228 protein-coding genes, 11 tRNA genes, 3 rRNA genes and 2 pseudogenes (1 of these 244 only partly in view) are annotated in these 230686 nt (G+C 41.1%); 81 read left to right on the top strand and 163 right to left on the bottom strand.

The features are described 5' to 3' along the window. The 6 genes and pseudogenes from THETH_RS10085 to THETH_RS10060 form a co-directional block, all read left to right on the top strand. Positions 1-1343, top strand: a pseudogene (locus THETH_RS10085) (sodium-translocating pyrophosphatase); it begins 643 nt to the left of the window's first position. Between the two features lie 33 nt (positions 1344-1376). Next, entirely contained in the window at positions 1377-2645 is a 1269-nt protein-coding gene (gene xseA / locus THETH_RS10080; RefSeq protein WP_013933238.1) for an exodeoxyribonuclease VII large subunit, read from the top strand. Then, entirely contained in the window at positions 2602-2811 is a 210-nt protein-coding gene (xseB, locus tag THETH_RS10075; protein WP_013933237.1) for an exodeoxyribonuclease VII small subunit, read from the top strand. Before xseA ends, xseB begins: the two co-directional genes overlap by 44 nt. Beyond that, positions 2795-4660, top strand: a complete 1866-nt coding sequence (gene dxs, locus THETH_RS10070) for a 1-deoxy-D-xylulose-5-phosphate synthase (protein ID WP_013933236.1) — start codon at positions 2795-2797, stop codon at positions 4658-4660. The genes xseB and dxs overlap by 17 nt, the downstream gene beginning before the upstream one ends. Continuing rightward, a complete protein-coding gene (locus THETH_RS10065; RefSeq protein WP_013933235.1) occupies positions 4651-4983 on the top strand; it encodes an Asp23/Gls24 family envelope stress response protein in 333 nt (110 codons plus the stop codon). Before dxs ends, THETH_RS10065 begins: the two co-directional genes overlap by 10 nt. Before the next feature lie 16 nt (positions 4984-4999). After that, entirely contained in the window at positions 5000-6610 is a 1611-nt protein-coding gene (locus THETH_RS10060; RefSeq protein ID WP_013933234.1) for a DAK2 domain-containing protein, read from the top strand. Between the two features lie 44 nt (positions 6611-6654). Here the strand turns inward: THETH_RS10060 and THETH_RS10055 are convergent, their stop codons facing one another. Continuing rightward, positions 6655-7839, bottom strand: coding sequence for a glycine C-acetyltransferase (locus THETH_RS10055; protein WP_013933233.1), 1185 nt, complete (start codon positions 7837-7839; stop codon positions 6655-6657). A 24-nt stretch (positions 7840-7863) separates the two neighbouring features. Further along, the gene (gene tdh, locus THETH_RS10050) at positions 7864-8898 is read right to left on the bottom strand and encodes an L-threonine 3-dehydrogenase (RefSeq protein ID WP_013933232.1); all 1035 of its coding nucleotides are present in this window, start codon (positions 8896-8898) and stop codon (positions 7864-7866) included. 212 nt (positions 8899-9110) lie between these two features. Here tdh and THETH_RS10045 point away from each other — a divergent pair, with 212 nt between their 5' ends. The 7 genes from THETH_RS10045 to THETH_RS10015 all read left to right on the top strand — a co-directional run bounded on the left by THETH_RS10045 (position 9111) and on the right by THETH_RS10015 (position 16089). Beyond that, the gene (locus THETH_RS10045) at positions 9111-10946 is read left to right on the top strand and encodes an ABC transporter substrate-binding protein (RefSeq protein WP_013933231.1); all 1836 of its coding nucleotides are present in this window, start codon (positions 9111-9113) and stop codon (positions 10944-10946) included. Between the two features lie 77 nt (positions 10947-11023). After that, a complete protein-coding gene (locus THETH_RS10040; protein WP_013933230.1) occupies positions 11024-12175 on the top strand; it encodes an ABC transporter permease in 1152 nt (383 codons plus the stop codon). A 16-nt stretch (positions 12176-12191) separates the two neighbouring features. Continuing rightward, entirely contained in the window at positions 12192-13169 is a 978-nt protein-coding gene (locus THETH_RS10035) for an ABC transporter permease (protein WP_013933229.1), read from the top strand. A 5-nt stretch (positions 13170-13174) separates the two neighbouring features. Continuing rightward, positions 13175-14173 (top strand): ABC transporter ATP-binding protein, encoded by a 999-nt coding sequence (locus THETH_RS10030; RefSeq protein ID WP_013933228.1) that lies wholly within the window; start codon positions 13175-13177, stop codon positions 14171-14173. After that, a complete protein-coding gene (locus THETH_RS10025; protein WP_013933227.1) occupies positions 14163-15332 on the top strand; it encodes an ABC transporter ATP-binding protein in 1170 nt (389 codons plus the stop codon). The genes THETH_RS10030 and THETH_RS10025 overlap by 11 nt, the downstream gene beginning before the upstream one ends. Next, entirely contained in the window at positions 15329-15730 is a 402-nt protein-coding gene (locus THETH_RS10020; RefSeq protein ID WP_013933226.1) for a hypothetical protein, read from the top strand. Before THETH_RS10025 ends, THETH_RS10020 begins: the two co-directional genes overlap by 4 nt. Then, complete coding sequence (locus THETH_RS10015) at positions 15727-16089, top strand: hypothetical protein (protein WP_013933225.1); 363 nt, start codon at positions 15727-15729, stop codon at positions 16087-16089. Before THETH_RS10020 ends, THETH_RS10015 begins: the two co-directional genes overlap by 4 nt. On the opposite strand, the gene THETH_RS10010 is transcribed toward THETH_RS10015, so the two are convergent. From THETH_RS10010 to nagA, 10 genes are read right to left on the bottom strand one after another with little or no spacing between them, the layout of a single operon-like run. Further along, positions 16051-16638, bottom strand: coding sequence for a CPBP family intramembrane glutamic endopeptidase (locus THETH_RS10010; protein WP_013933224.1), 588 nt, complete (start codon positions 16636-16638; stop codon positions 16051-16053). The genes THETH_RS10015 and THETH_RS10010 overlap by 39 nt on opposite strands. Next, a complete protein-coding gene (locus THETH_RS10005; protein ID WP_013933223.1) occupies positions 16635-18419 on the bottom strand; it encodes a TIGR03960 family B12-binding radical SAM protein in 1785 nt (594 codons plus the stop codon). The genes THETH_RS10010 and THETH_RS10005 overlap by 4 nt, the downstream gene beginning before the upstream one ends. Continuing rightward, on the bottom strand, positions 18416-20077 hold the full coding sequence (locus tag THETH_RS10000; RefSeq protein WP_013933222.1) for a penicillin-binding transpeptidase domain-containing protein: 1662 nt from the start codon (positions 20075-20077) through the stop codon (positions 18416-18418). The genes THETH_RS10005 and THETH_RS10000 overlap by 4 nt, the downstream gene beginning before the upstream one ends. Further along, entirely contained in the window at positions 20064-20465 is a 402-nt protein-coding gene (locus tag THETH_RS09995) for a hypothetical protein (protein WP_157723354.1), read from the bottom strand. The genes THETH_RS10000 and THETH_RS09995 overlap by 14 nt, the downstream gene beginning before the upstream one ends. A gap of 14 nt (positions 20466-20479) precedes the next feature. Beyond that, the gene (locus THETH_RS09990) at positions 20480-21331 is read right to left on the bottom strand and encodes a GNAT family N-acetyltransferase (RefSeq protein ID WP_013933220.1); all 852 of its coding nucleotides are present in this window, start codon (positions 21329-21331) and stop codon (positions 20480-20482) included. Between the two features lie 24 nt (positions 21332-21355). After that, positions 21356-21769, bottom strand: a complete 414-nt coding sequence (fliS, locus tag THETH_RS09985) for a flagellar export chaperone FliS (protein WP_041446464.1) — start codon at positions 21767-21769, stop codon at positions 21356-21358. Next, positions 21766-22344, bottom strand: a complete 579-nt coding sequence (locus tag THETH_RS09980; RefSeq protein ID WP_013933218.1) for a hypothetical protein — start codon at positions 22342-22344, stop codon at positions 21766-21768. Before THETH_RS09980 ends, fliS begins: the two co-directional genes overlap by 4 nt. Then, positions 22337-22876, bottom strand: coding sequence for an NUDIX hydrolase (locus tag THETH_RS09975; RefSeq protein ID WP_013933217.1), 540 nt, complete (start codon positions 22874-22876; stop codon positions 22337-22339). The genes THETH_RS09980 and THETH_RS09975 overlap by 8 nt, the downstream gene beginning before the upstream one ends. A 13-nt stretch (positions 22877-22889) precedes the next feature. Then, on the bottom strand, positions 22890-26411 hold the full coding sequence (gene smc / locus THETH_RS09970; protein ID WP_013933216.1) for a chromosome segregation protein SMC: 3522 nt from the start codon (positions 26409-26411) through the stop codon (positions 22890-22892). A 22-nt stretch (positions 26412-26433) separates the two neighbouring features. Continuing rightward, positions 26434-27558: an N-acetylglucosamine-6-phosphate deacetylase gene (gene nagA / locus THETH_RS09965; protein WP_013933215.1), complete on the bottom strand. Its 1125-nt coding sequence runs from the start codon at positions 27556-27558 to the stop codon at positions 26434-26436. Positions 27559-27656: 98 nt separating this feature from the next. Between nagA and thrS the strand changes: the two genes are divergently transcribed. Together thrS and THETH_RS09955 are read left to right on the top strand one after the other, a co-directional pair. Continuing rightward, on the top strand, positions 27657-29603 hold the full coding sequence (thrS, locus tag THETH_RS09960) for a threonine--tRNA ligase (protein WP_041446462.1): 1947 nt from the start codon (positions 27657-27659) through the stop codon (positions 29601-29603). 1 nt (position 29604) lies between these two features. Further along, on the top strand, positions 29605-30474 hold the full coding sequence (locus THETH_RS09955; protein ID WP_013933213.1) for an HD-GYP domain-containing protein: 870 nt from the start codon (positions 29605-29607) through the stop codon (positions 30472-30474). On the opposite strand, the gene THETH_RS09950 is transcribed toward THETH_RS09955, so the two are convergent. From THETH_RS09950 to THETH_RS09920, 7 genes are read right to left on the bottom strand one after another with little or no spacing between them, the layout of a single operon-like run. Next, positions 30454-30939 carry a hypothetical protein gene (locus tag THETH_RS09950; protein WP_013933212.1) on the bottom strand — a complete coding sequence of 162 codons (486 nt, stop codon included), beginning with the start codon at positions 30937-30939 and terminating at the stop codon, positions 30454-30456. The two genes, THETH_RS09955 and THETH_RS09950, sit on opposite strands and share 21 nt — an antisense overlap. Then, a complete protein-coding gene (ruvA, locus tag THETH_RS09945) occupies positions 30936-31508 on the bottom strand; it encodes a Holliday junction branch migration protein RuvA (RefSeq protein WP_013933211.1) in 573 nt (190 codons plus the stop codon). Before ruvA ends, THETH_RS09950 begins: the two co-directional genes overlap by 4 nt. A gap of 4 nt (positions 31509-31512) precedes the next feature. Then, positions 31513-32835, bottom strand: a complete 1323-nt coding sequence (locus tag THETH_RS09940; protein WP_013933210.1) for a bifunctional folylpolyglutamate synthase/dihydrofolate synthase — start codon at positions 32833-32835, stop codon at positions 31513-31515. After that, positions 32832-35420, bottom strand: a complete 2589-nt coding sequence (locus THETH_RS09935; RefSeq protein WP_013933209.1) for a valine--tRNA ligase — start codon at positions 35418-35420, stop codon at positions 32832-32834. The genes THETH_RS09940 and THETH_RS09935 overlap by 4 nt, the downstream gene beginning before the upstream one ends. 54 nt (positions 35421-35474) lie before the next feature. Beyond that, entirely contained in the window at positions 35475-35852 is a 378-nt protein-coding gene (locus THETH_RS09930; RefSeq protein ID WP_013933208.1) for an SHOCT-like domain-containing protein, read from the bottom strand. Next, entirely contained in the window at positions 35849-36223 is a 375-nt protein-coding gene (locus tag THETH_RS09925; protein ID WP_041446731.1) for a DUF2089 domain-containing protein, read from the bottom strand. Before THETH_RS09925 ends, THETH_RS09930 begins: the two co-directional genes overlap by 4 nt. 17 nt (positions 36224-36240) lie before the next feature. Continuing rightward, positions 36241-36768, bottom strand: a complete 528-nt coding sequence (locus THETH_RS09920) for a DUF2059 domain-containing protein (RefSeq protein ID WP_013933206.1) — start codon at positions 36766-36768, stop codon at positions 36241-36243. Between the two features lie 235 nt (positions 36769-37003). Between THETH_RS09920 and rplU the strand changes: the two genes are divergently transcribed. From rplU to rpoD, 7 genes are all read left to right on the top strand, one after another. Then, complete coding sequence (gene rplU, locus THETH_RS09915; protein ID WP_013933205.1) at positions 37004-37318, top strand: 50S ribosomal protein L21; 315 nt, start codon at positions 37004-37006, stop codon at positions 37316-37318. After that, positions 37318-37659 carry a ribosomal-processing cysteine protease Prp gene (locus tag THETH_RS09910; protein WP_245530498.1) on the top strand — a complete coding sequence of 114 codons (342 nt, stop codon included), beginning with the start codon at positions 37318-37320 and terminating at the stop codon, positions 37657-37659. Before rplU ends, THETH_RS09910 begins: the two co-directional genes overlap by 1 nt. Beyond that, positions 37628-37903, top strand: a complete 276-nt coding sequence (gene rpmA / locus THETH_RS09905; RefSeq protein WP_013933203.1) for a 50S ribosomal protein L27 — start codon at positions 37628-37630, stop codon at positions 37901-37903. The genes THETH_RS09910 and rpmA overlap by 32 nt, the downstream gene beginning before the upstream one ends. Positions 37904-37906: 3 nt before the next feature. Next, the gene (rplM, locus tag THETH_RS09900; RefSeq protein ID WP_013933202.1) at positions 37907-38350 is read left to right on the top strand and encodes a 50S ribosomal protein L13; all 444 of its coding nucleotides are present in this window, start codon (positions 37907-37909) and stop codon (positions 38348-38350) included. 14 nt (positions 38351-38364) lie between these two features. Then, positions 38365-38766, top strand: a complete 402-nt coding sequence (rpsI, locus tag THETH_RS09895; RefSeq protein ID WP_013933201.1) for a 30S ribosomal protein S9 — start codon at positions 38365-38367, stop codon at positions 38764-38766. A 152-nt stretch (positions 38767-38918) separates the two neighbouring features. Then, positions 38919-40586 (top strand): DNA primase, encoded by a 1668-nt coding sequence (gene dnaG / locus THETH_RS09890; RefSeq protein WP_013933200.1) that lies wholly within the window; start codon positions 38919-38921, stop codon positions 40584-40586. 3 nt (positions 40587-40589) lie between these two features. Continuing rightward, positions 40590-41774: an RNA polymerase sigma factor RpoD gene (gene rpoD / locus THETH_RS09885; protein ID WP_013933199.1), complete on the top strand. Its 1185-nt coding sequence runs from the start codon at positions 40590-40592 to the stop codon at positions 41772-41774. Here rpoD and THETH_RS09880 read toward each other — a convergent pair. The 8 genes from THETH_RS09880 to THETH_RS09845 form a co-directional block, all read right to left on the bottom strand. Next, positions 41718-43220: a B12-binding domain-containing radical SAM protein gene (locus THETH_RS09880; protein WP_013933198.1), complete on the bottom strand. Its 1503-nt coding sequence runs from the start codon at positions 43218-43220 to the stop codon at positions 41718-41720. The two genes, rpoD and THETH_RS09880, sit on opposite strands and share 57 nt — an antisense overlap. Continuing rightward, positions 43204-43605, bottom strand: a complete 402-nt coding sequence (locus tag THETH_RS09875) for a thioesterase family protein (protein WP_013933197.1) — start codon at positions 43603-43605, stop codon at positions 43204-43206. The genes THETH_RS09880 and THETH_RS09875 overlap by 17 nt, the downstream gene beginning before the upstream one ends. After that, positions 43562-45394, bottom strand: coding sequence for an ATP-dependent zinc metalloprotease FtsH (gene ftsH, locus THETH_RS09870; protein ID WP_052296025.1), 1833 nt, complete (start codon positions 45392-45394; stop codon positions 43562-43564). The genes THETH_RS09875 and ftsH overlap by 44 nt, the downstream gene beginning before the upstream one ends. 34 nt (positions 45395-45428) lie before the next feature. Beyond that, on the bottom strand, positions 45429-46763 hold the full coding sequence (gene tilS, locus THETH_RS09865) for a tRNA lysidine(34) synthetase TilS (RefSeq protein ID WP_013933195.1): 1335 nt from the start codon (positions 46761-46763) through the stop codon (positions 45429-45431). A 26-nt stretch (positions 46764-46789) separates the two neighbouring features. Then, positions 46790-46865, bottom strand: a tRNA-Thr gene (locus tag THETH_RS09860). 86 nt (positions 46866-46951) lie between these two features. Then, positions 46952-48283, bottom strand: coding sequence for a TldD/PmbA family protein (locus tag THETH_RS09855; protein WP_013933194.1), 1332 nt, complete (start codon positions 48281-48283; stop codon positions 46952-46954). Then, on the bottom strand, positions 48280-49725 hold the full coding sequence (locus THETH_RS09850) for a TldD/PmbA family protein (RefSeq protein WP_013933193.1): 1446 nt from the start codon (positions 49723-49725) through the stop codon (positions 48280-48282). Before THETH_RS09850 ends, THETH_RS09855 begins: the two co-directional genes overlap by 4 nt. Before the next feature lie 35 nt (positions 49726-49760). Next, positions 49761-49958 (bottom strand): hypothetical protein, encoded by a 198-nt coding sequence (locus THETH_RS09845; RefSeq protein WP_407635677.1) that lies wholly within the window; start codon positions 49956-49958, stop codon positions 49761-49763. Between the two features lie 60 nt (positions 49959-50018). On the opposite strand from THETH_RS09845, the gene THETH_RS09840 reads away from it, so the two are divergent. From THETH_RS09840 to THETH_RS09820, 6 genes are all read left to right on the top strand, one after another. Beyond that, positions 50019-50094 (top strand) — tRNA-Ile (locus THETH_RS09840). 199 nt (positions 50095-50293) lie between these two features. Further along, positions 50294-50662, top strand: coding sequence for a GntR family transcriptional regulator (locus THETH_RS09835; protein ID WP_013933191.1), 369 nt, complete (start codon positions 50294-50296; stop codon positions 50660-50662). Beyond that, on the top strand, positions 50659-51210 hold the full coding sequence (locus THETH_RS09830; RefSeq protein ID WP_245530496.1) for an ATP-binding cassette domain-containing protein: 552 nt from the start codon (positions 50659-50661) through the stop codon (positions 51208-51210). Before THETH_RS09835 ends, THETH_RS09830 begins: the two co-directional genes overlap by 4 nt. Continuing rightward, complete coding sequence (locus THETH_RS10970) at positions 51203-51445, top strand: hypothetical protein (RefSeq protein ID WP_245530495.1); 243 nt, start codon at positions 51203-51205, stop codon at positions 51443-51445. Before THETH_RS09830 ends, THETH_RS10970 begins: the two co-directional genes overlap by 8 nt. After that, on the top strand, positions 51442-52206 hold the full coding sequence (locus THETH_RS09825; protein WP_013933190.1) for an ABC transporter permease subunit: 765 nt from the start codon (positions 51442-51444) through the stop codon (positions 52204-52206). The genes THETH_RS10970 and THETH_RS09825 overlap by 4 nt, the downstream gene beginning before the upstream one ends. Before the next feature lie 23 nt (positions 52207-52229). Further along, positions 52230-52550: a YbjQ family protein gene (locus THETH_RS09820; RefSeq protein WP_013933189.1), complete on the top strand. Its 321-nt coding sequence runs from the start codon at positions 52230-52232 to the stop codon at positions 52548-52550. Here THETH_RS09820 and lysA read toward each other — a convergent pair. The 14 genes from lysA to THETH_RS09750 all read right to left on the bottom strand — a co-directional run bounded on the left by lysA (position 52537) and on the right by THETH_RS09750 (position 64144). After that, entirely contained in the window at positions 52537-53685 is a 1149-nt protein-coding gene (gene lysA / locus THETH_RS09815) for a diaminopimelate decarboxylase (protein WP_041446461.1), read from the bottom strand. The two genes, THETH_RS09820 and lysA, sit on opposite strands and share 14 nt — an antisense overlap. Positions 53686-53701: 16 nt before the next feature. Continuing rightward, positions 53702-54451 carry an ABC transporter ATP-binding protein gene (locus THETH_RS09810; protein ID WP_013933187.1) on the bottom strand — a complete coding sequence of 250 codons (750 nt, stop codon included), beginning with the start codon at positions 54449-54451 and terminating at the stop codon, positions 53702-53704. Further along, positions 54448-55407 (bottom strand): ABC transporter permease, encoded by a 960-nt coding sequence (locus THETH_RS09805; RefSeq protein WP_013933186.1) that lies wholly within the window; start codon positions 55405-55407, stop codon positions 54448-54450. Before THETH_RS09805 ends, THETH_RS09810 begins: the two co-directional genes overlap by 4 nt. Continuing rightward, the gene (locus tag THETH_RS09800; RefSeq protein ID WP_013933185.1) at positions 55404-56378 is read right to left on the bottom strand and encodes an ABC transporter substrate-binding protein; all 975 of its coding nucleotides are present in this window, start codon (positions 56376-56378) and stop codon (positions 55404-55406) included. Before THETH_RS09800 ends, THETH_RS09805 begins: the two co-directional genes overlap by 4 nt. 311 nt (positions 56379-56689) lie before the next feature. Then, a complete protein-coding gene (gene rplT / locus THETH_RS09795) occupies positions 56690-57061 on the bottom strand; it encodes a 50S ribosomal protein L20 (protein WP_013933184.1) in 372 nt (123 codons plus the stop codon). A 15-nt stretch (positions 57062-57076) separates the two neighbouring features. Next, complete coding sequence (gene rpmI / locus THETH_RS09790) at positions 57077-57280, bottom strand: 50S ribosomal protein L35 (protein WP_013933183.1); 204 nt, start codon at positions 57278-57280, stop codon at positions 57077-57079. A gap of 14 nt (positions 57281-57294) precedes the next feature. Next, entirely contained in the window at positions 57295-57807 is a 513-nt protein-coding gene (gene infC / locus THETH_RS09785) for a translation initiation factor IF-3 (RefSeq protein ID WP_013933182.1), read from the bottom strand. A gap of 139 nt (positions 57808-57946) precedes the next feature. Next, positions 57947-58023: transfer RNA gene (locus THETH_RS09780), tRNA-Lys, on the bottom strand. Between the two features lie 65 nt (positions 58024-58088). Continuing rightward, a tRNA-Arg gene (locus tag THETH_RS09775) sits at positions 58089-58163 on the bottom strand. A 17-nt stretch (positions 58164-58180) separates the two neighbouring features. Then, positions 58181-58858 (bottom strand): ABC transporter ATP-binding protein, encoded by a 678-nt coding sequence (locus THETH_RS09770; protein WP_013933181.1) that lies wholly within the window; start codon positions 58856-58858, stop codon positions 58181-58183. 2 nt (positions 58859-58860) lie between these two features. Then, entirely contained in the window at positions 58861-59553 is a 693-nt protein-coding gene (locus THETH_RS09765) for an energy-coupling factor ABC transporter ATP-binding protein (protein WP_013933180.1), read from the bottom strand. Beyond that, on the bottom strand, positions 59550-60143 hold the full coding sequence (locus THETH_RS09760; protein WP_013933179.1) for a class I SAM-dependent methyltransferase: 594 nt from the start codon (positions 60141-60143) through the stop codon (positions 59550-59552). Before THETH_RS09760 ends, THETH_RS09765 begins: the two co-directional genes overlap by 4 nt. Positions 60144-60194: 51 nt before the next feature. Beyond that, complete coding sequence (gene ppdK / locus THETH_RS09755) at positions 60195-62855, bottom strand: pyruvate, phosphate dikinase (protein WP_013933178.1); 2661 nt, start codon at positions 62853-62855, stop codon at positions 60195-60197. An 11-nt stretch (positions 62856-62866) separates the two neighbouring features. Next, positions 62867-64144: a hypothetical protein gene (locus THETH_RS09750; RefSeq protein ID WP_013933177.1), complete on the bottom strand. Its 1278-nt coding sequence runs from the start codon at positions 64142-64144 to the stop codon at positions 62867-62869. Between the two features lie 268 nt (positions 64145-64412). Here THETH_RS09750 and hup point away from each other — a divergent pair, with 268 nt between their 5' ends. Continuing rightward, positions 64413-64685: a DNA-binding protein HU gene (hup, locus tag THETH_RS09745; protein ID WP_013933176.1), complete on the top strand. Its 273-nt coding sequence runs from the start codon at positions 64413-64415 to the stop codon at positions 64683-64685. A 29-nt stretch (positions 64686-64714) separates the two neighbouring features. Here hup and mnmE read toward each other — a convergent pair whose 3' ends face one another. Both mnmE and THETH_RS09735 read right to left on the bottom strand, forming a co-directional pair. Then, entirely contained in the window at positions 64715-66055 is a 1341-nt protein-coding gene (gene mnmE, locus THETH_RS09740) for a tRNA uridine-5-carboxymethylaminomethyl(34) synthesis GTPase MnmE (RefSeq protein ID WP_013933175.1), read from the bottom strand. 21 nt (positions 66056-66076) lie between these two features. Beyond that, complete coding sequence (locus THETH_RS09735) at positions 66077-66529, bottom strand: GatB/YqeY domain-containing protein (protein ID WP_013933174.1); 453 nt, start codon at positions 66527-66529, stop codon at positions 66077-66079. Positions 66530-66611: 82 nt separating this feature from the next. Here THETH_RS09735 and THETH_RS09730 point away from each other — a divergent pair, with 82 nt between their 5' ends. After that, positions 66612-67091, top strand: a complete 480-nt coding sequence (locus THETH_RS09730; RefSeq protein ID WP_013933173.1) for a ferritin family protein — start codon at positions 66612-66614, stop codon at positions 67089-67091. 3 nt (positions 67092-67094) lie between these two features. Here THETH_RS09730 and THETH_RS09725 read toward each other — a convergent pair whose 3' ends face one another. From THETH_RS09725 to udk, 11 genes are all read right to left on the bottom strand, one after another. Further along, complete coding sequence (locus THETH_RS09725) at positions 67095-68150, bottom strand: HD-GYP domain-containing protein (protein ID WP_013933172.1); 1056 nt, start codon at positions 68148-68150, stop codon at positions 67095-67097. Between the two features lie 22 nt (positions 68151-68172). Beyond that, positions 68173-69387, bottom strand: a complete 1215-nt coding sequence (locus THETH_RS09720; protein WP_013933171.1) for a M16 family metallopeptidase — start codon at positions 69385-69387, stop codon at positions 68173-68175. A gap of 96 nt (positions 69388-69483) precedes the next feature. Then, on the bottom strand, positions 69484-71628 hold the full coding sequence (locus tag THETH_RS09715; protein WP_013933170.1) for a polyribonucleotide nucleotidyltransferase: 2145 nt from the start codon (positions 71626-71628) through the stop codon (positions 69484-69486). A 73-nt stretch (positions 71629-71701) separates the two neighbouring features. Then, a complete protein-coding gene (rpsO, locus tag THETH_RS09710) occupies positions 71702-71965 on the bottom strand; it encodes a 30S ribosomal protein S15 (RefSeq protein WP_013933169.1) in 264 nt (87 codons plus the stop codon). A gap of 67 nt (positions 71966-72032) precedes the next feature. After that, a tRNA-Gly gene (locus THETH_RS09705) sits at positions 72033-72107 on the bottom strand. A 74-nt stretch (positions 72108-72181) separates the two neighbouring features. Then, entirely contained in the window at positions 72182-72439 is a 258-nt protein-coding gene (locus THETH_RS09700) for a hypothetical protein (RefSeq protein WP_013933168.1), read from the bottom strand. A gap of 4 nt (positions 72440-72443) precedes the next feature. Then, entirely contained in the window at positions 72444-72719 is a 276-nt protein-coding gene (locus tag THETH_RS09695) for a stage V sporulation protein S (RefSeq protein ID WP_013933167.1), read from the bottom strand. Positions 72720-72792: 73 nt separating this feature from the next. Then, the gene (gene galT / locus THETH_RS09690) at positions 72793-73794 is read right to left on the bottom strand and encodes a galactose-1-phosphate uridylyltransferase (RefSeq protein ID WP_013933166.1); all 1002 of its coding nucleotides are present in this window, start codon (positions 73792-73794) and stop codon (positions 72793-72795) included. A 15-nt stretch (positions 73795-73809) separates the two neighbouring features. After that, a complete protein-coding gene (locus tag THETH_RS09685; RefSeq protein WP_013933165.1) occupies positions 73810-75270 on the bottom strand; it encodes a glycogen synthase in 1461 nt (486 codons plus the stop codon). A 23-nt stretch (positions 75271-75293) separates the two neighbouring features. Continuing rightward, positions 75294-77732: a TolB-like translocation protein gene (locus tag THETH_RS09680; RefSeq protein ID WP_013933164.1), complete on the bottom strand. Its 2439-nt coding sequence runs from the start codon at positions 77730-77732 to the stop codon at positions 75294-75296. Then, the gene (gene udk, locus THETH_RS09675; RefSeq protein ID WP_013933163.1) at positions 77729-78346 is read right to left on the bottom strand and encodes a uridine kinase; all 618 of its coding nucleotides are present in this window, start codon (positions 78344-78346) and stop codon (positions 77729-77731) included. The genes THETH_RS09680 and udk overlap by 4 nt, the downstream gene beginning before the upstream one ends. Before the next feature lie 51 nt (positions 78347-78397). Here udk and THETH_RS09670 point away from each other — a divergent pair, with 51 nt between their 5' ends. Next, positions 78398-79231 (top strand): VIT1/CCC1 transporter family protein, encoded by an 834-nt coding sequence (locus THETH_RS09670; RefSeq protein ID WP_013933162.1) that lies wholly within the window; start codon positions 78398-78400, stop codon positions 79229-79231. Here THETH_RS09670 and pyrE read toward each other — a convergent pair whose 3' ends face one another. From pyrE to THETH_RS09630, 8 genes are all read right to left on the bottom strand, one after another. After that, on the bottom strand, positions 79232-79786 hold the full coding sequence (gene pyrE / locus THETH_RS09665) for an orotate phosphoribosyltransferase (RefSeq protein ID WP_013933161.1): 555 nt from the start codon (positions 79784-79786) through the stop codon (positions 79232-79234). After that, positions 79779-80387, bottom strand: a complete 609-nt coding sequence (pyrF, locus tag THETH_RS09660; protein ID WP_013933160.1) for an orotidine-5'-phosphate decarboxylase — start codon at positions 80385-80387, stop codon at positions 79779-79781. The genes pyrE and pyrF overlap by 8 nt, the downstream gene beginning before the upstream one ends. Continuing rightward, positions 80384-81211 (bottom strand): geranylgeranylglyceryl/heptaprenylglyceryl phosphate synthase, encoded by an 828-nt coding sequence (locus tag THETH_RS09655; protein WP_013933159.1) that lies wholly within the window; start codon positions 81209-81211, stop codon positions 80384-80386. Before THETH_RS09655 ends, pyrF begins: the two co-directional genes overlap by 4 nt. After that, positions 81202-81864, bottom strand: a complete 663-nt coding sequence (locus tag THETH_RS09650; protein ID WP_013933158.1) for an iron-sulfur cluster-binding protein — start codon at positions 81862-81864, stop codon at positions 81202-81204. The genes THETH_RS09655 and THETH_RS09650 overlap by 10 nt, the downstream gene beginning before the upstream one ends. After that, positions 81830-82963 (bottom strand): dihydroorotase, encoded by a 1134-nt coding sequence (locus THETH_RS09645; RefSeq protein WP_013933157.1) that lies wholly within the window; start codon positions 82961-82963, stop codon positions 81830-81832. The genes THETH_RS09650 and THETH_RS09645 overlap by 35 nt, the downstream gene beginning before the upstream one ends. Before the next feature lie 174 nt (positions 82964-83137). Then, positions 83138-84196: an ABC transporter permease subunit gene (locus THETH_RS09640; protein WP_013933156.1), complete on the bottom strand. Its 1059-nt coding sequence runs from the start codon at positions 84194-84196 to the stop codon at positions 83138-83140. 1 nt (position 84197) lies between these two features. Then, a complete protein-coding gene (locus THETH_RS09635; RefSeq protein WP_013933155.1) occupies positions 84198-85238 on the bottom strand; it encodes an ABC transporter permease in 1041 nt (346 codons plus the stop codon). Further along, on the bottom strand, positions 85231-86826 hold the full coding sequence (locus tag THETH_RS09630; RefSeq protein WP_013933154.1) for a sugar ABC transporter ATP-binding protein: 1596 nt from the start codon (positions 86824-86826) through the stop codon (positions 85231-85233). Before THETH_RS09630 ends, THETH_RS09635 begins: the two co-directional genes overlap by 8 nt. Positions 86827-87135: 309 nt before the next feature. On the opposite strand from THETH_RS09630, the gene THETH_RS09625 reads away from it, so the two are divergent. Beyond that, positions 87136-87780 carry a DDE-type integrase/transposase/recombinase gene (locus tag THETH_RS09625; protein ID WP_013932418.1) on the top strand — a complete coding sequence of 215 codons (645 nt, stop codon included), beginning with the start codon at positions 87136-87138 and terminating at the stop codon, positions 87778-87780. On the opposite strand, the gene THETH_RS09620 is transcribed toward THETH_RS09625, so the two are convergent. From THETH_RS09620 to THETH_RS09605, 4 genes are all read right to left on the bottom strand, one after another. Beyond that, positions 87772-88782 (bottom strand): DUF3798 domain-containing protein, encoded by a 1011-nt coding sequence (locus THETH_RS09620; protein WP_013933153.1) that lies wholly within the window; start codon positions 88780-88782, stop codon positions 87772-87774. The two genes, THETH_RS09625 and THETH_RS09620, sit on opposite strands and share 9 nt — an antisense overlap. A 71-nt stretch (positions 88783-88853) precedes the next feature. Further along, on the bottom strand, positions 88854-89057 hold the full coding sequence (locus tag THETH_RS09615) for a heavy-metal-associated domain-containing protein (protein WP_013933152.1): 204 nt from the start codon (positions 89055-89057) through the stop codon (positions 88854-88856). Between the two features lie 16 nt (positions 89058-89073). Further along, on the bottom strand, positions 89074-89421 hold the full coding sequence (locus THETH_RS09610; protein WP_013933151.1) for a hypothetical protein: 348 nt from the start codon (positions 89419-89421) through the stop codon (positions 89074-89076). Next, positions 89414-90673: a DUF1576 domain-containing protein gene (locus tag THETH_RS09605; RefSeq protein WP_013933150.1), complete on the bottom strand. Its 1260-nt coding sequence runs from the start codon at positions 90671-90673 to the stop codon at positions 89414-89416. The genes THETH_RS09610 and THETH_RS09605 overlap by 8 nt, the downstream gene beginning before the upstream one ends. A 175-nt stretch (positions 90674-90848) precedes the next feature. On the opposite strand from THETH_RS09605, the gene THETH_RS09600 reads away from it, so the two are divergent. Continuing rightward, the gene (locus tag THETH_RS09600; RefSeq protein WP_013933149.1) at positions 90849-91685 is read left to right on the top strand and encodes a DMT family transporter; all 837 of its coding nucleotides are present in this window, start codon (positions 90849-90851) and stop codon (positions 91683-91685) included. Here the strand turns inward: THETH_RS09600 and THETH_RS09595 are convergent, their stop codons facing one another. Beyond that, positions 91686-92858: a serpin family protein gene (locus THETH_RS09595; RefSeq protein WP_013933148.1), complete on the bottom strand. Its 1173-nt coding sequence runs from the start codon at positions 92856-92858 to the stop codon at positions 91686-91688. 80 nt (positions 92859-92938) lie between these two features. Between THETH_RS09595 and THETH_RS09590 the strand changes: the two genes are divergently transcribed. Then, positions 92939-93265 (top strand): transthyretin-like family protein, encoded by a 327-nt coding sequence (locus tag THETH_RS09590; RefSeq protein WP_013933147.1) that lies wholly within the window; start codon positions 92939-92941, stop codon positions 93263-93265. Between the two features lie 49 nt (positions 93266-93314). On the opposite strand, the gene rrf is transcribed toward THETH_RS09590, so the two are convergent. The 13 genes from rrf to dapD form a co-directional block, all read right to left on the bottom strand. After that, a 5S ribosomal RNA gene (gene rrf, locus THETH_RS09585) occupies positions 93315-93431 on the bottom strand. A gap of 42 nt (positions 93432-93473) precedes the next feature. Beyond that, a 23S ribosomal RNA gene (locus THETH_RS09580) occupies positions 93474-96481 on the bottom strand. 35 nt (positions 96482-96516) lie between these two features. Continuing rightward, positions 96517-96592 (bottom strand) — tRNA-Ala (locus THETH_RS09575). A gap of 4 nt (positions 96593-96596) precedes the next feature. Next, a tRNA-Ile gene (locus THETH_RS09570) sits at positions 96597-96673 on the bottom strand. 55 nt (positions 96674-96728) lie between these two features. Continuing rightward, positions 96729-98277 (bottom strand): 16S ribosomal RNA (locus THETH_RS09565). Together the 16S, 23S and 5S rRNA genes with 2 tRNA genes alongside form the textbook arrangement of a ribosomal RNA operon. 258 nt (positions 98278-98535) lie before the next feature. Next, positions 98536-99552 carry a DUF2804 domain-containing protein gene (locus tag THETH_RS09560; RefSeq protein ID WP_013933146.1) on the bottom strand — a complete coding sequence of 339 codons (1017 nt, stop codon included), beginning with the start codon at positions 99550-99552 and terminating at the stop codon, positions 98536-98538. Next, a complete protein-coding gene (locus THETH_RS09555; RefSeq protein ID WP_013933145.1) occupies positions 99521-100411 on the bottom strand; it encodes an L-serine ammonia-lyase, iron-sulfur-dependent, subunit beta in 891 nt (296 codons plus the stop codon). Before THETH_RS09555 ends, THETH_RS09560 begins: the two co-directional genes overlap by 32 nt. 15 nt (positions 100412-100426) lie before the next feature. After that, positions 100427-101071 carry an L-serine ammonia-lyase, iron-sulfur-dependent subunit beta gene (gene sdaAB / locus THETH_RS09550; protein ID WP_013933144.1) on the bottom strand — a complete coding sequence of 215 codons (645 nt, stop codon included), beginning with the start codon at positions 101069-101071 and terminating at the stop codon, positions 100427-100429. Positions 101072-101079: 8 nt separating this feature from the next. Further along, positions 101080-102090: a 6-phosphofructokinase gene (locus THETH_RS09545; protein WP_013933143.1), complete on the bottom strand. Its 1011-nt coding sequence runs from the start codon at positions 102088-102090 to the stop codon at positions 101080-101082. A gap of 4 nt (positions 102091-102094) precedes the next feature. After that, positions 102095-104047: a sodium-translocating pyrophosphatase gene (locus tag THETH_RS09540; RefSeq protein WP_245530493.1), complete on the bottom strand. Its 1953-nt coding sequence runs from the start codon at positions 104045-104047 to the stop codon at positions 102095-102097. 46 nt (positions 104048-104093) lie between these two features. Next, positions 104094-105188: a M20 family metallopeptidase gene (locus tag THETH_RS09535; RefSeq protein WP_013933141.1), complete on the bottom strand. Its 1095-nt coding sequence runs from the start codon at positions 105186-105188 to the stop codon at positions 104094-104096. Continuing rightward, the gene (locus tag THETH_RS09530; protein ID WP_013933140.1) at positions 105145-106332 is read right to left on the bottom strand and encodes an aspartate aminotransferase family protein; all 1188 of its coding nucleotides are present in this window, start codon (positions 106330-106332) and stop codon (positions 105145-105147) included. The genes THETH_RS09535 and THETH_RS09530 overlap by 44 nt, the downstream gene beginning before the upstream one ends. Further along, entirely contained in the window at positions 106286-107050 is a 765-nt protein-coding gene (gene dapD / locus THETH_RS09525) for a 2,3,4,5-tetrahydropyridine-2,6-dicarboxylate N-acetyltransferase (protein ID WP_407635692.1), read from the bottom strand. The genes THETH_RS09530 and dapD overlap by 47 nt, the downstream gene beginning before the upstream one ends. A gap of 413 nt (positions 107051-107463) precedes the next feature. Here dapD and pfp point away from each other — a divergent pair, with 413 nt between their 5' ends. Next, on the top strand, positions 107464-108726 hold the full coding sequence (gene pfp, locus THETH_RS09520) for a diphosphate--fructose-6-phosphate 1-phosphotransferase (RefSeq protein WP_013933138.1): 1263 nt from the start codon (positions 107464-107466) through the stop codon (positions 108724-108726). Positions 108727-108904: 178 nt separating this feature from the next. Here pfp and THETH_RS09515 read toward each other — a convergent pair whose 3' ends face one another. The 7 genes from THETH_RS09515 to THETH_RS09485 all read right to left on the bottom strand — a co-directional run bounded on the left by THETH_RS09515 (position 108905) and on the right by THETH_RS09485 (position 114652). Continuing rightward, on the bottom strand, positions 108905-109468 hold the full coding sequence (locus tag THETH_RS09515) for a 5' nucleotidase, NT5C type (protein WP_245530601.1): 564 nt from the start codon (positions 109466-109468) through the stop codon (positions 108905-108907). A gap of 21 nt (positions 109469-109489) precedes the next feature. Then, positions 109490-110125 carry an HAD family hydrolase gene (locus tag THETH_RS09510; protein ID WP_013933136.1) on the bottom strand — a complete coding sequence of 212 codons (636 nt, stop codon included), beginning with the start codon at positions 110123-110125 and terminating at the stop codon, positions 109490-109492. A gap of 75 nt (positions 110126-110200) precedes the next feature. Next, positions 110201-111637, bottom strand: coding sequence for an aminomethyl-transferring glycine dehydrogenase subunit GcvPB (gcvPB, locus tag THETH_RS09505; protein ID WP_013933135.1), 1437 nt, complete (start codon positions 111635-111637; stop codon positions 110201-110203). Further along, positions 111634-112965, bottom strand: coding sequence for an aminomethyl-transferring glycine dehydrogenase subunit GcvPA (gcvPA, locus tag THETH_RS09500; protein ID WP_013933134.1), 1332 nt, complete (start codon positions 112963-112965; stop codon positions 111634-111636). Before gcvPA ends, gcvPB begins: the two co-directional genes overlap by 4 nt. Beyond that, positions 112965-113336 carry a glycine cleavage system protein GcvH gene (gene gcvH / locus THETH_RS09495; protein ID WP_013933133.1) on the bottom strand — a complete coding sequence of 124 codons (372 nt, stop codon included), beginning with the start codon at positions 113334-113336 and terminating at the stop codon, positions 112965-112967. Before gcvH ends, gcvPA begins: the two co-directional genes overlap by 1 nt. A 13-nt stretch (positions 113337-113349) precedes the next feature. Beyond that, entirely contained in the window at positions 113350-114438 is a 1089-nt protein-coding gene (gene gcvT / locus THETH_RS09490) for a glycine cleavage system aminomethyltransferase GcvT (protein WP_013933132.1), read from the bottom strand. Next, positions 114416-114652: a putative signal transducing protein gene (locus THETH_RS09485; RefSeq protein ID WP_245530491.1), complete on the bottom strand. Its 237-nt coding sequence runs from the start codon at positions 114650-114652 to the stop codon at positions 114416-114418. Before THETH_RS09485 ends, gcvT begins: the two co-directional genes overlap by 23 nt. 52 nt (positions 114653-114704) lie before the next feature. Here THETH_RS09485 and pfkA point away from each other — a divergent pair, with 52 nt between their 5' ends. From pfkA to THETH_RS09440, 9 genes are all read left to right on the top strand, one after another. After that, positions 114705-115664, top strand: coding sequence for a 6-phosphofructokinase (gene pfkA / locus THETH_RS09480; protein ID WP_013933130.1), 960 nt, complete (start codon positions 114705-114707; stop codon positions 115662-115664). 11 nt (positions 115665-115675) lie between these two features. Next, complete coding sequence (gene pyk / locus THETH_RS09475; RefSeq protein ID WP_013933129.1) at positions 115676-117103, top strand: pyruvate kinase; 1428 nt, start codon at positions 115676-115678, stop codon at positions 117101-117103. 6 nt (positions 117104-117109) lie between these two features. Continuing rightward, the gene (locus THETH_RS09470) at positions 117110-117709 is read left to right on the top strand and encodes a histidine phosphatase family protein (protein WP_013933128.1); all 600 of its coding nucleotides are present in this window, start codon (positions 117110-117112) and stop codon (positions 117707-117709) included. A 170-nt stretch (positions 117710-117879) separates the two neighbouring features. Next, on the top strand, positions 117880-118293 hold the full coding sequence (locus THETH_RS09465; protein ID WP_013933127.1) for an OsmC family protein: 414 nt from the start codon (positions 117880-117882) through the stop codon (positions 118291-118293). Between the two features lie 9 nt (positions 118294-118302). Continuing rightward, positions 118303-118857 (top strand): macro domain-containing protein, encoded by a 555-nt coding sequence (locus THETH_RS09460; RefSeq protein WP_013933126.1) that lies wholly within the window; start codon positions 118303-118305, stop codon positions 118855-118857. A gap of 5 nt (positions 118858-118862) precedes the next feature. After that, positions 118863-119159 carry a DUF1844 domain-containing protein gene (locus THETH_RS09455; RefSeq protein WP_013933125.1) on the top strand — a complete coding sequence of 99 codons (297 nt, stop codon included), beginning with the start codon at positions 118863-118865 and terminating at the stop codon, positions 119157-119159. Then, positions 119156-120241: a redox-regulated ATPase YchF gene (gene ychF / locus THETH_RS09450; RefSeq protein ID WP_013933124.1), complete on the top strand. Its 1086-nt coding sequence runs from the start codon at positions 119156-119158 to the stop codon at positions 120239-120241. Before THETH_RS09455 ends, ychF begins: the two co-directional genes overlap by 4 nt. Further along, positions 120216-120593 carry a divergent PAP2 family protein gene (locus THETH_RS09445; protein ID WP_013933123.1) on the top strand — a complete coding sequence of 126 codons (378 nt, stop codon included), beginning with the start codon at positions 120216-120218 and terminating at the stop codon, positions 120591-120593. The genes ychF and THETH_RS09445 overlap by 26 nt, the downstream gene beginning before the upstream one ends. A gap of 13 nt (positions 120594-120606) precedes the next feature. After that, positions 120607-122115: a YifB family Mg chelatase-like AAA ATPase gene (locus THETH_RS09440; protein WP_013933122.1), complete on the top strand. Its 1509-nt coding sequence runs from the start codon at positions 120607-120609 to the stop codon at positions 122113-122115. Here the strand turns inward: THETH_RS09440 and THETH_RS09435 are convergent. The 7 genes from THETH_RS09435 to THETH_RS09405 all read right to left on the bottom strand — a co-directional run bounded on the left by THETH_RS09435 (position 122103) and on the right by THETH_RS09405 (position 127603). Continuing rightward, positions 122103-123092: a M48 family metalloprotease gene (locus tag THETH_RS09435; protein WP_013933121.1), complete on the bottom strand. Its 990-nt coding sequence runs from the start codon at positions 123090-123092 to the stop codon at positions 122103-122105. The genes THETH_RS09440 and THETH_RS09435 overlap by 13 nt on opposite strands. 11 nt (positions 123093-123103) lie before the next feature. Continuing rightward, a complete protein-coding gene (locus tag THETH_RS09430; protein WP_013933120.1) occupies positions 123104-123661 on the bottom strand; it encodes a LemA family protein in 558 nt (185 codons plus the stop codon). 78 nt (positions 123662-123739) lie between these two features. Next, on the bottom strand, positions 123740-124636 hold the full coding sequence (locus THETH_RS09425; protein ID WP_013933119.1) for a hypothetical protein: 897 nt from the start codon (positions 124634-124636) through the stop codon (positions 123740-123742). Positions 124637-124688: 52 nt separating this feature from the next. Further along, on the bottom strand, positions 124689-125903 hold the full coding sequence (locus tag THETH_RS09420) for an S-layer homology domain-containing protein (RefSeq protein WP_013933118.1): 1215 nt from the start codon (positions 125901-125903) through the stop codon (positions 124689-124691). Positions 125904-126026: 123 nt separating this feature from the next. Beyond that, positions 126027-127220, bottom strand: a complete 1194-nt coding sequence (tyrS, locus tag THETH_RS09415; protein WP_013933117.1) for a tyrosine--tRNA ligase — start codon at positions 127218-127220, stop codon at positions 126027-126029. A 4-nt stretch (positions 127221-127224) separates the two neighbouring features. Continuing rightward, complete coding sequence (gene secG, locus THETH_RS09410; protein WP_013933116.1) at positions 127225-127461, bottom strand: preprotein translocase subunit SecG; 237 nt, start codon at positions 127459-127461, stop codon at positions 127225-127227. A gap of 65 nt (positions 127462-127526) precedes the next feature. Next, positions 127527-127603: transfer RNA gene (locus tag THETH_RS09405), tRNA-Met, on the bottom strand. 350 nt (positions 127604-127953) lie between these two features. Between THETH_RS09405 and THETH_RS09400 the strand changes: the two genes are divergently transcribed. Next, on the top strand, positions 127954-128157 hold the full coding sequence (locus THETH_RS09400; RefSeq protein ID WP_013933115.1) for a cold-shock protein: 204 nt from the start codon (positions 127954-127956) through the stop codon (positions 128155-128157). A gap of 50 nt (positions 128158-128207) precedes the next feature. Here THETH_RS09400 and argF read toward each other — a convergent pair whose 3' ends face one another. Genes argF through THETH_RS09365 form a run of 7 tightly spaced genes read right to left on the bottom strand, consistent with a single transcriptional unit; the run spans position 128208 to position 135472 of the window. Then, the gene (gene argF, locus THETH_RS09395; RefSeq protein ID WP_013933114.1) at positions 128208-129149 is read right to left on the bottom strand and encodes an ornithine carbamoyltransferase; all 942 of its coding nucleotides are present in this window, start codon (positions 129147-129149) and stop codon (positions 128208-128210) included. A gap of 13 nt (positions 129150-129162) precedes the next feature. Continuing rightward, positions 129163-129681, bottom strand: coding sequence for a nitroreductase family protein (locus THETH_RS09390; RefSeq protein WP_013933113.1), 519 nt, complete (start codon positions 129679-129681; stop codon positions 129163-129165). 16 nt (positions 129682-129697) lie between these two features. Next, positions 129698-130900, bottom strand: a complete 1203-nt coding sequence (locus THETH_RS09385) for an adenylosuccinate synthase (RefSeq protein WP_013933112.1) — start codon at positions 130898-130900, stop codon at positions 129698-129700. Further along, the gene (gene purB / locus THETH_RS09380; RefSeq protein WP_013933111.1) at positions 130897-132192 is read right to left on the bottom strand and encodes an adenylosuccinate lyase; all 1296 of its coding nucleotides are present in this window, start codon (positions 132190-132192) and stop codon (positions 130897-130899) included. The genes THETH_RS09385 and purB overlap by 4 nt, the downstream gene beginning before the upstream one ends. Continuing rightward, positions 132131-132628, bottom strand: a complete 498-nt coding sequence (locus THETH_RS09375) for a hypothetical protein (RefSeq protein WP_041446459.1) — start codon at positions 132626-132628, stop codon at positions 132131-132133. Before THETH_RS09375 ends, purB begins: the two co-directional genes overlap by 62 nt. 5 nt (positions 132629-132633) lie before the next feature. Beyond that, entirely contained in the window at positions 132634-134268 is a 1635-nt protein-coding gene (gene argS / locus THETH_RS09370) for an arginine--tRNA ligase (RefSeq protein WP_013933109.1), read from the bottom strand. A gap of 10 nt (positions 134269-134278) precedes the next feature. After that, complete coding sequence (locus tag THETH_RS09365; protein ID WP_013933108.1) at positions 134279-135472, bottom strand: metallophosphoesterase; 1194 nt, start codon at positions 135470-135472, stop codon at positions 134279-134281. 253 nt (positions 135473-135725) lie between these two features. Here THETH_RS09365 and THETH_RS09360 point away from each other — a divergent pair, with 253 nt between their 5' ends. Genes THETH_RS09360 through THETH_RS09350 form a run of 3 tightly spaced genes read left to right on the top strand, consistent with a single transcriptional unit; the run spans position 135726 to position 137222 of the window. After that, positions 135726-136457, top strand: coding sequence for a hypothetical protein (locus THETH_RS09360; RefSeq protein WP_041446458.1), 732 nt, complete (start codon positions 135726-135728; stop codon positions 136455-136457). After that, entirely contained in the window at positions 136454-137065 is a 612-nt protein-coding gene (locus THETH_RS09355) for a GGDEF domain-containing protein (RefSeq protein ID WP_041446457.1), read from the top strand. Before THETH_RS09360 ends, THETH_RS09355 begins: the two co-directional genes overlap by 4 nt. After that, positions 137034-137222: a diguanylate cyclase domain-containing protein gene (locus THETH_RS09350; RefSeq protein ID WP_041446456.1), complete on the top strand. Its 189-nt coding sequence runs from the start codon at positions 137034-137036 to the stop codon at positions 137220-137222. Before THETH_RS09355 ends, THETH_RS09350 begins: the two co-directional genes overlap by 32 nt. Here THETH_RS09350 and THETH_RS09345 read toward each other — a convergent pair. Next, positions 137219-137569, bottom strand: a complete 351-nt coding sequence (locus THETH_RS09345) for a cupin domain-containing protein (protein ID WP_013933107.1) — start codon at positions 137567-137569, stop codon at positions 137219-137221. The two genes, THETH_RS09350 and THETH_RS09345, sit on opposite strands and share 4 nt — an antisense overlap. A gap of 76 nt (positions 137570-137645) precedes the next feature. Here THETH_RS09345 and THETH_RS09340 point away from each other — a divergent pair. The 6 genes from THETH_RS09340 (at position 137646) to THETH_RS09315 (ending at position 143367) form a co-directional block, all read left to right on the top strand. Next, positions 137646-137720: transfer RNA gene (locus THETH_RS09340), tRNA-Val, on the top strand. Positions 137721-137766: 46 nt separating this feature from the next. Then, positions 137767-138522: an inositol monophosphatase family protein gene (locus THETH_RS09335; protein ID WP_013933106.1), complete on the top strand. Its 756-nt coding sequence runs from the start codon at positions 137767-137769 to the stop codon at positions 138520-138522. A 26-nt stretch (positions 138523-138548) separates the two neighbouring features. Further along, complete coding sequence (gene tsaE / locus THETH_RS09330; RefSeq protein WP_245530489.1) at positions 138549-139004, top strand: tRNA (adenosine(37)-N6)-threonylcarbamoyltransferase complex ATPase subunit type 1 TsaE; 456 nt, start codon at positions 138549-138551, stop codon at positions 139002-139004. Beyond that, positions 138949-141333 carry an endopeptidase La gene (gene lon, locus THETH_RS09325; protein WP_052295994.1) on the top strand — a complete coding sequence of 795 codons (2385 nt, stop codon included), beginning with the start codon at positions 138949-138951 and terminating at the stop codon, positions 141331-141333. Before tsaE ends, lon begins: the two co-directional genes overlap by 56 nt. Continuing rightward, positions 141324-141908, top strand: a complete 585-nt coding sequence (gene yihA, locus THETH_RS09320; protein ID WP_013933103.1) for a ribosome biogenesis GTP-binding protein YihA/YsxC — start codon at positions 141324-141326, stop codon at positions 141906-141908. Before lon ends, yihA begins: the two co-directional genes overlap by 10 nt. A gap of 202 nt (positions 141909-142110) precedes the next feature. Continuing rightward, positions 142111-143367, top strand: coding sequence for an HD-GYP domain-containing protein (locus THETH_RS09315; RefSeq protein ID WP_013933102.1), 1257 nt, complete (start codon positions 142111-142113; stop codon positions 143365-143367). Here THETH_RS09315 and THETH_RS09310 read toward each other — a convergent pair. Continuing rightward, on the bottom strand, positions 143327-143854 hold the full coding sequence (locus tag THETH_RS09310; RefSeq protein WP_245530487.1) for a DUF6115 domain-containing protein: 528 nt from the start codon (positions 143852-143854) through the stop codon (positions 143327-143329). The two genes, THETH_RS09315 and THETH_RS09310, sit on opposite strands and share 41 nt — an antisense overlap. Before the next feature lie 128 nt (positions 143855-143982). Between THETH_RS09310 and THETH_RS09305 the strand changes: the two genes are divergently transcribed. The 6 genes from THETH_RS09305 (at position 143983) to THETH_RS09280 (ending at position 152847) form a co-directional block, all read left to right on the top strand. Then, positions 143983-144942, top strand: a complete 960-nt coding sequence (locus tag THETH_RS09305; protein WP_013933100.1) for a potassium channel beta subunit family protein — start codon at positions 143983-143985, stop codon at positions 144940-144942. Between the two features lie 115 nt (positions 144943-145057). Continuing rightward, complete coding sequence (locus THETH_RS09300) at positions 145058-146050, top strand: protein-L-isoaspartate O-methyltransferase (RefSeq protein WP_013933099.1); 993 nt, start codon at positions 145058-145060, stop codon at positions 146048-146050. Further along, the gene (locus THETH_RS09295; RefSeq protein WP_013933098.1) at positions 146047-150732 is read left to right on the top strand and encodes an MG2 domain-containing protein; all 4686 of its coding nucleotides are present in this window, start codon (positions 146047-146049) and stop codon (positions 150730-150732) included. The genes THETH_RS09300 and THETH_RS09295 overlap by 4 nt, the downstream gene beginning before the upstream one ends. Continuing rightward, a complete protein-coding gene (locus tag THETH_RS09290; protein WP_013933097.1) occupies positions 150716-151174 on the top strand; it encodes a hypothetical protein in 459 nt (152 codons plus the stop codon). Before THETH_RS09295 ends, THETH_RS09290 begins: the two co-directional genes overlap by 17 nt. Then, a complete protein-coding gene (locus THETH_RS09285) occupies positions 151113-152066 on the top strand; it encodes a DUF1175 domain-containing protein (protein WP_013933096.1) in 954 nt (317 codons plus the stop codon). Before THETH_RS09290 ends, THETH_RS09285 begins: the two co-directional genes overlap by 62 nt. A gap of 13 nt (positions 152067-152079) precedes the next feature. Continuing rightward, on the top strand, positions 152080-152847 hold the full coding sequence (locus THETH_RS09280; RefSeq protein ID WP_013933095.1) for a glucose 1-dehydrogenase: 768 nt from the start codon (positions 152080-152082) through the stop codon (positions 152845-152847). A 42-nt stretch (positions 152848-152889) separates the two neighbouring features. Here the strand turns inward: THETH_RS09280 and THETH_RS09275 are convergent, their stop codons facing one another. The 9 genes from THETH_RS09275 to THETH_RS09235 are packed head-to-tail and all read right to left on the bottom strand — an operon-like array spanning position 152890 to position 160418. Next, complete coding sequence (locus THETH_RS09275) at positions 152890-153438, bottom strand: 2-oxoacid:acceptor oxidoreductase family protein (RefSeq protein WP_013933094.1); 549 nt, start codon at positions 153436-153438, stop codon at positions 152890-152892. After that, positions 153435-154190 (bottom strand): thiamine pyrophosphate-dependent enzyme, encoded by a 756-nt coding sequence (locus THETH_RS09270; protein WP_013933093.1) that lies wholly within the window; start codon positions 154188-154190, stop codon positions 153435-153437. The genes THETH_RS09275 and THETH_RS09270 overlap by 4 nt, the downstream gene beginning before the upstream one ends. Positions 154191-154192: 2 nt before the next feature. Then, on the bottom strand, positions 154193-155251 hold the full coding sequence (locus THETH_RS09265) for a 3-methyl-2-oxobutanoate dehydrogenase subunit VorB (protein WP_157723347.1): 1059 nt from the start codon (positions 155249-155251) through the stop codon (positions 154193-154195). Positions 155252-155256: 5 nt separating this feature from the next. Continuing rightward, the gene (locus THETH_RS09260) at positions 155257-155484 is read right to left on the bottom strand and encodes a 4Fe-4S binding protein (protein ID WP_013933091.1); all 228 of its coding nucleotides are present in this window, start codon (positions 155482-155484) and stop codon (positions 155257-155259) included. Then, positions 155481-156128 carry a cobyric acid synthase CobQ gene (locus THETH_RS09255; protein ID WP_013933090.1) on the bottom strand — a complete coding sequence of 216 codons (648 nt, stop codon included), beginning with the start codon at positions 156126-156128 and terminating at the stop codon, positions 155481-155483. Before THETH_RS09255 ends, THETH_RS09260 begins: the two co-directional genes overlap by 4 nt. Further along, positions 156104-157210, bottom strand: coding sequence for a butyrate kinase (gene buk / locus THETH_RS09250; RefSeq protein WP_013933089.1), 1107 nt, complete (start codon positions 157208-157210; stop codon positions 156104-156106). Before buk (THETH_RS09250) ends, THETH_RS09255 begins: the two co-directional genes overlap by 25 nt. Before the next feature lie 12 nt (positions 157211-157222). After that, the gene (locus THETH_RS09245) at positions 157223-158107 is read right to left on the bottom strand and encodes a bifunctional enoyl-CoA hydratase/phosphate acetyltransferase (RefSeq protein WP_013933088.1); all 885 of its coding nucleotides are present in this window, start codon (positions 158105-158107) and stop codon (positions 157223-157225) included. After that, complete coding sequence (gene buk / locus THETH_RS09240) at positions 158107-159171, bottom strand: butyrate kinase (protein ID WP_041446455.1); 1065 nt, start codon at positions 159169-159171, stop codon at positions 158107-158109. The genes THETH_RS09245 and buk (THETH_RS09240) overlap by 1 nt, the downstream gene beginning before the upstream one ends. Beyond that, positions 159171-160418 carry an aminotransferase-like domain-containing protein gene (locus THETH_RS09235; RefSeq protein ID WP_013933086.1) on the bottom strand — a complete coding sequence of 416 codons (1248 nt, stop codon included), beginning with the start codon at positions 160416-160418 and terminating at the stop codon, positions 159171-159173. Before THETH_RS09235 ends, buk (THETH_RS09240) begins: the two co-directional genes overlap by 1 nt. A gap of 336 nt (positions 160419-160754) precedes the next feature. On the opposite strand from THETH_RS09235, the gene THETH_RS09230 reads away from it, so the two are divergent. The 3 genes from THETH_RS09230 (at position 160755) to THETH_RS09220 (ending at position 163374) form a co-directional block, all read left to right on the top strand. After that, positions 160755-161042, top strand: coding sequence for a hypothetical protein (locus THETH_RS09230; protein WP_013933085.1), 288 nt, complete (start codon positions 160755-160757; stop codon positions 161040-161042). Positions 161043-161320: 278 nt separating this feature from the next. After that, on the top strand, positions 161321-162466 hold the full coding sequence (locus THETH_RS09225; RefSeq protein WP_013933084.1) for a pyridoxal-phosphate-dependent aminotransferase family protein: 1146 nt from the start codon (positions 161321-161323) through the stop codon (positions 162464-162466). Next, positions 162463-163374 carry a D-2-hydroxyacid dehydrogenase gene (locus THETH_RS09220; protein ID WP_013933083.1) on the top strand — a complete coding sequence of 304 codons (912 nt, stop codon included), beginning with the start codon at positions 162463-162465 and terminating at the stop codon, positions 163372-163374. The genes THETH_RS09225 and THETH_RS09220 overlap by 4 nt, the downstream gene beginning before the upstream one ends. A gap of 28 nt (positions 163375-163402) precedes the next feature. Here the strand turns inward: THETH_RS09220 and THETH_RS09215 are convergent, their stop codons facing one another. From THETH_RS09215 to THETH_RS09155, 13 genes are all read right to left on the bottom strand, one after another. Then, on the bottom strand, positions 163403-164080 hold the full coding sequence (locus THETH_RS09215) for a nucleotidyl cyclase domain-containing protein (protein ID WP_013933082.1): 678 nt from the start codon (positions 164078-164080) through the stop codon (positions 163403-163405). Then, complete coding sequence (pdxT, locus tag THETH_RS09210) at positions 164055-164651, bottom strand: pyridoxal 5'-phosphate synthase glutaminase subunit PdxT (RefSeq protein ID WP_013933081.1); 597 nt, start codon at positions 164649-164651, stop codon at positions 164055-164057. Before pdxT ends, THETH_RS09215 begins: the two co-directional genes overlap by 26 nt. A 3-nt stretch (positions 164652-164654) precedes the next feature. Further along, positions 164655-165530 (bottom strand): pyridoxal 5'-phosphate synthase lyase subunit PdxS, encoded by an 876-nt coding sequence (gene pdxS, locus THETH_RS09205; protein WP_013933080.1) that lies wholly within the window; start codon positions 165528-165530, stop codon positions 164655-164657. A gap of 3 nt (positions 165531-165533) precedes the next feature. Beyond that, a complete protein-coding gene (locus tag THETH_RS09200) occupies positions 165534-166835 on the bottom strand; it encodes a nicotinate phosphoribosyltransferase (RefSeq protein WP_013933079.1) in 1302 nt (433 codons plus the stop codon). Between the two features lies 1 nt (position 166836). After that, positions 166837-167361, bottom strand: coding sequence for a cysteine hydrolase family protein (locus THETH_RS09195; protein ID WP_013933078.1), 525 nt, complete (start codon positions 167359-167361; stop codon positions 166837-166839). 21 nt (positions 167362-167382) lie between these two features. Then, positions 167383-168357: a thiamine pyrophosphate-dependent enzyme gene (locus tag THETH_RS09190; protein WP_013933077.1), complete on the bottom strand. Its 975-nt coding sequence runs from the start codon at positions 168355-168357 to the stop codon at positions 167383-167385. 12 nt (positions 168358-168369) lie between these two features. Then, positions 168370-169545 (bottom strand): pyruvate synthase subunit PorA, encoded by a 1176-nt coding sequence (porA, locus tag THETH_RS09185; RefSeq protein ID WP_013933076.1) that lies wholly within the window; start codon positions 169543-169545, stop codon positions 168370-168372. A 3-nt stretch (positions 169546-169548) separates the two neighbouring features. After that, complete coding sequence (gene porD / locus THETH_RS09180) at positions 169549-169851, bottom strand: pyruvate synthase subunit PorD (protein WP_013933075.1); 303 nt, start codon at positions 169849-169851, stop codon at positions 169549-169551. Beyond that, positions 169844-170416 carry a 2-oxoacid:acceptor oxidoreductase family protein gene (locus THETH_RS09175; protein WP_013933074.1) on the bottom strand — a complete coding sequence of 191 codons (573 nt, stop codon included), beginning with the start codon at positions 170414-170416 and terminating at the stop codon, positions 169844-169846. The genes porD and THETH_RS09175 overlap by 8 nt, the downstream gene beginning before the upstream one ends. An 18-nt stretch (positions 170417-170434) precedes the next feature. Then, positions 170435-172015, bottom strand: a complete 1581-nt coding sequence (locus THETH_RS09170) for a glycoside hydrolase family 57 protein (protein ID WP_013933073.1) — start codon at positions 172013-172015, stop codon at positions 170435-170437. Positions 172016-172018: 3 nt separating this feature from the next. After that, on the bottom strand, positions 172019-172702 hold the full coding sequence (locus tag THETH_RS09165) for a DUF4912 domain-containing protein (RefSeq protein ID WP_013933072.1): 684 nt from the start codon (positions 172700-172702) through the stop codon (positions 172019-172021). A gap of 378 nt (positions 172703-173080) precedes the next feature. Further along, positions 173081-174745 carry an Rqc2 family fibronectin-binding protein gene (locus THETH_RS09160; RefSeq protein WP_013933071.1) on the bottom strand — a complete coding sequence of 555 codons (1665 nt, stop codon included), beginning with the start codon at positions 174743-174745 and terminating at the stop codon, positions 173081-173083. Next, positions 174742-175596 carry a deoxyribonuclease IV gene (locus THETH_RS09155; protein ID WP_013933070.1) on the bottom strand — a complete coding sequence of 285 codons (855 nt, stop codon included), beginning with the start codon at positions 175594-175596 and terminating at the stop codon, positions 174742-174744. The genes THETH_RS09160 and THETH_RS09155 overlap by 4 nt, the downstream gene beginning before the upstream one ends. 45 nt (positions 175597-175641) lie before the next feature. Between THETH_RS09155 and THETH_RS09150 the strand changes: the two genes are divergently transcribed. Together THETH_RS09150 and acpP are read left to right on the top strand one after the other, a co-directional pair. Continuing rightward, complete coding sequence (locus tag THETH_RS09150; RefSeq protein ID WP_013933069.1) at positions 175642-176430, top strand: DUF72 domain-containing protein; 789 nt, start codon at positions 175642-175644, stop codon at positions 176428-176430. Between the two features lie 181 nt (positions 176431-176611). Beyond that, positions 176612-176851 carry an acyl carrier protein gene (gene acpP / locus THETH_RS09145; protein ID WP_013933068.1) on the top strand — a complete coding sequence of 80 codons (240 nt, stop codon included), beginning with the start codon at positions 176612-176614 and terminating at the stop codon, positions 176849-176851. Between the two features lie 12 nt (positions 176852-176863). Here the strand turns inward: acpP and THETH_RS09140 are convergent, their stop codons facing one another. From THETH_RS09140 to THETH_RS09125, 4 genes are read right to left on the bottom strand one after another with little or no spacing between them, the layout of a single operon-like run. Further along, complete coding sequence (locus tag THETH_RS09140) at positions 176864-177886, bottom strand: hypothetical protein (RefSeq protein ID WP_013933067.1); 1023 nt, start codon at positions 177884-177886, stop codon at positions 176864-176866. Beyond that, positions 177883-178785: a phospho-N-acetylmuramoyl-pentapeptide-transferase gene (gene mraY, locus THETH_RS09135; protein ID WP_013933066.1), complete on the bottom strand. Its 903-nt coding sequence runs from the start codon at positions 178783-178785 to the stop codon at positions 177883-177885. The genes THETH_RS09140 and mraY overlap by 4 nt, the downstream gene beginning before the upstream one ends. Further along, entirely contained in the window at positions 178779-180056 is a 1278-nt protein-coding gene (locus tag THETH_RS09130) for a UDP-N-acetylmuramoyl-tripeptide--D-alanyl-D-alanine ligase (RefSeq protein WP_013933065.1), read from the bottom strand. Before THETH_RS09130 ends, mraY begins: the two co-directional genes overlap by 7 nt. After that, positions 180046-181527 carry a UDP-N-acetylmuramoyl-L-alanyl-D-glutamate--2,6-diaminopimelate ligase gene (locus THETH_RS09125; RefSeq protein ID WP_013933064.1) on the bottom strand — a complete coding sequence of 494 codons (1482 nt, stop codon included), beginning with the start codon at positions 181525-181527 and terminating at the stop codon, positions 180046-180048. The genes THETH_RS09130 and THETH_RS09125 overlap by 11 nt, the downstream gene beginning before the upstream one ends. A 103-nt stretch (positions 181528-181630) precedes the next feature. On the opposite strand from THETH_RS09125, the gene hrcA reads away from it, so the two are divergent. The 8 genes from hrcA (at position 181631) to THETH_RS09085 (ending at position 189776) form a co-directional block, all read left to right on the top strand. Continuing rightward, positions 181631-182659, top strand: coding sequence for a heat-inducible transcriptional repressor HrcA (hrcA, locus tag THETH_RS09120; RefSeq protein WP_013933063.1), 1029 nt, complete (start codon positions 181631-181633; stop codon positions 182657-182659). Positions 182660-182697: 38 nt separating this feature from the next. Continuing rightward, positions 182698-183204 carry a nucleotide exchange factor GrpE gene (locus THETH_RS09115; protein WP_041446710.1) on the top strand — a complete coding sequence of 169 codons (507 nt, stop codon included), beginning with the start codon at positions 182698-182700 and terminating at the stop codon, positions 183202-183204. Beyond that, positions 183188-184294 carry a molecular chaperone DnaJ gene (gene dnaJ, locus THETH_RS09110; protein ID WP_013933061.1) on the top strand — a complete coding sequence of 369 codons (1107 nt, stop codon included), beginning with the start codon at positions 183188-183190 and terminating at the stop codon, positions 184292-184294. The genes THETH_RS09115 and dnaJ overlap by 17 nt, the downstream gene beginning before the upstream one ends. A 227-nt stretch (positions 184295-184521) precedes the next feature. After that, positions 184522-185694, top strand: a complete 1173-nt coding sequence (locus THETH_RS09105; protein WP_013933060.1) for an ABC transporter substrate-binding protein — start codon at positions 184522-184524, stop codon at positions 185692-185694. Positions 185695-185699: 5 nt separating this feature from the next. Then, positions 185700-186575, top strand: coding sequence for a carbohydrate ABC transporter permease (locus tag THETH_RS09100; protein WP_211205266.1), 876 nt, complete (start codon positions 185700-185702; stop codon positions 186573-186575). Further along, complete coding sequence (locus THETH_RS09095) at positions 186572-187393, top strand: carbohydrate ABC transporter permease (protein ID WP_013933058.1); 822 nt, start codon at positions 186572-186574, stop codon at positions 187391-187393. Before THETH_RS09100 ends, THETH_RS09095 begins: the two co-directional genes overlap by 4 nt. Positions 187394-187407: 14 nt before the next feature. Beyond that, positions 187408-188643, top strand: a complete 1236-nt coding sequence (locus tag THETH_RS09090; RefSeq protein WP_013933057.1) for a glycosyltransferase — start codon at positions 187408-187410, stop codon at positions 188641-188643. Positions 188644-188654: 11 nt separating this feature from the next. Next, entirely contained in the window at positions 188655-189776 is a 1122-nt protein-coding gene (locus THETH_RS09085; RefSeq protein ID WP_013933056.1) for an ROK family transcriptional regulator, read from the top strand. A gap of 6 nt (positions 189777-189782) precedes the next feature. On the opposite strand, the gene THETH_RS09080 is transcribed toward THETH_RS09085, so the two are convergent. Then, positions 189783-190775: a polysaccharide pyruvyl transferase family protein gene (locus THETH_RS09080; RefSeq protein WP_013933055.1), complete on the bottom strand. Its 993-nt coding sequence runs from the start codon at positions 190773-190775 to the stop codon at positions 189783-189785. A 60-nt stretch (positions 190776-190835) separates the two neighbouring features. Here THETH_RS09080 and THETH_RS09075 point away from each other — a divergent pair, with 60 nt between their 5' ends. Continuing rightward, positions 190836-191582, top strand: a complete 747-nt coding sequence (locus tag THETH_RS09075) for an MBL fold metallo-hydrolase (protein WP_013933054.1) — start codon at positions 190836-190838, stop codon at positions 191580-191582. 3 nt (positions 191583-191585) lie between these two features. On the opposite strand, the gene THETH_RS09070 is transcribed toward THETH_RS09075, so the two are convergent. From THETH_RS09070 to THETH_RS09020, 11 genes are read right to left on the bottom strand one after another with little or no spacing between them, the layout of a single operon-like run. Beyond that, complete coding sequence (locus tag THETH_RS09070) at positions 191586-192182, bottom strand: hypothetical protein (protein ID WP_013933053.1); 597 nt, start codon at positions 192180-192182, stop codon at positions 191586-191588. Next, positions 192179-193198 carry a flagellar motor switch protein FliN gene (gene fliN, locus THETH_RS09065; protein WP_013933052.1) on the bottom strand — a complete coding sequence of 340 codons (1020 nt, stop codon included), beginning with the start codon at positions 193196-193198 and terminating at the stop codon, positions 192179-192181. The genes THETH_RS09070 and fliN overlap by 4 nt, the downstream gene beginning before the upstream one ends. Continuing rightward, a complete protein-coding gene (gene fliM / locus THETH_RS09060) occupies positions 193185-194183 on the bottom strand; it encodes a flagellar motor switch protein FliM (RefSeq protein ID WP_013933051.1) in 999 nt (332 codons plus the stop codon). Before fliM ends, fliN begins: the two co-directional genes overlap by 14 nt. Positions 194184-194193: 10 nt before the next feature. Next, positions 194194-194703 (bottom strand): flagellar basal body-associated FliL family protein, encoded by a 510-nt coding sequence (locus THETH_RS09055; protein WP_013933050.1) that lies wholly within the window; start codon positions 194701-194703, stop codon positions 194194-194196. Positions 194704-194711: 8 nt separating this feature from the next. After that, positions 194712-195581 carry a flagellar motor protein MotB gene (locus THETH_RS09050; RefSeq protein WP_013933049.1) on the bottom strand — a complete coding sequence of 290 codons (870 nt, stop codon included), beginning with the start codon at positions 195579-195581 and terminating at the stop codon, positions 194712-194714. Continuing rightward, positions 195581-196369: a motility protein A gene (locus THETH_RS09045; RefSeq protein WP_013933048.1), complete on the bottom strand. Its 789-nt coding sequence runs from the start codon at positions 196367-196369 to the stop codon at positions 195581-195583. Before THETH_RS09045 ends, THETH_RS09050 begins: the two co-directional genes overlap by 1 nt. Before the next feature lie 12 nt (positions 196370-196381). After that, a complete protein-coding gene (locus tag THETH_RS09040) occupies positions 196382-196597 on the bottom strand; it encodes a flagellar FlbD family protein (RefSeq protein ID WP_013933047.1) in 216 nt (71 codons plus the stop codon). An 8-nt stretch (positions 196598-196605) separates the two neighbouring features. Then, the gene (locus THETH_RS09035; RefSeq protein WP_013933046.1) at positions 196606-198477 is read right to left on the bottom strand and encodes a flagellar hook protein FlgE; all 1872 of its coding nucleotides are present in this window, start codon (positions 198475-198477) and stop codon (positions 196606-196608) included. A gap of 6 nt (positions 198478-198483) precedes the next feature. Next, a complete protein-coding gene (locus tag THETH_RS09030; protein ID WP_013933045.1) occupies positions 198484-199143 on the bottom strand; it encodes a flagellar hook assembly protein FlgD in 660 nt (219 codons plus the stop codon). Further along, complete coding sequence (locus THETH_RS09025) at positions 199124-201175, bottom strand: flagellar hook-length control protein FliK (RefSeq protein ID WP_013933044.1); 2052 nt, start codon at positions 201173-201175, stop codon at positions 199124-199126. The genes THETH_RS09030 and THETH_RS09025 overlap by 20 nt, the downstream gene beginning before the upstream one ends. A gap of 2 nt (positions 201176-201177) precedes the next feature. After that, positions 201178-202101 (bottom strand): magnesium transporter, encoded by a 924-nt coding sequence (locus THETH_RS09020; RefSeq protein WP_013933043.1) that lies wholly within the window; start codon positions 202099-202101, stop codon positions 201178-201180. A 116-nt stretch (positions 202102-202217) separates the two neighbouring features. Here THETH_RS09020 and THETH_RS11115 point away from each other — a divergent pair. Beyond that, positions 202218-202994: pseudogene (locus tag THETH_RS11115) on the top strand (Ppx/GppA phosphatase family protein); the annotation flags it as partial. 51 nt (positions 202995-203045) lie between these two features. Here the strand turns inward: THETH_RS11115 and THETH_RS09010 are convergent. From THETH_RS09010 to rlmN, 19 genes are all read right to left on the bottom strand, one after another. After that, positions 203046-203122 (bottom strand) — tRNA-Arg (locus THETH_RS09010). A gap of 4 nt (positions 203123-203126) precedes the next feature. Next, positions 203127-203221, bottom strand: a tRNA-Ser gene (locus tag THETH_RS09005). Positions 203222-203302: 81 nt separating this feature from the next. Further along, on the bottom strand, positions 203303-204256 hold the full coding sequence (locus tag THETH_RS09000; protein WP_013933041.1) for an ABC transporter ATP-binding protein: 954 nt from the start codon (positions 204254-204256) through the stop codon (positions 203303-203305). Continuing rightward, entirely contained in the window at positions 204235-205206 is a 972-nt protein-coding gene (locus THETH_RS08995) for an ABC transporter ATP-binding protein (protein WP_013933040.1), read from the bottom strand. Before THETH_RS08995 ends, THETH_RS09000 begins: the two co-directional genes overlap by 22 nt. A 9-nt stretch (positions 205207-205215) precedes the next feature. Beyond that, on the bottom strand, positions 205216-206025 hold the full coding sequence (locus THETH_RS08990; protein ID WP_013933039.1) for an ABC transporter permease: 810 nt from the start codon (positions 206023-206025) through the stop codon (positions 205216-205218). An 18-nt stretch (positions 206026-206043) separates the two neighbouring features. After that, on the bottom strand, positions 206044-207012 hold the full coding sequence (locus THETH_RS08985) for an ABC transporter permease (RefSeq protein ID WP_013933038.1): 969 nt from the start codon (positions 207010-207012) through the stop codon (positions 206044-206046). Between the two features lie 66 nt (positions 207013-207078). After that, positions 207079-208647: an ABC transporter substrate-binding protein gene (locus THETH_RS08980; RefSeq protein ID WP_013933037.1), complete on the bottom strand. Its 1569-nt coding sequence runs from the start codon at positions 208645-208647 to the stop codon at positions 207079-207081. A gap of 135 nt (positions 208648-208782) precedes the next feature. Next, positions 208783-211374: an alanine--tRNA ligase gene (gene alaS / locus THETH_RS08975; protein ID WP_013933036.1), complete on the bottom strand. Its 2592-nt coding sequence runs from the start codon at positions 211372-211374 to the stop codon at positions 208783-208785. A gap of 11 nt (positions 211375-211385) precedes the next feature. Further along, positions 211386-212201 carry a phosphatidate cytidylyltransferase gene (locus tag THETH_RS08970; protein ID WP_013933035.1) on the bottom strand — a complete coding sequence of 272 codons (816 nt, stop codon included), beginning with the start codon at positions 212199-212201 and terminating at the stop codon, positions 211386-211388. After that, on the bottom strand, positions 212177-212878 hold the full coding sequence (gene uppS, locus THETH_RS08965; protein WP_013933034.1) for a polyprenyl diphosphate synthase: 702 nt from the start codon (positions 212876-212878) through the stop codon (positions 212177-212179). Before uppS ends, THETH_RS08970 begins: the two co-directional genes overlap by 25 nt. Beyond that, positions 212875-213396: a ribosome recycling factor gene (gene frr / locus THETH_RS08960; RefSeq protein WP_407635691.1), complete on the bottom strand. Its 522-nt coding sequence runs from the start codon at positions 213394-213396 to the stop codon at positions 212875-212877. Before frr ends, uppS begins: the two co-directional genes overlap by 4 nt. A 179-nt stretch (positions 213397-213575) precedes the next feature. Next, positions 213576-214316 carry an ATP-binding cassette domain-containing protein gene (locus THETH_RS08955; protein WP_211205265.1) on the bottom strand — a complete coding sequence of 247 codons (741 nt, stop codon included), beginning with the start codon at positions 214314-214316 and terminating at the stop codon, positions 213576-213578. Beyond that, positions 214303-214419 carry an ATP-binding cassette domain-containing protein gene (locus tag THETH_RS11110; protein ID WP_407635690.1) on the bottom strand — a complete coding sequence of 39 codons (117 nt, stop codon included), beginning with the start codon at positions 214417-214419 and terminating at the stop codon, positions 214303-214305. The genes THETH_RS08955 and THETH_RS11110 overlap by 14 nt, the downstream gene beginning before the upstream one ends. Before the next feature lie 697 nt (positions 214420-215116). Continuing rightward, entirely contained in the window at positions 215117-217564 is a 2448-nt protein-coding gene (gene leuS, locus THETH_RS08950) for a leucine--tRNA ligase (protein WP_013933032.1), read from the bottom strand. Positions 217565-217579: 15 nt separating this feature from the next. Beyond that, complete coding sequence (rdgB, locus tag THETH_RS08945) at positions 217580-218164, bottom strand: RdgB/HAM1 family non-canonical purine NTP pyrophosphatase (RefSeq protein WP_013933031.1); 585 nt, start codon at positions 218162-218164, stop codon at positions 217580-217582. Further along, positions 218155-218805 (bottom strand): ribulose-phosphate 3-epimerase, encoded by a 651-nt coding sequence (gene rpe, locus THETH_RS08940; RefSeq protein WP_013933030.1) that lies wholly within the window; start codon positions 218803-218805, stop codon positions 218155-218157. Before rpe ends, rdgB begins: the two co-directional genes overlap by 10 nt. Then, positions 218802-219689 (bottom strand): ribosome small subunit-dependent GTPase A, encoded by an 888-nt coding sequence (gene rsgA, locus THETH_RS08935; protein ID WP_013933029.1) that lies wholly within the window; start codon positions 219687-219689, stop codon positions 218802-218804. Before rsgA ends, rpe begins: the two co-directional genes overlap by 4 nt. Positions 219690-219698: 9 nt before the next feature. Then, entirely contained in the window at positions 219699-220106 is a 408-nt protein-coding gene (locus THETH_RS08930; RefSeq protein ID WP_245530485.1) for a PASTA domain-containing protein, read from the bottom strand. 62 nt (positions 220107-220168) lie between these two features. Next, positions 220169-221200 (bottom strand): 23S rRNA (adenine(2503)-C(2))-methyltransferase RlmN, encoded by a 1032-nt coding sequence (gene rlmN / locus THETH_RS08925; RefSeq protein ID WP_013933027.1) that lies wholly within the window; start codon positions 221198-221200, stop codon positions 220169-220171. Positions 221201-221270: 70 nt separating this feature from the next. On the opposite strand from rlmN, the gene THETH_RS08920 reads away from it, so the two are divergent. The 3 genes from THETH_RS08920 to THETH_RS08910 are packed head-to-tail and all read left to right on the top strand — an operon-like array spanning position 221271 to position 224303. Continuing rightward, entirely contained in the window at positions 221271-222335 is a 1065-nt protein-coding gene (locus THETH_RS08920; protein ID WP_013933026.1) for an AAA family ATPase, read from the top strand. A gap of 1 nt (position 222336) precedes the next feature. Further along, positions 222337-223509 (top strand): vWA domain-containing protein, encoded by a 1173-nt coding sequence (locus THETH_RS08915; RefSeq protein WP_013933025.1) that lies wholly within the window; start codon positions 222337-222339, stop codon positions 223507-223509. Then, a complete protein-coding gene (locus THETH_RS08910) occupies positions 223506-224303 on the top strand; it encodes a DUF4895 domain-containing protein (RefSeq protein WP_013933024.1) in 798 nt (265 codons plus the stop codon). The genes THETH_RS08915 and THETH_RS08910 overlap by 4 nt, the downstream gene beginning before the upstream one ends. Here the strand turns inward: THETH_RS08910 and THETH_RS08905 are convergent. Both THETH_RS08905 and THETH_RS08900 read right to left on the bottom strand, forming a co-directional pair. Continuing rightward, positions 224284-225318, bottom strand: a complete 1035-nt coding sequence (locus tag THETH_RS08905; RefSeq protein ID WP_013933023.1) for a hypothetical protein — start codon at positions 225316-225318, stop codon at positions 224284-224286. The two genes, THETH_RS08910 and THETH_RS08905, sit on opposite strands and share 20 nt — an antisense overlap. After that, entirely contained in the window at positions 225315-226208 is an 894-nt protein-coding gene (locus tag THETH_RS08900; protein WP_013933022.1) for a D-alanine--D-alanine ligase, read from the bottom strand. The genes THETH_RS08905 and THETH_RS08900 overlap by 4 nt, the downstream gene beginning before the upstream one ends. Positions 226209-226252: 44 nt before the next feature. On the opposite strand from THETH_RS08900, the gene THETH_RS08895 reads away from it, so the two are divergent. Continuing rightward, a complete protein-coding gene (locus THETH_RS08895) occupies positions 226253-226672 on the top strand; it encodes a GIY-YIG nuclease family protein (protein WP_013933021.1) in 420 nt (139 codons plus the stop codon). Here the strand turns inward: THETH_RS08895 and THETH_RS08890 are convergent. Continuing rightward, positions 226653-228059, bottom strand: a complete 1407-nt coding sequence (locus THETH_RS08890; RefSeq protein ID WP_013933020.1) for an MFS transporter — start codon at positions 228057-228059, stop codon at positions 226653-226655. The two genes, THETH_RS08895 and THETH_RS08890, sit on opposite strands and share 20 nt — an antisense overlap. Positions 228060-228325: 266 nt before the next feature. On the opposite strand from THETH_RS08890, the gene THETH_RS08885 reads away from it, so the two are divergent. Continuing rightward, positions 228326-229585, top strand: coding sequence for an extracellular solute-binding protein (locus tag THETH_RS08885; RefSeq protein ID WP_013933019.1), 1260 nt, complete (start codon positions 228326-228328; stop codon positions 229583-229585). Next, positions 229557-230465: a carbohydrate ABC transporter permease gene (locus THETH_RS08880; RefSeq protein WP_013933018.1), complete on the top strand. Its 909-nt coding sequence runs from the start codon at positions 229557-229559 to the stop codon at positions 230463-230465. The genes THETH_RS08885 and THETH_RS08880 overlap by 29 nt, the downstream gene beginning before the upstream one ends. The last annotated feature ends 221 nt before the right edge of the window (positions 230466-230686 follow it).

The following is a 230686-nucleotide window of genomic DNA, read 5'->3' as shown; positions in this document are numbered from 1 at the left end:
ACCCAGCTGTAATAGCAGACAACGTTGGAGACAACGTGGGTGATGTTGCTGGGATGGGTGCAGATTTAACGGATTCTTACATAGCAAGTATCATAGCTGCGATGGGATTAATTGCATCAATTCTTGGTTTGATTTTCGTGGTGAGAAGCATCAAGACCAGTCCAGGAAAAGCTTTGAACATAGGAACTTTTTCAACTTGTGTCATCTTTGTGGTCTTTCTTTTCCTTATAACAAAAATTTCAAACCTTGGAGAAAGATGGCCTGGGGTTTTCCTTCCAACGCTTGCTGGACTTTTTGCGGGCATCGTAACTGGCTTGACATCGGATTACTTCACTTCGATAGAAAAAAAGCCAACAAAGAAGGTTGCTGAAGCTTCGGTAACTGGAACAGCCATCAACATTTTGACCGGTTTTTCTTACGGACTTACCAGCATCGTTCCACCGATTCTGTGCATTGCGGCTGCCACAGTTGCCGCTTGGTATTTGGCGAAGTGGTTTGGCGTTGATCCATTTTACGGTATAGCCAACGCAGCTCTTGGCATGCTTTCGATAGTCGGAATGATAATTTCTGCCGACGCTTATGGTCCAATATCCGACAACGCAAAAGGTATTGCCGAACAATCTGGCTTGGGTGAGCAAGTAGTTGCCGTAACCGATATGCTCGACGCTGCCGGAAATACCTCGAAAGCAATCACAAAGGGATTTGCCATAGGATCAGCTGCTTTGACAGTTTTAGCACTTTTCTCAGCTTATGCGCATCTTGTCGACATAAAATCTCTCGATATGATTTCACCACAGGTTATAGCAGGTTTGTTCATAGGAGCAATGATGCCACCGCTACTTTCCGCACTTTTAATACTTGCGGTTGGAAAAAACTGTGAAAGAATGGTTGCAGAAATTAGAAGGCAATTCAAAGAAATTCCTGGCTTGATCGAAGGAAAAGCAAAACCGGATTATGCCAAGTGCGTGGATATAGCAACAATTGGGGCTTTGAAAGAGCTCATTCTACCCGGTGTTCTTGCCATAATAGCGCCCGTCTTAACGTTGATAATCCTGGGAAAGGAAGCCTTGGCGGGATTTTTGGCAGGAAGCATAGTCAGCGGAATAATTTTTGCACTTTTCATGGCAAATGCCGGAGGAGCTTGGGACAACGCTAAAAAATACATCGAAGAAGGACACTACGGTGGAAAAGGCTCGGAAGCGCATAAAGCCGCTGTCGTTGGTGATACCGTTGGCGATCCATTCAAAGATACCGCAGGTCCTTCCTTGAACACTATGATAACCGTAATGTCACTGGTCGCGGAAGTCTTTGCTCCTTTGCTGTTGCTTATAACCATTCGTTAACCTTTGAATTCAAACAAAAGGGGGCTTTCAAAGATGCCCACTTTTTTGTTGAACAACGGTAGTATAATCATTTTGCACTTGGAGGGAAAAAAGTTGGACGAGAAGATTTACAGCGTTTCCGAAGTGACTCGTTATATAGAATCACTCATAAACGATGATCCTTATCTAACGGACATAAACGTAGTTGGTGAAGTAGTTGATTTGAAAGAAAGATCAGGACATTTGTTCTTCACGTTAAAAGACGAAGAAGCCAGTATAAGCTGTGTGTTCTTTGGGGGTGTGTACCGAAGCAAAATTTTAGAAGGATCCCTGGTGAAAGTGTATGGTGATGTGAGAGTGTACGCTCAAAAAGGCTTTTATCGATTGATTTGTAAAGAGGTACGAACTTTGACTAAAGCTGGCAACATGTTCTTAAAGCTCAGGCAGACTTATGAAAAACTTTTGAAAGAAGGAATTTTCGAAAAACCAAAAAAACCTTTTCCAAAATTTCCAAGCAAAATAGGCATTATCACATCACGTGATTCGGCAGCTTATCAAGACATTTTAAGAACAGCCAGGGAAAGGTTTCCAGCAGTTAAAATTATCTTATTCCACACGAAAGTTCAAGGAGAAGATGCGAAAGAAAGTTTGCTAAAAGCATTGGAGGATGCGAACAAGGAAAACTTGGACGCTGTGATAATAGCAAGGGGTGGTGGGGCAAGCGACGATCTTTGGGTTTTCAACGATGAGGAAATCGTGAGAGCCGTTTTCAAACTTCGCCACCCGGTTGTGACTGGTATAGGTCATCAGATTGACACTGTCCTTGTGGATTTTGTGGCTGATTACTCTGCCCACACTCCAACGGCAGCCGCCGAGTACCTGCTTCCAAGTAAATCCGAGATAATCTCCGAAGCGTCTAAAAATCTAGAGAGGTTAAAAAAGACCGTGGAAAATCTGATAAACACCAAATTCGCGTTGGCAAAATCAGCCAGTCAAAACTTGAGGAAAATCGCTCGCTTCAAAGTGATTTCTGAGATAGATAAAGCCAAGTTAACTATGACCAAATTGTATTCAAAAGCGAACTTAATTTTAGAAAAATACGAAGCAACGCTGAAAGTCCTAGGTGCAAAACTTTCAATGCTTGATCCATTGCTTCCACTTACAAAGGGATATTCAATAGTGTCAAAAGATGGAAAATGGGTTAAAAGCATACGCGATGTGGGAGTTGGGGAAATATTGATGATAAAATTCTTCGATGGAACAGTGAAGGTGATGGTTTATGAAAATAGACGAGATGTTGAAAGAGCTTCAGATGATCGTTGAAAAACTTGAAAATGAACAAGTCAGCGTTGAGCAGGCTTTGGAAATGTTCAAAAAAGGTGTAGAAATATACAAAAATTTACTTTCAGCGCTCAAAACTGCTCGACTTGAAGTTGAAGATATCTACGCTCAGCTTGAGGAGATGGAAGACGATGTATCCAACTCTTGACGATGTGCAAAAGGCTGACGTTTCCCAACTTGAAGAATATGCAAAAATGATAAGAAAAAGGATTATAGAAGTTGTGTCGAAAAACGGAGGGCATTTGGCTTCGAATTTAGGAGTCGTTGAACTTACCCTTGCGCTTTACAAAGTTTTTGATCCAAGGAAAGATGTTGTAATCTGGGATACTTCGCACCAATGTTATACGCATAAACTTTTGACAGGAAGATGGGATAAATTCGACACCTTAAGACAATTCAATGGAATCAGCGGTTATCTGAATCCATTGGAATATGAGTATGACCATTTCGCACTTGGTCACGCTGGTACTTCGATTGCAATGGCACTTGGAATTGAAAAAGCCCTGAAACTAAAAAAGCTGAACAAAAATGTGGTGGTTGTTATCGGTGACGGCGCACTTTCAAATGGAGAGGTTTTGGAAAGCTTAAACCAATTGAAAGCTCAAAAGTCGAAGATAAAGATCATCTTGAACGACAACGGTATGTCTATCGCACCGAACGTTGGTGCCCTCTCTGAAGCTTTTATGCAGCTTAGGACAAGTCAAGCTTACGTGAAGCTGAAAGAATTGATAAAGGCTTTCCTTGAAAGTTCGGAAGCTGGTAAAAATTTGGAGGATGAGCTGAGAAAATTCAAGAACAGTTTGAAGGCGTTTGTAACTGGACTGGACTTTTTTGAAACTTTGGGAATAAAACACGTTGGACCTGTTGATGGACACGATTTGAAAGTATTGGTTAAGGTATTTCAAAGAATTAAAGATTACGATTACCCGGTGGTTGTGCACGTAATTACCCAAAAAGGAAAAGGATTTAAACCGGCCGAAGAAAACTGTGTTATGTTCCACAGTTCCCCAAAATTCGACCCCGAAAGCGGAGAGCCAATTTTAAAACAAGGTTATTTGTCGTTCAGCGATGTTTTTGGACAGGCTTTGGTGAAGATAGCTTCTCAAAGGCAAGATGTTTTTGCAATAACCGCTGCCATGCCGGATGGAACTGGACTTAGCCATTTTGCAAAAGCTTTCCCAGAAAGGTTTGTAGACCTTGGAATAACGGAACAAAGCTGCGTTAGCTTTGCGGCTGGCTTGGCAAAGATGGGATTTAAACCCGTGGTTGCAATCTATTCAACTTTCCTTCAAAGAGCCTACGATCAAATAGTTCACGATGTTGCCTTGCAGAATTTGGATGTCTTGTTCGCGGTGGACAGAGCAGGACTTGTTGGTGAAGATGGGCCAACTCACCATGGAATTTTCGATATAGCGTTTTTTAAACCAATACCAGGTTCAAAAATCTTTGCACCTATGAACCTGAAGGAAACGGTTTCGATCTTAAGATCGATCTTTGAATTGAACGTAAAAGGTGTTGTGGCAGTAAGGTATCCAAAGGAAAGTGAAGAAGCCAATTTTGAACAGCTTTGGAAAGAATCAAGCATAATCGATCCCTTTCGATGGGAAATCGTGAGGCAAGGTCAAAGCGGTGTAGCAATCTTAGCGGTTGGAACCATGGTAAAAAATTGCTTGAAACTCGAAAGCATAGATCCGACAGTTGTTTACGTTAGATGTGTGAAACCTTTGGATGAAAATCTTTTAAAGCAACTAATTCAAGATCACGATAGTTTCGTAACTGTGGAAGAAGGTGTTGTTACTGGTGGATTTGGAGAAAGTGTGGTGAGTTTTCTGAACAGCCTTGGTATTAGAAAACCTGTTCTATGCCTTGGTTTGAAAGAGGAATTTGTTCCGCATGGTTCAAGGGAGGATCTGCTAAAATTTTGCGGGCTGGATGTGAAAGGCATCTTTGACAATGTGATATCATTTATGAGAAAGGAGGTATCAACATGGTCATAAAGATGGAACATGGGGATCTCGAAATCAATTTGAAGGTTCTTAAGAAATTGGCTTACATAGCCACCAGGGAAAGTTATGGACCTGTGAACATAGCTTCGGAAAGCTTCTTTGGAAAACTTTTTGGAGAAAAGGAAGAGGAAAGGATAAAAGTCGAGGAACTTGACAATGGAAAAATAGTGGTGGACCTTTACCTTGAAGTGGAATACGGTGTGAAAGTCTCTGAAGTTGCGAAAAACATCATTGAAAATGTTTCGCATGTTCTTAAAACGATTGGTGGTTGTGAAGACGTGGAAGTGAACGTTCACGTTATCGGCATCCGCTGAAGGGGGTGCCGAGAACTTGGAAAAAGTAAACGGAAAATTCTTCAAGCTTGCGTTTCAAAAAGCTACAGAAATTTTGGCGGCGCACGTTGATGAATTAAACGCGCTGAACGTTTTCCCGGTGCCAGACGGCGACACGGGCTCCAATATGCTCGCCACGATGAAAGAAGGCTGCAAATATTTGGACGAACTCACTCAAAACGATTTGCCTTCCATAATGGAAGCCATAAGAAACGGCACTCTGATGGGTGCCAGGGGAAATTCTGGAGTTATTCTTTCACAAATATTTCGAGGTTTTGCTGATTACTGTGGAAAGAAAAAGAGTTTAACCGCGGTTGATTTCATTGGTATGTTTAAAACTGCTCGCGCAGTTGCCTACAAAGCAGTTATGAAACCTGTCGAAGGAACCATGTTAACCGTTTTAAGGAGACTAGATGAAAAATCTTCCCAAGCCCAAAACTTTGAAAAAATTTCGGATGTTCTTCAATGGGCTGTTGAAGTTGCGGAAAATACAGTTAAAGAAACCCCAAGACTTTTACCTGTTCTAAGAGAAGCTGGTGTTGTCGACGCTGGAGCAAAAGGATTGTACTATATTCTGCAAGGCTTTCTAAAAGTTGCGCTGGGTGAAACTGAAATCAACTTGCAATTGGTTACGACAAAAAACGGAGAAATTGTTGTGGAAGTACCAGCTGAAGAATTGGTTTACCAATATTGCACCGAAGTGATGATAAAGCTGAAAAACACATCAAGCAATTTTAGTGTTGATCCTTTAAAGGGTTTTCTTGAAGAAATCGGAGATTCGGCGGTTGTCATACAAGACGAGCAAATTTTAAAAACACACGTCCACACGAACGATCCAGGGTTGGTCATTCAAGAAGCTTTGAAGTATGGAGAATTACTTAAGGTAAAAATCGACAACATGAAGCTTCAACACGAACACTTTGTTGAGCAGGTACAACAACAAACGAAAAACAAGTATGGTTTCGTCGCTGTTTCGCCAGGTCCTGGGATTTCGGAGGTTTTAAAAAGCCTTGGTGTTGATCAGATAGTACGCGGTGGTCAAACTATGAATCCAAGTACAGCGGATCTCAAACATGCCATAGATAAAGTCAACGCCGAGATAGTCTTCCTATTTCCAAACAACCCCAACATCATTCTTGCAGCTCGTCAAGCCACCGAACATGTTAACGACAAAAAGGTCATAGTGATACCCACCCAAACAGTCCAAGAATGTATCTCCGCCATGATGAGTTTTGATCCTGGTGAAGAACCGGAAAAATTGGAAAAGAAATTCCAAGAAGCTGCAAGTTACATAATACCTTTGGCTATAACAAAAGCTGTGAGAGATGCAAAACACAACGGGACCAAGATAAAAAAAGGCGAGTACATGATCATGAAAGGAAAAAAGTTGATAGCCCATGGTCAATCTTTAAAACAGGCTTTAAACAGAGCCTTGGCTGCATTAGATCTTAGAAACAGAGAGGTTGTGACGATATTCACCGGCCAAGATGCAACCAACGATGAAGTTGAGATTCTAAAAAATTACTTTTCGAAAGTCATCGAAAACGCACAGATTGACGTTCGCGAGGGTGGACAACCTCATTATCCCTACCTTATAATGATTGAATAAAAATGAAAAAAATAAAGATAAAGGGAGGGGCACGGTTGCCCCTCTTATTTTATGATCCCAAATTCTCGTCCAATCTTTTCAAATTTCTCTATTGCAAAGTCCAGATCCTGCTTTGTGTGAACTGCGCTTATCATGACCCTTATCCTTGCTTTGCCGTGAGGAACGAGTGGGTAACCTATCGATTGTGCAAAAATGCCTTCTTCAAACAATCTTTGACTGAACTTGCTTGCAACCGTTGCATCGTAAAGCATAACCGGTGTGATCGGTGTTTGGCTTTCTCCAACGTCAAAGCCAAGTTCTTTCATCTTGGATTTGAAGTAATTTGCGTTATCCCAAAGTCTTCTGACCCTTTCATCCGATTCCATGAGCATTTTAACCGCTTCAAGACAAGCTGCCGTATCGGCTGGCGACAAAGGCGTGCTGAACATGAACGGGCGTGCTTTCTGCCTCAGATAATCTATCAACTCTTTTCGACCTGCAACGTATCCTCCAACAACTCCGAAAGCTTTGGACAAGGTGCCAATCTCGATGTCAACTTTTCCGTGCAAATTGAAATGATCAACTATTCCTCTTCCAGATTCACCAAGAACACCTTCTCCGTGAGCATCGTCTACCATTACCAACGCGTCGTACCTTTCCGCTAGCTCCACGATTTCTTTCAAAGGAGCAATATCACCATCCATACTGAAAACCCCGTCGGTTATTATCAGTTTTCTCCTTGCACCTTCTTTGGTGGCTTGTTCGAGTGCTCTTGCAAGGTCTTCTATATCTCGGTGCTTCCAAATGTATCTTTTGGCTTTCGAAAGCCTCACACCATCAATGATACTTGCATGGTTAAGCTCATCGGACAATATCGCATCCCTTTCGTCAGTTATTGCTGGAATGACCGCTTGGTTGGCAAGAAAACCAGATTGGAGGAATAAAACATCTTCAACCTTTTTGAAAGCAGCCAGCGTTTTTTCTAGTTCGACGTGTATAGCCATCGTACCCGCAATTGTTCTGACAGCTCCAGGTCCGACGCCCCATTTTTCAATGGCTTTTATAGCCGCTTGTTTCAACCTTTCTTCGTTGGCAAATCCCAAATAGTTGTTTGAGCAAAGGTTTAAAACCTTCCTTCCGTCGATCGTCAACCATGCTCCCTGGGGACTTTCCAAGGTTCGAATGTTTATGAAAAGACCCTTTTGTTTTGCTTCTTCTATCTCTTTGGTGAAAACAGAATAATCAAACATAAAACTATCCCTCCTTTTTACTTTTTAGGAAATTTCCATCACAATTTTTCCACAATCGCCTTTGATCATCAACTCAAAACCCTTTTGCCAATCTTGAAAAGGAATAACGTGAGTTACCACTTTTGATAAATCAACCTTTTTACTTTTCAAAAGTTGATCAGCTGTTCTCCAAGTTTCGAACATTTTCCTTCCGGTTATACCGTACACCTTTAAACCCTTAAAAGTAACAAATTCATCAATCGGTATCTCAACGTTCTTGCTGTAAACGCCCAGGATAGAAACTGCCCCACCTCTTGTCACACACTTTAGACCATCAAGCAATGCTTGCACGTTACCAGACATTTCAATTACAACATCCACACCTTCACCGTTTGTGAGTTTCACCACCTCTTTTTCAAGATCTTGACAAGATGGATCGATGACCACATCAGCACCGTTTATTTTTGCAAGTTGTTTTCTGTATTCTCTTATTTCTGACGCTATAACAAGAGATGCTCCTGCAGCCTTTGCAACTTGAATAGCCATAGCACCGATTGGACCAACTCCGGTTATCAAAACAGTTTTTCCAGTCAAATCTTCCACCAAAGTTGCATGCACAGCGTTGCCAAAAGGTTCCATAACTGAAGCATATTCTTCTGGGATCTCTTTTGAAACTTTCCAAAGAATTACTTGCGGAACCTTTATGTACTGTGCAAAAGCTCCATCGATATCAACACCTAGTATTTTCATATCCTTGCAAATATGCATTCGACCAGTTCTGCATTGATAGCAATTTTGACATGGTATATGTGATTCGGCGGCGACGTAATCTCCTACCTTGACTGTATCAACAGCCTCTCCAACTGCTTCAACAACTCCAGCAAATTCATGACCAATTGTCATAGGTGGTCTTATATGGCTTTGTGCCCACTTGTCCCACTTGTAGATGTGAACGTCTGAACCACATATGGATGCTTTTTTAACCTTTACAAGAACCTCGTTTGGGGCAAGTTCTTTTGGTTGTTCAACATTTTCCATACTTAAACCTGCCGCCATGGATGTTTTTCTTATAGCCAACACTTTAAATCCCTCCCAACTTGAAAGCTTACACCAAAGTAATCTTCCAATCCAAACAGTTTAGTATAGCAGCCAACAAAAATTTTTTCATACTATTTGCTTTAAGAAAGTATTCGAAGCAGAATGGTTCCGTCTGAATGAATTTGCCAAACAAACACCAAATTAGTGTATAATATACTTGCGACAAACCAAACCAATGGAGGGAGGTAGTAGGGATGAGGAAACTTTTGGTGATTCTTTCGGTAGTTGTCGCTGCTGCTGTCTTTGCACAAACCATCAACTGGGCTTTCTTAGCAGAACCAATTACCTTGAACCCATGGCAGCACTACGGCCCAAACGCCACCGTTTGGAACAGCTACATAATTGGTCCAAGGTATGGTTCTTTGTACACCTATTCAGACGTTAGATTCGATTGGATTCCAGGGCTTGCCACAGATTTGCCTGATTTGAAACAAGAAGGAGACCTTTGGGTTTACACGATCAAACTTAGAACAGATGTCACATGGTCAGATGGAACTAAGTTTACTGCAGATGATGTTGTCTGGACGATGAACACAGTAAGGAAATTGATCGTTGAGTATGGTCTTGGTGGAAACTGGGCTAGCATGGTTGACAAAGATTATTTCGTAAAAGCTGAGAAAGTTGACGATTTTACCGTCAAAGTTTACTTTACAAAACCAAGTTTGGCAAAAGCAAACTTTGGAGCTTTGATGATGCCGATTTTGCAGAAAAAGTATTGGGAACCAAAGGTTGAAGCAGCTCTTAAGAGTGCCAACCCGCTTCAGGAACTTTACAACTATGATAATTCAGACGAACCAATACTTGGAGCATTTGCTTTCAAGAGATGGGAAAAAGGAGCTTTCATCGAAGTTGCTGCAAGGAAAGATTACTTTGATTCAGGAAGCATTTTGACACTTTACAAAAATGGTGCTGTTAGCTTTTCAAATCCAAAGACTGGTTTCAGCTGGTCAGGCTATGGTGAACCAACAGGAGAAAAGGAACTGGAACTTGTCACTGGGCCATATATCGATGGTATAATTTACAGATTCTATCTGAACCGCGCAGCTGCTATAACAGCATTGATAAACGGAGATGTCAGCTTCATCTTCAATCCTCTTGGGCTTCAAAAAGGTGAAGAAGATCAACTTGCAAGAGTTCCTGGCATAAAACTAATCAAAAACAGCGTCAATGGCTTTAGATACATCGCTTTCAACATGAGAAGATTCCCAATGAACATCAAAGAATTTAGGCAAGCAATCGCAGCTATCACTGACCGCGAATTCCTCTGCTCAAGAGTTCTTGGTGGACAAGCCTTCCCACAATATGGAGTTGTTCCATCTGCTAACGTTTTCTGGTACAACCCAGCGGTTGAGAAACTTTCACCTGGTTATGGAATGTCCTTTGGTCAGAGAATGCAACTTGCAGTAGATCTATTGAAAAAAGCAGGCTTCAAGTGGGTTGTAGAACCAAAGATCGAAGGTAACAATGTGGTCAGAAAAGGTAGAGGCTTGATAGGTCCTAACGGTGAAAGAATTGAAAGCATTGAACTGTTGGCACCTGGTACTGGTTATGACCCAATGAGGGCAACCATGGCGTTGTACATCGAAAGATGGGCTAACGACCTTGGTATACCGATAAAAGCAAACCTTGTTGATTTCAACTACATCGTTCAAAGAGTTTGGGATGAACCGTTCAACTTTGATATATACATGCTCGGTTGGAGCCTTGGATACTACCCAGATCATATAGCAGACTTCTTCAAGAGTGACAGAGCTGGTGTCGGTGATTTCAATACACCTGGTTACAACAATCCAGAGTTTGACAAGCTCTGTGACGAATTTCTTGCCGCATCTGATATTGAAACCGCAAGAAAATTGGCATTCAAACTGCAAGAAATCCTTGCAGAAGATCTCCCATATCTTGTTCTCTTTGATGCGCCTGTAACAGAAGGCTACAGAACAGATCAAATCATCTTCCCATACGAAAAGACGCTGTCAGGCTTACAATATGTAAACGGTGTTCCAACACTTGTAAAACCAGTTGTTAAATGAAACTAGGAATTTCTATTGAATTTCAACCGCCCCTTTTGGGGCGGTTGGATTTTGTTAAACGAGAAAGGAGGTAAAATGTGCTTAAATACATTGGTAAAAGAGTTGTACAAATAATCATACTTTTGTTCATTTACATCACCATTGTTTATTGGCTGATCGAGGCAATGCCTGGAAGTTTTGTAGATAAATACCTGATGAATCCAAAACTTACACCTGAAATAAGAGAAAATCTCAAACGACAGTTTGGTTTTGACAAACCACCCTTTATTAGATATTTAACTTATATAAAGAATTTCCTAAAGCTTGATCTTGGTATATCTTTTTCATATTTTCCAAGAAAAGTCACATCTATTATTGCCGAGCGACTTCCAAGGACTGTGTTTCTCTTTGTAACGGCGACTTTGGTTTCTTATAGCCTTGGTTATTCGCTTGGTAAAAGAGCCGCATGGAAGCGTGGAAATCTTTTGGACAAAACGGCTACTTTTGTTGGAATTGTTTTTTGGACAATCTTTTTACCTTTGCTTGCCATTTTCAACATATGGCTATTTGGGGTAGTCCTTGGCATATTGCCACTCAATCAGTTTATCAACCCCAATTTGTGGAGAACTGCACCAGTTTCTGCCCAGACAGTTTTCATAAGACTCTTGCTTAATGCCTTTATTTTCCTTGTAATTTTCTTGATTTCAATGATTATTGCTCAAAGACTCAAAACAATTGCCGCTAAGAAATTTTTACTGTGCAGTACTGCTGGTGTTTTCCTGTTTGTCTCAATTTTAATATGGATTTTCTCAGGCCTTGGAAGATATGCCTGGGATATAATAAATCACATGATTTTGCCCGTTTTAACTTTGACAATATATTCATTTGCCGGAAGCATGCTTGTGATGCGTGATACCATGCTCGACGTTATAAGAGAAGATTATATAACAACTGCAAAAGCAAAGGGATTACCTGACAGAGTTGTTCGAGACAAGCATGCCGCAAGAAACGCTTTACTTCCACTTGTAACGAATTTTGTCATTAGCCTGGGCTTTACGGTAAGTGGTGGAATCATAACCGAAACCATGTTCTCTTGGCCTGGACTTGGAAGAACTTACCTTGAAGCTTTGAATCAGCAAGACACACCACTTCTTATAGGTTTGTTGGTCTTCACAGGAATATTTGTTCTAATAGCGCATCTTGTTGCGGATATTCTTTATGCTTTCTTAGACCCACGAATAAGATATTGAAGGAGTGGTTGATGTGATGGAAGCGATTGTTAAAGAACCACTTTGGAAAATTCGTTTTAAACTTTGGATTAGGTCTTTCAAAGCTGGATGGAAGATTTTCAGAGAGAAAAAACTTGCAGTTTTCGGGCTTGGAGTTATAATCTTTTTTGCTATCTTTGGGGCTTTGTATCCGCTTTACCCAATCGTGATGAAAAACCTCTTTTGGAAAGATGATCCCTTTGCTTTTGATACCTTTAGTCCGTACGATCCTGTGATTGGTTTTGATCCAAACATTTACAATCATCCTTCACCTCCTTCTTTACGACATCCTTTGGGCACAGATCCACTTGGAAGGGATATACTTGCGATGATCATGTACAGCACACCAAGAGAATTTGTCCTTGGAATAACAGCCGCGTTGATAACAGTTATGATAGGAACTTTCATAGGTGCAAGCTGTGCTTATTATGGAGGAATTATAGATACGTTTTTTATGAGATTGGCAGACGTGGTTATGCTTTTTCCAAGTCTAGCACTTTTGATGGTTCTAAGTGCTTTCATGGAACTAACACTTTTTAGATTAGCTGTCATACTTGGGATACTTTCAGGATTTGGCTCGATAACTCTTGTTCTCAAAGCCCAAGCTTTGACGGTAAAGGTTAGACCTTTTATAGAAGCAGCTAAATCCGCTGGAGCCAGTGATGCTTATATAATCTTTAGGCATATTATTCCCAACATAATGCCTCTTTCCTTTTTATACATGATGTTCAACGTCACAGGTGCCATTTTCACCGAAGCCGTTCTTTCCTTTTTAGGTCTTGCCAATATACGAATGAGTTGGGGTGTAATAATTCAAATGGCAGAATCTTCAGGTTACCTTATGGGAGCAAGCATAGGAACATATTGGTGGTTATGGGTACCTGCAGGAGCTTGCATAACTTTGCTCTGTTCAGCTTTTTACTTCCTTGGAAGAGGGCTTGAAGAAATTGTCAATCCAAGGCTCAGGAAGAGGTGAGAAAGTTGGTTCTCTCCGTGAGAGACTTGAGGATGTATTACAAAACCAAAATGGGTTATGTGAAAGCTGTTGACGGCATAAATTTCGACCTCGATTCAGGAGAAAGTTTAGGTATCGTTGGCGAATCTGGTTGTGGAAAGACCTCAATATCGATGACAATATTGAGGCTTTTACCTGACAACGCCGAATTCAAAGGCGGACAGGTTCTTTTTGACATGGGGAATGGACCGGTTGATCTGGTAAAACTCAGTGAAGATGAAATGAGAAAATACAGATGGCGGGGAATATCTATGGTCTTTCAAGCAGCGATGAATTCGCTCAACCCAGTTTACAAAGTTGGAGACCAAATAGTTGAAGCCATTCAAACTCACTTTCCAGACATGCCTTTGGACAAAGCTCGTAAAAAAGTAGCAGAGCTTTTTGAACTGGTTGGATTAGACCCATCCAGGATGGATCAATATCCACATCAATACAGCGGTGGTATGAAACAAAGAGCAATAATTGCAATGGCTTTGGCGTGTGATCCAAAGGTTATAATCGCTGATGAACCAACGACAGCTCTTGATGTAATCGTGCAAGATAGAATACTCAAAGAAATGAAAAAGATTCAGCAAAAATTGAATATGGCCATGATTTACATCTCACACGACATTGCTGTGATAGCTGAGGTAAGCGACAAAATAGCAGTTATGTACGCTGGAAAATTCGTTGAATTGGCAGATTCAGTTACGATATTCAAGCGTCCGATGCATCCTTACACCTACGGTTTGATGCACGCTTTCCCAAGTGTTGCAGGAGAAAAAACCGAGCTTGTGACGATCCCTGGAGAACCTCCAAACTTGCTGAATCCTCCGAGTGGATGCAGGTTCTCACCGAGATGTCCAAAAGCCGATGAACTTTGCAGAAAGGTTGAGCCAGAGTACAGGGAAGTTGATAAAAACCACTTTGTGGCATGTCATCATCCTATTCAGCCTGGAGAGGTGGTGCAATTCTATGAAAAATGAATTGATTTTGAAAATAGAAGGACTTAGAAAGCTTTTCCCTGCGGAAAGAAGACTTTTTAGAAAAACAAGGCTTTTCGTTCATGCCGTCGACGAAATTTCGTTTGAAATCAAAAAAGGAGAATCTCTCGCACTGGTTGGAGAATCTGGATGTGGAAAAACCACTACTGGAAAAGTTCTGGTTGGCTTGGAAGAGCCAACAAAAGGAAGAATAATTTTTGAGCAAGAGGACATAACACCGTTGCTTTTCGAACATGAAAGCAAAGCCATAGAATACGTTGAAAAAACCTATGTGGAAAAGTTTATCAACCTTGAGCGAAAAGATTTGGAAAAGCTTTCTGGGATAGAAAGAATCTACGCAGAAAGATTCTTTGCACTTGGAAAAAACAGAGAAAGGTTCATACAGGAATTTTTGAACAACAGAAGAGAAAGGATAAGACAACTCAGAAGAAAGGTTCAGATGATCTTTCAAGATCCGTATGAATCTTTAAACCCAAGAATGACGATCTTTGACATTGTCTCTGAGCCTTTGAACATCCATGGTATTGGTGACCTCAAGGAAAGAGAAGAAAGAGTGACACAAATGCTTGCAGATGTTGGACTAACGCCTCCTGAAACTTTCATGTTCAGATTTCCTCACGAACTTTCTGGCGGACAAAGGCAAAGGGTTGCAATCGCAAGGGCTTTGATTTTAAATCCATCTTTCGTTGTTGCAGACGAGCCAACCTCAATGCTCGATGTTTCAATAAGAACTGGTGTGATGAAGCTCATGATGCGCCTGGCAGAGGAGCACCACATAAGTTATTTGTATATCACGCACGATCTTGCCGTTGCAAGGTACATGAGCAACAACATAGCCGTTATGTATCTTGGAAAAATAGTTGAAACAGGTCCAACCGAAGAGGTTCTCAAAAATCCACTTCATCCGTACACAAAAGCCCTTTTGGCGGCAGTTCCAATACCTGACCCAGAAGTGAAAAGAGGGGAACCGAACATAAAGGGAACGGTACCGAAGCCTATAAATCCACCTAACAGATGCAGGTTTTTCGAAAGATGTCCGTATGCTGTTGAGTACTGCGAGAAAAACGATCATCCACCGCTGTCAGAAGTTGCACCAGGTCACAAGGTAGCCTGCTACGTTGTCAGTGGCGAGGTAAAATGAAAAAAACGATTTTTTGGCTAGTTATCTCCCTGATGGCGGCAAATTACGCCATCGGGGTTTTTGTTTACAGAAGCTATGTAAATAGACTTAAAGCTTCCTCAATAGTTTGTACTTTGCAAAAGAGAGATATGCATTTCGTTGGTTCGATAAAGGTTGAAAGTGATAAAAATCTCAAATTGATACCAATTGACTTTCAAATTTACATCTACAACGAAGAAGGGGATTTACTCCAAGTTATCGCTGATTCCATCGCAGGTAATTTCAAAAGCTTTGAAGTTGAATCAAAAACAGATTTACCCCTCAAGCAACTTAAGGTTACGGGAATTTCAAACGCCAGGATAAAATGGTTGTGGCTGGAAGACATCATTCCAATATCAATTGAGGTGCAAAAGTTTTGAAGAGAAGGTTCCTTTCCTTTTACTTATTGATGACTTTCGCTTTTCATACAACGATTTTTGAGCTTTTGATGAGCCGCTTCTCGCCGTTACCAACCGTTTTGGTATGGATCTTCGCACTGATTTTGAGTTTTTACGTTGGAAACAGTTTTTCAAACTTTTCAAAAGTTCTTTGGTTGTTGACCTTATCTTTTATATCAAGCGGTGTTATAAGCTATTTTGTCATGATGGTTTATTTGCGCGAAGCTTTAAAGTTTGCCGTCCAAATTGTGACGCTAAAAATGACAGTTGTATCGCTCGTGACGATCTTTGCAACAAGTTGTTTAATTTCGCTCGTTGGTTACATTTTTAGAGAAAAATAAAACTAAGACAGCGGCAAGATTGTTCACTGTATGGCACAAAACTGGGCAAAACAGACTTTGAGTTTTCAAAACCGAACTTGAAAAAATGTATCCAACGGCAAATCTGTAAAGCAAATTGTAAACAGAAAAATTTTCCAACCTCGAAAAAACATTTAAAAGGTGCAGCGAAGCGAAAACAAATGCATTTTGAACTGAATTTGGATAAATGTAAAGCAATATACCCCTGAAGAAGATTTCTTCAGAAAGAGGCATCAAAACACCGACGCTGACAACGATTTCAAAACCTAGTTTGTATGGAATTTTCGCTTGTGAAGCTTTGAAAAACCAGCCAAAAAACAAAGTTATCAAAAACAAAATCAGAAACCACCAAAAACCGGCAAAATTCACCTTAAAACCATAATTAACCTTTAACAGGAAAAACAAGATGGTTGAAAAAACGACTTGGTTAACTCCAACGACTAAAAGTCGATATTTTGTTTTCAACCTCGACGAAATACTTTGAACGACAACAAATCCAAGGAGCAGTATCAGATAAAATATCGCCTTCAAACGGTCACCTCCAGAATGTTTCTCAAAGCACCATTGCAAATGCCACATCCACTGCAATAACTCCAACGGCAATCAGGTGTAACTTCTCCGCGCAAAGCCCTGAGATACTCTGAAATGAGAAATTCTTTGCTTACAACTTGAATGTGATCCCACGGAAGCAGTTCGTAAAGTTCTCGTTCAGACATATACATTTTCAAATCTATCTGCGATGATTCTATCGCTTTCACCCAAATCTCAAAGTTGAACATGCCTTCCCAGTTGTCGAAGATCGCTCCGTTTTTGAAAGCGTCAAAGACAACGTTGAAGATTTTTCTATCTCCTCTTGATAAAAGTCCTTCCACCAAGCTCATTCTAGGATCGTGAATGTTCAAAGAAGCTATCCGCTTCAGCTTTGAAAGCACTTTTTTGACATGATCAAAGTATTCCAAATCCATTTGCTTGGCAAACTGAAATGGAGTATGGGGTTTTGGAACAAAAGACGCAACCGAAACATTTATTTTTGAAAAACCAATTTTCTTTGCTATGTTAACCATTTCCACGATTCCCTCAAGATCTTCATCCGTTTCTGTGGGCAAACCAACCATGAAATACAGCTTTATTCGATCCCACCCAGCTTCCTTTGCGGCTTTTAAGGCATTTAGATAATCTTCCTGCGTTACATTTTTGTTTATCACGTTTCTAAGTCGTTGTGTGCCTGCCTCTGGTGCAAAAGTTAAACCAGTTCTTCGTGCTATCGTGATAAGTTTTGCTATCTCGACTCCAAAAGCGTCGAGTCTTGTTGAAGGTATAGAAAGTGAAATGTTAAGCTTCTGCAGTTTCTCGTTCAAATTGGTCAAAATATCCACTATTTTTGAATGGTCTGCCGTTGACAACGAAAGCAAAGCAAGTTCTTCATAACCGGTGCAAAACAAAGCTTTCATCGCTTCATCGACAGTTTCTGCTTTAAACTTTTCCCTAACTGGACGGTAAAAAATTCCAGCTTGACAGAATCTACAACCTCGATTGCAACCACGCATTATTTCAACGACTATTCTATCGTGAACCGTTTGACAATGCGGTACGATTCGAAATTCGTCTAATATATGTTCATTCAAATCCTGAACGGTCCTTTTGAATATTTTTGGATAAACCCAGTCGTACTTTGGCTTGGGAGGTATTGTGGGTTCGTAAAACATCGGAACGTAAAGTCCCTCAAGCTGAGAGAGGGCTTTGAGTTTTTCAAATCTGCTTGCTCCTTTCATCTCAATCAAAACGTTTGCTATTTGTCTGATCACCTCTTCTCCTTCTCCTATGACCATGGCATCGAATACTTCAGCCATCACCTCTGGATTCAAAGTACAAGGACCACCGGCTATCACCAGCGGATCGCTTTCCCTTCTTTCAAAGGACCTTATGGGGATTTGAGCTAAATCAAGAAGGTGCAAAACGTTGGTGTAGGAAAGCTCATATTGAAGAGATATACCAACGACATCGCAATTTTTCACAAAAGTTTTCGATTCCAAGGTGAACAATGGAATTTTCTTTTGTTTCATCAAATCGTACATGTCTTTCCAGGGGAGAAAAGTTCTTTCACACCAAACTTCTTCCATTTTGTTCAGCACTCTGTACAATATCATCAAACCAAGGTTTGACATTCCTATTTCGTAAACGTCTGGAAAAGCCAAGACAAACCTGAGTTTTACCTTTCCTGGATCCTTTAAAACTTGGTTGTATTCCCCTCCTATGTACCTGGAAGGTTTTTCGACATCAAGAAGGTGTTTATTCAAAAATTCAAGTATCATCTCTTTCCACCCCAATATTCAAAAACTTTTCTAGCCAAAGGCGCTGCGGCTTCTCCTCCGCTTCCGGAATTTTCAAGCAAAACGACAACCAATATCTCTGGGTTACTCGCGGGTGCAAAGCCAGCAAACCACGAATGGGGTAATTGTCCACTTTTTCCAGTTTCCGCTGTTCCAGTTTTTGCTGCCACATCCATTTTCAATCCCCTGAAAGCTCTGTAAGCTGTTCCTTCGTCCCTAGGCGTTCCACCGTTTGCAGATTGAACAACTTCACGTAGCGCGGATACGAGAAATTCATGGGTTGATTTTTTCATAGAAACTTTGTACAAAACTGTTACATCAGGTTCGTAAACCTTTTTACCGCGAAAATCGAGGATGGACTTGAGCAACCTAGGCTGATAGCATGTTCCTCCGTTGGCTATTGCGTTGTAAAAACTTGTTATTTCCAAAGGAGTAACCAAAATAAAGCTTTGTCCTATCCCACACAGAATTGTATCACCAGGATACCAAGGTTCTTTGAATCTTTCGTACTTCCAAGTTGGATCTGGAAACAGACCCTTCCTCTCCCCAGGAAGATCTATCTGTGTCAGCTCGTCGATTCTAAAGAAAGATGCAATCTGTTTCATTCTCTCTATACCGAGATGCAACGCTAGGTTATAAAAGTAAACGTTACAGGAAACTTTTATGGCTTTTTTAAGATCCGTCTCACCATGTCCTTCTAGATACCAATCTCTGTAGGTTCCCAAAACTCTGCCAGTAGTTCCAACGTATTCAAAATATCCCAAGCAGTTGATCGAAGGGATATCGAAGTCCGCTTCTTCGAGAAGTGCTATGGCATAAAGAGGCTTTATAACCGAACCAGGAGGATAAAGCCCACCTATGGCTCTGTTCAACAGAGGACTCGATGGATCGTTGACCAGTTCTGCCCATTGTCTTGCACTCACACCTTGTGCAAACACGTTCGGATCAAAAATTGGGTAAGAAGCCATCGCCAAAATTTCGCCAGTTTTCACCGATTGAACTATTATCGCACCAGGTTTGCCATGTCGAGCCAAGAGTTCTTCAACGTAACTTTGAAGCTTCGAATCTATGGTTAAAACCACATCGTTACCTCTTATCGCGGGAGATTCCACGAACCTTCCCAAGATCCTTCCACGAATGTCTATGCTTATCAACTCATAGCCGTCCACACCTTTTAAATAGGAATTGTACATCGCCTCAACACCTGAAATTCCTTGTCGGCTTTGATCAACGTAGCCAACCACATGACTTGCCAAACCAGAATATCTGCGCAACAATTTTCGAGATATCATCAATCCTGATTTTTCAAGTCTTTGCGCTTCTGTTTCCGAGATGATTATCTCATCGCCTTGTATCAATTGAAGCATCTTTTCTTTGCCAAGTACCTGTTCAACCAATTCGGTGTTTATAGCGCCAACAGCTTTTGCCGTTACAACCTCTTCATCCCAAGCCAAAATTGTTCCGTCTCTTGTTAAAATTCTTCCCCTTGGGGCTTCCAGCCTTCTTACGTAAACTTTGAGAGAATCAATGTACTCTCTGTGGGTTTTGTACTGAATAACCTGCAAAACGAAAGCTCTTGAAAGGAGAATTAAAAACGGGGTTAGAACAAACAGATACAGAAGAAATTTACGAGACCTCATACTTTCTCCAAAGCAACAAATTTAAGGCACAAAGTAAAAGTACACTCGGTAAATAAGAACCTTTTAAAAAGACTATCAAACTAACACACAAAACATAACTGAAAAATGGCACAAAAGAGTTAAGAAAATAATCACGAACTATTAAAAACACCACGTAGGTTGAGAGCAAAATCAAATGGGCAATCGTTATGGTTTTAAAACACACCGCCGAGTGGATAAAAAGAACAATTAAAACTCTCAAGGCGTCCACCGAACTTTTAAACCTTAAATACTCAAATACCATATAAAGGATCAAAAGCGGAAAAAGATCAAAATAAACTCCGTCAAAAACTATAACCCCTAAAATGGCGATGTACGGAAAAATTTTTCCAAAATGTTCAAGCCTCACCGCTTTCACCCATTTCAGTATAACTCTAATTTCATCTCAAGCTGTGTTAAAAAAACCTTAAAACCACACTGCAAAGCGGCGTTGTACATCGGATCATTTTCAGGGACGTTGAAAATAGCACAATAACGTTTGTTCTCAACTTTGCACACGTATTTTGAAGCTGCATCCAAAAGATCTGGGTAAACTTCCAAAACCTTGATGGGAGAACAATCAACAATGAAAGCATTTTCCTGATTTGACCCCCAAACCAGATATCCTTGAGTTCGTCTAAAGTTCACACGACCGTATTTGTAGCGACCAGAGGATAACAGAAGCGTTGCGGGTTCTCTTTGCCAATTGGGGGAACGATGAAGATTCAACGAAGCTTCAATCGAAGCTTGATGAATCCATCTTGGGTCAGCCATTACAACAGTCAATTCCTCACTCTCACTAAAAGTCTCGATTTCTCTCATCATCGAATGAAGCTCTCTGATTGTTCTAAAACCGTTTTTTTCGTAAAATCTAACGGCTTTCGATTCTGTTTTTAGAACTTCAAGAACTACTGTTTGAACTTTCTTCCATCTTAGAGCATCCAAAGCGTGTGCAAGAATTCTGTATGCCAAACCAGTTCCGCGCTCACTTTTAACAACTCCCATAGCATCAATTCTGCCTCTTGTTCCTCTGATACAACAAACCACAAATCCAACGGGTTTATCGTCCTTCAAAAACACAAAGGAATCTGAGAGCGATACGGAATTTTCCCTTGCATCGAGGTTGAAAGATAGAATGTCCCATTTTATAGGCACTGAATAATCGCTGAATACCTCGTTTACCAGTTCGACAAAACGAGTAATTGGAAACTCAGAAAGAAGCTTAACGGTTTCCACCACAACACCCCCAAACATTTTATGCTATATGGAGATGTTTAAACCATGGTTTTGACGATCTTGAATTGAAGGTGGCTTGGCAGTTTTCATAGCAACTTTCCACGCGTCAAGAAGCTGTTCGACAAAGTACAAAACTTCGTCCAATTTTTGAATGTCCTTTTTCAAATTGGCTTCAATCAATGTTTTGTACATGTAGTTGTACAAAGCTCTCAAAGATTGGGCTATTTCTCCACCTTTTTCCATATCCAAAGAAACGTTGAGTTCTGTTATGATTTCTTGCACCTTGGATATTTTTTCGTTAGATAGAACGTAATCCTTCTGTTCAATTGCGGCTTTTGCCTCTTTCAAAAGCTCTATCGCCCTTTCGTAAAGCATCTCGACCAACTTAGCAGGACTAGCCGTTTTAATCGCGTTTTCAAGGTAATAATCCTTCATCATTTTTTATCACCTTCAAGTTTTCTCAACACTCTTTCGAAAAGTTCTGCGTAAGTTTTCAAAACGACTGGTAAGTTTTCCGCGATAACGTCCGCAAGTTTACCATGATCACCGCTTTCCATGGCTTCGACAACCTTTTTCAACCTTAAAACCACGTCTGAAAAATCTGGCTGCTGCAAAGGCGCGATTTTGAGCACATTTTGCTTTAGATTTTCAAGTGCAGCTATACTTTCTGAAAGGTTTTTCAAATTTTCAAAAGCTTCTGGTTTTCGCGCACGAATTGCTTGGGTTAGCTCCGGTATCAGATTAGTCATCATGTTCAAATTTTCAATCACACCCGGGAGTATTTCTGCGACAAATTCACTCGGAGTGACAAATTCCATCGATACAGTGGTGTTTTCTTCCAAAAGAGCTTCGCGAAGTTCTGATACTTTCTGTGGTGGAACATCTATACTGTTGACAACTAGTTTCTTCAAAACCATGTTCTTTGGGGCAAAGGCATCGTAAAGATTTCCAAAGGTTTTGTACTCCTGAGCCGGAACTAATGTTTCTTGACCGTTGATGATTATCCTAACCATTCTCATCTCTCCTTTTAACATAATACATCAACAACAAGCAAATCGTTTTGGCATCAACTATCTCTCCATTCAAACATTTTAAAATCGCATCGGAGAGATTCATTTGTACGACGTGTAATATCTCATCTTCATCCAACTTCTGCAAAGTTTTTTCAAGATCTTTAGCCACAAAAAGGTGAATTTTTTCATTCGAAAAACCTGGGGTTGTGTATATGAAACCAAGGTATTCCAATTTTCCACATCTGTATCCCGTTTCCTCCTCAAGCTCTCTTTTTGCGCATTCTTCTGGTTTTTCACCTAGGTCCAACTTGCCTGCTGGAACTTCCAAAAGCTGTTGATCCACGGCATATCTGTATTGTTTTACCAAGATCAACTTTTCTTCATCAAGAATGGGTAAGATTGCAACTGCACCTGGATGGAGAACCACTTCACGGGTTGACTGAACTTTGTTCGCCAATTCCACTTTATCCAATTTCACAGTCAAAATCTTTCCTTTAAAAATTTCCTGACTTTCGATCGTCTTTTCAAACATTCCAACCACCCTTTCAATTTACAACCGTTTCGAGTTCAACCGGCACAACACACGACACACCATCAACCATCGTTACGCCGTGAAGCATCTTTGCCGCTTCCATTATAACTTTGTTGTGGGTTATAACGATAAACTGAGTCTTTGACGAACTTATTTCAAGCAAGTTTTTCAACCTTTCTGCGCTGAAATCATCCAAAGGTGCATCGACTTCATCTAGCAAGTAGAACGGGCTTGGTTTGATCTCAAGCAACGCGAAAATCAAAGCTATGCTAACCAAAGCTTTTTCTCCACCGGATAAAAGCTGAAGCTTTTGAACCTTCCTTCCTGGTTTTCTAACCGAAAGCTCTATGCCTGTCTCAAGTAGATCCTTCCCAGATTGAAGACGAATTTCTCCTTCAGCTCCTGGGAAGAGTATTGAGATGAATTTGTTGAAATTGGCGTTGACCCGTTCGTACACGTCCAAAAACTTGTTTCTGGCTTCTTCATCGGTCTTTTCGATCAATTCCAAAATTTTCGCCTTTGCATCTTCCAAATCTTTCTTTTGAATCACAAGCTCGTTGTACTTTTTCTCAACATCTTCGTACTCTTGTATCGACGTCAAATCCACAGGTCCAAGGTATTTCAACTTTGTTTCCAAGTCTTCCATTTCCTTCTTCACAAGTTCCAAGGTTTCGTTGTCGATTTCCTCAACATTTTCCACCTCTTGTGGATCAACCTGTGTGAAGCACTGTTCTATTTTGCTTTTCACCTCTTGTATAGTCAATTCCAACTGGTGCTGTTGATCTCTTAGCCTTTCTCTTTCCTCTTTCATTTTCTGCATCTTTTCTTCAAGTTGAGCAAGCGTTGCAAGTTTTTGATCTTTGTCAGCCCTTTGAAGTCTCATGGCTTCAAACAAGCTTTCCGATTCTTTTCTAAGAGCCTCCAGTTCTCTTTGATTTTCCAAAAGCAATTCCTTAAGCTTGTTTATCTCTTTTTCAAGTTCTCGAGCTTGATTGTTCAAAACTAAAGATTCTTCACTCAGCTTTTCTTTATCTTTCTTCAGCTTATCAAGTTCGGATTCGTAATGAAGCTTTGTTTCCATCAAGCTTGCCAGCCTCGTTTTCACTTCAGAGTGTTTTGATAGGATTTCTTCCATCGTTTTCCTTTCAGCGGCAAGTTTTTCGTCGTACTCTTTCATGAGAAGTTCAAGATTTTCTTTCTCCTTTGATATCTCATCCAACCTTGAGAGTATGGTGTCTTTTCTGGCCCTCATCCCTTCTATTCTCAAGTGATAGTTCTTTTTAAGTTGCTGCAAAGATGAGATCTCTTGATCCATCTCCTGTGCAGTTTTGCTGAGTTCTTCAACCATCCTTTTTGTGGAACTACCTTCCGCTATGACGTTTGTAAGCTCTCTTTCCGCAATCTTCTCTTGTCCATACAGCGCTTGGACTTCTTCCTGGATCTTGGAAAGTTTTTGCTGAAGCTGCTTTTCATGTGAAAGAAGTTGTACCCTCTGCTCGGAGATTTCCGCAAGTCTTAACTTTCTTCTCACCAAAGTGTCCGATCTTTCGGTTTCAACTTCTCCACCGGTGATGGAACCGTGTTGACCAATAAGCTCACCGTTCAAAGTAACTATTCTGCATCTTACTTTGTATTTCTTCTTTATATCAATTGCATCTTCAAGAGTTCTTACAATTATGTCGTTGCCAAACAAAAAGCCTGGCAAAACGGCGTACTTTTCTGGAACACGAACTATTTGAGCCGCATAACCTACAAAGCCTTTGTGACTTTCCACATCTCTCAAACCGCTGAAATGAGATTCTATCAAATCCAAAGGTAAAAAGGTTACTCTACCGATTTTTTCTCGATTCAACCATTCTATAACCTCTTTTGCGGTGTTGGAAGCTTCAACAACCACGTTTTGAACAGCTCCACCTAGCAAAACCTCCACAGCTTTGGCGTATTCGCTTGGAAAACTTATCAGATTCGCAACTACGTCGTGCACATTTTCAAAATAACCCTCTGCCTTTTTTGCAAAAATCGCTCGAACAGCCTTGGTATATCCTTCGTAACTTTCAATTCTTTGCTTTATCCTTGCCTCTTCCTCGTCGAGCAACCGCAACGTTCTTCTCACGTTTTCAAGCTCATCTTCAGCGGCTCTCTTTTCACTTGTCAGTTCGTCTATTCTCTCGCGTATAGTTTGTAGTTCCTTAACAAGTTGAGCTTCCTTGTCACCAGCATTTTTTAGCTTTTCAAGCAACAAGGATAACTCGGTTTGCAGCCTGCTCAACCTAGAAACTTTAACGTCAAGCTGAGAATCTATTATCGATATTCTCTTTGATAAATCCTCAACGCTTTCTTCAATCCTTGAAAGCTCTCCTTCAAGTGATATTCTCTCTTTATGTAAAGCCTCAAGCTTTTCCCTTATGCCTAAAAATTGTTTCTCTTTTTCTGTGTATTTGGAAAGTATTTCATCCCTTTGCTTTTCTATCTGTGAAAGTTCTGCCTCTTTTTGAGAAATTTCCTCGATCAGTCCTTTGAGAATTAAACTCAACTCGCTTATTCTTTTTTCTATTTGAGCTATCCTTTCCTGGATGGAGTCAAGTTTTGTGGTTGTTTCAACGTACTTTCCTTCTCTTTCCGAAAGGCGTTTGTTGTACATTTCTCGAAGTTCAGATAGAGTAGTTTGGCGCCTTTTGTAGTCTTCAAGCAAGTTTGTGAAGTTCTCTATTTCTTTGTCAACGCTGGCAAACTCTGCCTTCAAGGTTGACCAATTTGTCTCAACTTCCACCAGATCTTTTTGAAGCTGTTTTATCTTCTCAAATGTTTTCGAAAGTTCTTCGTTCAAATAGTTCAACCTTCTGGTTTCTCTCTTCAAAATGTTTCCGTAGTATATCCTCTTGTTTTCGGCAAGTTTTTGGGAGTATTCTTTGTATCTTTCTGCACGTTTGGCTTTCAAATAAAGCGACTTTCGCTGCCTGTCAAGCTCATTTATCACATCTGACACACGTAAGAGATTGTTTTGAACTCTTTCTAAGTTTTCCAAAGCTTCCTTTTTACGTTCTTTGTACACGTGTATATCCGCAGCTTCTTCCAGCAGGACCCTCAATTCCTCAGGTGAGGAACTTATTATCCTTTCAATCTGGCCTTGTCCTACGATCGAGTAAAACTCAACGCCTATTCCTGTGCCTTCGAATTTTTCGCGTATATCTTTGAGCCTAGCTGGTTGACCATTTAAAAAGTAAGTGTTCTTTCCATCGGCTGTAAGTTGCCGTGCGACGGATATGGTTTCGTTTTCATTTTCAAAAACAAGTTCCACGTAAGCCGATTGAGCCGCTGGCTGGCTTGCAGACCCTGCAAAAATAACATCGGATTTCTCATCGGCACGAAGTTGCTTCATAGACTGTTCTCCAAAGACCCATCTAACCGCGTCAACTATATTTGATTTCCCTCCACCGTTTGGTCCAACGATGACGGTTATTCCATCGGCAAAGTTCAACCTTGTTGGGCGAGCGAATGATTTAAAACCGTGAAGAAACATGCTTTTCAGCTTCATGCCAAATCCCCCGCCAGACTTCTCAAGCCGAGTATACCAACTTACCGTCAACAAAGGTCGCAACAACGTTCAACTCTTCATCAAAGCAAACCAAATCCGCCGGCATTCCAACTTGTATCGTTCCACATCTCAAATTGCTCGCCAAACAAGCGTTCAAAGTAGCCATTGTCAACGCGCTTTTCAAATCTAAGTTCAAATTCAAAACCAGGTTTTTGATCGCCTGATCGAGTGTAAGGGTGCTTCCAGCAAGGGTATCGGAGTTTTTTAGCCTTGCCACTTTGTTCTTCACAACAACCTCAAGATCGCCCAGCAGGTATTCTCCGTCTTCTAAACCAGTTGCAGACATGGAATCACTGACGAGCACAACTTTTTGAAAACCTTTTGATTTTAAAGCGATCTCAATGACTATTGGATGTACGTGAACAAGATCGCATATGATCTCGCAAAAGACTCTTTCGTCTGTAAGAACTGCTCCAACAATCCCAGGTTCGCGGTGCGAAAAACTCCGCATGGCGTTGAAAAGATGTGTTGCCCTAGTTGCACCGGCATTCACAGCGTCTACGGTAGTTTGATAATCAGCCTCGGTGTGTCCAATGCTTACAACCACGTTGTTTTTTGCAAGAAATTTTATTGCCTCGATTGAACCTTCGAGTTCTGGAGCTATGGTGAAAACTTTTACAATCTCTTTGTAATTATCGACCAATTTTTGTAGCTCTTTTATGTCTGGTTTTTTCAAATACTGCTCTTTGTGCGCCCCTTTTTTCGAAGGGTTCAAGTACGGTCCCTCTATGTAAAGGCCACGAAGCTTTGCAGCAGGCAGCTTTTCTTTGAACTCATTCACAGTTTCGCAAACATGAACGATTTTTTCAAAAGTATCAGAAACTGTTGCAAGCAAGAAAGACGTAACACCGCGGCTGGCGTAAAACAAAGAAAGTTTTTCCAGGCCTTCTTTATCAATCTGCATTGCATCAATCCCAACTGCTCCGTGGGTGTGCGTGTCAACCAACCCAGGTGCAACTATTGGAAAAGCTTTGTCAACTTTTTGCTGGGTTTTTTCTATCCCAACTATTTTTTCGCCTTCAATGGTTATACAAACGTCTTCGATAACTTGAAGAGGTGTGTAAAGCTTTTTAGCCAATATTCTCATCAAAATTCGTTCTCCCTTCCAACGCAAGGTTTCATATTTATGATAACACCAAAGAAAAGAATTTGAAGCAGAAAATATGGTAAGATTGAAAATAAGCAATGGAGGTGATAATTTTGTCGTTCAAAATCAAGATAAAGGGATATGATGTGGTTTTGAATCTCGGACAACCTGTTGAATTTCAAAAGCTGCTGGAGAAATTTCCCAAAAACGAAGTTATAGCCGTTGTGTTCAACGGTAAATTGAGAGATTTGCGTGAAAAGGTTGATCAAGACGGTGAGGTTGAATTTGTCACCCTTGATCACAAACTGGCCCCAGAAGTTTACAGGCACACCATGTCGCACATCATGGCGCAGGCTGTTATGAGAATCTATGGGAAGGACAACGTGCGGCTTGGAATTGGGCCAACCATTGAAAATGGTTTTTACTATGACTTTGAAATTTTGAATGGGAAAATAACCGATGAAGATCTTCCAAGAATTGAGGAAGAAATGAGAAAAATCATCGAAGAAGATTTGATCATCGAAAGGATGGAAGTAGAAAAAGATCGAGCAATCTCCTTGATGAAACAAGAAGGGCAAGTTTACAAAGTAGAGCTGATAAACGAAATACCCGATGAAAAAGTCACACTTTTTAAGCAAGGAGAATTTGTGGATTTATGCAGAGGCCCGCATATGCCATCAACTGGCTGGGTAAAACATTTCAAGCTTCTATCCGTCTCGGGTGCGTATTGGCGCGGTGACGAAAAGAACGCGATGCTTCAAAGAATTTACGGAACTGCCTTCGCAAAGAAAGAAGATCTCGACGCATACCTTCAAATGCTTGAAGAAGCTAAGAAGAGAGATCACCGAAAACTTGGACCAGCCCTTGGAATCTTTTTCATCGACTACGAAGTTGCCGCCGGAATGCCGATCTTTTTGCCAAACGGTGCCATCATTCTCAGAGAACTCATGAACTTTTCAAGACAACTTCATTTGGAACATGGATATGAAGAAGTCATGACCCCGCTTGTGATGAGCGAAAAATTGTGGAGAATGTCGGGTCATTGGGACCACTACCGGGAGAACATGTACTTTACGAGCAAAGAAGAACAAAACTTCGCCATAAAACCGATGAACTGTCCTGGTCATATTTTGATATACAAAAGCAGGGCAGTTTCTTACCGAGATCTTCCCATAAGGTACTTTGAATTTGGAAGGGTACACAGGTACGAAAGAAGTGGGGTTTTGCACGGTTTGTTTAGGGTCAGAAGCTTCACCCAAGACGATGCGCATATCTTCTGTAGGCTAGATCAAGTTGAGGAAGAAATCGTTGGAGTTATTGAACTTATAAAGAAAATTTATGCGCCGTTTGGATTTGAATACTCCGTTGAACTCAGCACCATGCCGGAAAATCACATGGGTGATGTGGAAATTTGGGAAAAAGCAACCAACGCTTTGAAAGCCGCTTTGGAGCATGTAAATCTTGCTTACGAAGTCAAAGAGGGTGAAGGCGCATTCTATGGTCCAAAGATTGATTTTCATGTCAAAGATTCCATTGGAAGAACATGGCAGTGCGCAACGGTGCAGCTTGACTTTTTGATGCCGCAGAGGTTTGAATTGACCTACGTGAACGCCGAAGGCAAATATGAAACTCCAGTTATGATACACAGAGCCATATATGGAAGTTTGGAAAGATTTCTCGGCATACTCATAGAGCACTACGCTGGAGCTTTCCCAACTTGGCTTGCCCCAGTTCAAGTAGTTGTGATACCCATCGCCGACAGACACGTTGAATATGCCGAAAAGGTGGCAAAGACATTGGTTCAAAATGGCATAAGGGTAAAAGTCGATACCAGAAGAGAAACTCTTGGATACAAAATAAGGGATGCTCAAGTGATGAAAATACCTTACATGTTCGTCGTTGGAGATAAGGAAAAGGAAAATGAAAGCGTTTCGGTTAGAACCAGAAAAGGTGTCGATTGTGGAAGTAAGAAATTGCAGGAAGTGATTGATATAATTGTAAATGAGATAAAAACACGTTCTTCAAAGAGTCTTTTGGAGATCTGATATGAGAGCACAAATTTTTGGAAAAATAAACAGTGAGATATCGAATTTCTTCCAAAAAATGTCTGCAACTGAGGAGAAGGATTCTCCTCAGCTTTTTGTTTGTGATCAAATTTTGGATGTACAAGCACCTCAACTTGTTATTGTTGAAAATCAAGCGAAGTTTTACGATGCTCAAAAAAGACTTGTTGCAAGTTTTGAAAATATCCAAGAAACCTACGAAGCAGCTTGGATCTTTGCAAAAGCGTATCTTGAGAAGGCTTTCTTGAAATCTGGATTGGTCAGTTCGCACTGGGCTAGAAAAATCACAAGTGGAATTCTCCAAGCTTTAGTGGTTCTTTTAGAAGTCGAAGACAAGGAAGGTTTTAGTCATTCACAAAGGGTTGCAAAACTTGCAAAGAAAATGGGAGAAAGATTGAACTTAAGCGAAAAAGATTTGGCATTGCTCGTTGAAGGTGCCATGCTTCACGATGTTGGAAAAATTGGGATAGAACAGCTTATGATGTTCAGCCCCGCAAGAATAAGGGAAATTGAAAGTACTTCAAGAGACCACACGATAGTTGGTTCAATTTATCTTGCCTCAATAGAACTTCTATGGGACCTTGTTCCAATAGTTAGATCCCACCATGAAAGATGGGATGGAACTGGTTATCCAGATGGACTTAAAGGAGAAGAAATACCTTTTTTTGCAAGAATCATAGCGATATGTGATTATTACGATGAGTTAACAAATTTTGTCAGTTCCGAATGGGGACCAGATCCTAAAACGAAAGAAGAAGCTTTGCAGATGATTCAAAAACAAAGTGGAAAGATGTTCGATCCAAAACTGGTGGAAGTTTTCGTAGAGATGATGTCAAGCGAAAACGTCAAGTAATATTCCAGATGGTCCGAGAAGTTGTTTGAGAAGTACAAGAGGCATGTTCATGACAAGCTTTAAAAAAGCTATTTGTCTTTCGATTCTTTCTTGCTCTTCCAAACTGGCAGCGATTTGAATCCTTGTCTCCAGCCTTTCTATTTCTTGTTTTATCCTTGCTTTTATCTCTGTTTCTTCAACCTGCTCAACAGTTTGGGATTTGTTTGGATAATATATGTACGCGGTGGTGCGACCTGAAACAGCTGCCAAGAAAGACCCACGCTTTTGAAGGTTTAGATATATTCCACCAAAAATTATCACTCCACCGTTTCTTTCTGCTTCCCTTTTAAAAGCTAGCCAGTTGCTTATTTCCTGCGTTAAGACGCGCAAAATGCTGTTACTTGCCGCTGAAGAATGGGCAAGCCCAGGTTCTCCAGGATCGAGTTTGTAACCTAAAATGGGGTTTTCCAGCGCTGAAATGTTCATCTGTTATCCTTCCTGGATAATATTTTAAGCGATTCTTTTATCAACTGTTCAACGTCCATGTCTTTATTGAAAACACTCAAAACCGCTTGCCTTGCTTCTTCTCTTGAAAAACCCAGCGCAACAAGCGCCTCAACTGCATCGAAGATCTCTGGTGAAAAATCTGCTTCTATTTCGAAATCTTCGTCTTTAAGCTCTGCCACCAACCTTTCCGCGGTTTTTTTGCCTATACCAGGTAAAGCGGAAAGTTTGTTTATCTCTCCTTTTTTAACAAGCCAAACAAATTCTCGTGGTTGAACGACAGAAAGTATTTTCAAAGCCGTTTTTGGCCCCATCTTTGAAACCTTCATTATTTTTCTGAAAACTTTCAGTTTTTGCAAATCCAAAAAGCCATAGAGGTTAACCTCGTCTTGATTTAGCTGCAGATAAGTATAAAGCTGTACAAGTTGTCCCACGCTCACCTTTTCAAATGTTTCAAAATCACAAAAAACTTGAAGCACAAAATTGCCCACTTTCAGCAGCAAATTTTGATCAAACTTTTCAACGACCGTTCCAGAAACGCTGTAGATCAACTTCTCACCTCACAAGTTCCCATTCCGGCTCAAGTTGACCGTCGATTATGTAATCTCTAAGATAACCTACAAGATAAAGTGAACCCGTGATTATTATAGTCTCCCATCCTTCGGATTTTAAATTTTCAAAAGCTTTCAAAGGATCTGGTTCAAAAACAACATTTTTGTTGAATTCTCTGGCTATTTCATAAGTTTCCCGCACATTAACAGCTCTGTGAGAAACCGGTTTTGTGACGTAAATCCTCTCGAACAAAGGCGCAAGATGGGAAAGAACTGCTCTTTTGTCTTTGTCATCAACCATTCCAATCACAGCAGCCAGTTTTTGACCTTTCAGATAATCCTGGATGGATTTTTTCAAAACCTTGGCGCCACCGATGTTGTGCGCACCGTCAAAAATGATGGTTGGTTTGCCCGCAATAACCTCGAATCTGCCTGGTATGCTAGCCTTTTTCAAAGCTGATCTAACTTTTTCTTCATCCACCTTGATGCCTTCTTTTTGCGCAAAGATCAAAAACGCTTGCAAGGCAACAGAAGCGTTTAAAAACTGATGTTCTCCGTTCAACGATATTTCAAGGTTTTTAAAATCCGTCAATCCATGGAAGTTAAACAGGTTCTGCGAAAGTTTTAGCTCTAAAGCCTCGTAAGAAAAATCTTTTCCATAAACGTGAATCTTGCTGTTTTTTTGTCTGCAAACTTCTCTTATTACTTCAAGGGGTTCTTCTTTGGTTTCACCACAAACGGTTGGTACACTTTCTTTCACTATTCCCGCTTTTTCGTAAGCTATTTTGGCTAGGGTATCTCCAAGTATATGCATGTGGTCAAAGTCTATAGTAACTATAACGCTAACGCTGGGTAAAACAACGTTAGTCGCATCGTACCTGCCGCCTAATCCAACTTCTATGGAAGTTGCTTGAACGTTTTTCAACCTGTAAATGACAAAAGCCATGGCAGTTACAAATTCGAAGAAGCTTGGACTCATGTTTATCCCAAGTTGATCCATCTTCTCCGCTTCACTTTGTACAATCTCAAAGGCATCGACAAAAGTTTGTTCGTCAACGAATTGCTCATTCACCAATATTCTTTCCTTAAAAATCGACAAATGAGGTGAAAAATAGCTTCCTGTTTTCAAGCCATGTTCTATGAACAAATAACTCAAAAACTTTGTGACAGAACCTTTCCCATTCGTTCCAGCTACATGTGCAGAACGAAAACAATCCTGTGGATTGTTCAACCTTCTACAAAGTTCCTGGATCCTTTCAAGTCCAAGCGTGACCTTGCCCGAAGGTCTTTCGGTGTAAAGGTATTTCAACATTTGTAAATACGTCACTTCAACCCCTCCAGTAACTCACCGAGTACTTTCAATCTTTGCTTTATGTTTTCAACCTTTTGTTTGCACTCTTCGACAACGCTTTCTGGTGCATTTTTTAAGAAGTTATCGTCTGAAAGTTTCTTTAAATTCCATTCCAAATCTTCCTGAAGTTTTGCGATGTTTTTCTCCAACCTCTTGATCTCAGATTGTAAATCGAGATTTTTGATGTCTACAAAAATTTGACAACGCTCGTCTACGTAAGCTGTGGCACACTTGCTTGGCTTTGCATCAACCCATTCGATTTTGTTCACCATGGCAAGTTTGCATATGTAAAATTGCTCTTCTTCGCTCAATTTCTCACCAACAACAAAAATGTCCACAGCTTCCTTCGCGGGAATGTTCAGTTCTGCCTTCACATTTCTTATTCCTTTCACGATGTTCATAACTCTTGCAAAAGCTTGCTCAGCTTCTTCGTCCACTGAGTTTGGTTCATATTCTGGCCACGGTGCGATCATTATTGATTCTCCACTTACCGGAAGTGCATGCCAAAGTTCCTCTGACAAGAATGGCATGAATGGATGTAAAAGCCTCAAACTTGTGTCCAAAACTTTGACAAGAACGTTTTGAACTTTTCTTCTCTCAATCCCATTGAGTCTAGGCTTGACAGCCTCGATGTACCAATCGCAAAATTCATCCCAGAAGAAGTCGTATATCTGTTTAGCCGCCACGTTGAACTCGTAATTTTCAAGGGCATTTGTAACGATTTCAACGGTTTTCATCAACCTTGAAAGAATCCATCTATCCACAAGTCCCAAGGAGGTTAGTTCCTCTTCTTCATAACCATCGAGATTCATGATTGCAAACCTTGTTGCGTTCCATATTTTATTTGCGAATTTTCTGTAGGTATCGAAGTACCTTTCGTCAAGTTTTATGTCGCTACCCTGAGCCGCTAAAATGGCAAGCGTGAACCTGACCGGATCTGTACCATACTTGGCAGACATTTCAATCGGATCTATACCGTTTCCCAAGGATTTGCTCATCTTTCTTCCATACTTATCTCGGATCAGTTGATGAATGTACACATCGCTGAAAGGTTTTTCGTTCATGAACTCATAGCCCATCATTATCATTCTGGCAACCCAGAAGAAGATTATGTCAAAACCCGTCACCAAAACACTAGTTGGGTAATATTTTTTAAGATCCTCAGTTTCCTCAGGCCACCCAAGTGTGCTGAACGGCCAAAGCGCCGAAGAAAACCAAGTGTCAAGAACATCTGGGTCCTGCTTGATTGATTTTGAACCGCACTTTGGACATTGATCAACATCTTCCTCGGAAACGATGACTTCACCGCAAGATTCACAATACCAAACAGGTATCTGATGTCCCCACCAAAGTTGTCTGCTTATGCACCAATCCTTGATGTTGTACATCCAGTGCAGGTAAACTTTTTTCCACTTTTCTGGGATGAACCTAATCGACCCGTTTTCAACGGCTTCAATAGCCTTCACAGCCAGTGGTTTCATCCTCACAAACCATTGGTCCATGATCCTAGGTTCAACAACGCTTTCACACCTGTAACAATGCCCTATCGCGTTGTCGATTTCCTCAACCTTGAGTAAATAACCCAACTCTTGAAGATCTTTTACAACCGCTTCCCGCGCCTTGTACCTATCCAAACCTTTGTACTTTCCACCGTTTTCGTTCACAACGGCATCGTCGTCAAATATATCAACAAGCGGTAGGTTGTGCCTTTGGGCGATCTCGAAGTCGTTTGGATCATGAGCTGGTGTTACTTTAACTGCTCCCGTTCCAAATTCAGGATCAACATATTCATCCGCGATTATTGGTATCTCCCTGTTCATCAACGGTAACAAGACTTTTTTGCCGACGAACTTGCTGTATCTTTCGTCCTTTGGATTGACGGCAACTGCTGTATCCCCAAGCATAGTTTCAGGTCTTGTAGTTGCAACAACTATTTCACCAGTTCCATCCACAAATGGGTATTTTATAAAGTAAAGCTTTGATTTTCTTTCCTCGTGCTCGACCTCTTCGTCGGAAAGAACTGTTTTACACCTTGGGCACCAGTTGACCATGTATTTTCCTCTGTATATCAATCCCTTCTTGTAAAGCTCGACAAAAACTTTTCTAACTGCCCTTGAAAGACCCTCATCCAAAGTAAACCTTTCTCTAGACCAGTCGACGGACGCTCCCAAAGTTTTTATTTGTTCTTTTATGTAAGCTCTGTATTTTTTGACCCAATCCCAGACTACTTTCAAGAACTCTTCCTTGCCCAACTGCTGACGGCTTTTACCCTGAGACTCTAAATATCTTTCAACAGCGTTTTGAGTGGCAATACCAGCATGATCCTCACCTGGTACCCATAGTGTATCGTAACCTTGCATTCTCCTGAAGCGAACCAGTATGTCCTGCAAGGTTATGTTCAAAGCATGCCCCATGTGTATTGTTCCAGTGACGTTTGGCGGTGGTATAACTATGACAAAGGGCTTACCAACACCTTTTGGTTGGAAATATCCTTTTTCAAGCCATTTTTCGTACCATTTTTTCTCTATCTGATCTGGCATATAACGTGTACCAAGGTCCATGACCTTAAATCCCTCCTATCGCTCTGTGCATCAATTTTACCAAAAAAGCCTTTTTTACTCAACAAAAACTCTGACCGTAGTACCATCGCTTGCCGTAATGTTGACAATATCACCCTCCAGATTTTCCAAGTTTTCCAAAGCTTCTTGAAGTTGTTGCGAGATGACGTTCAAATCAACATCAGGCATTTTCTCCTTCAAAGCTGGCAAACCTAAAATCAACAGTTTTGACAGTTTCAAAGGCAGCTGAATGTCGACGTTATCACCCTTGCTCGAACGAACTTGTACTTTTATCAGTTTCTTGGACATTTCGTGGGTTTGTTTTTCCGACGACGCAAAGTTTGACATCATAGTCTCTATCAGTTCAGCTGCCTGCTCTGACGTCAATTTACCCTCCTTGACCAAGTTCATAACCCTGACAAATTCTTCTCTCATTTTCCTCTTACCTCCTTTTTCAAAATTGACAAAGCCATTGAGAAATCGTACTCACCAGATTCGAGCTTGTTTAAAACTTCTGAAATGGAACTTACACGTTCCTTTTCCTCTTCGCTGGAAATGTAGCCAAGGTTTCTCAAAAGCCTGTTGAAATACGAATGCGCTGTTGGGTAAGATATTCCAAGCTTTTCGGCAACTTTTGTTAAGTTACCTCTGTTTTTCAAATATTCTCGCAAAAAGTCAAGATCTTGCTTTGAAAGAGATGAAAACTCGTTGAGGGTAAATTGGCCTTCTACTTTGCTCCCACATTCAGTGCATTTAAAGCTTGTTACAACAACATTTCCACCGCACAGAGGACATTTTGAACTCATCTCCAAACCAAATCACCTCACACGATCCCAATTCTCACAAATGTTCCTTGACTTTCAATCCTGATAAAATCACCAGAGTACGTCATCAACTCGTCCAAGGCATCCAAGAAAATTTCCAAAACAGTTTTGAATTGCTGATAGTCTTCGAAGATTTCATGCTTATTTTTCAAAAACTTCCAAATAAAAGTGGAGCTGGTTTTCAAGATTGGTTTTAAAAACAAAGCAAGCGAAATAGGAATTGATATGCTGATTCTCACAGGTTTCTGAACTTGTTCTTCCTCCACTTGCATCAAGATTTTTTTACCAACAGGACTTTTAACAAAAGCCATTAACCACTCCAAATCTTCCTTTGTAAGCTTGTGTTTCAATCGCTTTTGAATCTCTTCAGCTGCTTTTTTACTTCTTTTTTCAGCTCTTAAGTGAAGCTTTAAAATCCAAGCTAGAACGTAAAAGCCAATTCCTATAAACAAAACTCCGAAGAAGACCTTGGCACCAAAAAAGATCAGCAAAACCCCGGCCGTTATAAGAACAAGCGCAAAGTACACCGTCTTCACCCCTTTAAAATTAAAGTTTATATTCCATCAATATCTAATTTATAACTTATCAAATCGTAGATGTATGTCTTTTTGTTTGCGTAAACAAACTGTTTCACGATAGTAATAAATTCAATGGTACAATATTCAAGCGTGAACAAAACACATGGCACTTGAAAAACGTTGAAAACGCTCCGGCATTTGGGAGCTACGTTTTTCAGTGCCTGTATACCAGGGAGGTGAAGATGTGTACGCCATAATCGAAAGTGGTGGAAAACAGTACAAAGTTACAGAAGGTGAAACCATAGCAGTTGAAAAGTTGCCTCAGGCAGAAGGGCAGCAGGTAGTGTTCGACAGAGTGTTGCATGTTTCAACGGACAACGGCTTTTTGGTGGGTCAGCCTTACTTGACAAACTGCAGCGTTATTGGCACGATCATTCAACACGCAAGGGCAAGAAAAATCATAATTGCTAAGTACAAAAGAAAAACTGGTTATAAAAGAAGACGCGGACATCGGCAATGGTACACCTTGGTGCGAATTGACAAAATCCAGGTCGGATGATGAAAATGACCAAGATAACTTTTTTCGTGAAAGATGGAAATTACGTTGGTTTTTCTGCTGTTGGACACACAAATTACGCTGAAAAAGGAAAAGATATCGTCTGTGCGGCAGTCAGTGCGTTGGTTCAACATACAGCAAGAGCTTTGGTAAGCAGGTCAAAAGCTCTTTTCAAAAAAGACGACGGTTTCATGGAAGTTAATTTGGTACAGCCAGATCAAATCTCACAAGTTTTGATGGAAGAGTTATACAAAAGTCTGCTCGATCTTCAGTCACAGTTCCCGAGAAATATACGCTTGGAGGTGAAAAATCATGAGAATAGAAATACAGTTGTTCGGACATAGAAAAAGTGGGTCGATAGGAAATAGGGATAGCAATCCAAAATATCTGGGTGTGAAAGTAGGAGACGGTCAAAGAGTTAGGGCTGGAAACATACTGGTTAGACAAAGAGGAACGAAAATCCACCCGGGTCAAAACGTTGGATGTGGAAGAGACTTCACGCTTTTCGCTTTGGTTGATGGCATCGTCAAGTTCCACACAAAAAGGAATAAAAAATTTGTGAGCGTTATACCTGTCAAGGAGGAATGAAAAATGGCAAGACCATTTCCAATACAAAAAACTACGATAATTAGAAATGTGGAAAGAAAATGGTACCTTGTCGACGCAAGTGGAAAAGTTTTAGGAAGACTTGCAAGCCAAATAGCTAAATACCTCATGGGAAAAAACAGCCCAACTTTCTTTCCTGGTGTAGACACAGGGAATTACGTCGTTGTCATCAACGCTGATAAGGTTGTTTTGACCGGTAAAAAGCTTGACAAAAAACTTTACTACAGACATTCCGGTTATCCAGGTGGGTTAAAGGTTCAAACCGCAAGACAGCTTCTTGAAAAGCATCCTGAAAGGTTAATATGGCTGGCAGTTAAGAGAATGCTACCCAAAGGCGCCCTGGGAGACAAGTATTTGAAACGACTCAAGATTTACGCTTCAGACAAGCATCCCCATGAGGCTCAAAAGCCTGAACCAATTGAAATTTGACGGGAGGGTAAGGGATGGAAAAGACGATTATTCATGCGATCGGTAGGAGAAAAACAGCAGTTGCCCGTGTCTATATTGAACCAGGAAGCGGACAACTGTTTATAAACGGAAAACAGTATAACTCTTTTGAAGAATATTTCAAAAACATCGCTTGGGCAAAACATGCAGTCGAGCCTTTGTTGGTAACAAACATGCTTGGAAAAGTTGATCTTTGGATTCTAGTTGAAGGCGGTGGATTATCCGGTCAATCTGGAGCTGTTAGACTTGGAATAGCAAGGGCTTTGGTGGCACTCAACCCAGATTTGAGACCCACTTTGAAAGCTCACGGTATGCTCACCAGGGATCCAAGAATGGTTGAAAGAAAGAAGTACGGTTTGAAGAAAGCCAGAAGGGCTCCACAGTACTCGAAGCGATAACCTCTTCCTTGGGCGCGTGCGCGCCCCTTTGTTTTGAACCTTTTGTTTTTTTATAAGTCTAAATTCCATGGTTTCGCCGTTGGTCATCTTCACATACAGCCTCAATTGACCGTTCTTTATATCCTTGAAACTTTTTGTGTGAGCTTTTAAATATGCGTGAAATTATCGATAAAATCAAGGAAAAAATCGATATTGTGCAACTTATCTCTCAATATGTGCCACTTCAGAAGGTTGGGAGCAACTATCGTGGTCTTTGTCCTTTTCACAGCGAGAAAACACCGTCGTTTTTCGTCAACCCAACCCTCAAATTGTACCATTGTTTTGGATGCGGCGCAGCCGGTGATGCTATCAAATTTCTGCAGGAGATAGAGCACTTATCTTTCTTTGAAGCCTTAAAAAAGCTTGCTACGATGGCAAACGTTGAGCTACCTGAAATAAAAGAAGACAAAGAAAAGAGAATGTACCTTGAGTTTTGCCACAAACTCAACGAATTTTACAAAGCAGAAATTAAAAAATCCAAAGAAGCAATGGAATATCTTCGACAAAGGGGGCTAACGGATCGGGAAATCGATGAATTTGAACTTGGATATTGTCCTGCAAATTCTAACGCTGCGATTAAGATAGGAACAAAACTTGGTATGCCAATTTCGAAAATTTTACAGCTTGGTTTTGTCAAACAAACTTCGGCAGGTTACATAGACATCTTTGAAAACAGAATAACCATTCCAATCAAAGATCAGAACGGTAGAGTAATTGCCTTTGGTGGAAGGGCTTTGTTCGGCGAACCTAAATATTTAAATCTTAGAGATACACCATACTTTTCAAAGCGCAAAACCTTGTTTCTATTGGATAGGGCTCAGAAGACAATCAAAAATGTTGATTTTATTGTGATAACGGAAGGATACTTCGACGCAATCGCCATGCATAGAGCTGGAATAAAAGCAGCCGTTGCAGTTCTTGGAACGAGTCTTTCTAAAGATCACCTTCTGAAGATATCTCCTTTGACAAGAAATGCGATTTTGTGCTTTGACAACGACGAAGCTGGGCGCAAAGCAACTTTGAGAAACCTTTGGTTGCTTATAGAAGCAGGATTTGACGTTACCGTTGCAAAAGCGGAAGAAAAAGATCCAGATGAACTTCTCAAAACATCTGGTCCAGAGGCCTTACACAAAATGCTGAAAGATTCTATGCCCTTTGAAGAATTCGTTGCAGATTTTTATCTTGAACAATACGATGTCTCAACATCTTCGGGTTTGGAGAAGTACCTTTCGAAAATCAAAGTTTGGAAAGAGTTTTTGGAAAAGAACAAAAGATTGGAAAAACTGGATGCGCTTTTACAAGCTGTATCGAAAAAAATAGGATTGCCAGCACACAGATTAAAGGATGAACTGAGCTCTTCTAAATCCATTTTGCAAAGGGTATCAAAGGAACCAAAACTTCCGACTGACGAGGATTACCTGATATACCTATACCTAACCAACGAAGAACTGAGAAAAGAAATATCAAAACTTGACCAAACGATTTTGAGTGAAAAAACCTTGAAGATACTTTCACAGCTTCAACAAAATCCAGATATTACACAAGTCAGTCAAGAAGTGAGAAATTATCTTTTTGATCTTTTGTCACGAATACCTCCACCGTCAAATCCAATCAAAATTTTTGAGGATATAAAAAAGCGATTTGCTAGAAAAGTCGCCGAAAAGTTGTTGTCACAAATTGACGCTAAACTTGCCAATTGCCAAGATGAAACAGAACGAACCATTCTGCTCAAACAACGTATGGAACTGGTTAAAACTTTGATCAAAATGGGAGGTGGATAGATTATGGAAGAACTTGAAAAGGAAAATGTCGATTTGAAAGAAGAAACAAGCAAGGAGGAAAAGAAAACCTTGACCCAAGCTGATATAGAGAAAAGGATCAAAAACCTTGTAAAGCTTGGTAAGAAAAAAGGATTCGTCACGTACGATGATATAGATAAAGCTTTCCCTCCAGATTATGAGGGATTTGATAGCAATTTGATCGAAAGGATCTACGAAGAGCTCGAAAAGAACAAGATCAACATCCAAGATTCTGAACCAGAACCATTGGATGATTCGCTGGAACTTTCCGAAGAAGAACTCCAAGCTTTGGAGGACAATCCCGAAGTTTTCGATAACCTTTCTTTGAAAGATCCAATAAAAATGTATTTGCGAGAGATAGGCAAAATACCTTTGCTGACGCCATCGCAGGAAAGAGAACTTGCAAGGCGTGCGCAGATGGGGGATGAAAAAGCTAAGAAAAAGTTAATCCAATCAAACCTTAGACTTGTTGTGAGCATTGCGAAAAAGTACATGGGCAGAGGTTTGCCGTTTTTGGATCTGATTCAAGAGGGAAATATAGGTCTCTTGAAGGCAGTCGAGAAATTCGATTGGCGCAAAGGTTATAAATTCAGCACATACGCCACGTGGTGGATTAGGCAAGCTATAACCAGAGCCATAGCTGATCAGGCTAGAACCATAAGAGTGCCTGTGCACATGGTTGAAACCATAAACAAGCTGAACAGAATCATAAGGGAATATCAACAAACACACGGTGAACCACCAACTGTTGAAGAACTTGCAAAAATCATGGATAAACCAGTTGAAAAAATAGAAGAAATAATGCAAGCAGCAAAAGAAATCATATCGCTCGAAGCGCCAGTTGGAGAAGACGAAGATTCCACAGTTGGAGATTTCATAGCCGACGAGTCTATCCCATCACCAAAGAAAGAAGCCATGAGAATGCTTATGCGAGAAGAATTGGAAAAAGTTCTTAGAACGCTAAATCCACGGGAAGCCATGGTTTTGAAGATGAGATATGGGCTTTTGGACGGGAAGGCAAAAACACTCGAAGAAGTTGGTCAATACTTCAACGTAACAAGGGAAAGGATAAGACAGATAGAAGTCAAAGCATTGAGAAAACTACGCCATCCATCAAGAAGTAAGTACCTGAAAGCCATCATTTCGCTCCTCGATCAAGGAGAAAAATGAAAGAAGAATATTCGAAAACAATTGTTTAGACCAGTTGCTTGTGTGTTGAATCTTCGCAAGTACTTCTAGCCAAGTCCCTTCTGGGGCTTGGTTTATTATATACTGAAGCTGAAGTTGTTTTAAACTTTCAAAGGTAACATCGCAGCGGGAAGGAATGGAACCTTTTATAGCTTTAGCTTTTTCCTTCAAAATCTTTGCATCCTGCATCTTTCTTGTGCCAAGTTTTGTTCCCTTTTTCGGCACAAAAGCGTTCAAGGTCAACCTTACATCGTTGTATCCGATTTCGTAGGCTTTTGAAACCATCTTGCCGATCGCAGTAAGGTCTTCCTCAGTTTCCTCATCCAAGCCATACATGAAGTAAAGTTTTACCTGTGAAAAACCGCTTTTTCTTCCAAGTTGTAAAGCTTTTTCGATTTGAGAATCTGTAAAAGGTTTGCCAAGGATTTGGCGTATTTTGAAGGTAGCCGATTCAGGTGCAATGGTAAAAGAATGTTGATGTTGTTTCAAATAACTCAACAAATTTTCGTTCAACCTATCAAGTCTGAGCGATGATACAGATATCCAAATATTTTTTTCACGAGCTTTTTGAACAATATCTTCAAGCCAAGGATAATCTGTCACATTTGAGGCAATAAGGCCGAGTTTAAGATCTTTTTCCATCAACTTGGTGATAACATTTGGATCGACAAATCTAGCAGGTTTCTTACAGCTGCTCATCATACAAAAGCTGCAGTTCCAAACACATCCTCTTTCCACTTCAACAAGAACACGACCTGCGAACTCTCCTCTAGCTGGTACAACGGGACTGATGGGCGCAGATTTACTTAAGTCAAGAAATTTTGCCACCTCTTTTGCTTTTTTTTCAAAAACTTTAACCGACGAAAAATCAAGTTTTGAAAACCTTTCCAAAAGTTCGTCTCTGCTTGCTGGACTTAAAATTTGGGCTAAATCTTCAACCATAGCTTCGAAATCACCATGAAGTACGACATCTGGTATGACCTTAAGAAAATCAAGATCTGCATAGGTGAGTATTCCACCAAAAATTATCAAAGGATCAAAGGATCTTCTTTCAACGTTTATCAAAGGCACAGACTTTCTTTTCAAGATATCTATCACGTTGATTATATCGTTTTCAAAATGAACACAAAAAGCCCAGATTTGAAACTCATCCAACGGTGTTTGGCAGTCTAAGGAATAAAATCTTTCAAAAGTTTCATCGTAGAAAAACCTTTCGCACCTTACCCTCGGAAGCTTGTTGAACAATTTCCAGACAAGGTGAAAACCAAGGTTTGAAGCAGCTATTTCATAACTGTTGGGAAAAATAAGGGCAACCTTTAGGTCGCCCTTTTCATTCAAAACATTCTCTTCTATTAGCAATTCACTTTTTTTGCAACTACGAACAAACTCAAATTCGGCAAAATCTTTTTTATCACGAGGTCTTCTCAACGCTCAACCTCCTAAGATAGTTTCTAGAAACTACACATCGAACAAATTCAGCTTCCAATATTTTGGTTTCTCCTTTCATTATGATGCCTCTAAACTTTATTCTGTTTCCAGAAACATCAACAACCCTTATTCCTGCAGCGACCACTTCGCCCACTTTCACTGGATTTAAATGCCGCACGTTGGCTTCAACCACAACATTCACGATGTTTTCATCCAAAAAAGGTTGAATTAAGTTGAAAGCCACGTGGAAAAGCAAGGCACACAAGCCAGAAGTACTTGCAAAGTGAAACAAACTCATTTCTTGATCCTCGTTCCAAAGACAGCTTTCGTCGATTTTCACTTCAACCGTTTGACTCTTTCCTACTAACTGCTCCAAGCTGATCATGGTTAACCATTTCCTCCCCAAGTTCACTCTTCAAAATCCTTCTAAGTTCTTCTCCTTCAAGAACTTCGCGCTCGAGCAAAAGTTCAACCAGTTTATCCATTTGCGCTCTGTGTTCTATCAATATCTTTTTAGCTTTCTCGTAGCATTCTGAGACGATTTTCTTAACTTCCTCATCTATCTCGCTAGCCACTTCTTCGCTGTAATTTCTTATTCTCGTTAATTCTTTTCCTAAAAAGACCTCTTGTTCTACCTTTCCCCACGACAAAGGGCCCAGCTTTTCACTCATACCAAATTGACAAACCATTCTACGTGCAAGTTCAGTGGCTCTTTCAATATCAGAAGCTGCTCCTGTTGTAACTTCTTGGAAAACCAACTCTTCCGCAGCCCTTCCACCGAGAAGACTTGTTATTTGATCCAAAAGTTCCTGTTTTGTCACAAGGTATCGATCCTCGGTTGGAAGTTGCAGGGTGTAACCCAAGGCTCTATAACCTCTTGGTATTATTGAGATTCTGTGAACAGGATCGGCATTTGGAAGCAAGCTTGAAACAATCGCATGTCCAACTTCGTGGTAAGCGACTATTCTTTTTTCCTTTGGACTTATAACTCGGGATTTTCTAGCCGGTCCAGCGATAACTCTGTCTATCGCTTCTTCAAAGTGAGCCATGGTTATCTTGTCTTTACCTTCTCTTGCTGCCAGGAGTGCAGCTTCGTTGACCAAATTCTCAAGGTCTGCACCGACGAAACCAGTTGTTCTTTGAGCGATTATCTTTATATCCACATCTGGGGCTAATGGTTTGTTTCTTGTGTGTATCTTCAAGATTTCCTCTCTACCCTTTACATCAGGAGGATCGATGACGATTTTTTTGTCAAACCTTCCAGGTCGAAGTAAAGCTGGGTCCAATATGTCAGGCCTGTTCGTCGCAGCCATGACCACTATGCCTTGTCTAACATCAAAGCCATCCATTTCCACCAAAAGCTGGTTGAGAGTTTGCTCCCTTTCGTCGTGTCCGCCGCCCAAGCCAGCACCCCTGTGCCTTCCAACAGCATCGATTTCATCGATGAAGATTATACATGGAGAATTAGCCTTCGCCTGGTTGAAAAGGTCCCTGACTCTTGCTGCTCCAACGCCAACGAACAGTTCGACAAAATCAGAACCACTTATGTGGAAAAATGGAACATTTGCTTCGCCTGCGACAGCCCTTGCAAGCAAAGTTTTACCAGTCCCAGGAGGTCCAACAAGAAGTATACCTTTAGGCATCCTAGCCCCGATTTTGGCAAACCTAGCAGGGTCTTTCAAAAACAAAACGGTTTCCTTTAACTCCTCTATCGCTTCATCCACACCTGCCACATCTTTGAAGGTCACTCGAGTTTGTCCAGGTTTGATCATCTGCGCTCTACTTCGAGTGAAGGTGAAAGCTTGGTTGTTTCTTCCAGAAATTGCTCTCATCATGAACATGAACATGAAGATCAAAAATCCAACGAGCAGTACATTTCCTATCAAGTTAATCCAAAAGGAACTGCTCGTTCCCTTTTCACCTATCACTCTTACTCCTTTTTCGCTCAACTTTTTGATTGTTTCAACATCTTGGCTGAACCATGGTGCGTAGATTTCGTAGTATTCTCCTCTTTTCGTCATCACTTTTAAGGTTCCATCATCTTTTATAACCACTTCTGCTATTTTCGTTGGTTCCTCGTAAGCAAGGGCTATGAAGTCGCTAAAGCTCATCTTTGAGGTTGGTTGGGTTTGAAGATAAAAAGACCTAACCAACCAAAACAGCGAAAGTATCATCAAAACAGCAAATATCAAAGATATATAGTTTGGTCTACCGCCGTTCAAACCTTTTCCTCCTTTCACGATTTTCCATCTTTAGTATACACTCATATGGATCGAAAATCAGATTTAGGAATATTCCACAACCTTTTTGTTCCTCACTTTTGTAGACATAAGGTATCCATATTATTTTATCATTTGAACAGACGATGGGATACTCGTTCCTCAAAAATTCAGGAATTTTTGAATCAATCATCAAATCCTTCAATTTAACTTTCCCTATCTTATCGCCTGGTCTGCGCGTTCTAATAAAACTTTTGCCTTTTTCAAGTTCTATCCATTGCTTCGATTCAACCTTGTCACTCAGTTTGAAAATCCAACCATTGAAATTGTAGACACCAAACTCGCTGAGCTCCAAAAATGAAACGATTTCTTTAGTTTTCTCAACGCTTACAAATTCAAATCCCTTCTTGAGCCAAAGATCGTCCGCAACGCGCAATGAAAAAGATGTTTTTCCAATCGACTTTAAAAAATCTTCAATTTGTCTAAAAGCCAAACAAACTCCAAAGCTTTCTGCACAATATTTCAAAATCTCAACGATTTCAAATTCATCACACCCTTCGATGGAAAAAACCATACGATCCGTTAATTTCACTACTTTTGCATTTTCTAAAATTCGTGTTACGTGTTTTTCAAGAAGAATCGATGAAAAATGCAGCTGTTTCAGAGTGTTTTCTAAATTTGGATTCATCTGCTTTAACAGCGGGATCACTTTGTGTCTTATGTAATTTCTGGTATACGTGAGATCGTAGTTGGTTTCATCCTCAACGTACGGTAAACTTTTTCTATGAACATAACTTTCTATCTCCTCCCTTGTTGTGTACAAAAGTGGTCTTATCTTTGCTCCATCCTTTGATTTCATGCACACAAGACCTGTTAACCCTGTCCCTCTGACTACACGATGAACCATGGTTTCAACAAGATCGTTTAAGTTGTGAGCGAGTGCTATCAAATCTGAAGAAGACTTTTTTCTAACCTTTTCCAAAAATTGGTATCTGACGATGCGTGCACCTTCCTCTATCCCAACTTTTTCTTGTTTACAAAAAGCAAGAACATCGAACTTTTCAACGTAAAGCTCCACGTTGAATTCTTTGCAAAGCTGCTTTACGAATTCTTCATCGCGCGCAGCTGTTGGTCTTATCATGTGATTCAAATGTGCTGCAGCAATTTCAAAACCAATTTTTTGTCTTATGTTCAAAAGAACGCTGAGAAGACAAACGGAATCCATCCCACCAGAAAGAGCCACCAAAACTTTGGATCCAGGGGGAATGAGTAAGTGATCTTGAACAAAGTTAAGGACACGAAGTTCAAGTTCATCGAGAGGCAAGTTTGAACACCCTTTTACAAAAAAATTGGAGCCAGCGAAGGGACTCGAACCCCCAACCTGCGCATTACGAATGCGCCGCTCTGCCCATTGAGCTACGCTGGCTCTCATTTACTTCGCGAAAATTATTATATAACCGTTAAAGTTAAAAATCAAGTGTTCCTTCAAAAAATTCAAAACCTTAGTTTTTTCTAAGCCGTTTTTGAAGTAAAATTGAAGTTGGCCACCTTCATATACGGTGCAACGATTGGGAAATAGCTTCCCGCGACCGTTTCGGTTTCCTTGGATATGGCTATCAAATTTTTGGCAAAATCGAAAAACTTTATGTTGAACCTCATGTTCTTGATGGGCTTGGTCAATTTGCCTTTTTCTATCAAGAACGTACCATGCCTTGTCATACCAGTGAAAATAGCTTCGTGTGGATCCACAACGTTCATATAATGAAAAGTGTTCACAAAAATTCCACTCTCGGTGCTCGCCAACATTTCTTCAAGCGGCTGACTTCCCGCAGCCACGACCAAATTTGGTGCCATTGCATAGTCCATGTTTTCCAAAGAAATGGTATGACCCGTTGGTTTTTTACCAAATCTCAAAGCTGCTCCGTAAGGATAAAGGACGTTTTTGAAGACTCCGTTTTCTATTATCGGTATCCTTTCTCTCTTTTTGCCACACATATCGAATGAAAGCGGTATTTGATCAGGATGATAAGGATCGTCAAAAACGTTGAGTTCATCTGGTCCTATCTTCTGTCCAAGGAACTTAACCGAAGAACTCATTCCAAGTTCGTGCATATACCCGTTTGTGCAAGCGTATACAAAGTATGTGAACAAATCTGCAACCGCTTCTGGACCAAGAATCACAGTGTACGTCCCTGGATCGATCTCAACGGGGTTAACCGACATCCTAGCAAATTCAACCGCTCTTTTTATTTTCTCCTCAAGATTTAAATCTTTATAACCTTTTGCACAGGAAGAAACGTAACCACTTGCGGAATCTTTCAAAGGAACAAAGTTGAAACTCACTTTTGATCCCGCCTGGTACAAAAACATACCGTTGGATGAAACCACACAGATTTCAGTTATTTCATCTTCAATGTATCCAAAAGCTTGAACATCGTTACCACACGCCGAGAGTATTTTGTCGAAAATACCAGCCCTAGTTTCAGCCGAAGCGTTTTTAACTGATTCGTCAACGTTTTCAACTGGATAAGCAACCGTCAAATCCGGTAACTTAAACTGATAATCAAGCGGAGTTGCGTTTTCCAACATGGCTTCAAGCCTGGCTTTCAAGGCTTTCAACCCGTTTATCGTCAAATCGTTTGTAGTCGAACAAACGACCTTGTTGTCTTTTGTGACAAGCATCGTCAAGGTGCTTTTCTTTTCTGAAACATTCTGGTGAATCTGACTGTTTGCAAACCTTGTCAAAGCGGATTCTGATTCACTCACAACGGCTAGATAGTTTAAGCCAACGAAGTTCTCGTAAAGTATCCTAAAAATATTTCTGTAGTAATTTTCTCCTCTCATCCCTTAACACCTACCTTCACCCTTCTGAACCTTGCGTAAGAAGCACCGTGCCCGACATGCATCACCTGCATTGGTTGCCCTTTTCCGCAATTTGGAACCCCCCAAACTCTCCAATATTTCTCATTTGCCACACCATCACATTTGTTCCAAAACATCGGTGTTATATCGTAATAAACTGGGTTTTTGAAAATCCTGCCGGTCAAACGACCGGATTTTATTTCGTAAGCTATCTCGGTTGCAAATTGAAAGTTCAACCTAAGATCATCGATTGACCAACTTTTGTTGGTATCCAGCAAAAAGCCGTAGTCAATGCCGGATATCAACTCTTCCAACGTATACTTTCCTGGCAGAAGATTTATATTCGTCATCCTTATTATTGGTAAATGCGACCAGCTGTCTGCACGTGCTGCGCCGTTTGACCTCAACCCAAGTTCTGTAGCCGTTTGTCTGTCCATAAGGTATCCAACGAAAATTCCTTCCTTGACTATGTAAGTTCGTTGTGCTTCAACGCCTTCGTCGTCAAATCCAAAACTTCCCAGTCCTCCAGGAATAGTTGCATCGGCTGTTATGTTTATGTGCTCGCTTCCATACTTAAAGTTGTTCAGTTTATCGGGAGTTAAAAAGCTTCCACCTGCAAAGCTCAATTCCGAACCCATCACACGATCGAGTTCAGAAGGATGTCCACAGGATTCGTGTATCTGAAGAGCCAGTTGATTTCCACTGATTACAATGTCGTACTCCCCTGGTTCAATCGTTGGAGCGCTGACCAGTTGAACAGCTTCTTGCGCAATTCTTTCGGCGTTTTCAATTAAATTCATGTCCAAAACAAATTCCCATCCTCGGGTAGAATGATCCCCTCCAAAGCTCGCAGGATAGGACCTTGTTTGAAATCCCCCTTCACCAACTGCCTGTGCAGCTATTCCTGCACCGGATATAGTTATCTCTTGTTCTATAATCGACCCTTCGGTGCTTACAAAAAGCTTTCTAATCTTTTTGAATCGCATTGAACCAGTTGCACGCACAACTCCTTCAACTTGTTTGGCTTTTAAGGTGACTTGTTTGAGCAAATCTATTTTTTCTTTGTCCGATATCTGGAATGGATCAATTGCAGCAGGCGATCTAAAAGTTGCCTTGTGAACCGGCTCGGGCGCAAGAAGAACGGGCTTTTTAGCTCTCCTATCGGAACTTTGAGCTATTTCAAGAGCTTTGAGTGCAGTTTTTTCCAAGGCAGTTTCACCTTTTTCATCGGTGGCTGCAAATCCCCAACCGTTTCCGTAAAGAACCCTAATCCCTACTCCCGAATGAGTCACATAAGTTGTAGATTTAAGGACACCGTTTTCAACCAATAACTCCTGCTCAACGTGTTCTTCATATCTGGCATCGGCGTACCTGCTACCACGACTTACAAGGAACTGCAAAAGCTTTTGGAGCTTTTCTTGCACAACTTTCCCTCCTTCCTATTGAAGAAGGCAGGGATCTAGTCCCTGCCTTCTTCTTCATCATCCTTTTCGTTATTCATTATATCATTTATGGCTTTTTCTATGTTTTCGGTGTTTATTTGTCTTCCAGATCTTAGAACTTGTAAAGCGGCTTTGATGACGACGATCCGCGGATAAGACCTTAAAAGCCTTTTCACTGGATCAAGGTTTAAAACGTTCAGATCCAAGGTAATCACCGCCTTTTATATGACCCTTGACACAGTCAAGGGTTAGGATGTATAATGAAAAACGGTTACGGGCTCGTAGCTCAACTGGTAGAGCGCCCGGCTCATAACCGGGCGGTCGGTGGTTCGACTCCACCCGAGCCCACCAAAGGGAGCTGTCAAAGCTCCCTTTTATTTTATCACAACTTTGCCGTTTTGTAAAGTTGTAAAATTTTTCGATCTTCCCCACGAAATTCCCAAGAGCTTTTTCAGATCTCAATTGAACTTTGCAAAAAAGCGACTAATAGAATTTTTGACCTGTTGACAATTATACTGTAATGTTGTAATATTACACTGTGGTGAGATGGGTGTGGTTTTCGGTTGATTTCTCTTCGCACGTACCTGTTTATAAACAAATAAAAGAGAAAATAAAAGCCCTCATATCTGTTGGAATTTTGAAGAAGGGTGATTTTGTCCCATCGATAAGATCCCTCGCGGAGGATTTAGGAGTGAATTTGAACACGGTTGCCAGAGCTTACAGAGAATTGGTTTTGGAGGGGGTACTTCAACCTGTCAGAGGAGAAGGATACGTTGTGGCAGAGTTGGATAGAGAAACTTTTGTTGCAAAAATGCTGGACGAGTTTAAACGCGTCGTCGATGAATGTAAAAAGGCAGGTATAGACCAAAACGTTTTGCTCGACGTGATAAAAGAAGTTTTTGGGAGGGATGAAAAATGATCCTGGTGGTTGAAGATCTTCAAAAATCATACAAACAAAACAAGGCAGTCAATGGGGTTTCTTTAAAGCTTGATAGAGGACAAATACTCGCTTTAGTTGGCCCAAACGGAGCTGGGAAAACTACAACGATTAAATGCATCCTTGGTTTTAGAAAACCCGATTCTGGAAAAATCAAACTTGAAGGAACTTTTGCCTATCTACCTGAAACAAAAGAGTTGTATCGACATTTAACGGTTGAAAAAATGGTTCAAATAACTTCAGCTTTAACGAAAAATTTCTCACCTCAAAAAGCCTTCGCTTTGCTTGAAGAATTTCAAGTTCCTTTGAAAGAAAAAATTGCAAACCTTTCTCATGGTACCTTGACGCAAACATACCTTTCGCTGATATTGGCTCAAGATGTCGATGTGTACTTTTTGGATGAGCCAACATGGGGATTGGATCCACTGATGCGCAACAAAATTTTGGATAAAATCCGTCAACTTGCTTACGAAAATAAGGCTGTTTTTTTACACAAGCCATATACTTTCAGAAGTCGAAATGGTGGCTGACATCGTTGCCATAATGGTCAAAGGCAAAATCGTTGAAATGGATTTACTCGATAACTTGAAAGAAAAATATGTTCTGTGCGCTGTTCCAAAAGATGAAACTGTTAATGGCTTTCTGTACAAGGAAATAAGCGACGAAAAGATATACCTTGTGAAAAAGGAAAACGCAAAGGGAAAAGTTGAACCAGCCAACTTCAACGCGATATTTGAGGCAATCGTTAAGGGGGTGAAAGAATGATCAAGAAAGAATTTTATGACATGAAATTTCGATCCTTGTTCATCTTCTTCTTGGTAGTTGCCTTGTTCTTTCTAATTGCACCGTTTCAAAAGCTTGCAGTTTCAATGCTCGAACAATATACCAATGAACAGGTTCTACCGGAATTCGTGAGGAAATTACTGCCAAAAGAATTCGTCGAAAAATTGAACGATTGGAGCTTTTTCATCTACTCACAGTGGTTTGGGAAAAATTTGGGTCAGATCGTACCAATAATAGCCGTCATAATGGCTTTCCCACTTTTTTCGAGAGAATATGAAAATGGCACCATAGAGTTTTTACTTGCACGAAGTAGTAGAGAAAAAGTCTTCTTTTTGAAAACTTTTCTTGCGTTGTTGATTTTGATTGTTGAAACCATCATTTTCTCAATTTTACCGGCTGCTTACTCTTTCTTTGCTGAAAAATCTTTCGCTTACAACTACATACCAGCTTTTACAGTTCATGTTGTCGTTGGTTCAACTTTTTGGTTTTCTATCGCGTTACTTTTGTCGGCTGTATCCTCTGATCAAGTTAAACCTTTGCTTGGCTCTTTCGCAATACTGGCTGGTACAACGGTTTTGGGACTTTTAAGACCTCTTCGATATTTGAACGTCTATTCGTATATTTTAGGAAGCAAAATATTTCAAACAGGAAAAGCCGATATCAAATACACAGTAGTTTTGTCGGCAATAAGTATAGCAACTATATTGGTAAGTTATTGGGTATTCAAGAAAAAAGAAATTTAAATTTGAAAAGGAGGTTGGTAAAGATGATACTGGCGACAACTGATAATTTGCCTGGATACGAGATAGTTGAAGTACTTGGGTTAGTTATGGGAAACACTGTACATTCAAAACACATCGGTAAAGACATCGCGGCTGCTTTTAAAACATTGGCAGGTGGCGAGATAAAATCTTACACGGAAATGCTAACAGAAGCACGCAACATCGCAATTCAAAGAATGATAAAAGAAGCAGAAAAACTAGGTGCGGATGCCGTCGTGGGAATAAGACTTGGCAGTGCAAGTGTGATGAGCAGTGCAGCCGAAGTTATAGCTTACGGTACCGCTGTAAAGATCAAGAAGATCTAAAGAGCATTTTTCCATCCCATATAATCTCAAGTGGCTTTGGAATTAGATTGTAATCAGAAGCCATCGCATAACCGTAAGCTCCTGTTTCGCCTATTGCTATAAGGTCCCCTTCCCTTGGCAAGGGAAGGGTTATGGTTTTTCTTATAACATCGGAACTTTCACAAGCAGGACCAACCACATCGGCAACAGTTTCTTCTCGATCTAAGGTATCGTACAGTGGAATGATCCTATGCTTGGCACCGTAAAGCGCTGGTCTTATTAAGTGAGTCATACCGGTATCAACAATGACAAAGATTTTACTGTTGGTTTTTTTCACGTATTCAACCCTTGCCACCAAATACCCTGCCGGACCAACTATGAAACGTCCAAGTTCTAAAACGATTTTAACATTAAAATCCTTTAGAAGTGGAACTATTCTTTTTTTGTAATCCTTCAAGTTCAACGATTTTCCATCACCGTAGTCAATACCCCAGCCACCACCTATGTTCAACACTTGTATATTCAAATTCATTTGCCTTACAAAATCCTTCAACGAATTCAACGCTTCTTCATAAGGTTCCACTTCTACTATTTGAGAACCTATGTGACAATGAAGTCCAATGAGTTTGATGTTGCCATTTTTTGAAATTCTTTCAATCATCCTTGCCGCTGTATCGTAATCCACGCCAAATTGGTGCTCTTTCAAACCTGTTGCAATGTGTGGATCGGTTTTGGCATCAACGTCTGGATTAACCCTTATGCAAACGTTCACAGGTTTATTTGCAAGCGCTTCTAACCTGATCAATTCTTCATAAGAATCGAGGTTTATGGAAAAAATACCTTCATCTACGTAAAGTTTAAGTTCCTCTCTCTTTTTGCAGTTTCCGTTTACTATTATCTTGCTAGGTGAAAATCCCACTTTTCTAGCACGCAAGTATTCCCCTATAGAAACGCAATCTATCATCAACCCCAAACTGTGAAACAACTTTAAAAGGTCTTGGTTAAAATTGGCTTTCATCGCAAAGGCTAAAGAATAGTTAACACCTTCCAAAGTACTCTTGACAAGTTCGATTTGGGAAAGGATTTTCGGTAAACTGTAAACGTATATCGGTGTACCAAATTTTTCAGCCGCTTGTTTTAAAACTTCTTTTTCCACTTTTTCACCCCTAAGTCTAAGATGCAAAAGAAATCCGCATCGATCCTATCATTGCTTTCAGCTGAGAAGCAGCAACTTTTTCTCTACGCTTATCAATTCTAGCCACAATTTTACCATTTTCCAAGACAACGATTGTGTTACCATATTGTTCCGCTATACTCATATCGTGAGTTATCATCAAAATCGTGGTACCGAAATCCCTGTTTATCCTCTCGGTCAATTCCATGACCGTTTCGGTACTTTTTGGATCCAAAGCAGCGGTGTGTTCGTCCAGCAAAAGTAATTTTGGATTGGACGCCACTGCCATTACAACTGCTAAGGCTTGTTTTTGACCACCAGAAAGCTTGGATGCTTTTCTTTTCAAATCTTGTTCCAAACCCATTTTTGTGGAGATGAGAAGCTCTAAAATCTTTTTGTCTATCCTTCCAAAGCTCAACCCTCTTAGGCCTTTCTTGCTAGCCAATATCAGATTTTCTTCTATCGAAAGATTTGGAAAAACTCCCATGTCTGGATCCTGACAAACTATACTTGCGCATTTGAATATCTTCTCTGATTTTACATCCTGTCCAAAAACTTTGCACCGACCTTCTGTTGGTTTCACACCTCCTACGATGAGCTTAAGCAAAGTGGATTTTCCAGCACCATTTGCACCAACTATGACGACAAATTCTCCTGGTTCTACCTTTAAACTGACGTTTCTCAAAGCAACCTTTTCATCCAAAGTTCCTTTGTTGTATATCACTGTGACATTTTCAAGTTCGATCATACCATCACCTCGCTTTTTTTGAACCTCCTTGCGGCTATCACAGAAACAACAAAGATTGCTGTGACCAACTTCATATCGCTTGGTTTAAAACCTATCTTGTATCCATACTTCATCGCCAAAGAAAGCAAAAATTGATACAACACTGCTCCCACAATGGGAAACAATACACCATACATGGGTTGACGCTTTCCAAAAATTATCTCTCCAAGTATGACCGAAGCAAGACAGACAACCACTGTGCCTATACCCATGTTGACATCCGCAAAACCGCTGTACATCGAAAACAAAGCCCCAGATATTCCCACGAAAACATTCGCCAAAATTAGTCCAACATAAGCATACAAATCTGGATTTACGCCAAGGACTTTAACTGCAAATCTGTTTTTACCATAGCCTCGAAGCATCATTCCAAATTCGGTTTTCAGAAAAATCCAAAGAGCAATTGCACTTACTGCAACGATGAGAGCTATCAAAGCCAAATCTTTTCCGTCTGCTCGGTTGTTGAAAGGTATTCTGACGGCTTTTAAACCCGTTCCTTCAAAACTAACCTGAAAATTTCCAAGAAGATCATCCAAAGGTGTTCCGCCTGTAAGTTGTTCATAAGCAAAAATCTTTCCGGTGTCAAACTTTGGTACGGGAAGGTTTGGGGCATTCATAACACGGATACTCAACGAGTAAAGAGCAGTCATAACCAGTATGGAAGCCAAAAGAGAATTGATCTTGAACCTGGTCGTCAAGAAGGCGACAACTACACCGGCTGCACCGGCGGCAAGTGCAGCCGCAAGCACCGATAAACCCCACCCATGGCCGGAGTGAAGAAGAACTACCGCGACGGCTCCTCCAAGAACGTAGGAGCCGTCCGGAGTAAGATCTGGAAGATCCACAAGGCGAAAAGATATGTAAACACCCATGGCGGCCAAAGCAAGTAAAAGACCTTGTTCAAGAATGGGTATCATCTTTTCACCTCACGCCCACCTTGAACCAATATGTTTGCTCTGTCGATTAGATCCTTTGGTATTTCAACACCCAGCTGCTTTGCAACATCAAGGTTGATGTAAAGAAGCAAAGATTCAGGACCAAGAACACCAGATTCAAGATCTTGAGGTTTTGCACCTTTGATGAGTTGAACCAAAAGCTTTCCAGTTTCAACCCCAATTGTGAAATAGTCAAACCCAAACCCAATTACACCTCCACCTCGTGCTATGTCGATATCCGCGGCAACTATCGGTTTTTTCAACCTCAAAGCAGCAGAACCAATGGCTTGTATTCCAGCAGCAGCGGTGTTATCTGTTCCAATGTACAAAACATCAACACTTGGACCTATGCTGGTCAAAGCTGTTACCATTTCGGCGGCACTGGTACCAGGAATATCAATTATCGTCAGACCAAGTGAAGGTGCAACACTTTTTGCAATGTTTGTAAGTGTTACTGAATTTGCTTCACCGGGATTGTAAATTACCCCAACCTTTTTGGCATTCGGAAAGATCATCTTGATTAATTTTAAGTGTGTTGCAACTGGTGCCATATCCGAAATTCCAACAACGTTTGAGTCGTTTTTGCCAAGTTGCTTGATCAAGCCGGCGCCAACCGGATCGGTGACTGCTGAAAACACAACGGGTCGATCTGTAATAACTTGAACAGCTGCTTGGGCACAAGGTGTTGAAATCGCAACGACGTAATCTACTTTTTCATCGGCAAACTTTCTTGCTATTGCTACAGCGTTTTGAATACTTCCTTGCGCATTCTGCCTGTCGATGATAACATCTACTCCAACTTTGAAACCAGCATCCTCCAACGCTTTGATGATCCCATCGTAAACGGCGTTCAAGGCAGGATGATCGACGATCTGAGTTATCCCAACACGAACTGTTCCAAGTACCAATACCGAGATGATCAACATTAACACGGCGGAAATTAACTTTTTCATAAACCTACACCTCCCATGGAATGTTGTTTTTAAAAAAAGAGGGCATCCTTTTTTGGATGCCCTCTTCCTTTTATTTTTGGATTCCCCTACGCCTAGTTGGCAGTAAATCTTAGGGGAATCCCGGAAGAGGGCGTTCCCCTAAACCAATAGGCGTAAGAGAATGTAGCTGTATTAACCAACATGAAAAACTTTCCCAAATTCGTAACCCCCATGAGTTTACTTTTTAGTGAGGATATCATAAACACCCATAGTTTGTCAAGAGGTGAAAATGAAAAATAAAAACGGGGTGAGCTTTTTCTCACCCCGTTTTCTCATTTCACAGCAGCTGCTTTTTGTAGGCTTTCTTTGGCTATCCTTACATACTCTGCGAAAGCTGCCGGATCGTTGACGGCAAGCTCAGCCAGCATTTTTCTGTTGATGTTCACATTCGCAAGCCTTAAACCGTGAATCAACTGACTGTATTTGATCCCATTTTGCCTTGCGGCAAAGTTTATCCTTGTTATCCAAATCCTTCTAAAGTTTCTCTTTTTAAGCTTTCTTCCAATGTAAGCATACATCTTTGCCCTAAAGTAATGCTGTTTTGCCAGTCTATATCTTCTGCTGAGAGCTCCTCTGTAACCTTTGGCTGCTTTTAAATATTTCTTTCTTTTCTTCTTTGCGTGAACAGCTCTTTTGATTCGCATTTTACATCAACCTCCTCATTTTAATCCAAGCAATCTTTTGATCCTACCTTCATCGCATTTTTTCAAACTATCTTTCATTCTCAAAGCTCTTAATGTTGATCTTCTTCTTTTACCAGTCGTATGTCTTCTGCGTGCATGATTGAACAAAATTTTCCCGTTTCTTGTGACTCTGAACCTTTTTGCCGCTGTTTTATTCACTTTCATTTTGCATTTAGCCATTTTTTGCCCCTCCCTCATCCACCTTTTTGACTTTTCGGTTTGATTTGCATCCACATGTCTTTACCTTCCAACTTTGGTTCGCTTTCAACTTCACCTATATCGCTAACATCTTTGACAATCCTATCGAGCAATTCTTTTCCCTTTTCCTGAAACATTATTTCCCTACCCCTGAACATGACCGTTACCTTAACTTTGTTGCCATCCTCCAAAAATCTTCTGATGTGCCTAAGTTTTGTTTGATAGTCATGCTCGTCAATCTTCAATCTGAATTTCATCTGCTTTATTTCCTGCTGCTTTTGTTTTTTCTTTGCTTCCTTTTGTTTTTTTGCAAGTTGATACATGTACTTTCCAAAATCCATGATCTTCGCAACAGGCGGATCAGCGTTCGGTGCCACAAGCACTAAATCTAGTCCCTTTCTCCTTGCAAGCTCAATAGCCTCGCGTGTTGGCAGAATTCCTATTTGCTTGCCATCTACGTCGATTACCCTAACCGTTGGTTTTTTGATTTGTTCATTCTTCAAAAACACTTGTTCCTTTTCGATATGTTTCCCCTCCCTACGCTAAAAAATTAAGCGGGCAAAAGCCCGCCTCCCATCGCGGTTTATTTTTTGAACAAACCCCTTCGACTTTACGTCTTGGGGTGGGAAGCTAGGCTTCCACTTTGCCTGGTGGGCCGTGCAGGATTCGAACCTGCGACCCCCTGATTAAGAGTCAGGTGCTCTACCAGACTGAGCTAACGGCCCACACTTGATAAAAATCCGCAAACGATTTTATCATACCGTTGAGATTTCGTCAATCAGTTCAATCCTGGTGCCCCTAGGAGGAATCGAACCTCCATCTGCGGATTAGGAATCCGCCGTTCTATCCATTGAACTATAGGGGCTCCGCTTTTTGATTGTATCATGACAGATTGTGACTGTCAATTTTAATCAAAGTGCCTTCTTTGAGGACGTAATTTTCCACTTTTACATTTGCAAGAACATTCAACCTTTGAGAAGTGAGAAGAACACTTTTTCCTTTTTCTTTCCAGATTTTAAGTAGATTTTCCAAAATTCTCTTTCCTGGCTTGTCAAGACCAACGAATGGTTCATCCAGGATCAACAAATCAGGATCATGCGCTACCGCAGCAGCTAAAGCCACTCTTTTGGCTTCACCGTGAGAGAGACTGAATGGATTTCTTGGCAAAAGTTCTTTATCAATATCGAGCAATTTACAAGCTTCCTCAAGCCTTTCCTCTGGATTTGCGATTTCAAAGTTTTCACAAGAATAGAGAATTTCATCCTTAACAGTTTTGCGCAGAAATAAGTCCTCAGAATTTTGCGGGACAAAACCAATTTTTTTTAAGTAAGAAGTATCGCTGTGAATGTTTTTGCCGTTGAAAAGAATCAACCCTTTATCTGGTTTGATCAAACCGGATACGAGTTTTAAAAAAGTCGTTTTTCCACTCCCGTTTGTTCCTGTTATCAAAGCGATTTCTCCAAAATTTAGAGTAAAATTTACCCCGCGCAGAATGTAACCATCTTCATTTGAATATCGAAACCAAAGATCAAAAACTTGAAGTAAAAAGTCGTCTTTCATATCTAAATCTCCACGTCTTCAAAACCTTTACTTTTAAACTGATCAAAACTACCTACAAAATCCACACTATTAAAACTCATGTGAACCACAGTTGATACAAGTTGAGAAAAAAATGCAGGTTCATGAGTTGCAACAACGATTCCTATCCCTTCTTCAAGCAAAGCTTTCAAGCAGTCTTTAACTTGTTTGCAGCCTTCGTCGTCAAGCATCGCAGTTGGTTCATCTAAGAAAAGAAATTTTGGCTTCAAAACAACTATCGATGCAATTGCAACTCTTTGAGCTTGTCCACAAGAAAGCGTACCAGGATCTTTAAAGCGCACCGAATTCAATTTGAAAAATTCTAAAGTTTCATCAACTATTTTCAACATTCTTTGTCTTTCAACACCTGTATTCTCCAACCCAAAGGCTATTTCGTGCTCAACAGTGAAATTAAAAATTTGCTCAAATGGATTGTGGAAAACATAACCCGTGAGATCTCTAAGCTCCTTTTGAGAAACTTTCTTTTTGTTGTAAAGAATTTGACCTTCTTGAAAAGGCAAAAGTCCGGAAAGAAGTTTCAGCAAGGTTGTTTTCCCACAACCGTTCGCGCCCGTTAATAGAACAAGTTCTCCTTCTCTTAAGGTGAGGTTGATTTGCTTTAAAACCAATCTTTTGCCGTAGGAAAATGAAATATCAATAGCCTCTAACATTTTCATTCTTTTCTAGAAAGGTATATTCTTATTCCGCCTTCTTTGTAAAGGTCTTGAACGTTTCCAAAAATCTCCTGCATGGCTTTTTTAATGTAAGAACCACCCTTGTTGTGGTAAGCAACAACTTCAAATAGTCCTCCTGGATTCAAATGTTCTTTTGCTTCAGATATCATACGTAAAACTACCTGTTTTCCTGCCACGATTGGTGGATTAAGTAAAATTACATCAAAAATTTCATCACCCCAGGGTTCAAAAAAAGCTCCTTTTTTGATGTGAACTTCAACATTGTTGTTCTTGGCATTTACTTTGGAAAATTCAACTGCTCTCTCGTTTATATCACTCATGTAAACTTCCAAATCTGGGTATTCTCCTTTCAAAACTATTCCGATCACACCATAACCACAACCAAGGTCAAGAACTTTTTTTCCTTTTATCAAAGCATGTTCTATCAAAATTTTCGTTGCTTTATCGATTGCACCAAAACTGAAAACCCCAGAAGGGGTATCGAAAATGTACTTTCTGCCATTTTTAAGCTCGAAAATAACTCTTTTAACTCTCAATTTGCACTGAGGTTTCTCAACATAGTAATGTTCCATTTTTCCACCTCATTGATCAATTTAAAGAAGAGGGCTTACGCCCTCTTCTTTTTATCCGTTTTCTTCGTACTTTTTACCTTCAAGAGCAGCTTGAGCGGCGGCTAATCTTGCAATAGGTACTCTGTATGGAGAACAACTTACATAGTCAAGACCTGCTTTGTGGAAGAATCTGATCGATCGCGGATCTCCTCCGTGTTCTCCGCAGACACCGACTTTCAAGTTCGATCTAGCCTGCTTACCTTTTTGCGTAGCCATTTCGACCAATTTGCCAACTCCTTCGTAATCAAGGGTCTTGAATGGATCGTGTTCAAGTATTCCCTTCTGCAAGTATTCCGGCAAGAACTTACCTATGTCGTCACGGCTGAAGGCAAAGGTCATCTGAGTCAAATCGTTTGTTCCAAAGCTGAAGAACTCGGCTTCTTTCGCTATTTCGTCCGCTGTGACGCAAGCCCTTGGCACTTCGATCATGGTTCCAATCTTGTACTCAATTTGAACACCTGCTTCTTTGATCATCTGATCGGCAACTTCTTTGATAATCTTCTTCATATAGACAAGCTCGTTAACATGTCCGACAAGTGGTATCATGATCTCTGGTATTACGTCGATGTTTTCTTCTTTCTTGAGTTCTATGGCTGCTCCGATTATTGCTTTTGTTTGCATTATCGCTATTTCTGGATATGTAATCGTCAATCTACAACCTCTGTGACCAAGCATTGGGTTCAGTTCTTTGAGCGATTCAACTATATCCTTCAACTCTTTGGCAGACATTCCTAGCTCCCTTGCGGTAGCCTCTATCTGTTCGTCGTCCTGTGGGAGGAATTCGTGCAAAGGTGGATCTATGAGCCTGATCGTTACAGGATAACCAGCCATGATTCTGAACAAACCTTTGAAGTCTTCCTTTTGGAGTGGCAACAATTCATTCAAAGCCTTTTCACGTTCTTCCTTCGTTTTTGCAACGATCATTTTTCTCATCTTTGGAATCCTGTCTTTCTCGAAGAACATGTGCTCCGTTCTGCACAAACCTATACCTTCTGCTCCAAACCTTCTTGCAACATCCGCATCTCTTGGTATATCTGCGTTGGCCCTTACACCAAGTCTTCTGATCTCATCTGCCCACTTGAGCAGTTCGGCAATTTCTCCTTCCAAGCCCATTGGCCTAATCGTTGGAATCTTTCCAAGCAAAACTTCTCCAGTTGCACCGTCTATGGATATCCAATCTCCTTCTTTGACAACAACGTTGTTTACCCTGAAGAATCCTTCCTCTTCTTTAACTTCAATCATTTCTGCTCCAACAACGGCAGGCTTACCCATTCCGCGTGCCACAACCGCTGCGTGAGAAGTCATTCCACCCCTTGAGGTTAGAATACCCTGTGCAAAAGCCATTCCACCGACGTCTTCTGGACTTGTTTCAGGTCTAACGAGAATCACCATTTCGCCGTTCCTACCAAGTTCCTCAGCTTTGTGAGAATCGAAGATAACCTTTCCTGTGGCTGCACCAGGCGAAGCAGGCAAACCTTTGGCTATGACGGTAGCTTTTGCCCGTTCTTTTTCATCAAATCTTGGATGCAAAACTCTTTCAACATCCTCAGGTTTAACCCTCAAAACTGCTTCTTCTTTGGTGATCAAACCCTCATGAACCATATCAACGGCTATTTTTATGGCAGCCCTTGAAGTTCTCTTACCGCTTCTTGTTTGCAGCAGATACAACTTTCCTTCTTCGATTGTGAATTCTATGTCCTGCATGTCCTTGTAGTGCCTTTCCAGTTTATCCATTATTTCGACAAGTTCTTTGTAAGTCTGTGGCATCAATCTTTCAAGTTCTGAAATCGGAAGAGGAGTTCTTATACCTGCAACGACATCTTCACCCTGTGCGTTTGGCAAAAATTCTCCGTAAATTTTCTTTTCTCCAGTGTTTGGATCCCTTGTGAAAGCAACACCTGTTCCGGAATTTTCACCCATGTTTCCAAAGACCATGGCAACTATGTTTACAGCTGTTCCAAGCATTTGATCTTCCCTGATGTTGTGAATTTGTCTGTACTTCACGGCTCTTTCACTCATCCAGCTCTTTATGACTGCTTCGATTGCAAGCCACAACTGTTTGTAAACATCCTGCGGGAATTCTTTGTTTTCTTCTTTGTATATGTTCTTGAATATTTCAACAAGCTTTTTAAGATCGTTTGCATCAAGTTCAACGTCAAACTTTACGCCTTTGGCCTTCTTCATTTCTTCCAAAGCATTTTCAAACTTGCTTCTGGGTATTCCGAGTGCGGTGTCTCCAAACATTTGCAGAAATCTTCGATAAGCATCGTAAGCAAATCTTGGGTTGTTGGTCATTTTTGCTAAACCTTCAACTGTTTCATCGTTCAAACCAAGGTTTAGTATGGTGTCCATCATACCAGGCATTGAAATTGCTGCACCGGATCTGACTGAAACCAACAGCGGTCTTTTTGGATCACCAAAACCTTTTCCGGTCACCTGCTCCAATCTTTTCATTGCTGCTTCAACTTCTTCCTTTAAACCCTCTGGATAGGTATGTCCATGAGTGTAATAGTACCTACAAACCTCCGCAGAGATCGTAAAACCAGGCGGAACTGGTATACCAAGGTTGGTCATCTCGGCTAGGTTTGCACCTTTACCGCCTAAGATATCCTTCATCTCAGCTTTTCCTTCTGCCACACCGTTTGCAAAGAAGTAGACGTACTTTTTCACCATGCTACACCTCCCTACTTCAGATACCAGATTGTTTTCAGCAAATCATTTTCAACACTTTGGTAGAGAACAAAAGCTGACCCAGTTGTTATACCAAGAAGCTTATCCAAAATTGGATCGAAATCGATGAAGACAAACAGTGACATTTCATTTGACTTGAAAAATTGCTTGGCTTTTTCCAAAGAACTACTAGTTGGCTTGTAATCGTATGGAGGCATTGTGTACAACCTCACAACGTCTTTTTCAACCACCACGTAGAAATCATCGGTGCGAAGATACTGAGTTTTACCAAAAGTTTGAATCTCCCCACCAAGGATGTTCTTAAGCTCCTGCAAAGTGGTTTTCATACGCATAACTGCGTACATTTTAACTTTTTGCTCTTTTTGTTCTTTGGATTGATCAAGCGCAAGAAAAGATTCAACTATTTCCGCCGCTTGCATTGATAAAGCCGCTTTTCCGCCGAACTTGTCTATCAACTTTTCGAAAGTTTCCAGTTGCGCCTTCACATCTATTCCAAAGGTTTTAGATAACTGAAGAACGTCTTTTGAAAAGTCGAAAAGTGTTCTAACAGTAGAAGGATCTGAAATGTTGACGAATGCAAAAACTTCACCAGACAAACCTTGATCCTCAACAAGTTCAAAGTTTTTCGAAGGTGTTAATTGCTTCAAAATCGATTTAGCTGCATCGTTTTGAGCTATTAAAATTTGTTCACAATAAATCCGATCGCTTAGAACCTTAACAAAACCTTTTGAAGAAAACTGTGCACCAGAAATTGACATACCGGGAGAATAGCTTACTGCCCAAACTCTCTCGTCGTTGAAAAGATTCATAACTTCCTTTGGAACAGAGCCGCCGCCTTTTAAGCATTTATCCAAAAGTTCCTTGCTGGTGGATATCAACAAATAATCGTCTTTGTGAGAAATCTGAAGTTCTTGCCCAAGCAGCGTTGATACAAATCTGACGAATTTTCCAGCAGAAGGTGATGGACCTAGAGCTACGAAGATATCTTCTTTGTTTTGAACTATTAAAAGATCTTTTCTTAATAAATCATCGATATCTTTTGTTGTTACACCATATTGAGCTCCATAACTTGCCAGCAAGCTTTGAATCATAGGTTCTAGCCCAAGATCCACAGCCAAAATTTTTATCAGTCCATAGCTTTTAGCTTGATCATAATATTTTCCATTTGAACGAGCAATGAAAACACTTTCGTAATCGCCGGGAATGAATCTTGATATACCAAAGGCCACAAGCACTAAGCACAGAGAAACTGCCACAAAAAATTTCCTCATTCCTTATACCTCCCTTTCAACCCTAAGGTTGATAATACCATAAAATTTGACCGAATTTTTTGAAATAAGTCAAAAATACCGTTATAAAAGATTTTCTCAGATTACAGTTATCTGAATCCCGCTTCTTTTCAACATTTCTGAAACAAAAATCCAAGGTTTTCCCGTTTCGATGGGAAGGGGACTTGAAATGTCTATCGAAAAAGTGCTATTATTCATAAGTGAGGGAGGGCAATCCTCCCAAAATTCTCAATAGAAAGGGGGACTGTGAATGAACAAGAAGGAACTTGTCGACAAGGTCGCAAAGAAGAGCGGTTTGAAGAAGAAGGACGTCAAAAAAGTCATTGACACAACAATCGAAACAATCATTGACACGCTTGGCAAGGGTGAAAAAGTGCAGCTCGTCGGATTTGGAACATTCATGGTTAAGAAAGCCGCTCAGAGAAAAGGTGTCAACCCACAGACCAAAAAGCCCATCACAATTCCAGAAAGAAAAGTACCAAAGTTCAAACCTGGAAAAGCACTCAAAGAAAAGATCAAGTAAAAGCAGAGGGGGGCTTTTGCACCCCCTCTTTATTTTCCAACACAAAATTCTTTGAAGATCTTGTCTATTAAATCCTCCGTGTAGCTTTCACCAGTTAACAAATCTAGTTGTTTTAAAGCTGACCTTAAGTCTTCCGCAACCATGTCAAGTTCAACTGAGTTTTTTAAACTTTCAAAGGCCTTCACCAAATTTCTCTTACACTCCAACAAATGTTCGTATTGTCTGTGAGTTGTCACATAGCCATCGGTGGATAGGATCACATCTTTTACGCTGTTTACAATTTGTTTCTCCACTTCCTCAATCCCTTCTTTTTTCAAAGCCGAGACAGTTAAAACGTGAGTATTTGTTTTGAGAATTTGCTTGATTTTTTCTCTATCCACGAAATCCCTTGCATCGATTTTATTTATAACAACAAGGTATCTTTTATCCTTTATGAGCTCTAATATCCTCATATCGTTCTCATCCAATTCTGTGGTTGCATCAACAACAAATAAAATCAAATCGGCTTTACCACAAGCCTTTATTGCACGTTCAATCCCAATCTGTTCAACCTTGTCATTCGAAGTCCTTATGCCAGCGGTGTCAACTAACGTGAAGTTGATCCCATCAATGGTGATTGGGACTTCGATCAGATCTCTGGTCGTTCCAGGTATCTCGGTTACTATGGCTTTTTCTTCTTTAGCTAAAGCGTTTAAAAGTGACGATTTTCCAACGTTGGGTTTTCCAACTATCACAACCTTGATTCCAGACGAAACAGCTAATCTGTTTTCCGCATTGCTGAGTAATTTTTCAACTTTTGATAGAACATCTTCCGCCATTTTCAACAAATATCCACGTTCTATGAACACATCGTCTGGATAATCGAATTCAACTTCTAAATGTGCTAAAAGATTGAGCACATCCTCACGAAGTTGCTTAACCATTTGGTAAAATCTACTGGTGAGATTTTGGGAGATGGCTTTGACAGCATGCCTTGAGGTAGCCTCTATTATTTGTTTAACTGCCTCAGCTTTAGTTAAATCCATCTTTCCATTCAAAAAAGCGCGTTTTGTGAATTCCCCAGGACCAGCAAGTCTTGCTCCGTTGTTTATCAAAAGCTCAAGAATCATCTCGCTCACAACAAACCCGCCATGGCACATTATTTCTACCATGTCTTCTCCAGTGTAAGAATTTGGCGCTTTGTAAAAGACAACCATAACCTCATCGACAACTTGTCCATCTTTGTCAATGACAAAGTTGTGGTAAACTTTCCTGGGTTCAACTTCAACCGATTTTGCCAATATTTTACGAACAATCTCCCAGCTTAAAGTCCCACTTACTCTAATTACAGCTATTGCACCAATACCCTTTGGTGAAGAAATGGCAGCGATGGTATCCGTTCAAACCACCCCTCAATTTGAACCAGAGAGAAGTTCTGTCACAATTTTGTTCACCAACTTTCCATCTGCCTTACCTTTCAGTTGAGACATAATTGCTTTCATAGCTGTCCCAACATCCTTGGGACCTGAAAGTTTTAGTTCCTCTATAATCTTCTTAGCAAATTCTCTTATTTCTTCTTCGCTCATCTGCTGGGGCATGTATGATTCGATGATTTTTATTTCCTCTTCCTCAGCTTTTGCCAAATCTTCGCGACCACCTTTTAGATAGAGTTCTATCGATTCTTTTCTCTTTTTTATTTCCTTTGCCATGATTTGCAAAATATCCTCATCGGTTGCGCTTTTCATTTTCTCAACCTCGAAATTCTTGATAGCAGCAAGCAGCATCCTCACGGTGCGTACCTTTGCTTCATCCTTTGCTTTCATTGCCTCTTTCAAATCTTGAGATAACTTTTCTTTCAAATTCATCCTTTACTCCTCCTTTCAAACTTGAAGTCTCCACAACTTTATGATATATTCTATACCAAACAACTTGAAGGGAGAGAAAGGTATGAAACGCGATGAAAAAGAATTGTTAAAACTTCTTCTTGCCCATGAAATCCAGTGGCGAGATTTTTACAAACTAAAAGCCGATTTTGCTTTGACAAAGACGGTGAAAGACTTGTTCACTCAATTTAGCAAAATAGAGGATGAACACATCAAAAGGTTGTTTGACTTTGTCGAAATCAGTTCTTTTGATTTTTCAAACACAACTTTTGAAAATTTTCCAACTTACGTTACCACGCTCAAACTATATCCGGAAACCAGCGTTCGATCGGATTTACCGTTACTTGAAGCAGCTTACATGATGGAGCACGATTTAACTCTCTTGTGTCAAAAAATAGCAGATGTTATTTCGAACGAAACTGTAAAAAGATTCCTTTTGAATCTTATGGAACTTGAAAAACACCAAAGAGATGTGTTGAAAAATTTGCACGAAGAATTCCTTCAACAATTTTGGTGGGAACAAGGCTTTTACCCCGTTCTTTGAAATTCAATCCAAAACTTGAACTATTGTCAAAGATTTTTCCTCGGAAAGATCAACTTTCGTTCCATCTTCCAATCTGACGATCGGACGGGTGATGACCTTCCTCGTATTTCCCACAACCGTTGCTTTCACACCGTTGTTCAAAATCACGGTGGTTCCCACCGGATAAAGCCCCACTATTGATACAAAAGCCCTCACAACCTTACCGTCAAGTTTTCCAGTAGACGCCATGCTTATCAACTCTGAAATGGCTTTGTAGGGGGACCATGGGGTCTTGTAGGAGCGTTGGGATATCAAAGCGTCGTAAATATCGGCAACGGCTATTATTCTTGCAAATGAAGTTATCTCTGATCCTTTTAACCCTGCTAAATATCCAGAACCATCGAGCTTTTCGTGATGATTTCTGACTCCGCTTATCACAAGTTCGTTGGTTATACCGGAAGCCCTGCAAAGTTTTTCACCGTACAAAACATGCTTTTTAACGATTTCGAATTCTTCTGGCGTAAGCTTTCTTTGCGCGTAAAGCACCGGTTTTGGAACAAGAACTTTACCAACGTCGTGAATCATAGCCGAAAAACAAAGGTCGGCAAGTTCAGAATGTTTCATACCCAGCTCTATCCCTATGAGTGAGGAAATCATTCCAACGTGAACTTCGTGAACATAGGTGTATTCTTCATCACTTTCTTGGATAAAAAAAATCAAAGACATCTTATCTGAATAATTTCTTTCGATATCGCTGAGAATTTGATCGGAAAGCTGTCGAACTTCTTCAGTCTCGATTTTCATACTTTCCACGACTTTGTTGAATATATTCTTTATCTCCTCTTTTGTTTTCTCTATTCTTTTTGCTTCAACAACTGGAGGATTTGCCGGTTGAACCATTACCCATAGATAGTTGACATCGTTTTCCAAAAGCCTTAATATGTCTTCGCGCGTTAAGATTTGTCCCGCTTTCACCAGTGTTTCCCCATCTTTTGGACTTTTAATCGTTTCAAGACTTATATCTCCAGGCACAAGGAAGCTAACCTTTTTCCAAACAGTTTGACCCTGCTTTTGATCCAAAAAACCGTCCCCTTTCCGAGATTTAGAAAGGTTTATACCCTTTTGGAACAACGAAAGCCCAGTACCAATCTTTTGAACATATCTCTTTCCAAAGTTCCAGAACTTGTTTGTAAGTTACCCTTGAGGTTTCCTTTATCACATCCTCTATTGGTTTCGGTTTTAAACCAACCATGATGTAACCAAGAGCATAGCTGAACAGGGAACTTACACTCTCAGTAAGCATTTGAAGCTTTCCAAGCAATCTTCTTTTACCGTACTCAAAAAAGTCTTTGCCTATATCTTCACGTGTCAACTTATTCATCTCTTCAACGTATTTTTGGAACTTTTCTTTACTTGTAGAAGCGTATATACTGAAAAGTGTTTTATTAGGCCAAGCAGAACTCAACAATTCGATACTGTAAACAAGCCCTAAATCTTCTCTTATTCTTTTGAAAAGAAGACAACTCATCCCGCTCCCAAGCGTTGTTTCAAGCACCCTGAACACCCTAAACTTTTCATCCTCAACTCCGAAATCCAAAACAGTACCGTGAACGAAATGCAACTGTGTTAAGTCATTTTTTTCCTCAAACACTTTCTTCGGTTTTTTAAAGCGCAACGGTGGTTTCTCTTCTTTTACAATTTTATCATAACATTGCAATTTATTTAACAAATATTTTTTCAAATCTTTCGTTATTTTGCCTACAACCAAAACACGAAGGTTGCCATAATTTCTTTCATGAAAGTTTTTCAAGTCTTGTGAAGAAAAACTGGAAACGGTTTTTTCGTATCCACTTATAGGTTTTGAATATGGCTTTTGAAGAACCGCTTCAATGAAGAGATCTTCCACCCTAGAAACGTGATCTTCGTTGTAAGACTTTATTTCCTCTATAATGACAGATTTCTCGAGCTCAACAGCTTTTTCATCAAAAATAGGGTTGAAAACGAGATCTGTCAAAACGTCGATAGTTATCTGATAACTTGTGTATGGTACCTTTGCATAATAAACTGTGAAATCACGTGTGGTGAACGCATTTAAAGTTCCTCCAACAACTTCTACGGAATATTTCAAATCAAATTCGCTGAAGTTCTTTGTCCCCTTGAAGGCAACATGTTCTATAAAATGGGAAATTCCCGCTTCTTCATCGCTTTCATGTGCTGAACCTACAGGAACTGCAAAGGCAACGGAAATCGTCTCGACACTGTTGAAAGGAATGAGATAAACAATGTGAGGGCCAACTTGAACTATTTCACAATTCACTGCTTCGATCCCTCCTCGAAAACGTCTACTTTGAATACAACAAAAACAAACCAGCCTGAGGTTGGCTGGTTTGCCATTTCAATGGTTTTTTTAAATTTAATCTTGGTATTGATCTTCATCATTCAATGGTTTGGTATGTTTACGCGCACTGACTTGTTTCTGCTCAGACTCAGGTGCGATTTCCTCAAATTGTAACCTTCCAAGGTTGTCAATGTTGACTACTTTGACCATCACGTGGTCTCCTACTTTGAAGTTCTTTATGTTGCGCACAAGTTTGCTTTGATGGAGCAATCCGATCTTTCCAGAAAGTATTTCGATGAACAACCCATAGGGTTCTACTCGGGTAACTCTTCCTTCGAAAACATCACCCACGTTTATCTCTTTCGCAATCGTGTTGATCTGCTTGATCGCCGAATCGACCTTTTCAGGATCGTTTCCGATGACGCTTACCCGTCCTGTTTCATCATCGATGGAAATTTTGACGTCATAGTCTCTGATGATGGATTTTATAACCTTCCCACCAGGTCCAATTATGTCTGCCACTCTCAATGGGTCAACGTTTGTTACTTTTATCACTGGAGCGTATTTGGAAAGGTACGAGCGCGGTTTGTCAATCGTTTGGTACATCTTTTCCAAAATGTACAATCGAGCTTCTTTTGCTTGGTCAAGTGCTCTTTGCAACAGTTCTCTTGAAACACCAGAAACTTTGCAATCCATTTGAAATGCCGTTATTCCATCCCTTGTACCTGCAACTTTGAAATCCATATCGCCCCAGTGATCTTCTGCACCAAGGATATCAGTCAAAACAATTTGCGCATCCGGTTCCAAAATTAAGCCCATCGCAACACCAGCAACGTGCTTAGCTATTGGAACACCTGCGTCCATAAGCGCCAAAGATCCTGAACAAACTGTTGCCATTGATGAGGAACCGTTTGATTCCAGTATTTCAGAAACAACCCTGATTGTGTATGGAAATTCGTCCTCTTTTGGTATGACAAACTTCAAAGCTCTTTCAGCGAGATATCCATGACCTATTTCTCTTCGGCTTGGTCCTCTAAGTGGTTTGACCTCACCAGTTGAAAACGGTGGAAAGTTGTAATGCAACATGAACCTCTTTGTGCCCTCTTCAAAAAGTGTGTCAATGATTTGCTCATCCATCGGTGCACCAAGGGTAACTATACCAAGACTTTGCGTTTCGCCACGCGTGAACAAAGCCGATCCATGAACCCTTGGAATTACACCTATTTCACAGGTAATTGGTCTTATATCCTTTGGCGATCTCAAATCCAAGCGTATATTTTCTTCAACGATCAACCTTCTTGCACGATGTTTCAATTTTTCCTCATAAAGATCTTTCAAAAGCAAAAGGAGTTCTTCAATTCTTTCTTGACCATATTTTTCAACTAGTTTGTTCTTTATTGATTCAAAGTACTCGTCTAAGGCTTTTGCACGGGCTTTTTTTCCTTGCGTCAAAAGCCTGTTTCTAAGCTCTGCGCTGTCTATACACGCTTCAAAATCCGCTAGGACATCTTCTGGAAGAGTTTTCTCTGGTATCTGCCTTTTGACAACGTTGAATTCAGACAAGATATCCTTTTGGAATTTTACAATCTCCTTTATTGCATCATGCGCTCTGAAGAGTATTTCAACCATTTGACTTTCAGTGACTTCCTTTGCCTCACCCTCGACCATCGTTATTGCATCTTCAGTACCTGCAACAACGATATCAGCTAAACTTTTTTCAAGTTCTTCTTCAGTTGGGAAGAAAACAACTTTTCCATCGATGTATCCAACTCTCACCGCACCGACAATGCCGTTGAAGGGCACCTCGGAAAAGTTCAAAGCCAATGAGGCTGCCATAACCCCTGCAACATCTGGTGGATTAACACCATCAACTGAAAGCACAGTGACGATCAGTTGAACCTCGTTTCTCAAATTCTTTGGAAAAAGCGGTCTAATTGGCCTGTCGATGGTTCTTGCGGAAAGTATGCCAGCATCGCTTGGCTTACCTTCTCTTTTTACGAACCCTCCCGGGATTTTTCCGGCAGCATAATATCTTTCCTGAAATTCAACGGTTAACGGAACAAAGTCTATGCCTTCCGTCTCTTCGTCAGACATTGCAACAGTTGCCAAAACGGTTGTATCGCCAATTCTAACAAGTGCAGACCCACTTGCTTGTTTCGCCATTCTACCATATTCAACGTAAAAAGTTCTTCCAATCATCTCACGACTCCAACATTTCAAGTCGACCACCTCTGTCATGTTCCGCGGTTTGGAATTAAAAGCGGGCGATGTAACCCGCCCGCCATGTTTTTCATTATTTTCTTAGGTTTAGCTTTTGAATTAACTCTCTGTAGGATTCAATGTTCTTCTCGCGCAAATACCTTAGCATCTTCCTTCTTCGTCCAACCATTTTCATTAGTCCTCTTCTCGAATGGAAGTCTTTTGGATGCTTCTTCAAATGCTCAGTTAAATGTCTAATCCTTGCTGTCAACAGTGCTATTTGCACCTCTACCGAACCTGTGTCCTTTTCGTTGATCCTGAACTGTTCAATGATGGCTCTTTTTTCTTCCTGCGTCACCTTTCACACCTCCACAAAAGATTCCAACAACCCAGATGAGGTTTTCACCGTCATCCGAGTTGTGGTCTGGAGCGGGCGACGGGGGTCGAACCCGCGACCCTCAGCTTGGGAAGCTGATGCTCTACCGCTGAGCTACGCCCGCTCGGCAGGATTTCACAAGTATATTATAACACCTACTTTGTGCTTTTTCAAATCCAGCATTGAAATTTTTGTTTTTCAAATCTTATTAATCGATCTTCCGCCTTCCTCAACCAATTTCAATATTTTTTCGGCGTTTTCATCTTCAAGAATAATCAAATAAAATTTGTAAGCCTCAACGCTTGACTCGTCGTTCTTGTCAAAAAAATATCTTTTGACCTTCGTCAAAAATTGCTCTCTTTCTTCTTGACTCAATTTGCAAATTTGTTGGACGATACTTAGAATTCTCTCATCTTCCAAGCAAGCCTTGACAATTTCCGCAAAAGCATCAAGCATTTCCTCACTGCATTTGTTTTGTTGTGACAAAAACTTTGAAAGAAATTCCTGTTCTCTTTTCGTTATCGATTGTTGCCTCCATAAATCCTGGTATCATGTACACATCCTTGCCGCTTTCGTTTAAAAATCTTCTTGCCACAGCTATCGCCTTGACAGCTTGGTTGACAGCTCCAGCACCAATCGCTTGAATTTCAACTCTGTCGGCTTTTGACAAAGCACCCGCGATGGCTCCTGCTACCTTGTTAGGATTTGAGTTTGAACTGACCTTCAAAGTCTCCATTCTACCAATCCTCCTTAAGATTGTGTGAATTTTGAACTTTTATTGACATGGTATTTTTCATTTTACTACAAATTCACTGAATTTCAACACTGCGAAGATATTTTGCAGCCTCTTCTGGAGGCATCGGATTTATGTAAAAACCAGATCCCCATTCAAAACCTGCCACGTTTGTCAACCTCGGAACAATTTCAAGATGCCAATGATAATATTCCTTTCCTTCACCTGTTGTTGGAGCTGTGTGCAACATGAAATTGTACGGAGGATTGTCCAACGCTTTCCACATTCTGTAAAGGGTATTTTTCAATATTTTAGCAAAACTTTTCACTTCTTTTTCGACGATTGATCCGAAAGAATTCGCATGCCTTTTTGGGAGTATCCATGTTTCACATGGAAAACGCGCGGCAAAAGGTTCTATTGCGATAAAGTCTTCGTTTTCTTCCACAACTCTTTCTTTACGATAAGTTTCTTCCCTGATTATATCGCAAAAAACACATCGCTCCTTGTAATTGTAGTAATCCAAAGATCCATCCAATTCCTCCTGTACCCTTTTTGGAACAATGGGAAGTGCTATCAATTGGCTGTGAGGATGTTGAAGTGATGCTCCAGCATCCCTACCATGGTTTTTGAAAATGAGGATGTATTTTATCAACGTGTTATTTGCCAAAGCGGTGTACCTGTGCCAATAAGCCCACACGACTTCTTCTACTTGTTTGTAATCCATCAAAGCCAAGTGGGTGTTGTGATCCGGAGTTTCGATTATCACTTCGTGAAACCCGAAACCTTCCATGGCATCGAACATTCCAACCCCATATCTTCTTGGTTCAAGCGTTGGATCGACGGCACCAAATTTGTTTGGCACGACCCTTACCCACCAACCGGGTGTGTTCGGCGAGCTGTCTGCGGGTCTGAAAGCAAGAACCTCGGGTGGAGTTGTGTGTTCGTTACCGTAGTCAAAAGGACAGAATGTTGATTTTTCCTCAACTTTCGGCCTGACAAAATCGTGGGGACGTTTTGCCCTTTCGGTGGCTATTATTACCCATCGTTTTATCACAGGATCTTTCCTGAGTTCTGGCATTTCTTTACTTCCTCCTTAGAATCTTTTCTTTTTCAAAGCTTCTTGATAAACACTTATGTATTGCTTGGCTGACCTTTCCCAAGAAACATCTGTCTGCATGGCATTCTTAATCAGTCTGTTCCAATGTTCTTTTTCGTTTTTGTAAACATGAACAGCTTTTGCAACTGCGTACAGCAAATGTGCCGGATCGTACTCTGTAAAGCCAAAACCGTTGCCTTCTTTCGTCTTTGGATTGTACTCCTTGACGGTATCGGCCAAACCTCCAGTGTATCTGACAACGGGTATGGTGCCATACCTTAGACTGTACATCTGACCTAACCCGCAAGGTTCGTACCTCGATGGCATCAAAAAGATGTCACTTGCAGCGTAAATTTTTTGTGCAAGGTCAACGTCAAACTTCAGATTCACTGAAACTCTTGTTGGGTATTTTTCTTGAATTTGTTGGAACATTTCTTCGTACTTCTTTTCACCTGTTCCAAGGACGACAAATTGAACATCGAAAAGCATGATAAAGTCAATGGCTTTCTCCACAAGATCAAGTCCTTTTTGATCGACCAAACGGTTTATCATTCCTATCATCGGCTTATTCTCATCAGCCTCTAGGTTCAAAGCCTTTTGAAGCTCCAATTTGTTCAACTTTTTCTTTTCCACATTGTTCAAATCGTAGTTGACATAAATCCTCTTATCCGTTGCAGGATCGTATTCAAGATAATCGATACCGTTTAAGATGCCGTAAAGATCGTCTGCTCTCAATCTGAGAACACCGTCGAGTTTTTCTCCGAATTCTTCGGTTTGTATTTCCTGCGCATAAGTTGGACTGACAGTCGTGATAACATCGCTGAACAGAATGCCACCCTTCATGAAGTTCAGCTTTCCATAAAATTCCAAACCGTCTATACTGAACAAGTAATTTGGCAATCCAGCAAACTTCATGTACAAAGGATCGAATATACCTTGGTAACCCAAATTGTGGATCGTGAAAACAGAAGCAGTTTTGGAGAAGAAAGGATCTGTTCTGTAAAGCGCTTTCAAATAAACTGGTATTAAAGCTGTTTGCCAATCATGAGCGTGTATAATGTCAAATTGCATTCCAAGATTTTTCATTGCTTCCAACACCGATGCACAGAAGAATATCGATTGTTCGGCAATATCAGGTGCTTCATAAACATTCTCGGCTGAGAAGTAATAATCGTTGGCTATGAAGTAAACTGGAACATTTGATCCTGGTAATTTTGAATGATAAACATCGAATTTTTGCTGAGTTTGAAGGTACGGTATGGGAATAGACTTCACCAACGATTCCAAGGTTATTCCAAGCTTTTCACAATTTTTTCTAACAAGTTTGTGAAGTGGCATGAATATGGAAACCTTTTCTCCTTGCTTTTCTATAACTTTTGGAAGTGAGCCAAGTACATCGGCAAGTCCTCCAACTTTTGCAAATGGATAAACTTCGAATGCCGCCATGGCGATTCTCATGTACTTCACCTCCTTTACAATCATTATAGCATAGCCTTTTTTCGCACTCTCAATGCATTTAAAATGTTTTCTATGCCAATTCTAAAATAAGGTTTGTTATCTTTAACTCCCACCATTATGAAAACTGGCATAGGTATTTGATAGAGAAAATCAAAATAAAAAGTTGTTTTTACATAACCATCGAATCCAAACTCGTAAAGTCTGTTTATCTCGGTTATGCAACCAAAAGAAAGGTTCATTCCATCCATGTTCCAAAAACCATCTTTTGAACCAAGGTTAAACCTCAAACGCGGCAAGGTTAGATTCCAAACGTATTTAAGTGTCTCAAAATCTGTGTTTACTGCAAACATTACCAAACTATTAACAAGCAGGAAGGATCTTGAAAAACCAACGTTCGGTTTTGGCATGAGATTTAACCATAATTCAATCTCTGGCACACTTAAACCGTGAATTTTACCTCCTACAGTTCCAATGGAATACTTGCAACTCAATAGTGGTTCAAAACCTTGTTCAGCTTTCAAAGTTACACCAAACTTTGTTAAAACAACTTCGTTCTTCAACCCTCTGTTCAAATAAAGTGGTACAGCAAACTGACCATTTAAAGTTTGATCTTTTGGTGAAAAAGCATAGCTAAAGTAAAGATCAGCTGCCTTGTCAAAAGTTACATCAACCTTAAAGGAAGGACCAAAGTCACTCCATCCGACTTGCAAAAACAACGTCTCATCAACCGCATCGTTCCAAAATCCAATCAAAGTTCCAAGAAACCAACCAGTTTCATCAAAATATCCAACAGGAAACCAAAATCTGTACTTCAGCAAATCGAAATACTTTTCTGCGTCAAGGACAAAGCTTTCCTGTGGAAAAAGCTGATCAAACTCTATCCATCTTAAATTTCTAACGAACGATGGTTCAACCGGTTGGCTGGCAAATCGATAACCACCAGGCACAATTTGAACACCAAATACCTCGTTCTCGTAAACCACCGCACTGACGAAATCTTGCCCACCAAGATTCCACAACGTCATGTCGTTTAAATCAAGCATGAAAACTTGAATCTTGTCGAAGTTCTCCGCACAAAAATAAAGCTTGTCTTCAACCAATTTCGGGGATAGTTTTGCATTTCCATCGCAATCTAACTTGTAAAGTTTTCCATCTGAATTCAACATGAACAAACCTATATTCGTTTCCACTTTACCAGTGAAAATTATTCGTCGTTCATCAGCAGTTATCTGCAAAGGAATTAAGTTTTCATACGGTCCAAAAATTCGTGTGATTTTTCTTTGAAGAAGATCGTAAACATCGATGAATCTAGATCCGTTCTGCTGCCTTATCAAGACCAATTTGTGGTCGTTTATCCAATCAAGGTCAACGATATTTTGTACAGGAAGCTTAAAGGTTGTACCAGAGTGTACGTAAAGCTGTGAAACTACAGAATTACCAGCTGAAACGTATCTAGCAACGGCAACTTTGCCAGATTTGCTTACAGAAAAACTCACGCAGTTTTGAAGATCTAAAACTTTGAATTCTTCTTTGCTAAGCGCATCGCAATAATACAACGCTTCTTGTGAAGAGTATTTTTGTGCAACGTAGTAAATCCTCCAAGCGTTCAAATCTACCTTGCTTGGCCAAAGAAATAACTTCGAAAAATCTTGGTTTTTACCTACTCTTTTATCCTTTTCCAACCAACTACCAAGAAATTCTTTTCCAACCGTCTCTTTCAAAGTTATTCCAAAAGGTCTTAGCGGATTTTCCGAAAATCTTTCGACCAACTCTACGACTTTTTGATGTGAATAATCTTCCTCGATTTTCTTCAAGAGTGAATAACCTTGAACATAACTTGCGCCGCCGGCAAGCCATCTAGAAGTTGTTAAGCTTGATGCATACCTTAGACCAACATCCGTTTCCTTTGCTTTCTCTATGTAAGTTTTAAAAAGAGGATCATTCCCTCGTCCAAAACCTGTTAGATAAGTTTCAAAATAAGTCGCAAGACCTTCGTGAAGGTACATAGGTGTTAAAACACTTTGCAACGCTACGCAAACAGTTTGACCGAAAATTGAAAGTGGCTCAATGTAAGTGGAAAGTTTGTTCATCAAAAAAAGATGAGTAAGTTCATGAACAAAGCAAAATACTACCCAGTCTTCGTAGTTCGGTGTTATCACCAAGGGATCAACGTCGTTTACGTATATAACGATCGTGTTGGTCAAAGGATTGGCATAACCATTTGCAAAATCATTACCACCGACAAGATAAACTTTTGGACGCGTTTTCAAAGTACAATTCAATTCATTTGCCAACTTTTCGTACACTTCATCGGCTTTTTTCGACAGAACAAAAGCTTTGGAATCAAGTCCTTCGGAAAAAACTATGTCAAAATATTTGGTACGCACCAATTTGTAATTGCCAAAAACCAGGCAGGTGAAAAGGACGAAAAATATTATTACTACAATCGGTTTTCCTTTCATTCTTTACTCTCCAACCTTTTAAAAATGTAGTTAACTATGACCTCAATTGCTTTTTCGTTGTATCCTCCTTTTGGAACGATTATATCTGCTTTTCTTTTCGTTGGCTCGACGTAAGCATCATGCATTGGTTTTACGGTTTGAAGGTATTGCTCTATCACCGAATCCACGGTTCTACCTCTTTCTTTGATATCCCTTCTTAAACGTCTTATGAACCGTATATCATCCTCGGCATCGACGTAGATAGACAAAGCGTACAAACTTCTGATATCTTCATAATACAATGCAAAAATTCCCTCGACTATGACAACATCCTTGGCGGTGAAAACTATGGTCTTCGGCAATCTTACGTAGTTTACAAAATCATAGCACGGAAGAAAGATGGTTTTTCCCTCAAGAAGTTGTAGAAGATGTTCCTTCAAAAGCTCATGTTCAATCACATCTGGATGATCGTAGTTCACCTTTCTTCTTTCTTCCAAAGGCAAATGGCTCATATCCCTGTAGTAGTTATCCATGGGTATCAATCCGCATCTTTCTTCTCCAACCTTCTCGATGATCTTTTTCGCCACCGTCGTTTTCCCAGAACCTGTACCTCCACCTATGCCTATGATCAACAAAGAAATCACCACCGAGATTTTATTATAATTGTTTGAAAGGAGGGCAAGAATATGAAAGAATTTCAGCAAAACGAAATCACAGAATATTTAGTTTATTCAAAGCTTTCAAAAATCAGTAGGCAAAACAGGGAAATCTTGGAGAAAATAGCTCGAGATGAATTAAGACATTATGAAGCTTTAAAAAAGATCACCGGCGTTGATGCTAAACCAAAAAAATTGGCCGTACTTTGGTATATTTTGCTTGCAAAAATTTTTGGTTTAACCTTTGCACTTAAAGTTATGGAAAGAAAAGAAGAAAAAGCGCAAAAAAATTATTTAAATTGCAACTCAAACGAACTTGTTAAACTTTTCGTTCAAGACGAAGAGAAACATGAGAAAATGTTGCTCGATCTTATAAACGAGGAAAAGCTGAACTACATCGGTTCCATGGTTCTTGGATTGAGCGACGCTTTAGTTGAACTGACTGGGGCATTGGCAGGTTTAACCTTGGCCTTACAAAAAACAAAAGTTGTGGCACTATCGGGACTCATAACAGGTTTTGCCGCAGCTTTATCCATGGCTGCTTCAGATTATCTTTCCAAAAAATCGGAAAAGGGAGAGAAAAACCCTATCAAGTCGGCATTTTACACCGGAACAGCCTATATTTTGACCGTTTTGTTTTTAACCTTTCCTTACCTTGTCTTTGAATTGCCTTTGGTCGCGCTTTCTGTAACCATGTTGAACGCTGTTTTCGTGATTTTCATTTTTACTTACTTTGTCTCGATTGTAAAGGATTTGAATTTCAAGATTCATTTTTTCGAGATGCTTTCAATAAGTATAGGAGTAGCCGCAGTTTCATTTTCAATAGGTTTTCTCATCAGGATATTTTTAAAGATAGACATTTGATCATTTTCTGCTTCCTGGTTTTACAAGCGGTATTCCCTGTTTACACAACGGACACTCTCCTGGCTCATAGATTGGAAATACAAGCTTAATCAAGGAATAAAAAGGTACGTCAAACGGCAATGGTTCAACCGATCTATCGACTATACTTGCTATGCAGCAAACAACACCACCATAGCTTTCCACCAAGTTTTTCACTTCCATTACCGAACCACCGGTTGTGGTGACATCTTCTACTATTGCAACCTTTTCACCTTCTTGTATCTCAAAGTTTCTTCTCAGCTTCATCACTCCATCTTCCCTTTCGGCAAAAAGCGCACGAGCGCCAATTGCTCGAGCCACTGTGTAAGCAAGAATAATTCCGCCAAGTGCTGGTCCTATGACAACTTGTGGTGAATGAACGGATATCTTTCGAGCGATCATTTCTCCAACCATGTCGCCATACTTAGGATACTCAAATATTTTTGCGCATTGAATGTAATTCGATGAATGCTTCCCAGACGATAACAAGAAATGTCCTTCAAGCAAAGCACCCGTTTTGAGAAGAAGTTCACGCATTGAGCATCCTCCTCACCTCATCCATAGCCTTTGCCGGATCGGGGCTTTTGTATATTTCCCTTCCAAGCACAGCGTAATCTGCGACGTTCATGATTTCCGACAGATGAACAACATCTTTTTGATCGTCAGCTCCCCTTTTTATTCGTACACCTGGAACCAGTATCTTTCCCGGGATCTGCTTTCTAAGTTGTACAGCCCATTTTCCAGGAAGAACGAACGAGCAACCAAGGATTCTCAGAGATTTTATCAAATCCAAGTATTCAGCAAGATCGCCTGTCAGAGATGTGAGTTTTAACACAACAAAGATTAACTTGTCGGTGCTTTCAAGGGCAGCCCTTATGCTGTCGATGCCACAGGCACTGTGAACTGTAAAACCTTCAACGCACTCGTGGTCCCAAGCCTTTATAGACCTTGCCACGGTGGATGGGATATCGACGAATTTCAAATCAACTATCACCTTTAAATTTCTCTTCTGAAACTCCTCTAGCACCGATTTTCCATAAATCGCCACACTGTGCCCAATCTTGACGTGTTGGAAAGATCCGTACTTATCGATGAATTCCAAAGGATTCTCCATATCCAAACTCAAAACAGGCTTCACAGTCTACCCCTCCTTAAGCTTTCCGCTATCCTTTCAACAATCTTTGGATTTTTGTAAATTATAGTACCAACACTCACAGCATCGGCACCGGCCATCAAAAATTCCTTTGCGTCTTCCTCATTACTTATGCCTCCTCCCCCGATGACGAACAAATTTGAAGTAACCCTTCTAACCTCGTAAACTGCCCTAAGGGCAATTGGTTTTAAAACAGGTCCGGAAAGTCCTCCCTTGAAGATCTTCCCATCCACGAACTTTAAAGCCCTTATCGTGTTGATCAAGCTTATACCATTCCAACCGTTGTTTTCAAGCATTTTGGCAAAATATTCGACGAAAATACCTTCTATGCCCACTTTGGCTATCAAAAAACTCTTCAAAGTTTTTCTAAGAATGCCTAAAAGTCTTTCCAAATTACTCAAATCGGTGACAACACCAAGTCCGCCTTTTTCCACATTTGGACAAGAAAAGTTGAATTCTATAGCGACAAATTTTTCCTCCACGTCTTTAACCTTTTCTGCTACCAATCGATATTCATCCAAATTGTCCCCGCCGAGGCTCAAGATAACCTTTACTTTCTCAAATATCCAGTTGTATTCACCATCTTTGAGCCTTCTGAGAAATTCGTCCACCCCGGGATTTTCAAGTCCTATGCTGTTGATTAAATAATCTTTTGTTGCTATCAACCTACAAGGAGGATTTCCAACCTTTGATTTCAAAGTTATGGTTTTCAAAGTGTAAGCACCTATACAGGAAGGATCCACCAACTTGAGATATTCACCCATGCCCCCGACACCAGAAGCTATGACCAATGGAACTTTCAAATCCATACGACATCACCTCTGAAAATTGGTCCATCGATGCAAACGTGTTTTAAACCTTCCTTAGTTTCAATTGCACAGCCTCTACAAGCACCTATTCCACAAGCCATGTAGGAATCCATCGTCGTGAAGACTTCTCCTTTTGTTTTCAAAATACCGTAAGCAATCCTGCACATCTGCGGAGATCCAAGCGTCAGATACCAATCGTAACCTTTTAATTCTCTAAGTGTTTTAAGAAAACTTTCATCGCCGACGATTTTTCTGAAAGGTCTTACATCCATTTCAAATTCTTCTCTGCTGCACATTAAAACCTCTACATCCCATCTTTTAAAAGCCTCGTGTGCCATAGCCAAGCACGAAGCTGCCGCTATGATCAAACCATTTTTGTTAGGAGGAACAAAATCATTACCACAAGGCCCGTGAACATTCAATTTGACCGCTTCATGAACTATATATTTAGTTCCTTCGCCCAAAATTTCAACGCACAAAGCCAAATCACCTTGCCAAGATCCCAGTCCAAAAGGTTTTCGAACTACGGAATTGGGTGTTTCCACCATTACAAACTGCATTGGTTCAAAGTCGATCCACTCGTTGAATCTAATCAAGTAAGTGTTACCGCTTATCTTCTCAACTTCCTTCTTTGTTAAAGAGAAATTCTCCATCCCAGTACACCCACCTTCCTTTGAGTTTCATTCCAACAACTTTTCCTTTTAACTTGATTCCATCGAAAACGCAATTTTTTCCCTTGCTAAAGAATTTTTTACAGTCCACCGTAAAGCTTGCATCTGGATCGACGACAACTAAGTCTTCAAAGCCATTCGGTAGAGGAACTTTAAGCAACTTTCTTGGAGCAACGATCAGTTTGTCGAAAACCAATTTTAAATCTTCCAATATAGTGTAAAAAGCGCTGAAGGCAATTTCTATACCACTGCTTCCAAAAGGTGCCAATTCAAAATCTTGTGGTTTATCTGGATGGGGTGCATGATCCGTGGCCAGAACATCTATAATTCCATCCTTAACGGCTTTCAGCAAAGTTTCTCTATCACTCTTTGTTGCAAGCGGCGGATTTATTTTGAAATTTGTGTTCTTCACATCTTCCATGGTGAAAAACAAATGATGCGGCGTCACTTCACAACTAACTTGAGCAAATCTTCGAAGAAAACAGATAGTTTCAATAGACATCTTCGTGCTGACGTGTTGAATGTGAAATTTTGAAAATCCATATTCAACGCCAAGCAAAACGTTACGAAAGATCGAAACAGCCTCTGAATTGATGGGACGTTTTTTACACAAAACATTCGTGCCTTCGTAGAAAGCACCGTCAAGTTCGTGCAGCTGGCTGTGATCAAGCAAAAGATGGGGTTTTTTCCTCTTGAAAGCCTCAACGATTTTCAAGGTATCATAGTGTATTCCATCGTTTGAGTAACACAAAATTTTAGTTGAATCGGGTTCCAATTCTCCAAACAACGAGCAACTCCAGAAAAAGTCGATGAGTTTATCCTTCGCTAAGTTCAAATGTTGCTCAAAAACCTGGCTTGTGGCAAGTTCTGGCTTTGTATTTGGTTGAATCAAGACGGCGGAGTAACCACCAGCGATAGCTGCTTTTTCCAAAGATTGATAATCCTCCTGTCCGTTCAGCCTAACATGGGTGTGCATGTCAAAAAACGGTATGGTTGCGATTAAATTATCTGCCTTTGCTTTAATTGGCAATTGTATTTGAAGATCCTCAAAAGCGCCTTTAAAAGGGTTGTAATATCTCATCTTCATTCCTCCAGGCGAAAAATAAAGGGGCTTTCGTTGCCAAAAGCCCCTTTTGTTGTATGAATATTCACTTGCCGATTAACGCTTGAAACTATACACTCCATTGTGATCAACCTCAAAAACTCGTTTTTTGTATAATACCACGACCAAAATTAAATCAATATTTCAAAGCAATTACGCTTTTCTCATCTGCCTCAATTTCCAACCATGCATAGCCAAGGCAAAAGCTATAACCGCGTATGCAAGGAATTCTCTGAAGAACTCTCCAACCTGAGGTTGACCGAAGAGTTTGTTACCGGCGCTTGGCGCAACCACAAACAACGTGTGGAACAACAAAACACCGATTATCGCGTTCCATATGGAGGCTTTCATCGTCGAAGCTCCACCAACCAACAGAGTTGCTATAGAGAAAAGGGCAACTTGTTCGTGGCTGTTGTAAGTGTTTATCGTCCCTATGTCTTGCAGGTATATTATTTGTCCAATCGCAGCCAAAACAGTTGACATGATGACTGCGATTATTCTAACCTTGTTGACGTTTATTCCAGCTACTTCGGCAACGTGAATGTCTTGACCAACGGCTCTTATATCCTGACCAAGTTTGGTTTTAAATAGTAGCGTTATAAAGACACACAAAGCCGCAACAATCAAAAGCGGCACAACGAAAATGCGAATCATACCGATCCTGATCACCCACACGGAGTTCAAAGCACCTGCCAAAGTTCCCCAAAGATCCACCGTGTTTCTCAAACCCACTCCACCAGTCAAAAGCATGGCTTTGGTTGAAAACGGGATCAACGACCCAGCAAAGAAGAGGAATATCAGTTGGTAAACCCCGTTGGCAAAAAATCCTAAGATCATCGATGTTATCATCTCTCTACCACGTGCCTTGTTCAAAACCAAGCCAGCCAACCATCCCAAAACTATGGCTATTCCAGTTGCGAAAATCATCGAGAGTAAAATTCCGGGTACTCCGGATATCTTTCTGTCAACGACGAAGAACATTGCCGCCTGCCCAGCCATCGCGCCAAGAACTATTCCAAAGTTCAATCCCATCCCAGCCACAATTGGAATGATCAACGAGAGAACCAGGAATGTATTTCTGCTCAAACGTCTTACAACTTCAGCGGCTAAAAAGGTCCATGGAATCTTTGCAATAACAACGGCTGAGATTGACAAAACCAAAAAGGCTATTGGAACAGAGTAATTTATCAAAATTCTTTTGACTTTTTCCATCTCAGCTCGCCTCCCTTGGAGCTCTAGTTAGTGCATACAATATCATCCCGTTGCTTATGATCATCCTCATGACTTCGGTGATATCACCCCTGGTAACTTGACTTAAAACCGGCAAAGCGATCGTCAAAAGGGTTTGAAAAACTGCTGTTCCAATTATCACGTTTTTTATGGTGGCTCTCCTTATCGAAGCCCCTCCTATGAGGATGCATGCGACGGATGGAAAGGTTAATCCCAAAGGTGCTTGGTAAAGCTGCAAAAAACCATAACTTTGTGCGTACACTATTATTCCAATTCCTCCAAGGATCGTGGACAAAGTAGCCGCAATTAAACGAGCTTTTTTCACGTTCACCCCCGATGTTATTGCATACTTTTCGTTCTGGCCAGTCAAATCTATAGCCAATCCAATCCTTGTTCTGAAGAATATGTAGATCAAATAACAAGCTGCACCGAAAAAGAGTAATAAACCAGTTGGTATTTCTAAACTGCCGATTTTAAACTTCAAAAAGTTGTTCAAAATTCCTGCAAAATAATCTTGAAGAGACAAAGTGTACCTAAGTCCTCTTCCACCTATTGCCCAAATCATATCTGGTCTTGAGAAGGGTAACAAAAGCCACATTATCGACATAAAAGCAACTATGGAATAACCAACGTAAGTTCCAACCATCATTTCTTGCCCACGCACTTTCTCCAAAAGCCACCCATAAACCAAACCAAGACCTGTGCAGATCAACACTGCAAGTGCTATTGCAGTCCAAAAGCCAATCGCACCAGCAAGACCAAGTTGCATGCTTATCAAAGCTCCAAGAAGTCCTCCTATTATTCCAACGGGTAAACCAAAGTTTGGCCCAACTCCAGCTCTGATCATTGGAACCATAGCCAACACGAGTACCCCGTTCATACCAATTCTTCTTAGAGAATCTCCTATTAACGTTGGTATTGAAACATTCACAAAAGCTGCCAAAACAAAAAGGCTTATCAAGAAAAGGAATATTATCAAGGTTGGCAAATCAACCTTTTTCAAAATAGCAAAAAATTTATCCACGTTGAGCCACCTCCTGAAGCTCTCCAGCCATTGCCAAACCAAATTCTGCATCCGATGCGCTGGGTGGAAGAATTGCAGAAAGTTTTCCCTCTGCAACTATTGCTATCCTATCGCAGATACTTCTCAACTCTGCCAATTCGCTAGAAGTCATGACGATGGTAACGCCGAGATTTCTGTTCATCTGCACCAAGTGATCCAAAACCAATCTTTTCGCTCCAACATCTATACCTCTGGTTGGTTCTGAGACAAACAGTATTTTTGGTTCAAGCGTAAAAGCCCTCGCAAGACAAACTTTTTGCTGGTTACCCCCACTCAACCTTCTCACCGGTTGAGTAGGACCTTTGCATCGAATATCTAGCTCTTTTATCATTTTCAGTGCATGTTCACGAATAGCCTTTTTATCCAAAAGGTTCAGAAATAGAAACCTCTTCGTAAATTTTCCGAAAGCCTGAACTGCTGTTGCAACTATGTTCATTTCAACTGACTCGTCCAAAAGCAATCCAACACCTCTTCTGTCTTCTGAAAGATAAACTATACCGTTTGCAAGTGCATACATTGGATCGTTCAACTTGTATGGTTTTCCTTCCAAAAGAACTGTTCCAGATGCAGGATAAACACCAGCTATGCCGTTTGCAATTCCAAGTTTTCCATGTCCAGCAAGGCCGCCAATGCCAAGAATTTCCCCTCTTCTTATATCTATGCTGAAATCCTTAACTTCCTCTCCAGGCATCTTGACTTGAAGATTTCTTATGGACATGATGATATCATCATCTGAGGGTTCCTTTTGTCTCTTTGGAAGGTTCAAAGCTTCTATCTTTCTTCCAACCATTTTCTCCGCCACTTCCGCTAGGGTGAAGGACGAAGCAGGTCCACTGTCCACAACTGCACCATCGCGAAGAATTGTTATTCTATGGGAAACAGCTAAAACTTCAGCAAGCCTGTGCGAAATGAAGATGATCGCAATTCCCTTTTGCGACAGCGTTCTTATAACATTCAACAAAGTCTCAGCTTCCGCTTCAGAAAGAACCGCAGTCGGTTCATCGAGCACTAGAACTTTTAAATTCTTCTTGTCAATTTCTCTGGCTATTTCGACAAACTGTTTGTGTGCAACTGGAAGTCCTGCCACAGGAAACCACTCATCGATGCCCATCATACCTATGGTATTTAAAGCTTCTCTCGCCTCTTTTCGCATTTGCTTGAAGTCCAAAGTTTCCAGCGATTTTCCAAAAACCCTGCTGAAAATATTCTTCTTGGTTATTTCACGGTTCAACTTTATGTTCTCAGTCACCGTAAAATTTGGTAAAAGCATGAATTCCTGATGAACCATTCCTATACCAAGTTCCATCGCTTTCCTTGGAGAATCAATGTCAACTTTTTTTCCATTAACGTATATTTCCCCTTCAAATCCACCTGTGCTGTGGATAACCGGCATCCCGAACAAGATATTCATAAGAGTTGTTTTACCAGCTCCGTTTTCACCAACGAGTCCGTGTATTTCTCCTTCTTCAAGATCTAAATTCACGTTTTTCAGAACTTGGTTTCCAAAGTAAAACTTGTTGATGTTTCTCATCTCAAGAACTTTTTTCACGTAGACACCTCCCACACTGTGAAAAACTTCTGCTTCTATTATAAGAAAAAAGACGTCGGTGTTGCCACCGACGTCTTTTGCCTATATCAGCTAATCATCAGAATTGTGTAACACCAAAAATCACGGAATCTGAAATGAGCATGTAGTAATTACCTTTGTCGGAGTATCTTCTGATAAACGTTGAAGCACCTTTGACTTTCTGTGAAGCAACTTGATCGAAAACAGCTTTGGAGGTGTCAACTTAAGCCGGGAAATACGATAAAATAAACGGGAACCAACTCTTCTCACCGAAAGGAGGTTCCCGTAAAGATGAAAGTTACAACAACAAATATCACCGAGTACCTATACCAAATTATACCAAACCTTTTTCAAAGACAAAGAGTTCCACATGAGGCGAAAGTATCTGCATTGGTTTTGTACTTTTATGGACTTGCATTAAGGAAGGCAGCAGCCATAATTGGAGTCAGTCATGAAGCCTTGAGGAAATGGTGGGCAAGGATGAAAGAAGAGATATTTGCTGAGAAGATAGAAGGCAATGCAGTAGTAGCTGTAGACGAGATGAAGGTGAACATAAACGGTTACTGCTGGTATGTATGGATAGCGTTTGAGGTTAAGAGGAAGAAAGTGATCTATGCGTTGGTCAGCAAAACGCGAGAGAAGGACAAAGCGAGCTTGGTGATGAAGATGGTGAAGAAGAGAGTGACAGGTAAGTTGAGGATAATAACGGACAAAGGGCCATGGTACTGGGAAGCGAGCGAAGAGAATATGGGATATTGGGAACACGAGCATGAGAGGTTTGGGGAGAGGAGTCTTGTTGAGAGCGTGATAGGGATAAAAAGGTACAGGCTGAGGCGTTTTAACATAAGCAGGTTATGGTACAAGAGGAGGGATGAGGACATAGTGAAGTGGCTATTTCCATTTCTTCTATTAGTGCAGTTTTCCTTCTTAAGTTGACAGGTCCACAGCTTTTATTGCATTCATATCGTTGGCTTTGATCTCTTTCTTAACAAGCTTTATAGCTATCTCGACTCCAGCTTCAACGAACAACATATTCATTGGGATTGGCCAAGTTGCAAATCTTCCTGCTCCTCCTTTTTCAACAACGGCATCGTTTATAACCTTGAGTATGTAGTTTATATCGCCTTTCTTCTCTGGTGGTATTGAGATTCCCAATGCTCCAGGATAACCATGTGTTGGTGATGGACAGCACTGCTCTGGGAAGATTCCACCATGCGTAAGAATCGCTTTGATCAACGGTTCTTGCATTCCACAGTTTGTGGAGAAGAAAGCCGTGTCTGGACCATACTTGGCTATTTGTCTTGGAACATCTTCAAGGATGAACTGTTGTGCACCTGTCAAACCTTGCTCACCAAGAGGATCTGGCGCAGAGACAAAGATAAACTCCATACCAAGTTCTTTACATCTTTGCTCCATTATGTCTCTTCGCTCTGCCAAAAGTTTATAGCTCATGTGTCTTGGGAACGAGTAGTGAATCAACCTTTTTGCCCCCATCTTGTAAGCAAGGTCTACGATTGTCTTTCCACGTCCTGGTGTATCTGTTTCCAAAGCCACATCTGCTACAGATTCAACTATCTCTGGATCCTCGTGTGGAACACCTACGACAAAGATTATGTCGGGTCTGAATTCCTTAACTCTTCTGATAGCAGCAACGGTACCAGGAACACCTTGACAAATCACAATTGCCTTAACTGTTGGATCGTAAGCAAGTTCGACGATTCTTGCAATAGTTGTCTCTTGCTCCTGCATGAATTTGTCTGGATAGGTAACGTGGATGATTTCTTTGCCGTATTTTGCTACGACATTTTCTGCTCCTCTGTATTCGTCTTCACCCTGCGAAACCGTTCCTGTTACAACACCAATTTTGAAACCCAAGGCGGCAAAGCTCAAAGTAGCTAAAACTGCCAGTACAAGAATCACTGCTAGAAGCTTTCTCATCCTTTCAACCCCCCGTAAGAGTAGTGTTCTTTTTTTAAAATTATACCACAACTTTTTCATGCAAAAACACTTCAACGCGGTTTACAGGCTTTAACTGGATATCCAATTTTCGCTAATTCTTCGCAGATTTTGTTTATATCATCTGCTTTTAAAGTAACAGTTTTACTGGTCAAATCTATTTCGTAATCTTTAACCCCTTCTTTTTCAAGTAGTTTTGAAATTCTCATTTTGCAGTGATTGCACGACATATCAGGCACAAACAAGACATATTCCATCGTTTTACCTCCTTTTTTAAATTTTTACAAGCATCCTTAGATTTAGGACTTTCAACTCCTTGTTGTACACAACGCTAACGCTGTCCAAAAAGCTGGAAATCAACAACATTTCTTCTTCAGAACCGTACTCACCTACCAAAGGTAGATAATAATAGGCAAGTTCCTCGTGTTTTTCCACATTCAGATAAAATTTAAGCATATCTAAATCGGATTCATTAAAGTCCACCTGAGCTTGTATTTCGATCAGATACCTTTGATCTTTTTCCTTTTGACAGGAAATATCGATTTTACTTGCCGATTTTGAAAGCAAATATTTCATTATTTGCGAACACAGTTTTGAAATTAACTCAGCCACCTTAGCCATTGTTGTTTTCACCTTTCTTCAAAGCCAATATTATTGGAACAAGTATCATCGCAACCAATCCTCCAGCAAAACCATTATTGTATAAATTCAACCCACCGTGCATAAACGCCGAACTGTTGACGACCGCACGATGTACAAAACCAGCTATCACTCCCCAAAGAAATCCAAATTCACCAGCAATCGGCGCAAGAGTTGTTCCAAAAAGTGCTGCAAGAACGTTGTTTGGCTCTCCCAAAGCATACGCATTGGTCAACCCACAAAGCGTAACACCAATCAAAATTGGTAAAACATTTTTTATGTGTTTTCCAAAAGCTCCAAAGCCTACAACGGTCATTATACCTCCAATCGTAGGACCGTTGAGCTGACTTCTCACCAAAAGCACATAAACAACCGATAAGATACCAAGAATACCCATGTTTGTCAAAGTGGTTTCAAAACCTTCCAAGAGCACAAAATCTGTGGCAAGTTTACCACTGTGTCTTAAAAGTTTGGAGTACTTCCTGAACGTTTTTGAGCTTAACCACCAACCTAAAAACACCTGCGCACCAAAAACGCAAAAAAGAAAGATTGATAACACAAGGTTGTTTCCGCTGCTCCAAAATCTTTGTGGCAACATCTCATATCTATAGACTCTGAAAAAAGCCGCAAAGATCATGCCAACCATTCCACACGTAAATCCAACGTTATACAAATTGTACCCTTTGTGTGCGGTAAGAAAATGCATTGCCAAAGAAGGCAGGAAAAAGCCAACTACTATTCCTACAAAGTAAGAAAACAAAATGGCTTTGAATCCTGTAAAAGGAAAATGAAAAGCAATTTGAGTTACAAGTGGAGATATTGCCGTACCGAAGTAACTTATGTATATGTATCGGCTGAAGGGCTCTTTTTTATAAAGCGAGTACAGATAAACTCCAATCAATATTGGCCACACGTTGAAAAGATTCTTTCCAAAAAGTGCAAAACCACCAACGGTAAAAACGGATGCAATCATCAAACCGGTAACTTGAAGATTCAACAGCGAAGTGATCCAAGTGAAAAGGATCATAAGAACTCCGGCGTTGAAGAAAGCCGCAGAAAGCCCACCAATTTCAACGTAATCAACCAATAGAAAATCTGGAAATACAACGATTCTCTTCAATCCTTCAAGAAAAGCCAAAGGATTCCAAAGCGCACCTGAAAAAAGGGAAAACAAAACAAAAGCTAAACCAATAGAATAAAGAAAAAACCTTCTCCTATCCTTGGTTTGGTTCAAAGTAGATCCCCCCGGCAACTTTTTGCTATTTTCAATGCTAAAGCAACTTGTCTTTTTGTCAAGTAGCTCAGCAAAAATCTATATTTTCATTTCTTCAAGAGTTGCTGCATCTTATTTCGTCTGTGTAAAGTAGAATGAGTACAGGATGACATAAACAACGAAAGGTGGAAAAAAGATGGAAAGAACCAAAGGCATTTTCTATTTGATCATAGCATCGACCTTGTGGAGCTTTGGTGGTGTACTGATCAAACTTGTCAATTGGAATGCCATGGCAATAGCTGGGACCAGAAGCCTGATAGCCGTTTTCGTTTTAGTGCTATACTTAAAAAGATTCAAACTGAATTTCACAAAGGATATGATTGTAGCTGCCTGCTTCTATTCTTTGATGGTCATAACCTTTGTTGCAGCAAACAAGTTGACAACTGCAGCAAACGCAATATTTCTTCAGTACACTGCTCCGGTATACGTGGCGATTTTTGGAACACTTATACTCAAAGAGAAAATGGTGATATTCGACTATTTGGCGCTTGCTTTTGTCTTCTTTGGAATGTTTTTGTTCTTCTTCGGCAGAATTTCTTCTGGGAGTATGTTGGGCAATTTCTTTGCCGTTCTGAGTGGTCTTGCGTTTGGACTGTTCATTGTGTTTCTAAGAAAGCAAAAGGATGCCAAGCCTGCTGAATCAGTTGTGCTGGGCAATTTTTTCACAGCTGTGGTTGGTCTGCCATTTTTGTTCCGACAGCCCATCACTACAACGAATGTAGTTGGAATAATCCTTCTTGGAACAGTTCAATTGGGTATTTCCTACATATTCTATTCCATAGCCATAACAAAAGTCACTGCTTTCGAAGCCTCGTTGATACCAGTCATTGAACCAATATTGAATCCAATCTGGGTTTTTCTTTCAACCGGTGAATATCCTTCAAAATTTGCTCTGATTGGCGGAACCATCATAGTGGGTTCAATTACTCTTCGATACGCAATCCCTGGTTTAGTTAGAAAGTCCGAAGACTAACTATTTTGTGGGATCCACAACTCTACCCATAAACAGCACAAGATTTTGGGACTTTTCAACAACGAAAAACAAAAAAGGTCTATCAAGCTTCAAAACAATCGGCGAAGCAAATGCCATTTTTATTCCCATAATCACAGCCGTGGCTGCCGCTGCTTCGCTCCCCTCTTCATTGACTTCAATAAAAGCTTCGTGAAGGACTTCGGTTATCTTCAGATCATTCACCGGTGTCATTCTGGAGAAATCCGCATAATTTGTGAAAGCGAGTACCATTCCAAGTTCCATGAGGGGTTTTACAAGCGAAAATCTGTTTCTAAACTTAAAACGTGGCATCGACAGATCAAGCTTTGTAAGTGAAGTGTTGGCAATCCATTTGCTGAAAACTTTCGAATTCAACCTTTCTTCAACCTCCCGAATACTTCGTCCTTTTTTTGGCAATACAACCAGCATGTATAATTTCTCACCAATATAAGGTATTTTTGCAACTTGAACATTTTCATCTTCGTAGTATTCAAAATCTTGGCTTATTTTCATCATGTCAACTTCCACATCCCCTGTGATTGAATGAAAGACATCCTTTTGCGTTTTTTCCGAGTCAAATTGATACAGCCACTTGCCTTTAAAGTATATCGCGTTGGTCAAAACCAATCGAGTTAACTCATCGATATCGTCAGCAGAGATTAGCTCAGGTATCCTACCGTTTGTGACATCGCTTATCCATTTGTTGATCTTTGCACGAGTTTGCCCTCTTTGAACACTATCCACGAAGTCTACTTCCTCCACGGGTGCTTGAAAGTTTTCCGAAACAACTTTCAGAAAGCTTTCCAAGAATGGATATCCTTGCTGGGCCCACAAAGCGTTGGCAATCCTCAGTTCATAGTATTCACTTTTTTCATTGAGAAACTTGACAAGTTCTCTGTAACTTTTTAAAATATCTCTTTCCTCAAATTTTGAAAGGCACAGCGTTTCAAGCATCTCCTGAAGCGTTTTACCAGCTGCTCCAAAACTTGTCATGGTGAGTGCCATCGAAATGCTCGTGGGGGATATGAACAGATTCTGCTCAGCTGGCAGAACTTTAAAGATATTGAACCCAAAATCATTGATCGAATCTGAAACGCTGTTTGCAAAACACATTAGACCAAGACAAACTGCAAACAAAACAACCAATGATCTCACACAACTCACCTCCTGTTCATTTGATTTTACTCCCTTTGGAGTAAAATTGTATTAACACCGTATACACAGAGGTGGTTCAAATGAAAGTCTATCTGTTAATAATGGCTCTTGCCCTAACATTTCTGATCGTGGGATGTTCCAACGTCCAGGTAGGGTTTGGAGTTTCCGTAGGAGTGCACTTGGTATCAACAACAAACGAATACATAGAATTTCAAATTGTAGATAGCAACGGAAGGCCTATTTCGAACGTTACCGTGCAAGTCCAAATCGATGAAACTATTTTGTGGGTAAAAACCGACGAAAATGGATATGTGAGAATATACGGAAGTTTTATCCCTGGCAAACCGTACTCGGTGATTGTAAGATATGCCTTGCTTGAAATAACAACAACGATAACTTTGAAGTGAAAAAATACCAAAAACAAAAAGGGGCTGCTTTTCGCAGCCCCTTTGACTCCCCGGGCACTACCTACTCTCGCATGGGGTTGCCCCCATACTACCATCGGCCCGGAGCGGCTTAACGGCCGGGTTCGGAATGGGACCGGGTGTTTCTCGCTCCGGTATCGGCACCCGAGGAAACATGCGAAGGATCACTGAAAACTGCATAGGAAGCACCAAGGTCAAGGCCTCGGCCGATTAGTACCGGTAGGCTCAACGCCTTGCGGCGCTTACACCACCGGCCTATCAAGGTCCTCATCTCGAACCGGCCTTACTCCCTTAACGGGATGGGAGGTCTGATCTTGGGACGCGCTTCCCGCTTAGATGCCTTCAGCGGTTATCGCTTATGGGCATAGCTACCCGGCGTATGCCCTTGGCAGGACAGCCGGTACACCAGAGGCCCACTCTCCCCGGTCCTCTCGTACAAGGGGAGACCTCCCTCAGACCTCCTGCGCCCGCGGCCGATAGGGACCGACCTGTCTTGCGACGGTCTGAACCCAGCTCACGTACCCCTTTAATAGGCGGACAGCCTAACCCTTGGGACCTGCTTCAGCCCCAGGATGGGATGAGCCGACATCGAGGTGCCGAACCCCGCCGTCGATGTGAACTCTCGGGCGGGACTAGCCTGTTATCCCCGGGGTAACTTTTATCCGTTGTCGACGACCCTTCCACCCGGAGTCGTCGGGTCACTAGGGCCGGGTTTCCCCTCTGCTCGACCCGTCGGTCTCGCAGTCAGGCCGGCTTATGCCCTTACACTCAACGGTGGATTTCCAACCCACCTGAGCCGACCTTCGCGCGCCTCCGTTACTTTTTAGGAGGCGACCGCCCCAGTCAAACTGCCCACCTGGCACTGTCCCCAACCTGCTCTTCACAGGTTCAGGTTAGAATTCCAGCGCAACGAGGGTGGTATTCCACCGGTGGCTCCACCGCCCCTGGCGAGGCGGCTTCACAGCCTCCCACCTATCCTATACACGCTGCGCCGGAATCCAATACCAGGCTGCAGTGAAGCTCCACGGGGTCTTTCCGTCTAGCCGCGGGTTGAGGGCATCTTCACCCCCACTGAAATTTCACCGGGTCCCCCGCCGAGACAGTGCCCCAGTCGTTACGCCATTCATGCAGGTCGGAACTTACCCGACAAGGTATTTCGCTACCTTAGGACCGTTATAGTTACGGCCGCCGTTTACCGGGGCTTCGGTTCGGAGCTACGCCCTTTCGGGCCTCACCCCTCCCCTTAACCTTCCGGCACTGGGCAGGCGTCAGTCCCTATACCTCCTCTTTAGGAGTTAGCAGAGACCTGTGTTTTTGGTAAACAGTCGCCAGGGCCTTGTCGCTGCGGCCGCCTCGGGCTCCCCCAGTTTCCGGGTTGCCCCTTCCCCTGGGTTCACCCTACTACGGCACCCCTTCTCCCGAAGTTACGGGGCCAATTTGCCGAGTTCCTTGGCGAGGGTTGTCCCGCTCCCCTGAGCCTTCTCAGCCCGCCCACCTGTGTCGGTTTGCGGAACGGTCACCTACGGTCTCAAGCGGTACGCGAGGCTTTTCTCGGCAGTGTGGGGTCAGCGCCGTTGGACCCTCACGGGTCCTCCCCATCACGGCTCAGCTCAGGCGGCGGATTTACCTACCGCCCTCAACGCCTAACCGCTTGGAAGGGTTTGCCACTTACCCTCGGCGCCTACCCTCCTGCGTCCCCCCTCGTACCTCGACCGCAGGTGGCGCTGGAATATTAACCAGCTTCCCTTCGGCTACCCCTTTCGGGTTTACCTTAGGGTACCGGCTAACCCTGGGCGGACGAACCTTCCCCAGGTACCCTTGGGCTTTCGGGGGGAGGGATTCTCACCCTCCTCTCGTATACTCATGCCCGCATTCTCACTTCCGCCTCGTCCAGCAGCCCTCGCGGGTCTGCCTTCGCCCTACAGCGGAAAGCTCCCCTACCGCCAGCACCTCCAGCGGAGGTACTGACCCGCGGCTTCGGGGGGTGGCTTGAGCCCCGTTACATCTTCGGCGCAGTGCGCCTCGACTGGTGAGCTGTTACGCACTCTTTAAAGGATGGCTGCTTCTAAGCCAACCTCCCAGTTGTCTTAGGCGCACCACATCCTTTACCACTTAGCCACCTCTCCGGGCCCTTAGCCGGCGGTCTGGGCTGTTCCCCTCTCGTCCATGGAGCTTATCCCCCACAGACTTTCTCCCGAGCTTTATGTGCAGGGATTCGGAGTTTGACAGGGTTCGGGGGTTACCCCCCTAGCCCTATCAGTGCTCTACCCCCTGCACAGACCGCTCGAGGCCGCACCTAAATGCGTTTCGGGGAGAACCAGCTATCACCGGGTTCGATTAGCTTTTCACTCCTACCCCCAGGTCATCCGAGGACTTTTCACTGTCCACCGGTTCGGGCCTCCAGTGGGTTTTAACCCACCTTCACCCTGCCCAGGGGTAGCTCACCCGGCTTCGGGTCTGCCGCCAGTGACTAGCGCCCTATTCGGACTCGCTTTCGCTACGGCTACGCCTCAATCGGCTTAACCTCGCCACTGACGGCAACTCGCGGGCTCATTACTCAATAGGCACGTCGTCACCCTTTCGGGCTCCGACTTAGTGTAGGCACGCGGTTTCAGGTTCTGTTTCACTCCCCTTCCGGGGTTCTTTTCACCTTTCCCTCACGGTACTAGTGCGCTATCGGACGGCGGGTAGTATTTAGCCTTGGAGGGTGGTCCCCCCAGATTCCCGCAGGATTCCACGGGTCCCGCGGTACTTGGGAACACAACCCAGGAGGTCTTCTCCCTTTCGCCTACGGGGCTGTCACCCTCTATGGCGCGCCTTCCCAGACGCTTCGGCTAGGGAGAAGATTTGTAACCTCCCGGCGAGTCCGTGGCCTCGCCCGGTTGTGTCCCACGACCCCGGTGTAACAACGCCCACGGGCTTTTACGTTACACCGGTTTAGGCTCTTCCCCTTTCGATCGCCTCTACTCGGGGAATCTCGCTTGATTTCTTTTCCTCGGGGTACTGAGATGTTTCACTTCCCCCGGTGTCGCTCCGCCTTTCGGCGGTGAGTGACCTTGACGGTCACCCAGGTTTCCCCATTCGGGAATCCCCGGATCAACGCCTGTTTGCGGCTCCCCGGGGCTTATCGCAGCTTACCGCGCCCTTCATCGCCTCCCGCCGCCAAGGCATCCACCGCGTGCCCTTAGTACCTTGACCTTGTGCTTCCTATGCAGTTTTCAATGACCCTTCCTTGGTGGAGACGAGGGGACTCGAACCCCTGACTTCCTGCTTGCAAAGCAGGCGCTCTCCCAGCTGAGCTACGTCCCCGCCATGGTGGGCTCGGGAGGAGTCGAACCTCCGACCTCACGCTTATCAGGCGTGCGCTCTTACCTACTGAGCTACGAGCCCGAGCCCAAACCTGAGTCACTCAAAAATGGATAGCAGTCCCGCACTTACTCCCTAGAAAGGAGGTGATCCAGCCGCACCTTCCAGTACGGCTACCTTGTTACGACTTAGCCCCCCTCACCAGGTTCACCTTCAACGCCGCCCCTCCCTTTCGGGTTGGGGTCGGCGTCTTCAGGTGCCCCCAGCTCGGGTGGCTTGACGGGCGGTGTGTGCAAACCCCGGGAACGTATTCACCGCGGCGTGGCTGATCCGCGATTACTAGCGATTCCGGCTTCACGCAGGCGGGTTGCAGCCTGCGATCCGAACTGGGGGTGGTTTTAGGGATTAGCTCCCCCTCGCGGGATCGCAACCCACTGTACCACCCATTGTAGCGCGTGTGTAGCCCAGGGCATAAGGGGCACGAGTACCTGACGTCGTCCCCTCCTTCCTCCGGCTCGTCGCCGGCAGTCCCCCTAGAGTGCCCGGCCGAACCGCTGGCAACTAGGGGCAGGGGTTGCGCTCGTTGCGGGACTTAACCCAACACCTCACGGCACGAGCTGACGACGGCCGTGCACCACCTGTGCGGGCTCCCCTTCCAAAAGGAAGGGGTCCCTTCCCTTTCGGGTCGGTACCACCCGCATGTCAAGCCCTGGTAAGGTTCTTGGCTCAGCATCCAATTAAACCACGCGCTCCACCGCTTGTGCGAGGTCCCGCCAATTCCTTTGAGTTTCACCCTTGCGGGCGTACTCCCCAGGCGGCCCACTTAACGCGTTAGCTACAGCACGGAGGGATTATCCCCCCACACCTAGTGGGCATCGTTTACGGCTAGGACTACCCGGGTATCTAATCCGGTTTGCTCCCCTAGCTTTCGTGCCTCAGCGTCGGGAGCGGCCCAGGAGACCGGCTTCCCCACCGGCGTTCCTGCCGATATCTACGGATTTCACCCCTACACCGGCAGTTCCGTCTCCCTCTACCGTCCCCAAGCCTGGCAGTTTCGGGCGCAATTCCACGGTTGAGCCGTGGGATTTCACACCCGACTTACCAGGCCGCCTACGCACCCTTTACGCCCAGTAAATCCGGGTAACGCTCGCCCCCTACGTATTACCGCGGCTGCTGGCACGTAGTTAGCCGGGGCTTTCTCGCGAGGTACCGTCATCGGTGCGGCATTCCACTCCGCACCTTATTCGTCCCTCGCAACAGGGGTTTACACCCCGAAGGGCTTCATCCCCCACGCGGCGTCGCTGGATCAGGCTTTCGCCCATTGTCCAAGATTCCCCACTGCTGCCTCCCGTAGGAGTGGGGCCCGTGTCTCAGTGCCCCTGTGGCCGACCACCCTCTCAGGCCGGCTACCCGTCGTAGGCTTGGTGGGCCGTTACCCCACCAACTACCTGATGGGACGCGGGCCCATCCCTCAGCGGGGCAGTTGCCCCTTTCATCCAGTGACCTTCGTCACTGGATCGTATGGGGTATTAGCCAGGGTTTCCCCTGGTTATCCCCCTCTGAGGGGTAGGTTACCCACGCGTTACTCACCCGTTCGCCGCTGGTACCCTTGCGGGTACCCGCTCGACTTGCATGTGTTAGGCACGCCGCCAGCGTTCACCCTGAGCCAGGATCAAACCCTCCACAAAACGTGAAGGATTTTAAGATCCTGACATTGTTTTTGGGTTCGGCGGGACTGCTATCCACTTTTCAATGACCCAGGACAAAAAGCAATCGAGTCATTTCAAGACTCTTTTCTTTGTATTTTGATTTTTTAGACCCTGCTTCTTTAGACCGTTTTATTCACGAGCGACCGTGTATGATAGTATCACCAAGGGCACGGGGATGTCAAGTTACAGAAAAGTAAACAAAAAAGAAATTTTCAGTATCAACCAAAAGATATCACTTCACCAGCGGGCGTAATGGTCTTCCACCCATCCAAAGGCATCTTCTATCAGATAAACCCTTCGATTTTCATCTCTCACAAAACCTTTGAAGAAACCAAACAACTGGTTCATTTTTGAGGCGACGATCAAAAAGTTGGTTTTGGAGTTTCTTAAAAAAACAGGTTTAAACTCAAGCTGAACTTCGTCGGAGTTGATGGAGTAAATTTTCCAAAGATTCATCAAATCGTCTAAATCATACGAAAACACAACGTCACTTTCAATTTTTGTGAGTTTGCCGTTGACCAATAATCCATTTTCGTTTATCCCAGTTTTGTCGGTCCATTTTCCTCCAAGATTCACTCCAATGACAGTCCCATCACTTAAACGTGTTGCAAAACTTGCCCAATTCCAAGTTGTCTTATACTTCCAAACTCCTCGTCCAAAATCGAGAGTTGCAAAGCTTTCAGACTCATCAAACCTTATTTTTCTATCTTCGAAAATAACTTCACCTCTTGCCATCAACGAAAATTGCTTGCTTGTAAATTGAAATCTATTCCAACTCCAAGGTACAACAACGTTCAAAGATTCAAAATTTTGGTGAAAGATCTCAAACTTCGCGGATAAATTCTCTCTTCGATGATCTTCCACAAAAAGTTCCGTAATTTGTGCTTTTCTGATCATATGGATTTTAAAATTTCTAGTCTCAAAAAAAACAGACTCTTCAGGTGTTTCCGGCATTTCATAACCAATTCCAAACGGAGTTATAAAGCTTCTTTCCCACATTTTCTGTTCCTTGAAGTCTACAAAATACCAAAAGCTTATACCAAGATAGTCCAAATCGGCTACAGTTACCGAAAAAAGATAATTCTTGTTGTAGACGGCCCAATAATTCCACTTTTTCTTTCTAAACAAATGTCCTTTAAGATTGCATCTTACAAGAGGTTTTCTTGCCCAACCAAGGGCTGAATGATTCAATCTGCCAAGTTTTGTGCACAGCTCAACGGGTTTAGTTATCTCCATATTCAGGGAAAATTTCACCTTGATCACCTCTTATTTTCTCAACTAAAAGCTGAGCGGTTTTGGTTGCGGCAATTCCTCCAAGACCTGTCTCGCGCAACTCTTCTGGTAAACTTCGGCCAACTTTTGAAAGTGCTTCAACCACTTCATCAAAAGGAATTACGCTTTGAATACCAGCTATTGCCATCTCAGCAGTTGCGATAGCCAAATTAACAGCCGTTGCATTTCTTTTTATACAAGGAACTTCCACAAAACCACCTATTGGATCGCAAACCAAACCCATTAAGGATTTCAAGGTCAAGGCAGCAGCATGCGCCACTTTATCAGGATCCAAGGTGAAATAATAAGTCAAAGCAGAACTTGCCATGGCAGCGGCCGCACCAATTTCAGCTTGACACCCCGCAATTGCTCCAGATATGGAAGCCACCGAAGCTATTCTATTACCTACTTCTCCCGCAACTATGAATGCGTTGGTCACATCATCAACATCGGCTGAAAAAACTTTCCAAAGCGCATACAAAACACCCGGTAAAACCCCACAAGAACCAGCAGTTGGACAAGCCACAATTTTACCCATTGAAGCATTTGATTCAGCCATAGAAAGAGCTGCAACAGTGGCAATGTAGTTGAATTTTCCCATCATCAATGGTTGATGATTTGAAAAAGTATAAGCAGCGTTTTGAACCATTCCAGTTAGACTTTTGGAAGGTTTCCCAAAATTTTTTTCACAAAGGTCAAGTATGGTGATGACAAGTCTCTTAAGCTTTTGGCTAAGTTCCAGCGGATCCAAACCTTCTTCCATCATTTGATTTATCAAGATAACCTCGTGAAATGGTTGCTGGCTTTTCTTAGAGAGCCCTATCAATTCAGCGAATTTCATAACAAACCCCTCGTTTTACATAAAGTCATCTCGTGGCACGAAATAACACTCAAGAACACAGTCTAATTTTTTTAGCTCAGAAATGTCCACAGAACCGTCGAGTTCAATTATCGTCAAAGCCTTTTCTTCAAGAAAACTTATTCGACGAAGGTACAGATTGGCGATGTTGGCCTTGATCAAGGTGGTTATTCTCGACAGAACACCAGGTTTGTCTTTGTTTAAAATCACCAAAGTATCGTATTCCCAGCTTATATCACACTTCACACCGTTTATTCTTGTTATCCTGATGGCTCCACCACCTACTGAGCAACCTTCAATTTCTTGGGCTGTATCCAAAACTTTTATCAAAACCGTGTTTGGATGCACGTCACCAAGATCTTTCTTGAAAAACCTGAAATCAAAACCGCGTTCTTTAGCTATGGTTATAGCATCTTTCACCCTTTCGTCGTCGTAATTCATACCAAGCATTCCCGCAGCAAGAGCTTTGTCGGTACCATGCCCAAAACCTGTTTTAGCAAAGGAACCGTGAAGTATGAACTCAACCTTTTTTGGAATATAACCCAGTAACTTGTTGACAAACCTTGCTATTCTCATGGCTCCAAGTGTATGAGAACTAGAAGGCCCAATCATAACAGGCCCTAAAATTTCCGTCAGCTTCATAGTACACCTCAGTAGAAAAGTTTTGCAAGATTTCTCAAATATTCGTCTACAATCTTCAAGTTGAGCATGCTTTCAGAATACGGTACTTCGGTAACTGTAAAACCTCTCATTCCAACTGCGTGATAAACCCTGGCTGCTTTAACCATTTCAACAGCTCTAGTTGCCATCATGGTTGCTATTATCCTGTCCATGCTGACAGGACTTCCTCCCCTTTGTAGATATCCAAGGCTGGTGTAACGCCATTCAATGTTGATATCTTTCAAAGCTTTTTGAATGTACATTCCTATGACCTTAGCTGGAGGTGTTTCTTGCGTCACGCCAACTTCTTCGTAAAACTTTTGGTCCAATTTCAACCCATCTTCAACCACAACTATCGAGAACCTTTTGTGCCCTTCATAACGTGACCTTATCTTCGCCAACAAATCCTCTGCTTTAAAACCTTCCGCATTTGTTATAACATAATCTGCCCCACCTGCAAGTCCTCCAACAGTGGCTATCCATCCACTTGGTCTGCCCATCGTTTCGACTATCATAACCCTGTGATGTGCTTCGGCTGTGGAATGCAACATATCCAAAGCGTCAGTGACATGGCTGACGGCTGTGAAGAAACCTATTGAAAAATCTGTGAACGGCAAATCGTTGTCTATCGTGGCTGGAATCAAAATCGATGGTACGTTGGCCTTCATCAATCTCAACGCGGCTCTTGTTCCAATCCTGCCACCGAGTATCAGCAAACAAGTTATGGAATATTGTTTGACCTTTTCAACGACCTTGTTCACTTCCTCATCGCTTTCTGGAATGTACAAAGAAGTGCCCAAAATAGTTCCACCTCTGTGAAGTATTCCTGAAACACTGTTTCTGGTTAAAACATCCAGTTGATCTCTCAAAAGCCCTTCAAAACCATCTTTTACTCCAACAACCTCTAAATCTTCCATATTGCTTTTCACAACAGTAGCCCTTATGGCTGCGTTTAAACCTGGGCAATCGTTACCAACGCACAAAATAGCTATTCTTCTCATAGTCTTACCTCCCTACCAAAGTTGCCAATATGACCGAGGTTATTGCCATCAATTTTATCAATATGTTTATCGAAGGACCAGCGGTGTCTTTCAACGGATCACCAACGGTGTCACCAACAACGGATGCTTTGTGTGCCATGGATCCCTTTCCTCCGAAATGACCTTCCTCTATGTACTTTTTGGCATTGTCCCATGCACCACCAGAGTTGGCCATGAATATTGCAACCATGACACCCGTGACAGTGGAACCTATCAAAATTCCAGCCGTTCCGGTAGAACCGATTGTAAAGTAACCCGCAATAGGTACAAGAATAGCCAAAAGTGATGGTAAAACCATCCTTCTCAAAGCCCCTTTTGTTGCTATCTTTATACAACGCTCGTAATCTGGCTGAGCATGTCCAGATATTATTCCCGGAATTTCTCTGATTTGTCTTCTTATTTCCTCAACCATTTCGTCTGCAGCGTCTCCCACCGCCTTCATGGCAAGGGCGCAAAAAAGAAACGGTAGCATTGCTCCAATCAATGCGCCTGTGAATAAAGAGGGATTTCGTATGTCAACCGCACTGATGTGAGCAACGTTCGCATAGTTCGAAAACAAAGCAAGAGCTGTTAAAGCAGCCGAAACAATTGCAAATCCTTTTCCCATCGCGGCTGTGGTGTTTCCAACTGCATCGAGCTGATCTGTTATTCTTCTGGCCCTTTCATCTAAACCAGCCATTTGTGCTATACCACCTGCGTTGTCGGCAATCGGTCCATAGGCGTCTATAGAAAGGTTCATCCCAAGCGTTGAAAGCATTCCAACTGCAGACAGAGCCACACCGAAAAGACCAAGAAGTTTGTAAGAAAGCATCACTGCAGCCACGATCATGATCGTGATAATAGCCGTAGACTCCATACCCAAAGCAATGCCGTTTATCAAAATGTTTGCAGCTCCCATGTTCGCAGATTTTGCAAGTTCAGCAATCTTTTTACTGGAAGTGTAAAATTCCGTTAAAAGCCCCACGGAAATTCCCACAACAACGCCCATTAAAACCACGACAAAAGCAACAAGATAGTTATTTGCGAGCGAATAAATTAAAATACCTACAAGTAAAAGAACGTTGGACAATATCGATCCAAACCTTAAAGCGTCCCCCGGATTTGAAAACTTCTTTGTACTTGCCGAAGTCACCAAAACGGAGATCATGGAGCTAACAAGTCCAGTTAAAGCAACGAAGATAACAAATCGATAGGCCTTTAAATCATTCGCAAAAGAAGCCAAGGCCAATGCGGAGAATATTGAACCAATGTAAGACTCGTACAAATCCGCTCCCATTCCCGCGACGTCTCCAACGTTATCTCCAACATTGTCAGCTATGACCGCGGGGTTTCTTGGATCATCCTCTGGTAAATTCGCTTCTGTTTTGCCAACTATATCTGCACCAACATCGGCAGCCTTCGTGTAAATTCCTCCACCAACTCTTGCAAACAACGCAACAAAGGACGCCCCAAAAGAATAGTAACCAACGTACGATATTTCCTTGAAAATCGAAAGGACAATTCCTATTCCCAAAAGTCCAAGCGCGGAAACCGTCAAACCCATGACTGCCCCGCCTTGAAAGGCTATCCGCAAAGCTTTGTCCATCCCATAAAGGGCAGCCCAACTTGTCCTGGCGTTGGATTTTGTGGCAACGACCATTCCGAAAAATCCTGCCAGCGTTGAAAACAAAGCTCCAAGAAGCAACGAAATACCTGCTTTAAAGTTGAAAAACGAGAGAAAAACTACTATGGCGCCAACTATTGGGAAAAACACAGAATATTCCTGAAGTAAAAAAGACCTTGCACCTTTTTGAATTATCAAAGAAAGCTGAATTGTCTTTTCGTTTCCAGGGCTTGAATCTAGTATTTTGAAGGTCAAAAAAATTGTGTATGCGCAGGATATAGCTACAATGAGAAACAAAGCCAGCAAGTTTAACACCTCCCAGCAGCCTTTTTCTGAATACGATAATACCAAAAAAACCGAATTAAAAAATCATCAAATGCAAAAGCAAAGAGTACAAAAATTCGGAAGCTTTTGGAACAAGTTCATCGGCGGGAAGAAAACGATCACTGTGTAAGCCATAGGTTTCTCTTTCTTTTGTTCCAAACCAGAACATCAAAGCGGGATAATACTGCGAGAAATACCCGAAATCTTCAGCGGTAAACTTTGTATCACATTCAACGAAATTCCAACCATAAGCTACAGCAACTTGTTTAAGAACGCTGAACAGCTTCTCGTTCACTTCAACTTGCCGGTAAGTTGCTCCTCTTTTTATTTGGAATGAAGTACCAAGGTCAAGACAGATTTCCTTGAGCGTTTGATTGAGTTTTTCGACAATTGAATCAATCTTTTCTAACTTTTTACTTCTTATAGTCCCTTGTAAAACGACCTCATCTGCTACCACATTCCTTGCTCTACCACCAGCTATTTTGCCAAACCAAACTAAGTCATCGCACCAGCTCATTTTATAAAATTTCTCTAAAAACTCAACACAAGTTCTTAGAGCATCCTTTCCCATCCAGTGGAATGCGGCGTGCGCCGCTTGACCAACAACTTCCACATCTATTTCAAGCGATGCACAAAACAAAGTACCAGGTTTGCTTGCAATCGTGCCGACAGGATATTCGTCAGTCACATGCATGGCAACAGCCGCTTTGATATCATAACCTTTTTCAAGTAAAAAATTCAAAATTTTCAAAGCCCCACAGCCAGTTTCTTCACCAGGCTGAAAGACGCAAATGACATTTCCTGCAAAATTTCTTTCAACGATTCTTTTCATCAGCCCGTACAAAGCAGCCATGTGAAAATCATGACCACAAGCGTGCATAAAGTTATTTTTGGATCTGTAAGAATAGTTTGTTTTTTCCTCTATCTCCAACGCATCCATCTCTGCCCTAAAAAGAACGAAAGAATTGTCTTTTAACATCCGTCTGACGATAACAAGCCCTGTTTCAACTGGGAAGATTTCCCCAAAATTCAGTTCTTCGATGAACTTTTTAAGTATCTTATGCGTCGTGAACTCTTTGAAAGATGGTTCAGGATGTTGGTGCAAGATTCTTCTTAGCTCTATCTCTCTCACCAGATACCTCCCTCAAACTTTTTTCAAATAATTCGACGATCTCATCGATTTGATCATAAGTTATGTTTAAAGCCGGTAAAAATCTAACCACATTCCCCCCAACTATGTTCAGTAAAAGACCGTGATTTAATGCACTTTCTTTCAATATATCCCCATCGACGCTTACTTCCACACCTATCATCAACCCCAATCCCCTTACATCCCGTACCGCTTCACTTTGAATCAAGCTCAACTTCTTTTTGAAATAGTCACCTTTTTCCCTGACCTCGCTTACAAGCTGATTTGTCAACTTCTCAAGCACAACTTTTGCGGCAGAAAGTGCCACTGGATTTGGAGCAAAGGTGGAACCATGCTGAGAGTAAGTAAAAACTTCCTTCAAATCACCTGTGAAAATAACTGCTGCAAGCGGAAGTCCTCCTCCCAAAGCTTTTGCAACGGTTATTACATCTGGTTCGAGGTTGAAATGCTCGTAACAGAAGAATTTACCAGTTCTTCCAAGTCCAGCTTGAACCTCATCGACAACTAAAACTATTCCATACTCACGCTTTGCATACATTATGGCTTCTGCCATTTTGCTGGAAAGAGGTTTTATACCACCGCTTCCAAGAAGTGGTTCAACAAAGATAGCGGAAATTTCAGCATGATGTTTTTCAACAAAATCTAAGAATTTTTCAACATCGTTGTGAGGTAAAATCACTACACCTTCAAGTAAAGGCTCAAAAGGTTCTCTAAGCTTTTCAAAACCTGTTATAGACAACGAACCAATGGTTCTACCGTGAAAGTTGCCTTGAAAGGAAAGTATTAACCCCTTTTTGAATTTTTTGACAGCTTTCAAAGCTGCCTCGTTTGCTTCAGTACCAGAATTTGCAAAGAATACTTTGCCGTCTTTACCGACCTTTTCAACCAGTTTTGAAGCAACTGTTTCAGCATCCTCATCGAGAAAAAAGTTCGATAAGTGCGTGTACCTTGAAACTTTTTCGACTATAGCTTTTTGTATGTCCAAATCACCGTGACCGAAGGCAAGAACTCCTATCCCTGAGAAGGTATCTATAAACTTTTTGCCATCTTTGGTGTACAAGTAAATACCACTTGCTCGCTCAATTTCCAAATTGAAATACCTGTAAACCCCCACCAGATGACTCACTTGAAACTCTCCCTTCGTTTTTGAGATTTCTCAAAGCTTCAACGATCTGAGTTTTTTCTCTGGTCTTTTCATCCACTTTTTTGATGAACCTAGCCGGTACTCCAGCCACAACTGTGTAAGGTTCAACATCGTTGATCACAACAGCACCAGCTGCCACAACAGCACCCCTTCCAACGGTTACTCCTTCTAACACAACTGCGTTGGCACCAATTATCACGTCATCTTCTATGACAACGGGTTTGGCGCTTGGTGGCTCTATGACACCTGCTATGACTGCACCTGCACCGATGTGACAATTCTTACCGATGATAGCCCTGCCACCTATCACAGCATTCATGTCGATCATTGTTTTTTCACCAATTTTAGCACCAACGTTTATTATCGCTCCCATCATTATAACTGCTCCATCTCCAATTTCCACAAGGTCTCTTATTATGGCTCCAGGTTCTATGCGAGCGTTGTACTTCGTTAGATCAGCCAGCGGTAGGGCAGAGTTTCTAGCTTTCACTTCAACGTAAAAGTCATCTAAAAATTTTCTGTTTGCCTCGACGAATCTCACAAAATCTTCATACTCCCCTAAAACGATGCCAAAACGCTCGTCACCAAAAAAACGCAGATTTTCAAATTTCACTTTGTCCAACTCACCTTTCACGTAAGCAACAACAGGGGTTCTTTTCCTAGATGTGGCGATCAAACGAATAATGGCTTCTGTCGTCAGGTTATCCACCAAATTTTCCATGCAACTTCCCTCCTCTTGATTGATGTGTTATTAATAAAAAAACCGGGCTACCTTTTTCAGGTAGCCCGGTGATCTTTTTCTTCCTGCGGCTTTGCGCTACAACAAGCGCAAGCAGCCGCCATCGATCACCGGGCGGCTGCGCTTCTTAGCGTTCTTTATTTCAGCTACAAGGATGTCATCATAAGCAAGCAAAGATATCAAAATCAATTCCTCCCCACAAGTTTGCTTTGCTTATATAATATTTCGACAATCAAAGCTTTTTGATGTCGATTTGCATAAGAAATATTTAAGCAAACGTTAAAATAAAAAAGAGTTCCTTTGTTTGGCAAAGCTGATATAATCTTCTTTGGACAACTTTTGTTGCAAACCGTTTGAAAAAGGGGTGTTGAAAAGTGGCAGAAAAGCTTGGGATTTTAGTTGGTGGTGGACCGGCACCTGGTATCAACAGTGTTATAAACGCCGTTACGATTGCCGCCATCACAAGTGGTGTTGATGTTGTTGGAATCTACGATGGGTTTGAACATCTCATGAAAGGCAGAACCGACATGGTTCGACCTTTGACCATTTCCGATGTCTCGCGAATCCATACCGAAGGTGGATCAATACTTCGAACTTCCAGAGCCAATCCAACAAAAAATCCGGAAGATTTGGAAAGAGCGGTTAAAGCTTTAAAAGAACTTAACATTCGCTACCTTGTCACAATTGGTGGGGATGACACGGCTTTCTCCGCTTCAGCCGTTTCTAAGGCAAGCAACCACGAAATATACGTTGCACATGTCCCAAAAACAATAGACAACGATTTGCCTCTTCCAGGGGACATGCCAACCTTCGGTTATGAAACTGCTAGACACGTTGGAGCAGAACTTGTTTACAACCTGATGCAAGATTCAAGAACAACCAACCGCTGGTATTTCGTCGTAGTCATGGGAAGAAGGGCAGGACACCTTGCACTTGGGATAGGAATGTCTGCAAGCGCCACTTTGACCTTGATAGGAGAGGAATTCAGAAAAGATAAAATAACCTTGGCCGAGGTTTGCGACGTCCTTGAAGCGGCGATAATAAAAAGAAGAATTCTTGGAAGAAAAGATGGTGTAGCGGTCATCGCAGAAGGTATAGGAGAATTAATAGATCCAAAAGAGTTTGAGCAAATACCAGGAGTTGTCGTTGAAAGAGATCCCCATGGTCACATAAGACTCTCTGAAATTCCACTTGCCACCATTCTCAAAAGAGAAATTCAAAAACGCTTTGAACAAAGGGGAGAAAAAATAACAATAGTCGATGTGACACTTGGCTATGAGCTAAGATGCGCAAGACCAATTCCGTTTGACATCGATTACACAAGGACACTTGGCTATGGTGCCGTTAGATTTCTCTTGAACGAAGCTTCACCTGAAAAACCTGGTGGATTGGTTTGTTTGGACCAAGGCCGCATAAGAATTATGCCCTTTGAAGAACTGATCGATCCAAAAACTGGTAGAACAAAAGTCAGGTTGGTCGATCTGGAATCAGAACGCTACAAAGTTGCTCGAAAATACATGATCAGGCTAACAAAGCAAGATCTTGAAGATCCAGTTACGCTTAGAAACCTTGCGGCAGCGGCAAAAATGAGCGCAGAAGAGTTCGTCAGAAAATTCTCGGCAGCTGCGGAAATCTAGCTAGATATGTTAAAGCCCCGGATTGTCCGGGGCTTTTTTGGTTACTCACTTTTTCTCCTTTTTTTCCTTGCTTGTTTTCTTTTCTGGTTGTGGTGCCTGTTCCTTTTTTTCTTTCTTTCCGCAGGCCATCATATACACCCCCTTCCACGGCGCTTTGAAATTATTATAATCCAGAATTTTAACCGCTAAACAGGTATTTCTCCAAAAATTCTTTAAGCGATCTTACCCTTGGAAGACCGTTCAAATACCTATTGTACGGCCAATCCATGACAACCGTTGGTATACCGTGATCTATCAAATCTTTTATATGATGTGGTGCATCGTCCAAAGCTATCGAAATGCCAAGTTTCTGACATTTTTTACCTTTGCTCGAAGTTACAATTACAGGCAAGTCCAATCCAATATGCTTTTTAACCCAATTTTTGGTTTGCTCTTCGACGCTTTTGCCTTTCACAGGAAAGCGTGCAGTGATCAAATAAACTTCCGCTAATTTTTTGTTCACGACATCTTTCAAAATCTGTATATCTTCTTGGCTTGCGTAAAGCGGCAATTTTTCGTAAAAATCCTCTGTATTCTCTATCTCCTCCCAGACCTTCATTTCCTTTTCCAAATCAAGTCCAGGAACGCATTTGTGAAATTCCCAAACGGTTATTTCAACATCAATTGGAGTGGAAAAAAGTCTATTTGCTATTTCAAGGAAAGCTCGATTGAAGTTTGTCAACACATCGTCCACGTCTATCATAACCTTCACATTCTTCACCTCTTAAAATTGCAGCTTTTCTATTTCAGACACGTGTTTGAATGTAACCCCTACTTTTTCACAAGCTTTGTCAAAATAATCATCGTTGCCAACCATGACGCAATCTTTTGGTTCAACGTTCAACAAAAAGCAGATTTGCAAAAAATACCTCGGGTCAGGCTTGCAATAATGAAAGTTTTCCATTGCAGTTATCAAATCGAAATCTTTTTCATCCAAATCAATCCAATTCAAACGCCTTTTAATGGCAACCATTGGGAAAACCGGGTTGGTGGCCAACACAGTTTTCAAACCACTTTCTTTAGCTTTCAAAAGCACTTTGATAACGTTCAAATTTGGTTTTACAAAAACTTTTAAGTTCTCAAACTCATCACTCGTGTAAAAATCGTTGAAAACCTTTTCCCAATCTATACTAACCTTAAACCTTGCTGAAAAACATTTCAAAAACCTCGAGAAATTATTCGTTTTTCCATTCGCATTCGATATTATGTGTTCAACGCAATCAAGCACGTCTTTGCTGCTAATGCTGACGGAATACCCTTTTTGAACAAAATTTTTCAAGCGTTCAAAGTATGCCTTTGCAAACTGATCTTCATCAACTAAAGCTAACGTTCCATCGTAGTCAAACAAGATAGCTTTCATTTTTTATACCTCCAAAAGGATTCTAAAACATCAAAACAAAATCGGGCGCAAAGCGCCCGATGCAGACAAAATTAGTTACTTTTTGTATCTGAAAACAGGATATTTGGTTGCGCTAACATCGTCCAATCTTCTCACAGGGGTAGTATGAGGAGCTGTTTTGACAACTTCCGGTTTGGTTTTGGCTTCCTCTACTATTTTTTCTAACACCGCGGCAAAGTGGTCCAAAGTTTCTTTGCTTTCAGTTTCCGTTGGTTCAACCATCATCGCTTCGTGAACTATCAATGGAAAGTAAATCGTTGGCGCGTGAACTCCATAGTCCAAAAGCCTTTTTGCAACGTCAAGTATTCTAACACCAGTTTGTTTGACAAACTTACTTCCATCTACGACAAATTCGTGCATGCAAACCCTTGGTGAAGCTATGTCGAAATACTTTGAAACAAGCTTTCTCAGGTAATTTGCGTTCAGGACAGCCATTTTTGAAGCATGTTCAAGCCCATCGCTACCCATCGAAAGAATGTAAGTGTAAGCCTTTACCATAACCAAGAAGTTACCGTAAAAGCTTCTAACTCTTCCTATGGTCTTTGGAACGTTGAAGTCAAGGTAGTACCTTTCTCCATCCTTCCTAATGACAGGTATTGGTAGAAAATCTTTCAAGAAAGCTTTCACGCCGACAGGACCGCTTCCAGGTCCTCCCATCCCATGCGGCGTTGAGAAGGTTTTATGAAGGTTTAGATGGACTATGTCAAAACCCATGTCGCCTGGTCTAGTTCTACCCATTATCGCGTTCAGGTTAGCTCCGTCGTAGTAAAGAAGCGCTCCTGCATCGTGTATCATTTTTGCTATTTCAAGAATGTCCTTTTCAAAAAGTCCCAAGGTGTTTGGGTTAGTGAGCATCAAAACTGCAACTTCGTCGTTTAAGTGTTTTTTTAGCTCATCCAAGTCGACCAATCCATCTTGCGTTGATTTCAACTCAACGACTTCAAAACCAGCCATGGCTGCGGAAGCCGGGTTTGTTCCATGTGCTGAATCAGGGACCAAGGCGATGCGTCTTTTAACATCCCCTTTTGACAAATGGTAAGCTCTTGCTATGAGCATTCCAACAAGTTCTCCATGTGCTCCTGCAGCTGGCTGCAAAGTCATATCGTCCATTCCAGTTATCTCGCAAAGGTACTCTTTAAGTTCGTACATCAACTTCAAAGCGCCTTGCGTACTTTCCCATGGCTGGTAAGGATGTATTCCATAAAATCCCTCAAACGCTACCACAGCTTCGTTGAGTTTTGGATTGTACTTCATGGTGCACGAACCAAGTGGATAAAACCCTTTGTCAACCGAATAATTTTTGTAAGCCAAATTCGTGTAATGTCTAACCACTTCTGGCTCGGAAACTTCTGGAAGCATTAAGGGTTTCTTTCTTTTCAAATGCTCTGGAATTTTGATTTCAACCTCTTCAAGGTCATTTTTTGGAAGTTTGAAAGCCTTTCTACCTGGAGCGGATTTTTCAAAGATGGTCATGATAGATCACTCTCCAAAACCTCGACAAATTCATCCATGGAATCTTTTGTGTTCACCTCAGTGGCACAGGCAAGTGCGCAATCTTTGAATTTCTCAAAGTACCAGCCAAGTGGGAGAGGACCAAGAAAACCTTTTTCGAAAATCTTTCTCCACTTGGCTTCGTAATCGTTTGAAACTCTCACAACAAATTCGTTGAAAAACTCTCCATTGAAAACTCTTTTCAAACCAATTTTTTCAAACTTTTCTGCCAAGTAATGAGCGTTGGTATAACATCTTTTAGCCACTTCTTTCAATCCCTCAGGACCAAGAACACTCATGTAAATCGCATTGGTGAGAGCCATCAACGCATGGTTGGTGCAGATGTTTGAAGTAGCCTTTTCCCTTCTTATGTGTTGTTCTCTGGCTTGAAGGATCATCACATAACCTGTTTTTCCTTCTAAGTCCTTGGTCTGACCGATTATCCTACCTGGCATCTTTCTGACATGCTTTTCAAGCGTTGCAAAAAATCCAACGGTTGGTCCACCGTAGTTCATCTCTATCCCCAAAGGTTGGCCATCTCCAACCACTATGTCTGCCCCAAAACTTCCTGGTGGCTCAAGGATCGCAAGAGAAATTGGTTCTGCAACAACAATGAAAACCGCATCTTTTATTGCGTCCTTTATAACCTTTAAATCCTCTATCACGCCAAAGAAGTTTGGATATTGAACAACGACAGCACAGGTGTCTTCGTCAACTTTTTGCTTTAGCGCTTCAACACTTGTCATTCCGGTTTCATCAACTGGAATCATTTCAAAGAATATATTTTGAGCCGAAGCATAAGTTCGACAAGTTTGCACGTATTCTGGATGAACAGCTTCGCTTATCAAAACCTTTGACTTTGAGTTTATCCTGTGAGCCATCAAAACTGCTTCGGCCAAAGCGCTCGCTCCGTCGTACATCGAAGAATTGGCGACTTCCATCCCAGTTAATTCACAAATCATCGTTTGGTACTCAAACAAAGCTTGAAGAGTTCCTTGGGATACTTCGGCTTGATAAGGAGTGTAAGCAGTTACAAACTCTGGCCGGCTTGCAAGAGCCTTCACCACTTGTGGAATGTGATGAGCATAAATCCCTGCTCCAAGGAAAATTTTCTCTTTCTCAACGACTTTGTTCGAAGATGCCATTTGCTTTAAGATTCGATAAACAGAAAATTCATCTTTACCCTCAGGAAGATTAAGCTTCGAAACAGTCTTTGGAACGTCTAAATAAAGCTCTTCGATAGAATCAACACCAATCGTTTCAAGCATCTTTTTTATATCTTCCTCGGTGTGAGGAATGTAAGGATACATCAACCTTCCTCCTCACAGAATTTTCTGTAAGAAGCCTCATCCATCAAATCGCTCAATTCTGCGGGATTTGTCATTTCTATTTTGACGATCCAACCTTCACCTTCCGCGTCTTTGTTTATCAGTTCAGGCTGGTTGTTGAGCTTTTCGTTGACCTCAACGATCTTTCCACTGACAGGTGCATAAACTTCTCCTGCGGCTTTTACCGATTCGATCGTCAAAACAACTTCTCCTTTTTTCACCTCTTTTCCTACTTTTGGAAGATCAACGTAAACAACGTCTCCAAGTTTTTCTTGGGCATACACAGAAATACCCACCGTGGCAATATTTCCACTGACTTCAATCCATTCGTGAGTTTTTGCAAATTTCTTCACTTCAAACACCTCCCTAGCGACTTTTCACCGTTCCTCGATAGAATGGTAGCTTAACTATTTTAGCCAAAACCATACTTCCTCTTACATCAACCTGAACCTCATCTCCAACCTTCAAATCCCCGTAAAGCATTCCAAACGCTATGGATTCTTCCAAGGTTGGTGAAAAAGTTCCGCTTGTGATGTAACCTATCTCCACACCGTCCTTGTAAACTTTCATACCATGTCTTGCAATCCTTCTACCATCAAGTTTCAAACCCCTTATTCTTCTTTTCACACCATTTTCTTTCTGCTTGAGCAAACTTTCCTTGCCAATGAAATCCTTTTCAAACTTTACGGTCCACCCAAGTCCAGCCTCCAAAGGCGTAACTGTTTCGTCGATATCGTTTCCATACAGCATGTAAGAAGCTTCAAGCCGGCAGACATCCCTTGCACCCAGTCCTGCTGGCTTTATGCCAAATTCTTTTCCTCGATCAAGAAGCTGTTCCCAAATGAAAGGAGTTTCTTCCCACTTGCAGTAAATTTCAAAACCGTCTTCTCCAGTATAACCAGTTCTTGAAACAAGACAATTTTTACCAAACAGCACGTAACTTGCAAAGCTGTAATATCCCAAAGTCGAAAGATCTGGCAGGTATTTTGAAAGAAAACTCTCAGAAGTTGGTCCTTGAACGGCGATCAGTCCGAAGGAAAAGCTTTCATCTTTCACAGTAACTTTGAAATTTTTGGCATTTTGAACAATCCACTCGTAATCTTTCTTTGTGTTTGCCGCGTTGACAACCAACATCGCTTTGTTTTCACCAAGCCTGTAAGCAAGCAAATCGTCGATTATTCCACCGTTTTGATTGCACATAACTGAATACACTACCTGTCCAACCTTTAGAGTGGAAAAATTGTTGGTCAAAATGTGGTCCAAAAACTTCGCGGTATCCTCTCCTTCAACGATTATCTCACCCATGTGTGAAACATCAAACACAGCCACATTTCTTCTAACAGCCATAACCTCGGCAGTTATGCCTTCGTATTGCAAAGGCATGAGCCATCCTGCAAAATCAACCATTTTCGCACCCAAAGAAAGATGGCTTTCATAAAGAGGAGTTTTGTTCATCAGCTTGCGCCTCCTTCAACAATTGCTGTGCTTTCTCAAAATCTTCTTCCTTGACAAGTATTTGAACCATACCACCTTGACCGAAGATAACAGGATCAAACTCCTTGGCAGATTTAATCACCACTTCTACACCGTTGTCCTCAAGAAGTGCTTTGATCAAATTTGCGGTTGTAAAATCGATCTGTTCAAAAAGGATTTTCCACAACGTACCCATCTCCCGTTGTATAATCTTTCCAGCAATATTCTACAACAGGGAGGTACAAAAAATGAAAACAATAGCCGTTTTGACAAGCGGAGGAGATTCGCCTGGAATGAACGCAGCGATAAGAGCTGTCGTTCGGGTTGGCATAAGAAGCGGTTTAAAAGTCGTTGGAATAGAGCGGGGATACTGTGGTTTGATAGATGGAACTTTCAAAGAAATGACTTTTGCTTCCGTCGCAGGAATTACGGAAAAGGGCGGTACCATTCTTCGAACAAGTCGTTGCGGTGAATTCTACACTCCCGAAGGAAGAGCGAAGGCTGCTGAACAGCTGAAAAAAGCAAAAATAGATGGACTAGTTGTAATAGGTGGAGAAGGAAGTTTAACAGGCGCAAAAATTCTTCACGAAGAATACGGCATACCGATTGTTGGGATACCAGGAACAATAGACAACGACATAGCCGAAACCGATATGTGCGTCGGTGTTGATACGTGTTTAAACACTGTGGTTGATGCGATACAAAAGTTGAAAGACACTGCCACTTCTCACGAAAGAGCTTTCATCGTGGAAGTCATGGGAAGAGAATCAGGTTACATAGCGCTGATGGCTGCAATTGCAACTGGAGCAGAAGCTGCCGTTATACCCGAGATACCGATCGATTACGATAAACTGGCGGCGAGATTGCTTGAGGAAAGAAAGAGGGGTAAGATAAACTGCATAATCGTTGTTGCAGAAGGTGCTGGCGGAGCAATCAACGTTGCCAAAAACCTTCAAGACAAAATAGGTTATGAAACAAGGATTTCTATTCTTGGTCATATACAACGCGGTGGTAGTCCGAGCGCTTTTGACAGGCTTCTTGCCACAAGAATGGGTGCAGAAGCCGTGAAAGCGCTCTTGGACGGAGAAAAATGCGTGATGATCGGTTTAAAAATGGGAAAAATGGTCAGGGTATCTTTGGAAAAAGTGATAGGCAGAAAAAAGGAGCTTGACCTATCCTTGTACGATCTGGCTTTGATCCTATCCTGAGGTGAACTGATATGAAAAGGCACATGAACAGAACAAAAATCATCTGCAGCCTTGGTCCGAAAATAGAAGAACCTGAAACGATAGTTAAACTCATAGAAGCTGGTGTGAACGCAATAAGAATAAGCGGTGCGCATTATCCGCTTGAAAAGCTTGTGGAGCTCGTTTTGAGGGTGAAAGAAATCAAAAGTGATTTGAACATACCTTTAGCAATCCTTGTGGATTTACCTGGAACGAAGTTGAGAGTAAAGCTGTTCGAAAAAGAAGAAATTGAAGTTAAAGAATCACAAAAAATAATCATCGCAACGGAGGAAAGCGTTGAAGCAGATCTTTGGATTTTATACAAAAATCTCCACGAATATCTAAAACCAGGTCATCCCGTTTTGATAGACGATGGGAGAATTCGACTCAACGTGGTCAGAAATGTCGGCAAAAAAATCGAATGCGAGGTAATGATCGGCGGGTCGATAAAAAACGGACATGGTGTAAACATCCCAGAGACCGACTTGCCGGGTGAAGTTCCCACCAAGCAGGACAGAGAAATCATTGAAGCTTGCGTAAATTATGAAATAGACTATTTCTGCGTTTCTTTTGTCAAAAGCTCTAGGGAAATAAGAAACATGAGAAAATTCATAAACTCGTTTGATGAAAATACAGGAATACTAGCAAAAATCGAAACGAAAAAAGCTTTGGATGATTTGGATCAAATTTGCAAAGAAAGCGATGGAATAATCGTTGCAAGAGGTGACCTAGCCGTTGAAACCTCTATGGAAGAACTTCCAGTGATTCAAAAAAAGGTCATCGAAGCGGCCGCAGCGTTTGGGAAACCTGCAATCGTTGCCACCGAGATTTTGAAATCGATGATGGAAAATCCATACCCATCAAGGGCGGAAGTTATGGATGTCGCAAACGCAATCTTGGACGGGGCAGATGCACTACTTTTAACTGCAGAAACCGCGGTTGGAAAATATCCAATAGAAACGGTTGAAACCATGAGAAGAATAATAGAAAACGTTGAAAACCACGTATCGCAAATAAAAAGCTCTCTTCTTCAAAGGCATCTTCAAGAAGTTCACGACGACTTGTCTCAGGCCATTGCAAAAAGCAGTTTTGAAATTGCCCAGGAAATAGGTGCAAAAGCCATAATAACCTCAACAGCTTCAGGTAGCACTGCAAGAAGAGTTTCCTATTACAGACCAAACTGTTTGATCCTTGCCACCACACCTAGGGAAAGAACATACCACCAACTTTCGATAGTCTGGGGAGTTGTTCCAATCCTAATGCCTGAGATTTTGGATGTCGATCTGATGATACCGGTAGCCGTGGAAAAGGCAAAGCAACTTGGATATGTGGAAAGTTCAGATGTGGTCGTTGTAACTGCCGGAATGCCTGCGGGAGTTACCGGAACAACAAACCTGATAAAAGCCCATGTTGTGGAGTGATATTGAATGACGATCTACCTTGTGAGACACGCAAAAACCGATTGGAACGATCTTGGATTGTGGCAAGGAACAAGCGATGTACCTTTGAACGAAGAAGGAATAAAGCAAGCAGAAAAGCTTGCAAAAAGGTTTTCAAAACTTCCAATCGAAGCTGTTTTCACAAGTCCACTTAAAAGAAGCTATCAAACCGCCAAAATCATAGCATCCGAAAAAGGTTTACAGCCCATAGTTGACGAACTTTTGATCGAATGTCGGATAGACCTTTGGAATGGTTTAACCATGGAAGAAACCTTAAAACGCTTCAAAAAGGAACACGATGAATGGTCAAAAAATCCAGACGCACAAATAAACGGTGTAGAATCTCTTTCAAGTGTGAAAGCAAGGATGATAAAGTTTTTTCAGCAAATCGTTGCAAAAGATTTCAACCAAGTTGTGGTCGTTTCACACGCGATCGCTTTGCGTATGTTGATAAGCTGGATCTTGGGACTTGAAATACCAAACCACGTGAACTTCAAACTTGAAAACGCTTCAATCACAGCTGTTCAAGTTGCAAGCAAACCGAGAATTCTGTATTTGAACGATATGTGCCATTTGGAAAGCGACTGAAATGTGGTTTTTAGCTTTTCAATGTACCTATAAATCTTCGAAAAATTGCGCTAAAATAATCGTGAAGAGATTCAAGTGAAAGGATTGCGAAGGTCACACTATCACATACCAATGAACAGCAACTTGACAAGGTTAAGTTGAAAGGCAGAAAGAACGATGGGGGTGATAATGTGAAAACTGAATGGCTTGGTAAGATGGCTTTTTTGGCTCACACCGACAGCGGAAGACAGGTTTTAATGGATGCCAAAAAAGAATCAGGAGGCTTACAAGCTGCTGCAACACCGATGGAACTTGTTCTTGCGGCTTTGACAGGCTGTAGCGGTATAGACGTTGTTTCGATTCTTGAAAAAATGCAAGTTCTAAAGGACGTTGAAAAATTTGAAATTGAAGTTTCCGCAGAAAGGGCCAGCGATCATCCAAAGATATACACCAAGATCCATTTAAAGTACATCTTCAAATTCAAAGGAGAACCGCCGAAGGACAAGGTTGAAAAGGCAGTTTCACTTTCGCAGGAAAAATACTGCAGCGTAGCTGGAATGTTGAAAAAGGCAGCTGAAATAACATACGATATTGTTTTCGAGTGAGGTGATAGCTTGCTTTTGGCAAGCTTTCAATACAACAACACCAAGGTAACCATCGTTCAAGATGACATAACCAAGCAAGAAACTGATGCAATCGTCAACGCTGCAAATTCCCATTTAAAACACGGAGGGGGAGTTGCGGCAGCGATAGTTCGAGCAGGCGGTGAAGAGATCCAAAAAGAAAGCGATGAATGGGTCAAAAGACACGGACCAGTTCCAACTTCAAGTGTGGCAGTCACCGGCGCTGGAAAATTAAAGGCAAAGTATGTGATCCACACCGTTGGACCAGTTTGGGGAGAAGGAAACGAACATGAAAAGCTTTACAAAGCCGTCAAAAATGTTCTTTCAAAAGCTCAAGAACTTGGTTTGAAAACCATAAGCATTCCGGCGATAAGCAGCGGCATCTTCGGTTTTCCAAAAGATGAATGTGCAAAAGTCTTTCTGAAAGCGATAAAAGATTTTTTAAGCGAAAATCCAAAGACAACTCTTGAAGAAATTCGACTTTGCAACATCGACAAAGAAACCAGCGAAATATTCTTTAAGACCTTCACGGAAAATTGGAGGTGAAAGTCTTGCAGGAAAACGAAGAAAAGCTGCCAAAACTTTCGATGGAAGATTTGATTCTTTTGTTCTTCAACACAATTTCAGCCCGTTGTTGGGCAAGACTTGGTTTAACCAGAGATGAATACGGCGAAATGTACCAAGATTTAAAACAGGCAAGACTTGGTATAGATGTTTTAGATGCCGTTGCAAGAGTTTTGAAAGACAACGTTGATGCTGAAATTTACAAAGAGATAGAAGGAATAATTGGAAACTTGAAATTAAACTACGTTAACCAATACAACAAATCGAAAGAGGCGCAAGGATGAAAAAAGCGGGCATAGTAGGACTTCCAAACAGTGGTAAGTCAACGTTGTTTAACGCTTTGACAAATCAAAATGTTCCGAACGAAAAATACCCGTTCTGCACAATCGATCCAAACATTGGTGTGATGATCGTGCCCGACCAAAGGATAATAAAACTTGCCCAGATGGAAGGTTCAGAGCAAGTTGTTCATCCGTTCTTTCAAATCGTCGACATAGCCGGGCTTGTCAAAGGTGCAAGCAAAGGTGAAGGGCTCGGCAACCAATTTTTAGACCACATAAGCAAAGTGGATTTGATCTTCCACGTTGTAAGATGTTTCAAAATAGACGATGTATCTCATCCAATGGGAAGCGTTGATCCAATAAGAGACATAGAAATCGTTGAAACAGAACTGATACTGAAAGATCTTGAAACGATTGAAAAAAGAATGGAGAAGATTTCAAAGCAGGCAAAATCGGGAGATGAAAAAGCAAGGCACGAGTTGAATCTTCTTGAAAATCTGAAAAAACATCTTGAAAGTGGAAAACTTGCGATAACTTTTCCACGTGAAAAACAAGATCAACCGATAATAGATTCGCTTTTCCTTTTAACCGAAAAACCAGTTGTTTACGTTGCGAATGTTGACGAGTGGGGAATGGAAAACAATTTACACAAAAAGGTTGAAGAAGTCGCTTTAAAAAACAACTCTGGTTTTGTTCTTGTGAACGCAGAACTTGAATACGAAGTTGAAAAACTCAGCGAAGAGGAAGCCAAAGAGTTTTTGCAAGCTTATGGTTTTGACGTTTCACTGAAAGAAAGATTTTTCCAACAGATAAAATCTTCGTTGAGGCTGATCTGTTTTTTAACTGCGACAAAAAACGAGGCAAGAAGCTGGCTAATACCAGAAGGCATGAACGCTTACGATGCAGCAGGTTTGATTCACACCGACATACAAAAAGGCTTTGTGAAAGCCGAAGTAATACCTTTTGATGAATTGATCAAATTCTCTTGCTTTAAAGAGGCAAAAGAAAAAGGTTTTGTGAAAGCCTATGGAAAAGACTACGTAATCAAGGAGGGAGACGTTGTCCACTTTCTATTCCATAGTTGACCTTTTGAAAAACACCCCTTTGATAGCCGCCGTTTTGTCCTTTCTTGCGGCTCAGGGAATAAAGGTGATTTTAACCGGAAAGCTTTCAACTTTTAAAAGATATGGTGGAATGCCAAGCGGGCATGCCGCTGCCGCATCAGGACTTGCTTTTTCCGTAGGAAGATGCACCGGCTATTCTTCCCCAATAACAGCCGTCGCCGCAATGCTTTTGATGGTCATCGTCGCAGATGCCGTTAACTTGAGACCTCATGTTAGAGACGATCTTGGTCACACCTGGACCGAAGCTTTTGCAGGAATTGCTTTGGGCTTTATTGTTGCCCACCTTTTGCCAGCGAGAATTCCACTCTGGTGATGGGGGATAGAAAATGCCTTCAAAGACTTTTTCAGCAACGGTTGTCGGTTTGAACGTAACCAAGGTAACGGTTGAAGTTGACATTGACAAAAAGAGCGTTATACACGATGTTGACATCGTTGGACTTGGTGATACGGCTGTCAAGGAAAGTAAAAAAAGAGTCAAAAGCGCTTTGAAAAACTCTGGCTTTAGCTTTCCACACGGAAGGATTATCGTCAACTTGGCACCTGCAGATGTGAAAAAAGAAGGTTCTTTGCTTGATCTTCCAATAGCCGTGGGAATACTTCAGGCAACAGGAACCATCAACCAGATGGATCTTTTGGCAGTTGGAGAACTTTCCTTGGAGGGAAAAATAAGGGGAGTAAGAGGGGTTTTGACTATACTTCTTCAACTTGCAGAAGAAAACTACAAAGGAATAATCATCGTTCCAAAGGAAAACATCGAAGAAGCTCAGATGGTCAAAGGATTGAACGTATACGCCTTTGATGAGCTTAGACAAGTCGTTGAATTCGTAAATGGTTTGGTCAAATACGAACCGGTCAAGTACCTTGGGATAAACTCGGTTGGTTTTGAAAGCGATTTGGACTTTGCCGACGTAAAAGGACAACAAGTTGCAAAAAGGGCTTTGGAAATAGCGGCAGCAGGTGGACACAACGTCTTGATGAAAGGAAGCCCAGGCTCTGGAAAAACCATGCTTGCAAGAAGATTTCCCACCATCTTACCACCTTTAACCGAACAGGAAGCGATCGAAATCCTCAGAATCTACAGCACTGTGATGCCAATCGACGGTAAGAAAGTAACAAGACCTTTTAGAGCACCCCATCACACAGCCTCAAGCGTTGCGATAATCGGCGGTGGGAACGACGCAAAACCTGGTGAAGTCACACTTGCACACAACGGAGTACTCTTTTTGGACGAATTTCCGGAATTTAGAAGAGACGTCATCGAAGCTTTAAGACAGCCTTTGGAAGAAGGCATCGTGACGGTCGCAAGGGCAAAAGCGGTTGTAACTTACCCTGCAAGGTTCACATTAATAGCCGCCATGAACCCATGTCCGTGCGGAAACTATGGTGATCCAAAGGCTGTTTGTAGCTGCAGCCCGTACGACGTTGTGAGGTACAACAAAAAGGTGTCTGGACCAATTCTTGACAGAATTGACATATTGGTTCAAGTACCGAGGATGGATTTTGAAGAGCTGTTTTCCAAAAACGTCTCAGAACCAAGCGAAAAGATCCGTGAAAGAGTTGTGAAGGCAAGGGAAATTCAAGCAAAAAGATATTCAAACTATCCTTTCAAGACCAACGCAACCATTCCATCAAGACTTCTTAAGCAGTTTGTTCAACTCGATGAAAAAAGCCACGAACTTTTGAAAAACGCGGCTGTCAAATACTCTCTTTCAGCAAGAAGCATAGACAAAATCCTTCGACTTTCAAGAACCATAGCAGACCTTGAATCAAGCGACAAAGTATCCGTAAAACACGTTGCCGAAGCTTTGCAATACAAAATAGCTCAGGAAAGCTGAAGCTCTTTCAAAACTTCTTCCTCTGGGATTTTCTCCAAAATGGCAATTCTTTTGTGAATCGGTGGATGGGTGCTGAAAAGATCTGCTATAAAGCCTTCCTTGTTGTTAACACTTCTTTTCAAAGGATCACTTATGAACAAATGCGCCGTTGCAATTGTTGCTCCTTTAACCTTACCCTTTTTCAAACTTGTTTTTGCAATCTTTCTCAAAGCGTTTGCTAAACCCTTTGGATTTCTTGTAAGCTCAACAGCCTTTGCGTCCGCTAAATACTCTCTGGCTCTCGAAACGGCAAAAATCGTTATCCTTCCAATGAAGGAAAAAAGCGTGGCAAAAAGAGCTATCACCAGCAAGGCAAGAACGATGTAACCTGCTCCATCGCTTTTCTTTCCACCTCTTGACCTTCTGCTGCTTACACCGCCATACCACAGAAAGCTTCTTAAAAGCCTCCAGGCAAAAAGTTGAACCAAAACCATCGTGCCAAGGATTGCGCTTATGGTGGTCATCAACAATGTATCTTTGTTCAAAATGTGACTTATTTCGTGGGCAACAACACCCTCAGTTTCTTCGCGATTTAAGCTTTTCAAAAGACCTGTTGTAACGCATATGGCACTTTTATCCTGCTCAAATCCCGTTGCAAAAGCGTTGATGTTTTCATCTTCCATAACGTAAACACTCGGCGGAGTTTTTAACCCTGCAGCTATTGAAAGTTCTTCAACGATGTTCTTAAGCTGTTTATGTTCAAAGATTTTTTCATCTACCGGTTTTGCATTCACCGATTTTAAAACAAGCAAAGCACCCCCACCAATTCCAACAAGAATTTGCACCATAGCGATGAGAAGAAGAACAATTGTTCCAAACGGAAAAACTCCAAAAAGCCCGTCAATTAAAAGCCCAAGAAAACCCATCATGAAGATGAAGATCGAAACAAGTAGATAAGTTTTCCTAAGATTTTTCTTCTGCTGTACAAGATAGTCCATACTTTATCCCCTTAGAAAGTAAGATCAACCTTTGGGGTTTCTTTTTCAGCTGCTTGAGCTTCGAAGAACGGGAATGGTTTGAAACCAAAACTTCTGGCAATGATATTTGAAGGAAATACCTCCAAAGAAGTGTTGTACTTCATAACCGTGTCGTTGTAAAACTGTCGTGCGTAGGTAATTCTGTTCTCAGTGCTTGTGAGTTCCTCCATAAGTTGAGAAACTTGCTGGTTTGATTTAAGCTCTGGATATCTTTCAAAAACAGCCAAAAGCCTTCCCAAAGCTCCAGAAAGCTCACCTTCAGCTTTAATTCTTTCATCAATATTTTTTCCTGAAACAGCCTTTGCACGTGCGTTTATGACAGCTTCCAGAGTTTCTTTCTCGAACTTCATGTAACCTTTCACGGCGTTGACAAGATTTGGAATCAAATCGTGCCGTCTTTTAAGCTGAACCTCGATCTGACTCCATGCGTTTTCAACACGCTTTTTCTTGATGACCAAACTGTTGTAAATGCCTATGAAGGCAAAAACAATTATCACAAGGATCGCAACGATAATGCCTGTCAAAAGCATGTTAGCACCTCCAGAAAGATTCTACACCAAAAAACAAAACCCCGGCATATGCCGGGGTTTATGCAACTCGACTTTTGATTAGAAGCTTACGCTGTTTGTCAAAGAAACCGTTGCACCTTTGGTTGCTGCGTTGTACCCAAGAGACAGTGTATTGCTGAGAACACCAAGTGTCCATTTCGCATAAGCATTCAGTTCCATTGATCCAACAGGATCTTCTGTTTTAACCGTTACTGAACCGCCTATGGTTACAGGTGCCAACAATGTTGTCTCGAGCTTTGCGGTAAGTTTGTTCTCATGGTTGAAGCTAACGCTACCCTTGTACTTATCAATTCCAAAGTCTGCGCCAACTGACCAGCTCTTAAGAGGTTGTGCGTCAGGCGCCTTAATTCCAAAGTCCGCCTTGAACTTCAAAGTAGCATCAGCAATGCCCAACAACTTGGCTGCATCGAGGGTAACACCAGCTGCAAGATCAACCTTCGCAGCCTCAGCATTCTTTACGACTTCCTTTACTGTTGTGGTCAGTGTCAGGAACATGAATTCCAATTTGTTTGATACATCAAGCTCAAACAAATACGCAGGTTTATAGGCATTCGGATACAACGACACAGTCAGAGTGTCCTTAAGATCATCAGATGGCTTCAATGTGAAAACAGATTGTACTTGACCTTTTCCGTCAATTGTTCCGGCATTCAGTTGAATTGTCAACGCCTCAGAGACATAAGGTTTCCACCAGACGTAACCCTCTGCTTTTCCATCCCAATTGATTGTTGCACTGAATCCTGTTATTTCGTCACTACCAGAAGCACTGATTGAAACACTACCGGATGGTGTTACTTCCCACTTCAGCTCTGACGGCGTGGCACCAGGAGTGTAAGTAAGTTTGTTTGTGACGTCAAGTGATCCGCTGAAGTTAACAGCAGCAAAAGCTCCGACGCTTAGCAAGGCTACCAAAACTACTGCCAAAAGTTTCTTCATACCTTAACACCCTCCTTTTAAAGTTTTTTGGATTTTTACCCCACCACGGGGATTAATACATTACTCCCAATATCAAGGCGGTAACTGCAATTATTATAGCACCAATTGCAGCACCTGTTGCAACGGCATTTGCCTTTTCAAGTTCGACAACTTTCTTTTGAAGTTCTGCTTTGGCGGTGTCAAGATCTGAGACCTTGACTTCAAGGTTTGCCACCTTATCCTTCAAAGTGTTAACATCTGCTTGTGTTCTTTCGAATTTTACCATCAAGTTGCCAAGGTTCATGACTGCGCTGTCCAAGGTCATCGAAAGATCTCCAACTGTTTCTTCAATAGAAGCAAGCTTTTCATCGTGTTCAGCAACTTTCTTTGTCAGGTCTCTGACTACATTCTTAATTGGCTCAATTGCAAAAAGTCTCTTTTCGATATCTTTAATCTTTGCAAAGATCTCTTCATCGGCTGCTTGAAGAGCTGCTACTTTTTCATCCAAGGAAGCTACCGATTTTTCCAAAACTTCAACCTTTTGACTTAGTTCTGCTTTCAAAGCTTCTAGATCATTCCTCACAAAACCTATCCGTGTTTCAAGATCCTCCCTGATGGCAAACAAACCTTCCCTTAGCTCATCCAGTTGTGCATTGACGGATTCAAGCTCATCCATGATATAGTCAACTTGCTCGTCATGCAACTTGGAAAAATCTCCAAACTCTGCTTCGAGTTTTTCAACTTTTTCTGTAACTGCTTTGACTGTGTCGTTGACAGCTGAAAGACCTTTCTGCAGATTTGCAATAGCTTCATAGAGTTTGATGACATCTTTGTCGTGGATGTTGACTGTTTGCTTCAAAGCTTCAAGGGCTTTTGAAAGGTCCAAAATCTGAGCCTTAAGTTGAGCAATTTCGGTTACTGTTTCAGCTGCACCAATCTTTGCCTCAATTTCAGCAACCTTCTTCTCAAGTGCGTCGACTTTTTGTACTGTTGTTCCCAACCTCAGGCTGATGGCATCAAGCACCTTCAACACATTGCTGATGTGTGGTCCGACGATTTCACTTTCGATTAAACCTATCAACCTGCTTATCATTGCTGCTTCTTCGTAGCGGGTGATGTTGCGATCTCCTTTGAATGTACCATCGGGATAGCCAATGACAATGCCCTTATCCTTCAAATGTTTGACGTACTCGTAAGCCCAATGAGTTTTGGGAACATCAGGAAACATATCTGCAAATACCCCTACTGCTACGACGATTGCCAAGGCTAATACGAGTAGTTTTTTCATAACTTCAACCTCCCTTCACATTATGCTTGTTATTGAGGTTGGCATTACCCCCCAACTTTTCAAAGACCAAAAATCAAAACGTCAAACTTCAGAAAAAATTATAATATTGAAGACACCGTAAAGTCAAGACCTTTTTAACTTGAAAAAGTTTCTTTTTCCAACCTTTAGGATCCTTTCTCGGTCTAATATTATTTTAGCATGGATGTCCAAAATTTTTTCATCGTCCAACCTTACTCCGCCTTGGGTTATCAACCTGCGCGCTTCGCTTCGACTTGAAGCGACATTCAAGTTCACAAGCAATTCTACCAATTCTACCTCATCTTTGTCAAGCGTTACAACTGGTATATCAGTTGGAAGTTCTTTTTCCCTGAAAATACGGATAAATTCTTCTTCAGCGCTTTTTGCCTCCTCTTCTCCATGGAAAAACTTGGTTATTTCGAAAGCCAACCTCATTTTAACATCCCTTGGGTTGATCGACTTTGAATTCATCAAAGCTTCGTACCGATCGATTTCCTCATCTGGAATCTTCGTTAAAAGCCTCATGTATTTGATTATAAGCTCATCGGGTATGGACATGAGTTTTCCGTACATCTCCAAAGGCGGATCGTTGAAAGCGATGTAATTTCCATAGCTTTTACTCATTTTTAGCTTTCCATCTGTTCCCTCGATTATGGGCATCGTCATGACGATTTGAGGCTTTTGTCCAAACTCTTCCTGAATTTTTCTTCCAACAAGTAAGTTGAAATATTGATCAGTTCCACCAAGCTCAACGTCTGCTTGAATTGCCACAGAATCGTATGCTTGAGCAAGTGGATACAAAAATTCGCTGATGGATATCGGTTCGTTTGAAGCGTACCTTTTTGCAAAATCGTCTCTTTCAAGCATTCTTGCGACGGTGTATTTTGCGGCTAGTTTTATGACATCCGCAAATGTCATCTTTCCAAGCCATTCGCTGTTGAAGCGAACTTCAGTTTTTTCTGGATCAAGGATTTTGAAAGCTTGCTCTTGATAAGTTTTTGCATTTTCCTTGACTTCTTCTTCGCTCAACATGGGTCTTGTTGTATTTCGGCCAGAAGGGTCTCCTATCATCGCGGTGAAATCTCCGATGATCAAAATGACGTGATGTCCAAGATCTTGAAATTCTCTAAGTTTAAAAAGCACAACGGCATGACCAAGGTGAAGATCCGGTCTTGATGGATCAACGCCGAGCTTTACACGGAGTTGTCCTTTTGTCCTGATTCTTTCCAACAATTCTTCTCTTGAAACAAGGTCGACAACGTTTCTAGTCAAGTATTCAACCTGTTTCTCAGGCTGCATTGGATCACCTCGACAAAACGAAAGCCGTTACTATACAACTTACAAAAAAGGCTATGGACAGAAAAAGGGTTATCTTTCCAGATGTGTCAAGACCTTTCTTCCTTCCAAACATGGTGTACAAAGCACCACTTCCAAAAGCTCCTCCAAGCTCTGCGAATTTTTCCATCTGGTTCAAAACCATGAAAATCAACCCTGCAGAAAGTAATGAGTGAATAATCAACATGAACACTTTCACATCCATACCTCCTTGTACTATAGCAATTTCTATGGCAATTATGCCATAAAAATAAAAGGGGCAAAAGCCCCTGGTGGCGGCGGTGGGACTCGAACCCACGACATAGTGATTATGAATCACTCGCTCTAACCACCTGAGCTACACCGCCGTTAATATATGTTACCACATACTTTGGGGGTTTTCAAGTCCCAGTTGAAGTTTTTTCGCTGAAAAAGCAAAAAACTTGAGCGAAGTAATACTTTCTTCTCTAAAGTAGCGTTCTTTCGAAAATGTTAAATTTTCCCCAAACGTATACTGTATATATGGACTGCAGTCTGTGAAAAAACTTTTGGTCAAACAACCTCTTGGTTGGGGCTTTTGGCGTGGTTTAAAAATACTTATGTAACAACACGATGTCTTTTCGATGTTTTATTCGCCACCAAGTCTCAACCGAAAAAATCCATGTTAATATGGATACAGTTTCAGCGGGATGACCCGCCAAGTTTGGGAGGAGTTAGCATGTTCAAAGGTACAGTCAAGTGGTTTGATCCAAGAAAAGGTTATGGATTCATCACCAAGGAAAATGGCGAAGATGTGTTTGTACACTTTTCAGCCATAAAGGTTGATGGATTCAAAACACTCAAGGAAGGCCAAAAGGTTCAGTTTGAAGTTCAGCAGACAAGCAAAGGTCCACAAGCTGTCAACGTAACGCTTATAAACTGAATCAAGCCTTAAAAGAAAGCGGAGCTGTTTGGCTCCGCTTTTTTCTTTTTTCACAGCAACGTGGCGATCATCAAAGCTTTTATCGTGTGCTTTCTGTTCTCAGATTCATCCCACACTTTGCTTTGTTTTCCTTCTATGACTTCGTAAGTTACCTCCTGACCTTTGACTGCAGGCAAGCAGTGCATGAAGATGGTTTCTTTTTTCCCTGTTTTTCTCATAAGTTCTTCGTTAACTTGATAAGGTCTTAACAACTTTTCTCTTTCCTGTTGTTTATCCTCTTCACCCATGGACGCCCAAACGTCTGTGTATATGACATCGGCTCCTTCGACGGCTTTGTCTGGGTCTTCGATTATCTCTATCTTTGCATCGGTTTCGGCAGCCACTTTCAAGCAAGTTTCAAGCAAGTTTTTGTCGGGATGCAGCTGCTTCGGTGCGCAGATCACGTAGTGCATTCCCATTTTTGCACAACCTATCATCAGAGAATTTGCCATGTTGTTTCTCCCGTCTCCCATGAAGACAAGTTTTATGCCTCTTAGTCTTCCAAAAACTTCCTTGATGGTCATCAAATCAGCCAGAACCTGCGTTGGATGGAAAGTATCGGTCAGACCATTGTAAACCGGAACACCTGCGTATTTTGCAAGGATTTCCACCGTTTCCTGCTTGAAACCTCTGAACATTATTGCATCGACCATTCTCCCAAGAACCCTTGCCGTATCCTCTATGGATTCTTTTGCACCAAGCTGTATGTCCTGGATTGAGAGAAATATCGGATGACCTCCTTCTTCTGCAAAGGCTGTTTCAAAGGCAAGCCTTGTTCTGGTTGACCTTTTTTCGAAAATCATCGCCAAAGTTTTCCCAACAAACCTCCTGTGGACAACCTTTGCTCTGCTTTCTCTTTTAACTTCAAAGGAAAGATCGAGTAAGTATTCAATCTCCTCAGGTGTGTACTCAAGAAGGGTTAAAAGTGATCTACCTGTTAAGTTGACCGCCATAACTCAACCTCCTTCACTCGTGGAATACGGCTATTTCTGACAAAGATTTCCTTGGCCTATCCTTCCTTGGCTCACCGGCATAACCAATAGGAATTATCGCAACGCAACGATGGCCTACTGGAAGATTCAAAACTTCTGCAACTTTCTTTTCGTCAAAGGCTCCCACCCAACAGGTGTCAAGACCATAGTTTCTAGCCAAAAGCAAGATGTGAGTTATCAAAGCAGCGGTATCTTGAATACAGTAAAGACTTCTTCCCCTTTCACCGTACCTAGAAGCGCTTTCCTCAGGAACGGCAACAACGCATATCACCCAAGGCGCTTCCATTATAAACATCTGACCACCAGCTGCGTCAGTCAAAAGCTCTTTAAGTCTGTAATCCCTAACTACGTGAATCCTCCAAGGTTGTCTGTTCCCAGCGCTTGGGGCGTTGAGGGCAAGCTGAAGGATTTCCACTATGATTTCCTTTGGAACATCCCTTGGCTCGTATCTCCTTATACTCCTTCTTGTTTTAACGGCTTCCACGATGTCCACCGTGCGCACCCCCCTATCAAAGTTTTACCATCTCATCCACCCTTGGACCTGTCGAAATGTAAACTATCCTTGCACCAGTTGCTTTTTCTACCTTCTCGATGAATTTTTCAAATTGCTTTGATGAAAGCTTTGACCACCCATCGAGGTACTCGTAAATCGGCTGAGCTTTGGATAAACAAGAAAGATTGTCAACAGCTTCCAAAATCTTCCCGGCGACTTTGTAAGCCACGCAGACTCCAATCTTTCCATAGCCACACAACACATCGGATTTTGTGAGTATCAAGCTTTTGCAACCACTCACTTCAACAGCGTACTTTAGCAAGACCAAGTCCAACCATCCACATCTTCTAGGCCTTCCAGTGGTTGCACCGTATTCTCCTCCGAGTTTTCTAAGTTTTTCTCCTTCCTCGCCCTTCAGTTCAGTCGGGAACGGACCTTCTCCTACGCGTGTTGTATAAGCTTTGAAAACCCCGAAGATTTCGTCAACGACAACGGGATACCCAAAGCCGGACTGAATTCCCGTACTGGAACAATTTGTTGAAGTTACAAAAGGATAGGTACCTGCATCAACATCGAGCAAAACACCTTGTGTACCTTCAAAAAGAAGGCTTTTCCCAGCAAGTGTTCTTATTGCTTCAACAGTGTTGATAATCAAATCCTTGATTCTTTCGTATTTCTCGTATAAATCTTGGACAATTTCATTTAAATTCACATCCAATTTCCATATCGAAACGATTTCTTGTATTCTCTGTCTTGTTGTTTCCTCATCCTGAAGATCCTCAAGTCTAAGCCCACATCTTAAAGCTTTGCTGGCATAAGACAAACCTATTCCCCTTCTTGTTGTACCGATTGTGCTTAACCGCGACGAATCTATTTTTGCGTCAAGTTCTCTGTAAATCGGTAGAACAACGTGGGCTTGATTTGAGATCCTAAGCAGATTCCTTGAACCTGGAACCATTTTTTCAAGTTGCTCGATTTCCTCCAAAAGCACCTGTAGGTCGATCACAACGCCGGAGCCTATGTACATCATCTTCTGCTTTTTGACGTTTGCCGAAGGAACAAGGTGGTGAACAACTTTGAAATCTCCGTAGTCAACAGTGTGACCGGCATTGCTTCCCCCAGAATACCTTACAACACAGTCAAAATCCTTTGAAAGATATGTAACCACCTTTCCTTTTCCCTCATCTCCCCATTGAAGACCTATCACCGCGGCGTTCAACTTTGCCATCCTCCCCCAAACCTTGAGTATATTTCATCAACATTTTTCAAATATTCCCTTGGATCAAAAATCTTTTCAATTTCTTCCTCATTCAAAATCGAGATATTTTTCTTTGCAAGTTCTTTTAAACTTTCGCCCGTTTTCCAACACCTGAGCGAAAGATTTTGAACCAGATCATAAGCTTCGCTCCTTGACATACCTTTGTCTATCAACGCAAGCATGAGCTTTTGGGAAAAAATTAGCCCGTTGGTCAAATTCAAATTCTTCAACATCCTATCTTTGTAGACAACAAGGTTTTCAAGCAGATAAACGGTCTTGACAAGCATGTAGTAGATCGTTTGAGTCGCATCCGGAAAGATGTACCTTTCAGCCGAAGAGTGTGAGATGTCCCTTTCGTGCCAAAGGTTGTTGTTTTCCAACGCAACACTGACATACGAACGCATGATTCTTGCAAGTCCACACAACCTTTCACACAGAATTGGGTTTTGCTTGTGCGGCATCGCGCTGGAACCTTTTTGACCCTCTTTGAAAGGTTCTTGAACTTCCAGCACTTCGGTTTTTTGAAGATGCCTTATTTCGGTGGCAATCCTTTCTATTCCACTTGCTAGCAAAGCCAAAGTAAATACGAAGAAGGCGTGGTGATCTCTGTTAACTATTTGGCTGGAAACAGGTGTTGGTTGAAGCCCCAAAATCTCAAGGGCAAGCTTTTCAACGGCAGGCGGAACATTTGCATAATTTCCGACAGCTCCACTTATCTTTCCATAGCTTATCTGCCTTCTTGCATACAAAAGTCTGTCTTTGTTTCTGAGCATCTCAGCATACCAGTTCAACACCTTTAAACCAAAGCTGGTTGGTTCAGCGTGAACACCGTGCGTTCTTCCAATGGTCAAAGTTTCCTTGTGCTCCAGGGCAAGTTTCCAAAGAACCTGAAGAAGTTTGTCAAGTTGTTCGATTATCAAATCGCAAGCTTTAACCAAAGCTAAAGAAAGCGCCGTATCTATAACATCAGAAGAAGTCAAACCATAGTGGAAAAAGCGCGCTTCATCACCCATTTTGCTCGTAGCCATCTTCACAAAGGCTATGACTTCATGATCGGTTTGTTTTTCAAACTCTTCAAACAGTTTTAAATCTATAACCGCATTCTTTTTAGCTTTCTCGGCTGAACCTGCTGGTATCATACCAAGCTTTTCGTAAGCTTCCATCACAGCAAGTTCTACTTCAAGCCATCTTTCAAGATTTGCTTTCGTCGTCCAAAGTTCTTTCATCGGAGATAGGGCATACCTTTCTACCACAACCTTTCCTCCTCTCGAACAAATCGCGAAGCGCTATCGGTGCGATCACAAGAAAAACTAAAATCGAGTATCTACCGAGTTTAAACCAAGTTATCCTGTACAAACCGTAAGAAACAAGAAGCCAAAAGGAAAACCAAAAAATATACCAGATTTTTTTGTAATAAGTTAAGTCGTAAGGCACAAGGGTTAAAACCGCCAGGTAAAACGGCGCAACACTGTAAGATCCCGCTCCCTTTAGCTTTGGAAGAACAGCAGCTGCGAAAGTTAATATAATCGTCAACGTGTGCAAAGTGTCAATTTTTCTGTTTTTTGAGAACACAACAAAATAAACAGAACTCAAAGTTAAAATCACAAAGAACAACAAAGTATTGAACAAATTCCTTTCAACAAGGTACAACAAACCAGTACCGATGATTGCAAGTAACACTTTTGCCATAAATATCACATCTTTTCTGGAGCACTTACACCAAGCAATTGCAAACCTTTCTTTAAAACCACAAGGGTTCCGTAAGACAAATTCAATCTTGCGTTGGACAATTTTGGGTTGTTTGGATCAACGATCAAACACTTCGTGTAAAAGGTGTGGAAAGAATATGCCAAAGCTTCAAGGTACTGAGTTAGTTTGTTTGGAGAAAGAGTTCTTGCAACATCCAGGAGAGCATCTTCAAAGCCATCCAAGGTTCTTATCAAATCGAGTTCTGGTTCTTCACCAAGTAGTTCCAAATCCTTTCCTTTGACGAATTCGACGTTTTTAAGCTTTGCTTGCTCAAACAAGCTGCATATTCGCGCATGTGCGTATTGAACGTAGTAAACCGGGTTGTCCATCGACTTTGCCTTGGCAAGATTTAGGTCGAAAATCATATGCGTGTTTGGATCTATCATCGCGAAGAAGTACCTAGTTGCATCGACGCCAACTTCGTCCATCAATTCCCTTAAAGTTACAAACTCACCTGCTCTAGTTGACATTCGAACGATTTCCTGCCCTCTTTTAAGCGTTACGAATTGATGGAGTATCACGTTGAAAAAGCCATCAGGTAATCCGAGTGCCTTCATCGCTGCGCGCATTCTTGGAATGTGACCATGGTGGTCCGAACCCCATATGTCGTAAACTTTTGCAAAACCTCTTTTGTACTTCTTGTAGTGATAAGCTATGTCTGTTAGAAAGTAAGTTAAACTTCCATCCTTTTTGATCAAAACTTTGTCTTCCTCATTTTCAAGCTCAGAAACTTTAAACCAAAGAGCTCCATCTTTCCAGTAAGTGTAACCTTTCTCTTCCAAAATCTTTAAAACCTCATTAACTGTACCATCTTCTATCAAGGATTTCTCCGAATAATAAACGTCAAAAGTGCATCCAAGATCATTCAAATCATGCTTCATGTCTTCAAGGATGCTTTTTACAGCATAGGTTTCAAAAAAGCTACTTATCTCTTCATCCCACTTTTCCTTAAACTTTTCACCCTGCTCTTCTATGAGCTTCTTGGCTATGTCTATCAAGTACTCTCCATGGTAACCATCCTGCGGAATTTCAAGATTTTCAACACCCAAAAGTTGGTTGTACCTAACCCAAAGCGATCTTCCAAGAAGTTTTATCTGCCTGCCAGCATCGTTTATGTACATTTCTCTAGTTACATCGTAGCCTAGCTGCTTAAAAACATTCGAAAGAACGTCTCCGATAACCAACTGCCTGCCATGTCCAACTGTGAACGGTCCCGTTGGATTTGCACTTCCATATTCAAACTGAATTTTCTCGGACGAAATTTTTGAAATCGGATAACCATCGTTTTCCACTATTCGTTTCAACACCGTTAAAAGCGCAGGTTTTCTCAATTTGAAATTTATAAATCCAGGTTTTGCTATGTCTACGCTCTCAAACAAATCTGTTTCTAGCAACCTTTCTCTAAGCTGCTCAGCGTAATTCATTGGGGATTTGGCAACGTATTTTGCTCCTACCAAGGCGGCATTGGTTGCAAAATCACCGAATTGCTTCGGTGCTTGCTGAACTTCAAATGGATAAATTTGTCCAACAACATCCAAAACAGCTTTTTCAACGGTTTCTTTTATCATCTGTTTTAGCAAACAAATCACCTCACAACAATTTACTTTTCATCAACTTATTCGTAGTATTGATGATTATCTCCAAATCCGAATTTTTCCCATCAATTATCAAAGCGTAAAACAGTTCTGCTTTCTTGTGAAAACCATATTTCTTTTTTCCGTTCACTTTTTCAACAACTGGCCTCCAAGAACCACAGTTCACATAGAATTTGTTGGAACCGTTGCACGGAATTATTCTAAACGTGCTGTGGTGAATGTGTCCAAAGATCACACCGTTTAGTTTTTCGAATTCAACTTTACCGTCTTCATACCCCAAAAGATCTTCTTTCTTCAACTTCCTTTTACCCAAAAGCAATCCTTTTGCGGCTCTGTACAGGTAATCTGTGTTTCTCACCCGGCGAATTTTCATCGCAAGTCTAACCAGAAGTGATCCAAGCTTCATTCCGCCGGCTTTGTTGAGAAAAAGCTTCGACATACAACTCATTATTGGAAAGTTTTTTCTCATCCAGAATTTTGCATCGGCAGTTCTCATCATTTTCAAAAAAGTGCTTATCCACATTTCAAGAATATCGAAACTAACTTCGTAAACATCGATTGCCCATTTGAACCAATGAAAAACATCGAGCATTGGCCTGACGTTATCGTAATCACGAATTATGTCCTCTGGAACAAGCGACTTTACCTTTTCATCGAAAAAGAACATCATGTACCTTGCGATGTAATCACCGAGTGGGGGAACCAAAGAACCGTTTTTCTTATCATATCCAAACTTGTTTATGATATCAAACTGGTTGCCGTGCATGGCAAGAATTCCAACTTCTGGAATGTAGTAATACGGAACTATCTCGATGTTGAAAAATTCCTTAAGCTTTTCTTTCAGCTTCTTGTTTTTCAAAAGGTAATAGTCATGGTTTCCAACGATGTAAACTATCCTGTGATTTTTCGAAAATTTCCTAAACGCCTCGAAGACAATTGGATGCTGTTTGAATATCTCAACAACAACAGTTTCGTCAATCTTTTCAATCAATTGATCAAAAGGTAAAAGACCTAGTTCTTTCACAGCTTGGCTTTCAAGTATTTCAAGACCATCACCAACGATGACCAGCTCAACATCAGACTGGTGCGAAAAATCGTCTAGCAGATCTGCTAGCTCTAGGTCAAACTGAAAATCATCTTTTGATGAGCCGTCTGCAATGTGAAGATCACTTATGAAAAGCCTTTTCATATCCTTCCCCTGTTTCTTGCTTCCCTTTTTCGATTATACACTAAACAGTTTTTGCGAATCTTCTTTTCTGCTGCATTTTGGCTATAATATTTTTGAACCAATAATGAAACCTGAGGTGAAAGCGTTTGAAAGCCTCAACTATTCGAAAACTTTTCATCAACAACCTCAAACTGGTCTTGTTTGTAGCGGCGATGATTTTCGCCGTTCTAAATCTTACTTTTTTGAAACTTTTCGATAATTTGTATATAAAAATATGATTTTGCCTTTGGCAAATTACACCTTGAAAACAACACAGCTTACTATGCTGACTTTAACAGATTTATACAACATAGCTTTAAGCGATCTAGAAAAATTTTTGGATACAATGTACAATTACCTCAAAATCAATCCAAACGCTTTAGATGAACAAATTCAAAACATTTTGGAAAATTTGTGGAACAAAGATGAGCCGATCAACTGGTATTTAATTAACGAAAATGGCGTTATTGAAAGGACAAATTATCCACCCGATCTTGGTTTGAACCTATCTTTGAAAATATTCTACTGGGAAAAACTTTCAACGCTTAAACCTGGCCAAAAACTTTTCGACCCACTCACTTTCGAAGTCAAAACAGGTTTACCCAGATTCTTTTCCTATGTGAAGTTAGACGATGGAAGAATTTTTGAGATAGGGATTTTTGTTGGCAAGCAAAACGTGGAAAGATTTTTGGCCTCGCTGAAAGAGCTTTTAAGTTCCGTTTCGACTTTGACTGAAATTTTGATCTTCACAGAAAACCTTGCACCAATTTCACCTGAGTTCAGATTGACGGAAGAAGATAGGAAAAACTTTCAACGGCTGTCAAACGAAGGTTTTTTCGTAGTCAAGAATCCTGATAAAACAACGGCGGTGTACGGGTTGGTAAAGCATAAAGATTGCCCTTTTACTTTTATGGTAAAGATGAACTTTCAACTTTTCCGCTATACAATGCGAGAAACACATTTTTGATAGCTTTGAATTCAATTTTTGCTGGACTAATTGTTATATTTATGCTTTCGAGCATAACTTCAGCAAAGAAAATAGTGAACGTGATAGACACTTTGGTTCAGCGTGTCTTTGAAGAAAATCAGGAAACCTCGCAAACCGGGATAGAGGAAATCGATCGATTGATACGAAGATACGAAGAATTAATATCAAACCTTCGTCAATCGGCAAGCTCAATGAGCAAGCAAATTCAAAAGCTTTCGGAGCAAATAAAGTTTCAAATGGAAGTTCAGAGAAAACTCGCAGAACTTGCAACAGTTGATGAACTAACGGGTACTTTGAACAGAAGAGCAGCACTTGAAATACTCGAAAAGCTTCTTAAAACAAATTTGTCAGTCGTTTCACTTTGTTATTTCGACGTGGATCGTTTGAAGTTCGTCAACGACAACTTTGGCCACGACGTGGGTGATATATTGCTTCGCCATGTTATAAACAAGATTAAAAAATACCTTCGAAGAAGCGATCACATTGCAAGAATGGGCGGCGATGAGTTTTTGATAATCCTTCCAGAAGTTCGAAAAAAAAGAAGCCGAGCTTATAATGCAAAGAATTTTAAATGTACTCAACGATGAGGAAAAACCAAAGCAACTTCAACAAGTAAACGTATCGATAAGCTATGGTATAATTGAGTTCAAACCATCACGTGAGATAGACATACAAGCCGTTCTAAAACAGCTAGACGAACTGATGTACGAGCATAAAAAACGCTTTAAAAATAAGAGAACCTAAAGAAGGAATATAACAGCTAGAAAAACTAAATCCTCCGTTTCAGATGTGTTTTCAATCGAATGGCTGTGTCCTGATTGTGTCAAACAAACATCTCCAGCTTGAATAGGTATAGTTTTGTCGTCTTCGTGAAACAATCCTTTTCCGGAAAGAATGTAAAAAATTTCGAACTCGTTTTCATGTTTGTGAAAGCCAACAGAAGAATTCGGTTTAACCGTTAACTTCGCAAACAACCTTGCCTTGCCTTCAAGAAGCTGCTTGTCAACAAGGTGTTGAATCTCGACCTTACCTTTGCCACCCCTCATGTTTTCAATCAAATCCACCTTCATCTCTTCAGGTTTTATCACCATCGTTTATCCCTCCTCTTGGAAATATGAGTAGGGTACTTGAAATGTTTCTAAGGATATGCTATCATAATGAAGGCGTGGGTGCGTAGCTCAGTGGAAGAGCGCTTCCTTGACGAGGAAGAGGTCGTAGGTTCAATCCCTGCCGCACCCACCACGAAAGGGGTCCGTTACGGACCCCTTAATTTCATAGGAGGAAAAGTATGGATAGGCTAGACTTTGCAATAAAACTGTCAAGACAAGTTGGTTTTTATTTGCTTCAATACTGGGGAAGAGCCGAAAACGTTCGTGAAAAAAGCTCTTTCCAGGATCTGGTAACTGATTGCGACAAACAAGCACAGAAAATGATAGTAGACCAAATACGAAAAAATTTTCCGGAAGATTCAATCTTAGCCGAAGAAGGACTTTTTGAAGATGGAGATAAACTTTGGATCATTGACCCAATAGATGGAACGATGAATTTTGTCCATGGTTTACCATCTTTCGGTGTCGGCATAGCTTACGTTGAAAAAGGCAACGTAGTGCTCGGAGTTGCGCACGATCCTGTTTTGAACGAAACCTTTTACTGTGTTCAAAACCAAGGTGCTTATAAAAACGGCGAAAGAATTAAGGTTTCTTCCAACGATAAATTGAAAGACTGTATTGGAAACGTTGGATTTTACATTGATTTTACTGGGAAATTCTTAAGCTTGATGGAAAAAAGAGTACGAAGAATGAGAATAATGGGAAGCGCAATTCTGGCAGGAGCTTATGTGGCGTGTGGAAGGTTTGACTTTTTCGTTGCGCGCAGAGCAAACCCTTGGGATGTTGCACCTGTTCTTTTGATGGTGAAAGAAGCCGGTGGAATGGTGACTGATATTTGGGGAAACGAAGCCACCTTGAGTTCGAAAAGCTTTGTTTTCAGCAACAAAGCTATTCACGAAGAACTTTTGAAAGTCATACAAGAAGCGGATCGGTAAAAAAACACATGCTTTCCTTCGGCTGTTTGGATGAAAAGAATCTGAAAAAGCTTGCCAAAATCGTTGCAGAAGAGCTTGGAGAAATAAAATTATTGCTTTTGATTGGTGAACTTGGAAGCGGAAAAACCACTTTTGTAAGGGGCTTTGTTACTCACTTTGGGCTTGATGAATCTGTCGTCAAAAGTCCCACCTTTTCTATTTTGAACATTTACAAAGGCTCCAAAGTCATTTATCACATGGATTTGTACAGGGTAGAGCAGCCGGACGAAGAAATTCTGATGGAAATCGAAGAGGCATTGGAACAAAATAACACCGTTTTGATAATAGAATGGGCTGATAGGATTGAAAACTTTTGGCCCGAAAAGTTTTTGAAGATTAAATTCGACTTTTGCGATGAAGGAAGAACTGTGCTGATCGAATGCTTTGATGAAAAACTCTTGGAAAAAATATCGTCGAGGTGGTTTGGTGGCAAAAAAATTTGAAAAACTTGAAAAGTATGCAAAGGAAACAATAGAAGAATCTCAACTTCCAAAAACTTTACCGTTGATCCCGCTTAGAAACGGGATGGTTGTATTTCCGCACACCGTTGTTCCAATCCACGTTGCCAGGGAAAAATCATTGGAAGCGCTTGAAAAATCATTGGAGAACTATCAACAATTCATATTCATCACCACTCAAAAAGATCCAAAGATTGAGGATCCAACCTTTGAACAAATCAACAGCGTTGGCACCATTTCAAGAATTCTTCAAGTCGCAAGAATGCCGGATGGAAGTTATAGAGTTTTGATAGAAGGCTTACAGAGAGCAAGAGCTTATGAGGTTGTCGAAACCGAACCAATGATAGTCAAACTTGAAATACTGACAACAAAATACAAATTCACAAAAAAACTGGAAGCCCTTGTAAGAAGCGTGATGGAAAACTTTTCAAAGTATGCTTCTTACACTCAAAGATACTCACAGGAAACCCTTTCTGCCGTTGCGGAAATCGACGATCCAGATAAACTGGCAGATTTCATAGCTTCATTGCTTTTTGTTCCTTTTGAAAAAAGACAAGCTTTACTTGAGGAAGTTCATCCAACAAAAAGATTGGAAATGCTTCTTGAAATTCTTTCACATGAGAATGAAATTCTTGAGCTTGAAAATGAGTTGAACAACAAAGTTAGAAAGAAGATAGAAGAATCGCAAAAAGAGTACTTTTTGAGAGAAAAGTTGAAGGCAATAAGCGAAGAACTTGGAGAGAAAAACCCAGAAGTAGCAGAACTCCGCAAAAAGATCGAACAAACAGCTTTGCCAGAGTATGTTAGGCAGAAAGCCATCATGGAACTTGAAAGACTTGAAAAAACCCCACCTTATTCAGCCGAGGCAACCGTTATTCGAACGTACTTGGACTGGATTTTGAACCTTCCTTGGAATACAACAACTGAAGACAACGAAGATATGACAAAAGCAAGAAAAGTTCTTGAGGCAAGTCACTATGGATTGGAAGAAGCAAAAGAAAGGATTTTGGAATTTTTAGCTGTTAGAAAAAGAAGTAAATCCGTTCGAGCTCCTATACTGTGTTTGGTTGGCCCTCCCGGAGTTGGAAAAACATCGCTTGGCAAAGCCGTCGCTGACGCCTTGAACCGAAAATTTGTCAGAATGTCGCTCGGAGGTTTAAGAGACGAAGCCGAAATAAAAGGGCATAGAAGAACTTATGTTGGCGCAATGCCTGGAAGAATAATTCAGCTGATTCGAACTGCTCAAACCAAAAATCCCGTTATGCTTTTGGACGAAATAGATAAATTAGCTATAAGTTTTCAAGGTGATCCTGCGGCAGCACTTTTGGAAGTTTTGGATCCAGAACAAAACAAAGAATTTGTGGATCATTATTTGGAGATACCCTTTGACCTTTCCCAAGTTCTCTTCATAACTACTGCAAACACAACTCATACCATACCACCTGCCCTTTTGGACAGGATGGAGGTCATAGAGCTTGGAAGTTACACTGAGGAAGAAAAAATTGTCATAGCGAAGGATTATATCCTTCCAAAGATAATGAAAGAAATGTCTGTTTCCCCTGATCAATTGAAAATCGATAAGAAAGTCATTCGTAAGGTTATATCCGATTACACAAAGGAAGCAGGAGTGAGACAGCTTACCAGAAACTTGGAAAAGCTGGTGAGAAAGGTTGTACTTCAACTTGAGGAAGGCGCAGAAAAGGTTGAGATCAAGCCAAAAGATCTTTCAAAATATCTTGGTGTCGAGCGATTTTACAACGAACTGGTGCTTTCAGAGCCAGAAGTTGGTGCCGTGAACGGTTTGGCTTGGACAGAGTACGGCGGCACGGTTTTGATAGTTGAAGCTTTGCTGATGCCTGGAAAAGGCCAACTCATATTAACTGGAAGATTAGGCGAGGTGATGAAGGAATCAGCCAGAATAGCCTTGAGCGTTGCAAGGGCTTTCTGTGGAGAAAAGTACAAAGAAATTTTTGAACAAAACGATCTTCACATCAACTTACCGGAAGGAGCGGTACCAAAAGATGGTCCATCGGCCGGAGTGACGATGGCCACCGCGATAATATCGTGTGTCACGGCAAGAAAAGTTCGAAACGATGTCGCAATGACTGGTGAGCTCACCTTGAGAGGCAGGGTTTTGGCAGTTGGTGGAATAAAAGAAAAGATTCTTGCAGCTTACAGAAACGGGATAAAAAAGGTTTTGATCCCAAAGGCAAACGAAAAAGAACTTGTGAAAATTCCACAGCAAGTTCTCAAAAAACTTGAGATTGTTCTTGTTGAAACAATAGATCAGGTGGTTGAAGAAGCATGTTTGTGAAAGAAGCGGAGTTTTTAACCAGTTGTTATTCTCCAAACGATTTTCCAAAACCGCTCCTTGGTGAAATTTGCTTTGCGGGACGTTCAAATGTGGGAAAATCAACGCTTTTGAACAATATCTTTGGAAAAAAGTTGGCGTACGTCAGTAAAACGCCTGGAAAAACCCGTGCGATAAATTTCTACATCGTTAACGGAAAGTATTATTTCGTCGATTTACCTGGCTATGGTTTTGCTCTAAGGTCAAAGGAAGAAAGAATGCGTTGGAAAAACCTGATAGAAACGTACTTTAGGATTAGGAGAGATCAAATAAAGTCTGCAGTTCTCATAGTCGATGGTAGACTTGAACCCCAACAGAGTGATAAAATGTTTGTAGAATGGTGCGATTACTATGGTATAAATGTTATAATAGTTGCAAGCAAAGTGGATAAGGTGAGTAAATCGCAAATAGGTTTGATAAAAGAGAAATTTGAGCGAGAGTTTGGTAGAGAAGTTTTACCTTATTCAGGGGTTACCAAGTTTGGTTTGAGTGAAGTTGTTGAAAAAATAAGATCATGTTTGGAAAACGCCGGGGCATGAAAAATTAAACAGCGAAGCAACCTTGAGCGGAGATCGAAAAGAAGCGAAGCAAAAAATCCAGCCGTGAGGGGGGATAGCAATGAAAAAGCTCTGGAAAGTCTTTGTTGTCGCCGGCAGTCTTTTGATGCTCTTGATCTCCGCAGTTGCCAATATAGAATGGTGGTAAAAAGATGAATGCCCCGGCGAGGGAGCGGAGAAACGGATGAAAAGGACAAGAATTATAAGCTATGTGTTGTTTGTTTTTATTTGTTTCCTTTGTCTTTTTTTTGCAAGTTTTCATAAGGATCTAAGGTTTGATTCAAAGTTTTTGGTTTTCCTTGTTATGAGTATTGCTTTTGAGATTGTTGGTTTTTCCATGTATACATTTTCTAACCACAGAATAAGACTTACTGGCGGAATAATAACCAATATCCTTGCCGCTTGCTTTTTACCAACTTTTCAAACAATCCTGGTTGCAATTTCCGCGGTGATTTTTTCTGGAACAATCTTGGTGAAAAGTCGTGATCCATTGAAATATCTTTTCAACATCTCCCAAATAGGCTTGTCTGCTGGCCTTGCCGCTGTTTTATTCAAAAGTATAGCCACTGGAAAAGTTTACATAGACATTTGGTTTGTGCTCTTAGCATCTGCTTTGTACATATTTCTCAACACATTCTTTGTTTCAATTGTGTACATGCTCACATTTCAACAAACCCTTACGAACAGTCTGTCCATCACTTTAAAAGGGCCATCTGCGGGAGCTTTGATGATCGTTCCCGTCATTCTCTCAAGTTACATCCTGTACTATCTTCTCGATGTGAAAGCAATTGGGTTGATTTTCATCATTTTCCTTGCCGGTCAACTTGGAAATTACTTCAGGGCGGAATATGAAGAATCACGTTTGGAAAACTTGAAGCTTCTTGTCAAAAGCTTGGAGATGAAAGATTCTTATACAAGAGGGCACAGCGAACGCGCAGCCACTCTGGCTTACAAAATTGCAAAAAAGCTGGGGCTAGCTGAAACGAATTGTCAAAGGATCAAAGACGCCTGTCTTCTTCACGACGTTGGAAAGATTGGTATACCTGATTATATCCTCAACAAACCTGATAAACTGACTAGCGAAGAATATCAGATCATAAAGACACACCCGGTAAAATCCGAAGAACTTTTGGAAACCGTGGCAAGGTTTCGAAAAAAAGAAGCAAAATGGGTTAGACATCACCATGAACATTGGGACGGTTTTGGCTATCCAGATGGTTTAAAAGGCGAGCAGATTCCCATAGAATCCAGGATAATTGCAGCTGCAGATATCTATGAAGCCTTGACGAGCGACAGGCCTTACCGAAAAGCTTATTCAAAGGAAGAAGCGTTGAAATTAATTCAAGAAGTGGCTGGCACCGTTTTGGATCCAAAGGTTGCAAAAGTTTTGATTGAAGTTGTCATCGAAGATCCGTGCGAAAACGAAAAAGAGACAAAATAAGCATCACTTCTCCTATGCCTATTCCAAGTTCCTTTGCTATTTGTGCTTCGCTTTTTCCTTCCTGATAAAGCAACAAAATCTTTTTTTCTAAGGAATTTTCCTGCGTTTTTTCTGTCTCTTTATTCGTCTCCACTTTTTCTTCAATATCGCTGATAACCTCATCTTGTTTCTGGTCCTTTTGAAAAGTTTCTTCAATCCCAAGATTCTTTGCAAGAACTTTAGATTCCTGGCAGCTCAAGACCGCGTACAAACTGTTGGCTTGTTGTATGAGCTTTCTCATTTCATCCATCTTTTTCTCAAGCATCTGCAATCTGACCGCCGAAAGATGTCTAAACTGTCCCATCAATTGAAGCATTCTATCTTCAAATTTTTCATATTCTTCCACGTTTGGTGAAGGTTTGTCCAAATTTGCAAGAAAAACACCCCAAGCAAACGCAACAGTTGCCAAAGTGCCAAAAAACACAAACCAATACAGAAATTCCACCATCACGTGTCCTTCACCTGCTCTCAAATGTGTTCTGCTTTGATTTTACACGAAATTACAAATCGAATTTTCGACGAATTATATCTAAATTTTATGGTAAAATTGGTTAAACAAGCTAGGGAGGTGAAACTATGGAATACAGAAAAGTTGGAAAATGGGGTTTAAAAGTTAGCGAACTTTCATTGGGCACTTGGGTCACCTTTGCAAACCAACTGGATTTGGAAAACGCCAAGCTTTTGGTTAAAAAAGCTTTTGAGAGTGGAGTGAACTTCATCGACTGCGCTGAAGCTTACGCCTCAGGCATGGCCGAAGCCATGCTTGGTGAGATTTTGAAATATTACAAACGATCGGACTGGGTTATTTCAACCAAGATCTTTTGGGGTGGCAGTGGCCCAAACGAAAAGGGGCTTTCGCGAAAACATCTTCTTGAGGGAACTTGGGCAAGTTTAAAACGTCTTCAACTTGACTATGTCGATTTGTTGTACTGTCATAGACCAGATCCAGAGGTTCCAATGGAAGAGATAGTTTGGACGATGGATCAAATTGTGAGAAGTGGTTTGGCTTTGTATTGGGGTACAAGTGAATGGAGCGCTGAGCAAATAGAACAAGCCCACCAAATTGCCGAAAGATACAACTGCATTCCACCGATAGTCGAGCAACCGCAGTACAACTTGTTAGTCAGAGAAAGAGTTGAAAAAGAATACCTACCACTTTATGAAAAGTACGGGATGGGGTTGACCACGTACAGCCCCCTTGCTTCTGGTGTTTTGTCTGGGAAGTACAACAAGGGAATACCTGAAGATTCAAGGCTTGGAAGGTTTGAAATGATCAGGAAGTGGATGCAAGAACGTGGAATATTGTCGGAAAAAACCTTTGCAAAGCTTGAAAAGCTTCAAACAGTTGCCGATCAACTTGGATGCACCCTTGCACAGCTTTCAATAGCTTGGTGTCTCAAAAATCCAAGAGTTTCAAGTGTCATCCTTGGGGCTTCGAAAATAGAACAATTTGAGGAGAACATAAAAGCAATAGAAGTGAAAGAAAAACTCACAGACGATGTGATGAAACAAATAGACCAGATACTCTCCGAATAGCTTTCCATTAAAAGTATTCATGCAAACTCGGCACGTTTTACAAAATTTGCGTGCCGAGTTTTTTTATTTTTAGGAATGGATTTATAAATGATTTATAATAAGAAAAGGTGAAAAAATGAAAGACTTTTGGAAAGAAAGGTTTATCAGGGAAATTTCTTCAACAGGTAATTACAGTGATCACATCCTAAAAGCTTTTTTGGAAGTACCCAGAGAACTGTTTTGCGAGTATCCTTACGATTTGTCAGAAGTTTACACCGACGGCGTTCTTGCCACCGCACGTGATGAAAATGAGTACACCACTTCCAGTCAACCTTCCTTAATGGCATTGTTCATGGAATCAGTTTGTTTGAAACCTGAAATGAAGGTCCTTGAGATAGGTTCTGGAACAGGTTACAACGCCTGTGTGATGGGAAAAGTCGTTGGAAAAGATGGACTTGTCGTTGGTTTAGAATTCAACAAAAAATTCTGTGAACTTGCCAAAAGAAACGCCGAAAAACTTGGAATGGAAAACGTTATCTTTCTTAACAAGGATGGTTATGAAGGTGCCAAGGAATACACCCCATTCGATGCGATAGTTGTTACCGTTGCTGTGGATTTCATACCCGAGGAATGGTTAAACCAGCTTAAAGAAGGCGGAAGGATAATTGCACCGATAGATATTTACACTGTGGAAAGCCAACCTGCTGTGCTTTTTGTGAAAAGGCAAAACGAAATACTGTGTCAAGAAATCGTCGAAACAAGATTTTTGAAGGCGAAAGGAAAACTTGGAAATCTTAACAACCTAAACTTAGAAAAACTTGGAAAGCTCAGGGAAAAACCGTTCAAAGAAGAATTGTTTCCCCTGCGTTTTTCTTATGAATTTTTGAGAATACTTCATCTTTGCCTTTGGTCTTTGTGCGAAGAATATGGAAGAATTTACCACGTCGAAGAAACAGGTTATGCGATGATCGGTTATAAAACGTACATTTTTGGTGAGGTAAAAAAACTTGAAAAAGTTGTCGAAAACTGGAGAATGCTCGAATTTCCTTTACTCAAAGAGATAACAATAGTCTACGATAAAGCTTTCGAGTTTCGTCAGCTTAGTGCAAGAAAGGGGGGAAATCTATGAAAAAGCTTTTGGTTATTTTTCTTTGTTCTTTCTTGCTCTCACAACTTTCTGCTGCATATGGTTATTTTTCAAGTCCGAATATTATTCAAATTCCAAACAAACAGATTCGATTTGTTGCTGCCGAGACAAAAGAAATAAATCTTCAAATCTACGAGTTGAATCTTGATCTTGTGAAATTAATCAAACATCAGGCAAACCAAATGGTACCGTACGAATTCATATTGAAAAACCTTGGCAAAAGGATTTTGAACAAATCCTTCAAAGTCCAACAAGATTGGCAAGAATTCGAGGTATTCATCGACAAACCTGGTATTTACGCAGGATATTTGATAGACAGCTCAAAAAATCCTCCAACAACACTAGATTTTGAGATATTCATTGTCACGGAAATAAGTGCGGTAATGTACGTGGATGATCGAAAATCAATCGTACAAGTTTCCGACAGTTTTGGTAACCCTGTTTCGCAAGCCGAAGTTAATTTTTTCAAAAACAACACCTTTCTAGATTCTCAAAAAACGGATGCGAAAGGCGTGGCAGTTTTGAACAAAACCAGCGATTTAGCAATAATAAAGAGCAAAAAATCCTACGCCATATGTGAGGTTTACAGATGGAGGGAAGCAGATTCGCAGGATAAGAAAGTATTCCTTGTTACAGATCGACCTATCTACAAGCCGTCTGACACGATTTATTTCCGAGGACAACTTCTTGAAAGGCAAGCCAACCTTTACAAAGTCGCCGGATCAAGCTCGATAAGACTGTCGATAAAAGATCCGAAAGGAAATGAAATATACGAAAAACAAATACAAACCGATGAACTTGGAAGTTTTTGGGATAGCTTCAAACTATCCGAGACAGCAGCTGTTGGAAGCTACTGGATCGAGGTACTCTGGGATGGTCAAAGCTTTTACGAGAGATTCCTGGTTGAAGAATATCGAAAACCGGAGTACAAGATAGAGATTGAGACTGAAAAAGAAGAATATGTCTCGGATGAGAAGATCAATATCACGATCCGAGTGAAGTACTTCAACGAAGATCCTGTCGTCGGTGCAAACGTTGCGGTTTACGTTTACGCCCAGCCGGAGGAATTCGACAGATACCTTGTGTTCAGGGGGTATGAATATACAAACGAAAATGGTGAGTTGAAGCTTTCTATCTTGATCGATGAAGGTTTTGAAGGTTATTACATAATTCAGGCTATAGCATCCGATGAAAGTCAAAGACAAGTTGAGGAAGAAAAAGAAGTTTACGTTCATGCCGATCGTATTCTGATTGATTTTGATGAAAGGTACATCTGGACAGCCCCAGGAGAGAAACTCAGCATAAAGGTTAGGGTGACTGACCTAGAGGGAAATCCGATCGATGGACTTGCCGAAGTCAGGATTGGAGATGAAACTTTTTCGGTTCAAATCGACAAAGGTGAGGGAAAATTCGTTTTCACCCCGAAGGAGATAACTACTTACAAGATCGAATTCCGCTTCCAAAAGGCAAAAAGTTATGTTTACGTTTACAGTTATGGCTTTATGAGAGGCTACCGTGTAGGTGATTTTCAGATTGTGACAGACAAAAAGGAATACACACCTGGAGAAAATATGACGGTGCAAATCTTCACACCGAAAAACACAACCGGAATATTGGTGCTTGCAACCGATGAAATTCACAGTTTCAAACCCTTTTCAACCAAGGACATGATACAGATGGAACTGAAAATACCTGACGATCTTTCCCAAAGACAACTATTTTTGATCTGCACAGCTTTTGTGGAAAACAAAGAAATTCAACGAACGATAACTCTGAAACTGCTGCAAAATTTCAACGTTGAGACTGCAAGAATTGAACTGGATAAGGAAATTTACCAACCTGGGGAAGAGTGTGTTTTGACAATCCACACACAGAAGGATTATTCACTCTGTTTAACCGTCGTCGACGAAGCCATTTACACAATGCTTGGTCAAAAACCTAAACTTTTGGAAGAATCGATCTATCCTGTGAATGAGTATCCGGAAGTGGATTGGTCCTTCTCATCGGAATGGTTCTACTTCCGGATTGATTATTCTTTTAGGAAATCCAACCTGGCAGAAGTATTGTCACGTGAAACGACCTTTGAAAATTACAAGAGAGAAGCTGTCGAAGTGCGAATGAACGTCAGAGAGTACTTTCCAGACACCGCTCTTTGGATACCAAACTTGCAAACAACCAACGGTGTTGCAAAAGTGCTCTTCAAAGTTCCAGACAGTTTGACAACCTTCGTTGTCACAGCGTACGGTTTTTCAAGTGAGACCTTTGCTCAGGGGCAAAACAAGTTTGCTGTCACCAAAGACTTCTACGTCATACCGCATCTGCCATCTTTCTTCAGGGAAGGCGATATAGTACAGATAGCTGCCACGGTTAACAACAGGATTGATCAGATCTTGGAGACAACCGTTTGGATCGAGCCAACCAAAGAGTTCACGATAATCGAGCAATATGATCCTCACACAGAAGAGTTTTTCATACCAGAAAAACCTGCCACTTCAATTGTTCAACCTAATTCATCGGCAACGTACAGATGGACTGTGCAAGCGGTACGACCATCCACCGAAGCCGGTTTCACAACATTTGCACAATCACCAATCAAGGAAGATGCTGTAATGTTAAAAACCCCTGTTAAACCATTTGCCTTTGAAAGGGAATTCTACTTCTTAGAAGCTTTGAGTGGGAGAAAAGAAATTTCGTTGCCACAAGCTGAATATGTTTCTGCAACTCTTCGAACTTACTCAAGTGTTGTTCCACTGTTGGAAGGTTCAATAAGAAAGCTCATTCGCTTTCCGTACGGTTGCACAGAACAAACGATGAGTAGCTTTTTACCAGCGGTTGTTGCAGCACAGATGGGTTTGAAAATCGAAGAGCTCGACGAAATCGTTCAAAAAGGTTTGATGCGACTCTACAAATACCAACACTACGATGGTGGCTGGGGCTGGTGGCAAACCGATGAAACGAACGATTTCATGACCTGTTATGTCATGGAAGGATTATACTACGCAATCAAGGCAGGTTATCATGTTGCCGAATCCGTTGTGAAAGCGGCTATAGAATATCTTCTTGAAAACCCAACACCTTACGGTTCATACGTGCTAACGTTGTTTGGAGTTGAACACAAGAAAGTTGAACCCTCAAAGAGTCTGGATTGGGTATATCTTGCTATGTCCGATGAAAAAGCAGTTGATCAGATGATGAAGCTTGTTGTGGAAGATGAAAGATTTGCCTACGTAAAAGTCGACGAAAACGATTACTTCACAACCGAAGTTCAAATGACATCACTGGCGCTGAGAGTTCTTGCAAAATGGAACAAATACCCCGAGATTCAAACAAAGATGATAAACTACCTTTTCAACAAAAAGGACGGTTACATGTGGTATTCCACGAAGGATACATCCTACGCTTGTCTTGCTTTGATTGAAGCTTTACCGAACTTTGGAGAACCTTCGTTAAAAGTTGTCAACAACGAAAGAATTTTGACAATCGAAGGTTCAACCACAATCGTTGTCGATCCAGGTTTTCTCATGATTGAAGGCTTTGGACTTGTGGAAGTGCACGTTATCTACAAACAGGTTCCGTCGCAATCTGTTGACGAAGGACTAAGCGTTGAGCGAAGATACTACAAAAGGTATGAAGTACCTGTGCTGAACAAGAGAGCCTATGTGGATGCCTTCGTTCCTTTAAATCAAAAATATGTTCCAGTTTCTGCCAAGATTGTTGAAGATTACAAAACAAGCGAACTTTACATAGAACCTTACTTCAACGGCGAACTGGAGTATTACGGGACAAAGCTCAACGTCAAAGCTGCCACAATTTACATCGATGGTTTTCCATTCGCTTTCAGAAGTGCGCAAACATTCAAAGGTAAAATTCTCATCCTTTCTGAAGCTGGTGCGATCGTTTACGACTGCTTGACAAAGATTTCAGCCATTTACCATGGTGCAAAAGATGCCGCTCTTGTTGAAAATGGTATCTTGCTTTGGAAAAACGATGGATTGTGGCTCAACGACAAATACCTTGGACAACTTCCTTTTGATGCACAAAAACTTCTTTCAGATGGTAAATGGATATTCGTCGTTGGAGAAAACACAACCTATTGGTACCAGGAAGGGAAATTTGTTGAGCTTCCCTTTGTTGCTTCCAGAATCTTCGACTGGGATGGGAAAAAAGTTATTGCTACGAATTTCAGATTCGCTGGTAATGATAGTATTTTGAGCTCTGCTATTTGTGAAATTGTCTTTGAAGAAGAAACCTTCCCAATAAAACTGTCTGCAGGAGATGTTGTCAAAACCGAACTGAGAATTCTCAAAGGACAGGGAAATTACCTTGTTGTTGAAGATTACATTCCTTCTTGTGCTCAGGTATTGCCGAATTATTCGGAAAAAGTTCTTGGAGAGTTTTCGAAGTTCGATTACAGATGGTACAGAGAATGGAGATATTGGTTTGCTTCAAGGGAGATACACATGGACAGAGTTGTTTTCTTCGCAACACAGTACTCCTCGATGAAGATGAGTTACTACTGGAGGGCAACTGCAAATGGTCTTTACAAAATATTGCCGGCAAGGGCTTATTCGATGTACTACAAAGGTCTTTATGGTCATTCTGATCCTGATGAACTTGACATCGGTGTATGGTTTGAGGTTTGTAAGGTTGGAAAAAATCCTTGAGGATGGTCTGCTCAGCTCAGATTTTCTGATGAAAATTCACAGGATTTGTCAAATGCTCAAAATAGAGCCTGATATCAATCTTTTGATCGTCGAATGCGATACTCTGAAGGAATTCAACGAGTTGACAAAAAAACCTTACAGCACAGGTGCAGTCTACGTGAGTAATTTGATAATCACTCAGCCTTTTCGAATTTTAAAGGCAAAAGGAGTTTTTGAAGAAACTTTGTTGCACGAGGTTCTTCACCATTTGATTCAAAAGAATTTCAATCTACCTGAATGGCTTGAAGAAGGCTTTATACTGTACATTCTTGGTACAAAACCAAATGAGATCAGCGGAAAAAGCAGACTTTATCTTCAAAGATTTCTTTCGGAGGTAAGGTATGAGGAAATACCTGATCTTTTTGATCGTTATCGCATTCTTAGTAGTAATGGTAATAATTGATTCAATGCTCTTTCAAGCGAAGGTATTTCAGACTGAATTTGTGTTAAAAAATGTGGAAAACATTGAAATTCCTGCTTCTGTCTCCTTGACTATAGTGTACGCTAACAGACCTGTAAAAGTGCGAAGAAATACGATTTATGTTCCGAAAGCAAGACCTGGAGAAACGGTTGAACTCTACTTTGAGAATTTTGGACCGTTGAAAAGAACTGCAAAGACGGTTCTTTACTTTCATGCTTGCACAGATGACAGCGATGAGGATGGCTATCCAGATTCGCTTGAACTTGACCAAAAAGACAGCGCAAGATTCAGAAACTGGTTCATAAACATTGCTCTTGACGTTTTCATGAACGATTCTGCAATCTGGAACGAAAAAGAAAGAGATTGTGCAGGTTTGATAAGATTCTGCGCAAGGGAAGCTTTGCGGAAACACGATTCTAATTGGCTTAAACGATCAGGTTATAAAGGACCAATTTTACCAGACGTTGAGAAATACAACTATCCACATCTACCCTTGATCGGAGATAAGCTGTTTAGAATAGTGAAAGGAAGATATAACAGTCCCGATGAATTTGGTACGTTTGCAGTTGCAAGGATACTTGTTGAATGTTCCATGAGATTCGTTTCAAAAGATGTGAAACACGCTTTACCAGGGGATGTTTTAGTTTTCATGCATCCTGAAGATTTCGAAATGCCTTATCACACGATGATATATCTTGGAAAACTGGGAACTGATCAAGATTGGATTTTGTACCACACAGGACCGATAAATCAGTCAACAGGGGAACTGAGACTTGTGAAACTTGAATCTCTTTCTTCGTTTGATCCTTCTTGGGAAGTTTCCGAAAGAAACAAATATTTCCTGGGATTCTATCGGTTCAAATTTCTGAACTAAGGAGGTGTTCAAAGTGCTTCAAGGGAAAGTTGCCATCATAACAGGTGGTGGACAGGGAATAGGAGCAGCGATAGCACAACTTTTTTGTGAAAACGGAATAAAGGTTGTGCTTGCGGAAATCGATGAAGAGGCAGGGAAAGAAAGAGAAGAACTTTTGAAAAACCAAGGTTTTGATGCAACGTTCATCCAAACCGATGTAGCGAACGAAGAATCTGTGAAAAAGATGGTTGAAAGAACCTTTGAGCTTTATGAGAGGATAGATATTCTTGTAAACAACGCTGCTATCAGCTCAACAAAGAGTATTTTTGAAAGAACCTTCGAGGAATGGAACCGTGTCATTCAAGTCAACCTCTCTGGTTCTTACCTTTGCGCAAGATACTGTGCAGAAAAGATGAAGGACAAAGGAGGAGTAATCATAAACATTGCAAGTACAAGAGCCTTCCAATCTGAACCGGACACAGAACCTTATTCAGCCTCGAAGGGAGGAATTGTTGCATTGACACACTCTTTGGCAATAAGCCTTGCAAAATATCGAATACGAGTCGTTTGCATAAGTCCAGGTTGGATTGAAACATCAAGGTGGAAGAAAAAAGCGTTAAGAACTGAGCCAAATCTTAGGGAAATAGATCATCTGCAGCATCCAGCAGGAAGAGTTGGAGATCCAATGGACATCGCTAACCTTTGTCTCTTTTTGGCTGACGAAGCAAAATCTGGTTTCATAACAGGTGTGAATTTCATCGTCGATGGTGGTATGACAGTGAAAATGATATACGCCGAATGAAAAAAAAGAGCCGGAGCTGCTTGCTCCGGCCAATGGGTGGGGTTATCTATCTGATCCGCCTACGTGCCTGACACCTTCATAAATCGCTTTAATGTTCAAATCAACTATTTGCTCACCTCGAGAAGAAAGTTTGTACTTGATAGCCTCAACGACTGCGTCAAGTTTCACACATTTTGTCACTTGAACAACCGCACCAAGCATCACCATATTTGCAACCCTTGCATTTCCAAGTTTTTCCGCCAAATCGTTAACTGGTATTTCGAAAACTTGAATGTCATTTCTGGTTGGTTTTCTGTCCACTACCGAGGAATTCACAAAAAGATACCCACTGGGTTTGACTTTTGGCTCAAACTTGAGCAGGGAAGGTATGTTCATCACGACAAGCTCAAGTGGGTTTTCCACCACCGGTGAAGCAACTGGTTCATCGCTTATCACAACCGTGCAGTTTGCCGTTCCACCTCTCATCTCTGGACCATAAGATGGAAACCAAGTAACGTTCTTTCCTTCAATCATGGCAGCTTGAGCAAGAATTTGTCCCATCAACATGACTCCTTGTCCGCCAAATCCAGCTATGATAAAGCTGTGGGTCATTTTTCATCACCCACTTTGTCAACAAAAACTCCAAGTGGATATTCTTTGACCATGTTTTCCTCAAGCCATTTCATGGCAGTTATTGGATCCATTCCCCAGTTTGTCGGACAAGTCGAAAGAACTTCTACCAAGCTGTATCCTAATCCTTTTAATTGCGCAAGAAATGCCTTTTTGATGTATCTTTTCGTTATAATGACATCCTTTGGGGTTGTCACTTTTGTTCTTGCCAAAAATGCTACGCCTTTCAATTCCTTCAAAACTTCACAAACGTGGAGAGGATAACCTTCTTTTTGCGGTTCTCTTCCATAAGGAGTTGTTGTCGTTCTCATACCGATCAAAGTCGTTGGTGCCATTTGACCACCAGTCATCCCGTATATCGCGTTGTTTATGAAAATCGTTGTTACTCTTTCACCTCGGTTGGCGGTGTGAATCGTCTCACTTGTTCCAATAGCCGCCAGATCACCATCACCTTGGTAGGTGAAAACTACAAGATCTGGTCTAGCTCTTTTCATCCCTGTTGCAACAGCCGTTGCCCTTCCATGTGGTGCAACAGTTCCATCCAGGTTGAAGAACTCATAGGCAAAAACCGAGCAACCAACTGGTGCCACGACTATTGTTTTCTCCCTTATTCCAAGTTCGTCTATTACCTCCGCAACCAAACGGTGAACGATTCCATGGTGGCAACCTGGACAGTAAGTGAATGGCTTTCCGCTCAAGGCATTAGGAGATTTATAAGCCACAGCGTAGTTCATTCTCAATGCCTCCCCGTAAAGACAAAACTTTTTAGATGTTGAAGGATTTCCTCTGGAGAAGGAACAACGCCAGCCATTCTACCGTAAAATTCCACATCCGTTTTTTGTCCAACTGCAAGCTTTACGTCCTCAAGCATTTGCCCAGAACTCATTTCAACTGTTAAAATCAGTGAAACTTTATCGGCAAGCTTTGAAAGTGGTTCATATGGATAAGGATAAAGCGTAATTGGTCTGAACAATCCAACTTTTAATCCTTCCTCTCGAGCCATTTTTACAACGCTTTTGCAAATTCTTCCAACAGACCCATACGCAACGATCAGAATTTCTGCATCGTCTGTCATAAACTCTTCCCAACGAACCTCGTTTTGTTCGATTTTCCTGTATTTTTCTTGAAGTTGTAAATTCATCTTTTCCAAACCGTATGGATCTATGTTGAAAGACGTGATCACCCTCGGAGGTCTTCCAGAAGCACCGGTCAAAGCCCAGCTGCTGTTGTCGTAAGATATTTGTACATCTGGAAATTCCACTGGTTCCATCATTTGCCCAATAAGTCCATCGATCAGTATCAAAACGGGATTTCTGTACTTGTCAGCCAAATCGAAAGCTAATATCGTCAACTCCACTGCTTCTTGAACTGTCGAAGGTCCTAAAACAATCAACCTGTAATCTCCATGTCCTCCGCCTTTCGTGGCTTGGAAATAATCGCCTTGAGATGGTTGTATGTCGCCCAGTCCTGGCCCACCACGCATCACGTTTACAAAAACTGCTGGAAGTTGAGCGCAAGCTATGTAAGAAATACCCTCTTGCATCAAACTAAAACCAGGCGACGATGTGGAGGTCATAACTCTTTTCCCCACCGCGGCGGTTCCATAAACCATGTTTACCGCAGCCACTTCACTTTCAGCTTGAAGGAAAATCCCTCCAACTTCAGGAAGCCTTTTTGCCATGTATTCTGTCAACTCGTTTTGCGGTGTTATTGGATAACCGTAATAATTTCTACACCCTGCCTTAATTGCGGCTTCTCCGATCGCTTCAACTCCTTTCATCATTATCTTTTTCACGCCATTCACCCCACTTGAACAAGTTTGTAAACGGTTATACAAGTATCAGGACACATCATGTAGCAAAAGCCGCAGCCCGTGCACTTTCCATCGGGATCATTTTGTTGAGCATAGTGATAACCTTTCGTATTAAATTGCGGTGAAAAGCGAATAATCTTTTGCGGACAAGCGTTTATACACAAACCACAACCTTTGCATCTTTCCGAATCAATTTGAATGTATGCTCTTTTCACGCTTTAACCTCCTTATCTTTTAAGAATCTTTCGATTCGGAACACGGCAAACTTTCCATTGAACTGTAAACAGTCGGCAACAACGGTATATGCCACAGGTTTATCCAAAAGCTTTGAAGCCTCTTGAAGTACATTTTCTCCTTCTTCAATGATCTGTGGAGTGGTTTTTTCTCCTAAATTTGTGTTGTTTATCAAATAATCTATTTTCACACCAGATAAAGCTTCTAAATCCTGTGCAGTTTTAACTACTTCTTCTACTGTTTGACTGAAAGGCCTCCTAGTGTTAACAACCAAATAAGTAGTGGCTCCAACAAGTTTGTTCCGCAAGCTTCCAAGCACGATCGTTCCTTTTTCTCCACCGACATCCAGAACAACTTTGTACTTTGGATTTTCCAAATACCCACTTACAGCCGTTGCAATCAAAGGTACATCGGCTCTCATAACAGCCTCAGGTGGAGTTATCACCGTTAAACCACGCTGCTGTAATCGCTCTTTGACATCTCTAACTCGAAAGTATGGAGAAACGACATCTAAATCAACGATTGCAACATTTTCATAAAGCTCTTTGAGCTTCAAAGCAAAATTTATCGCGACTTCGGTTTTACCAGAACCATAAAGTCCTATAAAGATGTAGTTTTTTCCCATCTTTCGGCTTCCTCTAAATAACTTTTCGCTTTCTCCTGTCCCCTTAGAACCCTGAGAGCACCAAGAGCTAAAGCTTTTTCTTCATCTCCTCCAGGGAAAACCATCACAGGAGCAATGAAAGAAACGTATTCTTTCAACCACGGAACAAGATATCTTTCATCGTAGGCTAAACCACCTGTGAGAACAATTGCATCTACTTCTCCTTTCATAGCGGCAGCCATCTTGCCTATCCATTTTGCTATTTGATAAGCCATTGCTCTGTAAACAAGCTCTGCCTCTTTATCACCTTTTGATATCCTTTCTTGAACCTCTAGCCCACTGTTTGTGCCAAGGTAAGCGACCAAGCCACCATTTCCCTTTATTCGCTTCAAAATCCACTCTTTTGAATACTTTCCAGAAAAGCATAAATCGATAAGCTGTGTCAAAGGCAAAGTTCCACTTCTTTCTGGTGTGAATGGTCCGTCGCCATCCAAAGCGTTGTTGACGTCCACAACCTTTCCTTTGACATGTGCACCTATCGAAATGCCGCCACCCATGTGCGCGACAATAAGATTTACTTCCTCGTAAGTTTTCCCTAAGCTTTCGGCAGCCTTTCTTGCCACAGCTTTTTGATTTAAAGCATGAAATATCGATTTTCTGCGAAAATCTGGATGTCCAGAAATTCTGGCAACAGGCTGCATTTCATCGACGACAACTGGGTCAACTATGTAAGCTTTGACACCGGCAAGTTGTGCGAGCTCATGTGCAATCACTGCTCCCAAATTTGATGCATGCTCGCCATATCTTGCTTCTCTTAGCTCCTCCAGCATCTTTTCGTCAACCTCGTAAGTACCACTAGGTATTGGTCTCAAAAGTCCGCCTCTTCCTACGATCGCCGAAAAGTCCTTTATTGAGTAACCGCTTTTAGTCAAAAAATCCAAAATTACGCGTTTGCGAAAATCATACTGATCGAATATACGTTGATACTGCGAAAGTTCTTCCACGGAATGTCTTATGGTTTCGGAAAGAACCAGATTCTCATCTTCAAAGATTGCAAGCTTTGTTGAAGTTGATCCGGGATTTATCACCAAAAGCTTGTACATGTGTTTCACCCCTCAGGAAAGAAGACATGCAAGCGCGATGGAATAAAGCTTGGTTTCATCCGAATCTGCCCTCGATGTCAACACGATTGGTATTCTTGCCCCAAGAATTACCGAAGCAACCTTCGCATTTGCAAGGAAAACCATGGCCTTGTAGAAAATGTTCCCAGCCTCTATATCGGGCATTATCAATATGTCGGCATCTCCAGCCACAGGGCTGTTTATTCCCTTATGCTTTGCCGCTTGAAGTGAGATTGCGTTGTCCAAGGCGAAAGGTCCATCAACTACACAACCTTTTATTTGCCCACGATCGTTCATTTTGCTAAGTATTGCTGCTTCTATCGTCGCCGGCATCTTCGGGTTTGGAACTTCTATGGCACCCAAAACGGCAACCTTGGGAATTTCAACACCAAGTTTTTTCATCACCTGAACTGAAACGTTTATCATATCTATTTTTTGCTCCAAAGTTGGGGCAATTATCATACCAGCGTCACTGATGGCAAGCAGTTTGTGGTAAGTTGGTATATCAAAAACGCTGACCATGGTGATCGTTGAACCTGTTCTAAATCCATATTCCTCTTGAAGGACAACTTTCATCAGATCGCCTGTCTTAACATTTCCCTTCATGAGCAAATCGCCTTGTTTTGAAGCGATGTCAACTGCCACTTGAACAACTTTATCACCGTCAACATTAACAATTTCGCAACTTGAAAGGTTCAATTTCACTTCTTCAGCTAGTTGTTCGATCTTATTTACTGGTCCCACCAAAATTGGATGAACCAATTCGTATTCCAAAGCATTTTTTACAGCACTTAATACCACATCGTCGTTTGCGGCTGCCACAACCAATCTTTTTTTCGATCCTCTTGCCTTATCGACAAGCCAGCCAAGGCGACTCATCAACTACCACCCCATCTTTTTGCAGTTTCCTCTCCCCTTAAAACTCTTAAAGCACCTAGCGCAAGAGCTTCCAGCTCAAATTCACCTGGAACGATGAATATTGGTGCAAATTTATAGACGTATGCTTTTATCATCTCCGTGAACTTTTCGCTGTGAGCCATTCCACCGGTCAAAATTATTCCATCCACTTTCCCACACAAGACAGCGCACATTCCTCCTATTTCTTTTGCTATTTGGTAAGCCATGGCTTCCACTATCAACTTGGCGTAGTCATCTTTTTCAGCCCTCTTTAAGGCTTCTCTCAAATCGTTCGTTCCAAGGTATGCAACAAGTCCACCCTTGCCAACATATCTTTTCTTCAACTCATCCTTGGTGTACTTGCCACTGAAGCACATTCGAACGACATCTCCCACCGGTAGTTCCCCGGTTCTTTCTGGACTAAACGGTCCCTCGTCGTTTGCGTTGTTTACATCTATCATCCTTCCATTTCTAATCGCAGCGACTGATATGCCCCCGCCAAGATGCGCCACGACGAAGTTCAACTGATTGAAATCCTTTTCAAGCATTTTAGCTACTTTTCTACAAACAGCTCTGATGTTTAAAGCATGCGAAAGACTTTTACGCTCGATTTCCGGTATCCCAGATAACCTTGCTTCAGGTATCATCTCGTCAACAGAAACAGGATCGGTTATGTAAACAGGTATTCTACCTTTTGCAATCTCAAAGGCGATAACCGCAGCTAAGTTGGATACGTGTTTAACTGGTGATTTATGCAAAAGATAATCTACCATTCTTTCATCCACAAGGTACGTTCCGCTCTCAAGTGGTGGGAGTATCCCACCACGCGCAGCTATTGCGTCGAAGTCTTCCTCGTGGAATCCTACCTTTTTCAAAGCGGATAAAATGTTGTCTTTCCTAAACAAATATTGATCCATGATGTCGGGAAATTTTTCCAAATCTTGGACAGAATGTTCAACTTTTTCTGCATAAACACATTCTTCATCTTCATAGACCGCTACTTTGGTCGAGGTTGAACCTGGATTTATAACAAATATCCTGTACATCATCTCAACCCCTTGTAAGCTTTGTAAGCCAAAAATGCTTCTTTTAACTTTCTTACTCCCTCAACAATTTTTTCGAACGGTGGTAAGCAGAAAGACATTCTCATTGAAGATGATGGTTCGTCGAACGGTCTAAACGCTTGCCCGGGGATATAGAAAACCTTTCTTTCTTCGGCAAATTTGAACATCTCCATGGTGTCGTAGCCTTCAGGCAAAGTCACCCAAACAAACAAACCGCCTTCTGGCTTTGTCCACTTTGCCCCAGGTACATCTCCAAAATATTCTTTTAAAGCATCCAACATAACATCTCTTTTCCTTCTGTAAAGTTCTATTGCAGGTTTTATCTGTTGCAAAATATCGTACCTTTCAAGATACCTTGCAGTCAGCCTCATGTTCAACGCAGGACCACAGAGATCGGTGCTTTGCTTTACAAGAACAAGCTTTCTAATTATCGTTTTGTCTGCAACCACAACTCCTATTCTGAGTCCTGGACAAAGAATTTTGCTGAACGTGTTCAATAGAATGACCCTTTGTGTACCACCAAATTTCAACAACGGTGGTAACATTTCTCCTTCAAATCTCAACGCACCATATGGATCGTCTTCAACGATTAGAAAATCGTATTTTTCTGCCAATTCCACCAAAGCTTTTCGCTTTTCAAGCGAAGTGGTGATACCAGATGGATTTTGAAAGTTTGAGACAAGGTACAAAAATTTCAAGCGATGAATTTGTCCAGAGGCATCCAGTTTTTTAAGGTAGCTTTCAACTTGATTTATATCTGGACCATCGTCTTCAAAACGCACAACCAAAAATCTTGGATCTCTCATTCGAAAAGCACCTAATGCTCCAAGGTATTCTGGGTCGCCAACAATCACATAATCGTCTTTGTCAAGCAACACTTTCCCTATAAGTTCAAGTGCTTGTTGAGAACCAGCAGTTATAAGAACATTCTCAGGTTCAACCCCGTCGACATCATAAACACGCTTAATCAGATGAATTATCTGCTTTACAAGCTCTGGATCTCCTTCCGTTGTGGCGTACTGAAGGGTATACTTGTACTCCTTTTGAATAACTTCTGCAGCTAACTGTGCAAGTTCTTCCCGCGGAAAAGTCTCAGGATCAGGAGTTCCACCTCCGAAAGATATTGCACCTGGAAGGTTAGCGTACTTTAAAAGTTCTCTTATCATGGATGCTTTAACCTTATTGGCCAACTCTGAGAATCTGTATACTTTTTCCTCACTCAGCTTCACCGCAGCTCACCCTCCGTTTTTATATTTATCAATTTCGTGCCAAACAATTTGTAACTTCTGAAAATGGTTTAAAGAATATCCTCACTGCTCTCTGCAAGAAATTGCACTGTGCAATTTTTTGCATGCAATTTTTTTCAGCAACAAAACTATTTGATGAAATTGTAGAATATGATATGGGGAGGTGTCAACTTAAGCTGGGGAATAAGATAAAATAAACGGGAACCAACTCTTCTCACCGAAAGGAGGTTCCCGTAAAGATGAAAGTTACAACAACAAATATCACCCAGTACCTATACCAAATTATACCAAACCTTTTTCAAAGACAAAGAGTTCCACATGAGGCGAAAGTATGAACTTGCATTAAGGAAGGCAGCAGCCATAATTGGAGTCAGTCATGAAGCCTTGAGGAAATGGTGGGCAAGAATGAAAGAAGAGATACTTGCTGAGAAGATAGAAGGCAATGCAGTAGTAGCTATAGGCGAGATGAAGGTGAACATAAATGAGGTTAAGAGGAAGAAAGTGATCTATGCGTTGGTCAGTAAGACACGAGAGAAAGGCAAAGCAAGGGCCATGGTACTGGGAAGCGAGAAAAAAGAATATGGGATATTGGGAACACGAGCATGAGAGGTTTGGGGAAAGAAGTCTTGTTGAGAGTGTGATAGGGATAACAAGGTACAGGCTGAGGACATAGTTAAGTGGCTATTTCCATTTCTTCTATTAGTGCAGTTTTCCTTCTTAAGTTGACAGGTCCGTAAGATTATATAAAATTATATCAAGCGTTTTTTCAGACTTTCCGGTAACAATATGGCAATAAAATCACTTGTGAATTTTTTACCAAAGATGGTAGACTTAATTCAAGAATGGTAATTCTTTTCATACAAAGATCAAGGGAGGGTTTTGTTATGCTAAGAAAAAACTTTATAATGGCTCCAGGACCTACTCCTGTCCCACCAGAGGTTTTGCTTGCAGGTGCCAAAGAGACTATACACCACAGAACACCTCAATTTCTCAAAATCATAGAACAAACGCTGGAAGAAGCAAAATACCTTTTCCAAACTTCGAACAGAGTGTATGTTTTTGTGTCTTCCGGGACAGGAGCTATGGAAGCGGCCGTTACAAATTTGGTGAATCCAGGAGAAAAGGCAATAGTTGTTGTATCGGGTAAATTTGGGGAAAGATGGAAAGAAATCTGTCAAGCATACGGAATAAACGTGGTGGAAATAGCTTTGGAATGGGGAGAAGCAGTTACACCCGAACAAATTGAAAAAGCTTTGAAAGAGCATCCGGATGCAAAGGTGATCTTCACAACCCACAGCGAAACATCAACTGGAACAGTGATTGACCTTGAAGCTATAGCAAAGCTAACAAAGGATACGGACAAGATATTGGTAACCGACGCGGTGAGCAGCTTGGTTGCCGAACCTTTGAAAATGGACGAATGGGGCGTTGACGTTGTGGTAAGTGGTTCTCAAAAAGGCGTCATGATGCCGCCAGGACTTGCTTTCATAGTTTTGAACAAAAAAGCTTGGGAAGTTGTTTTGAAAAATAAGTGTCCAAAATACTACTTCGATCTGAGGTATTACGATGAAAACTATCCCGACAACCCATGGACACCGGCCGTCAACATGATCTACATGCTCAATCAAAGCATAAAGATGATAAAGGAAGAGGGAATCGAAAACATTTGGAACAGACATAGAATCCTTGGAGAGGCGACAAGAAGTGCTGTTAAGGCATTAGGGTTAGAGTTGTTCTCAAAAAGACCAGGAAACGTGGTCACAGCTGTAACTGCGCCACAAGGCATTGATCCGAAAAAAGTTACCAAAATTATGAGGGACAAATACGGCGTGACGATAGCAGGTGGGCAAGAACATCTTGCAAACAAGATATTCAGAATAGCCCATCTTGGATACGTTTCCATCTTTGATACAATAACTGCTATCAGCGCGTTGGAATTCACGTTGCACGAACTTGGGTATCCGGTAACCTTCGGAAAAGGCGTGGCTGCAGCCATGGAGGTTTTCAACCGCGAGGGGGTGGCTGGATGATAAGAGTTCACATAAACGATCCACTTGATCAAGAAGCTTTGAGTTTACTCACGTCAAAACCACAGCTAAACGTCACCAGCGAACATTTGGACAAGAGCAAACTCCTTGAAATCATCCCTGAGGTTGAGGTTTTAATAGTCAGAAGCGCAACAAAAGTCACCAGAGACATTATAGAAAAAGGATCAAAACTTAAAATAATAGGCAGGGCTGGAGTTGGATTGGACAACATCGATGTGAACGCGGCCAAAGAAAGAGGAATAAAGGTTTTAAACACCCCTGGTGCAAGTGCAATTTCGGTTGCAGAATTAACGATAGGACTAATGATAAGCGCTGCTCGTCACATAGCAAGGGGTACGATTGATCTAAAATCAGGACTTTGGACAAAAAAGGAACTTGAGGGAGTGGAACTTTTTGGTAAAACACTTGGAATAATCGGGCTTGGAACGATAGGTACCGAGGTGGCAAAAAGAGCGGCTGCATTTGGTATGAACATCGTTGCGTACGATCCATATGTAACAAAACATGAAATAGCAAAAATGGTCACATTGGATGAACTTTTAAGAACTGCTGATTTTATAACACTCCATGTTCCGCTGACAGAGGAAACAAAACACTTGATAAACAAAGAAGTAATAGAGAAAATGAAAGACGGTGTAATCATTGTGAATACTTCACGAGGTGGCGTTATAGACGAGGAAGCGCTCTATCAAGCCTTAGTTTCAAGAAAAGTTTACGCAGCGGCTTTGGATGTGTTCGAAGTAGAACCACCACAGGATGAACTGAGAAAAAAACTTCTATCGCTTCCAAACATTGTTGCAACTCCACATATCGGTGCATCAACTATAGAAGCTCAGCAAAGAGTAGGAAAAGAACTCGTAGAAAGGATACTCAAGGAATTGAGCCTGTGACAAAAGGGGGCGCAAAGCCCCCTTTTCATCAAGCTAGGATTATCTTCCTTCCACTTTGAAATGCTTTTTTCACCGCATCTTCAAACTTGAGGATCAAATCTTCATAGCTGCTCATTTGATCGTCAATCTGGCACACAGAAAGAACCACATCTGGAAATGTAGTTAAACCTCTAATTTTTGCTCTTTCAATTTGCCTTAAAAGCCTTGTTGCAAAAACTTTTGCACCATCCACCGATGTGTAGGGCAACAAAACCAAGATTGTACTTGGTTGAAGTACAACCACTTTGTCTGAGATTCTAGACAGCTTTTTTGCATAAACGTAGACTGTTTGCGTTGCCAAAGTTGAATCGGAAAGTATTTGCACAAAGACCGCGGACAAAGGTATGTTGTGTCTTCTTGCTTTGTAAATTTCCTCTTCCAGCATGCCAGACACACTGCATCCCGAGTAGACATAACATTGAATCATTCTCATTTTCATGATGTAATACTCGATTGGTTGGTCTGGCAAAATCACATCCACAACGTTTTCAAAAGATTTCGGTGGTTGTTCAGAAACAATAACCGTTTCAAGTAAAAGATGCAACGAATCCGATATGCAAATATCGGCTATGTTTTCATCAACGGTGGCAACCGCGTTGCACAAAGAAATGGCTTGAAGTATTTTCCTTTTTGTTTCACTCTCAGACAGCTTTACGTAGACTACCATAGTATTTTTCCACCATTTCCAAAAAGTATTTGTGAACCGTCAAATCATCACTTAACTCAGGATGAAAAGAGCTAGCCAGAAGGTTATTCTCTTGAACCAAAACAGGTGTTTGTTCATGTTCTGCCAAAACTTTGACGTTTTCTCCAACTTTTACCACTTTTGGAGCACGTATGAAAATGGCGCGGATTTTTTTGTTGAAAATTGGTACGTACAGATCAACTTCAAAACTTTCAACCTGCCTTCCATAGGCGTTGCGTTCTACCGTGATGTCCATCAACTTAAAGGTATACTGATCCGGATAGTTAAGAAGATTTTTAGCAAGAAGTATCATACCCGCACAGGTTCCAAATATCGGCATACCTTCGTTGGCACGTTCTATTATTCTATCTGCCAAGCCGGTTAATCTCGCAAGCTTTCCAATGGTTGTGGATTCACCACCTGGTATGATCAAACCGTGAACGCGGTTGAGATCCTCTATGGTCTTTACAACTATAGCCTCCACTCCAAGTTTTTGAACGGCAACAATGTGTTCTCTGAAAGCTCCTTGCATTCCCAAAACTCCTACGATCAACTTTTACCACCCTCTCTCCTGCATCCTAACTTCAAGCTCTTTAACGTCCAATCCGGGCATCGGTTCACCTATATCTTCCGAAACTTTCAAAAGCATCTCAGGATCGTTCCAATAAGTTACCGCCAAAACTATTGCCCTAGCCATTTTTGCGGGATCTTTTGATTTGAAAATACCCGAACCAACAAAAACGCCATCTGCTCCAAGCATCATCATCAAAGCCGCATCAGCCGGAGTTGCGATTCCACCAGCCGCAAAGTTGACTACAGGAAGCCTTCCAAGCCTTTTCACTTCCCTGACCAACTCCACTGGAGCTCCTATTTCCTTGGCGTACGTTACCAATTCCTCGTCGTTCATCGTCGTGACTCTACGAATTTCTTCCATCATTCTTCTCATGTGTCTAACTGCTTCCACGACGTTACCGGTGCCTGCTTCACCTTTCGTTCTAATCATGGCAGCTCCTTCAGCGATCCTTCTAAGAGCTTCTCCTAAGTCGCGTGCTCCGCAAACGAAAGGTACTTTGAACTCATGTTTGTTTATGTGATATCTGTCGTCGGCTGGCGTTAAAACTTCAGATTCATCAATGAAATCGATTCCCAAAGCTTCCAGTATTTTTGCCTCTGCTATATGTCCTATTCTGACCTTTGCCATCACCGGTATTGAGACAGCTTCCATGATCTCTTTTATCTTCTTAATGCTTGCCATCCTGGCTACTCCACCAGCCTTTCTTATGTCAGCAGGAACCTTTTCAAGCGCCATCACCGCCACCGCTCCTGCTTCTTCGGCTATCTTTGCCTGTTCAGCTGATGTTACGTCCATTATGACTCCACCTTTCAACATCTCCGCCAAACCCTTTTTGACAACCCATGTTCCCTTTTCCATTTCTCACACCTCCTCCCAATAACGTTTGCTAACAGGTTCAAGTCTGGAATGATCAAGTTTTTGCCTTCCAGCTTTTGCGCAAGGTTTGCCATTAACTTCAACAACATCGGCAGTTATGTCAACCTTCAACCTAAGTAGTTTCGAACCGACTGCATAAACATCTGCTGGAACTTTGAGTTTCTCAAACAAAGCTATCTTCTCGGCATCGAATCCTCCAGATACAACTATTTTCAGATCTTTCAAACCAACTTTATCAAATTCTTGTCTTGCCTTCCAAACAAGCTCTGGGCAAACACCAAGTGAAGATTCATCCCTTGGTACCACTGAAACATCTCGCATATTGCCGGCGGTATCAAACCTTACACCCCATATTTTACCTTTTCCTTCACCAATAATTGGGGAAGGATCTGTTACACCGAGTATGAATGGCTTTCCCATTTGTTTTTCGTAAAAGCTCTTGATCACCTTAAAGGTTGTTCCTATGACATCGTTTTCCCAATCCACCAATATTATACGCTTAACATTTTCTGGCATATGCTTATCGAATGCTATTGCTGCAGCTTCAGTGCTACCTTCATATGCAGCTATCAAAGCATGTGGCATAGTTCCCATTGACTCTACTCCCCAATAATCTGCGTTGGCATCCGTTGAAACACCAAAAGCTCCAGCACAAAGCGCTGCATATCCATCGGTGGCTTGAACCCAGTAATGATCAAATCTTGCACTAAAATAAAGCACAGGTTTCCCATTCGCGGCTTTAACGACGCTTTTGACAGCTGTTGCCGTGCTGGTCGCTCGGGCTATAACACCAAGCAAAACGGTTTCCAAATATCCGAAGTAAGTTGGGTCACCCTCTATAACCATTATTGGTTCCCACTCTTTGGCTTCATCGCCATCGTACAAGGCTTTAACTTCTATTTCGTCCCATTTATCAACCCAAAGTTCGTTCAACTTCATCCGTAAATCCCATTTTTTCCGAGTGTATTCAACCACAAGGTCCTTCTGCATCTCTATTGCGGCTTCTTGCAAGGCAATATCAAGTCTTTGTATTTCTTGAAACAATTCCTTTGCCTTTTCCTCATCTTTGTAATAACCGGTGGCAAATCTCAATATTGCCAAAGCTTCATCTATCCCTGCAACCACACAATCGCGTCTTGGGAAGAATTGGTACAAAACTCTTGGATGTCTGTTGTCTTTCTTTAAAACTTCCACGTACCTCAAAAAGTATATGTCAGAGTAATATCCATTTCTTATCCTGTCGATCGGAACTTTAAAAACCTTTGGATGAAGTCTTTTCTTTCTCATACTAAACCACCTCAGCACCAAGGATTTCGCGCATCATTCTCAAAGCAAACTCATGTAGCTGATGATCATACGAAGCAACCGAGTCTTTGAAAACTTTAACTTTCAAACCTCTGTTTCTTAATTCCTCAACTGTGAACAAAACACAAATATGCGTCACGACGCCACAGACGTCAACTTCTGTTATCCCAAACTCCTTCAGCTTTTGCTCAAGATCTGTACCGTAAAAAGCACTGTAACGGTTCTTTTTTATTGAAATATGCTTTGAATAACCTGCGAGCTTTTCCTTAATCTGCTCAACCAACTCCGCTCCCTCGGTGTCTCTCACACAATGAGGAGGCCAGAGCTTAAATTCATCGTCATCAGGCTCATGCCAATCTTGGGTCGTTATGATTAAACTGCCAGCTTTCAAATGCTCTTCAAGATGAGACAAAGCGGGCGCGATAACCCGTTCCGCGCCCGCAAAATACAAAGCTCCACCTGGTTTTACAAAATCATTTTGAATGTCAATTAAAATCAAAGCCTTCAATTTTTCACCTCCGCTGAAAAATCAGCGTATGGGCTTGTCCTTGGTTGCCTGCTCAAGTGCAAGCAATCTCTCCCATCTTCTGTCAACGTAATCTTGAAGTTGCTTAATGATTTGATCTGCATCCGGTCTTTCTAAGACAAGTCTAAATCTTCCCTGCATCTTTACGAACTCTGAAACAGGCTTGAAAGAGCTTGGTTTTCTCGTGATTCTATACACACCTCTTTCAACTTCGTACAAAGGCCAATACTTCGTTTCAACCGCAAGTTTTGTTATATCAACGGATTTGCTTTCATCCATCCTCCAAAATCTCACACATGGGCTTAAAATCGCAAGGAAAGCAGGACCATCAAACGCCAACGCCTTTTCAACTTTGCTCATGAGATCCATTGGTTCTGCAGGCACAGCCGTCGCGGCATAGACATTTTCGTGACCTGCTACTATTTCAACGATGTTTTTCTTAAGCTGAAGCTTACCTGGAATTTGTTTTCCAACCGGTGCGGTGGTCGTATCTGCACCAGGAGGTGTTGAACCAGATCTTTGGTTTCCTGTGTTCATGTAACCTTCGTTGTCGTAAAGCACGTATATGAACTTGTGTCCTCTTTCCAAAGCACCTGACAGGGATTGCAAGCCTATGTCATACGTTCCACCATCACCTGCAAAAGCAAAGAAGGCGTATTTTTTGTCTGCAGGAATCTTACCAGCTTTTTTCAAAGCCCGATAAGCCGTTTCCACACCGCTTATAGTTGCTGCAACATTTTCAAAAGCGTTGTGAATGTAAGGTACAGACCACGCGGTGTATGGGAAGACTGTCGTGGAAACCTCAAGACAACCAGTGGCAAGTCCTACAACAGGTTCATAGCCCAAAGCTTTTGCGGTCATAAGAACCATCTTTACTACCATTGGAGCCGCACAACCAGGGCACATTCTGTGTCCTTGAGTTATACCAATCTCCTTATTCGTAAAAACTTCCGCAAGCTTTTTTATTGGCAGTGGCATTCAAAGCACCTCCTATTCTCTTAGGCCAAGGTACATTTCCTGATCTGCAACCAGTTCGTGTTTCATGGCTTTCTCGAATGCATATCTGATCAAATCTGGGTTGATATCCCTTCCACCCAAGCCGTAAACGAATGAACCAAGCAAAGGTCTAGAAGCAGCTTCGTAAAGCGCAGATTTTATCGCTTCGTACAACGGTGCTTCAGCTCCAAAAGAAACTGACCTATCAAGAACAACAACTGCTTTTCTTCCAGTAAGCCATCTTTGTATTTCCGCCTTCGGGAACGGTCTGAACATCCATATCTTCAAAAGCCCAACTTTGTGTCCTTTTTCTCTGAGCTCATCGACCACATACTTGATCGTACCATTCGTTGAACCCAAAGCCACCATCACATACTGAGCATCTTCCATTTTGTATGGCTCAACAAAGTTGTACTTTCTACCAGATATTTTGTAAAACTCTTCCGCAACTTGTGGGAAAACTTTAAGCACATTTTTCATAGCTTCTATTTGCTGCCTTTTGTGCTCAAAGTAGTAATCGTAAAGATCAAGAGAACCGTAGGTGACGGGATGATCAGTGTCAAGAAGTGGATACAAAGGTTTCAATTCACCAACGAAGGCTTTCACAACTTCGTCTGGCAAAAGTTCCACAGGTTCAACACCGTGCGAGATTATAAATCCATCCTGGTTGACCATCACGGGAAGCCTAACGTCTTCATGCTCCGCAAGTCTAACGGCTAAAATCGTCAAATCGTAGACTTCTTGCGCATTTTCACAATAAAGCTGTATCCATCCAGAATCTCTTTCTGCCATAGCATCGCTGTGATCGCAGTGAATGTTTAGCGGGGCACTCAAAGCGCGGTTGACAACGTGCATGACGACTGGCAACCGCATGGAAGCAGCTATGTAAACAATTTCGTGCATCAAAGCCAAACCAACAGCACTGGTGGCAGTCATCGCCCTTGCACCAGCCGCAGCTGCTCCAACAACAGCACTCATGGCACTATGCTCACTTTCAACAGGAATCATCTCAGTTTTCACAAGACCATCGGCAACGAATTTTGCGTAATATTCAACGATAGGTGTTTGAGGAGTTATCGGATAAGCTGCAACAACATCAGGTTCTATTTGCTTCATTGCATAAGCAGCTGCTTCCGCACCAGTTATTGCTTGAATCATTTTCTTAGCCATTTCTCATTCCTCCTTGGTTATAAACTCTGTCTCTGGTCTCATCTCGATAGCTTTCTTTGGGCAAACGTTTGCACAAACTCCACAACCTTTGCAATAGAAATAATTTATTCCCTTCATCACAGCATTCTCTTGGATTATCGCTTGATCTGGACAATAGAACCAGCACATCATGCAATCGATACATTTTGATCTATCATAAACAGGTCTTTTGACTCTCCAATCACCAGTTTTATATTTTCTAGCTGTGCCAGGTTCTATGACTAGACCAGCTATTGGCAGTTCCTTCCACCCCTTAAGTTCAGCCACTGCAAGTCACCTCCTCGTAACCTCGCTTCAGTGCTCTCAAGTTTGCTTGAATCATTTCTTCGGGTAATTTTCTTTCGAACATCTCTCTTATCCTCTGGGCTGCTGTTTCTAGGGTTATAAGCCCAGTAACTCTAGCGATAGTTCCGAGCATCACCGTATTTGGAATACCCCTTTTGAGTTCTTCTAACGCAATATCAGTTGCTCTCACAATGCATATTTTCCCTTCAAAACCTGTTTTCTTTCTCACAAATTCTATAGGATGTGCGGTGTTGACTATCAAAACGCCTTCTTTTTTCAAACCCACAACAACAGCAGGTGAGAGCAAGGTATCATCGATTACCACGACGACATCCGGATTTTCAACTGCAGAATGTACTGTGATTTTTTCGTCACTGATTCTGTTGAAAGCTCTCATGGGTGCACCAGATCTTTCTGCACCATACTCTGGAAAAGCTTGCGCGTACTTTCCCATATCAAGGACTGCTTCGGCTAAAAGTTGAGCAGCACTTTTGGCGCCTTGTCCAGCCCTTGAATGCCATCTGACTTCGAAATATTTTGCTGGCACCTTTAATCCTCCTTTCTTTTAACTATGAATTCTAAAATCCAACCAAGGAAAGATTGAATCAATGGACTCAACCTTTGTTAAATACGCTTCATCTATATTATCCTCCAAAAGCTGCTTTTCCAAATCTAAAAATCTTTTCACATGTGTTTTGATTCTGTTAACCGCATATTCCTCAGCTGTACCGGTTGTGATCAAGAAAGGCCAATCACTGGATTGAAGTAGAAGGACTTCTCTTAGCATTTGGTTGAGAAGTCTAAATTTCAAGGGATCTGTTTCATTCCTAAAATTATCAATGTGCTTGTAAAGCCTTTCAGAAAGTTCTTTTATATGCAATTGAATCCAATCGTTTTTTCCGTTCAACCAAGTTTCGTGATAACCACCGTTGCCCCAGGAAGATTCAGCGGGAGTTAAAATTTGATAAGAATCATATTTTTCAATTGCTTCCAAAGCTGTAAGCGGTTTTAAAACGCGGGTTTCTGCCATTTTTGTGAAAAAAGCTTCTATGAACTCTGGACCTTCAAACCACCAATGTCCAAAAAGTTCTGTATCGAAAGGTGCTACAATCAACGGTGGTTCGCCAAAGATGTTGAAAAGTCTTTCGACTTGATGAATTTTCTTTTTTAAGAAATCTTCTGCATGTTCTTCAGCTGCTTTAAGAGCCTCGAAACGGTTGTAAAATTCTTTTTTATCAAGAGGAGTTTCCCTTGATGTTATTTTGTGATACTTTATTCCAGTGTTGACCCTGACTCCAGATGGGTCTATGTAGGGTTTTATGTATTCATACTCTCTATCATAACCGATGTCTCTGTAAAATTCCCTGTACCTTCCATCACCTGGATATCCCAAGGTTGCGCTCCAAACCTGCTCGCTGGATTCTGGATCCCTGGCAAGCGCAAAAATTCCAAATGATGTCATAATGGGTCTGTAAACCCCAAACTTTGGTTTTTCATCGGCATACCAAAAGGCGTGTGAATCAACGAAGAAAAATTTCAAACCGTATTTTGATAGGATTTCATCTAAGCCTGGATAATATCCACATTCTGCAAGCCATATACCCCTCGGGTTGTATCCAACTCTTTGTTTAAAAGCCTCCACTCCAACTTTCACTTGAATTTCAACAGATCTTTTGTCGTGCTGCAGTAATGGAAGATAAGCGTGCGTTGCGTTACAAGTTATAAGCTCCAAATTTCCAGCTGTGGCATGTTTTTTAAAACCCTCGATTAGATTTTCAGAGAGAGACTCATAGTACTGAAGGTTATCTTCAAACCTCTTTTTGTAGAACATCGCCAATTGTTTCTCTTCTGAACTCTTCACATAATTCAGTTCTTTCTCACAAAGTTCGATCAATTTCTTTGTATGCTTGACAAATTTTTCTGAAAGATTTTTCTCACTCATCATTTCAAGTAAAGGAGGAGTCAATGAAACGGTGATTTTGAATGGTATTTTCTTTTCAGCCAATCGATCAAAAACCATCAAAAGAGGTATGTAAGTTTCATTAATTGCTTCGAAAAACCACCTTTCTTCAAGAAACTCTTCGTACTCAGGATGATGAACGTATGGAAGATGAGTGTGTAAAACTAGGCAAAAATATCCTTTCATCTTTTATCTCCTCCCTGAAAGAGTCTCTTCAAAAGATCCTCCAACAGCGCTTATTTTCTCAACTGGTTTGATCAAAACCTCACCAATCGTTACAATCTGTGGTTTTCCTCGTACATACCACCTTTGTCTATCTGAAGAAGATGGAAAAGCGGATGGAGTTCTACATATGTTTGACCGAAGTACAGGGATAAATTCCCCATTATCTTTTTTATAACCCAATTCCGCTAAATAATCGGCATTTGCCATTGGAACTTTGAAATAATAGTTTTTGCACATGTCTAGGTGAACTCCCGCTTCAAAAATTCTGTGAGCATTTGTTCCATCAAAAATAATGAACGTTACATCGTAAAGTCTAAGTACAACGTTTCCTGTTTTTGCAAGTTTCTCGTACGTGGAAAAAGATAGATCCCAAAACACATGGACCAAATATGGATTAACTGCGAGCAAAACGAGTCGATCTGAACCATAAGAGGTTGGAATATCTTGAACACCTTCTTGCTGAACAGGTTGCGAGAAATCTGGTTTTTCTTCTTCCTTCAGGGAATCAGCGTATTGATAAAGCATCTTGTAAACTTCTTGTTTTTTCATGCGCTTTTTCACTTTCAATCCGAGCTTTTTTGCAAAGGCTTTCGCAGATTGGATGGACGGCTGGGATGATAAAAAATCGAGAATCTCTTTTCGCGTCATTTTTTGACGCCTCCTTTATACAAGGTTTACAAAATATTTTATCACAATGTGGAGTGGTTGTAAATCAAAGTAAATAAGTGATTGAGGGAGATTAAACAAACAATTTGGAGAAATTTCGGGTGTAATTTGTCTCAAAAGGCTTAAATTTTTTGGATTTTTCTATAAAATTACAGAAATTTAGCCAGAAAGCACATCCCTTTCAAGGGATTGTGATGAATGGATTGATTTTAAACTGCAATTGTTTGGCATAGTTGTTTTGGCTTGAAGCTGAATCAAGCCCTAGGGTCGGACCAGCCCGAAGTAAAGCCTGTGGAGCAGGAAAATGCGATGAAGCAGGAAGCCTATTCCTTTTAAGGAATAGGAAGAAGTCACTCCGTGTTAATCTGCCTTTTGAACAAACTGTTCAACGCTCAGCGGATCTACAAACACTGTGCTGAAATTCGTGTACAAAACTTTACCCGGTGGAAATCCTTTTGGTTTGTAAACGTTTTTTACTTCAGTGTAATCGACAGGAACATTGCTGGAATAACGAGCGTTGGAATAATAAGCTGCAAGACCAGCGGCAAAACGTATCACAGATTCTGGAGGAACTTTGTCTTGTACCTTTATCACCACATGTGCTCCAGGGATTCCTTGAGCATGCAACCATATATCTTTGCTGCTGGATTTTCTAACCAGCTCATCGTTCTGCTTGTTGTTTCTGCCAACCACTATCGTGAATCCTTCATATTGGAAAATTCTAAATCCAGGTTTATCCTCAGCGCGTTGATCACTTCTTTTTTTCTGCGGAAAAAGCTCTTCTTTTATACCTTCAAGTACTTCTAAATCTTCGCTCGATTCTATTTGTTTTTTCAAATTTTTTAGGTAATCTAATCTTGACTTCGCTCGATCTAATTTTGCCTTAAGTACAGGTAATTTTTCCTTCATTTTCTTATACAACTCAAAGTAATGCTGCGAGCTTTCCTTAACTGATTTACCTTTAACAAGAGGAATACAAACCTTTTGACCAGTGTACCAATCAAAAACAAGCGCCTGATCGCCTTGTCTATCCGATTCGGATGCATATTTCAACAATTCTCCAAATTTGAAGTATTCATTCATCTTTTCACACTCTTTAATCTCATTCTCAACTGATTCGATCAATTTCTCCTCCTTTTGAATCATATCCTCAACGGCTTTTCTGAGTTCTTCAGAAAGTTTCTTTGCCTTTTGCCTTTTTGATTCTATTTGGTAAAGTCCATCAACAGCAGCTGAAGGGCTTTCGAAACATTTCAATTTTCTTGCAAAAGGCATGGTCAAAGGTATGCAGGAAAGTATAAACTTTTCTTCCAACGAGTAAACGCAAACTTGAGATTTATAGAAGTCGTCGATTATGGAAAAGAAAGCGTGTTTCAACAAGGCTTTCTCCTTTTCTGAAAGTGCAGAAATTGGAAGATCACTTACTCCTGCTCGATGCAAAATTTCGTTGACAAGTATCTTTGAAAAACCGTAAAAAGTGCTTTGAATGTACTTAGAGACCTTTTCGAAAGAACTCAACTGAAAATCCGCATAATCAATTTTCAGTGGATTTAAACTTCTAGTCGGAAGCGTATAAGGCTCACCTTTGACAACTTGTCTTGCAGTGCTTTTCACTTCCCTAAAACAGTCGATCACAATGCCATCTTCCACAAGAACAAGATTGCTGTGCGTACCAAAAAGTTCAACGTAAAGTTTGTACTCGTGCCTTTGGCCTACTTCGTCTATTTTGTCGATCGTGAAAAACAATATCCTGTCAAGCTCGTGCTGGTCAATTTCGATGAGTTTCCCATTTCTCAACCTTGAGCGAAGAAGCATCACGAAATTCGAAGGATGATGATCTGAAAAGTCTTCTTTCTGCGTTAAACAAACATGTTGCAGCAACGGTTGCAAACAGATTCTAACAACCGAACTTTCAAAGTAAAGGTATAAAACAAATTTCTCATACTGATAAATTTGCCTAAGTCGCTCTGATCTCAAGCTTTGAAGTTCATCGGTTACTTTTCTAAGTACAAAACCGTCTATCAAGCTTGCATCTCTCCAACCAAAGATTTGATCAAAGCTATCTCTTTGCGGTACATATCTTCTTCCTGTGGAGTTTCAAGGATAAGCGGAATTGCCCTAATTTCCTCAAAGCTCAAGAAACATTTGAATCCATCAATTCCTATGGTGCCTTTTCCTATGTTTTCATGCCGATCCATTGGTTTTCCAAGTGGTGCCTTTGAATCGTTCAAATGAATCATCTTCACGCGCCAAAAACCTACTTCTTTATCTATCTCGTCTAAGAGTTTTCTTACCCCGTCTTTGTTCGTTATGTCGTAACCTGAATCAAAACCATGACACGTATCGTAAGTGAGCATTATTCTCGAAGGATCTGATACTTTGCTTAAAATCGATTTCATCTGTGAAAAGTTGTATCCAATGTTTCCACCTTTTGGTGATGTGTTTTCAAGAAGCACAAAAACATCCTTCACCTGTTGAAGGAACAAATCCAAAGCTTTAACGATGTTGTCAATGCCAACTTCTATTCCAAAACCAAGATGGCTTCCAGGATGAACGTTGAGATACTTTATCCCCAAAGCTTGACATATTTTCCCTTCGAGTATGAACAATTCAACGGATTTTTTCCACACATCTTCCCTTGGGCTTGCAAGGTTTATCAGATAACCGGTATGGCAAAAAGCCGCATCGAAGGATATACCATATTTTTCCATCTCGGCTTTGAATTGATTGCAAACTTTCTTGTCAGGAATTTTTGCAGTCCAAGTTCTTGGACTGTGGGGAAAAATTTGAAAGGCATTTCCTCCAACTTCAACTGTCAACTTCGGTACCTTTTCAAAACCTAAAGCGATTGGCATATGAGCTCCCACTTTCACCATCACCGATCACCGAATTGATGATAACATAAACTTTGGTGATGGAATTTGATTTACATAGGAACCAGTGGTTATCATTTCGAAGATTGGATCGGAACGGTTTATCCCCAAAACATAAAAGGTTCTGAAATGCTTTCTTATTATTACGCAGTACTTGGCTTTAAAGCGGTAGAAATCAACTACACCTATTACAGACTCCCAAGTTATAAAACAACCGTTTCAATGCTCAGACGAACTCCCCCAGATTTTGTCTTCGCCGTTAAATTACCTGCTTCGGTTACACACGAAGGTTGGAAAAATCAAAAAATTCCAGTTGATGATCTAAAAAATACCTTTCAAGCTTTACAACCGATGTTGGAAGAAGGAAGATTAAAAGCTTTTTTAGCGCAATTTCCATATAGTTTCAAATTCAGCGAGCAAAACATGGATTACCTTGCAAGCCTCAGACAGATGATAAAAGAACCATTGGCAGTTGAGTTCAGGCATAACTCCTGGGACAACGAAGTTACCTTTGACTTTTTGAAAAAATATGAATTAACTTACGTTGTCGTTGACGAACCTCAGATAAGAGCTCTTTTCCCTTACAAGCCAGCTTGGACGACGAAGATTGCTTACTTTAGGTTTCACGGCAGAAACGAGCAATGGTTTGAAGCCCCAGAAGGAGAAAGGTACAACTACGACTACAACGAAACAGAACTTTCAAAATTTGCCCAAGACATATTAACTGCAAGCAAGGAAACTTCTGATGTTTTCGCCTTCTTCAACAACTGTTATCGTGGCAAAGCGGTCAAAAATGCCATATCCCTTAGAAAAATGATAGAAGAAAAGCTTTTTTGAGGTTTAAACGACAATTTTTTTTTACAAATCATCTACTCACAAACCGCCTTTAGATAAGAATTTTTATAAGTCTTTCAGTTTGACCACTAAAAATTACTTTCAAAAATTAAGATTTGTTTGACTAATCTTCAAAGGGTTTGTATAATAGCTGCGAAACAACTATGCACTGGGAGGGAAAAAAATGAGCAGACAAGAAGTGCTTGAAAAAGTGACCAAAATCATTGCCGAAAAACTTGGTATTTCAGAATCCGAAGTGAAAGAAACAAGCAAACTCATCGATGATCTAAACGCAGATTCTTTGGATTTGGTCGACCTTGTGATGGCTGTTGAAGAAAACTTTGGTGTTAAAATCGACGACTCAGATTTGGACAAAATAACAACGGTAAAAGATGTGGTAGATTACATACTTTCCAAATCCTGAGGGAATTTTCCCTCAGGATTTGACGAAAAAGAACAACTCTCCACTGTCACAGCAAAGAACGACAAAAGTTTGATCGTTGATCTTGACCATTTCGATTGCGTATTCTCCAACTTTTATCGTTTCAAAATTTCCAGTTGTTGGATCTACGATGTAAACTTCTCCAGGTAAATGATTAAGTGTAACCAGCTTATCAGCCACCGACAAAATTTTATGTGTTGGGTTTGGTAATTTAATCTGTTTGATCAGTTTTCCGTCCCTTGTGGAAACAAAACTTAAAACCGGCTCAAACAAACTGGTTACGACCAAAGAATCATTTAAAACCACAAAATCGCGTGCAAAATCCGGTAAATTAACCCTCCATACTTCCTTTCCTTCGTTCAGCTTAACCAAAATACCATCGGTGTATCCCAAAAGATACTCTCCCTCGTCCCCGCGGTAATATTTGACAGGATTTTTCAAATTTTGAAGGTTTACAACTTTCCTTCTCAAACCTTGCCTGATTTCCAAAGTTTTGCCGGTGTCGTAATAGTACAGGTAAACTACCTCGTCTTGAAAAGGTTCAAAATACAAAGTTGGACTATCAAATGTTAGCTTTTCTTCCACCACATTTTTCCAAATGTTTATCCTGTACACGGTGCTATCACCAGAGCATACAACGTAGACATTTTCCCGAAAAACTTTTACCATGGTTGGATACTTTCCAACTTCGATTCTTTTCAAAAATGCCCCAAAAATTGTGTAAACCATAACGCTGGAACGATAATAATCGGAAACGTATATCATCCCAGCCACGTGAACAGCAGAAACTGGGTAAGATAAGTTAAAGGTTATCTCACTCAAAAATTGGCCGCTTTGATCAAAAACCAAAACAGATGCTGGTTTAGAGCGCACCAAACATATAATTCCATCGTTGAAGGATATCCTCATGTATCCTGTTGGAATGCTTTGAACTTTGTAAGTAAAGGATGCTAGCAAAATACAGGTGCAGAACAAAAAACATACGAGTGAAAAGAAACACTTGATTTTTAAACTCAAATTCCATATACCTCCGCCAAAACAACTGTTGCAAAGAGAATGTTTACAAGTGCGAAAATCTGTACAACCCTTTCTTCTTTCCAACCCAAAAGTTCAAAATGATGGTGCAACGGGGACATTTTGAAAATTCTGCGTTTAAACAGTTTAAAACTGGTAACCTGCATTATGACGCTTATCACTTCGACAAGAAAAATAGGAGATAAAGCTATCAAAAACATTTCGGATTTGGTGCGCACTGCAATTGTTCCAAGCAATCCTCCCAACGCAAGTGCACCTGTATCCCCCATGAAAATTTTCGCAGGTTTTACGTTGTAAAACAAAAAAGCCATAACCGCGACCAGGCTGTAAAGCAATGAATCCACTTTTCCTTTCAAAGATATCCAATAAAAAACAGCGGTTATTAAATAGATTGTTCCAGCCAAACCATCGAGCCCATCGGTTAAATTAACGGCGTTGCTAAAGCCGCTGATCAAAAGCACGGCAAAAATAGGATAAAAGCCTCCAAGTTCAATCTTTCCAAATTTTGAAATGGCGACATAGCTTTCCGGTTTGATCAAAAGATAAAGCACAGTTGCAAAAACAACCTGCAGTGAAAACTTTTGCCATGCTCTAAGGCCTAGGGCTTTTTTTCTTCTTACGCTCAGAAAGTCATCCAAAAATCCAACAAAACCAAACATAGCCAACGCTAAAGCATCTATGTACAAACGCGAAAACAAGCATCCCACGACTGCCACAGTTACAAACAATATCCCACCCATGGTTGGAGTTCCTGCTTTGTAGTTGTGCAGGTCAGGCCCTTCCTCTCTTATGAACTGCCCTATTTTCCATTTTTTGAAAGCTTTAATCAAAAACGGATACAAGCTCACTGAAACGATAAAGGAAACCAAAACTTTTAACATTTCAACACCTCCAAAAATCTCTGCAAAACCTTTTCCATTTCAACTGCTCTGGATGCTTTGAACAACACGGCATCTTCAGCCTTGAGAATATCACTCAACTTTTGAACAATCTCATCAACGATCGATGTTCGCAAAATTTCCTTTGAGCACTTCATCACTTCTATCTCCGGTTCTTTTGTATACACGATCACACCGTCAAGCTGTTCCAAAATCTTTCCAAGTTCAAGATGAGTTTGATTTGAAAATTCCCCTTGTTCCTTTATGGAACCAACAACTGCAAAAGCCCTCTTACCAACTTTCTTGATGGTATCAACGGCAACTTTGAAAGACTCCAAGCTAGCGTTGTAACAATCGTCAAAAATGTAAATACCTTTGCACTCAACAAGTTTGAATCGACCAGGCACAAAGTCAAATTCTTCAAGTTTTTTCAAATCAACTTCCAAACCCAAAAGATCCAAAACGGCGAAAACAGCCGCAAGGTTTGTAAGCTGACCTGTGTTCCAAATATTGCTTAATTCAACTTTTAAAATTTTTCCTTTGGCAGAATAAACCGTTATCGTTTTTAAGTTTTTGTATTCAAAGGAAATCAGTTGATAATCTCCCTTCAAATAACCAAAGGTAACGCAGTTTTTGCCCTTAATTCTTGAAACAATTCGCTCGTCATCCAAAACAACTGCTGTTCCATCTACCGCCATGTTTTCAACGATCTCAAGTTTTCCTCTCAAAATTGCCTCATCTCCTCCTGCAACCCCTCTGTGTGCACTTCCAACGTTCAGCAAAACTGCTATCCTTGGCCTAGCCACTTGGCATAGTTTTGCGATATCTCCCACCTTGTTCATAGCCATTTCCAAAATCACTATTTTTTGCCCAAGATAACCGTTGATGATGGATAAAGGAAGGCCTATCTCGGTATTCAAGTTTCCTTCATTTCGAAAAGGACCATAATTTTCCAAAAGTTTGAACAAAATTTCCTTGGTTGTGGTTTTTCCGTTAGATCCAGTGATGCCTATAACTAAAGGATTGTGCTTTGAAAGCCTATAAGAAGCCAATTGAGCAAGAAAATCAACAGTACTTGGCACGAAAACAAGTTTGTCGCTAGGTGCATCAACTTGCTTCTCCACTACAGCAAGTTTTGCCCCTTTTTCAAGAGCTTCCCTCACGTAAAGATGACCATCAGTTTTTTCTCCTTTTAGCGCAACAAAAACACAACCTGGAACAACCTTTCTTGAGTCAATTACAAAAGTTGTGTTTTCAAACAAATCAAGCAACATCTTTTCCCTTCCCTGCAACTTTTTTTATAAGTTCTCTTATCACATCAGCATCTTTAAAGGGTATTTTCTTTTCCTCGCTGAAAATTTGATACTCCTCGTGCCCTCTACCTGCAACTATTACCATATCTCCTCGGTTGGCAATTGTTAAGGCAGTTTCGATGGCTTCAGCCCTATCTGGTATCAAAAGGTAAGGACAACCTGGGATAACTCCCTTTTCAACTTGGCGCAGAATTTCCTCCGGATCTTCCCCTCTTGGATCGTCAGTTGTGATGATCGTTATGTCCGAGTACTTGCACACCACTTCTGCCATTAAAGGTCTTTTACCCTTATCTGCTTGCCCACCTGCACCAAAAACCGTTATCACTCTTCCAGAAGAAAGCTTTCTTGCGGTTATCAAAGTTTTCTCAAGTGCATCAGGACTGTGTGCAAAATCTACGACTACTTCTATTCCAAGCAAACTTGCCTCTGGAACGTATTGAAACCTTCCCTCGACACCTGGGAAAGTTTTAACTGCCTCAACAACCGCTTTTGGATCGTACCCTATTTCCATCAAGGCAGCCATCACAAGTGAAGCATTGTAAGCAAAGTGAACCCCTGGTTGATTGATCTCGCAGTCGAAAATCCCAAATTTAGTTGAAAATCTGAACTTCGTCTTGTGTTTTTCCACATCCATGTCCAAAATTTTATAATCACTTTTAGTCGATATACCGTAGACAACTTTCCTAACCTTTTTGCTCAACAAATGTTGATACTCATCGCTTATAACAGCTATTCCTTCATCCTTAAGCAAATCAAAAATGTGGAGTTTGGTTTTGACGTAATCTTCAAAGTTTTGATGATAATCCAAATGATCCCTTGTTATATTTGTCAAGCCAGCTATATCAAATCTTATGCTTTCAACCCTTTTCATCGCAAGAGCATGAGATGAAACTTCCATCGCAAAGTATTGACCATTTCTTTGTACAGTTTTGGCCATTGCAGACAGTGTGACAATCGCATCAGGCGTTGTGTTGTCGGCATGAAAAGGTTTTTCACCTAAAATGTCGTAAACCACCGTTCCCAACATGCTACCCTTTAAGCCCAACTGTTTGAGAACGTGATGAAACAAGTGGACACAGGTTGTCTTACCGTTTGTTCCAGTTACGCCGATCGTCAAAAGCTTTTTGTAAGGATGGTTGTAAAATTCAGCTGCAATTAAAGCTTCGGCTAATCTACTGTCTGGAACAATCACGTGTGGGACTTTGCAAGGAACAACTTTTTCCATAACGATCAAGGCAGGATCTCTCTTTGCCACCTCGGGAACCAGCTCGTGCGAATCAAACTTGCTACCCTTGCGACATATGAACACATACCCTGGCTTAACCTGTGCAGAATGATTCGTTAAACCAAGAACTTCCTTGTCCAAAGCCCCATCCAGCGAAGCATTCACAACCATTCCTTCGATTGCTGCAACAATGTTTCGCACAAGCATTTTCATCACCTCAAAGCAATTTTAACATTACAGCACCAACTTGACAAGTTGGCCAAAACGTGGTAGGCTAAAATTAGCACTCAAGGTGTGAGAGTGATAAAAAATGAAACGGGATTCAAGGATAAACGAAAGGCAAAGAAAGGTTCTTTTCTGCGCCGTTCGTGAATACATATTGACGAAAAAACCTGTTAGCTCCGAGAGAATCCTTGAAACCTCGGATATTCAATGTAGTGGTGCGACGGTTAGAAACGATCTTCGAAGGCTGGAATATTTAGGTTATCTACGCCAGCCTCATACTTCCGCTGGAAGAATTCCAACGGACAAAGGCTTTAAATTCTACGTTGAAGAAACTTTGAAATTGATGAAGGAATACTATCAGCCATCTGCATCGATTCATTCAACATACCCTATGAGTTTTGGAGACATGGAGAAAATATTGGAAGGAGCAGCAAGGGCACTCTCAAAGATCACGCAAGGAGCCGTTGTACTAGAAAAACCAAAAATTGACAAATTGAAAATCATACGCGTTTTCGTCGTGCCCGTTACAAGGCACTATTATATAATGACTGTGACAACAGAACTTGGATTCATGAAATTCATTCCTTTCAGAACATTTGAGAAAATAGATGTGGCAAACTTTGAAAAACTTCTAAACAAATTGCTTGTAGGATACGCGTTGGAACAAATGCCACAGAGAAGATTTGAAGAAAACATCAACGAAGAAATGATAGAGATAGCAGAAAATCTGGTTAAATCTCTTTCGGAAGATCTTAGAAATTCCTTGATCAAAGTAGGCCTTGATACTCTTATAAACAGCGAAGATTTCAACATCCAAGAGATAAGAAAACTTTCACAGTTTTTCTCGGAAGATCTAGCTTTAAAAAAGGTTATGGATCAAACCCAAGATTTACCTCAAATCTTGATCGGATCAGAACATGGCTTACAAGGTCTTGAGAATTTCGCACTGTTCATAGATGAATACAAAAAAGAGGACAGAAGCATAGGAAAAATCATGGTGATAACTTCAAAAGTGGTAAAATACGAAGAAATCTTTTCATCCTTAAGATACATAACAAGCAGGTTGACAGAATACTTCACGCTTGCCATCAGAAAGGAGGGAATAGAGCAATGAACGAAAAAGAGTATATCAACGGTCAACAAATAAGTGAAATGAGCAATCAAACCAGTGAAGATTTGAAAGCAAAACTTGAAGAGCTTCAAAAAGAAAATGAAAAATTGCTAAAAGCTCTTAAAGAGCTTACTGCTGAGTATGAAAATTTCAAAAAAGATTCTCTTCGAGATAGAGAACAGATACTCAAAAATGCCAACGAATATCTGCTTTCAAAACTTATACCAGCTTTGGACGACTTTGAAAGGATCTTAGAGAATTCACAAACTTCAAGTTCCTTTGATTCTTTGAAAAAAGCCGTTGAAATGGTATACAAAAAACTGTGGAAAATTCTGAACGACGAGGGCTTTTTCAAAATCGAACCAAAACCAACTTTCGATCCATTCGAACACGAAGCCGTTGAAAGAGTTGAAACAGACCAGTACGAAGAGTACACGGTACTTAAGGTTCTTGAGAATGGTTACAAATACAGAAACAAGGTCATAAAACCTTTGAAAGTTCAAGTAGCCGTTAAACCAAGAGGTGACAACCGTGCCAAGGCAGAGTAAAGATTACTACGCCATACTTGGTGTTCCAAGAGATGCATCTCAAGAAGAAATTAAAAAAGCGTATAGAAAGTTAATAAAAGAATGGCACCCCGACCTACATCCAGAAAACAAAAAAGAAGCTGAAGAAAAATTCAAAGAAATACAGGAAGCTTACGAAGTTTTGAGCGATCCACAGAAAAGAGCCATGTACGATCGCTTTGGATACATTGGGGAACCGGCGTACGAACAACCAACCGGTGGAACAACCTTTGAAGACATCTTCAAAGACTTTGAAAGCTTCTTTGGAAGAGATATATTCGATATCTTTTTCGGAGAGCGTGGTGCGGAAGAACGACAACAAGCAAGAAGAAGACCTGGGGAAGATATCTCTGTAACCGTTGAAATAAGCTTTGCAGACGCCATAACAGGTAAGCAAGTACCAATTGAGTACGATAGATATGAAAAATGTGAACATTGCAATGGAACAGGTGTTGAACCTGGCAGTGGATATCAAACTTGTCCAAGGTGCCGAGGATCCGGTGTGATAAGGGAAGAAAGAAGAAGCGTTTTTGGAATTTTTGTAAGCACCACAACCTGTACAACTTGCGGTGGAACTGGAAAAGTCGTTAAAGAAAGATGTCATTATTGCGGTGGAACAGGTCGTGTTAAAAGAAGGTATAGAACCGTTGTGGATATTCCACCAGGTGTCAGCGACGGAACAAGAATTAGAATAGATGGGGCAGGAAACGCAGGATACAACGGAGGAGGATACGGTGCGTTGTATGTAACCGTTCATGTGAAACCCGATAGAAGATTCAAAAGGCAAGACGACGATATTCTCACCGAAATCGATATCGATTATGTACAAGCACTTCTTGGTACAACGGTGAGAATCGATTTGCCAACAGGCGATTCGACGATGTTAAAGATACCGCCTTTGACTCAGCCTGGCACAGTTTTCAGGTTAAAAGGTTTGGGATTTTATTCTCCAAGAACTGGCAGAAGAGGAGATTTGCTTGTCACCGTTAACGTAAAATTCCCAGAGAAACTTTCCGCAAAAGAGGAACAACTTCTCAAAGAGATCGCAAAAATAAAGGATTTTGATGTGTAATATCACAAAATTCTTCTTTTCTGCCCAATAATCTCTGTTTTTTTCCAATTTCATCCAAAAAGTTCCTTTTCTTTCAATTTTCTCAAGTATTCTCCTTTTTTCTTCATTTTTCTTTCTCTCTCAAAGTTTGACATGTAAATTTTGTTGGCTTATTATTATCACGGAATTAATTTATGTTACGACAAAAATCTCCCCCCTCTACGTTGGGGGAAACAAGGAGGGATAACATGAAGAGGTTACTTGCGGTTCTTGCTCTTACGGTAGCCGTTGTTCTCAGTGCCACAACCTTAACTGTCATAGGTCCGTGGTCCGGAGCCGAGATGGATAAGTTCATGCCAGTTCTGGAAGAGTTCACAAAACAAACTGGTATCAAAGTGGAGTACAAGATCTACAGAGCAGAGGATCTTGCAAACCTTCTTCCTGCTCAGTTTGCTGCAAAAAGAACACCTGGAGATGTCATATTCATGTGGGCACACTTCATCAGAGAGTATGGTCAACGCGGACACATTTTGCCTTTAACTGGTGTAATAGACGAGACCAAGTACCTGGCAGGTGCGCTTGATGCCGTGAAGGTTGGCAAGGAACTGTATGGTGCAGCGTACACAGGCAAAGTCAAACCAGGATTCTGGTACAGAAAGAGTTTCTTTGAAAAACATGGACTGCAACCACCGACAAGCTGGGAAGAGTTCGTGGAATTGCTTGAGAAGATCAAAAAGATCCCTGGCATAAAAGCACCTATCGCAAGCGGTGACGGAGTCGGTTGGCCACTGTCGGATGTCACGGAACATTTTCTCATTTCATTCGCTGGGCCAGAGGTTATCTACGATCTTGTCGAAGGCAACATCAGGTGGGATAGCTACACAGTTCGAAATGCTTTGAACAAATTGGTATATCTACTGGAGAAACGCTACTTCGGAGAGCCAACCGAGTGGACACTTGCACTTGAACAATGGTGGAATGGCGATTATGCTTTGTACTTCATGGGAAGCTGGATAACGGGTATGGTGAAAGATCCAAATGACCTTGGAGTATTCGCACTTCCAGGAACAAAGGGTGTTGTATTCGGACCTGATTATGCATTCGTTCCAAAATATACTCAATATCCTGAAGAAGCGAAGAAGCTCATAAGCTGGCTTTGTGGTCCAGAAGGTCAAACTGTTCAAATCAAACAGGGAGGTCATATCGCCACAGTTGTCGGCATAGATCTTTCGAACTACCCTGCAGTTGATCGAGAAGTTGCGAAGATAATACAGGGAGTAGCAGCACTACCAGATCTTGATGATACCATCGGTGGACAATGGCAACCGACTTTCTGGGATCAGCTCAAGCTGTTGTGGGTTAGACCTGATAGGTTGGAAGAAATCATAAAAGTTCTGCAAGAAAAAGCACCAAGGAAATGATGACCATGAAAGCACGAAAAAGATATGTTCTGTTCTTTCTCCTACCAGCTGTTTTGATGCTACTTACATTCGTTGTATATCCGGTTATAAGAACTGTAGTATACAGCTTTCTGGATCAAGACGGGAACTTTGTTGGATTGAAGAACTATGTACAAGTCATCCTCAGCCGTGAAATAATCGATACAAGGGGCTTTTCCAGGGGCTTTCCCCTGGGGGCCCTTTTGCACAATCTTTTGTGGATAGGTATACATCTACCGATGACCGTTGGAATAGGTTTACTTTTAGCGGTCTTACTCAGAAATGTGTACGGTGGAACCGTTATCAAAGCTGTTATCTTCCTCGGAATGGTTATGCCAATGATAGTCGGTGGTGTTATGATCAATTTCATTTTCGACAGAAACCTTGGAATTGTCAACGGTATTCTTAGTCTTTTTGGACTACCAACAAAAACTTGGACCGCTCATCCAGATAGCGCACTTCTATCGCTCATCTTTGGATCTGTTTGGCTATGGACTGGTTTTTCTGTTGTTCTTTACTCCGCAGGCCTTGAAACAATACCAAAAGACATCTACGAAGCTGCACAACTAGATGGAGCATCTTCTTTTACCATCTTTAGGAGAATAACAGTGCCTCTGTTAAGACCCATCACAGTGGTAGTTGCCACGATGACTTTGCTTTGGGAACTGAAGGTCTTCGATATAGTTTACGTTGCAACCATGGGCGGACCAGGCGGTGCCTCAAACGTCTTGGCATTGCAGATGTATGTTTACGCATTCAGAGCTTTTGATTTCAACAGAGCGGCTGTTGTTGCGGTTTTACTAGCCTTGTCCACTCTTGCCGCAAGCTTCGCTCTTCTCAAGTCTGTGAGGGATGAAACATGAAGAAAAAAATTATTTTGACTATGATCGCATGGATCATTGGGTTGATTTGGATTTTGCCTTTCGTTGGACTCTTGATGACAGCCACTCGCCCTATGAGTGAACTTATGAGAGGTTGGTGGCGATTTGATTCTTTCACGTTCACATGGAAAAATTTCGCCGGAGCTTGGAATCACCCAACCGCTTCCTTGAAGAACGGCGTGGTCAATTCCCTTATGGTTGCAGTACCTGCAACAGTAATTCCACTTCTGATAGCAACTATGGCAGGTTACGGATTTTCAAGATACAAATTCCGCTTTAAGAAAAGTCTTTTTGTGCTTGTTGTTATAACGCTTGCCTTACCACAGCAAACGATAGCTGTCCCAATCTTTCAAATGATGAACTTCCTTGGGTTAATTGACAGTTACCTTGGTTTGGTGATTGTTCATACAGCTTGGGGAATACCGTGGATAACCTTTTTCATGAGAAATTTCTTCTACACGGTACCAAAGGAAATGGAGGAAGCCGCAAGGATCGATGGAGCAAATGATATACAGACATTCTTCAGGATAATACTGCCAATTGCCCTACCGGCAATTGGTTCTGCGTGCGCTTTGCAGTTCACATGGGTTTGGAGCGATTTCTTCCTTGCGCTGATATTGGTTTACTCTCCAAACAAGCTGCTTGCAACACAACGAATACCTTTGATGCGTGGTGTTTACCACGTGGATTGGGGATTACTTGCATCGGCATCGATAATGGTCATGATAGTTCCGATAATCGTCTATTTGTTGCTGCAAAAATATTACATACGAGGCATGATCGGTTGGTCACTTAAGTGAAAGGGGGAAAAGTTGTGAAAGTGGTTTTAAAAGAAAGAAGTGTTGATGAATACAAACCTATCATCGGTGATCAAGTTGAAAAAATCAAGCAGTTGGCTGATCCTTTGAAAGGTTTAAGGATTGTCCATGTGAACGCAACTGCATTCGGTGGAGGAGTGGCTGAAATTCTTCAAAACCTTGTTCCTCTGATGAGATCTGTTGGTCTTGACGCTCAATGGCACGCGTTGGAAGCTCCAAACGACTTTTTCAACGTGACTAAGAAGTTTCACAACACGCTTCAGGGAGCTGAAATTGAAATTGCCGATACCGAATGGGATCTGTACGAAAAAGTTTGTGAACAAAATTCCCACATGGTAGAAGACAACTACGATGTGATTATTATTCACGATCCTCAGCCAGCTGCGATAAAAAAGTTTGCAAAAGTCAATTCTTCCACAAAGTGGATTTGGCGCTGCCATATCGACCTGTCCACACCAAATCAAGTAGTCTGGTCAAAATTCAGCAGTTACGTGAAAGATTACGACAGGTTGATATTCCACCTTTCAGAATATTTCCCGAAAGATCTTGCCTCAAAATGTGTGGCATTTCCACCGAGTATAGATCCCTTGAGCGACAAGAACAAAGAACTCGATAAAGATTTTTGCTTTAAAGTTCTCGAAAGGCTTGGCATAGATCCAACAAGACCTTTGATCACAGTTGTAGCACGGTTCGATCCCTGGAAAGATCTTTTCTCGGCGATAGACGTCTATAGAATAGTTAAGAAAACCATACCTGAGGTTCAACTTGCAATAGTTTCCGCAATGGCATCCGATGATCCGGAAGGTTGGATTTTCTTTGAAAGGGTTGCAAGGTATGCAGGAACCGACAAAGACATTCATTTCTGCACCAACTTGAACGGTGTGGGAAATTTGGAAGTCAACGCAATTCAAAGATCAACAACTGTGGCGCTTCATACTGCAACCAGAGAGGGCTTCGGATTGGTGATAAGTGAGGCTTTGTACAAGGAGGTTCCTGTTGTGGCAAGACCTGTTGGTGGAGTAAAGATCCAAATCAGACACGGTGAAACAGGATACCTTGCTTGGGATGTTGAAGAGCTTGCAAGGTATGTTGTAGAACTTGTAAAGGATGAAACAAAAAGAAAAACCATGGGTATTGCTGGTGGGAAAGATGTGATAGAAAAATTCATTATAACGGCTAATCTTACCAATTATCTGAAACTTTTAAATAGCATAATGTATTATCGATCTTGAGGTGGGATATCTTGCCTGCGCCGGCAATGAGAAAACAAAACAAGCAACAGGTACTTTTGACCATATTCAAGAAAAAAGAGTGCTCTAGGGAACAACTTGCTTTAGAGACGAAACTGTCTTTGAGTACTCTCAGTTATATTTTGAGAGAACTTACGGAAGAACAACTTGTAACAGCTATAACTCTCCCCAAATCTCGAGGTAGACCAATGCAACTGTACCGAATAAAGCCCGACGCATGGTTCTCCATAGGAGTAAAGGTTGGAAGAGAGGAAGTCAGGGGAACTCTTTTCAACGCTCTGATGCAAAATATTCACACTTACTCTGTCAGAATAATGGCAGAGATGAGAAACAACGCAGGTTATTCGAAGGCGATCAAAGAAGTGGTAGAAAACCTTATATGCGAAAAATTGTTGTGTGTGGGGATCTGTTCGAGTGGTATAGTTGATGAAAAAAGCATTATTGTTTCTCACTTGATGAATGTAAGAAACTTGAACGTAGCTGAATTATTATCCCAAATGAATATTGAAAATTTTGTTCTCATGAACGATGTTGATGCGTTAAGTTATGCCATATCTAACATAGGAGAAACAAATTTTCTTGTACTCACATATGGAACAGGAATAGGTGCAAGTTACTACAAATTTGGAAAGGCACAGCACATAGAAATCGGGCATTCAATTGTTTCAAAAACTGGAAAGTGTTACTGTGGACAAGTTGGCTGTTTAGAGTATCATGCGTCGGAATACGCCGTCTTAAAAGCATTCTTGAATAAGAACTTTTCATTCGAAGATTTCGCAGCCAACGAGGAAGAAAAATACCGAGATAAAATCAACGAACTTAGGGAACTTTCCAAAAGTGACTTTGAAAGGGTAAGAAGTTTTTACGAACCAGCTTTTCGTTTGCTTTCTTTAGTCATTGGTAACCTTTTGCTAATTTTAAAGCCATCGAAGGTTTTCTTTCTTGGAGAAGGTTTGACAAACGTTGAGATGATTAAACTGATGAAAAACCACGTTGAAACCAACTTCAACAAAGAATTCGTAAACTCCGTGGTTTTCGAAACAGCAAACGCAAACTGGGAATTTGGGGTAGCCTTGGCTGGTTTTCACAAGTTTTTGCACAAACTCGTACGATAGACAATTTCACTTACATAAAACTTTCAAAAGTTTTTTGAACCTTTCCGCCATGTCTTTGGCATCGTTCATCATTTGCTTTGCCACATCGATTTTTTTGTCAAGCAATTTCACCACCGCCAAAGCTACTTCCACTTCATCCTCTTTTAGATAGCCTTCGTACTTCGGCAAGTATTTCTTCATAAACCTGTTTGCTTTACTGTTGTTCAAACTTATAAATGGAATACCATAGTAGGCAGCCAACAAACTTGCGTGCATCCTTTGAGAAACAACCAACCTTGAAGAAAGCACGGCTTTTATTGGGTCTTCCACGTATTTCAAATTGTGTTTCGATGCAATTTGCAGTGAAACTTCCTCGTCCTCCTCGCTGAACGCCGTGATGACAACGTTTTCTTTGCCCACCTTTTCTTCAATCACGTTCACGAGATGACTCAAATCCATTGGTTTTTTTACGCAAAAACAAATCCAATTTGAGCTTGATTGAAAATCCGGATCAAAATCAAAGGCAAGGACGGCAAGATCAGTCCCTTGATAAACATTCTTTCCAACCATTCTTGCGTACCTATAGCTCACAGGATCTCTCGCAAAAACGTAAACTTTTCGGCTGGCCAGAAAACTTTTCACAAGAAACCTTGAACTTTTCCTTTTCAAAGGACCAAAGCTATTACCAAGTAGAATGACTGGTTTTCGAAGCAAGATTGAAAGAAAGACTATTGAAGAGTAATAAAGAAGACTTCTAAAACTTGTTTCGTCTTGAAAAATTCCTCCGCCGCCACAAACTACAACACTACTTTTTGTTATGGCTTTGATCACTGCAAAGGGTGAGAACCTATCCACAGGCTTTACCAATTTGCTTGTATAATCGTTTACTCTTTCTTTTGGAACAGCAAGATAAATCTTGTGAAATCCTGCTTCCTCAAGAAGTTTCAGCGTTGCCTTACACAAAAGTTCATCTCCAACGTTGCCGTAACCGTAATATCCAAAAACAAATGCCGTTTTCAAGGAAAAACCTTCCTTTTTGTAGAATTATCCAAACGAGATTATAACAGGGAGAAGGTTGGGATGATACAGAAAATCAACGACAACATAATTGTAATAGGCTTAGATGCGTCCTCCAATGTGACGATAGTCATCTTTCAAGAAGGAATAATAATTGTTGACACATCGCTTTTTCCGGAAAAGGCATCGAAAATAAGGCAGTTTGTTGAAAACACGATAAAAAAACCCATACTCTACGTTGTCAACACGCACTATCATCCTGATCATTGCTTTGGTAACGCAGCATTTGAAGATCTTCAAATAATTTCTTCAGCTCAAACTGCAAACAATATGACACTGATGGATCAGCATTACTTAGAAAATCTGCCAAAGATTGAAAAAATCGTCGTTCCACAAGTAACCTTCGTTGAAGAATGGATGGATAAACGCGTGCTGGTAAAACTAGTTGGTGGTCATACTCCAGATTCATCCATTGTTTATGTTCCATCACAAAAACTGTTAATAGCAGGGGATTTGATTTTCAACAATCTGCACGCAGAAATAGTGCCAGACAGCGATCTGAATCAATGGCTGCAAGTTCTTGAATCTTTGAAGAAGTACAAGATTCAATACGTTGTTCCTGGTCATGGACCAGTGTCAGGCGAGAGTTGCATTGAAGAAATGAAAAAATACCTTCTGAAGATATTGAGAATGATAGAAGGCAAGATCACTTACAAAGATCTTTTGAATGATCCAAATTTTGAAAAAAGAAAATTCCCAGAACTCTTTTCTTGGGCGATAGACAACTTACTCAAACAAAGGGTAAAATGAGCATCACCTTGTTCGAAAGAACCGATCCACAACGACTCCCAGTTTGAGATCTTCGAAGGTCAGCCTCACGAATTCCTCTTGGTTGTTTTCCGGAGTTATAACGATCTGCTTTATCAAACCTTTTTGAAAAAACAACTTGAGAACAACAGGTTCTTTTGCCTGCGCCGTAAAAGTGCTAGCAGGTTTAACCGTAACACAATTCTCTTCGATTTTCAAAACGGTAAGGGGTGTTTGAAGCATTTTGAAAAGCAGTTCAAACAAAGATACAAAGTTCGATATCGGCAGTTCAATGTTTTCCATACCAGCGTAATCCAACGATTCAAAATAAAGCCTCCTTGGCCTGCCATAGTACCAAAATTTCAGACCAAATAGTTCCACAGGATTTTTGATTTCCAAGTAGAAATCCTCGTGGTTTCTAACCACAAGATCCACTAGAAAATTAAGGGTATAACGTGTACCGTTCTGAAAAACTTGCGCGTCGATTTTCAAAGTAACTGCAAAATCTTTTACTCCAGCGACTTTCTCAGTAAAGTCCAATATAGGATTTGATAGCAAAACTGTGCTACACAACAAAAGCAACAAAAAAGTTTGAAGCTTCAAAGCCCGTTTGTCTCCCTTATCGAATACAATCTTTGCTTTGGACTGACTATTTCAGTTATTCTAACACCAAAACTTTCATCGATAACAACTACTTCTCCTCGAGCTATAAGCCTTCCGTTGACAAGTATATCAACGGGTTCTCCCGTTAATTTGTCAAGTTCTATCAAAGAGCCAACTCCCAACTCCAAAACCTGCTTTAAAGTGAGCCTGGCTCTTCCAAGTTCTACGACAACCTTCAGTGGGACATCGTAAAGCAGCTCGAGTTTACTTTGAAGTTCTGATGGTTCAGCAACAACTTTTTGTTTTGGTTCTTCAAAGCTTTGAAATTGAACAGGCTGAACCTTAACTTTTTCTTCCTGCTTTGGTTTTTTCTCCTCAGCCTTTGCATGAATGGTGTTGTAAATGTTCTTGAAGAACAAAAACGGCGCAAGGACAAAATAAGAAGACTTTGAACCATTTATGGTCAATCCACCGGAAGCGATGGTTAGAATCTCAGCCGGATTGAAGGTAAGCTTTGCCTGCTCTTGTTTTTTAACGATCGAAAGTTTTATGCTCTCAACGCTTATCTTCTTTTTAGTTTTGGTTGAAAGTTCTGTAACACCGGCACTGACTATTTGGTTGAAAGTCTCCTGCAAAGCACTCAGTCTAATTTCATCCAACTCACCAACCGCAGGTTCTTCTAAACCTCCCATCATCATGTTGGCAATCTTTATCCCAAGGCTTACGGGAATCAAAGTGGCAAAATCTCCTTTTATACCTTCTGCCAATTTTATCTCGGCTATAACCATTTCATCTGTAAGTTCCTTTAGAAAATCTTCAAGCGGTTTTTGAAAAACATTATCAATGGAAAAAGAAACATCCCTTCCTACAATGACTGACAAAGCCGAACTAGCCGCTCCCATGAATATATTCAAAACCTCTTTGACGCTATTAACATCTTCATCACTCAACTCACCCGATAAACTTTTCAAAAGCGCATCGAGTTCTTCTTGGCTTAAAAAATCACTGCTGTTCATGGAATTCCACCTCCTGGCTGATCAAGCCAGTTATTTTCACAGCCTTACGATCTTTGTACACACCAGGTTGTGCAGTGAACTTTGGTTTATCCTGCACATAAACTGTTATGTCATCGCCAACGTGCGTATCCAACCTTATAACATCTCCAACTTCAAGGTCTAAGATTTCTCCAACGTTTAAAATGGCTTGCCCCAAAACAGCAGAAACAGTTACTTTCATGTTCATAACGTTGGATTTCAGTTCTTTTGAAAACTCCCCGACCTTCTCTGGCCTTTTAGCTGCAAACCACATTCTGGATGTCAACTTATCCAAAAATGGCTCAACCAAAGAAGATGGCCAACAAATGTTTATGAATCCCTCTGTTTTACCAACAGTTGTAACCAAAGAAACAAGCAAAACCATCTCTGTCGCCGGCGCGATCTGAACGAACAACGGGTTGTTTTCTATACTCTCTATTGAAGGGGAAAAGTTATATATTTCACTCCACGCTTGCGCCAACGTTGTGAGCATGTTCATAACTTCTTTTCTCATGATGGATATCTCTATGTCCGAAGGGGTTCTCTTGACTGCTGGAATTCCTGGTCCACCCAAAATCAAATCAAGAATGGTGTAAAATAGCTCTAAATTCATCTCAAAAACTCCACTTCCGACAAACTCAGGTGCAGAGAAGACAACGATGAACGATGGGCTTGGCAAAGACCTTACAAACTCTTCATAAGGTACCTGATCTATTGAAGCAAGGGTGACATTTGCAAAAGTACGCACACGCCCTGACAAGTACGTCGACAAAGCCCTGGCAAAGTTTTCATGAATCATATCAAAAACTCTGATGTGTTCTTTTGAGAACTTGCTTGGGCGCTTAAAGTCGTACAGCTTTACTTTTTTCTTCTCTTCCTCTTTCTTTATTTCCTCAACAGATATTTGTCCAGATGCGACGGCTTGCAAAAGTCTATCTATTTCCTCTTGGCTCAAGATATCAGACACGCCATCACCCCTATTCAACAGAACTGATGGCTTTTATGTAAAGATAAACACCAATGACTCCAAGTCTTTCGCGATCTCCCGTAAATCCAGTAACCTCATTGATCATCGATCTTATTTGCTTTTTCAAAAGTTCAATGCCAGCGACAGTGTTTAGCTCTGACCTTTCTTTGCTCAAAAATATAAGCATCAAACCATCCATTATTCGATCGTGGCGTTCAGCTATCGTTGCTCGACATGCATCACTTGCAACTGTAACTGTAAGTGAATCTATCACCGCAACTTCTTTCCCACCCTTTAACATAAAGGTTTGATAAGTACCAGGTTGGATAATCACAGCTTTTATTTCAACAGGAACAGGTGTTAACTGTTGGTCGGTTTTCTTTGATGGCAAAACGTTGCTTCCAAGCACAAACAAGACAGCAAAAGTTGCTCCAAAGGCAACTACTGCCGGGATGATTATCATCCCCAAAATAGATCCCAAACCACCTTTTTTCTTTTCCTGTTGAACTTCATCAGGCATGCTATCACCTACTTTGCCTTTTCACGTTTTATAAGAATATCTATTCTTCTGTACAAAGCCCTAAGTTCACGAAGTTTTTCATCGAATTGTCTATCGAGTTTGTTCACTTCGCTGACGTATTGACTGTAAGTTATTTCGTTTCTGGATAATTTATCGGCCAAAGTTTGCTTTTCAAGTTCAATCGATTTTCTAAATGCCTCTATTTCATTTTTTATCGCCCAATCTCCCATTCCTATTGGAACAAACCTTTTTGGATCGTAAAAGTACTCTGGGTCAAACCTACCAGCCCTAATGTCAGCTAATCTTTCCACCGTTCTACGCCGCTTTAACTCCTCTGTAAAAAATTGTACAACACTTGCAGCCCTTGCAGCACTCAAATGCCAGTTTGAGGCATATATTGAATCAGGTGGAAGCGGTTGATCATCCGCATAACCGTATACCTGCAAGACATTTGTAGTATGTTCAATAATTATTCTTCCTATTTTTCCTAAAAGTTCTTTGGCTTCAACCGTTAAAATCGCGCTTCCAGGAACGAAAAAAGCCATGTCCTTCATTATGATAACTGTTCCTTCATCACGTTCTTCTATCGTTATTTTTCCCTTGTATTCCTCGGCTATCCTCATCAATTCTTCGTAAACTCCTCTTCTAGAAGTAACAAGCGGTTCCTCAGCCATTGATTTGCCACCAGTTAAAACACTTGGTGGCATACCGGTCAATGCTGTCCTTAAACCAACTACGATTTGTTGAAACTTACCAGGGCTTATCGTTGACATCGCAAATAAAAGCACAAAAAACGTCAAAAGCAGCGTCACCATGTCCGAATAAGTTGTCAACCAATTTGCTTTAGGTGCTTCCATGGCCTTCTTTTTTCTTGGCATTAAGTACGTGCCTCCTGAATAGCCAATTCATAAGCCTGTTTTTCCTCATTTGTTAAAAACGATTTCAACTTTTCTTCCAAAACCCTTGGATTTTCTCCTGCTTGAATTGACAAAACTCCTTCAAGAATCATTTGCTTTTGCCTCAATATCTTTGCGGCCCTTCTTCCTATTTTTTCAGCCATCGGTAAGAACACCGCGTTTGAAAGAAGCGAACCATAAAAGGTGGTTATCAAAGCAACGGACATTCCTGGCCCAAGGGTTTCTGGATTGTTAAGGGTTTTCAGCATTGCTATTAGACCTATCAAGGTTCCTATCATTCCGTAGGCAGGTGCAAAAGCTCCTGCTGAATCAAGCAAGGCTTTCTCGGCTGCAAAATCTTCCTCGATTAAATCCATCTCAGTTTCCATCATGTTCTTCAAAAGATCTGGATCGGTTCCGTCTATTACTAGTTGTAAAGCTTTTTTCATGAATGGATCTTCTATTTCATTCAAATGTTCTTCCAAAGAAAGCAAACCTTCCCTTCTTGCTTTTTCCGAGAAAGAAACAAGAGTTCTTATAAGGCCTATATTGTCAACTTTTAACTCTTTGAAAGTCGACATCATAATTTTGAATATCTTGAAGCTCTTTTCACGTGGGTGCGAAGCTATCGTCGAAGCTATAGCACCACCAACTGTTATGAACAAAGATGGCAAGTTGTAGTAGATCCCTAAGGAAGCTCTGTTTGAAATGATCCCAAACAGTATCATTCCAAAAGCCATTAGAACTCCTAACACTGTTGAAATATCCATGGAACCACCTGCCTACTGTCTTGGAAGATATTTCAAGATATCAAGAACAGGATATGCCTGTCTTTTGTATTCTATCACCTTTGAAATAACCTCTTCGACAGTTTCGCGAACTATGTACTTTCTTCCGTTAAAAAGTGTGATAGTTGTATCCGGCAAAGCTTCGATTGTTTCTATCATTTCAGCATTCAGCACAAAGGGCTTACCACGAAGGTTGGTAAGCCAAATCATACTTCAAATTACCTCCTCAACGCAACTACTTCTCCAAGAATTGTATCAGCCGTTGTTATAACTCTTGCGTTCGCTTGAAAGCCACGTTGAGCTATTATCATTCTTGCAAATTCCTCAGCCAAATCGACGTTGGACATCTCCAAAGCACCTGGTATCAAAGTTCCTCTGCCACCAGTTCCAGCCGCACCTATCAAATGTAAGCCACTGTTTGCCGATACAGTGTACAAAGAGTTTCCAACCTCAGTCAAACCAGCCGGGTTGTTGAAAATGGCAAGTGCAACTTGTCCAAGAATATCCGTCAAACCATTGCTGAAAGTTCCTATTATTTCACCATTTTCGTTGATCGCAAAAGACTGAAGATAGCCAAGCGGATTACCGTTTTGATAAACAAAAGATGCAGAACTTGAACCTGCAAACTGAGTCAAAGCCGTAAAATCAAGATTGATGGTTACAACACTATCACCCATATGATTAGCGTTAAACTGAATTGTGCGAAGTTCAACGTTTCCCAAGGTTAAATTTGATCCATCCCATTTTACTCCATACAAACTTTGAAGTCTGCCAGATTCGTTAAAGTTTATGATTCCTCCGACATAACCTGTATTATTACTTGCATCAATGTAAGTTATTGGCTCGCCACTTGCCGTGTAAGCTCTCCAAAGCCAAGCGTTTTTCATATCACCAAACTGGCCGATTCTTGTAAGTTCAAGATACAGCGTGTATGGATTTCCGAGTGAATCGTAAACTTGAACAGACGTAATGTACTTTGGGCTTTGATATTGAAGTACAGTCATGTTGGATGGATTATCCGATTCATAAAACCTTGGCTCACCTGCGGTGGGGATTGAAATCGTAGCATCCCCAGCGATGGTGATTTCATCTCCCGCACTTTCGTTACCAAAGATGACAAAGTATTCTTCTGTGTTAAGGATATCAGGATCTGAGATTGTGAAATTACCTCCTGTTACTGTTGTTAGACCTTCGTAAATGATCTCGCCATCAGAATTTTTGATTATGACATAATAATTTCCATCCTCAAAGCTCGACGTAAAATCACCTTCATCAATCTGTCCAGCGCTGGCTGGTGTCACTTTGAAAGCTGTTCCCGACCTTACGACCCTACCAAACTCGTTGAATTCAATGAATCCAACTTCTGTGAGTTGATTCTGTTCGTTTCTGAGCTCCCACGTATAGCTTTGTGTACTTCCGAATGGACCGTTTTGTCTCACAAAATCAGCGCTTGTTTTTTCGAAAGTAAACCTAACCGTGTAGTTCGTGTTTGTGGAGCTATCGGTAACCGTCATAGAAAACGGTAGCGGTCCAACATTTGACTGCAAATTACCAGCCAAAGCTGCTGCAGTTGTTGCTCTAGCTGGCATTGTCAAACCCGCACCTATCACGATATCACCTATCGGTTGGTTTGTGTCAACATACCTTTTTCCTGTCGTTGGATCTTGAACTGCTCTCCAACCTTGCACTTTCAAACCTGTTGAAGAGTGTATAAGCGTTCCGTTTGTGTCAACGTCAAATGCACCAGATCTTGTGTAAAAGTACTGAGTACCGTTGGATATCACAAAAAATCCGTCACCCTGAATGGCAAGGTCAAGGGTTCTTCCAGTGTTTTCAAATGATCCTTGTGTCATGATTTTGTCAACTGTGGCAAGCTGAGAACCAAGTCCTATTTGAATCGGATTTGTTCCACCAACGTTGTTCTGTGGACTTCTTGCAGCTTTCAAAGTTTGGGAAAGTGCCGTTTGAAATGTCACCCTTGAGCCTTTAAATCCAACGGTGTTGACATTTGAAATATTGTTACTCACAACATCAAGTGCGTATTGAAAGTTTCTCATTCCCGAAACACCACTGAACATCGAGCGCATCATACCAGTTCACCCCTCCTGAGCAATCTCGACAACCGATGCGAGCGGATATTCTTTACCATTGATGTAAACGTAAATCTGGTTGTTCTTAAACTTCACCGATTCAATTTTTCCACCATCCACACCACTTATAATTGTCTCTGAACCATCGGAATTGATCTTGTAAACGGCGTATTTGTAAGTTCCATCGGCTACAGGTAAGCCTGTGCTATCTCTTCCATCCCACTGGAACGCGTGGGTTCCCTTTTCAAGAACATTACTTGTCACTTCTTTGATAAGTTTTCCATTTGAATCGTAAATTCTAACAACTACTGGTGCGCTTTCGTCAAGTTCAAAGATTATACTTTCAGCAACGCCGTTGCTCACCGTTATTTCATCTGATTGAACGACAGCGTACTTGCCTATCAGAGAGGCTGCCTGCGCCTGAAGAGCTCCTTGTTGAAGTGTTAAGAATTTTTCAATGGATTTCGTCATGTTGGTTATCTGTTCAAGCGTTGAAAACTGTGCAAGTTGGGCTATGAAATCTTTGTTGTCCATCGGCTCAAGCGGGTTTTGGTTTTTAAGTTGGGTTATCAAAAGCAACAGGAACGCATCCTTATCCAGTGTGTTACTAGGTTTTCTAGTCGTTTGAGTTGGAAAGTACATTTGATTACTTATCGCGTTTATCATCGCTCATCACCTCACTTTCTTGCCATTTTCTTTGTCTTTGGTGATGGTGTTGTTCGTGTTGTTGATTTTGCTCTCTATCGTGCAAAGGTTGTTCTTGCTCAAACTTTGGAGTTGTTTTAACTTCAATTGATTCCACCTTGAACCCAACAGCTGAAAGTCTTGAGAGAAGATCTTTCGAACTTTTTTCCAAAAGCTCTTTTGCTTCATCGCTTGCAACTTTGAAAACAATGTTTAAGGTTTCACCTTGTTTTACAATTTGTATCTCAAGCCGTCCAAGGGACGGTGGACTGAGATCCACAAAGGCTTTCTCGATCGATGCGTTGTTCATCTGCCTTATCGTTTCAACTATTGTGGTAAGGTTGTCGACTTTTTGCTGCTGTTCAACTTTTGCCACGATGGTCTCCAAAGTTCTTGGAAGCTGACGAACTTCAACAATGGTTTGCTCGTTTTCATAAACCTTTTTTCCAATTTTTGCATCCGCTAGTTCTTTGGTTTTCTGAGTTTGTTCAAGTTTTGAATAGATTGGTTTCTCCTCAACCGTTGGTTTGTCTTTCTTAAGGTCTCTTGCTATTTCAAATTTCAGATTTTCTATCTTTATCGGTTCTGATACTTTCAAATTCTGCGGGATCTTTTTCTTCAAGTTTCTGTACTGGGAAAACTCGCTTTTGTATTCTTCAACACCTTTAGCCAGATTTCTTAGAACAATCTGAACCTGTTTTATGGTTATTGTCAGTTTTTCAGTCGACGCACTTTCGTTGGCTGTAACTTTTACTTCTTTGCGGTTTTCCACCATCCTTGAAGCTTGAAGATTTCTTGAACCTATTTCAACAACTTTCGCTTGATCGACAACCGTAAGCTCAATCTTGCTGGTTTCCACAGCATTTTTCAACGATGAAGTCAATGTATCTGGTTCTTTCTTTGACGATCTTTGCAGGTTACTCTGTACTTTTTCACTGACAAGGTTATTTTGATGCTTATCAAAAATACTTGAAGAAATTTTATCGTTCAAAGTTTCCTTCACAGGCAAAACGAATTCTTGAAAGTTTTGAACAGAATTTTTCTGCAAATTGGTTGATGCGTCCTCAAAGATCGCATTTTCCTGCTTTTTGTCAGAAATGTTTTTGTGTTCATTTGAAAGTAAAGTTTGTCCCTGCACCGAAAGTTTTGAATGCTCACTTATTGGTTTTTGTTCATGTGCTTGAACTTTGACAAAAGCGTTCAAAGATTTCAAAGTTTCTTCACCTGATGGCTTTGCTTGTTGGTTTTTCTCAACTTTGATGTTCACTTGATTTTGGCTTGAATTTACAACTTCTTGACGAGCCAAAAGATGGGCAACAAAGGTGTTTGAATCTTTTTGGTTCAAGTTGTTTTCAAAGGCAATTTCCTTGGTCAGTTGAACCTCCTTCTTTTCTGGTGTTTTTTGTACGGCCATGTCTTGGTTTGTTTGAATCAATTTGAAGTTGCCTTTTTTGTCTTCAACAATTTGGACTGTGTCTTCAAGGTGATTCAACGAATCGCTCTGTTGAACAAACTGCCCGTCCACCTTTTGAATGTCGAGTTTGCGTTCAGTTGGCGAAGATTGACTCGAAATTTTTTCGAAAGAGCTAATTTGGGGTTTTGAAGATGGTTGCTCTTGCTTTTCGTTTAAAACGGCTTGTTTGTCCACCTTTTGGATGCCAGACTTGAGATCAGCTGTCAATGGTAAACTTGAGACTTTTTTGAAAGATTCATTTTGAGACTTTAAAGGTATTTGATTTTGCTTGTCGTCTTTGCTCAACTTTTCAACTTGCGTTTTTGCAAAATCTGTTGTCAACAGTTGATCCTGTTCGTTATGCAATGTCTTTTTTTGCTGAGCAGGTTGCTCGTCTAAAACTGAAAGCTTTTGAAAGGCAACCTGTTGCCCGTTTGCTGAAAATTTGGCTTTAACTAGCTCTAGCACCACATGAAAAGGAAGTTTTTTCGACTTTGAAGTCGTATCTTGAACGTGATTTTCAGTTTTTTGAAGGTCCGCAACTTTTACAAAAATGTTCATGTTCACAAGCTCACACCCTTTACAACGAGTTTTTCAAACAGCTCAGGTTTTTGATCGCGTATCTGCTTTAAAAGCTCTTTGATTCTTTCAACAGGAAGTTGTGAGAATATAACCATGACCGATGTTTCGTCCAAAGAAAGGGTGTCGATCATCTTAAGAATTTGCTCGTCGCTCATGTTTCTAAGAACTTCAGAAAACAACTTTTTCAAAATTTCTGCCTCTATCAAAGCAGATTCCTGCCTTACAAGCTGTTGCCTTTTCTTTTCAAGGTTTGCGCTGAGTGTGGTCAAATCGTTTACAATTTTTTCAACACTTCCAATTTCGTTGATAACATCCGCTGCTTTGGCTGGGTCAATTCTTCCAAGCTCAGCGATGATGTCTGATCTTGTTGCTGCATCAAGTGCTAACAGTGCCGTTGCTATAGAAGTAGCTGAAAGATTCTCGCTCGCCAAAACGTTTGCTATATTTGCCGGATCAGCTTCTTTAAGTGTTTCGCTTATCTTCTTTATGTCCTCAGGCATTCTCAGCCTTTGAAGCAAAATATCAAGCTCTAAATTTTTCTCTTCCCAAGATTTTCTGAGTTCCAAAACAGCTTTTCTTGAAAGTTCCAAAGTTTGAAAATCCAAAACCAGTTGCTGTGATTTGGCATTTATTTCAGCCAAAAGCTGTTGGACTCTTTCAAGTGTGGCTTGGGCGCTTTCTTCAAAGTATTGTCCAACGGTCAAGATTTTCAAAGGCTCATATTTGACAAAACGATTAACGTATGGAGTGTTCGAAAGCAGATATGAAATATAACTTCTCCAACCTTCAAAAGGTTGGACGTTTATGCCCTTCAACCTGTTGTATTCAAAGATGAAATAACCGTAGACCAATATCGTAAAACCTATGAACAAGGCTATCAAAAATGCTTTGAAAAATCCTTTCAAGCCTCTTCTTTTTTCCTTTTGCTCAGCCAGAGTCCTATTCCTCCTGAATAATTTTTCAACGGTAAGCTTGGTTTATCCTAGACTGTGATTTGTATAATTTTCCTGGTGATGAAACGATGATTAGAGTGTTAGATCTTGGTTCGAATTCCTTTATAGTATTGGTCTTGGATGGAGAAAAAGTTTTGTTTGAAAAAGTCTATGAAGTTGGATTGAAATCACTCATGAAAGACCAAGAAAAAGCTTTCGAAATCGCAAAGCAAACGCTTTCAAAAGCTTTGAATGAATCGAATTTTTCATGCCCAACTTATGCTTTCGGAACATCGGTTTTTAGGGAAAATCCAGACTTCTTCCATTCCTTGGTCAAAGAGTTTGGTATAATCGGTTATATCCTTTCAGAAGAAGAGGAAGCCATGTACTCATACATGTCGATAGACCCAAATTTTGAGATGGATATAACGGTGGTTGACCTTGGTGGGGGAAGTCTAGAAATAGTAAGAAAAAATACCTTCAAAAGTTATCCGCTTGGAACACATGTTTTGAACAGTCTCTTTGATCTAACCTTGCCGGGGGCAAAAGATTTTGAGAAAGCCGTATTTTATGTGAAAGAACAAATCTCTCAAGACCTTGGAAAAGTTTACACAGTCGGTGGCTCGTTTGTGGCAATTGCGGCTTTTAAGAAAGGACGTTGGGACTTAAAAAGCTTGGATGGAGAAACCATCACACAAAAGGATGTTTTGAATGTTTTTGAAAAGGTGAAAAACAAAAGTCTTGAAGAAATAAAGAGTATGCAGATTATTCCACAAGGAAGAGAAAGAACGTTGGTCGCAGGTTTAGTCGTGGCTTTCGTAATATGCGAACTTTCAAAAGAAGTTATCGTTTCAACAAAAGGGTACAGACATGCGGTGGCAAGAATGCTAGAAAAAACAGGAAGACTAACGCAACCTTGGCGTGCCCGGGGAGATTTGAACTCCCGACCTCCAGATCCGCAGTCTGGCGCTCTATCCAGCTGAGCTACGGGCACGAGCTGGCGGAGAGGGAGGGATTCGAACCCTCGGTGGAGGAAAATACCCTCCACACTTGCTTAGCAGGCAAGCGCCTTCGACCACTCGGCCACCTCTCCACTTTCATCCAAACCAATTTTCATTATAATACACCAAGCCAAAAAATCAAGAGAAAAAACAAAAGAATACTAGAATACTTTTTATTCGTACAAAATACATCTTATTAACCTGTTGGAGAATTTTTTCAACTCAACATAGTTCTTACATCTTTCTTGCCTATATTTACACCTTGGTTCAAACGGACAACCGGGCGGAGGCTCTATCAAACTTGGTGGTTCACCAAGATTTCCAATTTTACTTCTTGGTGATTTCGGATCTGGAAATGCTTTCAACAACAACTGAGTGTACGGATGTAAAGGATTGCTAACTAGCTCTTTTGCATCACCCTCTTCCAAAACCATTCCGGCATACATAACCATTATTTTGTCCGAAATGTACCTTGCTGAAGCTAAATCGTGCGTTACATGAATGAAGGCTATTCCGTGTTCTTCCCGGAGTTTGAGTATGAGATTTAAGATACTTGATTTTATAGAAACATCCAGCATAGAGGTCGGCTCGTCAGCAAGAATTATTTTTGGCCTTGTGATTATCGAGCGGGCAAACGCTACTCTTTGTCTTTGCCCGCCGGAAAGTTCATGTGGATACTTGTTTAAAAAAAGTTCTGGTGGAAGGAGCTCAACATCTTGCAAAGCTTCTTCGATTCTTCTTAGAATTTCCCTTTCTTCTTTTATCCCGTAAATTTTAAGAGGCCTTTCCAATATGTATTTAACCTTTTTGACAGGGTTCAAAGATGAAAAAGGATCTTGGAAAACTATTTGAACCTTTCTTCTAAAATCCAGCTCTTCTTTCCTTTTGAATTTCTTTGGTAAAGATGATCCAAATAAAACTATTTCTCCTTCATCTTCACTGTACAGGCGTCCAATTACTCTTAAAAGGGTAGTTTTACCGGAACCGCTTTCGCCAACTATTGAAACTATCTCTCTTTCCGAAAGAGTTAAATCCACACCTCTAAGTACTTTCACTTTGAATGTCTTAAATCCTTTGCGTATGGTGAAAGTCTTTTTAAGTCCTTTTACTTCGAGTATAGATGGCATCTAACCCACCTACCACTTTCCGAAACCAAAGTCACCTGAGGATGTAATTTTTCACACCTTTCAAAGGCATATTCGCATCTGTCTACAAAAGAACAACCGACTATTTCCTTCGATAAATCCGGTGGTCTACCAGGTATGCTCTTGTACTCTTTTAATTCTCCAGAAATACTTGGAATAGCCTGCAAAAGAGCTTTTGTATAAGGATGTTTAGGGTCATCAAAAACTTCTCGCGATTGACCATATTCAACTATTTCTCCGGCGTACATTATTGCAATATGTTTTGTGATTTCGAAAAGAAGAGATATATCGTGAGTTATTAGTATAGCCGAAAATCCAATCTTCTCAAAAAGTTCTTGAAATTCTTCGATTATTGATCTTTGAACGATAACATCCAGAGCTGTTGTCGGTTCATCCAGCACTATCAATTTTGGTGCAAAAAGTAAAGCCATCGCTATTACAACTCTTTGACGCATACCACCTGAAAGCTGGTGTGGATAGGAATTTAAAAATTTTGGATCTATGTTCACCAATCTCATAACTTCAAACAACCTTTTATTTGCCTTTTCCAAGTCTTTCTCCTTGCTGTGTTCAAGGTAAACATCAAGAAGTTGATCTTTGATTTTAAGTACAGGATTAAGGGAATTCATAGAACTTTGTGTAACAAGCGAGAACTCGCCCCATCTTTTTTGTCTTAATTCTTCTTCGGATAATTCAAATAAATCTACTCCGTCGAATATCACCTGTCCTGATATTACTTTTCCTGGCGGTTTAAGAAGCCTTAATATGGCTAAAGCCAGAGTCGATTTACCACAACCGGACTCACCTGCTATTCCTAAAAAATCATTTTTGTAAAGTTTAAAGGAACAATCACGAACTGCATGATAAAACTTTTTCCCCTTAAAATATCCCGCATCCAAATTTCGAACTTCGAGTAACACTTTGTTGAACATTTCATCACCTCAAGACTTACGCAATCTTGGATTAGTCATCTCGTCGACATAGAAGTTCAACAGGGCAAAGGCTGTTCCAAGGCTTGCTATAGCGGCACCAGGTGCAAGAACCCAATACCACATGCCGTTTAAAAGCGCATTGGCAGACTGAGCCCAATAAAGCATCGTTCCCCATGTTATTTTGCTTACATCACTTAATCCAAGGAATGACAAGGAAGCTTCCCCTAGGATTCCATACAAAACCGCAGAGAAAAAGTTCGCTGCCAGCAAGGAAAGCATATTTGGAAGCATTTCAAAAAACATTATTCTCCAATCGCTTTCACCTGTTGCTTTTAGTGCCGCAACAAAATCTCTGTTCTTCAAGGAAAGAACCTGAGATCTTATAATTCTTGCTCCTCCACCCCAACTTGTTAGAGCTATAACCAATATGACCACAAGTGGCCCACGTACTCTAACATAAGCCGATATAACTATCATCAACGGAAGTCTCGGTATAACTAGAAACACATCTGTCAACGTGGAGAGAATCCTATCAACAATTCCTCCGTAATACCCCGCCATCATACCAATCATTGTGGAAAGAAAAGTCATGAGTGCTCCAACTGAGATTCCTATCAGTATCGACAATCTTGAACCATGTATGAGTTGTGAAAATATATCTCTTCCAAGCCTATCCGTTCCAAGCCAATGCTCTTTCGAAGGGGGTTGATAGGGTAAATCCACAATTTCTCTTGGATCAAAAGGAGCTATAAAATCCGCAAAAATGGCAACAATTAAGTGTATTATCAGTATCGCTATTGCAACGTAGAGTTTTTTCATAACTATTTACCCTCCAAGTTATACCCTTACTCTTGGATCAAGGAAACCGTACGTAAGGTCAACCACTAAGTTTGCAGTTAAAACTGCTACGGAAATTATCAAAAAAAGCGCTTGAATCAACGGGTAATCTTGGCTTATAACAGCTCTGTACAAAGTGAATCCTATTCCAGGATAGGAGAAAACTATTTCTGTCAAAAGTGCACCACTAACCACAAAACCTAAAGATAAACCGAAAGCCGTGAAGCTTGGCAATATGGCATTTCTAGCGGCATATCTGAAGAGGATATCCCTTTTCTTCAAACCTTTAGCTTCGGCAAGGAGTACAAAATCTTCTGAAAGGACTGCAACCATATTGTTTCTCATCGTGAGTATCCAACCACCTAAGGAGGCTATGATTAGTGTTATACTTGGTAAAAAACCATGATAAAGTACATTCCTTAGGAACTGAAATCCTTCCAAGATTTGCCTTGTTGAATAAGCTCCTGAGATTGGAAACCATTTTAGCTTAAAGCCAAAAACGTACACCATAAGCATGGCTAGCCAAAAATACGGTATAGATCTCAAAAGTATTGAGATCATTAAAAGACTTATTCCAGAAACTTTTTCACGATTCCAACCTGCGTAAACGCCAAGAAAAGTGCCTATTATGAAGCTTATTATCGTTGATATACCAACAAGACCTATGGTCCAAGGTAAAGCAGTTGATATCACTTTTTCCACCTTGATAGGGTAATAAACGTAAGAGATTCCAAAATTTCCAGTGAAAGTGTTTTTCAGGTATTCAAAATACTGCTTGAGCAAAGGCTTATCAGTCTCTATTCCTAGGGCTATTTTCATAGCTGCAATGGCATTTGGATCAGCTTCATATCTTGAAAGGATTCTTTCAGCGGGATCACCTGGCATCAACCTTGGGATTAAGAAGTTTAACGTAACAGCCACAAACAATGTAAAAAGGTAGAACAACATCCTTTGAAGGAAATATTTCACAACAATCCTCCCCTTGTTAAACCCTCAGCCCACGCGGGCTGAGGGTGACGAGAGAGAAATTAACAATCATTTCTTCGGGGTTAATCTCATGATAATATATATCTTATCCATTCCGGTTGTTCTTGGTTCTACAAATGGATTATTTTCGTTGGGCCATCCTGTGAAATTCTTTTCAGAGTAGATAAACCAAACAGGATTGTAGAACAAAGGTACGGCTGGAACGTTATCGAGAATTATTTCCTGCAGTCGGCTCATTATGACTTTCCTTGTTTCAAGGTCGTCTGTAAGTTTTATCTTAGCGAGTAATTCATCTGTTTCCTTATCGATCCATCCGCCTCTGTTGCTGCCCCTATAAGCATTCGAAGAATTCATAAAGTTGTCGTAAAAGATGTATGGGTTTGCACCATAATTTGCCCAGCTTAAAGCTACGTCGTAATTTTTATTTCTGATCATATCAAGATATTGGCCAAAATCAACAGGAGTGGTTTTGAATTCTACACCGATCTTTTTGAGCTGCTGGGAAATAAGTTCACAAACGGCAATCCAGTCCGTCCAACCAGCTGGTACTATAATTTCGTAGGATAATTTCTTTCCATCCCTTTCATAAATACCATCTTTACCCTTCCTGTATCCAATTTGCTCAAGTATTTTCGCAACTTCTTGAGGATTGTAAGACCACCATTTGCTTTTGAGCTTTTCATCGATTAAATATGAGTAACCATCTTTGATCCCAACTGGATTTATCTTAACGGCATAATTTGTCATAGCTATCTTGATCAACTGATCTGTATCAATAGCATACGCTATTGCTTTTCTGAACCTTGGATCATTGAATGGTTCTCTTTCGAGGTTGAAGAACACAAAAACAGGGTTACCACCAACGAACCAGAATTTTATATCTGGATTTGGAATTTTTTCAATACGAGGATAATTTATACCAGCCCAATCGATTTCACCATTGGCGACTGCAAGCTGAGCTGATTCATTTCCACTGAAAGCAGGAACTCTGATTCTTTCAACTTTAATTTTTTCAGCTTGCCAATAATTGGGATTTTTTCTCAAGACAAAAACCTGGGGTGTAAAGCTTTCCAAAAGATACGCGCCAGTTCCAACTGGTTCCTCATTTGCGAACTTTGAAGGATCTTCAATTTTTTCCCAAATATGCTTTGGAACGATGTAAACACCGAACAAGTTGTACAAGAACAATGTGTTAACATCGGAAAGGACAAATTTTACCGTCTTGTTGTCGACTTTTTCCACAGTTGTCAAACCTGCTCGCCAAACACCTGTGACGTCCAAGGCTGGAAATTTTTTCAACATTTCAAAGGTGAAAACAACATCATCTACTGAGAATGGTGTTCCATCCGACCATTTGACATTCTGCCTAATTTCCAATGTCAAAGTTTTGAAATCTTCACTCCACTTATAGTTCGTCGCAAGCCATGGAACAAGATCACCTGTGTAATTGTTGACATAATACAATGTTTCGTAAATGAAGCCGGCTGCAGCATAGTTAGGACCAGGACCTGTTGAGAGATAAGGGTTGAAATTCCTCGGATGTGGACCTGTTACCGATAGTATCATCGTGAGTTCACTAGCCAGCACCACAACGATGCCCAGCAACCACAGCAACACTACTAACCATTTTTTGAAGAATAATATAATTATAGCATCTATACCATATATGTGGCAACTCAGTCAAGTGAAATAAAATGAAATAAAAAATACCGCCGGCATACGCTAGCCGGCGGTATTGATGTTAAATTTTCGTCAACCTTGCATTTTCGTCAAATATTCCTTCAATGCTTTGACTGCTTCTGCTATCTTGGAAAGATCTTTACCACCTGCCTGGGCCATGTCAGGTCTGCCGCCACCGCCACCCCCAAGAGTTGCCGCAACGATCTTTGCAAGCTCTCCTGCTTTTACACGACTTGTCAGATCAGATGAAACCCTGATAACGCAGTTGACCTTTTCTCCATCTGTCGAGAACAAAGCCACAATCGAATTTGACTTTCCACCTATGGCAACGTCTGAAAGATTTCTCAGGGTGTTCGGCTCGACATTTTGGAAAACAGTGTGGAAAAGTTCGATGTTCAAAATCTTTTCTCCTACCAAGGCTTTAACTTGCATCGACAAAAGTTTTTCTTTTAGTTGTTCAAGCTGTTTGGAAAGTTCTTGTTGCTTTTCCAAAATCTGTGAAACCCTTTGCAAAATTTCCTGCTCTGAACATCCCAAGATCTTTGTAAGTTCTTTAACGACGAATTCTTTACTTCTCAAATACTCCAAGGCCTTCCTTCCAGTGACAGCCTCTATCCTTCTAACACCTGCGGATATAGCACTTTCAGAAACTATTTTGAACAAACCTATGTTTCCAGTGTTCGAAACATGAGTACCTCCACAAAGCTCTTCACTGAAATTTGGAACTTTCACAACTCGCACAAATTCTCCGTATTTCTCACCGAAAAGCGCTATGGCACCTTCTGCAACGGCTTCTTTGAAAGGTTTTTCTTCGACTATAACCGGTATTGCATTCATGATGGCTTCGTTCACTAGATTTTCCACTTGTTGCAATTCTTCCTCTTTTAATGCTTGATAGTGTGTAAAATCAAACCTTAATCTATCTGGTGCCACCAAGGAACCGAACTGTCTTACGTGCGTTCCCAAAACCTTTCTCAAAGCTGCATGTAGCAAATGCGTTGCGGTGTGATTTCTCATCGTATCAAGTCTTCTTTCAACATCGATTTTCAAGGTGCAAACCAAATCTGGTTTCAAAGTGCCTTTTTTAACCGTTACGACATGGGAAACAACTCCTTCAACTGGCACATAAACGTACTCAACCTCGGCTTGACCATCTTGCCAAACTATCACACCAGTGTCGCTAACTTGTCCACCTTTTTCAGCGTAGAAAACCGTTTGATCAAAAACAACTTCCGCCTTTTGCTCTTCACTGGCCACCGGTGGATCCATCGCAACAACTTTGGCTTGACATTCAAATTTTTCATAACCCAAAAACTTTGTCTGAATGGTTTTGGCAAGATCTTCAAAGACAGTCTTTTTAGCGTAAGCAACTTCTCCTCTGGCTTCACGTGCCCTTTCTCTTTGAGCTTGCATCAACTTTTCAAAGCCTTCCAAATCGACTTTCAAACCTTTTTCCTTCGCAACGTCGATGACTATGTCAGGTGGAAAGCCGTAGGTATCGTATAATCTGAAAAGATCTTCACCGGATATAACATCTTTGGATTTCGCAATAATCTCTTTTAAAAGTTCGCTGCCTTGAACTATCGTTTTGAAAAATCTTTCTTCCTCAGCTTTTGTAACCTCCAAGATGAGTTGCCTTCTTTCTGCCAGCTCCGGATAAACGTCCTTCATGGCTTCGATAACAGCATCGTTCACCAAATACAAAAACGTTTTTTCCAACCCAAGCAAAACCCCATGTCTCACTGCTCTGCGTAGGATTCTTCTAAGCACATACCCTCTTTCCTCGTTCGACGGGAAAACACCATCGGCTATCAAAAAACTCACAGCTCGCGAATGGTCGGCTATAACGCGCATGGAAATATCTTTCTGCGGGTCTTGCTTGTATTTAACACCTGAGATTTCCTCAATCCTAGACATTATTGGTGCAAAAAGATCTGTTTCAAAGTTACTTGAAACACCTTGAACAACCGCTGTGACCCTTTCCAAACCAGCACCGGTATCTATGTTCTTTTTCGGAAGTGGGTGAAGCTTGCCTTCCTCATCTTGGTAAAATTCAGTGAAAACAAGGTTCCATATTTCGAGAAATCTTTTATCGTCGGTGGCAGGTGTGCTTTCTTCTTCACCGCGTTCATCTGCAGCACCTGTATCGTAATGAATTTCTGAACAGGGACCACACGGACCTGTCGGACCTGCCGGACCCCAGAAGTTGGTATCTTTACCCATGCGAATTATCTTTTTCTCAGGAACACCTACAAGATCTCTCCATATCATGAAAGCCTCATCGTCATCTTTGTAAATCGTCACCCAAAGTTTTTCTTCTGGAAGTTTCAAGACCTTCGTCACAAACTCCCAAGCCCACAAAATTGCCTCTTTTTTGAAATAATCGCCAAAGGAAAAGTTTCCAAGCATTTCAAAAAAAGTGTGATGCCTTGGTGTTCTTCCCACGTTTTCTATGTCGTTGGTCCTTAGACACTTTTGGCACGTTGCAACCCTTGTGTAGACAGGCTCAACCTTTCCCCAAAAGATCGGTTTGAACGGCACCATTCCTGCAACCGTGAACAAAAGCTGTGGATCATCCGGTATCAGGGATGCACTTGGAAGAACTTTGTGACCTTTTGATTCAAAAAAAGCGAGAAACTGTTTTCTTATTTCGTTACCTGTCACCTCTTACCACCTCACAGTATCCCGTAAGTTAGAAGGATGTAAGTAACTGGGGTTACAAAAAGCAAACCGTCTATTCTATCCAGCATGCCACCATGACCAGGTAAAACAACTCCTGAATCTTTTTTGTTGAAATACCTTTTCAAAGCAGATTCAAATATATCACCAAAGGTGTCGAAAACAGAAACAACAGCGGAAAAAATGGGCAAAGAAGCGTAAGGCATAACCTGCGCATCGAAAAGCCATTCAAAAAAGGCTTTGTAAACAATCGAAAAGGCAAGACAAGATAGAAAACCACCGATTATCCCTTCTAAACTTTTGTTTGGACTGAACTTTTTGGAAATCTTCGTTTTACCAAACTTTATACCAACAAAGTAAGCTCCGGTATCGTAAAGCCATACTGCAGTCAAAGTGAGTAAGGCGTTTGCCCAACCAAATTTCAAATAGATTGGAAAGAAAAAAGAAAGACAGCCGGCAACGTAGATTAAGGACAAAATCGTACCAAGAACAGCATTCCACACTTGTGGGATTTCTTCTACAAAAATCACCAAAAAGATTGCGCTGGCTATGAACATCAAAGAAAGATAAAGTAAGCCATTCTCGGCTTTGCTAAAACCATAGAGAACCACAAAAGCAACGTTCAAAATCACCCCAACGTGGATCAAATATTTGTTCTTATCACTCGAAGTACTCATACTCAAAAGTTCGTACGATGCAAGCAGAACAACCGCGCTCACCAGACCGATCAAACTTTTATAGCTCACAAAGCATGCTACGACAAATGGTGCGACGATGAAAGCGGTTATCACCCTTGTTCTTGTTTCGGACATACCAATCCCCCGAATCTTCTTTGCCTTTTTTCAAAATCTTCCAAGGCTTTTTTGAAATCTTCTCTCGAAAAATCCGGCCAAAGTTTTTTGGTAAAGTACAGTTCGCTGTAAGCAATTTGCCAGATCAAAAAGTTGCTTAGCCTTTTTTCCCCAGAAGTTCTTATTACAAGGTCAGGATCGGGAACATCGGGTAGGTACAAAAAGTTCCTCAAAGTGGATTCGTCAAGCTTTTGAACACCACTTTCAATCGCTTTGTTGAAAGCATCAACAAGTTCTGCTCTTCCGCCGTAATTCAAAGCAAGGATGACCTGAATCATCGAATTGTTTTTTGTTTTTTCCTCGAATTCAAGACAAAGTTCGTAAATCTCTTTTGGAAGTTGATGAATTCTTCCAGCAAACCTAAGTCTTACGCCGTTTTTCATCAATTTATTGAATTTTTTCCTAAGCAACTTTGCGAGCAAAGAGAAAAGATATTCAACTTCCTCTTTCGGTCTTTTCCAATTCTCCGTCGAAAAAGCATAAAGCGTAAGGTATTTTATGCCTTCCTGTGCAGCCCATTCAACCACGCGCTCAGCCTTCAAGGCACCTCGCCTGTGACCCTCGATTCTCGGCAATCCTCTTTTTTGCGCCCATCTACCGTTTCCATCCATTATGATTCCAACATGTAAAGGTTTCACACTTCCATTATCTCCTTTTCCTTCTTCTCAAAAAGTTTGTCTATCTCTTCTATCTTCTTATCTGTCAGATCCTGTATTTCCTTTTCAAGCCTTTTTTCGTCATCTTCGGAAATTTTTCCATTTTTCACAAGGTCCTTGAGCTCTTTCAAAACATCTCTTCTGATATTCCTTATGGCTATTTTACCTTGCTCAGCGATTTCTTTTGCCTTTTTAACCCATTTTTGTCTTTGTTCGGTTGTAGGCGTTGGAAAAATTATTCTTATAACATTTCCATCGTTCTGTGGTGTTAAACCAAGGTCTGAAGCAAAAATCGCCTTTTCAATCGCAGAAAGAACAGACTTATCCCACGGTTTTATAACGAGTGCACGATCCTCTGAAATGCTAACGGTGGCAAGCTGGTTGATGGGTGTTGGTGCTCCGTAATAATCAACTTTTATTTCTTCTAAGATGGCTGGCGAAGGCCTTCCGGTTCTCATCTTTCGAAGTTCTTCACTTATCTTTTCAACCGTTTTGTTCATCTTATCCTCCGCAGACTTCACAAGAGGATGTTTCACAGCCCTTCCCTCCTTCAAACTTTGTCGATTGTTTTTTCGACTATACTATATCATACACGATTGACGGATTTCTTGCACTAAAATCTGGCAAGCAAAAAAGAAGGGCAAAAAACTGTGGGAAAAACGTGCTGATAGGATACCAGCTAAACTTTGACAGACGAATCCTCTTTTGTGAAAGACATGAATATCTTTTCAAAATTCACAAACTCTTTTTCGACGCTTTCAATCTCCAATCCGTTTGCTTTAAAGAAATCTATCGTTTTGTACAAATCGCTCGATGTTTGCAAATCAACTGTGATTTCCAGCAGATTCCCATCCTGTTTGTATTCGTTGAAACCAAATTCTTTTAACTTCTCCAACACATGGTCATTTTCGATGACCTTTATTTTGTACCTTCTTGCGCTGAAAAGATTCAAAAGTTTCTTTTTCTCCTCACAGACAACTATTCTTCCATTGCTCATTATTGCAACCTTGTCTGCCACAGCTTCTACCAAAGCCATGTCGTGGGTCGACAAAAGTATCGTTTTTCCCAAATCTTTAAGCCCACCTATCAAAGATCTAAATTCCACGGATGAATTTACGTCCAATCCTAACGTTGGTTCATCCAGTATCAAGATATCCGTCCCAGCGGCTAAACAAACGGCTATGGCTGTCTTTTGTTGCATATCTCTTGATAACCTGTGAACTATCTCGTTGGCTTTGTTTGCAATGCCAAGCTTTTCAAGTATTTCCAAAGCCTCGGATTTCTTGAGTCTCTTTCCCCTGATCCCGGCAAAGTACATCATGTTCTCCACAAGCGTCATTCTCCAATACAAATTCCTGTTTCCCTCAAGAACAACGCTTATTTGAGAAAGAGCTTTCGATCTTTCCTTAATAAAGATCAAAACCGTTTATTTTTATCTCACCTTCGTCTGGGATTATCAAACCGCAGATGCATTTTATGGTAATTGTTTTACCCGCACCGTTTGGTCCAAGAAGTGCAAAGATCTCCCCTTTTTCTATTTCAAAGTCCTTTCAAACGAAAATTTGGCGTGCTTTGATTATACATTGATCGTCTCACCAGACGATGGCATCGAACCTCCGACGTCTTTCAAACCAAAGAAGATCAAATAGAAAAATATCAGGATCGTTGCAAGCCCAGAGATAGAATTGAAGTAGTACCTTTTAAATTCAATAAGTCTTTTTTAAAATTCGCAAGGAATGCCTCAAACATTTTGACATATTCCCTTTCTCTTTAAAATATCTTAAACTGACCTTGATATTTTGTCAAGCAGAAAATAAAAAAAACAAAAAGGCGACCAGAAGGTCGCCTAAAGTACATGTATAGAACTTTTTTGGATCTATAGTTCAAAAGGAGGGTGGGGGGTCATATCCACTTTCCAATTTTTTAGACGCAAAGCTTTTGTGAAAGGTTCAAAAAAGGGTTGTTAAACAAACTTAACGATTTTTTGAGCGAGCTTGCCATTTTAAACTGATACGTTGAATTGCTATAAAAATGTGCAAAATGTGAAGATCAAGATGAACAATACCGCGTTGGTTGTTTGAAAAATACTAAATGTTAAATTTTTTCTGCCGTATACTGTATTAATGGACTAGTCCAAAAGGCCAAAGGTAAAAAACCTTTGGCGGCTTTGCCGTGAAAAAACCGGCTCTTGCGAGCCGGTCGAGGTTTTCAAACTTATCATCAACAAGTGATACTTAACAATCTTCCTTTGACGTACACGATTTTCTTTGGTTCACCGTTCAAAAATTTTCTAACCCTTTCACTGCTGAGCGCTAGCTGTTTAACAAGTTCTTCATCGGCATTGGCTGGAACCTTTATTTTGTCTCTAACTTTGCCATTCACCTGCACAGCTATTTCTATTTCCTCAACTTTTAAGGCGTTTTCGTCGTACTGTGGCCAGTTTTCAAGCATGATCGATTCTTTTTTACCCATCATGTGCCACAACTCTTCTGCAAAGTGTGGAGCAAACGGTGAAATCATCAGCAAGAACTTTTCGGCGCATTCTTTCAAAAGTTTTGTGTTCCACTTTTCTCTTGGAACTTCGCTCATATAATCGGAAATAGCGTTGATCAGTTCCATCAATCCACTGATGGCTGTGTTGAACTTGAAGCCACCTTCCATGTCTTCTGTGATCTTTTTGAGCATGCTGTGAAGCTTTCTAAGAAGTTGTTTTTCTCGCTCAGAGTATTCCTGGGTGCCAGTTTCTTCCAAGGAAATTATCTCGCTTATCACGTTCCAAGATCTTTTTATGAATCTATAAACTCCTTCAATTCCCGCATCGCTCCACTCTGCATCCTTTTCAGGTGGTCCCATGAAGAGTATGTAAAGCCTTAAGGTGTCTGCACCGTACTTTTCGATCATCTCATCTGGAGAGACCACGTTGCCCTTGCTCTTAGACATCTTGAAACCATCTTTGTATATCATGCCTTGAGTGAAAAGGTTTGTGAACGGCTCATCGAAGCTTATGTAACCAAGATCGTAAAGGACTTTCGTTATAAAGCGCGAATAAAGCAAGTGTAATATCGCATGTTCAACTCCTCCAACGTATTGATCAACAGGTAGCCAATAATCAACATCTTCTTTCAAGAACGGCTTATCTTCCAATTTTGGATTGACGTACCTTAAAAAGTACCAAGAAGAGTCAACAAAAGTGTCCATTGTATCAGCATCTCGAAGGGCTGGTCCTCCACACTTCGGACAGGTGGTGCTTTTGAATTCCTCGCTCAGCATCAACGGAGACTGACCTGTTGGAAGGAATTCCACGTTGTAAGGCAATCTGACGGGTAAATCTTTTTCCGGAACTGGAACCATCCCGCACTTTTCACAGTAAACTATCGGTATCGGTGCACCCCAATAACGCTGCCTTGAAATCAACCAGTCCCTCAGCTTGTACTGAACGGTTTTCTTTCCTATTCCTTTTTCTTCAAGCCATCTGAAAACTTTTTCCATTTCATCTGGTACAACTGTTCCAGTCAACTCTCCGCTGTTTATCATAACCCCTGGCCCATCGTAAGCTTTGTCCAAAGAAATCTCATGCGCTGGTTTGATAACCTGCCTGATTGGTATGCCGTACTTTTTGGCAAAGTCATAATCCCTTTGATCATGTGCAGGAACTCCCATGACCGCACCAGTACCGTATTCCATCAAAACGTAGTTTGCAACGTATATTGGAACCTTTTCACCGTTAACAGGATTGATAGCATACCTTCCTGTGAAAAATCCTTCCTTTTCAGCTTCTACTGCACCTCTTTTAAACCTGTCTTGAGACATTATTCTCACTAAAAATTTGTCAAGTTCTTCGCGAAGCTCTGGCAAGATTATTTTCTCAACCAAAGGTGATTCTGGTGCCAAAGCCATGAACGTTACTCCCCATATTGTGTCAGGCCTTGTGGTGAACACCTCTATTTCAAGATCTAAACCATCAACTTTGAAAGCAACCTTTGCGCCTTCACTTTGTCCAATCCAGTTTCTCTGCATAGTTTTGACATGTTCAGGCCAACCTGTGAGTTTGTCCAAATCTTTCAAAAGTCTTTCAGCATAGTTGGTTATTTTGAAGAACCATTGTTCAAGGTGTCTAACTGTCACAGGTGTTCCACATCTTTCACATGCCCCATCTTTAACCTGTTCGTTTGCCAAAGAAGTCATGCATTTTGGACACCAGTTAACAGGTGCCATTTTCTTGTAAGCCAATCCTGCTTCATAGAGTTTTAGGAAAATCCACTGGGTCCACTTGTAATAATCCTCGTTGCATGTGATTATTTCCCTGTCCCAATCGTAGCTTATTCCAAGTCTTTTTATTTGTCTTCTAATCGTGTTGATGTTTGCCATCGTCCAATCGCGCGGATGAATCTTCTTTTCTATCGCCGCGTTTTCGGCTGGCAAGCCAAAGGCGTCGTAACCAAAGGGATGTAGAACGTTGTAACCTCTCATCCTCTTGTACCTTGCAACGGCATCTCCTATAACATAGTTCTTAACATGTCCGACATGCAAAGTTCCAGAGGGGTATGGGAACATCACAAGCATGTAATATTTTGGCTTTTCAGAATATTGGGGAGTTTTAAAAAATCCTTTTTCTTCCCAGTACCTTTGCCATTTTGGTTCTATTTCAGCAGGTTCATACCTGTGCACACGATCACCTCCAGTTTACTTGTCAAAAATTATAGCACGTAACAGCGAGAAAAGTTTTGTAAAAGCTTTGTACCTATGACTAATTTTGTGCTTTTCTTCCCCCATTTCTCCAAAAGTTTTATCGTAACCGTTTGGAATAAAAATTGGATCATAACCAAAACCTTCAGAGCCTCTTATCTCGTAAGCCAACGTTCCTTCAACTTTCTCTTCGCAGCAGATGATAATGTTTCCCACAGGATCGTAATATGTTGCTGCACAAACGAACCTGGCGAATCTTTCTTCTTTTTTTTCCATCATTTTCAATATAACCATCATTTTTTCTTTATAATCGTAATCTTTCATGAAACGAGCCGAATGAACGCCTGGAAAACCATTGAGTGCATCTATCACCAACCCAGAATCATCGGCGATAACTTTCATCTTTGTCATGTTTCCATAAAAAACAGCTTTTTTGATGGAATTTTGCACAAAACTTTCCCCGTCTTCCTCGACTTCCAAATTAATTCCCAGATCCGCGAGGGATACAACTTGAATACCATCTGGAACAAACCTCTTTATTTCTTCAAACTTATGTTTGTTCCTGGTTGCAATCAAAAGCATTTTATTTCCTCCAATTTCTTTCTGAAAACTCGCGCATCCGATCTGAAAATTCCATAACCCATGACCAAAATTTCAGCGCCAGCACAAACAACTTTTTCCACCGTTTCTTCGTTTACACCACCGTCGACCATTATTTTCACGTCAAGGTTGTTTTCGACTATCATTCTTTTCATTCTGGCAATTTTTTTAACGCTCGATTCTATGAACTTCTGTCCGGAAAAACCGGGGTTGACCGTCATTATCAAAACACCATCTATGTCCTGCAGAATGTCCACAAGAACCTCAACTGGTGTGTGAGGGTTGAGCGCGACAAAAGCTTTGGCACCATTTTCTTTGATCTTATAAATTGTTCGATGAAGGTGCGTGCAGGCTTCATAATGAACCGTTACAATCGAAGCGCCAGCTTTGACAAATCTTTCAACGTATTTATCTGCATCGATGATCATAAGATGTGCATCGACCGGCAAATTGGTACACCTTCTCACTGCCTCAAGCAACGGCAAACCAAAAGTTATGTTTGGCACAAAAACTCCATCCATAACATCCAAATGAACCATGTCGATGAAAGGTTCCACCCTTTTTATTTCCTCAGCAAGTCTTGATAAATCGCAAGCAAGGATGGATGCAGAAATCTGTATCATGATTTGCCTTTCACCTCTTCCATCATCTCAAGGTAACTTTCGTATCTGCTTCTAGCCAAGATTCCTTTTTCCACAGCCTCTCTCACCTTACATCCAGGTTCAGAAGTGTGAGTACAATCTGTAAACAAACATTTTTCACTCAATTCTCTAAAATCTCTAAAGTACAGTTGAAGTTCCTCTGGCCTTATGTGGGTTATTTCTATCAAGGAGAAACCGGGTGTATCCACAACATGTCCTCCAAACGGGAAGGTTATAAGCTCTGCAGAAGTCGTAGTATGCCTACCGCGTTCTGTTTTCTCTGACACCTCTTGGGTTTTAAGACTCACACCAGGACAGATGGCGTTCAAAATTGTGCTTTTTCCAACACCTGATACTCCGGCAAAAACGCTGACTTTGTCTTTCAAAACTTCCTTCAGCTTGTCCAAACCTTCACCGGTTTTTGCACTTGTGCATATCAACGGATATATCGAACCGTATGCTTTTATGAACTCTTGTTTTTTCGGTTCATCTTCCTCAGTTAACAGGTCTATCTTGTTCAAAACAACCACGGCATCCAAACCTGTTTGCTCAACCAAAACAAGCAGTTTGTCTACAACAAGCAGCGGTACCTCAGGTCTTTTCAAAGTGCAAACACAAATGACCTGATCTATGTTTGCAACTCTTGGCTTCAAAAGCTCGTTTTTTCTCTTCAAAATAGATTCGATTACTCCTCCATCAAGGACCTTTGTGTATTCAACTATGTCTCCAACGATAGGTTTAAGATCCTGCAATCTGAATCTACCGCGAAGATAGCATCGCACTCTTTCTTTAGTTTCAAGATCTTCAACTATAGCTGCGTTCGACATGAATTTGACAACTATCCCTCTTCTTCTTCTCAGTCGCACATCCCTCCTTTACGGTTCCCCAACATCCACCAGCAAAGATACCTCGCCGCCTTCCTTCAACTTGCTACCTGGAGGTGGATAAACCCCTAGGACTCTCCCATCAGTTCCCTTGTAGGGCAATTGAACGATCCTAACTTTAAATCCCATTGCCAGAAGTATTTTTTCAGCGGTTTCTTTTGGAGCTCCAACCAAATTTGGTACAGCCAATTCAAAAGGATCACTTAAAAACAAAGTTATTTCACGACCTTTTCTCACCACATCACCAGCGTAAGGATAGGTGCGATCGACAAAACCTGTGCCTTGAACTTGCCCAACCTTCAAACCTGCTTTTTTGATGATCAAAGAAGCTTCTTCCAAACTCAGACCTTTGACATCTGGAACCTTTACTTCTTGAGGTTTAATCAAAAAATAAGCCAAAAACAAAAGAGCTCCGACCGCTGTGCCGATCAAAAAATAAAAAAGGAAAACAAAAAAGGACTTCAGCGTTTTTGCAAAGCCCTTAGTCTTAGTTGACCGCATGCTGCTTCTATGTCAACTCCTTTCTCGCGTCTTACTTCCGCTTCTATACCGGATTCAACTAATATTTCTTTGAACCTGTTTATCTTCCAAATGGAAGGCCTTTCAAGACCGGGCAAAGCTGGATTGACTGGTATCAAATTCACAAAAACTTTCATCTTCATCTCCTTCAAAATCTTCGCCAATCTTCGTGCATCTTCGTCGTAGTCGTTGAACTCTTTTATCAATATGTACTCTATGGTTACCCTTCTATCAGTGTTTTGTTGAAATTGTTTTGCGGCATCCAAAATTTCCTCGATGGCATACTTGCTTGCAAGCGGTATTATCTGCATTCTTTTTTCGTTGCTTGAAGCATGAAGCGAAATAGCAAGATTGATGTCCAGTCCTTCTTGCCCAAGCTTGATGATCTTTTCCGGTATGCCAACGGTGCTTATGGTTATCCTCCTTATACCGATGTTTTTCATCTTCTTGTGATTTAGGATTCTAACGCTTTTCACCACGTTGTCGTAGTTCAGCAAAGGTTCGCCCATACCCATGTACACAACGTTGCGTATTTTCTGCCTGCTATCGGCTTCTATTGCCAGAATCTGCGAGACGATTTCGTCCACCTCGAGGTTTCTGACAAAGCCGCTTTGACCAGTCGCGCAAAATGAACAGCGAATAGGACAACCGACTTGGGTGGATATACACGCCGTCGCGTAACCTTCGTGGAAAAGCAGAACCGATTCTATCGTGTTACCATCCTTCAATTCGAACAGATACTTTGTGGTTTTATCGAACTTTGAAACCTTTTTCTCAACAACTTTTGGTAAGTCAATCGAGAAATGTTGAGGCAAAAGCCGACGGTGCTCCTTGGAAAGGTTTGTCATTTGATCGAAAGAAAAGACAAGCTTTTGATAAACCCAGTCCAGCACCTGGTCGGCCCTGTACCTTTCAAGCCCAAGTTTCACAATTTCTTCAACGAACTCTTCATAGCTAAATCCCAAAATGTTCAAAAAATCACCTCAATAAGATATTATACACAATCTTCTTCACACGTTGTATAATTTTTCGGAGGCGATCGGTTTGACAGTTAACGAAGCAAAATTTTTAAGCAAAAAGATCATGGAAGCAGGGGAAGTTCCCCTTTTGGTTGGACACTTTGGGGTTGGGAAAACTGATATAGCAAGACAAATAGCTGCAGAAACCGGTAGAAAGTTGGTGATCTTGATATTGTCACAAATGGAACCAGGTGATTTAATAGGACTTCCTTCAAGGCAAGATGAGAAAACGGTCTTTCTCAAACCCGATTGGTGGCCTGAGGACGGTAAAACGATAATTTTGCTTGATGAAATAAACAGAGCACACAGATCGATAAGAAATGCGATAATGCAGCTTGTCATAGACAAAAGAATTCACAACCACGTTTTACCAGAAGGAACTTGGATAATGGCAACCATGAATCCCCCCGATGACGAATACGACCAAGCCGAGCTGATAACCGACCCAGCCTTCATATCAAGGTTTTTCATACTGGATGTTACTCCATCCCCTGAAGAATGGAAAGTTTGGGCAAAAGAAAACAACGTAATTCAAGAGATTTGTGATTTCATAGAGCAATTTCCAGAATTTTTGTATACCCACTCTTCGATGTCTTTGAAGATAGAACTTAGACCAAGCCCAAGAAGTTGGCACAAACTGAGCAATGTTATGAAACTCTTAACCGATGAAGAGAAAAAGAAATATGGATATACACTTGCCGCTGGAATTTTAGGACCAGAAGCAGCAAGGGCTTTTGTGGAGTTTTCAGGTGAAAAAACCGTTCCAACACCACAGAAAGTTTTGATCGAAGGATTATCGCAGGCTTTGAAACAAAACATTGACGAGGCAAACTCTCTAACTTTGAGGTTGATCGACTATTTCTCGAAGATGGACGATGAAACAGTTGAACTTTTGAAGGCTCATCTTTCAACCGTGGCAAAAAACATCTGTGATCTTGCCAGCGTTCTTCCAAAAGACTCTTTTTACGCACTTTTAAGGTACATCGTGGATAGATCAACGAACGGTGAAAAATACTCTGAATTCTTCGATGCACTTGTCGAAAAACTTGCCACCTTTGGTCAAATAAAATCCATTTTGGAGGAGATGTAACATAGAGAAGGCCATTTTATTACTTGGGAAAAGATCACCCTTTTACCTTTACATCCTGCTCAACATTTCAAAAGTACCAAGTACCGAAGTTAGAACGATCGAACTGAGTTTTTCCCAAAATCGTTGGACCTTGCTTTACAACCCAGAATGGGTTGAAAAAACTGACGTTAATTTTGTACAGGCTTTGATTTTGCACCATTTGATGCACCTTATAAACCTTCATTTTTTGATAAAGCCCAAAAACAAAAGGGAAAAAATGATCTGGGATCTTGCGATGGATGCGGCTATCAACCAGTACATACCAGAACTTGCAGCCTTTGGTATACCTTTGAACCTTCTGATTGAAGAAGGACACGGTGTCGATAACGAAAGGCTGTTCGTTCTGCCACCCGATTGGATGCCCGATGAGAGCGCCGAAGAATACTACAAATGGATAATGAAGAAAATGGAAGAACTTGGAAGATTCGATGTAACTCTGGTTGCACAGCTTCGTGAAAAGTCAACGGACAGCCACGATTCACTTCAAAAAATTCAAAACATCGATATGGTTTTGGAGCTCACACAAAGCGATCTTGCGAAAGCTTTCAACCTTTACGGTGAAAAGCTGCCAAGTGGAATCAAAAGACAAGTTGAACTTGCCATTTTCAGACCAGTTCTCAATTGGAAGGATATGATCAGAAGATTTGCAGGGCTTTCGGAATACGGTGAAAGACACACAACACCACTTAAACCCAACAGAAGGTATGAAAATCAACCTGGCTGGAAGATATCGCACATGGCAAAACTTGCGATAATCGTCGATACAAGCGGGAGCATAATAGACGAAGAACTCGATCAGTTCTTTTCCGAAATAGAAAGTCTTTCAAAGTACGTGGACACAAACTTGGTACTGGTTCAGGTAGATAGAGCCGTTAACCTTGAGATGAGGTATACAAAAGGAGCTTGGAGAAAGATGGAAATAATCGGTGGAGGCGAAACAGATCTTCAACCAGCCGTTGATTACCTTCAAGAAAAGTACCACCCAGAAGGTTTGATTATCTTCACAGACGGGTTCACCGATCTTCCTGTTGTGAAAAGAAGGGTTCTTTTTGTTTTATCAAGTTATTACAACGAAGAATTCGCAGAACAGGCGCGCAAAGTTTATGGACGATCGAGCGTGGTGATTCTCAAGTGATCAAACTTGGTCCTGAAAGTGTAACACAAATTTTGGCTTCATACTTAGAAAGAATTGAAACTTCGCAACCCTTTGAAATGTTTCAAAAGCACAAAGAAAGATTGGATCAATTTCACAGGCATGCCGTACTTTCAGCTGTTTGGAAAGAGAATCATTTTTCCGTCTTTTCGTTGATTGACATCTACGGTAGAAAAATTTTAGGAATCTCTTTGTCGAATCCTTTTGAGAAAAACCTTTCTTTGTACAGCACATCAAACGTTGATTTCCTGCTTTCTGAAATATTTTCAAAACTTTTCGACCAACAGCCTCAGTTTCAAAAAAGTGCCGTGATCAAACTACCTTTTCAAAGCAAAGCAATTGCCGTTGTCGGAGAAGATGAATTTTTGGAAAAAGAAATCTTCAAGGAAAAGATCCACTCTCTTTCTTTTTTCACCTTTGCCAGCAAAATCAACGAAGAATTGTACGAAAAATTTCGACGTTGGAATGGAAAAAAGGTCGATTTCGCCCAAATCCATCTTTTCGATGACTTTGCCACGTGCGTGATTACAATTCCAAAAAGTGCTCCTTTGGACCACGCTTCTTTGCTGGCTGAAATAGCAAGAGTTTACCGACCGATGTACGGTCAAGCTTATCAAGGAAACGTGAAAAGGTTTGGAAATTCTCCAATTCTAACGATTTTCACGGTTGATTACAACCAACTTCTGGAAGGTTTGGATCTGGAAGCCAAATGCAGTCAAATGTGTTCGAAAATTTTGAAAGCCTACGACTGTGTGATCAGCCTTCTGAAGACTTAAGAATGACCGATCTATTTGAACTATCGGAAATTTTCACATATCCGTCCTGAACGTGGACAAAAAGTCTACTTGACATCCTGGACAAAGCAGATCTTAATTTGTGTGCAGAAACCTCAGTTTCAAATTCTAAACCTTCTGAACACGGAACAAACCCTCTATACTGGATGGTCCCATAACTTGCAAAAAACCTTATTTCCTTCTTGGTTTTTGTTATTTTCAATGTGGCATCTTTCGGCAAAATCACGGCAGCTTTGGATACAAATTTTTGAAAACCACTTGGAAGTACTTCCTCTCCTTTTACAAACGCAAGCTCCTCCAAGCGAGGATCGATTTTATCCATTTCACCGCAAACTTGCATTCCAAATTCCTTTGTCAATATGGTGAACTTCTCCTGTGAAATTCCCAAAATAGTCTTTTCATCCAAGCTATAAACATCCAGCGACTTAACTATCCTACGGGTACTGGCATAAGGCATGGCGAAACAAAAATCCTTCAACAAGTTGGCTTCAAGCTGGCAAAGATTCAAAACAGTGGGAGTTGATCCAACCAAAAATATTTGGTTTCTCAAAGAACCTATTTTCATCATATCTCCTTCTTCAAGGCTTGCGGTGGCAAAGTCAAAAGCTTTCAAAATCTGCTTGGTGGTTGTTTCACCAACTTCTTCAAAGGGTTGCATTGCTTCTCGCTGCTTTGGAGTAGCTATTTTCACTCGCAAAACCTCATGCTGCGACTTGATGATCAAATAATCTTGAAAAAGTTCTAGTTCCAATTCTTGAGAACTTTCACCCATCAAAAAACCTCTCAACAACCTCGTGGAAATTGCTATTTCACCGTGAAAAGGCTGACAGTCGGCAACTTTAACCCAACTGGTGAGACAACCGTCCGTTGATCTGAGAATCAATCCGTCTTTGTAGGAGAAGTACACATTTCCCATCGTGTACTCGGACGAACCCATTACCCTGTCGCTAAACCTGAGCCATCTTTCAAGCTGTTGAACCTTTAACCTGGCTATCATGAAACCACCGTCTTGATTATCGCATCGATAAGTTCCTCAAAGCTCATTCCAGCTGCCCTTGCGCTGGCTGGAAGATCGCTCAAATCGGTCAAACCCGGTATCGTGTTTATCTCAAGAACGTAAAACTTTCCTTCGCTCAAAATACCATCGACTCTTCCAAATCCTTCACACTGACATGTCTTGAAAGCTTTTATCGCTGATTCTGAAACCTCTTTGAATTCTTCTTCGCTCAAAGGTGCAGGAAGCACAAACTCTGTCATGTTCGGTGTGTACTTAGCCACGTAGTCGTAAAAACGCCTTTTTGGTCGAAGTTCCAATATTGGTAGCACTTTGAGTTCTTTGTTCATCTCTAAGATTGAAACGGTAAGCTCTCTACCTTTTATATATCTTTGCAAAATCATCTCGCCGTAAACACTGAGTTCTTCCTGCAAGTTTCTGTAAAGTTCATCAGGGTCGTCGCAGATGTGTACTCCTATGCTTGAACCTTCTCGACGTGGTTTTATGACACATGGAAATCCAAAAGGAGATTCCTTGGTCGGTTTATCAACGAGAATGTAATCAGGATATCTAACAACACCAGTCAACATCCTGTAGGTCAAGACCTTGTCAAAACAAATTGCACTGGCGACGACTTTTGATCCTGTGTACTTAACACCAAGCCAATCCAAAATTGCCTGAACTGTGCCATCCTCACCAAATTGACCATGTAAAGCGTTGAAAACCAAATCAAACTGCTTCAAAGTTGGAGCTATGTTTAAAAACTCACCGTTGACATCTATCGGTGCAACTTCATGGCCAAGTTTCTTCAAAGCTTTGACAACATTTTCCCCGCTTTTGAGTGATATGGGTCTTTCCCTGGAAATACCACCCATGAGAACAGCTATTTTCAAACTCAATCACCTCAGAGAATATATTATCAACATGGTGAAAGAACTTGTCAAAGGGAACTTACATATTGGTTGTGAAACTTGAAAAAGATCGAACGATAAAATCAAAAGCGAAATCTTGGAACCTTTCCAAAGGTTTGTACGCTTACGTTGGATCTGCCATGAACAACCTTGAAAAGCGTATAGAAAGACACCTTCGAAAAAACAAGAAGATGCATTGGCACGTGGATTACCTTTTGAAAGAAGCAAAAGTACTCATGGTCATAGAAATACCTTCAAACGAAAGGTTAGAAGAAAAGGTGGCTCGATACCTTGAAAAATTCTTCGAGCCAGTGAAAGACTTTGGATCAACTGATGTCAAAACCAAGGGAAATTTGTTCAAAATTTCAAGCGCACAGGAGTTGATAAAAGTTATGGATGATTCAAAGCTTTTTTATAGTATTTCTTTCACACCAAAGCTTTCTTAAACCTACTCTCAAGTTCTACGTTAACCTCGCCAAAGATCCTTTTTCTTTCAAGATACCTGTTCAGCTCTGCATGTATGGTTGGACTAACAGGATATTTCCAAGCCGCAATTGCAGAAAATGCGAGCAAAATCAAAGGAACAAAGCAAAGTATAAACCTTATGACGAAAATGACACGATCAGGTTGAGCGACAAACTGAGGATTGTATCCAGCAAAACCCAAAATGTAAAGTATCAAAGATTGCGTTACCGCTGATGCCACTTTTCTGATGAAAGTCATCAAACCGCTGAACGAACCTTCTCTTCTTTCACCAAAAGCGAGCTCACCAACATCTGCAACATCGCCAAACATCGCATGAGGCATAACAGCAACCGCTGATACTCCAGCTCCCGTCACAAAAGCCAATGCAATTAGCATAGCATTAGGAATCGAAGGATTTGCAAGTGTGAAGATAAGAATACTTGCAACAGTCCAAATGAGTGAACCAAGCAACCACGCTGTTTTCTTGCTAGTTTTTCGAGCAATTACAGCATAAACTGGGAGAAAGGCAATTTCAGTTAGTATCAACGTACCAAGAACCAAAGGCAAAAGTTGCGGTTTGCCTATGTACCACCTCATGAAATACGCAAAGATTATCGACACAGCATCGATGGCAAGATAAGATCCCAAATACACCAAAAGTAGTAATCTAAAAGATCTTACTTTGAGAGGTTCCAAAAACATAGATTTAATGTCAAACCTTTTTGGTACATTTTCAAATCCTCTCTCCTTCGTAAACGCAAAGACGCCGATCCAAGGAATGGCAAAAAGCGCCCCAAAGAACAAAGCCATGTTGATATATCCTCTTTTTATATCTGGTGCAGCGTTAACTATTATCATAGGTAAAACCGCACAGAAGAGCGAAGAAGCTAAAGAGAAGAAAAGTCTTATGGTGTTCAAAGAAGTTCTCTCATGGTAATCCAAAGTTATTTCTCCGGCAAAAGCTTGATAGGGTACCATCACCATTGTGGTGACAGTGTTTAAAAACAGATAGGTTGTCAAAACGTAAAGAAATTTTCCAATTGTTGAACTAAAGCCGACTGGTATCCAAAGCAATAAAAATGACAAAAAAACAAATGGAAACCCAAATAGAAAGTACGGTCTTCTTCTACCCCATTTGCTTTTTGTTCGATCGCTTATCATTCCCATTAGTGGATCAGTTATAGCGTCCCATATTTTTCCTATCAAAAACACCGGCGCGGCACATCTTGGATCTAGTCCAACTACGTCGGTTAGGAATATGGCGTAGAAAAAGTTAACGATGTTGAAAACACCTCCACCATAAATGTCACCTGCACCAAAGAAAATCTTGGTCTTCAAAGAAAGCTTGTCAGAAAAACTTTCTTTCACTTCACATCCCCCCATTTTGTAAATTTTCCAGAAATAAAAATATCACAAAACTTTGAGGACTTACCACTTTGAAAACAAAAGATTTCGTGAGAAAAACAAAGAAATTACAAGAAAACGCCAAAGTATATCGATTTTTTGCCAATATTTCTGTGATTTTTGCCAAAAAATAGCTTTGAAATTGCTTGAAAAAGTGGTATTACCTCTTGTATAATTTTAAAGACGATCATCCCGCGCAGAGCGGGAACCGCGAGGGGGTGTGTTAAGTTATGAAAAGACTGTTAACCTTTCTTATTGTCACGCTAACTATCACCCTTCTAGCCACAACTGTAAGAGTCCTTCTTTGGGATGATGCTCTTACACAAGCTTTGCGACAGGGTATACCAGAATTCGAAAAAACCACTGGAATAAAGGTGGAATTAGAACTCGTTCCAAGTGGTACTTTGCTACAAAAAACCCTAATAAGTGTAACTGCGAAAAGTGCAGACTACGATTTAATAGCAGTTGACGAACCAAACATACCACTTCTTGCACCAATTTTGCTCCCACTTGCATATTGGCCTGAAACGAAGTTTTATACTAGACCAAGTATGGCGGACATAATGCCACTGGCTCTTGCAGCTGGTCAATGGAGAGGTCAGTTCATGGGACTTCCTGTGAACTCAAACGTCTACATCTGGTTGACCAGAAAAGATATCATCGAACAGTACAAGGAAGAATTCAAGAAAGAATACGGCTATGAAATGAGAGTTCCTCAAACTTTACAGGAACTACTTGATATGTCGAAGTTTTTGGCAAAGAAGGGCATATACGGATGGGCACCGTTCACAAAACCAACCGAAGGTGCGACTTGCGAAGCTATATGGATGTTTGAAAGTTTTGGTACCAGCGTGCTCGAAGTCACCCCAGATGGTTATAAAGTTGTCTTGGACAAATCCAAAGCTGTCGAAGCCATTAATTTCTACAAAGAACTTCTCAAATACGCTCCTCCTGGTGCGCTGGACTATGGTCATGCAGAACGTGTAGCAGCTTTCGCACGTGGAGAAGTCTTCTCGATGTTCAACTGGCCTGCACTTGTTCCTGATATTGAAAATCCCGAGAAATCGCTGGTGGCCGGTAGAATCGCTTACACAGCTCCACCTGCTGGGCCAGCGAAAAGAGCCGCAATCAGGGGATGTTGGATCGTGGCCATACCTTTGGCTGCCAAAGAAAAAGCCGCTGCCGCTGAGTTTGCATATTGGTGGATGTCGCTGGAAACAGGTAGAAAACTTATACCGTTTGGCCTCACACCAGCAAGAGAATCTTTGTTAAGAGATCCACAATACGTTGTCGAAAGACCATGGTTTGAAGGAATATACCTTTCGATGAACTATGCGGTTGAAAGACCACGCTTTGAAAAATATCCAGAGGTATCCCAAATTATAAGGACTCATTGGTTAGATGCAATATCTGGCAAGATCAGCCCAGAAGTGGCAGTTGATAGGATGGTGAACGATATCAATGCTTTGCTCAAGAAATACGGTTACTAAAGAGGTTAGACGAAGAAGGGGGATCACTCCCTTCTTCGTCTTTGTCTTTCCTGCTTTGCTAGCTGTTGGAATCATCATTTTTTATCCTGCCGTTTACGCAATTGCTATTTCTTTCACAGATAGGCATCTGCTTTACCTTGGTTTTACAAGATTTGTTGGGGTTAGGAATTACATCGAAATGATTAAAGATAAAAATTTTTGGCATTCTTTGCGATTGATGTTGGGATTTCTAGGTATAGCTTTGCCAATCGAAATAGTTATCGGCTTTTCTGTTGCATTGTTGTTCACAAATAACTTTCCTTTAAATCGAATCATGAGATCCTTGCTGATGCTGCCTGTATTTGTTTTGCCAGTACTTTCAGGTTTAACCTGGAGGTTAATGCTTCAACCGCGCTATGGAGTGTTGGCTGAATTTTTCAGGTCCCTTTCCATAGGACCAATTGCTTGGCTTGCGGATCCAAAGTACGCATACTTGGCGATTTTACTTCAAGATATCTGGAGAATGTGGCCGTTTGTTTTCATAATCGTGTATGCTGGGCTGACCTCTTTGCCAGCAGAATTCGTTGAAGCATCGCTTGTTGATGGTGCAAGCTTTTTTCAAAGGCTTTGGTATGTGATCATACCATGTATGAAACCAGTTATAGCAACGGCTTTTCTTTTGAGAATGATAGATGCTTTGAGGATATTCTCTGAAGTCTACGTCATGACTTATGGGGGACCGTCGAATGCAACAATGCTGTTGTCCTTGTACATACATAAACAAGCTTTTGAATTTGGAAAAATTTCTTATGCTTCGACAATCGCTGTTTTTCTCTTACTTATAGCTTTGGGAATATCCTATTTTGTTGTTAAAAGAATGATGCGTGGTGAGGTAAGTTGAGGAAGAAAAAAATTGTAAAATTTGTGACCTTTTCAGTCGCATTCTTTATAGTTCTCGTTCAACTTTTTCCAATAACGGTTATTGTTTTCAACGGATTCAAACGTGATATAGACATATGGAGCCGTAATCCATTTTATTTCAAGCCAACTTTGAGAAGTTACGAACAAATATTCAAAAGTTTGGATTTCAAGCGATCGATGAAAAATTCCTTTGCGTTGCAA

It is taken from the genome of Pseudothermotoga thermarum DSM 5069, assembly GCF_000217815.1.
Classification (GTDB): Bacteria; Thermotogota; Thermotogae; order Thermotogales; family DSM-5069; genus Pseudothermotoga; species Pseudothermotoga thermarum.
This window is presented reverse-complemented; position numbering and strand designations above follow the sequence as displayed.

Coding starts and splice junctions, on each gene's coding strand:
- xseA (WP_013933238.1), top strand. CDS start 1,377: ATGCCCACTTTTTTGTTGAACAACGGTAGTATAATCATTTTGCACTTG.
- xseB (WP_013933237.1), top strand. CDS start 2,602: ATGAAAATAGACGAGATGTTGAAAGAGCTTCAGATGATCGTTGAAAAA.
- dxs (WP_013933236.1), top strand. CDS start 2,795: ATGTATCCAACTCTTGACGATGTGCAAAAGGCTGACGTTTCCCAACTT.
- THETH_RS10065 (WP_013933235.1), top strand. CDS start 4,651: ATGGTCATAAAGATGGAACATGGGGATCTCGAAATCAATTTGAAGGTT.
- THETH_RS10055 (WP_013933233.1), bottom strand. CDS start 7,839: ATGTTTGATTATTCTGTTTTCACCAAAGAGATAGAAGAAGCAAAACAA.
- THETH_RS10045 (WP_013933231.1), top strand. CDS start 9,111: ATGAGGAAACTTTTGGTGATTCTTTCGGTAGTTGTCGCTGCTGCTGTC.
- THETH_RS10035 (WP_013933229.1), top strand. CDS start 12,192: ATGGAAGCGATTGTTAAAGAACCACTTTGGAAAATTCGTTTTAAACTT.
- THETH_RS10025 (WP_013933227.1), top strand. CDS start 14,163: ATGAAAAATGAATTGATTTTGAAAATAGAAGGACTTAGAAAGCTTTTC.
- THETH_RS10020 (WP_013933226.1), top strand. CDS start 15,329: ATGAAAAAAACGATTTTTTGGCTAGTTATCTCCCTGATGGCGGCAAAT.
- THETH_RS10005 (WP_013933223.1), bottom strand. CDS start 18,419: ATGATACTTGAATTTTTGAATAAACACCTTCTTGATGTCGAAAAACCT.
- THETH_RS10000 (WP_013933222.1), bottom strand. CDS start 20,077: ATGAGGTCTCGTAAATTTCTTCTGTATCTGTTTGTTCTAACCCCGTTT.
- fliS (WP_041446464.1), bottom strand. CDS start 21,769: ATGATGAAGGATTATTACCTTGAAAACGCGATTAAAACGGCTAGTCCT.
- THETH_RS09980 (WP_013933218.1), bottom strand. CDS start 22,344: ATGGTTAGGATAATCATCAACGGTCAAGAAACATTAGTTCCGGCTCAG.
- THETH_RS09975 (WP_013933217.1), bottom strand. CDS start 22,876: ATGTTTGAAAAGACGATCGAAAGTCAGGAAATTTTTAAAGGAAAGATT.
- smc (WP_013933216.1), bottom strand. CDS start 26,411: ATGAAGCTGAAAAGCATGTTTCTTCACGGTTTTAAATCATTCGCTCGC.
- nagA (WP_013933215.1), bottom strand. CDS start 27,558: ATGAGAATATTGGCTAAAAAGCTTTACACACCTCTTCAAGTTATCGAA.
- thrS (WP_041446462.1), top strand. CDS start 27,657: ATGGAGGTGATAATTTTGTCGTTCAAAATCAAGATAAAGGGATATGAT.
- THETH_RS09955 (WP_013933213.1), top strand. CDS start 29,605: ATGAGAGCACAAATTTTTGGAAAAATAAACAGTGAGATATCGAATTTC.
- THETH_RS09950 (WP_013933212.1), bottom strand. CDS start 30,939: ATGAACATTTCAGCGCTGGAAAACCCCATTTTAGGTTACAAACTCGAT.
- THETH_RS09935 (WP_013933209.1), bottom strand. CDS start 35,420: ATGGACCTTGGTACACGTTATATGCCAGATCAGATAGAGAAAAAATGG.
- THETH_RS09930 (WP_013933208.1), bottom strand. CDS start 35,852: ATGAGAGAAGAATTTGTCAGGGTTATGAACTTGGTCAAGGAGGGTAAA.
- THETH_RS09925 (WP_041446731.1), bottom strand. CDS start 36,223: ATGAGTTCAAAATGTCCTCTGTGCGGTGGAAATGTTGTTGTAACAAGC.
- THETH_RS09910 (WP_245530498.1), top strand. CDS start 37,318: ATGAAAATGACCAAGATAACTTTTTTCGTGAAAGATGGAAATTACGTT.
- rpmA (WP_013933203.1), top strand. CDS start 37,628: ATGAGAATAGAAATACAGTTGTTCGGACATAGAAAAAGTGGGTCGATA.
- rplM (WP_013933202.1), top strand. CDS start 37,907: ATGGCAAGACCATTTCCAATACAAAAAACTACGATAATTAGAAATGTG.
- rpsI (WP_013933201.1), top strand. CDS start 38,365: ATGGAAAAGACGATTATTCATGCGATCGGTAGGAGAAAAACAGCAGTT.
- dnaG (WP_013933200.1), top strand. CDS start 38,919: ATGCGTGAAATTATCGATAAAATCAAGGAAAAAATCGATATTGTGCAA.
- rpoD (WP_013933199.1), top strand. CDS start 40,590: ATGGAAGAACTTGAAAAGGAAAATGTCGATTTGAAAGAAGAAACAAGC.
- THETH_RS09875 (WP_013933197.1), bottom strand. CDS start 43,605: ATGATCAGCTTGGAGCAGTTAGTAGGAAAGAGTCAAACGGTTGAAGTG.
- ftsH (WP_052296025.1), bottom strand. CDS start 45,394: ATGATACTTTCGCTGTTTTGGTTGGTTAGGTCTTTTTATCTTCAAACC.
- THETH_RS09855 (WP_013933194.1), bottom strand. CDS start 48,283: ATGAGAGGAGAAAATTACTACAGAAATATTTTTAGGATACTTTACGAG.
- THETH_RS09830 (WP_245530496.1), top strand. CDS start 50,659: ATGATCCTGGTGGTTGAAGATCTTCAAAAATCATACAAACAAAACAAG.
- THETH_RS09825 (WP_013933190.1), top strand. CDS start 51,442: ATGATCAAGAAAGAATTTTATGACATGAAATTTCGATCCTTGTTCATC.
- THETH_RS09820 (WP_013933189.1), top strand. CDS start 52,230: ATGATACTGGCGACAACTGATAATTTGCCTGGATACGAGATAGTTGAA.
- THETH_RS09810 (WP_013933187.1), bottom strand. CDS start 54,451: ATGATCGAACTTGAAAATGTCACAGTGATATACAACAAAGGAACTTTG.
- THETH_RS09805 (WP_013933186.1), bottom strand. CDS start 55,407: ATGATACCCATTCTTGAACAAGGTCTTTTACTTGCTTTGGCCGCCATG.
- THETH_RS09800 (WP_013933185.1), bottom strand. CDS start 56,378: ATGAAAAAGTTAATTTCCGCCGTGTTAATGTTGATCATCTCGGTATTG.
- rplT (WP_013933184.1), bottom strand. CDS start 57,061: ATGCGAATCAAAAGAGCTGTTCACGCAAAGAAGAAAAGAAAGAAATAT.
- rpmI (WP_013933183.1), bottom strand. CDS start 57,280: ATGGCTAAATGCAAAATGAAAGTGAATAAAACAGCGGCAAAAAGGTTC.
- THETH_RS09770 (WP_013933181.1), bottom strand. CDS start 58,858: ATGAAAGACGACTTTTTACTTCAAGTTTTTGATCTTTGGTTTCGATAT.
- THETH_RS09765 (WP_013933180.1), bottom strand. CDS start 59,553: ATGAAAATGTTAGAGGCTATTGATATTTCATTTTCCTACGGCAAAAGA.
- THETH_RS09760 (WP_013933179.1), bottom strand. CDS start 60,143: ATGGAACATTACTATGTTGAGAAACCTCAGTGCAAATTGAGAGTTAAA.
- ppdK (WP_013933178.1), bottom strand. CDS start 62,855: ATGGTGAAAAAGTACGTCTACTTCTTTGCAAACGGTGTGGCAGAAGGA.
- THETH_RS09750 (WP_013933177.1), bottom strand. CDS start 64,144: ATGAGGAAATTTTTTGTGGCAGTTTCTCTGTGCTTAGTGCTTGTGGCC.
- hup (WP_013933176.1), top strand. CDS start 64,413: ATGAACAAGAAGGAACTTGTCGACAAGGTCGCAAAGAAGAGCGGTTTG.
- THETH_RS09735 (WP_013933174.1), bottom strand. CDS start 66,529: ATGAATTTGAAAGAAAAGTTATCTCAAGATTTGAAAGAGGCAATGAAA.
- THETH_RS09730 (WP_013933173.1), top strand. CDS start 66,612: ATGAAACGCGATGAAAAAGAATTGTTAAAACTTCTTCTTGCCCATGAA.
- THETH_RS09700 (WP_013933168.1), bottom strand. CDS start 72,439: ATGCTTGATGCTTTTGCGGAAATTGTCAAGGCTTGCTTGGAAGATGAG.
- THETH_RS09695 (WP_013933167.1), bottom strand. CDS start 72,719: ATGGAGACTTTGAAGGTCAGTTCAAACTCAAATCCTAACAAGGTAGCA.
- galT (WP_013933166.1), bottom strand. CDS start 73,794: ATGCCAGAACTCAGGAAAGATCCTGTGATAAAACGATGGGTAATAATA.
- THETH_RS09685 (WP_013933165.1), bottom strand. CDS start 75,270: ATGAGAATCGCCATGGCGGCATTCGAAGTTTATCCATTTGCAAAAGTT.
- THETH_RS09680 (WP_013933164.1), bottom strand. CDS start 77,732: ATGAAAGGAAAACCGATTGTAGTAATAATATTTTTCGTCCTTTTCACC.
- THETH_RS09670 (WP_013933162.1), top strand. CDS start 78,398: ATGAAAGAATTTCAGCAAAACGAAATCACAGAATATTTAGTTTATTCA.
- pyrE (WP_013933161.1), bottom strand. CDS start 79,786: ATGCGTGAACTTCTTCTCAAAACGGGTGCTTTGCTTGAAGGACATTTC.
- THETH_RS09655 (WP_013933159.1), bottom strand. CDS start 81,211: ATGGATTTGAAAGTTCCATTGGTCATAGCTTCTGGTGTCGGGGGCATG.
- THETH_RS09650 (WP_013933158.1), bottom strand. CDS start 81,864: ATGGAGAATTTCTCTTTAACAAAGAAGGAAGTTGAGAAGATAAGCGGT.
- THETH_RS09645 (WP_013933157.1), bottom strand. CDS start 82,963: ATGAGATATTACAACCCTTTTAAAGGCGCTTTTGAGGATCTTCAAATA.
- THETH_RS09640 (WP_013933156.1), bottom strand. CDS start 84,196: ATGGAAAAAGTCAAAAGAATTTTGATAAATTACTCTGTTCCAATAGCC.
- THETH_RS09625 (WP_013932418.1), top strand. CDS start 87,136: ATGAAAGTTACAACAACAAATATCACCGAGTACCTATACCAAATTATA.
- THETH_RS09620 (WP_013933153.1), bottom strand. CDS start 88,782: ATGAGAAAGCTTCTAGCAGTGATTCTTGTACTGGCAGTTTTAGCTACT.
- THETH_RS09615 (WP_013933152.1), bottom strand. CDS start 89,057: ATGGAATATGTCTTGTTTGTGCCTGATATGTCGTGCAATCACTGCAAA.
- THETH_RS09610 (WP_013933151.1), bottom strand. CDS start 89,421: ATGGCTAAGGTGGCTGAGTTAATTTCAAAACTGTGTTCGCAAATAATG.
- THETH_RS09600 (WP_013933149.1), top strand. CDS start 90,849: ATGGAAAGAACCAAAGGCATTTTCTATTTGATCATAGCATCGACCTTG.
- THETH_RS09590 (WP_013933147.1), top strand. CDS start 92,939: ATGAAAGTCTATCTGTTAATAATGGCTCTTGCCCTAACATTTCTGATC.
- THETH_RS09555 (WP_013933145.1), bottom strand. CDS start 100,411: ATGAAATTCGCTGAATTGATAGGGCTCTCTAAGAAAAGCCAGCAACCA.
- sdaAB (WP_013933144.1), bottom strand. CDS start 101,071: ATGAAGCTGACGGAAATTTTAGGGCCTGTTATGATTGGGCCTTCTAGT.
- THETH_RS09545 (WP_013933143.1), bottom strand. CDS start 102,090: ATGAGAAGAATAGCTATTTTGTGCGTTGGTAACGATTGCCCAGGTTTA.
- THETH_RS09515 (WP_245530601.1), bottom strand. CDS start 109,468: ATGATAGACGTGGACGATGTGTTGACAAACTTCAATCGAGCTTTCCTT.
- THETH_RS09510 (WP_013933136.1), bottom strand. CDS start 110,125: ATGAAAGCTATCTTGTTTGACTACGATGGAACGTTAGCTTTAGTTGAT.
- gcvPB (WP_013933135.1), bottom strand. CDS start 111,637: ATGACCATCTTTGAAAAATCCGCTCCAGGTAGAAAGGCTTTCAAACTT.
- gcvPA (WP_013933134.1), bottom strand. CDS start 112,965: ATGTATCCTTACATTCCTCACACCGAGGAAGATATAAAAAAGATGCTT.
- gcvT (WP_013933132.1), bottom strand. CDS start 114,438: ATGAACAAAACTCCTCTTTATGAAAGCCATCTTTCTTTGGGTGCGAAA.
- THETH_RS09485 (WP_245530491.1), bottom strand. CDS start 114,652: ATGGGTACGTTGTGGAAAATCCTTTTTGAACAGATCGATTTTACAACC.
- pfkA (WP_013933130.1), top strand. CDS start 114,705: ATGAAAACAATAGCCGTTTTGACAAGCGGAGGAGATTCGCCTGGAATG.
- pyk (WP_013933129.1), top strand. CDS start 115,676: ATGAAAAGGCACATGAACAGAACAAAAATCATCTGCAGCCTTGGTCCG.
- THETH_RS09470 (WP_013933128.1), top strand. CDS start 117,110: ATGACGATCTACCTTGTGAGACACGCAAAAACCGATTGGAACGATCTT.
- ychF (WP_013933124.1), top strand. CDS start 119,156: ATGAAAAAAGCGGGCATAGTAGGACTTCCAAACAGTGGTAAGTCAACG.
- THETH_RS09440 (WP_013933122.1), top strand. CDS start 120,607: ATGCCTTCAAAGACTTTTTCAGCAACGGTTGTCGGTTTGAACGTAACC.
- THETH_RS09435 (WP_013933121.1), bottom strand. CDS start 123,092: ATGGACTATCTTGTACAGCAGAAGAAAAATCTTAGGAAAACTTATCTA.
- THETH_RS09430 (WP_013933120.1), bottom strand. CDS start 123,661: ATGCTTTTGACAGGCATTATCGTTGCGATCCTTGTGATAATTGTTTTT.
- THETH_RS09425 (WP_013933119.1), bottom strand. CDS start 124,636: ATGAAGAAACTTTTGGCAGTAGTTTTGGTAGCCTTGCTAAGCGTCGGA.
- THETH_RS09420 (WP_013933118.1), bottom strand. CDS start 125,903: ATGAAAAAACTACTCGTATTAGCCTTGGCAATCGTCGTAGCAGTAGGG.
- tyrS (WP_013933117.1), bottom strand. CDS start 127,220: ATGCAGCCTGAGAAACAGGTTGAATACTTGACTAGAAACGTTGTCGAC.
- secG (WP_013933116.1), bottom strand. CDS start 127,461: ATGGATGTGAAAGTGTTCATGTTGATTATTCACTCATTACTTTCTGCA.
- THETH_RS09400 (WP_013933115.1), top strand. CDS start 127,954: ATGTTCAAAGGTACAGTCAAGTGGTTTGATCCAAGAAAAGGTTATGGA.
- argF (WP_013933114.1), bottom strand. CDS start 129,149: ATGGCGGTCAACTTAACAGGTAGATCACTTTTAACCCTTCTTGAGTAC.
- THETH_RS09375 (WP_041446459.1), bottom strand. CDS start 132,628: ATGGCAAAAGTGTTACTTGCAATCATCGGTACTGGTTTGTTGTACCTT.
- THETH_RS09365 (WP_013933108.1), bottom strand. CDS start 135,472: ATGAAAAGGCTTTTCATAAGTGATCTTCACATTGCAGACGGCTCATCA.
- THETH_RS09360 (WP_041446458.1), top strand. CDS start 135,726: ATGATTTTGCCTTTGGCAAATTACACCTTGAAAACAACACAGCTTACT.
- THETH_RS09350 (WP_041446456.1), top strand. CDS start 137,034: ATGCAAAGAATTTTAAATGTACTCAACGATGAGGAAAAACCAAAGCAA.
- THETH_RS09345 (WP_013933107.1), bottom strand. CDS start 137,569: ATGGTGATAAAACCTGAAGAGATGAAGGTGGATTTGATTGAAAACATG.
- THETH_RS09335 (WP_013933106.1), top strand. CDS start 137,767: ATGGATAGGCTAGACTTTGCAATAAAACTGTCAAGACAAGTTGGTTTT.
- lon (WP_052295994.1), top strand. CDS start 138,949: ATGAAAAACTCTTGGAAAAAATATCGTCGAGGTGGTTTGGTGGCAAAA.
- yihA (WP_013933103.1), top strand. CDS start 141,324: ATGTTTGTGAAAGAAGCGGAGTTTTTAACCAGTTGTTATTCTCCAAAC.
- THETH_RS09315 (WP_013933102.1), top strand. CDS start 142,111: ATGAAAAGGACAAGAATTATAAGCTATGTGTTGTTTGTTTTTATTTGT.
- THETH_RS09310 (WP_245530487.1), bottom strand. CDS start 143,854: ATGGTGGAATTTCTGTATTGGTTTGTGTTTTTTGGCACTTTGGCAACT.
- THETH_RS09305 (WP_013933100.1), top strand. CDS start 143,983: ATGGAATACAGAAAAGTTGGAAAATGGGGTTTAAAAGTTAGCGAACTT.
- THETH_RS09300 (WP_013933099.1), top strand. CDS start 145,058: ATGAAAGACTTTTGGAAAGAAAGGTTTATCAGGGAAATTTCTTCAACA.
- THETH_RS09295 (WP_013933098.1), top strand. CDS start 146,047: ATGAAAAAGCTTTTGGTTATTTTTCTTTGTTCTTTCTTGCTCTCACAA.
- THETH_RS09285 (WP_013933096.1), top strand. CDS start 151,113: ATGAGGAAATACCTGATCTTTTTGATCGTTATCGCATTCTTAGTAGTA.
- THETH_RS09275 (WP_013933094.1), bottom strand. CDS start 153,438: ATGACCCACAGCTTTATCATAGCTGGATTTGGCGGACAAGGAGTCATG.
- THETH_RS09270 (WP_013933093.1), bottom strand. CDS start 154,190: ATGAACTACGCTGTGGCTTATAAATCTCCTAATGCCTTGAGCGGAAAG.
- THETH_RS09255 (WP_013933090.1), bottom strand. CDS start 156,128: ATGGGAAAAAACTACATCTTTATAGGACTTTATGGTTCTGGTAAAACC.
- buk (WP_013933089.1), bottom strand. CDS start 157,210: ATGTACAAGCTTTTGGTGATAAATCCCGGATCAACTTCAACAAAGCTT.
- THETH_RS09245 (WP_013933088.1), bottom strand. CDS start 158,107: ATGAGTCGCCTTGGCTGGCTTGTCGATAAGGCAAGAGGATCGAAAAAA.
- buk (WP_041446455.1), bottom strand. CDS start 159,171: ATGTACAGGATATTTGTTATAAATCCAGGTTCAACCTCGACCAAAGTA.
- THETH_RS09230 (WP_013933085.1), top strand. CDS start 160,755: ATGAGGCGAAAGTATGAACTTGCATTAAGGAAGGCAGCAGCCATAATT.
- THETH_RS09225 (WP_013933084.1), top strand. CDS start 161,321: ATGCTAAGAAAAAACTTTATAATGGCTCCAGGACCTACTCCTGTCCCA.
- THETH_RS09220 (WP_013933083.1), top strand. CDS start 162,463: ATGATAAGAGTTCACATAAACGATCCACTTGATCAAGAAGCTTTGAGT.
- THETH_RS09215 (WP_013933082.1), bottom strand. CDS start 164,080: ATGGTAGTCTACGTAAAGCTGTCTGAGAGTGAAACAAAAAGGAAAATA.
- pdxS (WP_013933080.1), bottom strand. CDS start 165,530: ATGGAAAAGGGAACATGGGTTGTCAAAAAGGGTTTGGCGGAGATGTTG.
- THETH_RS09200 (WP_013933079.1), bottom strand. CDS start 166,835: ATGAGAAAGAAAAGACTTCATCCAAAGGTTTTTAAAGTTCCGATCGAC.
- THETH_RS09190 (WP_013933077.1), bottom strand. CDS start 168,357: ATGCCACTGCCAATAAAAAAGCTTGCGGAAGTTTTTACGAATAAGGAG.
- porA (WP_013933076.1), bottom strand. CDS start 169,545: ATGGCTAAGAAAATGATTCAAGCAATAACTGGTGCGGAAGCAGCTGCT.
- THETH_RS09170 (WP_013933073.1), bottom strand. CDS start 172,015: ATGAAAGGATATTTTTGCCTAGTTTTACACACTCATCTTCCATACGTT.
- THETH_RS09165 (WP_013933072.1), bottom strand. CDS start 172,702: ATGACGCGAAAAGAGATTCTCGATTTTTTATCATCCCAGCCGTCCATC.
- THETH_RS09155 (WP_013933070.1), bottom strand. CDS start 175,596: ATGGTGAAAGTGGGAGCTCATATGCCAATCGCTTTAGGTTTTGAAAAG.
- acpP (WP_013933068.1), top strand. CDS start 176,612: ATGAGCAGACAAGAAGTGCTTGAAAAAGTGACCAAAATCATTGCCGAA.
- mraY (WP_013933066.1), bottom strand. CDS start 178,785: ATGTTAAAAGTTTTGGTTTCCTTTATCGTTTCAGTGAGCTTGTATCCG.
- THETH_RS09130 (WP_013933065.1), bottom strand. CDS start 180,056: ATGTTGCTTGATTTGTTTGAAAACACAACTTTTGTAATTGACTCAAGA.
- THETH_RS09125 (WP_013933064.1), bottom strand. CDS start 181,527: ATGCTTGTGCGAAACATTGTTGCAGCAATCGAAGGAATGGTTGTGAAT.
- hrcA (WP_013933063.1), top strand. CDS start 181,631: ATGAAACGGGATTCAAGGATAAACGAAAGGCAAAGAAAGGTTCTTTTC.
- THETH_RS09115 (WP_041446710.1), top strand. CDS start 182,698: ATGAGCAATCAAACCAGTGAAGATTTGAAAGCAAAACTTGAAGAGCTT.
- THETH_RS09105 (WP_013933060.1), top strand. CDS start 184,522: ATGAAGAGGTTACTTGCGGTTCTTGCTCTTACGGTAGCCGTTGTTCTC.
- THETH_RS09100 (WP_211205266.1), top strand. CDS start 185,700: ATGAAAGCACGAAAAAGATATGTTCTGTTCTTTCTCCTACCAGCTGTT.
- THETH_RS09095 (WP_013933058.1), top strand. CDS start 186,572: ATGAAGAAAAAAATTATTTTGACTATGATCGCATGGATCATTGGGTTG.
- THETH_RS09075 (WP_013933054.1), top strand. CDS start 190,836: ATGATACAGAAAATCAACGACAACATAATTGTAATAGGCTTAGATGCG.
- fliN (WP_013933052.1), bottom strand. CDS start 193,198: ATGAACAGCAGTGATTTTTTAAGCCAAGAAGAACTCGATGCGCTTTTG.
- THETH_RS09055 (WP_013933050.1), bottom strand. CDS start 194,703: ATGCCTGATGAAGTTCAACAGGAAAAGAAAAAAGGTGGTTTGGGATCT.
- THETH_RS09050 (WP_013933049.1), bottom strand. CDS start 195,581: ATGCCAAGAAAAAAGAAGGCCATGGAAGCACCTAAAGCAAATTGGTTG.
- THETH_RS09045 (WP_013933048.1), bottom strand. CDS start 196,369: ATGGATATTTCAACAGTGTTAGGAGTTCTAATGGCTTTTGGAATGATA.
- THETH_RS09040 (WP_013933047.1), bottom strand. CDS start 196,597: ATGATTTGGCTTACCAACCTTCGTGGTAAGCCCTTTGTGCTGAATGCT.
- THETH_RS09035 (WP_013933046.1), bottom strand. CDS start 198,477: ATGATGCGCTCGATGTTCAGTGGTGTTTCGGGAATGAGAAACTTTCAA.
- THETH_RS09030 (WP_013933045.1), bottom strand. CDS start 199,143: ATGATAAACGCGATAAGTAATCAAATGTACTTTCCAACTCAAACGACT.
- THETH_RS09025 (WP_013933044.1), bottom strand. CDS start 201,175: ATGAACATTTTTGTAAAAGTTGCGGACCTTCAAAAAACTGAAAATCAC.
- THETH_RS09000 (WP_013933041.1), bottom strand. CDS start 204,256: ATGCCATCTATACTCGAAGTAAAAGGACTTAAAAAGACTTTCACCATA.
- THETH_RS08995 (WP_013933040.1), bottom strand. CDS start 205,206: ATGTTCAACAAAGTGTTACTCGAAGTTCGAAATTTGGATGCGGGATAT.
- THETH_RS08990 (WP_013933039.1), bottom strand. CDS start 206,025: ATGAAAAAACTCTACGTTGCAATAGCGATACTGATAATACACTTAATT.
- THETH_RS08970 (WP_013933035.1), bottom strand. CDS start 212,201: ATGTCCGAAACAAGAACAAGGGTGATAACCGCTTTCATCGTCGCACCA.
- frr (WP_407635691.1), bottom strand. CDS start 213,396: ATGAACAAAACGGTTGAAAAGATAAGTGAAGAACTTCGAAAGATGAGA.
- rdgB (WP_013933031.1), bottom strand. CDS start 218,164: ATGCTTTTGATTGCAACCAGGAACAAACATAAGTTTGAAGAAATAAAG.
- rpe (WP_013933030.1), bottom strand. CDS start 218,805: ATGATACAGATTTCTGCATCCATCCTTGCTTGCGATTTATCAAGACTT.
- THETH_RS08905 (WP_013933023.1), bottom strand. CDS start 225,318: ATGATAGCCAGGTTAAAGGTTCAACAGCTTGAAAGATGGCTCAGGTTT.
- THETH_RS08885 (WP_013933019.1), top strand. CDS start 228,326: ATGAAAAGACTGTTAACCTTTCTTATTGTCACGCTAACTATCACCCTT.
- THETH_RS08880 (WP_013933018.1), top strand. CDS start 229,557: ATGCTTTGCTCAAGAAATACGGTTACTAAAGAGGTTAGACGAAGAAGG.